The 230,686-nt window shown below is 44.3% G+C and carries 171 protein-coding genes, 9 pseudogenes and 1 riboswitch (1 of these 181 only partly in view); of the genes and pseudogenes, 79 read left to right on the forward strand and 101 right to left on the reverse strand.

Going from position 1 to position 230,686, the window contains the following annotated elements; all coding sequences use genetic code 11:
• Positions 1-417 precede the first annotated feature (417 nt).
• Positions 418-1,305 (forward strand): tyrosine-type recombinase/integrase, encoded by an 888-nt coding sequence (locus tag K08M4_RS19020; RefSeq protein ID WP_086051021.1) that lies wholly within the window; start codon positions 418-420, stop codon positions 1,303-1,305.
• On the forward strand, positions 1,302-2,354 hold the full coding sequence (locus K08M4_RS19025) for an IS91 family transposase (protein ID WP_086051022.1): 1,053 nt from the start codon (positions 1,302-1,304) through the stop codon (positions 2,352-2,354). Before K08M4_RS19020 ends, K08M4_RS19025 begins: the two co-directional genes overlap by 4 nt.
• Before the next feature lie 263 nt (positions 2,355-2,617).
• Here K08M4_RS19025 and K08M4_RS19030 read toward each other — a convergent pair whose 3' ends face one another.
• From K08M4_RS19030 to K08M4_RS19040, 3 genes are all read right to left on the reverse strand, one after another.
• The gene (locus K08M4_RS19030; protein WP_017096700.1) at positions 2,618-3,157 is read right to left on the reverse strand and encodes a hypothetical protein; all 540 of its coding nucleotides are present in this window, start codon (positions 3,155-3,157) and stop codon (positions 2,618-2,620) included.
• A 284-nt stretch (positions 3,158-3,441) separates the two neighbouring features.
• Positions 3,442-4,533, reverse strand: coding sequence for an IS91 family transposase (locus K08M4_RS19035; protein WP_086049616.1), 1,092 nt, complete (start codon positions 4,531-4,533; stop codon positions 3,442-3,444).
• The gene (locus K08M4_RS19040; protein ID WP_065678003.1) at positions 4,530-5,387 is read right to left on the reverse strand and encodes a tyrosine-type recombinase/integrase; all 858 of its coding nucleotides are present in this window, start codon (positions 5,385-5,387) and stop codon (positions 4,530-4,532) included. The genes K08M4_RS19035 and K08M4_RS19040 overlap by 4 nt, the downstream gene beginning before the upstream one ends.
• 461 nt (positions 5,388-5,848) lie before the next feature.
• Here K08M4_RS19040 and K08M4_RS19045 point away from each other — a divergent pair, with 461 nt between their 5' ends.
• The gene (locus K08M4_RS19045) at positions 5,849-7,231 is read left to right on the forward strand and encodes an MATE family efflux transporter (RefSeq protein WP_086051023.1); all 1,383 of its coding nucleotides are present in this window, start codon (positions 5,849-5,851) and stop codon (positions 7,229-7,231) included.
• A gap of 102 nt (positions 7,232-7,333) precedes the next feature.
• Here the strand turns inward: K08M4_RS19045 and K08M4_RS19050 are convergent, their stop codons facing one another.
• The 7 genes and pseudogenes from K08M4_RS19050 to dsdA all read right to left on the reverse strand — a co-directional run bounded on the left by K08M4_RS19050 (position 7,334) and on the right by dsdA (position 13,292).
• Entirely contained in the window at positions 7,334-7,960 is a 627-nt protein-coding gene (locus tag K08M4_RS19050; protein WP_086051024.1) for a LysE family translocator, read from the reverse strand.
• A gap of 283 nt (positions 7,961-8,243) precedes the next feature.
• Positions 8,244-9,104, reverse strand: a complete 861-nt coding sequence (locus K08M4_RS19055; protein WP_086051025.1) for a delta-class carbonic anhydrase — start codon at positions 9,102-9,104, stop codon at positions 8,244-8,246.
• Between the two features lie 360 nt (positions 9,105-9,464).
• Positions 9,465-9,923: pseudogene (locus K08M4_RS19060) on the reverse strand (hypothetical protein).
• 133 nt (positions 9,924-10,056) lie between these two features.
• Positions 10,057-10,434, reverse strand: coding sequence for a VOC family protein (locus K08M4_RS19065; RefSeq protein ID WP_086051026.1), 378 nt, complete (start codon positions 10,432-10,434; stop codon positions 10,057-10,059).
• Positions 10,435-10,557: 123 nt separating this feature from the next.
• Entirely contained in the window at positions 10,558-10,926 is a 369-nt protein-coding gene (locus K08M4_RS19070) for a YbbD-related protein (RefSeq protein ID WP_086051027.1), read from the reverse strand.
• Between the two features lie 75 nt (positions 10,927-11,001).
• Entirely contained in the window at positions 11,002-11,781 is a 780-nt protein-coding gene (locus K08M4_RS19075; protein ID WP_086051028.1) for a hypothetical protein, read from the reverse strand.
• A 161-nt stretch (positions 11,782-11,942) separates the two neighbouring features.
• A complete protein-coding gene (gene dsdA, locus K08M4_RS19080; protein ID WP_157665762.1) occupies positions 11,943-13,292 on the reverse strand; it encodes a D-serine ammonia-lyase in 1,350 nt (449 codons plus the stop codon).
• Between the two features lie 157 nt (positions 13,293-13,449).
• On the opposite strand from dsdA, the gene K08M4_RS19085 reads away from it, so the two are divergent.
• From K08M4_RS19085 to K08M4_RS19105, 5 genes are all read left to right on the forward strand, one after another.
• Complete coding sequence (locus tag K08M4_RS19085) at positions 13,450-14,643, forward strand: MFS transporter (RefSeq protein WP_086051030.1); 1,194 nt, start codon at positions 13,450-13,452, stop codon at positions 14,641-14,643.
• Positions 14,644-14,846: 203 nt separating this feature from the next.
• A complete protein-coding gene (locus tag K08M4_RS19090) occupies positions 14,847-16,256 on the forward strand; it encodes an ATP-binding protein (protein ID WP_086051031.1) in 1,410 nt (469 codons plus the stop codon).
• Positions 16,234-16,884 carry a response regulator transcription factor gene (locus tag K08M4_RS19095; protein WP_086051032.1) on the forward strand — a complete coding sequence of 217 codons (651 nt, stop codon included), beginning with the start codon at positions 16,234-16,236 and terminating at the stop codon, positions 16,882-16,884. The genes K08M4_RS19090 and K08M4_RS19095 overlap by 23 nt, the downstream gene beginning before the upstream one ends.
• Positions 16,881-17,699, forward strand: a complete 819-nt coding sequence (locus K08M4_RS19100; RefSeq protein WP_086051033.1) for a DUF2861 family protein — start codon at positions 16,881-16,883, stop codon at positions 17,697-17,699. Before K08M4_RS19095 ends, K08M4_RS19100 begins: the two co-directional genes overlap by 4 nt.
• Positions 17,700-17,842: 143 nt before the next feature.
• Positions 17,843-20,212: a glycoside hydrolase gene (locus K08M4_RS19105; RefSeq protein ID WP_086051034.1), complete on the forward strand. Its 2,370-nt coding sequence runs from the start codon at positions 17,843-17,845 to the stop codon at positions 20,210-20,212.
• 68 nt (positions 20,213-20,280) lie between these two features.
• Here the strand turns inward: K08M4_RS19105 and K08M4_RS19110 are convergent, their stop codons facing one another.
• The gene (locus K08M4_RS19110) at positions 20,281-21,183 is read right to left on the reverse strand and encodes a LysR family transcriptional regulator (protein ID WP_086051035.1); all 903 of its coding nucleotides are present in this window, start codon (positions 21,181-21,183) and stop codon (positions 20,281-20,283) included.
• A 128-nt stretch (positions 21,184-21,311) separates the two neighbouring features.
• On the opposite strand from K08M4_RS19110, the gene K08M4_RS19115 reads away from it, so the two are divergent.
• From K08M4_RS19115 to K08M4_RS19135, 5 genes are all read left to right on the forward strand, one after another.
• Complete coding sequence (locus K08M4_RS19115) at positions 21,312-22,376, forward strand: HlyD family secretion protein (RefSeq protein ID WP_086051036.1); 1,065 nt, start codon at positions 21,312-21,314, stop codon at positions 22,374-22,376.
• A 3-nt stretch (positions 22,377-22,379) separates the two neighbouring features.
• Positions 22,380-23,930 (forward strand): DHA2 family efflux MFS transporter permease subunit, encoded by a 1,551-nt coding sequence (locus K08M4_RS19120; RefSeq protein ID WP_086051037.1) that lies wholly within the window; start codon positions 22,380-22,382, stop codon positions 23,928-23,930.
• A 288-nt stretch (positions 23,931-24,218) separates the two neighbouring features.
• Positions 24,219-25,808 carry a response regulator gene (locus K08M4_RS19125; protein ID WP_086051038.1) on the forward strand — a complete coding sequence of 530 codons (1,590 nt, stop codon included), beginning with the start codon at positions 24,219-24,221 and terminating at the stop codon, positions 25,806-25,808.
• Positions 25,802-26,134 (forward strand): Hpt domain-containing protein, encoded by a 333-nt coding sequence (locus tag K08M4_RS19130; RefSeq protein ID WP_086051039.1) that lies wholly within the window; start codon positions 25,802-25,804, stop codon positions 26,132-26,134. The genes K08M4_RS19125 and K08M4_RS19130 overlap by 7 nt, the downstream gene beginning before the upstream one ends.
• A 423-nt stretch (positions 26,135-26,557) precedes the next feature.
• Complete coding sequence (locus K08M4_RS19135; RefSeq protein WP_086051040.1) at positions 26,558-27,454, forward strand: sigma-70 family RNA polymerase sigma factor; 897 nt, start codon at positions 26,558-26,560, stop codon at positions 27,452-27,454.
• Positions 27,455-27,729: 275 nt separating this feature from the next.
• Here the strand turns inward: K08M4_RS19135 and K08M4_RS19145 are convergent, their stop codons facing one another.
• The 3 genes and pseudogenes from K08M4_RS19145 to K08M4_RS22560 form a co-directional block, all read right to left on the reverse strand.
• Complete coding sequence (locus K08M4_RS19145; RefSeq protein WP_086051041.1) at positions 27,730-28,077, reverse strand: hypothetical protein; 348 nt, start codon at positions 28,075-28,077, stop codon at positions 27,730-27,732.
• 241 nt (positions 28,078-28,318) lie between these two features.
• Positions 28,319-46,390: a tandem-95 repeat protein gene (locus tag K08M4_RS19150; protein WP_494338371.1), complete on the reverse strand. Its 18,072-nt coding sequence runs from the start codon at positions 46,388-46,390 to the stop codon at positions 28,319-28,321.
• Between the two features lie 9 nt (positions 46,391-46,399).
• Positions 46,400-47,596, reverse strand: a pseudogene (locus tag K08M4_RS22560) (cadherin-like domain-containing protein); the annotation flags it as partial.
• A 186-nt stretch (positions 47,597-47,782) separates the two neighbouring features.
• On the opposite strand from K08M4_RS22560, the gene K08M4_RS19155 reads away from it, so the two are divergent.
• The 10 genes from K08M4_RS19155 to K08M4_RS19200 all read left to right on the forward strand — a co-directional run bounded on the left by K08M4_RS19155 (position 47,783) and on the right by K08M4_RS19200 (position 62,309).
• Positions 47,783-48,145: a hypothetical protein gene (locus K08M4_RS19155; RefSeq protein ID WP_086051043.1), complete on the forward strand. Its 363-nt coding sequence runs from the start codon at positions 47,783-47,785 to the stop codon at positions 48,143-48,145.
• A gap of 2 nt (positions 48,146-48,147) precedes the next feature.
• On the forward strand, positions 48,148-49,497 hold the full coding sequence (locus tag K08M4_RS19160; protein ID WP_086051044.1) for an HlyD family type I secretion periplasmic adaptor subunit: 1,350 nt from the start codon (positions 48,148-48,150) through the stop codon (positions 49,495-49,497).
• A 3-nt stretch (positions 49,498-49,500) separates the two neighbouring features.
• Entirely contained in the window at positions 49,501-51,732 is a 2,232-nt protein-coding gene (locus tag K08M4_RS19165) for an ATP-binding response regulator (protein ID WP_086051045.1), read from the forward strand.
• Complete coding sequence (locus tag K08M4_RS19170) at positions 51,707-53,131, forward strand: TolC family protein (RefSeq protein WP_086051046.1); 1,425 nt, start codon at positions 51,707-51,709, stop codon at positions 53,129-53,131. The genes K08M4_RS19165 and K08M4_RS19170 overlap by 26 nt, the downstream gene beginning before the upstream one ends.
• Positions 53,121-54,707, forward strand: coding sequence for an ABC transporter transmembrane domain-containing protein (locus tag K08M4_RS19175; protein WP_086051047.1), 1,587 nt, complete (start codon positions 53,121-53,123; stop codon positions 54,705-54,707). Before K08M4_RS19170 ends, K08M4_RS19175 begins: the two co-directional genes overlap by 11 nt.
• Positions 54,704-56,842, forward strand: a complete 2,139-nt coding sequence (locus K08M4_RS19180; protein ID WP_086051048.1) for an ATP-binding cassette domain-containing protein — start codon at positions 54,704-54,706, stop codon at positions 56,840-56,842. The genes K08M4_RS19175 and K08M4_RS19180 overlap by 4 nt, the downstream gene beginning before the upstream one ends.
• Before the next feature lie 109 nt (positions 56,843-56,951).
• Entirely contained in the window at positions 56,952-57,326 is a 375-nt protein-coding gene (locus K08M4_RS19185) for a hypothetical protein (protein WP_086051049.1), read from the forward strand.
• A gap of 215 nt (positions 57,327-57,541) precedes the next feature.
• Positions 57,542-60,769 (forward strand): response regulator, encoded by a 3,228-nt coding sequence (locus K08M4_RS19190; RefSeq protein WP_086051050.1) that lies wholly within the window; start codon positions 57,542-57,544, stop codon positions 60,767-60,769.
• A 9-nt stretch (positions 60,770-60,778) separates the two neighbouring features.
• Positions 60,779-61,255: a hypothetical protein gene (locus K08M4_RS19195; RefSeq protein WP_086051051.1), complete on the forward strand. Its 477-nt coding sequence runs from the start codon at positions 60,779-60,781 to the stop codon at positions 61,253-61,255.
• A 1-nt stretch (position 61,256) separates the two neighbouring features.
• Complete coding sequence (locus K08M4_RS19200; protein ID WP_086051052.1) at positions 61,257-62,309, forward strand: sulfate ABC transporter permease; 1,053 nt, start codon at positions 61,257-61,259, stop codon at positions 62,307-62,309.
• A 108-nt stretch (positions 62,310-62,417) separates the two neighbouring features.
• On the opposite strand, the gene K08M4_RS19205 is transcribed toward K08M4_RS19200, so the two are convergent.
• Both K08M4_RS19205 and K08M4_RS19210 read right to left on the reverse strand, forming a co-directional pair.
• Positions 62,418-63,494 carry a HEAT repeat domain-containing protein gene (locus K08M4_RS19205; RefSeq protein WP_086051053.1) on the reverse strand — a complete coding sequence of 359 codons (1,077 nt, stop codon included), beginning with the start codon at positions 63,492-63,494 and terminating at the stop codon, positions 62,418-62,420.
• A gap of 87 nt (positions 63,495-63,581) precedes the next feature.
• Positions 63,582-64,913 (reverse strand): anaerobic sulfatase maturase, encoded by a 1,332-nt coding sequence (locus tag K08M4_RS19210; RefSeq protein WP_086051054.1) that lies wholly within the window; start codon positions 64,911-64,913, stop codon positions 63,582-63,584.
• A 137-nt stretch (positions 64,914-65,050) separates the two neighbouring features.
• On the opposite strand from K08M4_RS19210, the gene K08M4_RS19215 reads away from it, so the two are divergent.
• Both K08M4_RS19215 and K08M4_RS19220 read left to right on the forward strand, forming a co-directional pair.
• Complete coding sequence (locus tag K08M4_RS19215) at positions 65,051-65,839, forward strand: formylglycine-generating enzyme family protein (protein ID WP_086051055.1); 789 nt, start codon at positions 65,051-65,053, stop codon at positions 65,837-65,839.
• A 98-nt stretch (positions 65,840-65,937) separates the two neighbouring features.
• Positions 65,938-67,620 (forward strand): alkaline phosphatase family protein, encoded by a 1,683-nt coding sequence (locus tag K08M4_RS19220; protein WP_086051056.1) that lies wholly within the window; start codon positions 65,938-65,940, stop codon positions 67,618-67,620.
• Positions 67,621-67,844: 224 nt separating this feature from the next.
• Here K08M4_RS19220 and K08M4_RS19225 read toward each other — a convergent pair whose 3' ends face one another.
• The 9 genes from K08M4_RS19225 to K08M4_RS19265 all read right to left on the reverse strand — a co-directional run bounded on the left by K08M4_RS19225 (position 67,845) and on the right by K08M4_RS19265 (position 79,873).
• Positions 67,845-68,750, reverse strand: a complete 906-nt coding sequence (locus tag K08M4_RS19225) for a LysR family transcriptional regulator (protein ID WP_086051057.1) — start codon at positions 68,748-68,750, stop codon at positions 67,845-67,847.
• Between the two features lie 78 nt (positions 68,751-68,828).
• On the reverse strand, positions 68,829-70,211 hold the full coding sequence (locus K08M4_RS19230) for a BatD family protein (RefSeq protein WP_086051058.1): 1,383 nt from the start codon (positions 70,209-70,211) through the stop codon (positions 68,829-68,831).
• On the reverse strand, positions 70,208-71,950 hold the full coding sequence (locus K08M4_RS19235) for a VWA domain-containing protein (protein ID WP_086051059.1): 1,743 nt from the start codon (positions 71,948-71,950) through the stop codon (positions 70,208-70,210). The genes K08M4_RS19230 and K08M4_RS19235 overlap by 4 nt, the downstream gene beginning before the upstream one ends.
• Positions 71,943-73,022, reverse strand: coding sequence for a vWA domain-containing protein (locus tag K08M4_RS19240; RefSeq protein ID WP_086051060.1), 1,080 nt, complete (start codon positions 73,020-73,022; stop codon positions 71,943-71,945). The genes K08M4_RS19235 and K08M4_RS19240 overlap by 8 nt, the downstream gene beginning before the upstream one ends.
• Complete coding sequence (locus K08M4_RS19245; protein ID WP_086051061.1) at positions 73,015-73,557, reverse strand: DUF4381 domain-containing protein; 543 nt, start codon at positions 73,555-73,557, stop codon at positions 73,015-73,017. Before K08M4_RS19245 ends, K08M4_RS19240 begins: the two co-directional genes overlap by 8 nt.
• Positions 73,558-74,520 carry a DUF58 domain-containing protein gene (locus tag K08M4_RS19250; protein WP_086051062.1) on the reverse strand — a complete coding sequence of 321 codons (963 nt, stop codon included), beginning with the start codon at positions 74,518-74,520 and terminating at the stop codon, positions 73,558-73,560. It lies immediately after the preceding gene.
• A 12-nt stretch (positions 74,521-74,532) separates the two neighbouring features.
• Positions 74,533-75,516, reverse strand: coding sequence for an AAA family ATPase (locus tag K08M4_RS19255; RefSeq protein ID WP_086051063.1), 984 nt, complete (start codon positions 75,514-75,516; stop codon positions 74,533-74,535).
• Positions 75,517-75,697: 181 nt separating this feature from the next.
• On the reverse strand, positions 75,698-78,118 hold the full coding sequence (locus K08M4_RS19260; protein ID WP_086051064.1) for a tetratricopeptide repeat protein: 2,421 nt from the start codon (positions 78,116-78,118) through the stop codon (positions 75,698-75,700).
• 207 nt (positions 78,119-78,325) lie between these two features.
• Entirely contained in the window at positions 78,326-79,873 is a 1,548-nt protein-coding gene (locus K08M4_RS19265; RefSeq protein ID WP_086051065.1) for an arylsulfatase, read from the reverse strand.
• A gap of 347 nt (positions 79,874-80,220) precedes the next feature.
• Between K08M4_RS19265 and K08M4_RS19270 the strand changes: the two genes are divergently transcribed.
• Positions 80,221-81,780, forward strand: a complete 1,560-nt coding sequence (locus tag K08M4_RS19270; RefSeq protein ID WP_086051066.1) for an arylsulfatase — start codon at positions 80,221-80,223, stop codon at positions 81,778-81,780.
• A 289-nt stretch (positions 81,781-82,069) separates the two neighbouring features.
• Positions 82,070-82,723 carry a DUF2057 family protein gene (locus tag K08M4_RS19275; RefSeq protein WP_086051067.1) on the forward strand — a complete coding sequence of 218 codons (654 nt, stop codon included), beginning with the start codon at positions 82,070-82,072 and terminating at the stop codon, positions 82,721-82,723.
• Positions 82,724-82,828: 105 nt separating this feature from the next.
• Here K08M4_RS19275 and K08M4_RS19280 read toward each other — a convergent pair whose 3' ends face one another.
• The gene (locus tag K08M4_RS19280; protein ID WP_086051068.1) at positions 82,829-83,323 is read right to left on the reverse strand and encodes a GNAT family N-acetyltransferase; all 495 of its coding nucleotides are present in this window, start codon (positions 83,321-83,323) and stop codon (positions 82,829-82,831) included.
• Between the two features lie 477 nt (positions 83,324-83,800).
• Between K08M4_RS19280 and K08M4_RS19285 the strand changes: the two genes are divergently transcribed.
• Positions 83,801-84,298 (forward strand): fasciclin domain-containing protein, encoded by a 498-nt coding sequence (locus tag K08M4_RS19285; RefSeq protein WP_086051069.1) that lies wholly within the window; start codon positions 83,801-83,803, stop codon positions 84,296-84,298.
• Positions 84,299-84,440: 142 nt separating this feature from the next.
• On the opposite strand, the pseudogene K08M4_RS19290 reads toward K08M4_RS19285, so the two are convergent.
• The 5 genes and pseudogenes from K08M4_RS19290 to K08M4_RS19310 all read right to left on the reverse strand — a co-directional run.
• A pseudogene (locus tag K08M4_RS19290) lies at positions 84,441-84,548 on the reverse strand (GNAT family N-acetyltransferase); the annotation flags it as partial.
• A pseudogene (locus tag K08M4_RS19295) lies at positions 84,541-84,853 on the reverse strand (cupin domain-containing protein). The pseudogenes K08M4_RS19290 and K08M4_RS19295, both read right to left, overlap by 8 nt.
• Before the next feature lie 61 nt (positions 84,854-84,914).
• The gene (locus tag K08M4_RS19300; protein WP_086051070.1) at positions 84,915-85,418 is read right to left on the reverse strand and encodes a YgjV family protein; all 504 of its coding nucleotides are present in this window, start codon (positions 85,416-85,418) and stop codon (positions 84,915-84,917) included.
• A 91-nt stretch (positions 85,419-85,509) separates the two neighbouring features.
• Entirely contained in the window at positions 85,510-86,310 is an 801-nt protein-coding gene (locus tag K08M4_RS19305) for a PhzF family phenazine biosynthesis protein (RefSeq protein ID WP_086051071.1), read from the reverse strand.
• A 324-nt stretch (positions 86,311-86,634) separates the two neighbouring features.
• Positions 86,635-87,285, reverse strand: coding sequence for a LysE family translocator (locus K08M4_RS19310; RefSeq protein WP_086051072.1), 651 nt, complete (start codon positions 87,283-87,285; stop codon positions 86,635-86,637).
• A gap of 358 nt (positions 87,286-87,643) precedes the next feature.
• Here K08M4_RS19310 and K08M4_RS19315 point away from each other — a divergent pair, with 358 nt between their 5' ends.
• Together K08M4_RS19315 and K08M4_RS19320 are read left to right on the forward strand one after the other, a co-directional pair.
• Positions 87,644-88,675: an ABC transporter substrate-binding protein gene (locus tag K08M4_RS19315; RefSeq protein ID WP_086051073.1), complete on the forward strand. Its 1,032-nt coding sequence runs from the start codon at positions 87,644-87,646 to the stop codon at positions 88,673-88,675.
• A 3-nt stretch (positions 88,676-88,678) separates the two neighbouring features.
• A complete protein-coding gene (locus tag K08M4_RS19320) occupies positions 88,679-91,111 on the forward strand; it encodes a putative bifunctional diguanylate cyclase/phosphodiesterase (protein ID WP_086051074.1) in 2,433 nt (810 codons plus the stop codon).
• A gap of 353 nt (positions 91,112-91,464) precedes the next feature.
• Here the strand turns inward: K08M4_RS19320 and K08M4_RS19325 are convergent, their stop codons facing one another.
• Positions 91,465-92,490 (reverse strand): GGDEF domain-containing protein, encoded by a 1,026-nt coding sequence (locus K08M4_RS19325; protein WP_086051075.1) that lies wholly within the window; start codon positions 92,488-92,490, stop codon positions 91,465-91,467.
• Between the two features lie 9 nt (positions 92,491-92,499).
• A complete protein-coding gene (locus tag K08M4_RS19330) occupies positions 92,500-92,967 on the reverse strand; it encodes a putative pterin-binding protein (protein WP_435532565.1) in 468 nt (155 codons plus the stop codon).
• Between the two features lie 422 nt (positions 92,968-93,389).
• On the opposite strand from K08M4_RS19330, the gene K08M4_RS19335 reads away from it, so the two are divergent.
• The 5 genes from K08M4_RS19335 (at position 93,390) to K08M4_RS19355 (ending at position 98,448) form a co-directional block, all read left to right on the forward strand.
• Positions 93,390-93,776: a c-type cytochrome gene (locus K08M4_RS19335; RefSeq protein ID WP_004730436.1), complete on the forward strand. Its 387-nt coding sequence runs from the start codon at positions 93,390-93,392 to the stop codon at positions 93,774-93,776.
• Between the two features lie 24 nt (positions 93,777-93,800).
• On the forward strand, positions 93,801-95,225 hold the full coding sequence (gene ccoN / locus K08M4_RS19340) for a cytochrome-c oxidase, cbb3-type subunit I (RefSeq protein WP_086051077.1): 1,425 nt from the start codon (positions 93,801-93,803) through the stop codon (positions 95,223-95,225).
• A complete protein-coding gene (locus K08M4_RS19345) occupies positions 95,226-95,840 on the forward strand; it encodes a cbb3-type cytochrome c oxidase subunit II (protein ID WP_009844942.1) in 615 nt (204 codons plus the stop codon).
• Positions 95,837-97,993 (forward strand): cytochrome c, encoded by a 2,157-nt coding sequence (locus K08M4_RS19350; protein WP_086051078.1) that lies wholly within the window; start codon positions 95,837-95,839, stop codon positions 97,991-97,993. Before K08M4_RS19345 ends, K08M4_RS19350 begins: the two co-directional genes overlap by 4 nt.
• A 227-nt stretch (positions 97,994-98,220) precedes the next feature.
• Positions 98,221-98,448: a PAS factor family protein gene (locus K08M4_RS19355; protein WP_004730426.1), complete on the forward strand. Its 228-nt coding sequence runs from the start codon at positions 98,221-98,223 to the stop codon at positions 98,446-98,448.
• A gap of 138 nt (positions 98,449-98,586) precedes the next feature.
• Here K08M4_RS19355 and K08M4_RS19360 read toward each other — a convergent pair whose 3' ends face one another.
• The 7 genes from K08M4_RS19360 to K08M4_RS19395 form a co-directional block, all read right to left on the reverse strand.
• Positions 98,587-99,879, reverse strand: a complete 1,293-nt coding sequence (locus K08M4_RS19360; RefSeq protein WP_086051079.1) for an alpha/beta fold hydrolase — start codon at positions 99,877-99,879, stop codon at positions 98,587-98,589.
• A 376-nt stretch (positions 99,880-100,255) separates the two neighbouring features.
• Positions 100,256-100,993, reverse strand: a complete 738-nt coding sequence (locus tag K08M4_RS19365; RefSeq protein WP_086051080.1) for a DUF3726 domain-containing protein — start codon at positions 100,991-100,993, stop codon at positions 100,256-100,258.
• Complete coding sequence (locus K08M4_RS19370) at positions 100,990-102,792, reverse strand: hypothetical protein (protein ID WP_086051081.1); 1,803 nt, start codon at positions 102,790-102,792, stop codon at positions 100,990-100,992. Before K08M4_RS19370 ends, K08M4_RS19365 begins: the two co-directional genes overlap by 4 nt.
• A gap of 254 nt (positions 102,793-103,046) precedes the next feature.
• The gene (locus K08M4_RS19375) at positions 103,047-104,654 is read right to left on the reverse strand and encodes a BCCT family transporter (RefSeq protein ID WP_086051082.1); all 1,608 of its coding nucleotides are present in this window, start codon (positions 104,652-104,654) and stop codon (positions 103,047-103,049) included.
• A 231-nt stretch (positions 104,655-104,885) separates the two neighbouring features.
• Positions 104,886-105,881, reverse strand: a complete 996-nt coding sequence (locus K08M4_RS19385) for a membrane dipeptidase (protein ID WP_086051083.1) — start codon at positions 105,879-105,881, stop codon at positions 104,886-104,888.
• Between the two features lie 205 nt (positions 105,882-106,086).
• On the reverse strand, positions 106,087-107,547 hold the full coding sequence (locus K08M4_RS19390; RefSeq protein ID WP_198299353.1) for an aldehyde dehydrogenase family protein: 1,461 nt from the start codon (positions 107,545-107,547) through the stop codon (positions 106,087-106,089).
• 199 nt (positions 107,548-107,746) lie between these two features.
• Positions 107,747-108,145, reverse strand: coding sequence for a RidA family protein (locus K08M4_RS19395; RefSeq protein ID WP_004730412.1), 399 nt, complete (start codon positions 108,143-108,145; stop codon positions 107,747-107,749).
• Between the two features lie 157 nt (positions 108,146-108,302).
• Between K08M4_RS19395 and K08M4_RS19400 the strand changes: the two genes are divergently transcribed.
• Complete coding sequence (locus tag K08M4_RS19400; protein ID WP_086051085.1) at positions 108,303-109,184, forward strand: LysR family transcriptional regulator; 882 nt, start codon at positions 108,303-108,305, stop codon at positions 109,182-109,184.
• Between the two features lie 251 nt (positions 109,185-109,435).
• Here K08M4_RS19400 and K08M4_RS19405 read toward each other — a convergent pair whose 3' ends face one another.
• The 5 genes from K08M4_RS19405 to K08M4_RS19425 all read right to left on the reverse strand — a co-directional run bounded on the left by K08M4_RS19405 (position 109,436) and on the right by K08M4_RS19425 (position 115,813).
• Positions 109,436-109,984 carry an RNA-binding S4 domain-containing protein gene (locus K08M4_RS19405; protein ID WP_086051086.1) on the reverse strand — a complete coding sequence of 183 codons (549 nt, stop codon included), beginning with the start codon at positions 109,982-109,984 and terminating at the stop codon, positions 109,436-109,438.
• A 116-nt stretch (positions 109,985-110,100) separates the two neighbouring features.
• Positions 110,101-111,753, reverse strand: coding sequence for a microcin C ABC transporter ATP-binding protein YejF (yejF, locus tag K08M4_RS19410; RefSeq protein ID WP_086051087.1), 1,653 nt, complete (start codon positions 111,751-111,753; stop codon positions 110,101-110,103).
• A gap of 9 nt (positions 111,754-111,762) precedes the next feature.
• Positions 111,763-112,785, reverse strand: a complete 1,023-nt coding sequence (locus tag K08M4_RS19415; protein ID WP_086051088.1) for an ABC transporter permease — start codon at positions 112,783-112,785, stop codon at positions 111,763-111,765.
• Positions 112,786-112,816: 31 nt separating this feature from the next.
• Complete coding sequence (locus K08M4_RS19420; protein ID WP_086051089.1) at positions 112,817-113,905, reverse strand: microcin C ABC transporter permease YejB; 1,089 nt, start codon at positions 113,903-113,905, stop codon at positions 112,817-112,819.
• Between the two features lie 12 nt (positions 113,906-113,917).
• Positions 113,918-115,813: an extracellular solute-binding protein gene (locus K08M4_RS19425; RefSeq protein WP_086051090.1), complete on the reverse strand. Its 1,896-nt coding sequence runs from the start codon at positions 115,811-115,813 to the stop codon at positions 113,918-113,920.
• A 392-nt stretch (positions 115,814-116,205) separates the two neighbouring features.
• Here K08M4_RS19425 and K08M4_RS19430 point away from each other — a divergent pair, with 392 nt between their 5' ends.
• The 8 genes from K08M4_RS19430 to K08M4_RS19465 all read left to right on the forward strand — a co-directional run bounded on the left by K08M4_RS19430 (position 116,206) and on the right by K08M4_RS19465 (position 124,647).
• A complete protein-coding gene (locus K08M4_RS19430; protein ID WP_086051091.1) occupies positions 116,206-117,249 on the forward strand; it encodes an endonuclease/exonuclease/phosphatase family protein in 1,044 nt (347 codons plus the stop codon).
• 455 nt (positions 117,250-117,704) lie between these two features.
• Positions 117,705-118,019: a winged helix-turn-helix domain-containing protein gene (locus K08M4_RS19435; RefSeq protein WP_086051092.1), complete on the forward strand. Its 315-nt coding sequence runs from the start codon at positions 117,705-117,707 to the stop codon at positions 118,017-118,019.
• A gap of 279 nt (positions 118,020-118,298) precedes the next feature.
• Positions 118,299-118,718, forward strand: coding sequence for a D-ribose pyranase (gene rbsD / locus K08M4_RS19440; RefSeq protein WP_086051093.1), 420 nt, complete (start codon positions 118,299-118,301; stop codon positions 118,716-118,718).
• 114 nt (positions 118,719-118,832) lie between these two features.
• On the forward strand, positions 118,833-120,338 hold the full coding sequence (rbsA, locus tag K08M4_RS19445; RefSeq protein WP_086051094.1) for a ribose ABC transporter ATP-binding protein RbsA: 1,506 nt from the start codon (positions 118,833-118,835) through the stop codon (positions 120,336-120,338).
• Positions 120,335-121,321 (forward strand): ribose ABC transporter permease, encoded by a 987-nt coding sequence (rbsC, locus tag K08M4_RS19450; RefSeq protein ID WP_017082395.1) that lies wholly within the window; start codon positions 120,335-120,337, stop codon positions 121,319-121,321. Before rbsA ends, rbsC begins: the two co-directional genes overlap by 4 nt.
• 121 nt (positions 121,322-121,442) lie before the next feature.
• Complete coding sequence (gene rbsB / locus K08M4_RS19455) at positions 121,443-122,321, forward strand: ribose ABC transporter substrate-binding protein RbsB (protein WP_012600805.1); 879 nt, start codon at positions 121,443-121,445, stop codon at positions 122,319-122,321.
• Positions 122,322-122,548: 227 nt separating this feature from the next.
• Positions 122,549-123,493 (forward strand): ribokinase, encoded by a 945-nt coding sequence (rbsK, locus tag K08M4_RS19460; RefSeq protein WP_086051095.1) that lies wholly within the window; start codon positions 122,549-122,551, stop codon positions 123,491-123,493.
• A gap of 152 nt (positions 123,494-123,645) precedes the next feature.
• A complete protein-coding gene (locus tag K08M4_RS19465) occupies positions 123,646-124,647 on the forward strand; it encodes a substrate-binding domain-containing protein (protein ID WP_086051096.1) in 1,002 nt (333 codons plus the stop codon).
• 101 nt (positions 124,648-124,748) lie between these two features.
• Here the strand turns inward: K08M4_RS19465 and K08M4_RS19470 are convergent, their stop codons facing one another.
• Positions 124,749-125,189 (reverse strand): lysozyme inhibitor LprI family protein, encoded by a 441-nt coding sequence (locus K08M4_RS19470; RefSeq protein WP_086051097.1) that lies wholly within the window; start codon positions 125,187-125,189, stop codon positions 124,749-124,751.
• Between the two features lie 292 nt (positions 125,190-125,481).
• On the opposite strand from K08M4_RS19470, the gene K08M4_RS19475 reads away from it, so the two are divergent.
• Positions 125,482-127,053, forward strand: a complete 1,572-nt coding sequence (locus K08M4_RS19475) for an EAL domain-containing protein (protein WP_086051518.1) — start codon at positions 125,482-125,484, stop codon at positions 127,051-127,053.
• 288 nt (positions 127,054-127,341) lie between these two features.
• On the opposite strand, the gene K08M4_RS19480 is transcribed toward K08M4_RS19475, so the two are convergent.
• Positions 127,342-127,686, reverse strand: coding sequence for a hypothetical protein (locus tag K08M4_RS19480; RefSeq protein ID WP_232460249.1), 345 nt, complete (start codon positions 127,684-127,686; stop codon positions 127,342-127,344).
• A 69-nt stretch (positions 127,687-127,755) separates the two neighbouring features.
• Between K08M4_RS19480 and K08M4_RS22030 the strand changes: the two are divergent.
• Positions 127,756-127,922: pseudogene (locus K08M4_RS22030) on the forward strand (IS110 family transposase); the annotation flags it as partial.
• A gap of 167 nt (positions 127,923-128,089) precedes the next feature.
• On the opposite strand, the gene K08M4_RS19485 reads toward K08M4_RS22030, so the two are convergent.
• The gene (locus K08M4_RS19485) at positions 128,090-129,289 is read right to left on the reverse strand and encodes a hypothetical protein (protein ID WP_086051098.1); all 1,200 of its coding nucleotides are present in this window, start codon (positions 129,287-129,289) and stop codon (positions 128,090-128,092) included.
• A 33-nt stretch (positions 129,290-129,322) separates the two neighbouring features.
• Here K08M4_RS19485 and K08M4_RS22365 point away from each other — a divergent pair.
• Positions 129,323-129,572, forward strand: a pseudogene (locus K08M4_RS22365) (hypothetical protein); the annotation flags it as partial.
• Positions 129,573-129,902: 330 nt separating this feature from the next.
• Here the strand turns inward: K08M4_RS22365 and K08M4_RS19495 are convergent.
• The 3 genes from K08M4_RS19495 to K08M4_RS19505 form a co-directional block, all read right to left on the reverse strand.
• Positions 129,903-130,778: a prohibitin family protein gene (locus tag K08M4_RS19495; RefSeq protein ID WP_157665763.1), complete on the reverse strand. Its 876-nt coding sequence runs from the start codon at positions 130,776-130,778 to the stop codon at positions 129,903-129,905.
• A gap of 150 nt (positions 130,779-130,928) precedes the next feature.
• On the reverse strand, positions 130,929-131,306 hold the full coding sequence (locus K08M4_RS19500) for a hypothetical protein (RefSeq protein WP_086051100.1): 378 nt from the start codon (positions 131,304-131,306) through the stop codon (positions 130,929-130,931).
• 244 nt (positions 131,307-131,550) lie between these two features.
• Entirely contained in the window at positions 131,551-132,231 is a 681-nt protein-coding gene (locus tag K08M4_RS19505; protein WP_086051101.1) for a hypothetical protein, read from the reverse strand.
• 61 nt (positions 132,232-132,292) lie between these two features.
• Between K08M4_RS19505 and K08M4_RS22035 the strand changes: the two are divergent.
• Positions 132,293-132,442 (forward strand): annotated as a pseudogene (locus K08M4_RS22035) (IS110 family transposase); the annotation flags it as partial.
• 167 nt (positions 132,443-132,609) lie between these two features.
• Here K08M4_RS22035 and K08M4_RS19510 read toward each other — a convergent pair.
• Entirely contained in the window at positions 132,610-133,035 is a 426-nt protein-coding gene (locus K08M4_RS19510; protein WP_012600813.1) for a hypothetical protein, read from the reverse strand.
• A gap of 316 nt (positions 133,036-133,351) precedes the next feature.
• The gene (locus tag K08M4_RS19515; RefSeq protein ID WP_086051102.1) at positions 133,352-136,003 is read right to left on the reverse strand and encodes a molybdopterin oxidoreductase family protein; all 2,652 of its coding nucleotides are present in this window, start codon (positions 136,001-136,003) and stop codon (positions 133,352-133,354) included.
• Between the two features lie 472 nt (positions 136,004-136,475).
• Between K08M4_RS19515 and nirB the strand changes: the two genes are divergently transcribed.
• The 4 genes from nirB to K08M4_RS19535 all read left to right on the forward strand — a co-directional run bounded on the left by nirB (position 136,476) and on the right by K08M4_RS19535 (position 143,089).
• The gene (gene nirB, locus K08M4_RS19520) at positions 136,476-139,058 is read left to right on the forward strand and encodes a nitrite reductase large subunit NirB (RefSeq protein ID WP_086051103.1); all 2,583 of its coding nucleotides are present in this window, start codon (positions 136,476-136,478) and stop codon (positions 139,056-139,058) included.
• Positions 139,059-139,197: 139 nt separating this feature from the next.
• The gene (gene nirD, locus K08M4_RS19525; protein WP_086051104.1) at positions 139,198-139,542 is read left to right on the forward strand and encodes a nitrite reductase small subunit NirD; all 345 of its coding nucleotides are present in this window, start codon (positions 139,198-139,200) and stop codon (positions 139,540-139,542) included.
• Positions 139,543-139,681: 139 nt separating this feature from the next.
• A complete protein-coding gene (locus K08M4_RS19530) occupies positions 139,682-141,151 on the forward strand; it encodes a NarK family nitrate/nitrite MFS transporter (protein WP_086051105.1) in 1,470 nt (489 codons plus the stop codon).
• 147 nt (positions 141,152-141,298) lie between these two features.
• On the forward strand, positions 141,299-143,089 hold the full coding sequence (locus K08M4_RS19535; RefSeq protein ID WP_086051106.1) for a bifunctional protein-serine/threonine kinase/phosphatase: 1,791 nt from the start codon (positions 141,299-141,301) through the stop codon (positions 143,087-143,089).
• 67 nt (positions 143,090-143,156) lie between these two features.
• Here K08M4_RS19535 and cra read toward each other — a convergent pair whose 3' ends face one another.
• Positions 143,157-144,161: a catabolite repressor/activator gene (gene cra, locus K08M4_RS19540; RefSeq protein WP_086051107.1), complete on the reverse strand. Its 1,005-nt coding sequence runs from the start codon at positions 144,159-144,161 to the stop codon at positions 143,157-143,159.
• A gap of 393 nt (positions 144,162-144,554) precedes the next feature.
• Here cra and fruB point away from each other — a divergent pair, with 393 nt between their 5' ends.
• The 3 genes from fruB to fruA are packed head-to-tail and all read left to right on the forward strand — an operon-like array spanning position 144,555 to position 148,451.
• Entirely contained in the window at positions 144,555-145,688 is a 1,134-nt protein-coding gene (fruB, locus tag K08M4_RS19545) for a fused PTS fructose transporter subunit IIA/HPr protein (protein WP_086051108.1), read from the forward strand.
• Between the two features lie 9 nt (positions 145,689-145,697).
• The gene (pfkB, locus tag K08M4_RS19550; RefSeq protein ID WP_086051109.1) at positions 145,698-146,675 is read left to right on the forward strand and encodes a 1-phosphofructokinase; all 978 of its coding nucleotides are present in this window, start codon (positions 145,698-145,700) and stop codon (positions 146,673-146,675) included.
• Positions 146,676-146,690: 15 nt separating this feature from the next.
• Positions 146,691-148,451: a PTS fructose transporter subunit IIBC gene (gene fruA, locus K08M4_RS19555; RefSeq protein WP_086051110.1), complete on the forward strand. Its 1,761-nt coding sequence runs from the start codon at positions 146,691-146,693 to the stop codon at positions 148,449-148,451.
• A gap of 179 nt (positions 148,452-148,630) precedes the next feature.
• Here the strand turns inward: fruA and K08M4_RS19560 are convergent, their stop codons facing one another.
• Together K08M4_RS19560 and yghU are read right to left on the reverse strand one after the other, a co-directional pair.
• Positions 148,631-148,954 (reverse strand): DOPA 4,5-dioxygenase family protein, encoded by a 324-nt coding sequence (locus tag K08M4_RS19560; RefSeq protein WP_086051111.1) that lies wholly within the window; start codon positions 148,952-148,954, stop codon positions 148,631-148,633.
• 180 nt (positions 148,955-149,134) lie between these two features.
• The gene (yghU, locus tag K08M4_RS19565) at positions 149,135-149,992 is read right to left on the reverse strand and encodes a glutathione-dependent disulfide-bond oxidoreductase (RefSeq protein WP_086051112.1); all 858 of its coding nucleotides are present in this window, start codon (positions 149,990-149,992) and stop codon (positions 149,135-149,137) included.
• 275 nt (positions 149,993-150,267) lie between these two features.
• Here yghU and K08M4_RS19570 point away from each other — a divergent pair, with 275 nt between their 5' ends.
• On the forward strand, positions 150,268-150,612 hold the full coding sequence (locus tag K08M4_RS19570) for a YajD family HNH nuclease (protein WP_004730279.1): 345 nt from the start codon (positions 150,268-150,270) through the stop codon (positions 150,610-150,612).
• A gap of 189 nt (positions 150,613-150,801) precedes the next feature.
• Here the strand turns inward: K08M4_RS19570 and K08M4_RS19575 are convergent, their stop codons facing one another.
• Positions 150,802-151,182, reverse strand: a complete 381-nt coding sequence (locus K08M4_RS19575; protein WP_086051113.1) for an NADH:ubiquinone oxidoreductase — start codon at positions 151,180-151,182, stop codon at positions 150,802-150,804.
• A 594-nt stretch (positions 151,183-151,776) separates the two neighbouring features.
• Between K08M4_RS19575 and K08M4_RS19580 the strand changes: the two genes are divergently transcribed.
• From K08M4_RS19580 to K08M4_RS19590, 3 genes and pseudogenes are all read left to right on the forward strand, one after another.
• Entirely contained in the window at positions 151,777-153,015 is a 1,239-nt protein-coding gene (locus K08M4_RS19580) for an L-lactate MFS transporter (RefSeq protein WP_086051114.1), read from the forward strand.
• Between the two features lie 56 nt (positions 153,016-153,071).
• A pseudogene (locus K08M4_RS19585) lies at positions 153,072-154,735 on the forward strand (VRR-NUC domain-containing protein).
• Positions 154,736-154,910: 175 nt separating this feature from the next.
• Complete coding sequence (locus K08M4_RS19590; RefSeq protein ID WP_086051115.1) at positions 154,911-157,265, forward strand: fatty acid cis/trans isomerase; 2,355 nt, start codon at positions 154,911-154,913, stop codon at positions 157,263-157,265.
• A gap of 238 nt (positions 157,266-157,503) precedes the next feature.
• Here the strand turns inward: K08M4_RS19590 and torS are convergent, their stop codons facing one another.
• Positions 157,504-160,536: a TMAO reductase system sensor histidine kinase/response regulator TorS gene (gene torS, locus K08M4_RS19595; RefSeq protein WP_086051116.1), complete on the reverse strand. Its 3,033-nt coding sequence runs from the start codon at positions 160,534-160,536 to the stop codon at positions 157,504-157,506.
• A 64-nt stretch (positions 160,537-160,600) separates the two neighbouring features.
• A complete protein-coding gene (locus K08M4_RS22370; protein ID WP_232460250.1) occupies positions 160,601-160,765 on the reverse strand; it encodes a hypothetical protein in 165 nt (54 codons plus the stop codon).
• Between K08M4_RS22370 and torT the strand changes: the two genes are divergently transcribed.
• Both torT and K08M4_RS19605 read left to right on the forward strand, forming a co-directional pair.
• Entirely contained in the window at positions 160,719-161,657 is a 939-nt protein-coding gene (torT, locus tag K08M4_RS19600) for a TMAO reductase system periplasmic protein TorT (RefSeq protein WP_232460269.1), read from the forward strand. The two genes, K08M4_RS22370 and torT, sit on opposite strands and share 47 nt — an antisense overlap.
• A 60-nt stretch (positions 161,658-161,717) precedes the next feature.
• A complete protein-coding gene (locus K08M4_RS19605; protein WP_086051118.1) occupies positions 161,718-162,173 on the forward strand; it encodes a methylglyoxal synthase in 456 nt (151 codons plus the stop codon).
• Positions 162,174-162,282: 109 nt separating this feature from the next.
• Here the strand turns inward: K08M4_RS19605 and K08M4_RS19610 are convergent, their stop codons facing one another.
• Entirely contained in the window at positions 162,283-162,633 is a 351-nt protein-coding gene (locus K08M4_RS19610; RefSeq protein ID WP_086051119.1) for a VOC family protein, read from the reverse strand.
• 110 nt (positions 162,634-162,743) lie between these two features.
• Positions 162,744-164,819, reverse strand: a complete 2,076-nt coding sequence (helD, locus tag K08M4_RS19615) for a DNA helicase IV (protein ID WP_086051120.1) — start codon at positions 164,817-164,819, stop codon at positions 162,744-162,746.
• Positions 164,820-164,996: 177 nt separating this feature from the next.
• On the opposite strand from helD, the gene yccS reads away from it, so the two are divergent.
• The 5 genes from yccS (at position 164,997) to K08M4_RS19640 (ending at position 170,536) form a co-directional block, all read left to right on the forward strand.
• Positions 164,997-167,183, forward strand: a complete 2,187-nt coding sequence (gene yccS, locus K08M4_RS19620; RefSeq protein ID WP_086051121.1) for a YccS family putative transporter — start codon at positions 164,997-164,999, stop codon at positions 167,181-167,183.
• 351 nt (positions 167,184-167,534) lie between these two features.
• On the forward strand, positions 167,535-167,696 hold the full coding sequence (locus K08M4_RS22180; RefSeq protein ID WP_086051122.1) for a hypothetical protein: 162 nt from the start codon (positions 167,535-167,537) through the stop codon (positions 167,694-167,696).
• Between the two features lie 121 nt (positions 167,697-167,817).
• A complete protein-coding gene (locus K08M4_RS19630) occupies positions 167,818-168,138 on the forward strand; it encodes a hypothetical protein (protein ID WP_086051123.1) in 321 nt (106 codons plus the stop codon).
• Between the two features lie 173 nt (positions 168,139-168,311).
• Positions 168,312-169,571: a hydroxymethylglutaryl-CoA reductase gene (locus K08M4_RS19635; protein WP_086051521.1), complete on the forward strand. Its 1,260-nt coding sequence runs from the start codon at positions 168,312-168,314 to the stop codon at positions 169,569-169,571.
• Between the two features lie 53 nt (positions 169,572-169,624).
• Positions 169,625-170,536, forward strand: coding sequence for a LysR family transcriptional regulator (locus K08M4_RS19640; protein WP_086051124.1), 912 nt, complete (start codon positions 169,625-169,627; stop codon positions 170,534-170,536).
• A gap of 67 nt (positions 170,537-170,603) precedes the next feature.
• Here the strand turns inward: K08M4_RS19640 and K08M4_RS19645 are convergent, their stop codons facing one another.
• Positions 170,604-171,518 carry a YjjW family glycine radical enzyme activase gene (locus tag K08M4_RS19645; RefSeq protein WP_086051125.1) on the reverse strand — a complete coding sequence of 305 codons (915 nt, stop codon included), beginning with the start codon at positions 171,516-171,518 and terminating at the stop codon, positions 170,604-170,606.
• A gap of 61 nt (positions 171,519-171,579) precedes the next feature.
• Positions 171,580-173,136, reverse strand: a complete 1,557-nt coding sequence (locus K08M4_RS19650) for a YjjI family glycine radical enzyme (protein WP_086051126.1) — start codon at positions 173,134-173,136, stop codon at positions 171,580-171,582.
• 105 nt (positions 173,137-173,241) lie between these two features.
• On the opposite strand from K08M4_RS19650, the gene K08M4_RS19655 reads away from it, so the two are divergent.
• Positions 173,242-174,564 (forward strand): IS4-like element ISVbsp1 family transposase, encoded by a 1,323-nt coding sequence (locus tag K08M4_RS19655; RefSeq protein ID WP_086050179.1) that lies wholly within the window; start codon positions 173,242-173,244, stop codon positions 174,562-174,564.
• A gap of 114 nt (positions 174,565-174,678) precedes the next feature.
• Here the strand turns inward: K08M4_RS19655 and K08M4_RS19660 are convergent, their stop codons facing one another.
• The gene (locus K08M4_RS19660; protein ID WP_086051127.1) at positions 174,679-175,854 is read right to left on the reverse strand and encodes an MFS transporter; all 1,176 of its coding nucleotides are present in this window, start codon (positions 175,852-175,854) and stop codon (positions 174,679-174,681) included.
• A gap of 291 nt (positions 175,855-176,145) precedes the next feature.
• Between K08M4_RS19660 and K08M4_RS19665 the strand changes: the two genes are divergently transcribed.
• Positions 176,146-177,036, forward strand: a complete 891-nt coding sequence (locus K08M4_RS19665; RefSeq protein ID WP_086051128.1) for a LysR family transcriptional regulator — start codon at positions 176,146-176,148, stop codon at positions 177,034-177,036.
• Between the two features lie 92 nt (positions 177,037-177,128).
• Here the strand turns inward: K08M4_RS19665 and K08M4_RS19670 are convergent, their stop codons facing one another.
• From K08M4_RS19670 to K08M4_RS19695, 6 genes are all read right to left on the reverse strand, one after another.
• Entirely contained in the window at positions 177,129-182,051 is a 4,923-nt protein-coding gene (locus tag K08M4_RS19670; protein WP_086051129.1) for an ATP-binding protein, read from the reverse strand.
• Positions 182,044-183,069, reverse strand: coding sequence for an HD-GYP domain-containing protein (locus tag K08M4_RS19675; RefSeq protein WP_086051130.1), 1,026 nt, complete (start codon positions 183,067-183,069; stop codon positions 182,044-182,046). Before K08M4_RS19675 ends, K08M4_RS19670 begins: the two co-directional genes overlap by 8 nt.
• 319 nt (positions 183,070-183,388) lie before the next feature.
• Complete coding sequence (locus K08M4_RS19680) at positions 183,389-184,153, reverse strand: iron ABC transporter ATP-binding protein (RefSeq protein ID WP_086051131.1); 765 nt, start codon at positions 184,151-184,153, stop codon at positions 183,389-183,391.
• 12 nt (positions 184,154-184,165) lie between these two features.
• Complete coding sequence (locus tag K08M4_RS19685; protein WP_086051132.1) at positions 184,166-185,116, reverse strand: iron chelate uptake ABC transporter family permease subunit; 951 nt, start codon at positions 185,114-185,116, stop codon at positions 184,166-184,168.
• Positions 185,109-186,062, reverse strand: a complete 954-nt coding sequence (locus tag K08M4_RS19690; protein ID WP_086051133.1) for an ABC transporter permease — start codon at positions 186,060-186,062, stop codon at positions 185,109-185,111. Before K08M4_RS19690 ends, K08M4_RS19685 begins: the two co-directional genes overlap by 8 nt.
• A 99-nt stretch (positions 186,063-186,161) precedes the next feature.
• Positions 186,162-187,094 (reverse strand): siderophore ABC transporter substrate-binding protein, encoded by a 933-nt coding sequence (locus K08M4_RS19695; RefSeq protein WP_086051134.1) that lies wholly within the window; start codon positions 187,092-187,094, stop codon positions 186,162-186,164.
• Positions 187,095-188,026: 932 nt separating this feature from the next.
• On the opposite strand from K08M4_RS19695, the gene K08M4_RS19700 reads away from it, so the two are divergent.
• Positions 188,027-188,236: a hypothetical protein gene (locus tag K08M4_RS19700; protein WP_086051135.1), complete on the forward strand. Its 210-nt coding sequence runs from the start codon at positions 188,027-188,029 to the stop codon at positions 188,234-188,236.
• A 230-nt stretch (positions 188,237-188,466) separates the two neighbouring features.
• On the opposite strand, the gene K08M4_RS19705 is transcribed toward K08M4_RS19700, so the two are convergent.
• Entirely contained in the window at positions 188,467-189,060 is a 594-nt protein-coding gene (locus K08M4_RS19705) for a hypothetical protein (protein ID WP_086051136.1), read from the reverse strand.
• A 266-nt stretch (positions 189,061-189,326) separates the two neighbouring features.
• Here K08M4_RS19705 and K08M4_RS22185 point away from each other — a divergent pair, with 266 nt between their 5' ends.
• On the forward strand, positions 189,327-189,488 hold the full coding sequence (locus tag K08M4_RS22185; protein ID WP_198299334.1) for a hypothetical protein: 162 nt from the start codon (positions 189,327-189,329) through the stop codon (positions 189,486-189,488).
• Between the two features lie 224 nt (positions 189,489-189,712).
• Positions 189,713-190,252 (forward strand): DUF3332 family protein, encoded by a 540-nt coding sequence (locus tag K08M4_RS19710; protein WP_086051137.1) that lies wholly within the window; start codon positions 189,713-189,715, stop codon positions 190,250-190,252.
• A gap of 119 nt (positions 190,253-190,371) precedes the next feature.
• On the opposite strand, the gene K08M4_RS19715 is transcribed toward K08M4_RS19710, so the two are convergent.
• From K08M4_RS19715 to K08M4_RS19730, 4 genes are read right to left on the reverse strand one after another with little or no spacing between them, the layout of a single operon-like run.
• Entirely contained in the window at positions 190,372-191,031 is a 660-nt protein-coding gene (locus K08M4_RS19715; protein ID WP_086051138.1) for a potassium channel family protein, read from the reverse strand.
• The gene (locus tag K08M4_RS19720) at positions 191,032-192,132 is read right to left on the reverse strand and encodes an AI-2E family transporter (protein ID WP_086051139.1); all 1,101 of its coding nucleotides are present in this window, start codon (positions 192,130-192,132) and stop codon (positions 191,032-191,034) included.
• A gap of 22 nt (positions 192,133-192,154) precedes the next feature.
• Entirely contained in the window at positions 192,155-193,174 is a 1,020-nt protein-coding gene (locus tag K08M4_RS19725) for a DUF2955 domain-containing protein (RefSeq protein ID WP_086051140.1), read from the reverse strand.
• Positions 193,164-194,285, reverse strand: a complete 1,122-nt coding sequence (locus K08M4_RS19730; RefSeq protein ID WP_086051141.1) for an HlyD family secretion protein — start codon at positions 194,283-194,285, stop codon at positions 193,164-193,166. Before K08M4_RS19730 ends, K08M4_RS19725 begins: the two co-directional genes overlap by 11 nt.
• Positions 194,286-194,444: 159 nt before the next feature.
• Here K08M4_RS19730 and K08M4_RS19735 point away from each other — a divergent pair, with 159 nt between their 5' ends.
• Entirely contained in the window at positions 194,445-195,452 is a 1,008-nt protein-coding gene (locus tag K08M4_RS19735; RefSeq protein ID WP_086051142.1) for a helix-turn-helix domain-containing protein, read from the forward strand.
• Here the strand turns inward: K08M4_RS19735 and K08M4_RS19740 are convergent, their stop codons facing one another.
• Both K08M4_RS19740 and K08M4_RS19745 read right to left on the reverse strand, forming a co-directional pair.
• Positions 195,453-196,514, reverse strand: coding sequence for a sensor domain-containing diguanylate cyclase (locus tag K08M4_RS19740; RefSeq protein WP_086051143.1), 1,062 nt, complete (start codon positions 196,512-196,514; stop codon positions 195,453-195,455).
• A 136-nt stretch (positions 196,515-196,650) separates the two neighbouring features.
• On the reverse strand, positions 196,651-197,079 hold the full coding sequence (locus K08M4_RS19745; protein WP_086051144.1) for a PACE efflux transporter: 429 nt from the start codon (positions 197,077-197,079) through the stop codon (positions 196,651-196,653).
• Between the two features lie 138 nt (positions 197,080-197,217).
• Here K08M4_RS19745 and K08M4_RS19750 point away from each other — a divergent pair, with 138 nt between their 5' ends.
• Complete coding sequence (locus K08M4_RS19750; protein WP_086051145.1) at positions 197,218-198,120, forward strand: LysR family transcriptional regulator; 903 nt, start codon at positions 197,218-197,220, stop codon at positions 198,118-198,120.
• A gap of 418 nt (positions 198,121-198,538) precedes the next feature.
• Positions 198,539-198,883: a thiamine-phosphate diphosphorylase gene (locus tag K08M4_RS19755; protein WP_086051146.1), complete on the forward strand. Its 345-nt coding sequence runs from the start codon at positions 198,539-198,541 to the stop codon at positions 198,881-198,883.
• Positions 198,884-199,086: 203 nt separating this feature from the next.
• Here the strand turns inward: K08M4_RS19755 and thiE are convergent, their stop codons facing one another.
• On the reverse strand, positions 199,087-199,704 hold the full coding sequence (thiE, locus tag K08M4_RS19760; RefSeq protein WP_086051147.1) for a thiamine phosphate synthase: 618 nt from the start codon (positions 199,702-199,704) through the stop codon (positions 199,087-199,089).
• Between the two features lie 259 nt (positions 199,705-199,963).
• Between thiE and K08M4_RS19765 the strand changes: the two genes are divergently transcribed.
• Positions 199,964-201,907 (forward strand): methyl-accepting chemotaxis protein, encoded by a 1,944-nt coding sequence (locus K08M4_RS19765; protein WP_086051148.1) that lies wholly within the window; start codon positions 199,964-199,966, stop codon positions 201,905-201,907.
• A gap of 162 nt (positions 201,908-202,069) precedes the next feature.
• Here the strand turns inward: K08M4_RS19765 and thiM are convergent, their stop codons facing one another.
• From thiM to K08M4_RS19820, 11 genes are all read right to left on the reverse strand, one after another.
• A complete protein-coding gene (gene thiM, locus K08M4_RS19770) occupies positions 202,070-202,855 on the reverse strand; it encodes a hydroxyethylthiazole kinase (RefSeq protein WP_086051149.1) in 786 nt (261 codons plus the stop codon).
• 70 nt (positions 202,856-202,925) lie between these two features.
• Complete coding sequence (tenA, locus tag K08M4_RS19775; protein WP_086051150.1) at positions 202,926-203,594, reverse strand: thiaminase II; 669 nt, start codon at positions 203,592-203,594, stop codon at positions 202,926-202,928.
• 8 nt (positions 203,595-203,602) lie between these two features.
• A complete protein-coding gene (locus tag K08M4_RS19780) occupies positions 203,603-204,559 on the reverse strand; it encodes an ABC transporter substrate-binding protein (protein WP_086051151.1) in 957 nt (318 codons plus the stop codon).
• A gap of 134 nt (positions 204,560-204,693) precedes the next feature.
• On the reverse strand, positions 204,694-205,509 hold the full coding sequence (locus tag K08M4_RS19785) for an ABC transporter permease (RefSeq protein ID WP_086051152.1): 816 nt from the start codon (positions 205,507-205,509) through the stop codon (positions 204,694-204,696).
• Positions 205,502-206,281: an ABC transporter ATP-binding protein gene (locus K08M4_RS19790; protein WP_086051153.1), complete on the reverse strand. Its 780-nt coding sequence runs from the start codon at positions 206,279-206,281 to the stop codon at positions 205,502-205,504. The genes K08M4_RS19785 and K08M4_RS19790 overlap by 8 nt, the downstream gene beginning before the upstream one ends.
• A complete protein-coding gene (gene thiD / locus K08M4_RS19795) occupies positions 206,271-207,179 on the reverse strand; it encodes a bifunctional hydroxymethylpyrimidine kinase/phosphomethylpyrimidine kinase (protein ID WP_086051154.1) in 909 nt (302 codons plus the stop codon). The genes K08M4_RS19790 and thiD overlap by 11 nt, the downstream gene beginning before the upstream one ends.
• Before the next feature lie 96 nt (positions 207,180-207,275).
• Positions 207,276-207,387: riboswitch (TPP riboswitch) on the reverse strand.
• Positions 207,388-207,485: 98 nt separating this feature from the next.
• Positions 207,486-208,403, reverse strand: a complete 918-nt coding sequence (locus K08M4_RS19800; RefSeq protein WP_086051155.1) for a DMT family transporter — start codon at positions 208,401-208,403, stop codon at positions 207,486-207,488.
• Between the two features lie 85 nt (positions 208,404-208,488).
• Entirely contained in the window at positions 208,489-209,217 is a 729-nt protein-coding gene (locus K08M4_RS19805; protein WP_086051156.1) for a helix-turn-helix domain-containing protein, read from the reverse strand.
• A 179-nt stretch (positions 209,218-209,396) separates the two neighbouring features.
• The gene (locus K08M4_RS19810) at positions 209,397-210,425 is read right to left on the reverse strand and encodes a DUF4382 domain-containing protein (protein ID WP_086051157.1); all 1,029 of its coding nucleotides are present in this window, start codon (positions 210,423-210,425) and stop codon (positions 209,397-209,399) included.
• Positions 210,426-210,847: 422 nt separating this feature from the next.
• Complete coding sequence (locus K08M4_RS19815; RefSeq protein ID WP_009844829.1) at positions 210,848-211,099, reverse strand: DUF2999 family protein; 252 nt, start codon at positions 211,097-211,099, stop codon at positions 210,848-210,850.
• A 130-nt stretch (positions 211,100-211,229) separates the two neighbouring features.
• A complete protein-coding gene (locus tag K08M4_RS19820) occupies positions 211,230-212,327 on the reverse strand; it encodes a YdcF family protein (RefSeq protein WP_086051158.1) in 1,098 nt (365 codons plus the stop codon).
• Positions 212,328-212,823: 496 nt separating this feature from the next.
• On the opposite strand from K08M4_RS19820, the gene K08M4_RS19825 reads away from it, so the two are divergent.
• Both K08M4_RS19825 and K08M4_RS19830 read left to right on the forward strand, forming a co-directional pair.
• The gene (locus K08M4_RS19825; protein ID WP_086051159.1) at positions 212,824-213,498 is read left to right on the forward strand and encodes a glutathione S-transferase family protein; all 675 of its coding nucleotides are present in this window, start codon (positions 212,824-212,826) and stop codon (positions 213,496-213,498) included.
• A gap of 474 nt (positions 213,499-213,972) precedes the next feature.
• Positions 213,973-215,127 (forward strand): linear amide C-N hydrolase, encoded by a 1,155-nt coding sequence (locus tag K08M4_RS19830; protein ID WP_086051160.1) that lies wholly within the window; start codon positions 213,973-213,975, stop codon positions 215,125-215,127.
• Between the two features lie 9 nt (positions 215,128-215,136).
• Here the strand turns inward: K08M4_RS19830 and K08M4_RS19835 are convergent, their stop codons facing one another.
• The gene (locus tag K08M4_RS19835; protein WP_086051161.1) at positions 215,137-216,183 is read right to left on the reverse strand and encodes a GGDEF domain-containing protein; all 1,047 of its coding nucleotides are present in this window, start codon (positions 216,181-216,183) and stop codon (positions 215,137-215,139) included.
• A gap of 714 nt (positions 216,184-216,897) precedes the next feature.
• On the opposite strand from K08M4_RS19835, the gene ltrA reads away from it, so the two are divergent.
• Positions 216,898-218,370 (forward strand): group II intron reverse transcriptase/maturase, encoded by a 1,473-nt coding sequence (ltrA, locus tag K08M4_RS19845; RefSeq protein WP_157665764.1) that lies wholly within the window; start codon positions 216,898-216,900, stop codon positions 218,368-218,370.
• Between the two features lie 885 nt (positions 218,371-219,255).
• Here the strand turns inward: ltrA and K08M4_RS19860 are convergent.
• The 6 genes and pseudogenes from K08M4_RS19860 to K08M4_RS19890 all read right to left on the reverse strand — a co-directional run bounded on the left by K08M4_RS19860 (position 219,256) and on the right by K08M4_RS19890 (position 224,123).
• A complete protein-coding gene (locus K08M4_RS19860; RefSeq protein WP_086051164.1) occupies positions 219,256-220,284 on the reverse strand; it encodes an IS630 family transposase in 1,029 nt (342 codons plus the stop codon).
• A gap of 1,037 nt (positions 220,285-221,321) precedes the next feature.
• Entirely contained in the window at positions 221,322-221,693 is a 372-nt protein-coding gene (locus tag K08M4_RS19870; RefSeq protein WP_017097735.1) for a nuclear transport factor 2 family protein, read from the reverse strand.
• A 45-nt stretch (positions 221,694-221,738) separates the two neighbouring features.
• A complete protein-coding gene (locus tag K08M4_RS19875) occupies positions 221,739-222,104 on the reverse strand; it encodes a VOC family protein (protein ID WP_017097734.1) in 366 nt (121 codons plus the stop codon).
• A gap of 27 nt (positions 222,105-222,131) precedes the next feature.
• A complete protein-coding gene (locus tag K08M4_RS19880; RefSeq protein ID WP_017097733.1) occupies positions 222,132-222,596 on the reverse strand; it encodes a cupin domain-containing protein in 465 nt (154 codons plus the stop codon).
• A 319-nt stretch (positions 222,597-222,915) separates the two neighbouring features.
• A pseudogene (locus K08M4_RS19885) lies at positions 222,916-223,173 on the reverse strand (IMP dehydrogenase); the annotation flags it as partial.
• A gap of 278 nt (positions 223,174-223,451) precedes the next feature.
• The gene (locus K08M4_RS19890; protein WP_086051166.1) at positions 223,452-224,123 is read right to left on the reverse strand and encodes a Rha family transcriptional regulator; all 672 of its coding nucleotides are present in this window, start codon (positions 224,121-224,123) and stop codon (positions 223,452-223,454) included.
• A 367-nt stretch (positions 224,124-224,490) separates the two neighbouring features.
• On the opposite strand from K08M4_RS19890, the gene K08M4_RS19895 reads away from it, so the two are divergent.
• Complete coding sequence (locus tag K08M4_RS19895) at positions 224,491-225,672, forward strand: hypothetical protein (protein ID WP_086051167.1); 1,182 nt, start codon at positions 224,491-224,493, stop codon at positions 225,670-225,672.
• Here K08M4_RS19895 and K08M4_RS19900 read toward each other — a convergent pair.
• The 5 genes in view from K08M4_RS19900 to K08M4_RS19920 are tightly spaced (at most 25 nt apart) and all read right to left on the reverse strand, a layout consistent with a single transcriptional unit that may run on beyond the window.
• Entirely contained in the window at positions 225,669-227,309 is a 1,641-nt protein-coding gene (locus K08M4_RS19900) for a hypothetical protein (RefSeq protein ID WP_086051168.1), read from the reverse strand. The two genes, K08M4_RS19895 and K08M4_RS19900, sit on opposite strands and share 4 nt — an antisense overlap.
• Positions 227,306-227,779 (reverse strand): baseplate complex protein, encoded by a 474-nt coding sequence (locus K08M4_RS19905; protein ID WP_086051169.1) that lies wholly within the window; start codon positions 227,777-227,779, stop codon positions 227,306-227,308. The genes K08M4_RS19900 and K08M4_RS19905 overlap by 4 nt, the downstream gene beginning before the upstream one ends.
• Positions 227,780-227,804: 25 nt before the next feature.
• Positions 227,805-228,707, reverse strand: a complete 903-nt coding sequence (locus K08M4_RS19910; protein ID WP_086051170.1) for a hypothetical protein — start codon at positions 228,705-228,707, stop codon at positions 227,805-227,807.
• A gap of 5 nt (positions 228,708-228,712) precedes the next feature.
• Entirely contained in the window at positions 228,713-229,279 is a 567-nt protein-coding gene (locus tag K08M4_RS19915) for a hypothetical protein (protein ID WP_086051171.1), read from the reverse strand.
• Positions 229,280-229,292: 13 nt separating this feature from the next.
• Positions 229,293-230,686, reverse strand: the 3' portion of a protein-coding gene (locus K08M4_RS19920) for a phage tail-collar fiber domain-containing protein (RefSeq protein ID WP_086051172.1). The gene runs 127 nt beyond the window's last position; 1,394 of the gene's 1,521 nt are visible here — the last part of the coding sequence; its start codon lies off the right edge, out of view — the gene reads right to left on this strand; its stop codon occupies positions 229,293-229,295.

Consider the following 230,686-nt stretch of genomic DNA (forward strand, 5'->3'; position numbering starts at 1 on the left):
TGATGGAGATAGGTTAAGACCACTTGCGGAGAGCCTGTTAATGCGGCGGACACACTAGATGTCATCTAACGAATAAGGCACCGCAGTCGCGCAAAGTCATCAGGGCCACGACGTATGCGAATCGTCGATAAGTAGGCCGAATGTAGAGCGGCAGTCCAAAACCCATCAACATAAGTTTAGCGGATGTTTGACAACCGGGGGAATCCATGTGGCCCTTGTTAAGGTGTGAGCAACGCAATACCTAAGCCGACGCATACCGCCTTAATCACTAAAACCAACGTATAGTAAAAATGCCATGCGTTGCGAATCACTCTTAAACAGTTTGTTGAACGAAGCCGCTGCGCGGCAGATTAAAACGAGTGCAAGCCATACTCTTGTAACACCATCACCCTGATGGTCATTCACAGGAGTAACCCCATGAAACCCGATGACTTAAAACGCTACAACACCCTTTATGAACAACACCTTACCAACCTAAAGCTGCAAGGTAAACGACCTGCGACGATCGATGCCTATTCTCGTGCGGTTCGTCGGATCACCGCTCATTTCGATCGCGTACCTGACACGTTAACCACTGCCGATCTCAAACAGTTCTTCGCGTCTCTTATTCAAACCCATTCGTGGAGCACCATTAAACTCGATCGTAATGGCTTGCAGTTTTTCTATCGCTACACGCTCGATAAACAGTGGGAGTGGCTCAATATCGTCAAGCCGCCACAAGTAAAACGACTGCCCGACATACTGACACCACAGCAAGTCAGCTCTCTGATTACTTACACTCGACAGGCACGTTATCAGGTGTTTTTTCTTACTCTGTACAGCATGGGATTACGACTCAGTGAGGGATTAAATCTTACGGTTCATGATATCGACAGCCAAACAATGCGCGTTCACATACGGGAAGGAAAAGGCGGAAAAGACCGAATGGTGCCGCTTCCTCTGCGAACGCTTAAGGCACTCCGCACACACTGGCTCAGCCATAAACACCCTCGATTACTGTTTCCCGGGCTTAGAAAAGGTGACGACGCACCGATGGACAGAGGCGGTATTCAAAAAACAATGAAGCTTGTACTCAAAGAATGCGGAATCCAAAAACACGCCAGCCCCCACTCACTTAGACATTGCTTTGCAACGCACTTACTTGAGCGAGGGCTTGACCTGCGTTCACTGCAAACGCTACTGGGTCACGCAAGCCTTAACACCACTGCTCGTTACACTCGAATGACCCAAATAAAGCAGCGCGATGCCGTAATGGCCATCAACCAATTAACGGATGCTCTAGACTTAACAGGGAGCATGAAATGAGTACGTTCATTGAGCTGCTTCGCCAACATCACCGTGCGCTTAAGCGTCACTATCATGCTCAGATGAATGGCGATATGCATCGGGCCATTGGGGCGATGCTCCGTTGCAAGACCGAGCAACAAGGTCGCTCACAATGGTTCTGCAGTCACTGTCATCACGACGACCGATTACCGCTTTCTTGTGGTCACCGACACTGCCCTCAATGCCAACAACGCACCACTTCTGACTGGCTACAACGTCAACAGCAAAAGCGGTTACCTGTTCACTATTTCATGGTGACCTTCACTTTGCCGTATCAACTAAGAGTCTTAGCAAGACATCAACCTAGAGCGACATATAACGGTATGTTTAAGGTGGCATCGGGGGTTTTAAAGGACTTTGCGAAAAGACAGATGCAAGGTGAACTTGGGTTTACCGCCGTGCTGCATACCCACAGCCGACAACGAAACTTGCATCCACACCTGCATATTATTGTGACGGCAGGCCAATACGACCCATCAAGACAAACGTGGCACAAAGGCAACAAGCATTACCTTTTTAACGCGTTTGCTTTGGCCAAAGTCTGGCGAGCAAGAATGCTAGAGGCGATTAATCAACATCCTACGTTGTGGCTGCCGAGTGGCATTCCCAAACAATGGGTGGTCGATTGTAGGCAGGTTGGTTACGGTCAGTCAGCACTGAGCTATTTGTCGCGCTACCTCTATCGCGGCGTGTTGCCTGATGAAGACATCATCCATATCACCGATGATACCGTCACCTTCCGCTATAAAGAGAGCCAAGCCAAAGCATGGCGAACGCGCACCTTGCCCATCCTTAAGTTCTTATTGCTCATTTTGCAGCACGTGCTCCCCAAAGGGTTACAACGAGTTCGGGATTACGGATTTTTACGTGGTCAGGCACACGCCTTAAGAGCCCGCATTCAACTGCTGTTATTGAACTTGGTCTATAGGATGCCGCCACTCACCGCCCCGATAAGGAGCAAAGCGACACGGGTATGCCCTTGCTGTGAGCATGAGATGGCGTGCGTTGGAGTGAGCCGACCCATGTAGCCGAAAGGCATTTGATAATAAGGAGAATGGCATCAACGAAAACAGAGGAGATGTGACGACGAAAGAAAGAGAAAATAGCTAACTGGTTGATAAGATTGCTATCGCAACCTTATCTTGACCTCGCTCGCCTTGAGAAAAGCCTCAAAGCGATGTGCCCTTCAAATACAATCGTACAATTTACTTAATAAAGTGGCTTCGGGCTTGTTCAACACTTGGGATTTAGTGTTGTCTGCGCAACACCTTAATCCTTATTCGTTATAAGCCTATTCACCAAGCCATTCAGGTTCAGGATCACCCGATATCCACCCCCAGTCTTTCAACGTTTCTATAAACCTACCTCGATTATATTGGTCGTACGACGCGGGGTTTAGACCAGAACTGTAGTAACCAACCAATTTTTCTGATTCAAATACAGATTCATCGTCATCTTTTCGTGAAGTAACTAGAGTGCCATTTTGACAACCGAATTGAGGTAGCAAACCTGTCACTTCGTATTCTCGGTCATCCGTCCCTAGAAATTTGAATGGTGATATAAATTCAATTCCAAGATCTTTAGATGCATCGAGCCATGCTTGTTGAGGGCGATTAAATAACGATTTTAGACGCTCAGCGTTTTCATTGTCAGATACATCTATGGCTTGAAGGATGCTGAAATCAACAAAACCATCTTCATCAAATGAAACGATCCAACGCTCGGAAAATGCATTAACTTCTACATCTATACAACTCGACCATTCAATATAGTTGACTTGAAATGGAAACTTCTCTTTCGTCATTTGTTCAAGGAAATCAAATAATTTCATATATCCTCTGAGGCTTATAACACTTAAGTATTTATCCGTTGTCGTAGCACAATGGATAAATACCTGTTGGACTTGGCCGCTTCTATCTATGGAATTTGCTTTTTAGGACTGACTTACGTTCCACTATTATCATTAAGACCGGTACCCCGTCAGCCGTCCATTTTCCACTTCTAGCCACCAATTTATCTATTGCGACTATACCCGTTGCATAATCTTTTTAAAAGCGAACAATGCCCCTCTCTCGCCATAACACAACGATAATTTTATTCATTACAATCAGACAACTAGGTCAGTCGGTGCTCTGAAACGACTATCCTAGGTCTAATATTGATGCACACGAGTACCATGCTGTTGCTATGGCAGTTCGGACAACAAGGTTTCTCTTTCAGCACTTCCGATTTCTCTGCGGGTCGCTTTCGTAAGCTTTGCCTAATTTCCGCTATCGCTTTTACCCGCACAGCATTAGCTAGAAAGCCATAGTAGCGTATTCGCATTAGCCCTTTAGGCAACACATGTAAAAGTAAGCGTCGAAGTAACTCGCCCGCATTACAACACATTCTTTGCGTCCCATTGGTTCGGTAGTCTTTGTAACTCATCGTGATACGGCCATCCACGTTATAACTTAATTGGTTGGGATTTAACCCGATACGATTGCAATACCGAGATAGATAACTCACTACCGCTGTAGGCTCGTGGAGTACAGGTTTACTGTACACAACCCATCTCTTACTAGCGGCTTCCTCTAATAAATTACTGTGCGTTGCTATTAACTCGCTTACTCGACATAACATCTCTTTCTTAAAGCGAACGGATAAGGCTTTAACCGGGAGCAGGTAACTCTCTTTTCTTGTCGGTTGCCATTGCCGATCTTTTGTAAGCACCCCACTCGGTAGTAGGCAATGAATATGAGTATGTTGACTCAGATTTCTTCCCCAAGTATGAAGAACCATTAATGCTCCAAGTTGACCGACAAGGTGATGCCGCTCATTAGCAAACGCGCATAATGTTGCCCACACTGAATGAAACAAGCATTGATAAACCACCTTAGGATGCGCTTTAACCAGAGCATTGAACTCGTGAGGTAAGGTAAAAACCATATGATGGTAGGCCACAGGTAAAATATCTTGGCTTCGCTTTGTTAGCCATTGCTGTCTCATCTGCTCTTGGCAATTGGGGCAATGACGATCTCGACAAGAACAGTACCAACGAGTTTCATGGCCACATTGCTGACAACGCCAGTCGTAACTGCCCATACGCTCCGTTCGGCAGTCTCTTAAATGGTTAAGCACTTGCCACTGTCTCGGTGTGACTTTGCTTTTATCAAGCTCTTCTAAGCCTTGTGTTAATACGGCTTGGTAAGGAGATAATGCGTTCATTCGCTCTCCTCCCATAGTTGAGCAACTAAGTCGAACTTACTTCCGTCCGAGCTTTCGTTGTGATGACCTATCCAATGGGTGTACCTCAATGTCGTTTTGATATTCGAATGTCCGAGGTAACGCTGCAGAACATTCAAAGGCATGCCCGATTCGAGCTGATGAGTCGCATAAGCGTGCCTCAAGGCGTGTATTCCTCCTAATTTTCTGACGTTTGCCTCAACTTTTGCTGCTTTGAAGCACTTCTGCAAAGAGCTAATACCCAATGGCTTTTCGGGCTCTAGGCTGGGAAACAGCACTACGGTTGGGTGATAATGACGCCAGTAATTTCGAAGATGATTCAGTTGGCTATCACCCAGTGGAACAAAGCGATCTTTTTTACCTTTACCACAATGAATGTGCAGTCGTTTCGCCGTACCATCGATGTCTTTCACGTACAAGCCGACGACCTCACTGACACGTAGGCCACACCCGTAACACATTTCAAGTGCGGTCTGATATTTAAGACTTCGACAATGACTAATGATACTTCTTACTTCCTCGCGATTAAGCAGCTCCGGTATTTTACTGGCACGTTTAATCGGGGGAACCAGTCGCTCTTCAAATTCCCTATTCAAAACGGCACGATAAAAGAACAAGATGGCATTCAACGCTTGAGCACAAGTACTGCTACTTAAGTTCCGCTCTTTAATGAGCGTGCGCAAATACGCACTAATCTGTTGATCGGTAAGTAAATCGGGAGATAGATCGTAAGTAGTAGATAGATCTTTAACCCAACGTAAATAGCTAGCATGGGTTTTCGGAGAAAAACGGCGAACCGCCATTTCATCGATAAGTTGTTGTCTTAATGGGCTCATGATGTATTCCTTAATCTATGGATACATCATAAGTTTGGTCTATCGGATAAGTGAGAGGAAAGTCCTCCGCGAAGCGGCTTAGTTCAACAGTTCTTAGACAGAAAAATTCTGCATTTAAATATAGAATTTTTCTATCTAGTTTCTTATGCCATCAATTGTACTAGATTTAGTTCATCCATAACAGTGACTTATGATGTGCGCATTGAAACTCAACAAGCAAATATAGAAACTTTCTATCTAGTATGATTCACATTAAAATCATCAGGTTATGTACATAGAAACAGTATCCAACACCATACAAACCTGGCGTTCTTCCAGAGCAAATTAGCCCCTGTAAATCCAATGCTTGACCCTATACGGTAAGGTGTTTATATTGTCGCCCGCCCAACGGGGCACATCCTAAAATACACACCGGCCATCCTGTCATCATTCGTGTATTTATATTGGTGTTGTGAACTTCCATGCTAACGAAACTTCGTCCTTTTACTCGTGAATCGGGTGCGCTTATGCATCTTTCGGTTCCAATCATTTTGACTCAAATAGCGACCCAAGCGATGGGATTTGTCGATACGACAATGGCTGGCCAAGTAAGCCCTGCCGATCTTGCAGCTATTGCACTCGGCACCAGCCTTTGGATTCCTGTGTTACTGCTACTGCGTGGCGTTATTATGGCGTTAACGCCTGTTGTTGCTTACCACCGCGGCGCCCGTGACTTCCAAAGTATCTCTGTTGAATTCTTCCAGATGGTTTGGTTGGCATTAATAGCGAGTGTGCTACTTATCGCTTACTTAGTAAGTGCGAAACCGATCTTAGAATGGATTGGGGTTGCCGCTGAGATCATTCCAATTGGTAGCGACTATGCGTTTGCCCTAGCCTTCGGTGTGCCGGGTATTGCCCTGTTCTACACCTTGAATGGCTTTTGTGAGGGTATGAACAACACCAAAGTGCCGATGATCATTTCGGTAATTGGTTTGCTGATTAATATTCCAGTCAACTACGTGCTTATTTACGGTAAGTTTGGCTTCCCTGAAATGGGCGCTGTGGGTTGTGGCTGGGCGACAAGCTTAGTGTATTGGCTAATGTCGGGAATGCTGTACTCCTACATTAAAGGTCATCACCACTACAAGACCATCATCAACTTTTCAGATGCAAAGCCAAAAGCAAAAGAGATGCTTCACCTTCTAAGATTAGGTTTACCTATTGGGATGAACATCGCGGTGTGCGGCAGTATCTTTGCGGTTATCGCGTTGATGATTGGTCGTATTGGTGCAGAGAACGTGGCAGCCGCGCAAATTGCACTTAACATTTCTAGCCTGACTTACGTGATCCCGATGAGTATTTCGTTTGGTATTACGATTCGTGTTGGTCACGCTTTGGGTGAGAAAGACGAACTAGGTGCAATTGAACGCAGTAAAGTCGGTATCTTAGTCGCAGCGTTAATTTCATTGCTTTCGGTTGCGATGTTCCTGCTGTTCCCAGAGTGGATCATTAGGCTTTACACCACCGACCCAGCAATAAGCGCGACAGCAGCAGTATTGTTGACCTTTACAGCTATGTACCAATTCAGCGATGCATTGCAAACATCGGCTAACGGCGCATTACGTGGTTATAAAGATACTAAGATCCCGATGATGTTAGCCATTGCTTCATACTGGGGCTTGGCACTACCACTCGGCATGGTGCTCGGACTAACGGACCACATTGTTCCTCCGATGGGCGAAGAAGGCTTTTGGATTGGTATTCTTACGGGCTTAAGTATCTCTGCTACGCTGATGTTAATTCGCTTGCGATACGTGATTAAGAAGCGCGATTTACTTCCTTCAGTTAAAGCAGCAATTAGCTAATATTGCTCTAGTAAGTTAATACCGCAGCGGAAAGTAAATACAAAAAAGCGCGTTACTACCACTAGGCAATAACGCGCTTTTTCAATTCAAATTGAACTGCATTTATCTGTTTATTGCCAAATATGATCCAGCCGCAATCATTATTCCACCAGCACTTTGATTTAGTCTTTTATGTGCGCGTGGCGTTTTAAGTAAACTTGCCATTCTGCCCGCCCCCATTGCAATTAGCATTAAACCGGACATCAGAGCAACAGCCGCTAAAACGGAAACCAAGATGATATCTTGTGAGCGTAAAACCGTCAGGTCAATGAAAGTCGGCAAGAACGAAATATAAAATAGAATCACTTTAGGGTTTGATGCTGAAATCAAAAAGCCTTGTGCGAAACTTGCGAGTTCTGATTTCTGACTTTGTTTTGCAGCGAGTTCCGCGGAGCCTTGTACTTCAGGCAGGCTCTTAAACATCTTGTAGCCCAAGTAAATCAGATAAGCGGCACCAACGTAACGAATCATCTCAAAAGCAAACGACCAGTTCTCAGCAATCGTCGCTAGGCCAAAACAGGCAAGCGCAAGATAAATAAGATCACTGCAAATCATACCTAGCGAAAGAGTGATGCACTTTCGCCATCCATGAACCATACCACGAGCTAAAATCGCAAATACGCCAGGTCCTGGAGTAATACCAAATATAAACATGGCAATAAAGAATGTAACTGCGCCTTCTAGTGACATCTGCCGTCCCTCAAATATCATTCAACATTATAATTTTCGAACGTATCATGGAGCCCCGATTCGGGTAAAGAACGTTTTTGTCTAAGAGCGTGTTTGACTAACAGCGTTTTAACTAAAAACGATTCACACAACTCATGTTTTGAATAAGTGTCACACGTAATTTCCCCACAACACCTTCGCCTAGTTCTAGCTTTAAGCCCAACGTCTTTTTCGTTAAGACATAAAAAAGGCGAACCGCTTGGCTCGCCTTTGAAAATATTGACTACCAATCAACGCAACAAGATTAGTTCGATATTGGTGACAACAACTCAGGGTTTACGACTATGTTTCTCACACCGTGGGCGTGATCTTCGTTGAAGTCATTACCTTTACACCAGCTGCCAACCGTAGCGATATTCACTTTCGCAACTTGTGGACGAACGCTCCATGTTACTTGGAAAGGTGAACCTTGCTCATTGTAACCAGGACCCGTTGTAGAACCTGCGTATTGAATCGCTGAACCGGTATTTTGAGGAATGTTTGGGGCTTGGTGTAATTCGTTCACTTTTGAATGTTTAGCGAGCGCTTCGAAATCGAGTGCTTTGTCGTCATTCACTAACACGTAAACTTGGGTTTCTACACGCAGTTGCGGGTTGGTAATTGCATCGTTAAAACAAGCGCCCAGTGTTTCACCCGGTTCAACTTGTGCTGTCGAGTACACATAATGCACTTCGATGGTGTCACCTGAATGCAAAGAGCCATGATCGCTCGGACAAACCTCGCCCTCAAATGGTTTCAGCTCAGCAGCACTCAACTTACCAGTGTACTTAAAACCACTTTGGAAACCCTTTCCATCACCGTTACCAACGTATTGGGTAAACTCGCCACCTTTGTGCTCAGCGTTTTTATGGAAGTGAATATTACATAAATTCATGGCTGTTGAATCTGGGGCATCCGAAAACAGTCTGGTATTTGTTCCTTTCAATGAACCCAAATCTCGTGGGGCTTGCGGGCCAAAACCTTGCCCTTGGGTATTTTCAGAAAGCTTCGCTCTTTGTTTTGCGATAACACCATCTGAGACAGCTTCATGGATTACGTCAGATGCATTTGCTTGAGCAGATAACATCACCATCGCGACGCTTAAAAACACACTCTTGTTGTTCATATTTCTTCCCTAGAATATTGATAATAAAACCTAAACACCGGATGTAGCGGCAAATATATTACTATGCTCACAAGTGAGTATAAGAGTTGTCTTTGTAAGATTAGATTTCATTGCTTACTTTGGGATGAGTATTAGAACCCTCGATGTATAGAACAAGTCAAACACAGTAAATACGGCTACTCCCTTCCAGAACGAGTAATTTCCTACTTTGTTGACTGCCCCCTGACTGATCGGCTTGATAAGCGATCAATGCATATAAAGTGCAACGACGACAAGGTTTGTAAGATCAAAAAGGCGAACCACTTGGCTCGCCTTCATCATTTCATTTAGTCATTTTGGTTACTGTGATGGGTTAACTGCTTAGCCGTTACCCGAAGCAAATATTCCAAATGTCATGACGTTCAATGCGTCGGTCACGCCTTCTAGAGATTTAATCACTTTCTTAGTCGGCTCATTGTTAAGTAATAGGTAACTTCAAAGCCCTTTCTCATTGTCGGTCTCGACTTGATCTTCGGTCGCTTGTTTAGCGGTTACTTGAGATGCACTTCCTTGAGTAGTATTAGCTTGAACAACATCAGCTTGAGGAGCTCCAACTGATTCAGATTGTGTCTTGGCGTGTATATTTGAGTCTGTAACTAAATCAGCATTTGTCTCATCACTAGACTCGGCAATGACATTTAGATCCGTATCTTCTTCGACAGTGTTCGACAAAGTGTTTTCGTTGGTCAGTGTCTTCTCTTCGATTCGCTCATTACTCGTTGTGGAGCAAGCGGTTAAAAAAAACAGACTAACGATGAATGTGAGTAAGTGTCTCACCATAATGATAAACATGACCTCAATAAAACATTGTTCGATTGTAATTTATTTGAATTCCCATATCCAGTGCCAGAGATTAAGAATTAAGGATTAAGGATTAAGGCGATCGTAAGCGGAAGCAATTTAAGGCTCAAACCTAGTAATTTGAAATCTCAATCAAGTTACCGTCAGGGTCTCGAATATAAATAGATTGAATCTTTCCCATCGCACCTGTTCTAGCTATTGGGCCTTCTTCTATTACAACGCCTTGGCTCTCAACGTGCTCAATAACTTTAACAAGAGGCGTGTTAGATATAAAACACAGATCCGCACTGCCGACTTGCACACATCTAGCCTTTGGTTCGAACTCATGACCACTCAAGTGTAGATTGATTTTCTGAGCACCAAATGACAATGCCAAGCGTCCTTCACCGAATTGGATGGGTTTCATGCCAAGCACCCGTTGATAAAAGTCGACCGTAACTTGTAAATCACTCACGGTTAATACCAAATGATCCAACTGACTGATTTCCATCATTATCTTCCTGTAACTAAAAGTGATAAGGGTTTATTGGCGGTGGCTAGGGCGTGTTGATGAACAATGTCATTCGACAACCCACATAACTCATAACAGCAATGTAGGTTGGAATTACTGAACCTAGCCTTCGCACTTACTGAGCGTGTAGGAAACTAAACTATCATCACCCACCTTAAACACCCATATATTCTCGTCTTCGATGAAGTGAAATTCATCGGTCGATTTCGTCGGCTTTAGCGTCGCAATGAATTCCGATAACGTAGGTTCATTGATGATGAAACTCCCTTCTGACGTATTACTATCAAGATCGTTGCTGACTTTAATACTCAAAGTGGATTCAGGCAGAAGATCGGGTAACCAGCCTCTGTCGAACAAGCGCGCTTCTTTGGCTTTCTCATACGTCGAATATTCACTGCTTACCACATCTGAACAACCAGACAACAAGACCAAAGCTGGAAGTAGTAAAGGGAGTAGAACGTTAATTTTCATTCAATTACCATGACTTTAATATAGGTTTGAGACCGAGTTTAACTACACCCGGGAATAGAGCTTAGGATTAGCGCGTTATAGACGTGTACATAGGCTAGTGATTCGGTCAAACATAGCTTGATTGACTGAAAAGTGCGTATTCAAAAACGCCAATTGCGCGAGTGCCGATTCCGCCGTTCTGTCATAGCCTTGCGTGAACGTTGGCAATACCTTAGCAAATTGAGGGAAACGTGCCTCTAGCCTTCTATCCGACATAAATTCATCAACGAATTCTGGCTTAGACTTTTCAGTTTGATCGACAAGATCAATTAGACGATCAAGCGCGTAAGATTGCACAAACCGACTCCCAGAAAGCTTTTCACCGCGGTTATAACGAGACATACCCACATAAAGATTGGTCAGTGCTTCACCGATGATCCATTCTTGAGAATTAGGTTGGGTTGCAGCTTTTTCTGGTGGCACACAACACTGAGTGTCAAAGTCTGCTTCCTGCCAAACAATGCGACCTTCAGCAAACGGAATATGCGCTAATTCGTGTGGTTCGAATACGGCAAACTCGCAGAATATTCCATCGGCATAAAGTACTTTGTAGCCATCGCTGGTGTTCCTTACGGCATAGTCGATTGGAAGAATGTCAGATAACCAATGCAAGCTGTCTAAGAAGTATTGCTTGTGTCCCGTTTGCACTATCGCGAAGAAATCCACATCTGAGTACTGATCCAATCGCTCCGTTTCAATACCAACAGAACCTAGCCCTAATAAAGCATGCGCCTTACCAGAAGCTTTCAAAGATTCCCCAATCGCATCTAAACGCTGTAAGAGTTTTTCTGGTGTATTTGGCTGTTGTGCTTGCATCGCTCTATCCCTATCAAATTGAATGCCACTCAACCTAACTGATAGTTAGAACACCTATGAAGCCTAATTTATAAAATATGTGTTTGAGATAACGATCTGCTTAACTTATTGCTTCGTTTAAACTCATCAATCATCCACACGAGTCCGTCTTTCTATCCAATTTACCCCGATGACTTTGCTAAATAAGCTGCCATTTCTTGCTCTGGCACCATGCCTCCGCCAGTCGCCCATACAAGGTGTGTTGCATTGGCTAGCACCGACTCATCAATATCTAGACGAGCAAGGTATTCTCTATTCTGTTCAACATGAATTACGCCCGGCATCCCCGCCAGTGCAGAAGGCTCCAATTGAATACCCTCCACTTGGTTCAGTTCACCTAACAATTGATACATACGTTCGTCGGTTAACGTGTAATAGCCGTCTAGTAAACGTTCCATAGCTCGTCCGACAAAACCAGAAGCACGGCCAACGGCAAGCCCATCTGCTGCGGTCAGGTTATCGATACCCAGATCTTGCACCGCAATTTCATCATGCAGCCCAGTGTGAACGCCCAACAACATACAAGGTGAATGGGTCGGTTCAGCAAAGATACAGTGTACATGCTCACCAAAAGCCATCTTCAAGCCAAATGCCACACCACCGGGGCCGCCACCGACTCCACATGGCAAGTAAACGAATAATGGGTGTTCTTTGTCGACGACAATCTGCAGCTGATCAAATTGCTGCTTAAGCCTTTCTCCAGCTACAGAATAACCAAGAAATAGAGTTTGCGAGTTTTCATCATCAATGAAGAAACAACTCGGGTCTTGTTCCGCTTCTTTGCGACCTTGTTCTACTGCAACGCCATAATCTTGCTCATATTCGACCACATTGACACCATGCTCACGCAGTTTGTTTTTCTTCCACGCTCTCGCATCAGCAGACATGTGAACAGATACCGTAAAGCCTAACTTGGTACTCATTATGCCAATCGACATGCCTAAGTTACCCGTTGAACCTACGGCAATACTGTACTGTTTAAAGAAGTCACGAAACTCTGGCTCTAACAGTTTGCTGTAGTCATCGCTCTCACACAGTAACCCAGCTTCAATGGCAAGCTTCTCGGCATGCGTTAGTACTTCATAGATACCGCCCCGTGCTTTGATTGAACCTGAAATCGGCAAGTGACTGTCTTTTTTCATCATCAAACGCCCTTTTATAGACTGCTGATAATGATCTTCTAGTACTGATTTCATAGATGGTATATCAATAAGCTCAGATTCGATGATGCCATTGGTCACCTGTGTTTCAGGGAATGCCTTCGCCAGATAAGGGGCAAACCTTTGTAATCGCAGGCTAGCACCATTAATGTCTTTCTCGCCTAAACCCACATAAGGTAAACCTTGCTCTAACGTCGTGATGTTCGGATTAAACCAACTCACCTCTTCTAGTGCTATAAGTTGTTTTAACAACGGGAAATCGTTGGTGAGCTTCTTTATATTTAATTCACTTTTTGGGTTCAATTCAGTCATGGGTGAGCTTCTCCGGTATAGCACCATCATCTCTGGTACACAGCAATCTGCGCTCGTACAAACATTTAGTTTTGAGCCTATTAAAACGGTATTTGTTTAATCATTCAATCCTCTGTAGGCTAGCCTCTCTTCTCATAAGCACACAGTAGAACCATCTATGAGCGTCTCACTTCGTAACAGTATTTTCATCATGTTAGGAATTCTATTCCTTTCACTTAACCTTCGCGGGCCTTTTACAAGCTTGGCTCCGGTGCTTTCTCAGGTTATGGAAGGGCTCAATCTTAACTCTTCAGCGGCCGGATTTTTAACGGCTTTGCCACTGTTAACGTTCGCTTTGTTTTCGCCATTCGTCACCAAGATATCCCAAAGAATCGGCCTTGAGCCTAGCCTGTTGTTAGCATTAGTGTTGATCACGACAGGCATAACACTGCGATCTTGGGGAGTTATTTCGACCTTATACATAGGTACTGTGATGATCGGCCTTGGTATCGCGATTGGTAACGTGTTGCTGCCGGTTGTGGTCAAAATCAGCTTCCCAACACGCATCGCTACTGTGACTTCTTTGTATATCTTTACGATGGGAGTTGGTTCGACGTTAGGCTCAAGTCTGATGGTTCCGTTTTCAGAGCTTACCTTGTTCACGTTTACTGGTTGGCAACTAGCGCTGGTAATGAACCTCCTATTTCCAATATTAGCCTTGATGATCTGGTTACCAAAAATCAGAAAACGTTCCTCTTCTGCAACGAATAAGAAGCAAGACGACAAACCTCTTCCAATGAAAAAGATGATTAAGAGTGGCCTTGCGTGGCAAGTGACGTTGGCGCTGGGGCTTAATTCATTTACCTTCTACTCTTTTGCGGGCTGGTTACCACCAATCCTGAACGATCTTGGCTACAGCGAGATCGATGCAGGCTACATCTACGGGTTCCTACAGTTTTCAACCATGGTCCCGGGATTGCTGTTACTGCCGTTCTTAGGAAAAAGCGATAACCAACAATGGCTTATTACACTTTGTGCTTCGAGTGTGTTTATTGGATTAATTGGCCTTCTGTATTTGCCTGAGTTTGCGATATTCTGGGTAGGACTGTTTGGATTGGCTAACTGTTCGACCTTTATTATTGCGCTTTCTTTTGTTGGCTTACGCACATCGAATAGCAGCCAAGCCGCTTCGCTTTCGGGTATGGCTCAAGGGATCGGTTATGCCTTAGCGGCGACTGGCCCGACTCTGGTTGGTAAGCTTCATTCACTGACAGACTCTTGGAGTGTTCCTATTCTTCTGATTGCATCCGTTGCATTTGCTTGCACGATATTCGCGGCACTGGCAGCAAGAGACAAAAAGGTCAGCGTTTAAACGAGCACAGAACAGTGATGGTCTTGCGTCTCTCTTGCTAGCGATTGTCTTGATATATTCATTCGGCGATAAACCAAATGCATCTTTAAAAGCATGACCCACTCTACAATTTGTTGTTAAAGGAACACTTGTTGACATTCAGGTTACAAATCACGTCTAAAACTCTTTAGACTCGCCCCACGACTTTTAATGGGAATGATTGGATGCGCAGGTTTACCTTAGCCCTTTGCTTGACCTTTTGGCTCCCAACTCTAGCCAATGCCCAAAGTTTGCAAGACAAATGGCAAACCCTGTATCAACTGAGCTGGCAATCGTCTCCTATCTTCGTTTCTCAGCAAGAGTTAACCCAATACCCGAAAGCACTTCTTCAGGAAAGCAGCCGCTACCCGGACTTCAACAAATTCAGTTGGGACGACATCGCAGCGTTAGCGTCAATACAAGATCACTGCCGAGCGATTGAAAGCAATAACCCTTCTTTAAGTGATGCCATCGAATTCGAACTGGCTTTGTGCCGGGAACAAACCTTGGATTCAATCTGGTTTGCAGCACACTCCAAACGACACCCTGCTGGCGGGAGTTTTGCTGATCGTTATGTAGCTCGTTACCCAGAAAACAGTGAACAGATTCATCCGTTTTTGAGTATCAGCAATCCTTTGCATCCATTATTTTCCAAGCTAGAAAACTTAACCGCACAAGGCAGAGAAGCACTGCTCAATGGATACCGCGCTTGGCAACAAGGTGATGTGCTTTGGTTAAGTGGCGAACAAGGTTGGAAAGCGATCCCGTCGAAAGTTTGGGAGCCTATCGCCGATCAACAACAAGTGACACTGTCGGGTGAAACCTGTACTTTTCGTTACAGCAACGTGTGCTTAAGCGAGCCTAGCAATGACAATCTGATCATGAAAACCTTGATCTTTACATTGCTGTTAACGTTGCTTTCCGGACTCGGTAGAGTCTTATACCTAAGAACAAAACAACGAAAAGAGAGGCAGTTCGTTTTACAGCTTCTCACTCATGAGCTTCGCACGCCAATCACCAGCCTTGGTCTAACCGTTGAAATGTTCAGGAATCGCTATGATGACTTTTCTGATGAAACTCAAAATGCGGTTTGGCGTTTAGTATCCGACTATCAAAGGCTTTCTCAGCTAACAGAAAACAGCAAAGTGTACCTAAGTTCGGATCAGTCGGAGCCATTATTGAAGCAAAACGCATCCTTAGAAGAGTGGCTCGATCATGTATGTGAAAAACACAATGTCGAGTATCAATGTGAATCAAGTGACGTTGAACTTTACCTGCCGTATTACTGGCTTACTATCTGTTTAGATAACTTAATCAAGAATGCCAGACAACACGGACAAGGTAAGATTTTGGTAAAGGTCGAACTCACAGACAAGCTGACTATTGAGGTGCAAGACGAGGGGCTCTTCCCTTCACCGATACAACGGCTGATGTCCCGTATCACGCCAAGTGAAACGCACAGACAAGACAACATGGGCATTGGCCTAACGATTGTCGAACACTTGATGAAACAAGCGAATGGCCGCCTCATTATTCTTCGTAACCCAACCCGATGTATTTTGGAAATCGCTTATGAATACCCTACTGCTGATTGAAGACGACCAACTGCTTGGGCAAGGCCTCGTCAGCTTCCTTGAGTCCAATGGTTACCAATGTCTTTGGGTGCAAGATGCAAAGCACGTCAGTAAGCTATGGTTACGTGCCGACTTAGTGGTGCTTGATCGACAACTCGAAGATGGCGACAGTTTACGACACTTGCCTAATTGGTTACTGCTCAAAGCGCTACCTGTGATCGTATTGACGGCTAAAGTGGAAGTCCAGCAACGCGTTGAAGGACTAATGGCGGGCGCAAAAGACTACGTAACTAAGCCATTTTCGAACGATGAATTGCTTGCCAGAGTCATTACGCAGCTTCGCCCGTTAGGTGTTAGCCATTTGAATTACGCCAACATCCAAATCAACTTGTCGGAACGGATCGCTTACCTGGATGAAAGCCCTATCGCGCTCAAGCCTAAAGAATTTCAGTTATTGGTGTTGTTTATTCAAAACCAAGGCCGTGTGTTTCATCGAGATGAGCTACTCAATAAAATCTGGGGTTATCAAGCCTTCCCAAGCACAAGAACCGTTGATAACCACATATTGCGTTTACGTCAAAAGCTACCAACGCTGAAACTAGAAACGCATCGTGGGGTTGGTTATCGTTTGGCTGGGGAATCACAATGAAAGTAAGCTATCTAACAGCACTGTTCTGTACATTGCCCTTTGCGTGTAATGCGGCTTGGTTTACAGACACGCCATTACAACACACCTATCAATCGCTGCTTGATGATCAACCGCAAGTTGCGTGGCAAGAGCTGCAAATCGCGCTTGATCAGGAGAAGCTAGATGGTCAGCTTTGGCTACCCGTTAAACAAGAAATTCTGAGTCGAACTCAATGTGGAACTCAGCTTGAACAAAGTGCTACGCCCAACAACCACATTCAAGTTAGCTTTATCTGGCGTCACGGTCTTTCATCACAAGGCTATCAAATCAAAGTGTCTGCGGAGCAACTCAGCGAAAAGGTAGAAGCGCAAACACAACGTATTTCTCTCGTTTCACCTGACGGTAAAGTGGTTATCGACGGACAACTCAATTCTGATGTCGAATATCAAGAGATGGAAACCAGTGAGATGTTCATCAAACCGGAATCGGGTGTTTATCAGTTAACGATTGGGGCGAAAAACTACCCTATTATTGCGGCTTTGGATGACAGCAAGCGATGGTTAACACTCGAAAGTAAACTCAACGACCCGCATATTGAGGTAACACCACCCGAGATAATAGACAACTGCCCAGACACCAATGTCAGTTGGCAGTGGTTTGATGAAAACTACGATATGTTAGGTTTAAAGATACCAATCAAAACAGCGCAAGGCTCCATTCCCTCAGAAAGCCCGTTGGATGCTAATGCCAAACACTTGAGCGCATCGGTTGAAATGTTTGAATACCAAGGCACGATTGAAGTTCAATATGTACAGCGTGTCGCGGTGCCTTTCTAAGTTATGCTCGCATCTCACAGACATTCGTAACAAGCTGCAAAACCGGTAATAAGCTAATGGCGCTTCAAATAGAGACATATAGGTGACAAAACATCAACGAGACTTGGGTGTAATGACCGTACTTACTCTTACGGAATCTAGATATGCTCAACGTTCGTCATCAACTTACTTTTACGTCTTTTGCTATTGCGGCTCTATTCACGACTTGTGCTTTCTCGGCAAACGCACAAGATAATCAAGTCACTCTTATTAGCAATAGCCACGCTAGCAGCAATAGCCACGCTAGCAGCAATAGTCACGTTAGTAGCAGTAACGCCAGCAATACAGTGTCGATTTCAACGAAAACATTAGCGATAGATTGGAATGGCTTAAGCGTGAATAGCGCGGCTTTGACTGTTGATCGTCAACCTCAAAAAGTTACCCATCTGGTCACAGATTCAAAAGCCAAGGCTTCTTGGACGCTCATGCCAAGCGGAATCCATGTTGAAGCTGAACTTAAGCAAGGTGATCTTCTTGTCCAATTTACTTTACCTTCGAACACACTGGTGAAACGAAATCACCCCATTGAACTCGTTTGGTTTGACCTAGCAGAACAACAAACTCAAACCCTATTTCTGCCCTTTAGCGAAGGAATGCGTGTTCCTACCAATAACAAGCAATGGGCAAACTATCTAGTCGACAACCATTCTGGAAGCAACACCACCCAAGACTTAAAGATGCCGTTTTGGACAGTACAACAGAAGGATCGATTCATCAGTTATCAGATGATTAATGCAACCAACAATAAGCTGACCTTTTCTGACGCTTCCTCTGTTATGCCTTCTAAAGCAAACACCAAGATTGATATGAGCGCTTCACACCAATTTACAACGCTGAATCAATCACAACCTTTTACCGTTCGCATTGCACTTGGAGACTCTTGGTTAGATGGTGCCAAACAATACCGTGACTGGCGTATTGATAATGATCTCTCTGAATCGCTTGTCGAAAAGCAAAAGCGTAACCCAGAAGTGAATAAGCTGATCGGCGCAAGCCACGTCTACTTGTTTGGTAAAGACCCATTAAGTATCCAAGATGTGGGCGACTGGTGGGGATTAAAAGCTTGGTATCTAGAGGGCTCGAAACTAAGCATTTCAAGTGAAGCGAAGCGGGAGTTATCAACTCTATCCAAAGGCAAAGATTGGTTCAGCCACTATCATAAACAACTGTTGTTGGACTCTATTAGCCAGTCGTTGCAGATGTTATTTCCAGTCGGTACTCCGACACTCGAAAACAACACGATTAAAGCTCAACACACCGCAGCACAGAACAAGAAAAACTGGTTGATTAAGCATGCTTCCTCTTACCTCAATGCACCGGATACTTGGGGGCAAGCCTTATCGTCGGATATGGTCAGTAATCTAAACAAAGCAGGATTAAACAAACTTTGGTTAGGCTTCGACAATTGGATGCCAGCTTTCTATCAACCGAATGCCGTCGAACTGGCAAAACAGTCCGGTTATCTGGTCGGTACTTACGACTCTTACAACACAGCCATTCCTGCGAAGTTAAACGACAACTGGTTAACGGCTCAGATGCCGAAAACCACTCGCGAGACTTGTGCGATTGAATTGGCCAATGGGAGTTTGAAAAAAGGGTTTCGAGGTAACGGTTTCTATCTAAATCCGAATTGCCATTTAGATTACGTAAAGCAGCGCGCTCAAGACATTATGCGTTTTGGTCAGTTCAATAGCCTCTTTCTAGATGTTGATGCGACGGCCATGGCTCGTGAAGATTACCGCGATAACACTAGTGAGTCGGATATACTTTCTGCCTTCAATAACCGAATGCAGTGGTTAAACGAGCAACCAGATTTGGTGCTTGGTTCTGAAGATGGCAATAGCCTGACGACAAAAGGCATCGCGTTTGCACACGGCTTAGAAACGGTTGGTTTTGGTTGGACAGACAAAGACATGAAAGATAACCGCCAATCACCTTATTACTTGGGTCGTTGGTATCCAGACCATAAACCTGATTTTTTCTTCAAATCCGCTAAGGTCAAAGAACCCTACAAGTCATTGCTGTTTTCGCCTCAATATCGAATTCCACTATACCAAGCTGTATTCCATGATGAAGTGATTAACACCCACCACTGGCATTCAGACAGTTTGAAATTCACCGATGTGAAAGCCCATCGTGATCTAACCGCCATGCTTTATAACACGCCAGCAATGGTTCATTTAACGAGAGACGAGGCTTTATCGATTTCAAATACTAGGATTAAGGCTCTGAAGCACTATCAAGATGGATTTGAGCCTATACATGAGCAGTTATGGGATAAACAATTGGTCGACTTCATATGGTTAGACAATAGCGGCAAGATTCAACAAACCGTGTTCGATGACGGCAGTAAGATCATCGCAAACTTCTCCAACAAGGCATTTCGTTACAACGGTATCGATATTGCTGGCCTATCGGTCAAAGCTATATTAGCGAATACACAAATCGTCGACTGGCAGCCCAATCATGGTTAGCTTCGATACGGTTTAGACAATAATGAATAATAGGAAGCCTAAGCACTTAACCGTTAACGTTTACCCCGTTACTTTTGCTTCCTATTTTGAAAGGCAGTCAGTAAATAGTCGATAAAGACCTTCTTACGTTTCGGCATCAACTGTCTATCTGCATACACTAGGCTTACTGAAACCTCAGGCATCTCATATTCAGGCAACAAACGAATCAACTTGCCGGTCTTGAAGTGCTCACGACAAATGAACTCAGGCAGCACTGCTAAACCAAGCCCATCCACACATGCAGTTAAACACGCCGTAATGGTATTCACCCGCAACTGGCACGGCAAATCGATCAAAATCGACTCACCGGCTTCTAATTGTAAATGCCACTTGGGTAAACGTGCCGCCTTGTTCACCACCTCAATCATCCGAAATGGAGACTGTAAATCTGACGGTGATTTTATGTCTCCAAACTGTTCCAAATATTCTGGGCTCGCAACAAGCGCTCTTTTGGATGTAGTGAGGTATCGAGAAACCAGACTCGAATCCACCAGCTCACCAATTTGCGCGTAAAGATCAATCCCTTCCGCAATGATGTCGACTTCTCTATTGGTCAGTTCCAAATTCAATGTGACGTTTGGATGCTCTTTAAGAAAATTGTGTATGTGTTTTGCTAGCACTTGGTGGCCTAGTTCTACTGGGAGTACCACTTTTAACGGACCACGAATCAGGTCTTGGTTTGCTGAGACTTCTAATTCGGCTTGGCTCATGATCTCATGCATTTGAATACTCGACTGATAAAACCGCTCGCCCTCTGGGGTTAATACCAGACTTCTCGTCGACCGGGTGATTAGCCTCACACCTAGATGTTGTTCTAGCTCTGCCAATTTTCGACTTACGGTTGACTTGGTCATGTTGAGTGTTTCAGCAGCCTGCGTAAAACTCCCACAATCAACCACTTGTGTAAAAATAGTCACAGCATTCAAATCCATACTTGCCTCCCAAACTCGCCATTAGTTAGATTTTTGCAACAGTGTTTCCCTTTTTTCCTATCTTATCAATCAATCGAATTCATTTACAATTCGTTACATCTAAATAAAAACAAAATGAGAAATAAGAAATGACAGATAACAACAACGCTTCGCAGTCAGTAAGTACAAAAAGACGTAATAAAGCACCACTTATTGCTACTGCGATCATGCTGTCATTAGGTTTAGCTGGGGCTGGATATTGGTATGGCTATGGCCAGTACTTCGAATCGACCGATAACGCCTACCTACAAGGCGACATCACCAATATTAGTCCTAAAGTAAGTGGCTATATCGTTAAGTCTTATGTGAGTGATAACCAATCGGTTAAAGAAGGTGATTTGTTGGTTCAAATTGATGATCGTGATTACCAGTCCGCACTTGCACAAGCTCACGCCCATTTAACAGTAGTCGAATCAAGCGTACACAATCTTATCGCTCAACAAACGTTACAACGTAGCCAAATCAACCAAGCTGAAAGCCGTGTTGATTCTGCACAAGCTGAATACGAGCGTGCTATTCAACAAGTCGTTCGCTCTCGTAGTCTATTGAAACGTAACTATGCGTCGCAAGATGAAGTCGACAGCATGGTCGCACAACAAAAAGTCACCCAAGCAGAACTTGAAGAAGCGAAAGCAAACCTCGTCGCAAGTAACGATCAATTGATCGTGATTGCCAGCGAAATCGAACAAGCAAATGCCTCAGTAACCGAAGCTCAAGCACAAGAACAACAAGCGCAGCTTAATCTGGATTACACCAAGGTCTACGCGCCAACAGACGGCGTGATCGGCAAGCGTAGTGTCCGTGAAGGCTTGCTGATTCAAGCGGGCGCCCCACTGATGAGTTTGGTACCAAACAACCAAGTGTGGATTGAAGCCAACTTCAAAGAGACACAGCTAAGCGGTATTCACAAAGGTCAAACAGTTGAAGTAGAGCTAGACGCTTTTCCGGGACAACCACTTGAAGGCGTGGTAGACAGTTTCTCTCCTGCGACTGGAGCTAAGTTTGCACTCCTGCCACCAGAAAATGCGACAGGTAACTTCACCAAGATTGTTCAACGTGTACCGGTGAAAATTACCATTCCAGATCAGCAAGAGTTGAAAGGTCGACTGCTTCCTGGTTTGTCTGTGGTAGCGACCATCGATAAACGAGGCTAGACCATGAGTAGCGCTGGTGTTGTCACCCACACTAATGATGATGGAGAGGTTTCAAGACGCCATTGGATCGCCCTATTTGGCGGCTTAATTGGCGCGTTTATGGCAATTTTGGATATTCAGATCACCAACTCGTCACTCAAAGACATTCAAGGTGCGCTGTCTGCCACCTTAGATGAAAGCTCGTGGATCTCTACGTCTTACCTAGTCGCAGAGATGATTGCTATCCCACTCAGTGGTTGGCTTTCTAAAGCGCTCGGAAAACGCCGTTATATCACGTGGACGACGGCCATTTTCACCATTTCATCTTTGCTGTGTTCGTTCTCTTGGAACATGACCTCAATGATCGTATTCCGCGCGATGCAGGGCTTTAGTGGTGGTGCTTTAATCCCGCTTGCTTTCTCGCTAGTGATTCAGTTATTGCCGGTCAACAAGCGTGCCGTGGGTATGGCATTGTTCGGCGTAACGGCGACCTTTGCTCCATCGATCGGCCCAACATTTGGTGGCTGGCTGACGGAGAACTTCTCGTGGCACTATATTTTCTACATCAACATCCCACCCGCTCTACTCGTGATCACCATGATCCGATATGGCTTGGATGATGAAAAGCTCGACCTTGGCACGCTGAAAAAAGCGGACTGGTTTGGGATCGCGACCATGGCGTTAGGGCTAGGTTGTTTGGAAGTAGTGCTAGAAGAAGGTAACCGTGAAGAGTGGTTCAGTTCGAGCTTTATTATTGGCTTGAGTATCGTATCGGCGGTGAGTTTGGTTTACTTCGTGATAAACGAGCTCCAACACAAAAAGCCATTGGTGAATTTGCGGCTATTGCGAGATGGGCAGTTTGCTATGTCTTGTATCGCCTATTTGATTCTAGGGATGGCATTGCTCGGCTCTATCTATGTGCTGCCGATGTATCTCACTCAAATTCAGCAATATAACGCGATGGAAATTGGTGAAGTGCTGATGTGGATGGGTTTCCCACAGTTGTTGATATTCCCAATCGTTCCTAAGCTGACGCAAATCATTAAGCCTAAGTACTTGGTGACCTTTGGTTTCGCGATGTTTGGCTTCAGTTGTTACGTGAATACACATATGACGATTGATTTTGGTGGCCAACAGTTGATCTTGTCTATGGTTCTTCGTGCTATCGGTAGCCCGTTTATTATGGTTCCCCTGTCTTTGGTTGCGATGAAAAACATCAGCAAAATGGACACGCCTGACGCTTCGACCTTAACCAACGTAATGCGCAACCTAGGGGGTGCTTTTAGTATCGCGATTATTGCTACGTTGTTAGATAACAAAACGCGCGAGCATTTGGCGCATATCAAAGAGTCATTACCTTCCGTGAGTCAACTGGGTTGGCAGACGCTTCAGCAACAACAAGCGTTCTTTATTCAATCAGGAAGTGATGCCGCAACGGCGATGCAACAAGCGCAAGCTAGCCTACTTGGCACAATGCAACGTGACGCCGCTATCATGGCTTACAACGATGTGTTCTTAATGATGACGGCGTTCTTGGCTTTAGCTGCAGTATTGATTCTAAATATGCGTGATTAGCGCTAGAGTTTTGTTTAATAAAGCTTCAAGAAAAGAACAACATTTCGAATAAAAAATCGAACAATTAAACTGAGAGGTAAGCTTATCGGCTTGCCTCTTTTTTATTTCTAAAACACGTATAACCCAACGAAAATCAGGTAAAAGTAACCTGCGTTTGAAGACTTTCATAAATGTTATCGAATACTCCTTAATTACCAATAGTTTATTGAGTGTTTGTCTGTGATATTGGCACCTTGACAATGTGCAACTTGACGCCTAAATTAAAAATAACATTTGGTATTGAGGAAAATGGATTTGACCTTACCACCTGACCTACGAGTTTTAATTGTCGACGACTCCAAGAGTGCAACTATTCTTATAAAGCAGCAACTCTCGAGCTTGGGCATTGCACATGATTGCATCTTTATTGCGACCGACTATCGACAAGCAATTAAAGCGGTCGAGACTCACTCTTTTCATGTACTCCTCATCGATTACCACCTAGAGCAATTCTTCACGGGCTTTGAACTTTTGGGTATTCTGTATCGAAATAGGCTCATCGACCATACGGTTGCGACAATTTTACTCTCTGGAGATATGCGTCAAGAAACGGTATTAACTGCCCTGTCAGGCGAGGCACACCATTTCGTTTCTAAACCGATTCATACTCAGAGGTTAGGTAAAAAGATCCAAAGTGCTGTATCCGTCTCGAAAAAGCTGACACAACTGAACGAGTTATATCCGATCACCAGTCAGGATAAATTGGCTCAAGCATTAGCGGTCTCGCCTAATGGCTCTAGCGTTCAATTCGAAGCGACACTGATTGAACATTTAATTTCTGGTAAGAAATGGCAATTACTCTCTAGCGTCATTAGCCACTCGAAAACCAACATGCACCCGACGAAACTGGTTGCTGAAGCTCTGATTCTCGACAGTTTAGGCAAACAGGATCTAGCCATAGATAAGCTCCACAACTTTCTGATCGCGCAGCCACTCTCATTGAGCGTCATTGATTGCTTAAGCTGTATCTACGAAAAACATAAGATGCTGCTTCCTGCTCTGAAATTAGCGATTCGTGCATTTGAGATGACACCAAGTATCAGCCATCGCGCAATCAGGGCGATTGACTTGGCTGAGAACGCAGACAACACACGTATGATCATAAAGTTAGGTGAGATGTATGCTACCCATATTTCAGCTGCTGACATTGATGTCATTCACTCCATTTGTGCGCACTTTAATTCGTTAAAAGCGACTTATCAGCGCGAGACTCAACTAAAGTACAAACGTATTTTGCTTGAGCACGCCAACCAATTCACCGAGTTAGTAAACCTGAAACTTCCGGTAAAACAACAGCAGCAGGTTTTAGCCAGCCTTGCCCTGTTTCAGAGCAGTATCTTGCTCATCGAAAATAGCCCTCAGGTTGCCCACAAAAAAGTGATTAGAGCTTCAACGCTGTTAGCGAATAATTTCCACAGCCAACCAACTTACTTACTGGTTCAATTGTTACCTCTTCTGACTCACTTTGGCGAATACTCCCTGTACCACTTAGTTGCAGAGTGCTTAAAAACTCGTGGAGAGACAATAAACCATCAACTCGAATCTAAAGACATAGACCCTTCTAGTTGTGTAAATATCGAAGATTCAGATTCAATCCAAGAACTAAAGGACTACATTGACAATTACCCGTATTCCATTGCGGCGAAACTTGACTATATATATGCAATCCATAACGCTCATATAGAAGAAAACCTTAGACACGAATACTTGAAGCAACTTGCACAATTGGAGCTTCCACCTAGATGGAGTCAATGGCTCAGTGATTCATTAAGATCTGGTTTTTCGAACAAGCCGCCTAGCCCATTTTCAACATACAACCGACAGGAGTCTATATGCTAGATATTGATGCCTTAAATGCCTACTTAGATAATGACAGAGAAATAATCTTCGCTGTATTGTCTGTGTATCAAGAAGACCATGGCAATTCATTAGAAGAGATACAAGAACTAGTACAGCAACAAGATTGGGGCAAGCTTCATTTTGTCGTACATACATTAAAAGGCATATTAGCCAGCTTTGGTGAAGAAACAGCCACAGTGGCTTTAGAAAGAATCGAGCAAAACACATCCAATAAATTGGCGCCTCAAGCGGATGACCTTTCGGTTATCTACAGCGAAGTAAAAATCATCAATCAACAAATCGATGATGTGCTCAGCACTTACTAGTCGATAGAATTAAGACTGACGTGTGAAACTAGGGTCAATGTTTCCAAATAGCCAAAGGAGCTAAGTTACTTGGAAACATTGAACCTCGACTCTTGTCATTGTGCTTATCATTTCTCCTCTCAATTATAGCTCCAACCCACACCTATAAATTCATGACATTTATCTAGATAAAGCAATGCATCAACATGCTTTATAAACTAACCATGTTGATGTTTTAAATGAAAAGCCAACACACTTGATGAGATGCAAAATGGTTAAATATTTGTAGATTTTTTTGTGACTTAAACATACGAAATTGCATTTTATTTATTGGTAAAGAAGAAACTGTTATCTACACTCTAATTAAGCCAAGCATTAATCACTTGGTAGCATAATAATAAAATAAAAAACAGAACGTTCAGTCGGCTAAAAAAGGACAAGGAAATGAACAATGACAGTTTTGCTGCGTTTCAGGGGATCACGGATGACACACCCATTAAAGAATCATTTTCTACCAGAGCAGAACCTTATGCTCACTATCTAAAGGATATTGTGGGGATTGATCTGCTGTCGCGTGAAGATGAGGTGTATTACGCAAAATTGAATCGCGCGGGTGATAAAAAAGCGCGTGATGTCATGATCGAATCAAACCTACGCCTTGTTGTGAAAATCGCAAAGAGTTACCTAAAACGTAAAGGCAATAATTTCACTCTGCTCGACCTGATCGAGGAAGGCAATATTGGCTTAATTAAGGCCATCGACAAATACGACCCAGAACCCGGTTATCGTTTTTCAACCTATGCTGTGTGGTGGATTCGTGAAAACATTGAAGCGGCATTAATGAACACGGGTCGTACCGTGAGATTACCGGCCCACGTCTGTAAAGAAATAAACAGCCTCGCCTCCAAAAAGCTCGATGTAAGCAAAAAAATGAGTAAAGATATTTCCATTTCTGAGTTATCAGACAGTTCTGGCGTTAAGGCCGAACGCGTTGATCAACTAGTGGCGTTAAGCGGATTTATTGACGTGACGACAACGGTTGGAACTAGCCATGCACCTATGGTGCTTGACCAATGCGAAAGTGAATATATCCCCGACCCTCAACAAGATTGTGAAGATCAATCCTTTACCCAAGCTCTAGAGCAAATCATCAATACACTTCCTCCAAAATTACAAAAGGTGCTCATCCACCGTTTTGGTTTCTTTGATAACAAGGTGAAAACGCTGTCTGAGATCGGACAAATGTTGGATGTGAATGTGTCTAATGAGCGAGTTAGACAGATGCAGAAGGAAGCGGTTGAGAGAATTCAAAAACGACTCAAATTTGATGGTTGGGTATAAGCCATTAAGCCATTAAGCAACCAAGCAACCAAGCAACCAAGCAACCAAGCAACCAAGCAACCAAGCAACCAAGCAACCAAGCAACCAAGCAACCAAGCAAAAAGCTTAGCAGCCAGAACACTAGTTAGCTAGGTCAGACATTTAAAGAACGATCCCAGGGTGAGCCTCAAAAGCTTGCCCTTTTGTTTATCTGCTGTCTTGGCAAAACTCGAGCCATCAAAAACTCTCAAAACAAGCCATCATGGCAAACAGGCCAAAGCCTTCGTTTACTCACCTTACGAACTGGTTCGCTCACTACGCAGAATCAGGTAATTCACATAGGTAGTTTCAAGGCAGTCTTGTTCCCACACCGACAAGATTCGCCTCGCTGCGAAATAATAATCTTTGTTCCGCAATAACATTCCAACCGTGCCGCTGAGTTTCTCAAATCGAACGTGATCGCTTACTGAAATATACTCATCTTCATTTTCAATAATCGGCGCTAAACCATCGGCAAACCAATTATTCAATATTTCTCGCATCTCTAATTCAGACTCAGGCACATCCACACTCGACAACTCACGATGTTGAGGCGGTGGCACGATGTACTTCGACGCTTGCGGTGAACTGACATATCGATACATGTCGTCCCTCCTTTTAATTGACGCTTCTAATAATTAAGGACATTTTTACTTGTTCTCAAATTTATTTAGCGAACAAACAATATGATTTAGAACAACAAACCATATTATTTAAAACAACAAACAATAAAAAAGCCATGCATCAATGACACTACATGGCTTTGATGAGGGCAGCTTTACACTGCCCTATCTACTTGTTGGTTTAGACTAAATGTCGGTTCAGACTAAAACCAAGCCCTCTCGATTAAATCGAGCTTTGATCGAAGTCGTTGCCTTGATCAGTGCCAGTTTGAGAATCTGAATCGAAGCTTCCAGAGTCGTCCGTGAAGTCAACACCTTGATCTTGACCACCTGAACTTGTCCAGTCGCTGCCACCAGATTCCATACCCGCCATGTCCGGTTGCTGCTCTTGCGTAGAACCTTGCATGGTGTATTGATCATCGACCTCAACTTCAACAGAACCGCTCGCACCATCTATTGAACTACCCAAATCATCGTAACCTTGGAATTGAACCTCGCTAGTACCTTCGTACCCTTCTGGAAGTTCAACGGATACAGGCTGATCTAGGTTGCCACTGATTGTGAAGCTACCATCACCGTTATCCAGTGCGTTGCTCACAGTAGCGCCTTCAGGTAAGCCAGACATTTCCGCATAATCAACTGATTCGTTACCACTCACCTCATCTGGAATCGAGATAGAGATAGTATCGCCAGGTGCCGCAGTTACATCAGCAGCGCTGTCTTCCGTTTCAGCGTCAGTATCTTGAGCTTGGTCATCAGCTTGTTGAGCCACTTCCACTGGCTGCTCTTCTGTTGCTTGAGCAGCTTGAACTTGTGGTTCATCACTTTGTACTGAATCATCGGCTACTTGGATGCTTAAGCTGTGGCTTGATACTTCACCGCCGTCGTTGACTTCAACATTCATCGCTAAGTCGCCGTCGAAGTCTTCGTTAGGCCAGTAAGTCCACTCACCTTCACCAGATTCCGCAAAGAAGCCAGCATCATTCGCGTCTGCAACATCAACAACTTGTGCTGAGTCACTCACGCCTAACTCATCCACTAGCTGTGACTCTGTGATAGTTAATGAGCCATCGTCAGCTAAGACATAACCTTCGATCCCCATAGCTTCATCACTAACTTGGATATCCACATTGAAGAAGCTTTCAATGCGATTTTCGCCATCGGTCGCTATAAATCCAACTTGAACATCTCCGGTGTACTCTTCAGCAGGTGTGAATTGATAGTTACCTAGGTTATCGCTCTCTATCACGCCCTGACCTTCCATCAAGCTTACTGACTCAATGCTCATGCTGTCGCCTTCTGCATCGCTCAGGTTCGCTAACATGTCTTGATCCGTGAACGACAAGGTTGCATCTGCTGCGATTTCAGTGGTTGTGATGCTGTTAACTTCTGGTGCTGCATTCTCTTGTGAGTCTCCTTCTTTCACGACCACACCTGTTTGCTCATCATGAAGCACGCCATCTTTATCAACTACGTACGCAATATCTGCTTCGCCCGTGAAGCCTGGTGCTGGCGTGAACGTCCAAGTGCCATCGCCATTATCGACAATCTCACCTTGGCTGCGGTCTGCTAGATGAACCAGTTTCACTTCATCGTCGCTGTCAGCATCCACATTCTCAGCCAAACCGATTAGGTCGTCCGCGGTTAGGATGATGGAATCACCCGCTACCGTTTCGAAATCACCTGAATCGATGCCATCTTCGAACGCTTCCGGCTCATCTCCGTAATCGACTGTTGTTGCACTTACGGTTACAAAGAACTCACCATGGAAGTCTTCAGGAGGCGTCATTTGAATGTTTGAGATATCCCAGTCAAACAGGTCGATATATTGACCCGGCTCGGTGATCATCACGGTGTTCACACCATCCGTCACCTCGAACCCAACAGGGAAACCTGTCATCACCAAGTTACTTAGTGTTTCTGAATCATCGACTAGGCCAACGTTCAATCCTAAGTGACCCGTTTCATCTTCACCGAAGACTAACGGACCATCATGGTCAGTTGAAATAACCGCACCATCTGCGACTGGACGGACAAACACAGGAACATCAAGAACCGTTTCAAACTCACCGTCACTCACGACCACTTGTAGGTCAGAAACGCCTGCAAAGTCGCCCGTTGGTGTGAATGTCCAAGTACCATCACCGTTGTCTGTTACTTCACCACCATCTTCACCTTCTGCGGTAATAATGCGTGAAACAACAAGGTCAGCGGTATCAATGTCACCGAACAAGTTCATCAAGTCGCCAGCATCGAAGGTGAACGCGCCATCTTCGTTTGTGGTCATCATTGCGTTGCCGACATTAAACGGTGCGTCATTAACAGGAATGACATCCACATTCAGCGAGCCATCAACCACTTCTTCGCCGTCAGTCGCTTGATAACCCAGTTCTACTAAGCCATTGAAGTCTTGCGTAGTCACTAAGTGATACATACCGTCTGGTTGTTGAGTTAAGGTCGCATTCGCTGGAGCTCGAACTGTGATGCTTTCAATGCTAATTTCGTCGCCATCAAGGTCTGTGACTTGACTCGCGATGTAAGCTGGGTCAATCACCATGACCACATCTTCTTCGCCTTGCATCTCAATCATTGGTGCTTCAGGTGCATCATTCACTGGCGTAACATCGATGTTGCCGTCGACTGAAATCGTCTCTTGACCATCGCTAACGTTAAACGTCATTGGCACATCGCCATTGAAGTTTTCGTTTGGCGTAAATGACCAAGTACCATCTTCGTTATCTAGCAACTCACCTAAGCTAGGGTCGATTTGTAGACCAGAAGCTGACAGCTCGTCTGCGGTGTTATCGATGTCGGTAGCTTGAGCTAACAACATGTCTTGTGTGATAAGAATGGTGCTGTCTTCGGCTGTGGTTAATTCCACTTCCTCAGATTCTGGTCCATCGTTCACAGCCAGAACTTCGATACCTGCCGTCGTCGTTGCAGTTGCACCGTCATCATCGGTCACAACCACATCTAGGCTGATATCACCATTAAAGTTCTCGTTTGGCGTGAAAGTCATAGATCCATTGTCGTTTTGAACCAAGGTGCCGTTGGAGCCTGAGTAAGTCACGCTTTCAAGCGACACTTCACCATCAACGTCCGAGCTATTAGCAATTAATTGCTCTGGGCTGATTGTGATGGTGCCATCTTCGTTCATTTGGTAAGACGTCGAGCCCGCAACCAGCGCATCATTAACATCCGTTACCGTCACATCAATATTAGCATCGACTGTCTCAGTGCCATCAGTCACAGTGAAGCCAAGGTTTACATCGCCATTGAAGTTCTCGTTCGGAGCAAAGCTATAAGTGCCATCACCATTGTCGGTAAACACACCCTCTGCACCCGTGTAAGACACATCCGTGATAGACAGGTCATCACCATCAATATCCGCCGCGCCTGCTAATAGGTCAGCGTCAGTGAAGGTTAACGTACCATCTTCCTCAACGGTAAAGCTTTGGTCAGCAGCCGTTGGTAGGTCATTGACTGGGTTAACCGTTAGGTCGACGCCTGCTTGAACAGTTTCAAGGCCATCTGACACATCGAAGCTCAAATCAATGTCACCGTTGAAATCAGCATCCGGCATGATAGTAAATGAACCATCTTCATTTGCTGTTACGGTTGCATTGTCACCCGCGGATAGGTTGCTTGCGGTCAGTGCATCACCATCAACATCGGAAGCGTTCGCCAACAACTGCTCTTGAGATAGCGTAATTGAACCATCTTCATCAACCGAGTAAGCCACGTTTCCGGCCACTGGTGCGTCGTTAACTGCAATAACTTCAATACCAGCGGTGGTTTGAGCGGTAGCACCGTCGTCATCAATAACCGTCACATCAAGGTTGATGTCGCCGTTAAAGTTTTCGTTTGGTGCGAAGCTGTAAGTACCATCTCCATTGTTTGTGAAGATGCCTTCTGTTCCAGAGTAAGAAACGTCGCTTACCGATACATCGCCTTCAAGATCCGAACTATTCGCTAGAAGTTGTGCATCGGATAACGTAATTACGTCATCTTCATCAACACTGTAAGCCGTTGAACCGGCTACCGGTAGGTCATTGACTGCTATTACATCAATACCAGCAGTGGTTTCAGCCGTTGCGCCGTCTTCATCCATAACGGATACATCAAGACTGATATCGCCGTTAAAGTTTTCATTTGGAGCAAAGGTATATGTGCCATCGCCATTATCCGTGAACACACCATCCGTGCCGCTGTAAGTCACATCGCTAACAAAGACTTCGCCTTCAACGTCTGAACTATTAGCCAATAGCTGCGCATCACTCAGGGTAATACTGCCATCTTCAGCAACAGTGTAAGAAGTGGTTCCCGCTACCGGAACGTCATTGATTGGTACGACTTGGACATCGATATTGGCCGACACCACATCGGTGCCATCGCTGACATCGTAAGTTAGGTCAACATTACCATTAAAGTTCTCGTTTGGAGCAAAGGTGTAAGTACCATCGCCGTTATCCGTGAACACGCCGTCGGTACCTTCGTAATTAACCGATTCGACAGAAAGGTCATCACCATCAATATCCGTTGCACCAGCCAATAGCTGTTCATCGGTAAAGGTCAACGAACCATCTTCATTTACGGTGTAGTTATGGTCGTAGATAACTGAAAGATCATTAACTGCCGTAACAGTAACGTCGAGCTCAGCGGGTGTTACTCCACCGTTGCCATCGTCCACGCTGTAGCTAATCGAGAATTCACCGTTAAAGTTCTCTTCCGGTGTGATGGTATACGTGCCGTCACCATTGTCCGTAATAAGAGCGTTCTCAATTGAGACATCTCCAACACTTGGTTCGTTACCGCCCGTTTCACCTGATGATTCACCTGTCTGATCCGTTGAATCGCCAGTTTCATCCGTGGTGTCATCATCTTCACCGCCCGTAAGCAATTCAGAGATATCAATACCATTTTCATTCGCAAGCGCTTCTTCTGCCGTTGGCAAATCAAACGCATCCTGAGTGCCTACATCTTGGCTTGGAACAATAACGCCGTTAACGATATCGAATACATGCCAGTGGTCACCTGATGGGTTTTCAGATAAATCAGGGCTAAAGGTTTCAACCAATGTATCACCCACAAACACCTGAACTTGCACATCTTCAACGCCATCTACATCCCAACTTCTGCTGGTGTAATTGTGCACTGAGTAGTGCATGTCAGCATCTTGATAATTTGGAATAGTGATGGTTTCAGGGCCACCACCATTTGTGTCATCAACGTCTTGCTGAACAACATTGCCTCCGCCTAGGTCATGATTCATATCGCGGTAGTAGATATGATCCAACTCACTGCCAGACTCTGTATCGTAGAGCCATAGATGGTTATCCATGTCACGAGGGCTTTCACCCCATGTAACCACGATGCGCATATCTGTTTCTTCTAACACTTCAGATATGGCGGTGACACCACTATTGGTTTCTTCACCGGCAGCAACAATAAAGCTGTTGGTGATAGAGCCGTCTTGCTCAATAGTTACGGTACCTTGGTCTACAACAGGGCCGCTTACAGAGTAATTACCAGATTGATCAGTCTCGGTTTCGTAAGAATGGCCAACATTATCTGTCAACGTAACATCCGCACCCGCAACTGGACTCCCCGTTTCAGCATCCAGCACTGTACCAGTTACCGTCGTTTCATCACCCTGCTCTCCGATAATTGCGGTCATGTCATCGTCTTCGATGTCAGTCGCGAATTGTAGGAGTTCTTCTTGAGTGATGGTGTACGAGCCGTCCTCTTCAATGGTTATCGCCACATCAGCAGAAACAATTGGCGCGTCGTTAACTGGGTCAACGGTCAAGCCTAAGTTAGCAGCAATTGGTGTGTCGCCATCGCTGATGCTGTAAGCCACATCGATGTAGCCATTGAAGTTCTCGCTTGGAGTGATTGAGAACGTACCGTCGCCATTATCGACAATCGTTGCATCGTCACCCACTAAGGTTAAGTCGGAAGCGACAAGGTCATCACCCTCAATATCAGCGGCATTCGCAAGTAGTTGCTCCTGCGTGATCGTGATGATGTTGTCTTCATCAACGTTCGCATAAACATCGTCGCTGGTTGGTAGGTCATTGATTGGGTTAACCGTTAGATCGGCGTTCGCCACAATCGATTCTGTACCATCAGAGATGTCAAAGCTTAGGTCGATGTTACCGTTGAAGTCAGCGTCTGGCGTTACCGTAAAGGTGCCATCACCATTATCAACAACGGTCGCGTTATCACCCGCACTTAGGTTGCTTGCCGTTAGGTCATCGCCATCCACATCAGATGCTTGAGATAGCAACTGCTCTTGAGTCAGAGTAATAGAACCATCTTCATCAATGCTGTATGCCAAGTCACCCGATACTGGTGGATCGTTAATTGGAAGAACATCAATGCTTGCCGTCGTGGCCGTCGTTGCACCATCTTCATCGGTCACCACTACATCGAGGCTAACATCTCCGTCGAAGTTAGCGTTCGGTGCGAAGCTAAATGTGCCATCGCCATTATCGGTAAAGATACCGTCAGCGCCGGTGTAGCTAACGCTATCAATCGCCACCTCACCTTCGATGTCTGAAGCGTTCGCCAACAGTTGCTCTGCACTGATGGTGATAACTTCATCTTCGTTCACCGAGTAGCTGGTTGAACCCGCAATTGGAGGATCGTTCACCTCAAGTACACTAATGCCAGCTGTGGTCGCTTCAGTTGCACCGTCTTCATCGCTCACAACAACATCTAGGCTAACTTCGCCATTGAAGTTTTCGTTTGGATAGAAGGTGTATGTGCCGTTACCGTTGTCTTCGAATACACCATCGGCACCGCTGTAAGCCACACTATCAATCGCAACTTCCCCTTCAATATCTGAAGAGTTTGCGAGCAACTGTTCGTTACTGATCGTGATGGAGTTATCTTCATGCACCGTGTAAGACGTGCTACCTGCAACCGGTGGATCGTTCTCTGGCGTCACGCTGACATCAATGTTGGCTTGAACCGTATCTGTGCCATCTGACACATCAAAGCTGAAGTTCACATTACCATTGAAGTTCTCGTTTGGCGCAAAGCTGTAGCTTCCGTCACCATTATCAGTAAGAACACCGTCGGCACCTGTGTAAGTAACGCCTTCAACCGATAGGTCATCCCCATCAATGTCAGTCGCACCTGTTAGTAGGTCTTCATCAGTGAAGTTCAAGACGCCGTCTTCGCCAATGCTGAACGTTTGATCTTGTGGTTGTGGAAGGTCATTAACTGGATTAACAGTTAGGTCAGCTGTCGCAACGAGCGTATCTGCACCGTCATTAATGTCGAACGTTAGGTCAATGTCACCATTGAAGTCCGCATCTGGCGTAATGGTAAAGCTGCCGTCATCGTTTGCAGTGACAGTCGCATCTCCATCAACAATCAAGTTAGAAGCAGTAAGGTCGTCTCCTTCAACATCACTTGCTTGAGCAAGTAATTGCTCTTGGCTGATGGTAATCGAACCATCTTCGTCCACGCTGTAAGCCAAATCACCCGATACTGGTGGATCGTTAATTGGAAGAACATCAATGCTTGCCGTCGTGGCCGTCGTGGCACCATCTTCATCGGTCACCACTACATCGAGGCTAACATCTCCGTCGAAGTTTGCGTTCGGCGCGAAGCTGAATGTGCCATCGCCATTGTCACTAAAGATACCGTCAGCGCCCGTGTAGTTCACGCTATCAATCGCCACTTCACCTTCGATATCAGAAGCGTTCGCCAACAGTTGCTCTGAACTGATGGTGATAACTTCGTCTTCGTTGACTGAGTAACTGGTTGAACCCGCGATTGGTGGATCGTTCACCTCAAGAACCGTTATTCCTGCGGTGGTTGCTTCGGTTGCACCGTCTTCATCGCTCACAACAACATCAAGGCTAACTTCGCCATTGAAGTTCTCGTTTGGCGAGAAGGTATAAGTACCGTTACCGTTGTCTTCGAATACACCATCGGCACCGCTGTAAGCCACACTATCAATCGCAACCTCACCTTCAATATCTGAAGAGTTCGCTAGCAATTGTTCGTTACTGATCGTGATGGAGTTATCTTCATGAACCGTGTAAGACGTGCTGCCCGCCACTGGTGGATCATTCTCTGGCGTTACGCTGACATCAATGTTGGCTTGAACCGTATCCGTGCCATCTGACACATCAAAGCTGAAGTTCACATTACCATTGAAGTTCTCGTTTGGCGCAAAGCTGTAGCTTCCGTCACCATTATCAGTAAGAACACCGTCGGCACCTGTGTAAGTAACGCCTTCAACCGAGAGGTCATCCCCATCAATGTCAGTCGCACCTGTTAGTAGGTCTTCATCAGTGAAGTTCAAGACGCCGTCTTCGCCAATGCTGAACGTTTGATCTTGTGGTTGTGGAAGGTCATTAACTGGATTAACAGTTAGGTCAGCCGTAGCAACAAGCGTATCTGTACCGTCGCTAATGTCGAACGTTAGGTCAATGTCGCCATTGAAGTTCGCATCTGGCGTAATGGTAAAGCTGCCGTCATCGTTTGCAGTGACAGTCGCATCACCACCAACGGTCAGGTTAGCTGCTGTTAAGTCATCTCCATCAACATCGCTCGCTTGAGCAAGTAATTGCTCTTGGCTCAAGGTAATAGAACCATCTTCGTCAATGCTGTATGCCAAATCACCCGATACCGGAGCATCGTTAACAGGCAGAACATCAATGCTTGCGTTGGTCGCTACGGTTGCGCCATCTTCATCAGTCACGACAACATCGAGGCTTACATCGCCGTCGAAGTTAGCGTTCGGTGCGAAGCTAAATGTGCCATCGCCATTATCGGTAAAGATACCGTCAGCGCCGGTGTAGCTAACGCTATCAATCGCCACTTCACCTTCGATATCTGAAGCGTTCGCCAACAGTTGCTCTGCACTGATGGTGATGACTTCGTCTTCGTTGACTGAGTAACTGGTTGAACCTGCGATTGGCGGATCGTTCACCTCAAGTACAGTAATTCCAGCTGTCGTTGCTTCAGTTGCACCGTCTTCATCGGTCACAACAACATCTAGACTCACTTCGCCATTGAAATTTTCGTTTGGCGAGAAGGTATACGTGCCGTTACCGTTGTCTTCGAATACACCATCGGCACCGCTGTAAGCCACACTATCAATCGCAACCTCACCTTCAATATCTGAAGAGTTCGCTAGCAATTGTTCGTTACTGATCGTGATGGAGTTATCTTCATGAACCGTGTAAGACGTGCTGCCCGCCACTGGTGGATCATTCTCTGGCGTTACGCTGACATCAATGTTGGCTTGAACCGTATCCGTGCCATCTGACACATCAAAGCTAAAGTTCACATCTCCGTTGAAGTTTTCGTTTGGCGCAAAGCTGTAGCTTCCGTCACCATTATCAGTAAGAACACCGTCGGCACCTGTGTAAGTAACGCCTTCAACCGATAGGTCATCCCCTTCAATGTCCGTAGCACCCGTTAATAGATATTGGTTTGTGAAGGTTAATACACCATCTTCATTGACTGTGAACGCTTGGTCTTGTGCTTCTGGACCGTCATTCACTGGTGAAACGGTTAGCTCAAGGTTGGTAGAGACAACATCATCACCATCAGAAACATCAAACGTAAAGCTAACATCACCGTTGAAATCAGCTTCTGGGGTTAATGTGTACGTACCATCACCGTTATCGGTAATCGTAACGCTCTCATCATCGGTTGCTAAATTCAGAGCGGTCAGCTGGTCGCCATCTAAATCGCGAGCATTAGCTAACAAGTCTTCTTGCGTAATGGTGATAGAACCATCTTCTTCTACTGTTGCTGCAACAGGCTGTGCTTCAGGTGCATGCTCGATGTGTGCGCCTGTCGCGTTAATGTGGATGGTTTGAGAGACCGTTTCAGAATCATCATTCGATAGCTCTGTTGCGGTTGCGGTTACATGAACTTCAAGCTGCTGGTTGAAGTCTTCTGGTAACTGGATTTGTAGCGCATTTTCGATTGCCGTTGTTGGTAAGTTCACCGTACCATCAGGGCCAACCGTCACTTCACCGCTGTAGATTTGGCTGTTCACTTCACCGACATCGATTGTGAAGTTGAAGTCCGTGTAGTCAGCGTCACCACCGCCATACAAATCTTCAAAGCCGTAAACCAGCTCGCCGTCTTCATTAACCGTCGTACGAGTATGTTCGATCCCATCTTGGTTTAGCTGAGAGCTTGAACCACCATGGAAGATCGCGTCACCATTCTGCCCTTGCACCACGGTTTCGGTTCCATCTGCAGCAACGAAGACAAGTTGAGGATCAACCGTGTCCATGTTCGCTGGTGAACCATCCTCAGCACGGAACTCATACTGACCGTCTTGCATCGCATCAAAGTCGTTGTGTTGATGTCCGTTTGGAATCAAGAACAGGTTGAAACTTTCACCTTCTTCAACTTGGAAGCTAAACTGATCTTGCCCAGGAACAAGGTCACCGCCGCCATCAACTTGTGATGCGTTTTCATAAACGACTTCAACACCCGTGATGTTACCGTCTTCGTCAACTTTGTAGTAACCCGCGGTGTTTTGGTAACCTGCAGTTTCACCTTCAAACGTTACCGTGATTTCAGTATCGTTGTAACTGGTGATACCGTTATCTTGGTCATTCAGAACGCCTTCGTTATCGTATTGGATAACAGAACCTTCCGGCACACCATCAACCGTTACAGTCAGTGTTTCTGATAGATCTTGGTCGACAAGCGCCGCTGCAATGTTCAGTTCAACAATGCCGCCAGGCTCAACCAAAATAGCTTCATCATCAACGTTAACGCCGTCGCCATCGGTAATCACAAGATCTGGCGCATCCGCGACCGCTTCAATATGAACGTTTAGGTCTTGATCTACCTCGTCAGTTCCGTCGGTAACCGTAAAGCTGAACTGTAGATCACCACTAAAGTGCTCTTCAGGAACAAAGCTGAACGTGCCATCGCCGTTATCGGTGACTGTGCCTTCATCGCCAGAATAATTGATACTGGTAACGCTTAAGTCATCACCATCAATATCAATCGCACCACTCAACAGATCTTCTTGAGTGAACAGGATGCTGCCATCCTCTTCAATGTGATACATGCCTGGAGCAACAATTGGAATGTCATTCACCGGATTAACGGTCAACGTCATGTCATTAGATGTGCTTAGCTCTCCGTCACTTACCTCATAAGTAAATGCAATATCACCGTTGAAGTTTTCAGAAGGTGTTACTGTGTAAGTACCGTCACCATTGTCTACAATGCTGGCATTTGGATCGTTGGTTTCGAGCGAAGTAGCAAACAACTCATCACCATCTTGATCGCTTGCGTTCTCCAACAACATCTCTTGTGTAACGAGGATTGAACCGTCTTCGTCGACATCCGCAACCATTGGCGTTGCTTCTGGCGAATCATTGACGAACTCAACTTTTAGGCCGATGTTTGCCGCCACCACATCGGTGCCGTCACTCACATCAAACGTTAAATCAACATTGCCGAAGAAGCCCTGCTCTGGCGTTAATGTGTATGTACCATCACCGTTGTCCGTGACTTCTACCGTATCGCTAGCACTTGTCACGTTCAGTACAGAAAGCTCATCGCCTTCAACGTCTGTCGCTTGTGCTAATAGCTCAGCTTCGGTAATGGTGATTGCTTGACCATCTTCCGTTGTGAAAGACATGTCCGGTACGTCTGGAGCATCGTTGATTGGATTTACGGTCAGGTTAAGATCGGCTGCCACTGTCTCAATTGCGTCAGTGACATCGTAGGTAAACTCAATCTCACCAAAGAAGTCTGCACTTGGTGTGATTGTGAAGCTACCGTCTGAGTTTTCTACAATAACCGCATTTGGATCGTTGGTCGCAAAGTTAACCGCTTCAAGGTTGTCACCATCGACATCGGTTGCATTCGCCAACAAGTCCTCTTGCGTAATGGTAATTGAACCATCTTCATCAACCGCCGCTTCAATTGGGCCGCTAACTTCAGGGCCTTCGTTGACAATTTCAACGTCGACTGTTGCAATGCTTGGCGCGCTTGCTTGACCATCACTGATATCGAAGGTCAGATTCACTTCACCAGAGAAGTTCTCTGCAGGCTCAAAGGTGAACGTATTATCGCCATTATCTGTTAACGTACCTTGCGTTTGGTCTGCAAGTAATAGGTTTTCAACATGAAGAATGTCACCATCAACATCGGTCGCACCAGACAATAGGTCTTTCGCTTCGATGATCATGGAGCCGTTTTCAAGCATTTGGGTGTGTAACGGCTCACCTGGAACAGGAATATCGTTGACTGGTATAACTGTTAGATCTAGGTACGTTGCTACTTCATCGGTGCCATCGAAGACTTTGTAATCGATGTCGATTTCACCATTGAAGTTTTCATTCGGCATGAAGGTAAACGTGCCATCGCCGTTGTCGACCAAGTCACCGTGATCACCACCGTAAGTGATGTCAGAAATAGAGAGCGTATCGCCTTCTACATCTGTGGTGTTCGCTAGCAAGTCATCTGCACTGAACGTGATGCCTTCATCTTCGTCTGTCGATAAAACCATTGGGCCAGAAACGATTGGCGCATCATTCACCGATTCAAAATTGATATTGATGATGTTGCTGTCTGTAAGCTCACCATCGGTAACTTGGTAACCGAGTTCGATTTCACCATGGAAGTTTTCATCCGGTGTTACCGTCCAAGTACCATCACCATTATCAGTCAGTGTTGCATGCTCTGAGTTTTCACCCACCAGCTCTAGATTTTGAATATCAAGGTCGTCGCCATCAATATCAGAGGCTTGTGCCAGTAGCTGTTCTTCTGTAATCACAACAGAAGCAAACTGAGCAGAACCTTCCGTATCGATAGTGATATTTGGAAGATCAGCCGTTAGCTCGATTTCGTTGTCACCCGCATGGATGTTCAACTCAACCGTTTCGGTAATTTCTGAGCCATCTACACCAATCGATGTAAACACGGCTTCATCATGAAAGGTTTGTGACACTGTCATGTTTTGAACGACGTAAGTACCATTTCCTTGTACCGTACCGAGTTCAAAGTAAGACACAGGTTCAGAAACGGTAAGCGTGTAATCAGTCTCGTAACCACCACGATCTTCTTTGTGGTAAGTCATCGAGTCAATTAGGTCGCCATCCTCATTGAATGCTTTGATTTCTACTTCTGTAAAGTGACGTGAATCTTCCATGAACCAACCACCTAAACCATCTAGGTGGAAACTAATTTCGTTGATGTCTTGTCCTTCAACTGAAACAGTCAGTTTTTCATCACCACTCAGCCCTTGGCGATCGGTATCACCAAGGCCGTGACCAATGTGTGTGTTACCATTCCAAGCGCCAAGTGGATCATCGTTACTTTGAACCGTTACCGTTAAGTCGCCATCCGAGAACTCACGCGTGTATGGGTCTACTTCTGTGCCCCAATCGTCTACGCTCGCATTATCGTCGAAGGTACCAATTTGCGTAGTATGTGTGCCTTCAGCAAGAGCCCCCTCACTTGGAACAAAGCGTACTTCTGTATCAGCCGGTACTTCTTGTCCTACTTCCAGCTCAACCCATTCATCATTAACATTCGCTTCAATGATGCCGTTTTCTGGTGCTTGGTCTAGACGCAGTGCGGGCTCTTCACGCAGAGTCACACCAACTGTTTGGTCTTCTTGCGCTTGGATGAAGATTTCATCGCCCGCTTCCGGCGCATCGTTGACAGGGTTAACCGTCAAGTCGAGTGTTGTCAGAACTTCATTGTCACCATCACTGATACTGTATGTGAAGTCCAACTCGCCATTGAAGTTTTCTGTGTGCGTAATAGTGAATGAACCGTCGTCATTCGCAACAATTGTCGCGTCTGGATCGTTGGTTTGTAGGTTAGTTGCCGTTAACTCATCACCTTCAACATCAGTTGCGTTTGCAAGCAACTGCTCTTGAGTAATGGTGATTGAATTATCTTCGTCTACCTCTGCCTGAATGCCGGACGTTTCAGGACCGTCATTCACTGCAATAACATCAATGCCGGCTGTGGTTGTCGCCGTTGCACCATCTTCGTCAACCACAACAACATCAAGTGAGATGTCACCGTCGAAGTTTTCATTTGGTGTGAAGGTGTATGTGCCATTGCCATTATCAACAAAAGAGCCGTCATCACCGGAGTACGATACTCCTGACAGTGATACATCGCCTTCTACATCGGAAGAGTTTGCCAATAGTTGCTCATCACTGATCGTGATTTGGCCATCTTCTTGAACTGTGTAAGATGTCGAGCCCGCTACCGGTGGATCATTCTCAGGCGTTACGCTGACATCAATAACAGCTGATGTTGAATCAGTACCGTCAGAGACATCGAATGAGAATTGAACATCACCATTGAAGTTCTCGTTTGGAGCAAAGCTGTATGTACCGTCGCCATTATCGCTAAGAACACCATCTGCACCTGTGTAGAGCACGTTTTCAATCGACAGTTCATCACCATCAACATCCGACGCGCCTGCAAGCAAGTCAGCATCGGTGAAGAGTAACGTACCGTCTTCTTCAATCGTGAACTGTTGATCTTCCGCTTGTGGCAAGTCATTAACCGGATTCACAGTAACGTCTAGGCCAACTTGAACTGAACCACCATCGTTATCGATGATATCGAAGTTCAGGTCTAGGTCACCGTTGTAGTCGGCGTTAGGTGTGATGGTGTAGCTGCCATCATCATTGTGTTGGATGGTCGCATTTTCATCAGTAGATAGATTGATAGCTTCTAAGTTGTCGCTATCGATATCACCTGCTCGTGCTAGCAATTGCTCTTGGCTTAGCGTGATGGAGCTATCTTCATTGATGGTGTAAGCCAAATCACCCGATACTGGCGCATCATTGATTGGCAATACACTAACGTTAATCTGTGTTTCAACGGTTGCACCATCTTCATCTTGAATGGTCACACCCAGTTGAACCTGACCATTGAAGTTTTCATTGGGTGCAAAGCTGCATGTACCATCACCATTTACAGTGAAGATACCGTCTGAACCATCGTAGTTAATGCCGAGTAACTCTACATCGCCTTCTACATCCGAAGCATTCACAAGAATCTGAGATTCACTGAATGTCAGTACCGAATCTTCGTCAATGGTGTATGACGTTGGGCCCGCAACCGGTGGATCATTCACCTCTAGAACGGTAATGCCCGCAGTGGTTTCATCAATCGAACCGTCTTCATCGGCAACAATCAAATCAAGGCTGATATCGCCACTGAAGTTTTCATTAGGAAGGAAGGTGTAACTGCCGTCACCATTATCTTGGAACACACCATCGGTGCCACTGTAGGTCACGCTATCAACCGATACCGCACCTTCAACGTCAGAAGAGTTTGCTAACAATTGCTCATCAGAAATGGTGATGGCGTTGTCTTCGTTGACCATGTACGAGGTAGAGCCAGCAACTGGTGGATCGTTCTCAGGCGTCACAGTCACATCAATGTTAGCGCTGACCGTTTCTGTACCATCAGACACATCGAAACTGAAGTTCACATCACCATTGAAGTTTTCATTTGGCGCAAAGGTATAAGTACCATCACCGTGGTCGGTCAATACGCCATCGCCACCTGTATAGCTAATACCTTCAACGGTTAAGTCATCGCCATCAATATCGGTGGCACCAGTAAGTAGATCGGCATCTGTAAATTGCAGAGTGCCATCTTCTTCAATGCTGAATTGTTGATCTTGAGGAACCGGCAAGTCATTAACTGGATTAACTGTAAGATCGGCGGTTGCTTGAACTGTGTCAGTACCATCAGTAATGTTGAATTGAATATCAATGTCGCCATTGAAGTTCGCTTCTGGAACGATGGTAAAGCTACCATCATCATTGGCGGTTACTGTTGCGTTGCCATCTACCGTTAAGTCGCTCGCGGTTAGATCTTCGCCTTCAACATCGGACGCTTGCGATAGCAACTGCTCTTGGCTCAATGTAATTGAACCATCTTCGTTAACGTTGTAAGCCAAATCCCCCGATACTGGCGCATCATTGATTGGCAATACGTCAACATTGATGACGGTTTCAACTTCTGCACCGTCTTCATCACGTACGGTCACATCAAGCTGAACTTGGCCATTAAAGTTCTCATTCGGAGCGAAGCTGCAAGTACCATCGCCATTTATCGAGAAGATACCGTCAGGGCCATCGTAGCTAATACCAACAAGCTCAACATCCCCTTCTACATCAGAGGCATTAAGCAACACTTGAGACTCATTAAAGGTTAGTACTGAGTCTTCATCAATGGTGTATGACGTTGGGCCTGCAACTGGCGGATCGTTCACTTCAAGAACGCTAATGCCTGCAGTTGTCGCATCGGTTGCACCTTCTTCATCGGCAACCACTACATCTAGAGTGATTTCACCATTGAAGTTCTCGTTTGGCGAGAAAGTGTAAGTACCGTTACCGTTGATTTCAAGGACACCATCACTACCCGAGTAAGTCACGCTGTCTATCGATACATCACCTTCAATATCTGAAGATGTTGCCAATAGTTGTGCATCAGAAATGGTAATCGAATTGTCTTCATTAACTGTGTAAGACGTAGAGCCAGCAACTGGCGGATCGTTCTCTGGAGTCACGCTAACATCAATGTTTGCAGATACGGTATCGGTACCATCAGACACATCGAAGCTAAAGTTAACCTCACCATTGAAGTTTTCATTTGGCGCAAAACTGTATGAGCCGTCACCATTGTCTGTTAGTACGCCATCAGTCCCTTCATAACTAATGCCTTCAACCGTTAAATCATCACCCTCAATATCGGTTGCGCCTGTAAGCAGGTCTGAATCGGTAAATTGTAGAGTTCCATCTTCTTCAACGCTGAATTGTTGATCTTGTGGAACCGGCAAGTCATTGACTGGATTAACGGTTAAGTCCGCAGATGTTTGAATCGTATTGGTTCCATCTGAGATATCAAAGCTGATATCGATATCGCCATTGAAGTTCTCATCTGGCGTGATAGTGAAACTGCCATCGTCGTTTTGAGTAACGGTTGCATCACCACCAACCGTTAGGCTGCTTGCTGTTAGGTCATCGCCTTCCACGTCAGATGCTTGAGAAAGTAGCTGTTCTTGGCTCAAACGAATCGAACCATCTTCATCGACTGAGTAAGCTAAGTCACCTGATACTGGCGCATCATCGACCGCAGTCACACTCACATCGATGTTAGCAGAGACTGTATCGGTCCCGTCAGATACATCGAAGCCGAAGTTTACATCGCCATTGAAATTCTCGTTTGGCGCAAAGGTGTAAGTACCATTACCGTTGTCGGTAAGAATGCCGTCGCCGCCATCGTAGGTCACACCTTCTACAGAAAGGTTATCGCCTTCAATGTCTGTCGCACCGGTTAGTAGGTCGGCATCAGTAAAGATGAGTGTGCCATCTTCTTCAACGCTGAACTGTTGATCTTGAGGTACTGGCAAGTCATTGACTGGGTTGACCGTAAGGTCTGCAGATGCTTGAACCGTATTGGTACCATCTGAGATATCAAAGCTGATATCGATATCGCCATTGAAGTTCTCATCTGGCGTGATAGTGAAACTGCCATCGTCGTTTTGAGTAACCGTTGCATCACCTCCAACCGTTAGGCCGCTGGCTGTCAGGTCATCGCCTTCTACATCAGATGCTTGAGAAAGCAGTTGCTCTTGGCTTAGGCGAATCGAACCATCTTCATCAATTGAGTACGCTAGGTCGCCTGATACTGGCGCATCATCGACGGCTGTTACGCTTACATCAATGTTTGCAGCAACCGTGTCTGTACCGTCTGATACATCGAAGCTGAAGTTTACGTCACCATTGAAGTTCTCGTTTGGCGCAAAGGTGTACGTGCCATTACCGTTGTCGGTAAGAATACCGTCGCCGCCATCGTAGGTAACACCTTCAACCGTAAGGTAGTCACCTTCAACGTCTGTCGCACCTGTGAGTAGATCAGCGTCAGTGAAGATAAGTGTGCCGTCTTCTTCAACACTGAACTGCTGATCTTGAGGAACTGGCAGGTCATTGATTGGGTTAACGGTTAAATCGGCAGAGGCTTGAACCGTGTTAGTACCATCTGAGATATCGAAGCTGATATCAATATCACCATTGAAGTTCGCATCTGGTGTGATGGTAAAGCTGCCATCGTCGTTTTGAGTAACTGTCGCATCACCACCAACCGTTAAGCTGCTTGCAGTAAGGTCATCACCTTCGACATCAGATGCTTGAGAAAGCAGTTGCTCTTGGCTTATACGAATCGAACCGTCTTCGTCGACTGAGTAAGCAAGGTCGCCAGATACTGGCGCATCATCGACGGCAGTTACGCTTACATCGATGTTTGCCGCTACCGTATCGGTACCGTCTGATACATCGAAGCTGAAGTTTACGTCGCCGTTGAAGTTTTCATTTGGCGCAAAGGTGTATGTGCCGTTACCGTTGTCGGTAAGAATGCCGTCGCCACCATCGTAGGTCACACCTTCAATCGTTAAGTTATCGCCTTCAATGTCAGTTGCGCCTGTTAATAGGTCTGCATCGGTAAAGATGAGTGTGCCATCTTCTTCTATTTCAAACGTTTTATCTTCTGGTACAGGCGCGTCATTAATAGGACGAACCGTTAAATCAATTGCGCTGCTTACGGTTTCTTGGCCGTCGCTAATATCAAAAGTTAGATCAAGTTCGCCGTTAAAATCTGCAGAAGGAACAACCGTGAAAGTGCCATCACCATTATCTTGAACCGTTGCATCTGCGCCAACTTGAACGTTAGAAGCAACCAGTTCATCGCCATCAACATCACTTGCGTATTCGAGTAATTGTTCTTGAGTAAATGTTATGGAGCCATCTTCATCCATGATGTAAGCCAGGTCTTGTTCAGCTTCTGGTGCATCATTTTCACTTTCCACTTTGATTTTGAACGTTTCGCTTACCGTCTCTGAATCAAAGTCGTCTTCTACTTCACTGATGGTCTCTTCATCTGAAGCTTGAACATCAACGGCGAATGTCTCTTCTACCGTCTGTGAATCGAGATCATCACCAGCATCTTGCTCACCTGAGTCAGAAGAATCTGCACTAGGCGCAGCTGACGTTGCTACTGCTTGACCTTGTTCTTCATTACCTTCAGCATCTGCGCCACCATCTGATGATCCAGTATCGCCACCTCCAACAGCTTGAGCACCTGCCCCTGAAGCGCCACCACTGCCAGCAGCATTCTCTGAGCCAGCTTCAGAAGCCGCACCACCGACTACATTGGATTGAGCAGCGTCTGAACCTCCATCACTTTCTGGCGTCTCTTCTTGAACAGCCCCACCAGAAGCAGACGCATCTTCTGCATTACCTGCGCCACTTGGGTTGTCTTCTAGCGCTTGGTTGATTTCGTCTGCCGCATCCGTGTTTTCAGCACCCGTCGCGATTGTCGACGCAATCGTATTCTGTTGGTTTTGTTGATTCTGCTGTTGGGAGGGCGTACCCGCGTCGTTCGTGTCCGTCTGTTCTACTGCGTCATTGAGATCTTCGTTTTGGTTATTTTGGTTATTTTCGCCTGCCATTACAGCCTCCGTTGCTACTAGCTAACTGATCGTATTTAGAGGCATTAAAGGACACCATTTTGAAAAACCAAGTTTTTATACAACTTTTTTCATATTTTTCTTTTTATACATAAAGAATCAAAAAAAATTTGAAAACTACCTTAAAACATCCTTAGTTATTGTGATTAAAGCAATTACGGCGGTGGAATGATGATAGACATGACGAGTTTGCTGCGTTCAATCGACAACAACCACAAAGGGCTTCAATTGCTACTAGGCGATTTTTATAAGGACTTTTCAGACGCAGCGATCAACATAGAGGCGCTTCATAAAAGTGACCGTTTTGACGAACTCAACAGCTACTCTAAAAAACTAAAGACCATCTTAACGTTGTTATGTGACCAAGATCTGCCGCCAAAAATGGCCAAGTTAGAACATTTGAGTAAGCACGAATTCCCTGCACCAGAAGATCTTTTAGAGGATGTAAAAACTGAATTGCACAACGTCAATCGACAAATCAATCACTTGTTGGACATTAAGGAAGTAATAGATGACAAGTCATCGAGGTAGTCATGAGCAATAACCAAATAGAACATCACCTCCGAAAAGCGCTCGTTTCTAATAACGAGGCTTCCAAGGTCACAGCAGATGACACCATCGTGCTCGCAAGTGCGATGACCAGCGTTCACAAGACGTTGCTCATCATCTTCCTACTCGCTTTGGTGGCTATCGCTGTGGCGTCACAAGCGCGCATCGACATTGTTGTTTCTGTACGTGGTGAACTGCTATTGGAATCCGATGTCGAGAAAGTTCAGCACCTAGAAGGCGGTATTTTAGAAGAGCTGTTAGTTAGAAAAGGGGAAGTTGTTTATGAAGGTCAACCTATTGCGCGAATCCGCTCACTCGACCGTAACACCCAACTCGATACAGTGAACACTGAAATCATTCAGCTGGAACTCGATAAAATTCGTTATGAAAGCTTGCGTGACATGGTCGAACCAAACTTTGCTTCTTACATCGAAAAGTACCCAGAACAAGTTCAGGTCAACATGAATACGTGGCAGCAAGAGTTCTCGAAAAACCGCTCCAACGAAGAGCTGATCACTCACGATATTAAACACAAAAACTCTCTGATTGGATCAATGCTAAAGCGTCGTAAAAGCTCTGAGAACCAACTATCGCTAATTCGCAAACAACTCAACATCAAAAACACGCTTTATAAAGAAGAGATGGCGTCCTATGTCGACGTGTTAAATATGCAAGTACAAGAATCCAATATGGTTCGAGAGATTGAGAACCTTGATGAGTCGGTCATGAACGAACGCTTTCAACTCGACAAACTGGAAAAACAACACCGTGACTTGGTTGAGAACCGTAACTCTGAGTACCAAGCACAAATCATTCAGGCCAATAAAGATCTCAAACTAAAACGGATCTTACAACCTCAACATTCAGATAAGGTTGATCGCCTAATCGTCTACTCTCCGGTGGATGGTGTAGTCGACAAATTACACTTCAACTTCCGCTCTGCGGTAATACCTCCAGGAGAGAGCATCGCTGATATTGCACCAATCAATAACTCTCTACACGGTGAAGCCAAGATCCCACGTAAAGACATGGGCTTCGTTGAAATTGGCCAGGCGGTCAAAGTAAAAATGGACACCTATAACTTTGCAAAATACGGGTTTGTTGAGGGAACGATCGCCTCAATCAGCCGTTCATCATATGAAGAAGAAGACGCCGAATTCTATTTAGCAGAGATTGAAATTGACCGAAACTTTCTTGAACGAGGAGGCACTCAATACAAATTATCACCTTATATGGAATTTACCGCCGATGTAAAAACAGGCTCGCGTCGCGTGATCGAATACGCAGCGAAGCCAGTGATGTCAGCCATCGAAGATGCTTTCGATGAGAGGTAATCAATGAGCGGAAAACCTTCGTACAATATTTCTGTACCCGCCCTGAGACTAAGCATATTGTTTAGCATCGTACTGGCTGTACTCGCATTCTATTTATACTTTTCTTGGTCAAAAGTCGATTCAGTTGCGCAAGTGCAAAGCGCCCCACTGCTCATACAAGCTCAGAAGCTTAATCAGACCATCGAACAAAATATTCAAACTCTGCAGCAGTGCTTAAGTACCAACACTTGCGGTACTAACGAATTCAATCTAGTTAACTTGAAGCGTGAAATTGATGAATTTCGCTCTTTAGCCTCTTTGAACAAAACCGAGTTCAGCTTGGTTGGGGCAACTGAATACACGCAACTTGAATTAGCGATTAACCGTTTCTCCGATAGCGCTAGAACACGTACCGATGTACTCGATTTATATCTATCACTAACCAACAACTACCTACAAATGGACGACAACTATCGCACCATGTTTAACAACCATGCGAGCGATTTGATGTCTGAGAAAAACGAGTTCTTTATTTGGTTATTTATGGTGGTCCTAATACTGGCCGTAATAACGGTTCTGTCTAACGCAGTCGCGATGTTGAAACTGAAGAAATCCAGCTCTAACGAACGTGAAATCGACTATGAGTTCGATGCATTGTATCAAGAACTAAAACAGCTCGATTTGCAACGGCTTGAAGAGCTTCTTAATGAAGTGAGCATCAACCCCAAACAGCGTCAGATCTACTCTCATCTAAAACTGATCTTCAGTAAATTGGAAGACCAAAAGCGCAATAACGATCTCTACAAACAGTTGTATGCACTGATCGGGTATGAGATTCGCGGTATCACCAACACCATCAACGGCGGTGTCCAATATCTGGTGCAAGAAACCGATGAAAACGGCGTGTTGATGGCGAAGGATATTACCTCTGCATGTAGCACCTTATCTGAGCTAGCAGAAAACTATAATCGATTGATTTCACAGGGTACGGAAAGCAAGTCGAAAGAATTTTCACTGCTCAACGTATTATCTGAATTGATGATTCACATCAGCGCCAAAATTCAACGAAATGAAGGCGAACTAGACTGCTTTATCTCTGATAATTTGCCGAATCGTGTTGAGGGCCAGTCCACCAGCTTGTTCTGGATATTGTTCCTGCAGCTTTCGAATGCCATCCAGCTTAAATCAAACAAGAAGTTGTTCGTGACGATAGAGTCTGGCGCGGCTTCTGATATGGAAAATACGCGTGTCACCATCAACCTGAATTTCCTTTCAACGTTGGATGTCTCTGTCGCCAAGCTCAATAAGCTCCATTGGAGCGACCATAAACACCATACTGCTAACACAGACGACTTAGCGAAAAGTGTATTAAAAGATTACGGGTATTACGAAAGTCACTGGTTCCAATCGGGTACACAGGAACGTTTTCAGATCGAGCTTGATCTCAAGGCGAAGAATTTCCATACAGAGAAAACTCGCTTCGACGGCAAACGTTTACTGCTGTGTGCCAATACTCAAGTTCGTATCGATGTAATGAAGAAAATGCTCAGCAACTTGGGGCTTGATATCACCGAAATTCGCACTGCCAATGAGTTATTTTCGGCGGCAAAAACCTTCGGTGAGTACGATGCCATCATGTTGACCGATACCTTTGAACCCAACAAATTGCCATCACTGAGCAAAACGGTGAAATCTCAACTTAAGAATCATCCCAATACCAAGTTGTTGCTGTCAGTAACCAATACTCAGCATGCGCAAGAGTGTCACAGCTTCGTCGATAAGATCATCAACTCCCCTGCGATTCCTTATGAGTTTATTCCTAACTTGCTCACCATTATGGAAGCAGAAGCATCAGAAGAGCAGATGGAGAATAGCTCATTCCTTATCGTAGAGGATGACCGAGTTCAGCAGATCTTACTTAAACGAATTCTTACCAAACAAGAGTATGAACCAGACACGGTTGGCGATGGCGCTGACGCAGTGGAGCACTTCATGAATAAACGTTCTGACATCATCTTCATGGACTGCATCATGCCAGGCATGGGCGGTATTGAGGCGACCAAACGCATTCGCCAGTTTGAACAAGAAAATGAGAAAAACCCTTGCACCATCATAGGGGCAACCGCATTGACCAGCAGTAACGAACACCAGGCTTGTATTGAAGCCGGAATGGATTACGTGATCAGCAAACCTTACAAAAGCGACCAAATCATCAAGGTAATCAACAAGTATGTGGCGGTACAGAAACTTAACTAGCAGCATTATGGCTGCGCTTGCATTCAGCACGACACCTTCAGCATCGGCGACGACCCTGCTTGAGGCGGTAGAACTCGGCTTGCAAAACAGCCTGTCTCTTCGTGCCAGTGATAAAGGTGTGGAAGAGAACGAATACAACATTGGGATCAGCCGCTCTAAGTTTCTTCCTTCACTCAATGGTGCAGCAGATACCACATGGAATGAGAATGAAACCTTGCTATCAAGTGTGCCTGACGAAACATCAAGCTATAACTCAAACAGCTACAGCCTTTCTCTTTCCCAATCCATATTCAATCTTGGTGACATTTTCAAATACGGGACGGCAAAGCTCGATTTCAATATCGAAGAGATTAAACACGAAAACAAAATCCAAAGCACTATTTCGGAAATCGGCTCTCAATACTTTGAGTATTTGAAAAACAACGCCCAAATTAAAGCGACCAAGGTTGAGCTTAAATCGTCTGAAACCCGTGAACATCAAATGCGACGCAATGTAGAGTTAGGTAATACAGCCGCCAGTGAACTATACGAAGTGATTGCTCAGAAAGAAGGCGTCTCGAACCGATTAAGAACCTTGCAGAAAGATCGTCGTGTCATTCTTAACGGGCTGTCTGTTCAGATTCAGTACCCTATCACTCCATCGCAAGATATATATGAAAGCGTGCCATTAAAAGAGATTAACGAAAGCGAACAACGCTCAATCATGGATCAGGCGTTAAAGCTCAATAACGACTTGTTAGTGGCGAAGAAAAACGTCGAGAGAAGCCGTAGAAGCTTAAAAGAGAGTGGTACAAACTTCTTACCTACCGTGTCGCTTTCAGCCAGCTATCGTCATGATGACGCCAATAACTACAATAAAACCGACATCACTGCGACAGGCGAAAGTAACTCTACCAGTGTTGGCTTGAATCTAGCCTTGCCTATTTTGTCTGGTGGCTCTGATTATTACGGATATCAAAAATCATCGACAGCGATTGAACGTACCGAACTGCTTTATCAAGATTCGCTTTACACCACACGCAACAGCGTAAACACCTCTGTGCTTAATATAAATGATTTCTCCCAGTCTATAAGCAGTTACGAAAACATCATTCGCGCCAACTACGCCTCTTACAAAGGTATTCAACGAGCTTACCAATTAGGCACACGTACCATCACCGATTTGCTGGCCGCTGAAAGTAAGCTGTTCAGCGCCTTAAGAGACTACGAAAGCGCTCGATACGACTACATCATCGAAACCATCAAGCTTGAGCAAGTTAAAGGCGTGCTTTCGATTCAATCTATCGAAAGCATCATGCAGTTGATGAGTGATATCGAAGGACGAAACAATCAAGAATTAGTGCCTAAACACCTTCTCTCAACTGAGTCGTTGAAAACAGGAGGTCGTAATGCAAACTGAGCAATTTTCTCAAAAGATCAATATGGCAGATAAGTGTTATCTGACTTTCTCTACGATAATTTCCACTCTATTTGGCTTGGTACTGCCCTTCTCTATTCTGATCATTTTCGATCGAGTATTGCCCAACCAAGCACAAGATACTTTGTTCTTGCTGTTCGCGATTATCCTGATTTCTATCTTCCTCGACTACCACCTGAAAAATCAGGAGGAAAAAATATCTTCGGTCATCATGAGGCAGTTTGAGACCAACTTAACCAACAAGGTGTTCCAATCCATCTGTTTGGCTGAAATCTCTAAATTCCGCCGTTTAGAACCGGGGGAATACTTAGAACGAATCTCAACCATTCCTGAACTAAAAACCTTCTTTGGAGGAGAATCGGTTCGAGCCCTTATAAACCTTGCTGTCAGCGTAATAACCATCCTCATTATCGGTCTCATCAACATATGGGCTGGCGTGACGCTTCTGATTGCCTCGCTCATTTTAGCCATTTTCGCTTGGAGCCTTTCTAAGCAGAAGATTGGCAGCTTACAAAACAAGTCAGACATAGAAGGCTTAACCACATCCAAGATAATTGAGATCATCTCTAGCCCACTGGATATCAAAGCGCGAAATATGGAATACCGCGTTGAAAGCCTGATGACACAAATGGTCGAGGAGCGCGAAGTTGAGAACATCAAATATGAGCAGATCGAATCGAATTTTGGCTTGATCTTGGCGCTTATCCAACAGCTCTCTATTGCTTGTGTTGTTGTAGTACTAGCAACAGCCGTAATCAATATGGAATCGAGCCAAGGCATCATGGCCGCCATCATCATGCTAACTAACCGTTATTTTGCGCCTTACCAACAAGTGATGCGCACCGCGAGCCGCTGGGAATTAAACAAACTCCATATCCAACGTATCGCTGATCTCCTTGAATTGGCAGCCTCTGTTGAACACCAACATGAAACAACAGAAGTAGAACGTATTTCGGTTAAGTATTCTGAAAAGCAGCGTATCGAGTTCGAACTCGGCCAAGCCTATCTGCTGACAGGGAAAAGTGGTTCAGGTAAGACCCACCTTGCTAACTGTATTACGCGTCAGAACAGTGACAGCAAACTCGATATCATGATTAACGACACGCCCTTAGATGACGTCAATTACAACGTTTGGCGTAACAGCGTGCTGATGGTTGATAAAACAAGCTCATTCGTAGAAGGGACGATTATTGATAACCTCACCTGTTTCCGACCAAGCTTGAATAACACGGCTTTTGCACTGTGTGAAACTATGAACATCAAGGCGCAAATTGACGGGCTTCCTGCCGGTTTTTATACAGAACTCAAAGGGCACATGCGCAATCCATTCTCTCGCCAAGTTGGATATGCTCTGTTATTAGTCCGAGCCCTGCTCGCCAGTAAACGTGTATTGATATTTGATGATATCGATTGTGTGTTTGATGAGGAATTTGCACGGGTTGTGCTAACCAGTACAGCTTATCGTGCCAATGACAAAATCCTAATCATCGCCAGCAATAAAATGGACAAACTTAACCACCGCCTCAAACGCGTAAAACTTACCGGAGGTGACCAATGAGTATCCTTGTAGACTTCAATAATGTTCCACAACGTGTCTTGGATTTTGAATCTAGCGGATACGACGAACGTTACAGTCAATCTCCTCTTATTCGTGGTTTGGCCTACACCCTGATAGCACTCGAATGGGAAGGCACTCCCGCTATACTCAGCGATGCTTTTATTCCAAAATCCAAAGACGGCGACAGCTTTACAGCAACCATCGAGCGCCTTGGGTACCGCTGTGATGTGACCAAGCTAAAGACACTCGAGAATATCGATAAATATCCTCACCCGTGCTTTATTGAGATAGAAAACCTCAGTGCCATCTTCTTAGGGACCAAAGATGGGAAGTTGCTGCTGTTTGATTACACGAACAACAACACCATTGAATACCCAATGTGTAAAAAGCCCTGTTTGCTGATTTCTATTAGCGAGTACTCTCGTCTGTTCCGAGAACCACCACCGGAATCTCAAGACAGAAGCAATTGGATTAAATACGCTTTTTATCGTTACAACAATGAACTCAAAAGCCTGATTATCTTGAGCTTCGTGATCAGTATTCTAGGTGCGTTGCAGCCGTTCTTTATTATGAGCGTGTATAACTTCGCTCTTACTTCTAGCTCTCAAGCAACACTCTATTGGCTAACCTTATTTGCTGTGATTGTTGGCTTCTCGGAGTATTTCTTTAAGAAGATGCGAGTCAACATCATTGCCACCTCCGGTAAAGATCTCGCGGTACACATATCCCAAGCCGTGATATCGAAGCTCCTTTGGCTGCCCTACGCGATGACATCAACCGCAGGGGTCTCGTCACAATTGGCTCGTTTGAAAGATATCGATACCTTCCGACGCTTAGTGACAGCAGAATCGACCCTCAGCTACTTTGATATGCCGTTTGTGATTGTGTTTATCATCGCGATAGCCCTGATGTCTGGCACAGCTGCTCTTGTGGTAATGGGCGGCTTAATCTTGATGTTGGTGTTCTGTGTTTACTCACGCTATATCTACTCGCAAGCCACATCCAAAAGCTCGCGCGCCAATGCGATGGTCTCGTACCAATGGAATGAAATCCTGCGTGGTATCAAGACTATCCAAGGATTGCCTTTACTTCGTGTCGTTCAATCTCGGTTTAGTGCTTCGCATATGCAAAGTACCAGTGATGCCGAGAATGTTGCCGTGACTAATAGTAAGATTCAGGCCGCTGGCGGCAGTTTGATACAGGTGATTGGTACTGCAAGTATTGTGACCGCTGTAATCGGTGTAATGGAAGGCACTTCTGATGCAGGTGCTATGCTCGCGACCGTTATTTTGGTTTGGAAAGCGCTAGGCCCAATTATGGGTATCTATAATTCAATTTCTAAGTTCCAGTCGATCAAAGCTTCGTCAGCACAGATCAACAATCTGATGTCGATGAATGATGACAAATTAACGTTAGAGAAGAGCCCGCCTATTCGCCTATTCCAAGGCAGTATTGTAGGCAGCGGTGTAAGTCATCGTTACACAGGCGCAGCAACCGGCTTAACCAACTTGGGATTCAAGATCCCCCCAAGCGCAAAAGTCGTCATTTGTGGCCCAACTGGCTGCGGAAAAACCACCCTCATATCAATCATTGCTGGTTTAGAAGACCGCTATCAGGGCGCAGTGTCTGTCGATGGTTACAACATTAAGCAGTTCAACAGCTACCGCTATCGCACATCGATAAACTACATCCCTTTTAATTTGCATATTTTTGAAGGCTCACTAGAGACCAACTTCATCTTGCACAATGGCTTAATACCTACTGAGAAAATGCAAGAAATGGTGAGCTTTTTCGAGTTAGACGAATGGCTTCCGGAAGGATTAGCGACTCAATTAAGTGTCGATAAATGCAAAGGGCTTCCCAATGGCATTCAGCAAAAACTGCGTTTAGCGCTTGGTTTAGGTAATTGTGAGCAATCTCTGATCATCATTGATGAACCGTTCAACGGAGCGGAAAATGAAAACTCGCAGTATTTTAACCGCTTGTTCAGCGATAAGTTGCTGAATAAAACAGTCATTTTTTCGACCAATGATCCCGGTTTGATCGCAACTTCCAATATGAGTTTGGTTCTAGAACCTGATGGCAACTTGAAATATTTTGGCTTAACAGACAAATACTTAAACAGCTTGAGTTAAACACGACGATGCTTATTCACAAATTACTCGTTAGATAAATGGATGTAATTGACAAAAACATAAGTGAGAGAGATGATTCGCTCTGAAATCACATGTAACAAGGAAGTAAATGTACACATTCGTTGCAGACAAGCTTGATGTAGCTTACTTATCCGCAATTCCTGAAAACCATCAACTTCAGGACTGCGATGTACCTGAAGAGGAGATCGAACTTCGAGAGATCGTTGAGGTTTGGTATGAGTGTGCCTTTCTCCCAGCTTTCAATCTTCAGAAAATCGATATCGAGGAAAAAGCTGAGCTAACCGTCATACAAACACATGTTTTGAGTAACGATACAAATACGCTCGCTTTCCTACTCAAAAACAGAGTGTACCGCGCTGCATTGAACAGAATACTCGGTGTTTGGGCGTTAGAACCCTCTGCAAAAACGGTGTTAGAGCAACTCCTATTTGAACTAAGTCTCGATAAAAATCGCCCTCATTAACTCGCTTTTTAAGCTATTTATCAATAATCATAAAAATCAAACAGACTACCAAACGCTATAAATTGCTAGTGAGACAACATATTTCAAAATAAGCTGTGGAATCACAAGAACTTATATCCCTCCCACACTTCCATCAAATTTACTGTTTCAAAGTTTCCATATCGGCATTTTTATTCTACTGTTTTTATATAAAACCAGTTGGATGGATCCTGAATATGTCGACACTTACGGTCTGGAATAACCTTTCAGTTAAACATAAACTCTTTGGCTTAGTTCTACTACCGATCTCATTGCTCCTTTTCTTAGCCGGTAGACAAGCTTACTTTCTGACGACGCAGTTAAACGATTTTGAGCGAACCAATCAGTTAGCAATTTACCTTGAAGATATCTCTGTCTTGTATCGAAGTACTTTGGCACCAAACACTGAACAGTTCGTTAATCGAAGTGCTAAGGTAAATGCCGAGCTCCAAGCACTTTCACCTAGCATATTTCTAAACAGTTCCGAAGAAGTGAACCAACTGCTGGCCGACTTCAGTGAGGCAACCTTGTCGACTATGAAAACGACCGACAGTTTCGATAAGCTGGATGCGATTGAATGGCAAAGTGATTTGTACCAACAATTGTTGCTAGCCATTGAGAAAGTCCCTTTTGATATCACCAAGCGTGAGATTCAACAGCACCTCACCGCCTTACAGCAAATAGAGTGGTTGATGTTTTGGTCAAATGAAGAATTTAAGCTCAGCGCTTCGCTCTTCGATATTTATCAAAACCATCAAGAGTATGATTCTGAACTAGCCGAGTTGGTTGAAAGCCTCAATGCTAGGCAAGTTTTGTTCTTAGAAAGATTTGTATCCTTAAATGCCAACGCACATCAAGTTTCACTCATGGTTGAAGTGTTTAAAGATGAGGCGTTTATGAAAAGCCAAGAGATGCGACACGCACTTCATAGCGCATCCACACTAAGCACACTCACCCCACAAGAAATCACGACAGGGCTAAATGCAATGAGTGCCCGCCTAAGCCTGTTGCAGAATTTAGGTGACGTAATCAAACAAGAGTTCCAGGCCGAAGTAGGTCAAGCGATCTCAGATGCTCAAACAGAAAGAACGCTATTTATTTCCATCGTCACGTTGCTTGCCGCAACTGTTATGGGATTAACCCTCAGTTTAGCGAAACAAGTCACCAACAATCTTGGGCTAGTTCTTAGGTTCTTAAAAAGTGAAAACGATGATACCCGCCCTTCTTTGGACAAACTGATTCAAGGCAAAGACGAACTCAGCCTATTTGCTCAGCAAGTAGAGCGACTGACCATCGAACGAGAACATGCAAAAGAGAAGTTAACGATAGCGAAAGAAGACGCAGAGCGAGCCAAAGAAGACGCCGAAGAAGCCAAAGAAGACGCCGAAGAAGCCAAAGACCACGCGATACAAGCTAGCAAAGCGAAAAGTAGCTTCTTGGCCAATATGTCTCATGAAATTCGAACCCCACTGAATGGCGTTATCGGTATTTCGGAGATTCTGTCAGACACACCACTTACACCAACACAACGTGATTATGTAGATACAATCGAGACCTCATCCCAACTACTACTAAGCCTGATCAACGACATCTTAGACTTCTCTAAGATTGAATCTGGCATGTTATTGATAAGCCCACATTCAGCGTCTATTCGAGAATCCATTTACGACATCGCTTCGATTGTTGCGCCTAAAGCCAAAGAGCAGAAAATATCAGTCAACGTCGATATCAGCCCCGACACACCTGCACGTGTCATGATCGATGACCATCGATTAAGACAGATTTTGATGAACTTTATGTCGAACGCAGTGAAGTTCACAGCCGAAGGTGGTGTAACACTATCAATCAAGACACTCGAGCAGTCTAACGACAATGTCACCATTCGATTCGCAGTACGCGACACGGGTATTGGCATCGACAAACAACAACAGAAGCAGATATTCGAACCCTTTGCTCAAGAAGACGATTCAACGACACGCCAATTTGGCGGTACTGGCCTTGGCCTCGCCATCAGTACTCAGTTAGTTGAGCTGATGGGTGGACAGATTCAACTCGATTCAGTCAAAGGCGAAGGTAGCTGTTTCTACTTCGATCTAGCATTACCCATTGATTTAATGTTGCCAAAACCAAGCACAGCAACCGCCGACATTTATGTTTTGGGTAACGCGAACATGCTCTCTAAACGAATAGAATGGGACCTTAACCTTTATGGTTTAAAAGTAACGCAGCTCACGAGTGATACCGCTGAGGTAACACAACGACTCACGACTCAAAAACACAATAGACCAATCACAGTCATCTTTGCTGAAGATGACACATTCCACGCCAGTGACTATACCAGTGACTTAGATAAGCTCCACCAAAACGGCATCACTATCTGCTTGATTCGATCATTTTTGAGTGAGCCGGCTGACATCGGCGATTGTGTCACGGCTCAAGTATCACAGCCCCTACTCGGCTTGCGCTTGATTAAAGCGGTTGAGCTCTGTGATACACGAAGCCTGTTTGAGCTTTCGGAGGCAAGTGAGCCCTCTCTAGAGATACAACACAAAGTCCTTATCGTCGAAGACAACAAAATCAACCAAAAAATTGCTGGGCTTCATGTCGGTAAAAGTGGTTTTGAATTCGAGTTTGCTAATAATGGTCAGGAAGCCGTGGATATGTTCACTGCAAATCCTCATTACGCAGTGATCTTGATGGACTGTATGATGCCAGTCATGGATGGTTTTGAAGCGACAAGTAATATTCGCCGCGTTGAAAAAGAGACCAATGCCAGTCGCCGTATTCCTATCATAGCCCTCACCGCTAGCGTGATTGATGACGATATACAGAAGTGTTTTGACGTTGGGATGGACGACTATGTACCCAAACCATTCAAATTCGAAATGCTAAAAGAAAAAGTACTCGCCGCCGTTGAAGCGATGCCACTTCCCACGACCTACAAAACTAAATCTGCGAAAAAAACTGCGACTGTAACGCCGATTATCAATGCCGCTGCGGCAAAGCGAACATTGCCAGAAGAAAAAGTACAAAACACGGTTCCAAGTAAATCTGAAAGAATTTTGCTCGTCGAAGACAATCGAGTTAACCAAAAAGTCGCTTCTGTGATGTTAACAAAGGCAGGTTACTCATTTGAAATCGCAGACAACGGGCAAATCGCCGTCGATATGTACCAAAACGACAGTAGCTTCGACCTTATTCTCATGGATTGCATGATGCCTGTTATGGATGGCTTTACTGCGACCAAAGAGATCCGAGAGCATGAGAAAAACCTAGGCTTATGCAAAACTCCTATCATCGCGTTAACCGCCAGTGTTATTGATGATGATATTCAAAAGTGCTTCGATTCAGGCATGGATGGATACGTCGCAAAGCCAGTAAGGAAAGAAAAGCTATTCCATCAAATAGAAAGTGCGACTTGTTAGGAGAAACCCATGGATTGGATAAAAACAATAAAAACGCTCCAGTGCAAAGCTGTGCTGACCGCGGCAATAGGGCTGTTAGCAAGTTTACTTCTTGTTAACCCTGCTCATGCCGCGGACGATTACGCCATATTCTCTTTAGATTCCGAATTTGAAGCGTTATCAATTAACAAAGCAAGAAAACTCTACAGAGGAAAAACCAAGCGTCTCAATGGCAAGCGTATAGAACTGTCTGATTGGCCTGAAAATAGCGTCGAGAGAGAGAAATTTTATCAACTTTTACTTGGAAAGAACGCCGCTCAAATGAATGCACACTGGGCTGGGCTGTCTTTCTCAGGAAAAGCTCGTTACCCGCGGGAGATCAAAACGGCCTCAACAGACAGTTTAGTCGACTGGTTAAACGACAAACCAAACCGTATTGGTTATTCCCCACTCTCTTCGGTTCCTGAAAACGCCAATGTTCTATACGTTATAAGTTCGGAGAAATAATATGAAAAGAATAATTACGTCAGTGCTATGTGCTTCAATTGCTTCTCCGGCTTTCGCTATTATTGAACTTACCGATAATTTTTCGTTAAGCGGATTTGGTTCTACCTCTTGGGCAACATCAGATAATGATTCCCCTTTAATCATCAACCGTGGTTTTACCGATGAAAATTGTTATGACTGTGATACCACCTTTGGGGTCCAGCTTGACTACTTCTACAACTCATTTAAGGCTTCCGTGCAAGTTGTCAAACCACCCCAATATGATTGGAGTGACCCACAACTCGAGTGGGCTTATCTTGGCTATGAGTTTAATAACTTTGATGTGAGTATTGGTCGTCTAAGGCTTCCCCTGTTTCTAGCTTCTGAATACTATTATGTTGGCCAAGCCTATATGACGGCAAGACCACCAACAGAGGTGTATAACAGCGTTCTAGGTATTACCGCTTTCAACGGTGTTAAAGTGAGTTGGACTCATGATGTAAGCGACGAAGCGACCTTGTTACTATCTCCATTCTTCGGAATCAAAGATAAGAATGAAGTCGACTTCAATTCGACAACCGAGTTGGAGTTTGAAACGAATCGAATGTTTGGTGGTAACCTACAACTAAGCGGTGACAATTATCGTTGGAACCTATCCTTCCTTGATTCAAATTTCGATCAAACGACAAAAATTAAAAACGTTGGCGCCCTTCCTACAGCAGAGAATCAACACATCCAACTTTGGTCGCTTGGCACTGAATATGAATTTGGCCAAGCCGTATTTTCGAGCGAAGGTCAAATCAGTGACGTTTCTTCATCAATGTACGCCAGCCTTGGTTACCACTTAGGATCATTCACACCTTACGTGGTTTACGGCGCACAATTTAACGCCAATGAACACTTAGAAGGAAATAGCTACTTAATTGGTGTCGATTACGATTTACTACCAAATGTATCTATCAATGGTGAAATGCAATTCTTCGAAACTCGCAGGTCAAACGGTGCCTTTATTGATTCACCTAAAACGGATAAAGATGCGTTGCTCTATACCATAATGTTGAGTTTCGTTTTCTAACTTAAATTCAAATCAATGGTCATTTACGCCAATTAGAATACAAAAAGCCAGCCGAAACATTTTCGACTGGCTTTTCATTAGCAGCTTCTCTATTCACTCATACAAATATTATGAGCTTGGCGCTACTCGCTTCTCTTTCAGCTGATCAATAACGTAACCCGGTGCCACTTTTGAAAGCTCTACTAAGCATTCGTCAGTTTTCTCATTACCGTAGCGTACGTAAATGTCACATACTGCGTATAGCTGCTCTGGAGAGCCAGAAATCAGGTATGCTTTTTCAAAAGACTGGGTCGACTTATCGATATCTAACGCTTCTTGCAACACTCCATTTAAGTACCAGTAGTAGCTGTTATCTTTGGCAAGTTCTGCTGCTACTTCAATCTCTTTGGCTGCTTCCGCTTTGTCTTCAAGGCGAACCAGAGTTAGAGATTTAGAGTAATGCATCGCTGCGTTGTCTGGAACGCTCTTCAAACCGCGGTCTAATACTTCAACCGCTTGTTGATCTTTATTCTGAGCTCGGAAGTTATCCGCGTAGCTCAGCCAAACTTGAGGGTCTTTCTGGTGAGTATTAATCAACTCAAGATAAATCGTTTCCGCTTTATCCCATTCATTGTGCCAACGGAGCACGTCAGCGAACAACAATTGATACTTTTCAGATTCTTGTGATTCCAAGAATGTGATTAACTCAGCGACAGGTTGTTCAATTTGTGCTTTCTGTTCTTTATCTAACGTATTGTAATCACGTACTAAGTTCGATGTTGCCGAGTGACGAACCATAGAATCTGTATCGCTCAGCAAAGGTGAAACTAACGCCCAACGATGCTCAAGTTGATATGGCGAAGAACCGATAATCGAAGCCTCACGAACTTCAGGGTTTTGATCTTTCAAACCTCTTGCCACCGCCACCAGCGCATTCTGGCTTGGGTATGAAGCAAGCTCTTGCAGTGCACCTGTACGATTTTCTATAGATTGGTTCTGATCTTGTGCCATGTAAGACAACTGTTGAATACGGGTTTGTGTGTCCGTCATTTCGAGCACTTGATTGATATTTTTTGCCGGTGCGTCAACAGTTTGCTGAACGCTATTCGCAGCTATCGCAGACGTTGAAATCATTGCGGACGTTGAAACCAATGCGGACGTTGAAACTAATAAGGCAACTGCCGTCGCCAAACTCTTCTTCATCATAGTATTACCTTAAACTGGAGAACTTAGCCTTTCCTTAGACTCGTATCTGATTAAATTTGTCTTGGATCTGTTGACCCAAAAAACGAGTTAAAACTTGGTCTCGAACGTAGCTTGTTGCGCCTGTTTTGCTCGATGAGCCATCAATACTGAATCACTGAATTTGCCATGAGCCACTGGGTGCCCCATCGCACGAGCGATATAAGCCATCGACTTGTCGACATGAGAGAAGAACTTGTGCCAACCTGCACATAAGTAGTTCAAGCCCGGTTCGCCTGTGCGAGTTTTGATAAAGCGGTTTTTAGGGCATTCACCGTGACAAGCAAACTTGTAATCACACAGCTGACATTGGCTGGTCATTGTGCGTGATTTAGCAAAGCCAAACTTTTGCTGTGATGCGCTATACGCCAAATCATCAAGTTTTTCGTGATGAATATTGCCAATTTTGTATTCAGGGTAAACATAGTGGTCGCATGAGAATACATCGCCATTAGGCTCCATCGCGAGGCCTTTACCGCATATCTCATTCAGAGTGCAAAGCGGGTTAGGACGCCCTATCCATGTTTCTAAACTTGCTTCAAAATACTGCACGAACACTTTACCGATGTCGTTCTTTGCCCATTCGTCAAACACAGAAATCAGGAAGTTACCCCAAGCTAAGTCCGACACACACCACGATTCCATGATCGAGTCTTTATGGCCGGGGATCAGACGCTTATCGCCTTGTTTTAGCTGCTCACTCACCTGGGATGTTTGTGGTGCAACCGTTCTAAAGGTTTTTGGCTCAACGATAGGAATAAACTGCATTTGCGGTGACTTCACCACATCGCGTAGGAAGCGATACACTTCTAGCGCATTCTGACTGGTTAGGTTGTTCACGCAGGTTAGAGTTGCGAATTTGACTTGATGTTTATGTAGCAGATCGACGGCTGCCATCACTTGCTTAAATGTGCCACGTCCTGCTCTGTTGACACGATACGCGTTGTGCAGCATTTCAGGGCCATCAATACTTAAACCGATCAGAAAATTGTTCTTTGCTAAGAAACGACCCCAGTCGTCATTCAATAATGTGCCATTGGTTTGTAGATCGTTTGAGATCAACACACCTTCAGGTTGGTACTTTTTCTGTAGCTCAACCACTCTTTCAAAGTACGCTAACCCCAGCATAGTCGGCTCGCCACCCTGCCATGAGAAGATAATTTCAGGCGTGTTTTGACCTTCGATGTATTGTCGGATGTAGGTTTCTAACGTTTCATCATCCATTCTTGGAGAACTGCCTTTCTTGTACTCCAACAAATCCTGCTTACTTAGGTAGTAACAATATTTACAGTCAATGTTGCACGCTGCGCCAATCGGCTTAGCCATGACATGCAAGCGCTTAGACGCTTTACCGTTGTATTGTGGACCTTGAGTAATATGCATGATTTACCTACCTATTTTAGTATTCTGGGCCCATCATAATTCCTATTCGATCAAGTGACATGTTATACCCTTTATAACCAATAGGAATGACCTTAAACGTTAGAATTAAACCCTATTTCGAACATCTGAGGCACGTGATGAAATTTTTAAATTACAAACAATTAGCTGCGATCAGCAGCGTCACTATGACTATTTTCCTAAGCGGCTGTGCGAGCGTGCCTACACACCCTATCGCCCAACAAATCGACCAAGAAATGGTGCTAGTTGAAGGTGGTACATTCACCATGGGTTCGAACGATCCACAAGCGACCAAAGCAGAACGACCAGCACGAGATATAACTGTAGATAGTTTCTACATTGCGAAGTTTGAGGTGACTCAAGAATTGTTCGAATCGGTGATGGGTTCATCTCTCAGTTATTTCCAAAACCCACAAGTTCCGGTCAACAACTTAAGTTGGCAACAGGCGAACTACTTCGTTGAGCAATTAAACGAACTTACTGGTGCAGAATACCGCCTGCCGACGGAAGCAGAATGGGAGTTTGCAGCGAAAGGTGGCAACAAAAGCGAAGGCTATACTTACAGTGGTTCCAATAACTTAGATGATGTTGCGTGGTACTCAGCAAATTCTAAAAATAGCGCACATCCAGTCGGGCTAAAGAAACCAAATGAACTAGGCTTATATGACATGACAGGAAACGTGGGCGAGTTTGTTATCGATGCCTTCGACGACACCTTCTACAGATTCGGTCCAACAGACAACCCTAACAACGCAAAACACAGCGACGTTGGTTTATCACATAAATCGGTTCGTGGTGGCAGCTTTGCTTATGACGAAGATGAATCAGAAAGTTACCGCCGTGACTTTGCCAGTCAATCAATCACCATGTCGGACATGGGCTTACGCCTAGTGAAGGACGCAAACTAGCAGAACACCCCCATGGTTGCTAAACAAAGGACAGCCTCTGTTCAGCAACCAATCCATGTCATTTTGAATAACGAAATCACATCGAATAAGGACACTCTATGCAATACACCAAACTTTCAGGACTTACACTCGCGTTACTCTGTGCCTTCCCAGCATCCGCTGCGGATAAACCCGATCTAGTCCTTCAAATCACGGTAGATGGCCTGCGTGCAGACCTAATCGAACGCTACAAACACAACTTCGGCGAGGGTGGATTTCGTTACCTAATGGATGATGGTACTTACTACACCAACGCGAACTACCAACATGGCAACACGGAAACGATCGTGGGCCATGTGTCGCTTGCAACAGGTGCGCCACCGAGCGTACACGGCATGGTAGGTAACGTTTGGTATGACCGTAGCGAAGAACGTTTGGTGTATAACGTAGAAGACGGCAACTACAAAATGCTAACCTCTGGTGCGGGTGTCGACAAGGCAACTGAGATCGACCCAACGCAGAAGACAGCACAGGGCGATGGGCGATCTCCAGAGCCTATACTTGCCACCACGTTTGGTGACGAGCTGACAATTTCCAATAGTGGCAAATCAAAAGTATTCGGTGTATCCGTGAAAGACCGCGGCGCAATCTCATTGGCGGGACACAGTGGTAAAGCCTTCTGGTTCTCCAAAGCGCAATCTGAGTTTGTCACCAGCAACTATTACTACGACGAGTATCCAGATTGGGTATCACGTTGGAACGAGAAAGCGATTGCTGCTCAGTATTCCAAACAGAAGTGGGAGCTCTCGTTGCCACGTGAGAAGTACACGTTGCAAGAACACGATACCAAGCACAAAGTGAAACTCGGTGATTTCCAACGCACCTTCCCCCATCCATACGGCCCTGCGAGTTACAAGTACTACAGCACCACCCTAACCGTCAGCCCGGCTGGTGATGAAATCACGGAAAACTTTGCAAGTACACTGTTGATGCAAGAGAAGCTAGGCCAAGGTGACGTGACCGATTACCTGTCGGTGAGTTTCTCATCAAACGACTACGTGGTGCACTTATACGGCCCTGAAAGCCTAGAAACAGAAGACAACCTCATTCGACTTGATAAGACGATCGCTAAGCTTCTTAAAACCGTTGATAACCAAGTTGGGCTAAAAAATACATTAATTGTATTGTCTGCCGATCATGGTGTGCCTGAATCTTCACCTGCGGCAAATGCGCTTGGCTTCAATCAAGCTCAATACTTCAACAAAGACACACTGCTCTCGAGTGGCGTAGAAAAAAGATTGAAGGATCAATTTGGTTTATCCAAAGACGCCATTCGCTTGTACGCTCAACCTTACATTTATCTGAATCACGATTTAATCGCAGAGATGAAACTCGATCTGGCTAAAGTACAGGAAGCGATCGCCGATGAAATAGCGAAGGTCAAGGGTGTAGCGTTTGCAGTATCAAGCAGCGATATTGCAGCGAACCGAGTGCCTGATACTCATGTGATGCAGCTAATAAAAAACAACTACCACCCTGCTCGCTCTGGTGACGTGTATGTGGTATTTGCACCGCGTAGCTACATTAACGACATGGAAGGCCTGCAAATCGCCTCTACACATGGTTCGCCATGGAAGTACGATACGCATGTCCCTGTAATCTTCGCAGGCTACGATGTTGAAGCTCAGAAGGTATCACGAGCAGTGACGCCATATGACATTGCGCCAACGCTATCGAACAAACTGGGGATCACACAACCAAGTGGGTCAATTGGAGAGGTACTACAAGAGATCACTGAGTAGACTCAATCTCTAAGGTTTCGTGATCTAGATTTTGTCACCTAGATTTCGAACCCATCACCCACTCAAGAAAAGAGCCGTTTATCATATTCAGACTGATTCAGTCGAAACCGATAAGCGGCTCTTTTTGATTGCCTGTATTTAGGTCGTAATCCAATCAACGTTTGTTCGTGCTTGGAATAACGGCTATTCGCACAAACATGTTCCATTATTCCTCTCTTTAGAGGCTAACTTGATATGTCTTTTGCTGCCGCTTTGATTTTAGCTCGTAACCACTTATGACTTGGTTCATTAGTGCGGCTTGGGTGCCAAATCATACACATATCGAGGTCTTCCAATTCGAATGGTAGTGGTAGTGTCTTAACCGAGTACTTTTCAGAAAAACAACGCACCGATGACATAGGTAGCACTCCGATGTAATCAGAGCCCTCAATAACTGGCAGCATCTCAACCACGCCAGCAGCTCGATACACTATCCTACGCTTTTCCAAATCGCTAAAGTGTTCAGAGTTCAATAGGCTTTTTCGAGCGTGCCATTTAGAAATAACGACATGATCAAGCGCTAGAAACTGCTCCATATCAATAATATCGCCAATCTCGGGGTGACCCGATCGGCATACGACAACAAGTTCCTCAGTAGAGATCACTTCATGCTTAAGCATGGTTCTGCCTCTTGGCGTCATGTCTATGATCACATCATGTCGTTGTAACCTAAGATCGGATTCGTAATCCTCCGTAAACAAAGGATGAACTTCCAATGCAATAGCAGGTGCAACTTGGCTGATCAACTGCATAACTCTTGGCATCAATTCGTAGCTTGCGGCTGATACACAGGCAATAGAAAACACGCGACCTGATGTTTTAGGATCAAAGTCTCTCGAGGCCGATAGCGTAGAAGTGAAGTTTTTTAACGCGGCGGCCATTGCTGGGTAAATATCGATCGCAAATGTCGTCGGCTCAACGCCTGAGGTGGTTCTGTGAAACAGTGGCTCATCATAAATATCACGAAGCCTAGCAAGTGCTTTACTCACTGCGGGTTGGCTGATGTTCATACGATTTGCAGCCCTAGACAAGTTCTGCTCTTCATAGATCGCGACAAATATAGGAATTAAATTGAGTTCAGTACTTTTCATACAGTTCCATATTAAAGAAGCAGGTTCTCCATAGTAGAGAACCTGCCGATTATGTTCGATGCGAATGACTAAAGTTTGCTACTTAGTTCTATCTTTTAAGTCTGGCAAGGCTTTAGGGATTTTCAAGCGGTTGAAAAATGAACGAGAATTGCTTGAGTTTGATGTGTCACCGGGTAAATTACGTATGCCTTTCCACAAACGAGTAAACACGTTTTTGTCTTCGCGCCCTTGTTGAAGCGCTTCACTATCTTCTAGCCAACGTTTTTGGACATTCGCTTTACCAAGTTGCGCTGTACTCAGTTTCACTTTATTCAGTTCTAGCTGAGAGGTTTCGTTTCGTAATTGACGATAGATAAAAGTTCTCAATGCTGGCCAATTATCTTGCTTAAGCAAACGACGTAATACCAACCAATTTGGTGTTGGTCGGTTCTTGTAATAACGCTTCAAAGAAACAAGTAGTGCAACACACAACACTAATGCCAAGCCAACGCTTACAAAGATCGACATGTAAGCCTTGATGAAAGATCGGAGCGTATGTTTTGCTTCAAACACCTCGCCTTTTATCACCACGCTCTCAAGACGCTGATTTTTGCTGTCCCACCACTGGAATGTGAACTCTGGCAACGTAAATTCACCGCCCTGCTGAATAACATAAACCGTCTCCTCAATTCGACTGGAACGGTAGTTACCACGATCTTGAGTATCATCTAAACGATTAGGCTGCGGGTAAGCTTGGTACTGCTGGGTCGATTCATTGTTCAACACGTCCGGCAGTAAAACAGACAAACTGTCTTTGGCCTTGATGGTTACCGTTCGAGTAATGGCATCGCCTACTTTTAAGTTTTCACTCGAGCGTTGCCATTGTTGCTCTGTATCTACTTCTGTTGCAGAAAACCAAGGCGATTCATTATCAAGTAAACCTGAAGGCAACGAAGCTTCAAACTTAATTGGCTGCGTGTAAAGCGTACCGCCAACGTTAGAACCATCAGGAGCAGAAACTTGGACGCGAACCGGCACGGTTGGAATGACAAACTCGCCAGAAGTCATCGGATAAAGTGTCACTTCCCAACGCTGGCGTGACCATGTAGTACCATTGACCCGTTCCGTGTAGTTAGTTGCGAGTTGGTTACGTTGCTTAGCGATCACGTTAGGGATTTCAATACTTCCGATTCGAGTCCCTCCCGTTAACCAACGCGGCGTCGCCACCTCAATGTTCAGAATTACCTGCTCATTAACGCTCACTTTAGTCGGCGTTATCTTATCTCCTGACTTTGGCTTTTCCCCTACCCAAGCGATAAGCTCAACGTCACCACTTTTTTGGAGATCGAAGATATCGGCAGCAGAAGTAACAAAAGGAGAAAACCAACTCAACATAAGAGTCATCGACAGTAACCACTTATGGGATCTGAATCGCACTCTCTTTGATTGAATGGCTTCAAGAGCTAAATCATATCGACTCATTGGGTTTGCTCCTGTTTGGGTGCCTGTTCTTGTTTTGACGGCTGCTCCTGTTTTGGTGTCTGTTCGATAGAAGGTGCAGGGCCTCTTAATTGAATTTGGAACTTGGACTTCAAGAAGAACTTAGGGTCGGCTTCAACGCGTTTTAACCACTTGTCGGCAAGCTCTTGGCTGCCCAAAATTTCATTGGCATTAAGCGTTTCCTTGAGCATCAATTCCGCTACCGTTTCTTCTTCAGCGCCATCACCTGTTCGCGGCTGATCGTCTTCGAGTTCTAAAGATTCTTCAGGGCCATCTGTGGTTCCGGACTGGCTTTCACTGGTTCGGTTTACCTCCTCGACAATCCCGCTAAGCACAGCAAGATTGTTCTCCACATCCGTTCTTAGTTCTGGTGAAAGATCCTCTTTCTCGCTTAGTGACTTCAAAAGATCTCGCGCCGCAAGGTATTCACGCTGCCTGGCTAACGCGCTCGCCGCGTTGTAGAAACCATAATCAGTTTTGGTTTGTAAGAAGGCACTGTGAGCTAACTTAAAATCACGAGCATAGTAATAAGCCGCGCCCTTTCGCATTGGATCCTTAAAATGTTTAGCCGCTTCAAGGTATTCCTTTTGATTCAATAAACGTTGTCCTTGCTGATCAGGCGTTAGCCATAAATCCCACCACCATTGGGCTGTTTTATCCCAAACTGTCAGGGATTCTTCAACTACGGGTTTATCGGCGGTTAAACTGACCGTTTTCGCCAAAGAGTGCGGAGAATACACGCTACCAGTAATCAAAACGCCAACCACACACCATTGAACCAACCACCCTTTTCTAAACCACAACAACATGATGATCGCCATTGGGATAAGCAGGCCATATCCCATGTCTTTCCAAGGCATAGAAGACTCACCGTTAAGTTGCATGTTTCTTTCAACCGCTCTGTTCAGTTGTTGGATATCGGAATTATCAACGGTCACCTCAATCACTCGTCCACCCGTCTTACTCGCTAAGTTACGCAGTGAATCTAGGTCGACAGGGTTATCGCTCACCACATTACTGTTTCCTGCGGCTAGAATGAGCAACTGATACGGGTTGTCGTTAAAGAAACTCTCGTACGCCCTAATGGTGCTTGGGTTTACACCATCTGATACCAACAGTACAGAAGAGCCTAACTCACCAGACAGTTGCTGATTAATCAATGGCAGTGCTTCTTCTGCTGACTTACCTGATACCGGCATGATATCGGGTGTGATAGCCGCTAGAAACGGTTCGAATACCTTGCTGTCTTGAGTCACTGGCATCGCGACGTGGGCACTGCCTGCGTAAACAACTAAGCCCGTATTACCGCCTTTGCGAGCTGCTAATAAGTCTCTAATCTTCTGCTTAGATCGTTCCAAGCGACTCGGTGGTAAGTCTTTAGCCAGCATGGATTCGCTGCTATCAAGCACCACTAACATCGACGCTTTGTCTTCACCAAAAGGCGAAGCCTCACGCTGCCATGTTGGGCCAGAACAGATAATGATGGCGATAGTTACAATCACCACCAATAACTTCAATGGCAGCTGCTTACGCCAGCCTGTTTCGCCGATGGTCAACGCATCACGTAAGTGTCTAGGTAGAATATCTTTCCACGTTGGTTTGGTCTCTTCTCTCCAGCGAACCCACAGCAGGAAAAACATCGGGATAAAGGCCAACAACCACAATGGTCGGATAAAGTGAAACTGGGTAAAGAACTGTTGCAACATGAGAGAATCAGGCATCGTTCTCTCCTTTCAAATTTTTCTTTGAAGAAACCAAAAGCGATCTTCGGCGGATTGTTGCTAAGCTGAATGCGGTCAAATACATCACGACAACAATGGCCATCAAGTAATGGTGCAGCCCCTGTTTCGGTCGATAAGTGCTACTTTCATATAGCTGAGGCTCTAGCTCACCAATCTGAGCGTAAGCTTTGGTCAGTTCGTCGCGGTTAAGCGCCTCAAAGGCTTCGCCACCAGACTCTTGAGCCACTCGTTTAATGGTTTCCATATCCAAAGCCACTTCACCCACGGTTTTTGGGTCACCCATGGCGATTACGTGAATACGAACGCCTTTCGCCTTCGCCACTTTGGCGGCATCAATCGGTTCAACAAAGCTTCCTGTGTCATTGCCGTCGGTCAGTACGATCACGACTTTCTCTTTTTCGTTGGCATCAACACTTGAATCTTTAACGGAAGAACGTTGCTTTTCGCTCTGTTCAAATACCTTAATCGCTAAGCCAATGGCATCACCTAAGTGCGTACTTTGCCCTGCCATCGCGACATCGGTTTGATTAAGCAATTCAAGCCATACATTTTGGTCAGCCGTAAATGGGGTTTGCACAAACGCTGCGTCACCAAACAGGATCAACCCGAGTCGGTCACCTTTTCTGGTTTTCGCAAAATCGGCTAACACCTCTTTGGTCGCATCTAAGCGAGATATTTTTTCGCCTTGCTTAGAGGTAAAATCTTGTTCCGCCATTGAACCAGATAAATCGACAACCACCATCACGTCACGACCTAATTGTTCGCGAGCTTGCGGCTCACCAAGAATGGTTGGTTTAGCGAGCGCGCACACCACTAATGCCCAAGTAATAATGAGCGTGGTTCGTTGCCACCAGCTTGGTGTTAGCTGGCTTGCCCCTTCAGACGGCGCTTCACCAATAGCTTCAACCAATTCACTGAAAAATGGCACCTTGATGGCCATTTGCTTAGTTCGATAAGCTGGCACGGCAAAGTAGACCAACAACGGCAAAGGCAGCGCGATAAACCACAGTGGGTGCGCGAATTCAAAGCTGGCAGATAAACTATCAAACATTATCTTGCCCCTCTGGTTTCGCTTGTACATCTGGTTTATGAATTTTTAGCCACATCATCGCGGTTTGAATCACCTCTAAACGCTGTTCAAAGCTCAAACGCACATTAGGGTCAATTAAGCTCTGCATCCATAATTCTGAGATTTCATCGGCAAAGAACGCATTGCTGTTTTCACTTGTGTTAGCGCTAACAGGCAGATAAGCGTTTAGACGGTTTACATAGGCTTGTCCAAACAGCTTTGCATTACTGCTGTCTAGGTAACGAAGTACCACTTTCAGTACTTTGAAGGTTCGTTCTGTTGAATTTTTGTCTCGTGCATCCAATATCATGAGCTCTTGAAGCGCTTCTTTGCGATAACGGTTATTCCACCATTTCTGCGCCAAACGATAAGCCAGATAGATAGCGACCAATAACAGAATAACGCCAAGGATCTTCCAGCCGATCGTTTGAGGAGCCCAGCTCACACTGTCAGGAATCGCTACATCGTGCAGTTCGCGGAGGATATAGGTACTTGGAGGAGTATGTTCAACAGCCATTTAACGCCCTCCCACTAGCTTCTGCAGCTGTGATATGTGATTGCCCGACGTGTCTAATTCTATATAAGGGAGGTTTTTCATCGCCATCAATTTAGCAAGGTACTGTTTCTGCAGTGCCGCTTTTTGAGCAAGACTTTCACTCGCGAGGTTTACCTTAGATTGGCTATCCAGATTAAGTTGAAAGCGACCATCACCCACTACCCAATTCGCGCTTGCAAGATCTTGAGGCAGTGATTGTTCTAATGGATCGGTGACCATAATGGCAAGGATGTCGTTGTGTTGTTGCAGTTGCTTTAGTCGGTCAAGATGTTGCTCTTGGCAATCTCGCCAATCACTAATAAAGATCAAGGTCGACTGCTTTAACCTCATTCGCTTTATCAGTTCAATCCACTGGCTGAACCCGACGCCTTCGCTGTCACTCACACTCACGTCTAAGCTTTGATTTGCCTTAGTAAGGTGCTTTAACTGAGCCAGTAAATCAGACTGTGAACGCTGTGCTTTGGTGTGAAAGAGTTTTTGATGGGAGGCCAAAACGAAGCCAACACGGTCACCATCTTTCAGGACTCGCCATCCACACAATGCCGCGACTTCAGCAGCCACAACAGATTTCATGGTGTTTTGAGAGGCAAAGAACATCGAACTGCGCTGATCGACACAGATCATCACATTACGGTCTTTCTCTTCGGTATAGCTACGAACATGCGGCTTCCCCGTTCGCATGGTGACTTTCCAATCAAGGTTACGAATATCATCACCGAGTTGGTAGTGTCGTAATTCCTCGAAGTTCAGACCACGGCCACGGAACAGAGAATTATGTCTCCCCGACAGTACACTGCCCGCCTTAAGATGAGGCAACAGAGAAAACGACTCCGCTTGAGCTTGTATTCGTACTAACCTTGAATAGTCACAATACAGTCGTGGATCAAGACCTTGCGATTCGGGAGCTTGTGTTGGCTTCGCCATAACGCCCCCTAGTTATCCGATCTCAACATTATCAAGCAGCTCTTCAACTACTCGTTGATGGTTCACACCATCAGCCAATGCGTCATAAGATAGCGAAAATCGATGGCCTAATACGGTCGGTAACATTGCTCGCACATCGTCTAACGTGACGTGGTCACGCCCTTGTAGCCACGCATAAGCGCGTGCACATCTATCCAAGGAGATTGACGCTCGAGGGCTTGAACCTATCTCAATCCACTTTGATAGATTTGATTCTGGATAACGCTCTGGCTTACGTGTCGCCATCACTAAGGCAACAATGTAGTTTTCGACTAAATCAGAAACCGCTATTTCAGGCAGTTGGCGACGGGCTTCAAGTACCAATTCAGGTTCAATATGCTGTGGAGTTACAAGTTCCGAACTCGTTTCGCTACCGAGTTCCTCACTGCGCACTAGTCGAATGATGTCACGCTCAGCTTCATCTTCTGGGTAGTCAACCGTCACCTTCATAATGAAACGGTCCATTTGCGCCTCTGGAAGTGGATACGTACCTTCTTGCTCAACTGGGTTTTGAGTCGCTAATACCATGAACAAATCAGGCAGGATATGAGTTTGACCACCCACCGTAATTGTCCCTTCTGCCATAGCTTCAAGTAGAGCCGCTTGTACCTTCGCAGGGGCACGGTTCACTTCATCGGCCAGAACAATGCTATTGAAAATAGGACCCGGTTGAAAGTGCAACTGAGGCTTACCATCTAACTCTTGATACACTTCCGTCCCAGTTACATCTGACGGAAGTAGATCGGGGGTAAACTGAATTCGGCCAAAGCTAGTATTGAGCAAGTTCGCCAACGACTTCACTGAACGAGTTTTCGCTGTACCGGGAAGCCCCTCTAAAAGCACATGCCCATTAGTCAATAACCCTATCACTAGAGCCCGAACGACGTTGCTCTGACCGATAACACTTTTCTCTGTCTCTTCAATCAGTTGGTTTATTGCTTGTTGCGCATGGTTCATAGGTCTTCCCTTAATTCAATCTGGCTGCGTACATCCTACTCACAAGCCCCATAACTATTAGTTATAAGCGCGATAATTGCTTATAAGCGCGATAAGTTATAAGCACCATAAATTACAAGCGCATAACCACGTCAACGTTGGCGCTCTATTTCAGCCCAGCTTTTTACTGACTAATTGCTTTTTATTTGCTAACTGCTTTCAACTGGCTCATAGACCTCAATTGGTTAATGGCTTCCGGTGGCGCCACCTTACTCAATGACGAAATACATTGTTCAAACGCTTTTTCTGCGCCCGGTTTCTGGTAATTTCGAGCCAAAATCTCACACTGTGCATACAAGTGTTGTGGGTTACGGCTAAACTGGTAAGCCTTATTCAATGACCTACTCGCAGCAAGCACATCAGACTTCTCTAAAGCCAAGCCGTACACATACCAATATTGTGGGTCGGTTTGCGCAGTTTCAGCGGCTTGTTTAAGGTAGTCCGTCGCTTGGTCGTAATCTTTCACACGAAGCAGAGATAATCCTGCGCTGTATGGCAATACACTCGATTTCGGCTGAGCTTCAATACCTTGCTTCAATGTCGACAGCGCTTTTGTTTCGTTACCTTGCGCTCGATACAAATCCGCCAAGTTGGCGTAGCTGTTTTCGAAATAAGGCTCGATTTCGATAGCACCTAAATAGAAATCAATTGCTTTGTCGTGCTGGCCTAAGTCTCGGTAGACGTTACCTAAGTTAGTACGTCCAAACCCTCTGTCGGCATTAAATTGCTGTATCTCAATGTACTCTTCCAATGCAGGTTTTATTTTGTCTTTCTGCAGAGGATTCATTTCTCCCCAATAACGCACTAATGCGCCTGCGGTTTCTGAACGAATCGACAATACAGAGTCTTTCAGTAGCGGCTCAAGAATCTGCCAACGGTCGATAAACGGAAAACCGGACGAACCTTGCACGACGCCTAACCGAATCATCTCATTGTCGTGTTTAACTGCTCTGGCAAGTGAGATAAGTGTGTTCTTGCCCGTATTGCCGCCCAAACGTTCTAAGCTCGATGCACGAATGATATTGCTTAAGCTGGAGTCCTGAGTCGAGTATGCCAACGCATCCTCTGCCCCTCTGTGCCCTATTGAGTCAGCATAAAAGGCAACGGCAAAGTGCTGCTGATTACGATACTTAGAATCTGGGAACCACTCACCGATTTGCTTATCTGCCCACTGGTCGGTTTGATCTTCATGACAGCTAGTACACACGTTTGGTGTTTTAATGTGTTGGCTAATATCAGGACGTGGGATGTGCCAACTGTGGTCGCGTCTTGGGTCGACCTCCATGTAAGTCGTCTCTGGCATGTGACAAGTGGTACATTGTGAAGCTTCGGTATTCGCCTCGTGGAAGGTGTGCTTTTCAGGTGTGTATTCAGAAGCAATGTGACATTGGCTACACACGGCTTCCTCTGCAATTTTTAATTCTGCGGTATGAGGATCGTGGCAGTTAGTACATGTGACGCCTTTTTCAGCCATCGCTGATTGAAGAAAAGAGCCGTAAACATAATCTTCATCGTAGATTTGGCCATCGTTATGGTAAAGCTCAGGGGTAATCAAGCTTAGGCGATATTTATCAAAGAACGACCCATTAACATGGTCGCCTGTTTCATTCAGCTGAGTGCGTCGGCTATGGCACTGAGCACAGGTTTGAACTTGGTTGGTATGAATGATGTCTTTTGGTTGCAGGGTTGAGTTGCCCTCTTGGTAGATCCACTCTTTGACCGACTTCGACAAATCGCGGTCGAAACCATAATGCGCCGAGACTGGATCATCCTTTACGCCATTAGCTTTGGCTGACTTATCTTTGGCTAGCAGGGCTTGCTCCACGTGCTCACTCGCAGGGCCATGACACGCCTCACAACCAACATTAATCTCAGACCAAGTGGTGTTGTAGGTATTGCTCGCGCTGTCGTAGTTCTTTTCTAGGTTTGTTGAATGGCAGTCTGCACACATGAAGTTCCAATTTTGACCGCTATTGGTCCAGTAGAATTCATCGGTGTTGGTGGTATCGGGGTAGAGATGAAACCAGCGTTGGCCGCCTTCGCCTTTAAATCGAGAATCCCAAGCGAAAGGAATCAACTGTACACGGCCGTCTTCAAACTCAACCATGTACTGTTGTAGAGGCTCAAAAGCAAAGGTATAGCTAATTTTATAGTCTTTGAATTGCCCGTCTGGCCCTTCGATATTGACCCAGAACTCTTCACCCTTGCGAAAAAATCGGTTGGGTTTACCGTCATGAATGACCGTTTGATCGTTGAAATCGCCTAATACATATTCATCTGTAGCGTGTTTCATCGCCATGTCATGATGAGAGCCCTGCCACGCTTCGACTTCTTCGCTGTGACAATCAATACAAGCTTCCGAACCGACATACGTGACCTTAGCAGAGCCGGCATCTGAAGTTTCTAAACCGATAAGCGAAACTTCAGTAGTAATCGGAGCCTGTTCATTAGCATACACATTGACACTGAGCATCGACAATATAGGTAAAGACAACATTGCGGATAATACTGCAACTCGCTGGTGTTTCAATCCGTTCACTAGTGAGCACAACCATGCAGACATAACATTCCTTGTTTTTATACATCCTTATGCTTACTAAGGTAGACGTAAAAACGACTAAAATACAATTATTTAGTGGCAATGATCATGATAGTTGTGATTCATATTCACGACTGGGATTTACTCATTGATATGCGCATAAAAAAGAGCTCCTAAGAGCTCTTTCGTGTTATCAGTTTTATCAAACTATCAGTTTCAATAAACCAAAACTTACTTATTATGGTTCTCTTGAAGTTTCTCCATAACCTGATCCAAGCTAAAGCTTGCTGCTTTTTGGCGTGGTGGGTATTCCGCAAAGGTTTCTAAGAACTTGCCAACATACGCTTGTGCAGGAACGAACATATAAGCATGGTCTAACAACCAGTCATAATAGGTATTTGACGTAATATCTGCGTTTTCGTATGGGTCCATACGCAGGTTAAACAGCTTAGGAAGACGTAACGTCACGAACGGTTCTGACCAAATCTGCATGGTACCCGTTGCACGTTGCTCCATGAACACCGCTTTCCATTGGTTGTAACGAAGCGCCGCTAAATCGCCATCATCGGTAAAGTAGAAGATCTCTGAACGACGGCCTTTTTCTTCTTCACCCGTTAGGTAAGGAAGGAAGTTATAACCATCTAAGTGAACCTTAAACGTTTTATCACCAGCAGTATGACCTTTAAGTAGTTTCTCTTTGATTTGGTCATCACCAGCAGCGGCAACGAAGGTTGGCATCCAGTCCATGTGGTGCATGATTTCATTGGATACGGTTCCTGGTTCAATCTTACCAGGCCAACGGACCATTGCTGGTACACGGTATGCGCCTTCCCAGTTAGTGTTTTTCTCACCACGGAACGGGGTTGTACCCGCATCTGGCCAAGAGTTCATGTGTGGGCCGTTATCCGTTGAGTAGAAAACGATGGTGTTGTCTTTGATTCCCAACTCATCCACTTGCTTCAATAGTTGCCCAACGTGTCGATCGTGCTCAACCATACCATCAGCGTAGTTACCGACACCGGTCACACCTTTACTATCGGCTTTCACGTGCGTTCTAAAGTGCATACGTGTTGCGTTCCACCAAACGAAGAATGGTTTGTCCTCTTTCACTGCGCGATCCATGAAATCAAGTGCCGCGTCTAGTGTTTCTTCATCGACCGTTTCCATACGCTTACGCGTCAGTGGACCCGTATCTTCAATCTTGCCATCAGCGAATGACTTAATGACACCACGCGGACCGAACTTCTTTCGAAACTCAGGATCGGTTGGGTAATCTTCATTCTCTGGTTCTTCTTCAGCATTCAGGTGGTAAAGGTTGCCAAAAAATTCGTCAAACCCGTGTGCTGTTGGAAGGAATTCATCTTTGTCGCCAAGGTGGTTTTTACCAAATTGACCTGTCATGTAACCCATAGGTTTCAGCATTTCTGCGATTGTCGCGTCTTCCGCTTGCAAGCCAATGTCTGCGCCCGGCAAGCCTACTTTACTCAAACCCGTTCGTAATACACTTTGTCCCGTAATAAAGGTAGAGCGACCCGCAGTACACGATTGTTCAGCGTAATAATCGGTAAACATCATCCCTTCTTTGGCGATGCTATCAATATTAGGCGTTTTGTAACCCATTAAACCAAAGGTGTATGCACTAACATTAGACTGTCCAATATCATCTCCCCAAATCACGAGAATATTTGGCTTTTCAGCTGCGAATGTGGTGGTGGAAGCCGCCATCATCGCCGTACCCAAAATCGCTAAACGACGTTTAACGCCATATTTCGCTGTCATAGAAACCTCTTCGTAAGTTATTTGCATCCTGCCCTACAACGTATAGTCCATTTTTTAAGCATGCGCGAGGTTCGCTAAGCTATTAATCTTTTTGTCATTTTTTATTCAGATACAGGTGCAGGAGTTATCGATAAGGTTTACGGCGACAAACATGATAAAGATCACACATGTTATCTAAGGGTTTCTGGTAACCATCATCCTAAATTCAATTTAATCAGCAAGTTAACCATGCATCATAACGATTGGTTATAAGCACTATAAAAGGACGTAACGGAATTTTGAGAATAACATTTGCTCATCGATGCGTTGTTCTAACGCATTAATCTTAAAAGTGAATCGGAGTCCTTATGGGTACTAAAATTAATAAACTAGCATTAGGTGTTGGCTTATTAGCAGCTTCTTCAGCGGCAACAGCAGCAGAAAAACCAAACATTCTTGCTATCTGGGGTGATGATATTGGTATATTCAACATCAGTGCATACAACAACGGTATGATGGGTTACGAAACACCTAACATCGACCGTATTGCTAACGAAGGCGCACTGTTTACTGACCACTACGGTCAACAATCGTGTACTGCTGGTCGTGCTGCATTCCTAACAGGTCAAGAACCTTTCCGTACTGGTCTACTAACGATCGGTATGCCTGGTTCAGACGCTGGTATCCCTGATTGGGCTCCTACCATCGCCGATTTACTAAAAGAGCAAGGCTACATGACGGCTCAGTTTGGTAAGAACCACATGGGCGACCAAGACAAACACCTTCCAACAGCACACGGTTTCGACGAATTCTTTGGTAACCTTTATCACCTGAATGCGGAAGAAGAACCAGAAACGTACTACTACCCGAAAGACCCAGAGTTTCGCGCTAAATACGCGCCTCGTGGTGTGATCAAGTCAACAGCTGATGGCAAGATTGAAGATACAGGCCCAATGACGCGTAAGCGTATGGAAAATGCCGATGAAGAATTCCTAGAAGCTTCTCTAGACTTCATGGAACGCGCAGTTAAAGCCGATAAGCCTTTCTTCATCTGGCACAACACTACTCGTATGCACGTGTGGACTCGTCTACAAGAGAAATACCAAGGCATTTCAGGTGTGAGTATCTATGCTGACGGTATGATGGAGCATGATGACCACGTGGGTGTGCTTCTAGACAAACTTGATGAATTGAAAATCGCTGATAACACAATCGTAATCTACTCTACCGATAACGGCGCAGAAACAGCAACATGGCCTGATGGCGGTGCGACTTTTTTCCATGGTGAAAAAGGCACAACTTGGGAAGGTGGCTTCCGTGTACCTCAGCTAGTCCGCTGGCCTGGCACTATTGACCCTGGCACTAAAATCAACGACATTATGAGCCACAAAGACTGGATCCCAACACTTCTAGCGGCTGCTGGTGATGACAAAGTGGTTGATAAACTAAAATCAGACAAAGGCGCGCGTTACAACGGTAAAGATTGGCGTGTTCACCTAGATGGCTACAACTTCCTTCCGTTCTTTGAAGGAAAAGAAGAAGGTCCTCGTAACGGTCTGCTTTACTTTTCTGCAAACGCAGAGTTAGACGCCGTTCGTACTGGCGACTTCAAAGTTCAATTTGCTCATATGGAAGGCAATATCTCAGATGGTGTTCGATTCCAAACTAACTGGCCGTCAATCGTTCACCTACGTGCTGACCCATTCGAAAAAGCGCCACACGAGTCTGGTATGTACCTACGTTGGATGGCTGATAACATGTGGTTATTCGTACCAGTAGGCAATGAAGTTCAATCTTTCTTGTCAACGATTCCTGACTACCCAATGCAGCAAAGCCAAGTATTGAACCCTGGTAACTTCAACCAGAACGTACTCATGCTTCAAGGTAGACTTCAGCGACTAGAAGCAGCTGCAGCGCAAGCTAAATAATTAGCTTAAGCTTACCCCCCCCCTAGAAAAACGAAACAAAGCCGTGATAGCTCAAGTGCTATCACGGCTTTTCAGTATATCAACAATGAAAACTGTCCCACATAAGCCTTTAACAAACGAGTGACGAACAAGGTTATCGCATACATTTACTCACATAGCCTTGTAACTCGCCTCGTTTATGACCGTTACGTTAAGATTACGCAAATTTTTTCAAATCCCACGGACATCACTTGAAATACAGAGATATGCGTGCGATTGTATTTTAACTCACCCTAACAACTGTATGATTATGAAGACAATCCAAAGCATTGCCCTACTCTCAGCTATCGTTGCTGCACCTTCAGTATTAGCTGACGTTGAAATCCAAGTTCCATCCAGTGTTGATATTCTAGCGGTTAACGAAGCTAAGCCTGACTTAGACGGCGGCTTATTCTCTTCTCATAAGACACTGACGTTACCAGATGGCCAAAACCAAATCGTATTCCAATATCAACTTGCATTTGATAAAGGTAACGATCGTGAGTTCGTAGACAGCGACGCTGTTATCGCAACATTCGATGCGACTGATACCACATTGACTTTCGACCTACCAAAATACCGCAACACAGCAGAAGCAAAATCTGGGCTTAAAAACTTAGAGTGGAACCTTGTTGACGAGAACCAGAATGAAATCAGCGTTAAGCAAGACAAGCTAGTAAAAGACGGTATGCAAATTGGACGTAAGTATCCTCAAGAAGCAAAAGAGTACAACCAGAAAGGCGGCATTGCGGCGCTAGCGATGGGTTCAGCAGCAGGCGCAACAGCGGCGGTTGTTCAACCTGTAACACTTCCAGCAAAGATTGACGGAAATGCGGCTAATACAGCTGAAGAAATGCTCTATTTCTGGTACGAGAAAGCTGATGCTGAAACCAAGCAGAAATTCAAAGATTACGTGAACAAGTAGATTCGATTACAAACAAGTCTATAAACTATCTCGTTCAAACCAAAGACGCTGGCAGTGTGCCTGCGTCTTTGGTTTTATCTAAATAGAAAGTTATAGGTGTAAAAATCAACGATAATCAGGTCTAATCCTCGACATCAGCAACATATCAATGTATTTCCCGCCTTTGAATGTACTCAGCCTTTTAGCACCTTCCAACTGAAAACCGACGCTTTCATACAAAGCAATCGCGGCATGGTTATCTGCATGAACCTCAAGCTCCAGGCGAATTAGGTTTAGCCAATTATCGGCCTGATTGATCGCTTCTTTCATTAAGGCTTTTCCAACCCCTTTGCCATGAGCATCAGGGTGAATTGCAATCCCTAGGCCAGCACTGTGCCTGTCTCTCACCTTAGTCGTCATGAACAAGGTAATGTGCCCAATGACTTTACCTGACACTTCAGCGACTAAAGTAAAATGGTCTGAATGACCAAACAATCGCTCCACTTGATCAGAGCTAAGGAAAGGCTTTTGCGAAGTGTTTTCTGATACTGATGGATGACGATAAATATCAAAAATGTCTTGGTTGTCTGTGGTTTCAAGATGTCTAATTTGTATTTCCAAAGTGCTTCCTTACTGTCTATTTCTATCCTTAAGCTAATTTTCATATTACGGATAGCAACGAGTAGCTACAACCATAAAGACGGTAAGCGTTGGAAATAATTGAATAATCGGCATAGCCCATAAAACAGTCACCACAGCCCATAAACAACAAACTCAAAGACTAAAAATGCACCATTGAAGGCCCTCACGCGTCTCTTCATAAGGTCAGGTTCGTTCTCGAACTAAATTGCCCAACGGTATAATAATACCAATCGTAGTAAATAACTGTTCACCTTAGCTTGTTAAAAATCTCGATAACGTCGTTAGATTTTTTGATTGTAGAATAACTACTTATCGAAAAAGTCTGCCTTGTTCTCAAGCTTTTTTCCTGCGCTATTTTTGATCACTTACTTACTGTGATTGGTATAAATTGATCCATCGCTTTGAGCCTTTCGTAATAACTAACGAAAATAACGGACAAACTCAAAGGATTCCAACATGATTAATAAAATTAGCAAGTCTCTATCTCTTCTTGTCGCTGCACTTTTATTTAGTGCATTCGCTAACGCCAATCATCATGAGATGAAAAAAGATATCGTCGATGTCGCAGTAGGAAATGGCTCTTTCAACACATTAGTGGCTGCAGTTAAAGCTGGTGGACTTGTAGATACTTTAAAAGGAGAAGGCCCATTTACCGTTTTCGCTCCAACCGATGAAGCATTTGCCAAATTGCCAGATGGTACTGTAGATATGCTTTTGAAACCTGAAAACAAAGACAAACTAGTCGCAGTGCTAACTTATCATGTAGTCGCCGGGAAAGTGATGGCGGCAGACGTTATGAAAATAGATAAAGCGACAACTGTTCAAGGTCAAAACGTGATGATAAGCGTAAACGATGGCTCAGTTATGATTAACAATGCGAAGGTGATTGGGGCTGACGTGGAAGCAAGCAATGGCGTAATCCACGTAATCGATACGGTCTTGCTCCCGAAATAATCAATTAGAAAGAAAGCATCAGGCAAACCAAACTCTTTGGGGGGTGTGACAATTCACACCCTTTTTTACCAACTGGAGATTAAGCGTTTGGCTGTTTGGGCATTTCCAAGTTTCTCAAAACTCGACATTACATTACTGGCTATTAAGTGGTTTTCTCCATCACGTAATTAGTCAGCTTAACGCCACGTATTTCGACTTCCTGTTCATTCACTAACTTAAAGCCAAGGTGCTCATAGAAAGGCCTAGCGGTAAAATACAGCCAACCAGATCGTCACCTTGTCTTTGTCCGTACCAATAACCTTGTGCTTTTCTCGTGCAGAAATATTGATGTAATCCCCTTAGACAAGGTAACGACACGTCCGTCTTCAAACTCAATAACACCTTGCCCCTCTAGCACCATAACCCATTCGTTTTCATCTTGGTATACCAACCTTGTTCTGGAGAACTGTGCCCATGAGATATTATTCTTTCAATCCGCACATTCTCAGTAGTAATGATGTCGTTGAAGATTTCGTCGAGTATTGACGAAGGAACATCATCGTAAATATTTGACATCGAGCTCTCCTAGTTCGTATTAACTTGATTAGCAACTTGGGGACTTAACTTCATTGTAAACCTAGGCGACAGCACTATTTTTGAAGTAAAAACGGTAGTAGCCCACCAAGTTACTGCAGATAAATAGCGCTTCCATCAGTACGGCAGTTGGAGAACCAACTAAGTAATTATGAACCAACCAAAAACTGGTTCCGATGATCATCAACTCTCTTAATCGACGATCATCTTTATTGAAGGCTGCAAAGGTTTGAAATACAGAAGCAAAGCAACTCAATATGCTAATTAGCCCCGAGTAAGTCACTGCGGTTGCGACTACCGACATCGAACAGAACAAATATTTAAACTTAGACGATGTCGAAAATACACTCGTCAAATAGCGAATAGTGGCAATCGTCATTAAGCTCGCCGCTGTCCATTGTTCGAGAAGAATAAAGTGGCTCGAAATAAGCACGCCAGCAAAGAACAGACAGGTAACGATTTTCTTTCTCTCTTTAAACTGAAAAGACAGAAGATCGAAACAAATAGCAATTGCGACTAATACTTGAGAAAGATAAAAAGCTGACACGGTGATTCCTTAAGTAGTGACCTAGCAGATTTAAATTATGACGTTTCCGTTCTAAATAACGACATTACTGTTTTATGAATGATATTGAAGTTTAGACTTTTAAATTACCACTGATTACGGTGGTTGCAGACCCTATCAGTTTTATACGACCATTCGGCAATAGCTCTGTCGATACATACCCACCGCGGCGCGACGCTTGGTAAGCATTGAAATGCGCTTTGTTTAGTTTCTCGGACCAGTACTGTGTGAGAGCGCAATGCGCTGAACCCGTAACGGGATCTTCGTTAACACCCACCCACGGCGCAAAATAGCGCGAAACAAAATCAAGCTCAGAGTTCGACGACAACGCCGTCACAACAACGCCTCGACCTTTAATACGCTTTAGAGCATCAAAGTTTGGTGCTAAATCTAATAAAACTTGTTCGCTGACAACCTCAATAAACTGTTTGGTATCGAACTCACTGTATGACACGATTTGGTCTTCACACAGCCCTAAATATTCAAGCAAATCTTTATTGGCATCCAATCCAAGATCAAGCACAGTACTTGGGAAGTCGAGCTCGATTGTCGAGTCACAAACTGTGGCAGATAGCCCCCCTGAAAGCGTATCAAACGTCACAACCTCACCTACATTGACTAACCCTCTTTCCTTCATCACATGCGCTGTTGCCAACGTACCGTGACCGCATAATTTGACTTCAACTTCTGGTGTGAACCATTTCAACGTCATCGTATTGAGGGCTAAGAATGCCGTTTCTGATACTGCCATCTCTTCAGCAATCGAATACATCAACGACTCTTCTAAAGGTTCTTGTGAAATACAAACCCCTGCAGGGTTTCCTTTAAAAGCTTGAGTTGTGAACGAATCCACTAGATATATCTCTAAATTCACAATGGCTCCTAGCTCTGATATTGAATTGACATTGCAGCCTACAATAAGCACAAACACCCCTTGGTACAAGTGTTCAACAGCAACATTATTAATACTTATTTAAGAAGTAAGAAATCATAAACAAAGAGTTATGAAAAGAATTGGTGGATTAAGCTGAAGGTTTAATATAGGACAGATAAGAGATAAAGCGTATCAGCCCTGGTAGGAAACAAGCACACATTCGCGGCACATAGGCATTGTATCGTGCCACAAACGTGAGGTTACTCAGCAATGGTGACTCAATTAAATCTACTGATTCTACTGATTCTACTGATTCTACTGATTCTACTGACGTACCAGAGCAGATTTCACAATGGTCAAGCCAAGCAGACCCAGCATGACTCCTGTCACTTTATCAATATAGTAAGCAACACGTGTAAACTCTTGACGCACTTTAGGTGCAGATAACAGGAAGATGATCGCCGCATCCCATACAAATACAACCACCGTCATCCAAACACCTAACCCCAACTTAAACATGAAGCCAATGTCATTGTTCAACACAACCGTGAATAAGCTCAAATAGAACAAAAGGTTTTTGGGATTAAGGATTCCTGATAGAAAACCCGTAATGAATTCTTTGAGAAAAGTCGTTTGGTTGAAGCTATCTCCTTCGGTAACATCCATATTGCTGTAATTACATTTCTTCGCTCTTATCGCTTGCACAGCTAGATAAACAAGAAACACACCACCAATGATCTTCAGTACAATCATAACGGAAACGGATGTCGCTAGAATCGACCCTACTCCAACCAAGCACAAAGCAATATAAACCGCATTGGCACTGGCAATACCGAATGCAACGCCTAGTGCTTTTCTTCCCTTATTTCGAACAGCACTCTTCACCACAATCACAAAGTCTGGCCCGGGACTCAATAACGCTAGAAAGTGAGCAATCGCCACGGTAACAAAAATTCCGACTAAACCCGCATCCATAAACCAATGTCCTTATTGTAAATTTAATGCATTATTATTGCATAATTAACCTACAATTAGCTTTTTGGGTTCATTATTAGGGTATCGATACCAAGAGAATCAGACAGACAACACGTTTTCAACAGTCTCGTTAGGTAAAAGACGTCCCAAATAACACGATTTTTAATATTTAGACCGCTAAGCCATGATTTAGCTTGGTGTTTTCTATAAAGGCTCATTTATTCCCTAATTTGCGGGCTGAAAGTAAGTGGGCGCATCGAATATATTAGATTGTACTAAAATAAGAGTCGTAAATTTGAAGCAGGTCGCAAAATTTGGGCTACGATTTAGTTAAGCAAAGTAGGAAAGGAATCCGTCAGTGAAAGCATTTTATGTTTCAGTTCTTGCGTCATCATCCTTTTTAACTGGCACAGCGTTTAGCCAACAGAATGATATTTATCTCTACAATTGGGATGAATTTCTATCCAATAGCGTCGTGACCCAACTAAGCGACACGTACGGCATTTCTTTGAAACAGCAGTTTTTTTCTGATGAGTCGATCAGAGATGAAGTGCTATTAAGCGAACGTCGTGGCGCATTTGAGCTCGTCATTATAGAAAGTATAAAGCTCAATGCGTTAGCCAAGCAGAACCTGTTTCATAATCTCAGTGAGTTACAACACTCCATTGCTGGTAACATAGATTCACGGTGGGTTGAAGGATGTGGCGAATATGGTATTCCCTACGCTTGGGGGACTGCGGGAATCTTATATCGAAGTGACAAAGTAAACACTCCCACCTCTTGGAACACTATTCTCGAACCAGACACGAACAGCAGTGGCCGCATAAGTATGTATTACGAACCTACGGATTTGGTGAGTACGGCACTGTTAGCGAATCAATTTGATCCATTCACCAACAATGAGCAGGAACTTCGCGTTGCCTATAAAGCTCTTCAAGCTCAAAAACCTCACCTTGAAAGCAGTGAATATGTCATCGACTATATTCACCAACCCGAACGTCTCGCTAATATCGACCTTGCCTACGGGTATTCTGGTGACAGTTATGTGCTGAATGATGCCGAGCCTGACGCATCTTGGGCTTATGTCGTACCTCAAGAGGGCACTACGCTCTGGTTAGAATGTATTGCAGCGATCAATAATGGCGAGTTATCTGCACACGCAGCAACCATTCTCTCATTTTTATCACAACCCGATATCGCCGCTCAAAATGCGATGGACTCATGGTTTTCGACACCAAGCTCAAAAGCAAAAGCACTGACCTCTATAGAATATCAAAATGATACTGAGCTTTTCCCTAGTAAAGAGATTTTAGAACGCAGTTATCTGTATCAGCAACTCGAACCCAATAGTATTCAAATTCGTAACCGTATTGTCGACAGTTTGAGATAATTAATGCCAGTATTAAAGAAGTTGTATTTTGTGCTCATCCCAACGTTATTGTTCGTATTTACAATAGCCGGAGTGGTGACCTATAACTTAGCCTCTAACCATGCTAAGCACATGTATTTGGATGAAGTGCAATCCGATGTGAACACGGCTCTAGTGGCGGCTGAGTACGAACAACTTGGTTTATCTTTGTTAGTAAAAGATATTGGCTCTTCCCTGCAATTTCTACGCTACATCCAAAACCCGGGGGACTACACCACCTTATCCCTGTTGGAAAAAAGAGTGCTTCGAGTCTTAGACCAAAGCCGCGTCAATCAATTCGGACAACGTAATATCTATATCGTTGATCCTAAATTCAAACTCACACTCTCGACATTACGAGCAAACCCATTCGAAGGCTTAAAGATCCCTGATAACATTTATGAAAACGTCTTCGATATCTATACCTCTCTGATTAATAAAAACGAATTTTCCCAAGAAGGCTTCTCATATATATCTGTGAGTGGTGAACTTAGATACGCCTACGTCACTGCAATCGATCCTTACTTACTTCCACAAGACAAACGCGCAAACGACAGTTTAAATCGATACATATTGATTGCAGACGGTCCGTTGAAACAACTCTCCAACTTGCTGATAAAATACAACGATGATGACAATATGCAACTTCTGATTGAGCCATCATCGGATACTGCACTCATAGAGAATACCCAGTTCGTTATCAAATCGTTTGAACAAACCAAAGACCGAATTAAAGTTGAGATGAACAGTCGTCACTTCCTCGCTCAAATTAATATCCGTGAAAAAAAATTCAACAGAGAGAAAGCAGCCATTGCACAACAAACATTGTTAGGAAGCTTTAGCACGCTTTTTACCATCATGTTGATTGTACACATGGTCGTACGATATCAATTAGTGCGTCCACTCAAAGATTTACTGCACGAGATATCCATTGGTGGGCTTAAACTGCGGTACTTCAAACGCTCATCGGGAAACAGTGAGATCGATGGTCTAAAGAACGCCTATATTGATTCATTAACGGAATTGAAATTCGAAGCTGAATTTGATCAATTAACCAAATTAGCCAACCGACGCTCGTTCATCCGACACCTCGATGTGCGCTTGAAAAGCTCGATGAGCCCTCATTGCTACTTGGTTTGTTGGGACATTATCGACTTCCGTAAAATCAATGATTTATATGGAGCAAAAGTGGGTGACAATGTACTGGTGAGCCTAGCAAAAGCACTTAAAGGAACATTGCAGAACCAACAATCCTCTTTTGGCTTTAGTTGTAGTGATTATTCACTCGCAAGGCTGGGAGGAAATCAGTTTATTGCCATATTGGAAATAGGTGAACACCAATCAATAAACGAAGAAATCGAGAACATTAACAACATCCTAACAGGGACAACATTCCTTGATTACTATGGTTTCAGACTTTCAATTGCAACAGGTGTTCTGCCTGTCGACACCCCGAAATTTGAAGAGATATGGCACAGATGTATTGATGAAATGCTAATTAATGCGAAAGCTCACAGTGATGGGGAAAGTAGGATTGTTTATGGCGAAGAACTCATTCATTCACTAGAAAGACATGACGTTATCGAGAAAAGGCTATTGGAATGTTGTGAGAGCGACAACTTTGAAATTCGCTTTATGCCAATTTTCAATGCTCAGACACTTCATATCGACGGTGCTGAATGTCTCATTCGCTGTCCTGCTCTGTTTGACATTAAAGCTGGGCCCGATGAATTTATTCCGGTCGCAGAGAGGAGTAACCTAATATCCAAACTCGATATGTGGGTGATTAGCACCGCAATCAAAAGCTATAAAGAACTCTCAGAAATTCACAAGTACAAAGGCACCCTATCCATTAACATATCAGCAATGGAGCTCTATAACCGCAACTTTGCCGACAACATTCGTAAGGTACTCGAGCGTTATCAAGTGCCACCGGGCAACATCATTATTGAAATCACTGAAACCAGTTACGTAAAAAGCACCAAACTGACCGTCCAAACCATCGAGAGTATCCGAAACTTAGGTTTAAAAGTTTCCCTAGACGATTTCGGTACCGGTTACACAGCCTTTAATCAGCTCCTCCACTACCCTGTCGATGAGCTTAAAATTGATAAGAGCTTTATCGATAATATCGTAACCGACAAAGCCGATCGTAAAATGGTCGAGTCAATGGTTAACCTAGGCCACTCCTGTGACACTTTCGTCGTGGGAGAAGGTGTCGAATGTCTAGAGCAGTATCATCACCTAAGACAATCAAACTGCGACCTTATACAAGGGTATTTCTTTAGCCAGCCACTGACTTATATTGAGTTCATAGAATTTGTCCGTGACCATAATCCACAAGCTATTTTGGACCAGTATTCACTTTCAGAGCCAAACTCTGATCAAAGGATTGTGGCTCTGAATCAGAAACAATAGCCGTTCTACTTAACGCCACTGATACTGGTTTGGATGCTTGTATTCGCTCGGATGCTTGTATTTGCTTGGTTACTTTGATTAGTTTGGATACGTTAATCGTCATGGAAACTGGATAAGCACGTCCAGTCCCTTTCCTGTATAGCAGAATAGAGCTCAACAAGACGCAGAGGGGCAATCCCCCTGTGATGCATTCCTACAAGCAAACAGAAGTCTGATCTCCATAATTAGACAACTTCATTAGATCGGGAAAGGCTTTTAACGTTTTCGCTTAAGTACAAAATATGGAGATAATTAAGTAGAGTCACTAGGGTGGGACGAAACAACAAACGCTAGACTAAATCCACGATAGAAATTTAGCCTTGCATCGAGGTTAATAACTCCATCATATCTTGGGAGCTTATATTTTTCTTATGTCTCACTACGGCATCAATCATAAGCTCTAAGTTACCTGCAGAGATGTAATCACTGAGCACATCGTTGAACTTCTCCTGAATTTCATCACTTGCATACAAATGGTCCGGAATAAAAAATAAGAACTGGCTTCCGCTACTACGAAATGAAATGGTGCTTTCTGGGATCTTTCCAGTAAGTGATTTAGCAGCCGAACTCACTACAAGGTCACCATATTCAAGCCCATATTTCTGGTTAATTTCACTTAGATTTCTGATGTGTACGAAGTAAAGATCAAAGTTACTTTCTTTTTGATAATTGTTTTTGACGAACTTCATCAATGACACTCGATTTCGAAATCCTGTGATGAAATCTGTAGTATGAAGCTTTCTTTTAACAGAGAAGTCTATGTAAAAAATAGCGCCTGTCATCAACAAGAGGCCAACAAGAAAAACGCTACTGATTCGATGGACGGTGACTAAGTTATCAACCATTGAGGTGTTTTCTTCAATCACAGGGCTTTGTAATCGAAACTTATCGTTAATAAAATCGACGAGTGTGTGGTAGCAAATATCGACCTTTTTCTGTAACGATTCCTTGGGCAACAACCCTTGGCTGACCAGTTTAATCGAGGGCTCCAAGCTCTTAAATTTATCAAATTCCGCTGTGAAATAGGGCTTAAAGTTTGCTGACTTGATGAAATTGGAAGACTCAGTGCTGTTAATCAATATGTCAAAACGGCTCCACGTAATATCGTACGCTAACCATAACTCATCATAATCAATGGTTTCAGAACGGCTTACCATCAAGAAATTAGCGTATTCTTTCACCAATTGAAAGACGAACCACGTTGCCTCATTTTGTCGTGTAGAAAAACTCTTATTAATATCGTTAATGCGGGTAACACTGTAGATATTAACGGTGAGCACCACTGCCGCTAAAAATAACACGACGACTTTAATGGCAGTCAATGACAGCAGCTTTTTCATACTAAGCCCTTACAAATGAATATCGCGTATCTGCCAGATCATCTTGGCATGGAAGTCTGTATTATCTATATCTGGCGTCGAAGAAAGTGGGTATATCAACCAGTACGGACCTTTTTCTCTTACTGACATAAATTGGCCATTTAGTTTAATCGCAATGATCGGCTGGTAATCGTCAAAGTCTTCTTTGGGTACCGCTATTTTATAGTCGTTTAGTGCAACAAAAGTGACCTGCGAGGCCATGGGTAAGTCCTTTGTTTCAAGCACCGTTTGTAAGGCCACACCGCTATAAACCAATTCCCCATCCAGCCAAGGTAATGAGGTGGTAATCTCTTTTTGAGGGAGCAATAGCAGTTGTTCTCGACTGAATTGATGCTTTTGCCCTAGGTGATCGAATATTGTGAGTTCGGATGCTGCAAAAATAGAAAATGAACACAGTGAAAGTATAAACAGAAGTGCAGCTCTCATTTTAAACTCCATTCTAAAAAGGTCACTAAATTGAGTCTAGTTCATATTGGTCATTTGACTTGCTTAGACATTGCCTATTTTCTCAATGATGCAGTTCGACTCTTTCTCAGATAACGTTTCATTCCTGTAACCAGGTGCGAACAACACCTTACCCTTCTCTAAATAAGACTTTAATTAACGTTCATACCAGTAATCCCGGCTTTTTAAAGGCAATGAGTAATCCAATCCAACCACTGAATACGTACTGACCATCAAAATTAACAATAAATATGAGTCAGTAAGTAGCAAGAATGCTTGTTGCTGCATAACCTTTAATCGAACGTAAGCAGCTTTGAGAGCCTATTTTTCTGATATCTGTCACTTCTATTCCACCAGCAGGTATTGTGTGTCGCTCTTAAAAAAGCTTACTCATTTCATAATCAAGGGAATCGAGAATGAGTTTGAATATAAAAAAATTTAACCCCATGACGACACTTTCAACCCTAGTAATGACGTTGGTCATGTTTCCTGTTTCTGCTGACGTTAATCAAGAACAATTCGAGTTAGGTAAGCAGAAAGCAAAGGTGTGCATGACCTGCCATGGCGTTGATGGCATCTCAACGCAAGACCCCTACCCGAACCTTCGCGGTCAAAAGGTGGGATATCTCATTTCCTCGTTAAAAGACTATCAGACAAGGGAAAGAACCAGTGGTTTGGCAATTCTCATGCAGCAACAAGCCGACACACTTTCAGACCAAGACATCCGCGACATTTCCTATTTCTATTCAATGCTCGGCAACGATTCAAACTCACTCAACGAATCAAATTCAGTCAGCGAATAAAAGCTTTAGGCAAGGAGCCTTGTTATGGAACAAGTGACACCGCAATACAACATTAAGGTCGTTAAGTACTTCATCATCGCGTCTTTAGTGTGGGCAATCGTAGGTATGATCATCGGGGTGATTCTCGCCGCGCAATTGTATTGGCCAGTCTTAAACTTCGATTCTCAATATTTCCAGTTTGGTCGACTGCGCCCGCTACATACATCTGGGGTGATTTACGGGTTCGTCGTGAATATCTTGATGGGGACATCTTTGTACATTGCCCAGCGAACAGGCCATTGTGAGTTGTTCAATAAAAGCCTTTCATGGATGGTATTTTGGGGATGGCAATTTATTCTATTGCTTGCGGTCATTTCCTTACCCGCAGGCCACACCAGCTCAAAAGAGTATGCAGAGCTTGAATGGCCAATCGACTTAATGATCGTGCTGGTTTGGGTGCTCTATGCAGTGTTGTTCTTTGGCACCCTAGCCAAGCGTAAGGTTAGCCACATCTTTGTGGCTAACTGGTTTTTTGCTGCTTTCATTATCGTTGTTGCCATGATTTTCATTGTGAACAATCTTGCGATGCCGGTTTCGGCCATGAAGTCCTACTCTGTATTCGCAGGTGCTCAAGATGCGATTGTTCAATGGTGGTGGGGACATAATGCCGTTGGTTTCTTACTGACCGCTGGTGTGATCGGTATGAATTACTATTTCATACCCAAAGCGGCGGATCGACCTATCTATTCGTACCGCTTGTCTGTGATCCATTTCTGGGGCTTGGTCGGCTTTTACACGTGGGCCGGAACGCACCACCTAATCTACTCTTCCGTTCCCATCTGGATTCAGAACATCGGAATCGTGATGTCTTTGATCCTGTGGCTCCCTTCTTGGGCCGGTGCGTTCAATAGCGCAATGACCCTTCTACAAAACAAAGAAAAGCTGAAGTCCGACTACATTCTTTTATTCTTTTTCTCAGCGATTCTTTACTACTGCTTGGCAACATTCGAAGGCCCGCTACTTGCTATTCGCTGGTTCAATATGGTGGCACACAACACCGAATGGATAATCGGCCACGTACATTCCGCAGCACTCGGATGGGTGGGAATGTCAGGGATAGCGGTTTTTTACTACTTCATTCCACGCTTGTGGGGCCAAACCGACCTTTGGTCACGACGACTGATTAAGTGGCACTTCTGGCTTGCTCATGCTGGTGTCGCTATTTATGCGATTGCGCTTTGGGTCGCGGGGATCGGTGAAGGTTATATGTGGCTCGCTCAAAATGAAAATGGCGAACTAATATACAGCTTTGTAGAGGCTATGGACTTTAAAGCACCTTGGTTGTTCTTACGATTCTTTGGTGGTGCGCTGTTTGTTCTGGGTTTATTCCTAATGGCATTTAACTTATTTAAAACCGTTCGTATGCCAGTAGTACATAACGCTAAACACGCCGTTAATGAGGGGGCTTAAATGATGAGTAAAGACTTTACACATTCAATCGTCATTTTAATTTTGACCACAGTTGTCGTCGCTTCCTTTTCTCTTTTGGTTTGGGTAGTGCCCAGTATTGTCCGTGGTGACGATATTGCCAAAGGCAGCTTAGCGATGCCGCTCACACCTATTGAGTTGGCAGGGCGAGACATTTACATCAGTGAAGGCTGTCATGTATGTCACACACAAATGGTTCGCCCTCTAGAGCCAGAAGTGAAACGTAATGGTCGTCCGAATAAAGAAGCAGACGATATCTATGAATTCCCTAACTTGTGGGGTTCCAAACGTACAGGGCCAGACCTTACTAACCTAGGTAGAAAGTATTCTGACCAGTGGCATGCTATTCATCTAATTGACCCTCGAAAAGTCGTACCGACATCGATCATGCCCGCCTACCCTTGGTTATTTGAACAGACTCTGTCAGGTGACGACATAAGCGACAAAATGGAGACCCTCCGCATACTTGGCGTTCCTTATACTGACCAAGAAATAGGCGATGCCAGATTACAAGTAAGAGGAAAAACCAAAGGTGAAGCTCTGATCCGCTATCTACAAAGCCTTGGTAAAGATACGTCACAGGAGGTATCACAATGAGTGCATTTTGGAATCTATGGGCGGTAATTTTAACCTTAATATTCTTTGTTTTGATGGTGTCTGTTGTCGTTAAATACTGGCGTAGCAATCACCAGGCCGATCAAGACCACACCCTTGGTACTTTTGATGGCATTGAAGAAAAAGATGCGCCACCGCCAAAACTACTCTTTGTTAGCTATGCCGTTGCCTTCTTAATGTCTGCAGGCTATTTAGTCCTTTACCCTGGATTAGGGGAATGGGAAGGATTAGTCGATTGGAAACAAAGCGACGATAAGCTCAGCTCACCCAGCACAACGTTAAACGAGCAATTTTCTCAAACAGCAGAGACAACCCTCGAAGGCTTGGCTGGTGTTCCTGAAATAGTGAACAGCGGGCAGATTCTGTTCCAAACTCACTGCGCGGCTTGTCATCGTGACAACGCTCAAGGTCAGAAACACTTCCCTAACCTTATTGACCAAGAATGGCTATATGGTGGTAGTGATGAAGCGATCATTCATTCGATCGCCAAAGGGCGAAATGGTGCGATGCCGGGTTGGAGTGAGATAATGCGACCCGATGAAGTGGCTAAGGTTTCTTACTACTTAGCTTCCCTCAATCAACGCCATACCGATGTTCCAGAAGTGAAAGTCAAAGTCGGCAAAGAGCTGTTTGCAAAATACTGTTCGTCTTGTCACGCCGATGGTTCTATCGCGAATCCGGCGATCGGCGTCCCTGATCTTTCCGACGATATTTGGCTGCATGGCGGCAGTATTGAAGAGATACAACACACTATCAATAAAGGCTTGAACAACCTGATGCCTGCGTTTGATAAACAGCTTACGGAAAACGAGATACTCGCACTGGGTGCTTACATCCGACATGCGGGATCAGAGCAGCAGCAAAGACTCGCGAACCTAGAAGCTCAGTCTATTGAACGTGGTGAATACCTGGCTTATGCCGGTGACTGTGTCGCGTGTCATAGTGCCGAAGGTGGCGAACCTTTTGCTGGCGGACTGCCTTTTGTGACACCTTTTGGCACCGTCTATTCAACCAATATTACTCCCCACACAACAGAAGGTATTGGTACTTATGACTTTGATGATTTCCAAGCCGCGTTAGTTGCAGGTAAAGGTAAGAATGGTTACCTGTACCCTGCAATGCCTTACACCTCTTATCAATACCTCACCGACCAAGACATGGTCGATTTGTGGGAATACATGCAGTCAATCACCGCGGTGCCTCGCCGCAATGACGACAACAGCATGATGTTCCCATCGAACATTCGTCTAGGGTTGCTCGGTTGGAACATTGTGTTCATGGATACCGACCCGATTGACTATCAAGTGCCTGAAGAGCTTAAATCGGAAGTCGAAAACGTTGAGAAATGGCAACAAGGGAAATATTGGGTTGCTGGTCTTGGACATTGCTCTGAGTGCCATACCCCGCGAAACATTGCTCAAGCTCTGATACCTGAACGTATTTTCCAAGGTAACTTGATTGACGGTTGGAATGCGCCCGATATCACGGCCAACGAGCTGTATGTCGATGGTTGGGATGAAGCGACACTTACCGATTTCTTACACACGGGTCACTCAGACAAAGGTACTGCTTTTGCGGGCATGGCAGACGTAGTAAAAAACAGCCTCAGCTTGATGACACGTGAAGATATAGAGTCGATGTCTTATTACCTACTCAGCGGTGACATCAACAACACCATTGCCAGTGACGCGGTTCCGTTAAAGCCTAAAGGGTTTGATGAAGACTCTTACGCGACTGACATTTACACTACGTATCGCCAGACATGTGGAGCTTGTCATGGTGACGATGGTAAAGGACGAGACCCAATTGCCCCTACGCTATTGAATAACGGCATTATCATGCACAGCGACCCATTCAACACTATTGCGGTGACTGTGCGCGGCCTACAACCCACCTATCTCGACAAAGACAGAAACTTCATGCCAATGGCAAGCTTTGAAGATGTGCTGTCGGATCAAAGGTTGGCTGAGTTGATCACCTTCGTGCGATTGCACCTTGGAGATAGAGAGGAACCCGTCACAGCGGAACACGTACGAGAGGTAAGAGAAACACTTGAAGCAGCAGGTTACGCTGGAGGATTACACACCACTCCAGACATGTATGACCGCAGAGACAACACCATCAATATCCGGTAACAGACAAATGGCTTAGAAAGTGAGTTGCAATAAACCAAAGGGAGACCAATGTGTCTCCTTTTCTTTTGTCTAAACGCACCCTTTCGACGCTTTGCCAAACAACACAATTGTAACCAACTGATTACACAATTAAGCAGAGCTGCACATAATGCGATCAATCTCGCAGAACAAAGATGACATCAAGTGCATAATATACAAAATTTTATAAAGGTGTACTAAGGACAGATATGGATACAACTACACTCATCTACGATACGTTGGAAGGCCTGTCGAGCGCAAAGCCACAGCAACACGCTCAAATCCGCCAAAATCTATATAACCAATTAGATTTATCATTTGAGAAGCAGTTGGCTTTGTATTCATCAGTTCTTGGTCCAGCAAGTGCTGGTAGATTGACCGATTTGGATAGTGCAGTGATGTCTGCACGCAAGATTGTTGGCTTAGAAAACAGCTAAACAACCTTCAACCTATCTCAACTTTAACGCTGCCATTGTACAGCGTTTTCTTGTTTCTAGCGTATCTGATTTCTAACGTAGATAGCTTCTGACGTAGATAGCCTTTAACGCAGATGGCCTCTAACGTAAATCGTCTAATTATTTTGGCAAGTTTTCTAACGCTTCAACCATCGTCATTAATTTATCTACAATTCTTTCGCCATCGACTCTCAAGCCATTGTGCTCATACTCGTTGGTGATCCACGCTTTTGAGTTTGGAATGTTCGCCAGCGTTTCACGGCTGTAATCCAGTTCTACGTACATGTCGTCAGCGTAAACTGCACATGCCATTGGAACCGTATTCTTGCTTAGCTGCTCTGCATTGTACAAAGAACCCCAATCTGACTTCTCAGCTAATAGATTGGCTGCTTCACGCAGTGGCTTCAACGTTTCTAGTTGATCGAACATCCATGGGTACACCATTTCTCCGGTAAACCAGAACTCGCTACCCGATTGGTAGTTAAAGTGTGGGTACTGCTCGCGTACTCGGTGTGCAGACCAGTTAGACGCTGCACCTTGGCAGTAAATCGATTCATGCAAAATCGCGTAGATTGGGTTCGTTAGGTAGCCCTGCTCTTGCTGCATTTGATTTAGGAAACTATAGCTTAACTGCTTGCTTCCGCTCACTTCAACAAACGCACTCTCCAATGTGAAATACATCGGCAGATTCGCTTCTCCGCCACCAAGGTTAATACCAATCAGCTGGAACTGTTCAACTGTAAACACCTGACCGTTTGGCAGTCTCACATCGTTGTTGAGCAGGTAATCAGAGATCTCGCGACACATAGCTTGTGCTTGTGGGAACTGAGCAAAAAAGGCTCTGTTTTTATCTTCTACACGCTTGTAAGTCGCACGATAAACATCATCAGCTTCGCGTTCAATAGACGGAATACCACCCGTTACATAACAACGCTGCAAGCTCTGTGGGAACAGTGACAAATAGCTCAGTGTACAGAAGCCACCAAAGCTTTGACCAATCGTCGACCATTGTTTAATACCAAACTGCTCACGAATCGCTTCAGCGTCACGAACGATGTTATCCGCTCTGAAATGCGTTAAATATTCGACTTGTTGTTCTGGAGACAGATGGGCCAAAGTTTCATGGCTAATCACTGTGCTTTTGCCTGTGCCGCGTTGGTCAAGAAGCAGAACACGATAGTTTTGCAAAGCACGCTTCAACCAACCAGATTGGCCGCTTACTCGTGGAGAAGGAAAGCCTGGGCCGCCCTGAAAGTAGATAAGCCACGGCAGCTCTTGCGCATCTTTAGCGAGATCAACCAGTTCACGTGCGAAGACTTGGATCTGTTGTCCATCTTTGGCTTGATAATCAAGTGGCAACTCGAAAGAGTGCTGACGATACAGGGTGGTTCCATCAATAAAGTTAGCTTGCACGCTTCATTCCTTTTTATCTGATTCTAAAGTCATTGGTACGAATAAAAATGGCGCCCTTTAGCACCCATATGAGCAAGATACGCATAGTAGCTTGTAAATGAAACCGTTTGTTTAACATGAATGTGAACGTGCTTCGTTTAATTGTTCAATTACCTCTCAACGGGTAACAACGTGTGTCAAAACAGTCAGTCTAGAAGAGGTAAATCCAGCGAGAGATCAAAAGAGTGAAGCAAAAAAAGAGGGACAAATAAAAAGAGCTTAACGAGGTGAGGATACGTTAAGCTCTTTGGTTTTATCTATGTTGATAAACTAACTGGGTTATTTGCCGTTAATCTATCGAATCTATTTGTTCTAATGAACCTATTAAATCTAGCGACTACGAAGCCGTCAGTTCACCTGCACCTTGAGTCGAACGTTGGCTACTTTCGACAAGGATAGCCGTCGCAGTCTCTTTCAACGCGCCCCACTCTCCATCATCAACCTCAATGCCATCGTTCCACGCTTTCTCTTGAGTTTTAAAAAGTGCTTCTGATTCAATGTGTGTTTGGTAGCCATCTGACAAACGTTCGATATCGAAATCCTGGACGGAAAGTTCGATGGTCATATTGTGGATATGTTCGACCGATGCCAGTGGCAAATCTGATAAAAACAGTTCTGGAGCAACGCAACCACGATTAAGAACATACAAAGTGCTCTTAGGGTTAGAGCCGTTATCCCAACGAGCCATGCACGCAATACCTTTCGCTGCCAGTTTTACAAGCTCGCTGTACGCTAACCAACGGTTGTGGCAGTTGTTTAGCTCGATTTTCAGCGTCTTTTTGCCGACCATTTTTTCAATGGCGTAATCCATCACCACAGGAAGATGACACGCTAAGCTCGCCTTGTGCAGGTCCACTTCAACTGTGTTGTCGCTTCTCACTTGGATGTCTACAGGGCAATCGTCTTCTAGCCCCATAAAATTGCTCGCATTGTTAAAATGACGAACGCCATCCAAACCGACCATTTGTAAATCTGCCACCATGTTCGCTATCACATCGGCTTCACCACATGTACGACGCATACCCAAAAAGGCTTTATTAACGGCCGCTACCAGTTCATTGTGAGAAACGATCATAACGATTTACCTCCATGTTGAGCGTCGATATGTGTAGGAACTTTATTTGAGTCAGCCATCTCCGCTTCACTCGGTAACAGCGGGAACACCCATTCGTCCTGATGAATTTCATCAAGCAGCGGTGCGCCTTGGAAAAACGTCACTCGAACCCAACGGTCTGAGCGAGGATCAAACTTCGTTGCACCAAACATTGCTAGCTTACAACGCAGTAAGTGCATTGGTGGCGAATCTTGGTGCAACACATTCATTTGAATGTCGCCCATCGCTTTGTTTCCTAGCGTCCACACTCGACGTGCAATTGCACGGTACTGTGGCTGTTTAACAAGAAACTCAGCCAATGACAGTTCTGGCGCGAATTGCAATAACGCATGGTACAAACGGTAAGCTTGACGGCCGATATCTAACGGCAGTTCACGCTCTTCGCCGAGTTCCTCGCCTCGGACACCGAGCCTTGGCTCTTCTTTGTCTTGAGAGCGATACCAGAACCAGTAGTTATTTTCTGCTTTCGTAAAGTCAGTCGTGATCGCCCAACGGTACTTTTCTTCTAACACAACCAAAAGGTCTTGAATCTTTTTACCGCTTGGAAGCGACAGCGTTTCGCTACAATTCATTTGCTCTTGATGGGCGTCCACTAATTCTGGGTACAATTCCATCAAGCATGAGATAAGAATTTCTTGGGCTTCCATACTCATGTGCTTAGATTGTTCAACTAACTGCGCCCATGTCTCGCAATGGTTCACAGAAGCTTCTAATGACTGTTCTGCGTGTTTCAACTCATCAACAGCGGCTTTGTTCAGCTCTTGTTGGTTTTCATTGATGGTAACAACTTGTTCTAAATGACAAATCGCCTTTTTAACGTATGTACGTAGTGGCTCAATCAACGCCGTATCGGTCTGACTAGCCAACACGTCCGCCAATGCATGTTCACGGGTTGTCATCCATTGATCGACAATACTTGGGTGGTTAATAAGGTATGGCGCCATGCCTAAACCAGTCGCATTACCAACACCAAGGTAACGTTGTAATCCTCTGTGCAAGGTAATCGCTTGTTCGCCGCCCTGTTGCTCTGCTAGGTAATGAACCCAATCTAGGCTGAACTCACGCAGCATATAAACCGCACACATTTGCGCACTAAATGACTGATTAAAATCTTCATTTTTCTCTAAGATTTTAAAGTCTGCAATGCCAAATTTGCCATTACCATAAACGGCAGTGGTTCTTAGGATGTAACCTACTTCAGCCAGTTCTTTTGGCGTTGGTTGAACACCTTTCGCCAGGTGACTCACGATGTGTTCAAACACACGTACACTTTTGTTTGCACGCGCTAAAACAAGTACGTTATTTGGATTACGGCCGGCTTCTTGTAGCGGTACATTCGCACGAAGTCTTTCAAGTAGGGTGACATCAACATCACCAAGAACAAGCGCAAACGTTACGTCCCACTTTTCAGCAATTACACGGTCATTTCGTTCGTCGTCTGCAATTTCATCGCAAAAAACAACCAAATGATAAACATGGTTTGGCGTCGCTAGCTTATAGATAACATGACCAAAACCGTGAGCGTCTAATTGCCACTCATGTTTCGTCACTTTCCATTCTTGCTGCGCCATTTTACGAATCAAAGTTCTCACGAAGCTGATGCGTGTTTGGTGCATAGCACCTAGCCTTTCCGGTGCCATGACGACGGTTGCGTCACGCAATGCTGATTCAGTGTAGGTAGAACGATGTGCATCCATTTTGCTCACCACCTTATAGTTATAGGATTTTGCTAGCCATTCAGAACCGATCGTTGCCATCATTTGAAGCATTCGTTTTTACAGTGTGTTGGTTAGCGTTCACGTTATTTGGGGTAAGAGAACTCACCCCTTATTATTTGTCCTGACTAGATCGATTGACCTAGATACGTGCCGCCCGGTGTATCTTCACCAGTACGGTTTTTCTGTTCCTCTCGGAATCTTGTGTCAGCCTTCTTTCAAAGGCTGACACCTTGTTTCTTTTTCATTTTTAGAGAGCGTTTTCTCTACAGGCTCTTTTCTTTACAGACCCTGCTCTTCTACAAACCCTGTTCTTTTGCCATCTTGATTGCGATTTGAGGCGCATTCCAAAGCGATGGCAGTAAGATTATGGACACCGGTACCGCTGTGATAACAATGAACGATTGCAGCGCAGAAATACCGCCAGAACCAAGGGAAATCAGAATTAACGCTGTTACCCCCATCATCACACCCCAGAAAGTACGAATAATTGCATTAGGTTCTGTCTCACCACTGATAACCACACTGATGGTGTAAGTCATCGAGTCACCCGTCGTTACGATGAAGATCGTGGTTAAGATCAAGAACAGAATAGAGATTAACATTGGCATAGGTAGCTGCTGAGTTACTGCCAGTAGCGCACCTGGTAAGTTGAAGCCTTCGAACGCTTTACTTACACTGCCTGGATCTGCAATTTCGAACGCAAGACCAGAGCCGCCAACAATCGTGAACCAGAAGCAAGTTACAAACGGTGCAATAAGGCTAATGGTTGATACCAATTGGCGAATACTACGACCGCGTGAAATACGAGCGATGAAGATTGCCATCATTGGGCCGTAACCTAAGAACCAACCCCAGAAGAACACTGTCCACCAGCTTAACCATCCTTCGTCACCACGGTATGTTGCCATTGGGATGAAGTTATCTATCATGCTGCCTACACCTTGGATGTAGCCATTGAAGATGAAGTTCGTTGGGCCGAAGATCAGAATGTAGACCATCAATGCCATTGCTAAAATTACGTTGTAACGGCTTAGCATTTGCATTCCGCGGTTTAGACCACTTAATGCCGACAATGTGTAAAGCACGATAGCGAACAAGATGATGATTAGCTGTGTTGTGAAGCCATCTGGAATACCAAACAGTTCGTTCAGAGCGTAGCTGACTTGCAAGCCCAAGAAGCCGATCGGACCGATAGTACCCGCCGCTACAGCGACAATACAACATGCATCAATCAGTGCGCCAGTGTGGCCTTTCAGTGCTCTTTCGCCCAAAACTGGGTAAAGCAAAATACGAGGTTTAAGAGGCAAGCCTTTGTCGTAGTGAAGGTGCATAACCACGATAGACGTTAAGCTGCCCACAATTGCCCATGCGAGGAAGCCCCAGTGCATGAATGATTGTGATAACGCATTCACCGCGCCTTGTTGTGCGTTTTCTTGTGCGCCATACAAGGGTGGTGGGCTAACGTAGTGAGCGATAGGCTCTGCTGCCGCCCAAAATACACCGCCACCCGCCAATAGCGTACAGAAAATGATAGCCATCCAACGGAAGCCATCCATCTCAGGTTTAGCTATGCCACCTAGGATAACCTTACCTGTTCGCCCTGCCGCTAGGCCAAGACCAATAAGAAAAGTCAGAAGAAGGAGCATTTGCCAGTAAGGGCCGAACACTTTTACAGACCATGCAAAGCCCGCGTTTACTAGACTTGATAACAGCTCGCCATCAAATAGAGCAAGGGCTACAAACAGAGCGATAAAACCGCCGCTGTACCATAGTGCTGGGTTGGTTAGTCCTAATTTGTCTGAAGTAGATTCAGACTGTGTATTTTGGCTTGTTGTATTACTTGCTGTGTGTGTTTGACCCGCATTTACGTTTGAAGATTTCACGCTATTGGTTAAATCAGACATACTCTGACTCCAGAGGTTTCTTTGCAGCTGTCACTTTAATGATGACTACAAGAGGTGTATTTAACACCTGCCCTATTGTTTTTTGTGTTGGGCAGGCTAATCCATGTTTGGGTTACCGCGTTGCGAAATAGACCGTTGTTCCTTTTGAATAGTGACATTGGTTAAAACAGCACGTCTAAATGAACGTTAATTAGAAGGCTGCTAATTCGATGATTGCTACTGAGAAAGCACTTAACCCTTGCTTTGAGGCTCTAGGCCATCTTTCAAGAAATTAAACCAGTTTTCTCCCAAGACTTGCCCAGCTTCAGACTCGCTGAAACCATGACGCATCAATCCGTTATAAATATTTTCCATACCCGCACTACCGCAGAACCAAGGCAACGCATCTGGCCAACCTGAGTTGTTCGCAGAGCCTTCGCCGTAGTCCATTGCTTTAGACCAACGACCATTTCTCATCCATTCAAGAACGGCTTGAGGCTGGTTTAAGCATAGGTCACTGCCAATTCCTAGGTGCTCTACGCCGACCATATCGGCTGTCGTCGCAACCATTTGGCAGAAGTCTTCCAACGTACATTGGCTGCCGTTTGGTAGGTGGAATGGGTATAAGCTGAATCCGATTAAGCCACCGCGTTCGGTGAGGGCTTTAATCACATCGTTTGATTTGTTTCGTAGTGCATCATGAGCAAACGTTGGGTTCGCATGGCTGATACAAATAGGACGAGAAGACAGGTCAATCGCTTCAAGTGTTGAACGCTCGGCACTGTGAGACATATCGATGATCATGCCCACTCGGTTCATCTCTTCGATGGCTTGTTTACCGAAACGAGTAATACCGGTGTCGTTCTTCTCGTAGCAACCTGTCGCTAATAAACTCTGGTTGTTGTACGTCAGTTGCATGATCAGAAGACCTTGTTTGCGCATCACTTCGATAAGACCAATCTCATCATCGATTGGAGAACAGTTTTGAGCACCAAGGAAAATACCGACTTTACCGGTCGCTTTTGCAGCCTCAACATCAGCCATTGAGTGAATCGGCATGATAATGTCTGCATTCTGCTCGAATCTTAAGTTCCACTCTGCAAAGCGAGATAAGGTTTCACGAGCTGTCTCGTGGTAAACCGCGGTAGCGTGAACTGCTGTAATGCCGCTCGCCTTTAGTGTTTGGAAATATTCTCTGTTCCAATTGCAGTATTGCAATCCATCTATAACAATCCGTTGCTGGTACATAACCACTCCTATTGAAAGCTCAGTGTTCTAGCTCGGTTTTGAAAACACGCTCAAATAACATGTTTTCAAAAATGGGTTAAATCACTTGTCTAAGTTCGTTTGCTGCTTTGGTTTGGGTGTTGGCCTGACTCTGTGAATCAGGCCAATTCGGTAGCTGGATAGCTAGGGACTTAATATCCTCAGCTATCCAATTCTTAAAAGTGGATTAGTAAGGACGCTGGTAAGCCGTCTTCACTACTGTGTAGAACTCTTTCGCGTATTGACCTTGTTCACGAGGACCGAAGCTAGACTCTTTACGACCACCAAACGGTACGTGGTAATCGGTGCCCGCTGTTGGTAGGTTCACCATCACACAGCCTGTTTGCGCTTGTTGCTTGAACATCGCGCTAGTACGTAGGCTTTGAGTAATGATGCCGCCCGTTAGACCAAAGCGAGTATCATTGGTTGTCGCGATAGCTTCTTCTAGGTCAGCGACACGAATCACGCTTGCCATTGGTGCGAACACTTCTTCTTGGTTCACTTCCCAGTCGTTCTTCGTGTTCAAGAACAGCGTTGGAGACATGTAGAAACCTTCAAGTTTCATGCTTAGGCGTTCGCCACCAAATGCGAGCTCACCGCCGCTTTGACGTGCTTTCTCAACCCAACCTAGGTTTGCTTCAAGTTGGTTGCCGTCAACAACAGGGCCCATGAATACGCCGTCTTCTAGTGCGTGACCCACTTTCAGCTCGCTCATACGTTTGATCAGTGCTTCAACGTATTGGTCGTGAATGCCATCCATAACCACTAGACGAGAAGATGCGGTACATTTTTGACCTGCGCCAGAGAATGAACCTGCGATAGTTGCATCAACGGCGGTTTGGATATCAGCATCATCAGCAACCACAAGTGCGTTCTTACTGCCCATCTCTAGTTGGCAACGAACGAAGTTTGGCGCTGTAGCCGCCGCAACCTTACGACCTGTATCAACAGAACCAGTAAAGCTCACACCGTTCACTTCTTTAGAGTTGATCAGTGCATCACCTACTTTCGAACCGCTACCTAGAACAAGGTTAAACGTGCCTGCTGGCATGCCTTGGCGGTGGATAATTTCAGTTAGCGCAACCGCACTTGCTGGGGTTAGGTTTGCTGGTTTCCAGATAACGCTGTTACCGAAAGCCAATGCTGGAGCGATTTTCCAAGCCGCTGTTGCTGTCGGGAAGTTCCAAGGAGAGATGATGCCGATAACACCCACCGCTTCACGAGTCACTTCAACAGAAACGCCAGGGCGTACTGATTCTGCGTTGTCGCCAATTTGACGAAGTACTTCAGCCGCAAAATACTGGAAGAACTGACCTGCACGGTAAATCTCACCACGACCTTCAGCAAAAGGCTTACCTTCTTCACGAGAAAGCAACGTACCTAGCTCATCACAACGTGCAATCAGCTCATCACCAATCGCTTGAAGTACCGCTTGCTTACGTTCAATCGGCGTTTTTTCCCACTCTGGTTGAGCGTGCTTCGCCGCTGAAATCGCTTGTTGAACTTGGTCAGCACTTGCTTGTGCAAAGTTACCGATGTTTTCAGAAATATCTGATGGGTTAATGTTCGCAACGGTGCTTACACCCGCTTGCCATTCGCCGCCAATGTAAAGTGCGTTTTCTGCTTGAACATTCTGTAATTGAGTCATCATTCTGTCCTTGTAACGGTTAGGTTGCGGTTGAGTCTGGCAACCATCTGGTTAATTAATAAACTGTTAATATTCAGGTAATTAATTGCTAAAATAAGATGTATATTTTGTTTCTAAAGTGAACCAAATCGCTTGTATCAATAAACCACTTCAATTTAAAAGAGTTTTGAACCGCAAATAGCTTTAGTTCACAGTCTGATTATTCAGGTTGAGAGGCTGATGCGTAAACCACGAACTCGACCAGCATCTCTTCTCTTGCTAACCCTGCAACGACGACCGCAGCACGGTTTGGATAAGGTGCATTGAAGTATTCTCCGTATACGCTATTTACCGTTTTTAGATATTCACGGTCTGTCACGTAAATCAGAACTTGCAGCACTGAATCCATAGATTCGCCTGCGCACTCCAATGTATGAACAAGGTTGTTAAAAGTCTGACGCGTTTGCGCTTCGATACCGCCTTCTACTACTGCGCCAGTTTCATCAATTGGAATCTGCGCTGTGTATAGAGTGCCGTTATTAACGATTGCCCACTCTAGTGGTGCTTTTGAAGCGAAAAGCTCGGTTTTTACTGGGTGTTTTTTAGTTTGTGCGTTCACGATTCCATCCAACTTTGTAACAACTATGTTTCAAGATGGTTAAATACTGCACCTTGACGACTGATAAATCTAACGGTAAATTTTGTGCATTTGATAAATAAAATCTATCACCTTTCAAAAAGTAAGGTATAGCAAGGGCTAGAGAAGGATCAGTGCGATGAGTATTAAGCTACAACAGTTAAAACATTTTGTTTTAGTAGTCGAAGAAGGCGGATTTCGAGCGGCGTCTCACCGTGCAAATCGATCACAAGCGGCACTTTCTACGTCGATAAAAGAGTTGGAAAAAATACTTGGCCAGCCACTGTTTGAAACAGGCAACAAATCAACGCTGACACCTTTCGGGGAAATATGTTTGCCAAAGATCATTCAATTCCTGAATGTTTACAAAGCTTTAGATAATGACTTGCGCGCAGCCGCGGCAGGACAACAAGGAAGAGTTCGAATAGCAAGCGTACCATCAGTAGCGGCAAAATTAATCCCTAGTGTTTTAGGGGCTTTTTGTGAACAGTACCCGAATGTTGAAGTCAGCTTGATTGATGATAACGCGGCGGGTGTAGAAGCAAGATTGCTGTCTGGAGAGGTGGATGTTGCCCTCGGAAATAGCTCCCATTTAGAAGAAGAAAGCATCGACTTCACGCCTTTACTCTCCGATCCTATCGGTGTGGTGTGCCTCAAAGACAACCCTATCGCCTCTCAACGAGAGGGAATAGAATGGCAAACGTTGTTAAAACAACCCTTCATCCGCAACGGGACTTGTACCCTACTTGACCCAACACCTGCACGAATGCTCAGCGAACAAGCTCTGTATTCAGTAGAAAATATTACTTCGTTGTTTTCGGTGTTAGAGCTCGGGATAGGCGTGACCACGCTACCTAAACTGGCTTTCCCAACCAATGAAACCCGCTTGGTGTGGATTCCGTTAATTGACCCGCCCTTACAGCGCCAGATCGGTATTTTCAGGTTGGCTGATCGTACGATCTCGCCACAAGCGCAGGCTTTCCATGACTTGTGCATTCAATACCTAAGCTATGAAGACTAAGCAGACTAAGCAGACTAAGCAGACTAAGTAGACTAAGTAGACTAAGTAGACTAAGTAGAGAATATTGCAGCCTGAAGAACCCCATCTGTAAAATTATTGTCTTGCACCAGATTGGTTTAGGTTTAATTTTTCGATACAAAAAAGGCTCACTAACTAGTGAGCCTTTTGATGTCTGCTTAACGTAAAACCTAGGTCTAACGTTGCTTAATGTTCAAACGAATAGTTTTAGAAAAGCAGTTTAGAGCTCTAGTTTAGAAGAATTCAATCGAGTTACGGCCGCTTTTGTCGTCACGTTGTGGCTTAGGCGTATCCGCTTTCTTTTTCGGTTTGCTTTCTTTCTTCTTCTCTTTTTTCTCTTTCTTTGGTTCAGCCGTTGCGCTTAGCATTTCTGCTTTGCTTTTCTTAGACTCTTTCTTCTTAGAATCCTTTTTAGACTGACCTTTCTTCGCCTTGTTGTCTTTTTTAGGCGCTTCTTTCTTTTTCGGCTTTTCTGATTCTTCTTGTACTGGCTGATCACACACCACTACATAGTATTCTTGGTTGAATTCAAAGAAGTCGCCATCGTACATTTTACGACGCTTACGCGTTTCTAGTTCACCATTTACTGCTACGTAGCCCTCAGAGATGATGTGTTTAGCTTCACCGCCACCACTCACGAGGTTCGCAATTTTAAACACTTTGTAGAGCTCGATTGGCTGTGATGAAACATCGATACCAATTGCTTCAATTTCAATCTCTTCGCCTTCTTCGCCCAGCTCTTGGCCTTCGTAGTCAGCGTCTTCGTAATGTTCTTGGTCCATGGTGACCTCTACCTAAATATGTACTTCTGAAATATTGGGCGCAGTGTAATCTTAAAACAACTAAATGACCATGTTGAATTCACCGAGCACTCGTTTGTTCTCGTTACGCACCCACTTTACACCGCACCACCAACATTCGAAAGGCTGACAAGTTGCTTGGTGTATTCATGCTGGGGATTGCCGAATAAAGTTTCCGTATCGCCCTTCTCTATCACCTCGCCAGCTTTCATGACTATGGTGTAGTGACACAAGGATTTCACGACATTCAAATCATGGCTGATGAACAAATAAGTCAAACCGTACTTTTCTTGTAATGACTTAAGTAAGTCTAGCACTTGCGCCTGAACGGTTCTGTCGAGTGACGATGTCGGTTCATCTAGTAAGATAAACTCTGGCTTTAAAATCAAAGCACGAGCAATCGCGATACGTTGCCTTTGCCCGCCAGAAAATTCGTTGGGGTAACGGTGACGAGTTTCGGGATCGAGGTCGACCTCTTTCATTACGTCACAGATGCGTTGGTCGAGTTCACTGTCGTCCAATTGTTGATGAACTAACAAACCCTCACCAATCACTTGAGCCACTGACATTCTTGGGTTCAAGGCAGAGAATGGGTCTTGAAAGACCACTTGCATACGACTTCGAAACGGTAGCATCTGTTGGCGATTTAAGCCTTGAATTTGTTCATCTGCGTAAGTAATCGAGCCTTCACTTTGCACCAATTTCAATATCGCCATACCCGTTGTTGATTTGCCAGAACCACTCTCACCTACCAAGCCGATGGAGTGCCCTTTTTTCAAGGTGAACTCCATATCGGTCACTGCCTTTATATGCGAAATTGTGCGCTTAAATAAGCCCCCTGTAATGGGGAACCAAACACGAAGTTGGTTTACATCAAGCAGAGGTTCACTTTGCGGAGAAACTGGAACGGGCAAGCCTTTCGGGTCAGAGTTGATAAGCTTTTGCGTGTAAGGATGAGATGGATCATTAAAGAGTGTTTTGCAATCATTACTTTCAACAAGGCGACCGTCTTTCATTACCGCGACTCTGTCGGCAATCTTACGAACGATACTTAAGTCATGAGTGATAAAGAGCATCGCCATACCGAGTTCTTGTTGCAGGTCTTTCAACAAATCCAAAATCTGCGCTTGTACCGATACATCCAATGCTGTCGTGGGTTCATCAGCGATAAGTAGCTCAGGTTCGTTGATTAGTGCCATTGCGATCATCACGCGTTGACGCTCTCCACCAGACAACTCATGCGGGTAGGCTGATATCTTCTGTTCTGGGTAACGAATACCCACCTTTGAAAGCCACTCTATCGCCAAGGCTTGCGCTTTATTGGTTCTCATACCTCGGTGAATAGAAAGAGTTTCAACCAGTTGCTTGCCGACTCGATGAAGTGGATTAAGCGAAACCATAGGCTCTTGGAAGATCATTCCAATACGGCCGCCACGAATCCCGCGCAGCTGTCTTTCAGAACAACTCAGGATATCGGTACCAGAGAAGTTAATCTTACCGTTTAAGTAGTGCGACGAACCTTTAGGTAACAGTTTTAGAATCGAGTTAGCTGTAACCGATTTACCGGAGCCACTCTCGCCCACCAGCGCGAGTGTCTCACCTTTGTATATCTCCAACGAGACATCTTGCGTCACTTGTTCTATCGAATCTTTACGCCCGAAACCGACAGACAATTCATCTATGGTCAGAACTGGAGATACATTAGAAGCCTCTGCTGTTGACCCTGAAGTAGGAGCTGTATTTGAAGTCATAACTTATCCTTACTTCTGTTGATGTGGGTCGAAGGCATCACGTACCGCTTCACCAACGAAGACAAGTAACGTAAGCATCAGTGAAAGCACGACGAAAGCAGAGATACCAAGCCAAGGCGCTTGCAAGTTAGCTTTACCTTGCGCCAATAGCTCACCTAATGAAGGCGAACCCGCAGGCAAACCAAAGCCTAAGAAATCTAACGACGTTAATGTGGTGACCGAGCCTGAAAGGATAAACGGCATCATGGTTAACGAAGCCACCATCGCGTTGGGTAGCATGTGGCGAAGCATAATGCGTTTGTCATCAACGCCCATCGCTTGTGCCGCGCGTACATAATCGAAATTACGGCAGCGCAAGAACTCGGCCCGAACAATCCCCACAAGGCTCATCCAACTGAACAACACCATAATCCCGAGCAACCACCAGAAGTTAGGCTCGATAAAGCTAGACAAAATAATCAGCAAGAATAGGGTCGGCATGCCAGACCAGACTTCAATGAAACGTTGTCCGAATAGATCAACCCAACCACCGTAGTAACCTTGTGTCGCCCCAACGACGACACCGACCACACTCGATACTATCGTCAGAATAAAACCAAACAGAACCGAAATACGGAACCCATAAATGATGCGGGCTAACACATCTCGCCCTTTATCATCGGTTCCTAGCCAGTTCACTGAATCGGGTTCAGATGGCACCGCACCTGAAATATCGAAGTTTATCGTGTCGTAGCTAAACGGAATGATTGGCCACACGATATAACCGCTGTCTTCAATGAGTTCGATAACATACGGGTCTTTGTAGTCGGCTTCGGTTTCAAACTCGCCACCAAACTCTGTCTCTGCGTATTCATTGATAACAGGCACATACCACTGATTATCATAAGACACCAAGAGTGGCTTATCATTGGCAATGATCTCTGCGAACAGGCTCAATCCAAACAGAATGGTAAATATCCAAAGGGAGATAAAACCACGCTTGTTTGCTTTAAAACGTAACCAACGAGCTTCAGCTAAAGGGTTGTTAAACATTTATTATCAATACCTTGTTATTCATTCGCCATTAACGCGCTTCAAAATCAATTCGAGGGTCAACCCAGGTATACGTCAGGTCGGAGATAATGCTCAGCACCAAGCCAAGCAAGGTCATGATATAGAGAGAACTGAACACCACGGGATAGTCACGTTGAATGGTCGACTCAAAGCCGAGAAGGCCGATGCCTTCGAGTGAAAACATCACTTCAATCAACATAGAACCCGTGAAGAAAATACTAATAAATGCGCTTGGGAAACCCGCAATAATGATCAGCATGGCGTTACGGAAAACGTGCTTATAGAGAATACTGCTCTCGTCCAAGCCTTTCGCTCGTGCGGTCACTACATATTGCTTATTGATTTCATCAAGGAAGGAGTTTTTGGTCAGCATGCTAAGTGTGGCGAAACCACCGATGACCATCGCAAAAATTGGCAACGCTAAGTGCCAGAAATAGTCGCCAATTTGCTGATACCAATTAAGCTGGTCGAAGTTACTCGACACTAACCCACGCAATGGGAACCAACTGAAGTAGTTGCCACTGGCGAACAAAATAATCAGGATAATCGCAAACAAGAAGCCCGGTACGGCATAGCCAACAATCACCACTGCACTCGACCAAATATCAAACCGAGATCCGTGATGTATCGCCTTCATAATGCCCAAGGGTATCGAAATCACATAGATAATTAACGTACTCCAGAGCCCTAAGGAAACGGAGACAGGCAGTCGCTCGATGATCAAATCAATAACGTTGCCGCCTTTAAACAGGCTTTCACCGAAGTTAAAGGTCGCGTAATTTTTCAACATGTCGAAGTAGCGAACATGAATCGGCTTATCAAAACCAAACTGCTTTTTGATCTCTTCAACCACTTCAGGATCAAGCCCGCGAGAGCCTTTATAGCCACTGGCAGACGCTTGGTCACTTTCGCTTAAATCAACTTCTTGTCCACCACCAGAAAAGCGCTCCATGATACCGGAGTTGTGCCCTTCTAATTGAGCAACGGCTTGCTCTACCGGACCACCAGGGGCGATCTGAATAATGAAAAAGTTAATGGTGATGATCGCCCACAACGTGGGGATCACCAACAGTAAACGCCGAAATATATACGCGGCCATGCTAACTAACTCCTAGCGACGTTTTTCAGGAAGCAAAGCCGCCTTCTCTTCTGAAATCCACCATGTATCGATACCTAAATCGTATTTAGGTAATACATCTGGACGCTCAAACTTGTCCCACATTGCAACGCGATATTCACCAACGTGCCATTGAGGGATGTTGTAGAAGTTCCACTGCAATACACGGTCAAGTGAACGACCTAGTGTAAGAAGCTTTTCAGGATGTTGTTGGTTACGCGCAATTTCTTCTGTTAACGCGTCAACCACCGGATCCATTACACCTGCAGTATTGTAAGTAGAATCAATGTAGTTAGAGTTCCAAACGATCATTAAGTTTGGGCTAGGATAAGGGTTGGCCGAAAACGATGAAGACACCATATCGAAATCGCGATCACGAAGACGCTTGATGTACTGAGTGGTATCGATAGTACGAATCTTCATTTCGATACCCATACGTTTCAGGTTCTTTTGAACAGGTGTTGCGATACGTTCTGTGGTTGGGCTGTAAATCAGCAACTCAAATGACATCGGCTTTCCGGTCTTTTCGTTGGTCATTACTTTGTCTTTCAGTACCCACCCTGCTTCTTTTAAAAGCTTGAAAGCAGTACGCATTTGGCTACGAATACGGCCACTGCCATCGGTCACTGATGGCTGGAATTCTTCGGTGAAAACTCTTGGCGGAATTTGATCTTTGTATTGAGACAACAACTCGACTTCAGCTTCGCTTGGTAAGCCTTTCGCTTCATAGTCGGTGTTTTGAAAATAACTGCGAGTCCGTTTGTACTGACCATAAAACATGTTCTTGTTCATCCACTCAAAGTCCATCGCGTAGGTTAACGCTTCTCGAACTTTAGGATCAGAGAACACAGGAGATTGAATATTGAAGACAAAACCTAGAGTCGTCTCTGGCTTCTCATGGTTGATCTCTTCTTTAATGATGTAGCCTTTGTCGAAGTTTGCGCCCGTGTATGAATTAGCCCAGAACTTAGCCGAGTTTTCCGTTCGAAGATCGAACTCCCCTGCTTTGAAGGCTTCCAGCATTACGGTGTCATCGCGATAGTAATCGTACTGCACTTGCTTGAAGTTATTGCGACCAACGTTAACGGGCAGATCCGCAGCCCAGTAATTTTTATCTAATCCGTAGGTAACACTTTGACCCGATTTATAGCTGATGATTTTGTATGGACCACTGCCTACAGGCGGCTCACTCAGCGGCTCAGACAACTTTCTGTCTTTCCAAAAATGTTTGGGTAATACGCGAGTGCTTTGGGCAAAACTAAACAGCTTCTCACGGTTTGGCTTGCTCATCTCAATACGAACAACCAAATCAGAGACCGCGGTTACTGATTCGATCTCTTTGTAATACACGCGATATTGAGGCACGCCCTCTTTGGAAAACTTATCGAAAGTGAAAGCAACATCGTGCGCGGTGATTGGCTTGCCGTCTTGGAATTTAGCATTTGGGTTGATATCGATTTCCATCCAAGTGAAATCACTGGAGTAGCGAACCTTTGAAGCAATCAATGGATAATACGCATCAATCTCGTCGCTCGGAGAAAACATCAAGGTATCGTAAATCTCACCCGTATAGCTGGCAGCAACGCCTCGGGAACCGAATCGATTAAAGCTATCGTAAGTACCAATGCTGCCATAGGTCACTTTGCCTAGTTTTGGCGCATCAGGATTGACGTAATCAAAGTGAGTGAAATCGACAGGATATTTTGCTTCACCAAAACCGACCAGTTGAGTGGTTTCAATAACGGTGACAGCAGGAGTTGATTGGGTATCAGAAGCGTGAGTAACGGAGGGGTGTAAAACAATAAGCGGCAACATGACTGCACAGGACTTCAAATTAGACCTGAAAAACTGAGTGCGCTGCGAGGCTTTTCGTCGAAAAACTGTTCCCATTTGACTCTCCCTTCAAATGTCATGAATTCTATATTCAAGTTGATTAATCGGCTTTGAATGCATGCCGTTAAATCAAGTATAGGTTCAAATCCAACATCATGTAATAACTAATAAAACCATCAGCACTTCATCTCTGACGGTTTATTTACAATTAACTCGTCACCGCTCGAAGTTATTGGATGCAGTTGGCGCTGATTGCTTTGATTCATTTAATTAGCTTGGTGGCGCTGGAAAGAACGGGGGAAGGAGATTGCTCTAGCGAGAATGACATAAGCCTCCACGGTTTAGATTCCCTTTGATTCGCTTTGAAAGTAAAATTTAACCTCCAAATAGCCAACAAACTATACTTTACTGGAGTATCCTTGCTGCTTAGGTCTAGATGGAATGACACTTTGAACAAACCAAACCACATAACATTCGCAACATTCAATCTTTTAAACTATCTCGAGCCACCGAATGCTTATTATGATTTTGAGAACATATACAGCTTCGAAGAGTGGCAAAAGAAGCAACATTGGATGGCCGAAGCGATTGGTTCATTAGATTGTGATGTGATTGGCTTTCAAGAAATATTTAGCCCGCACTCTTTAGAGCAATTGATGAACGAGCTAGGTTATCCATACTTTGCTGTGGTCGATAGCGCACACGTTGAAGATGATTACCTATACACCTCACCTGTCGTTGGTATTGCTTCCCGTTATCCGATAGAAAACGTGCAGCCTGTTACGCCAGATTCAAAGTTGCTTTCGGCTTTCAACCTTGGTGACAACTTTTCCTTCAACAGAACACCTGTTCACGCAACGATTACGTTACCCCATTTAGGTTCGACCGACTGTTATGTGGTGCACTTCAAATCACAACGCCCGACAGAACCAAAAGCAAAATCTGTCGATGCAGACTACGCTCAGCAAGGCGAAAAGCCACAAAGTGACACGCTCACTCGCTTCCACCAAGAACAACTTGGATCTTGGTTATCTAGCGTTCAGCGCGGCCTAGAAGCACAAATGCTGCATCAATTCATCACAAATCAGCGCTACCGAACCGACCAGCCAGTTGTGTTAATGGGTGACTTTAACAAACCACTGTTTCACGATGAATTCAAAGGGCTTCTTAGCTATTCATTGAATCGAGATGATGCGAGCAAACATTGGTTATCGCACTTCCGCTTAAAAGACAGCTGGGATCTCTATCATCAGTTGCATGAAGAAGACTTACTAGAGCAGCGCAAACCAACTCATTACTACGGCGCTTCTGGTTCTGTGCTGGACTACATTTTGATGTCCAACGAGTTCGATTGTCAGAACTCATCGAGCTTGATGGAGATCTCTAGCTACACAGTGTTAGACCATCACCTCATTAACCCTAATTTTGAGCATGACCAATTCAGCACCGATCATGCCATCGTTGCTGTCACCGCTCATATTCGTGAAGCTTAGCTTTCGTATGTGAATGGCATAGCTTGCAGCCGCTGCACATATCATCGCGATGCTTTGATAAATTTGTTGTTCATTCTGCTGACCTGACTTATTTCAAATCAAGATTGTGCCCCACTGCAGCATAGTCTTGTAAGGGTTCTCCGACACCTCGTCGAATTCTGAATAGAATAAGCTCACAGAAAACAAAAAATAAATAAAAATATAATTACTTTATAACCTCAGCCAACAGAATTAGTTAAAACAAAATAAACCACTGAATAAAAACGAAATAAAAACATTTCACATTTACTCCAGCAATCAATTCCCTTTCAAATCATCTGGTTTTTATGTTTTTTCACCTCGCACTTACGCAAGCTTACTTTCAAGAGTGACGTGATTTAGCATAATTCGAACGCTTTAGTAGCTTACGACTTAACTTAATCTCCACCATTCAGAATAAGACGAATAGAAACACGATGAACCACACAATAGAGCTCAACGGCTTAATCATTGATACTGACTCTCGAACGATTACGAATAAACAGGGAAATAAGATTACTTTACGCCCTCATCTGCTTTCAGTCCTCTGTTTACTAGCAGAAAATCTAGGGGATCCCGTTTCTAGGGAAGATATTATTGATATGTGCTGGCAAGGGGAACTCACCTCTCCTCACATACTTGCTAACGTCATCTATAATCTACGTAATGTTTTTACACGCTTAAGAACACCAAACATTCAAATAACCACAATCACCAAGTTTGGCTACATTTTGTCGGTTGACCCCACTTAAGTAAATTTAAGCGACAATACATTGTGTCAAAACTGTGTGAGCGAAAAGCCTTAGCACACACGTTACATCTCCAAAGTGAACGTATTTATGCAATTAATAGCGTTGACTAAGATCACTAAAAAACGCACCATCGAAACGTTTCGATGATCATTATCACACTCTAAAACAATCAAACGTGCAAATGATAAATCAGACACTATTATCACTATCGAAACGTTTCGATGGCTTTTCTTGAGTTGTTCTCAACCCATCAAGCGTTATTTTTCGATAGGTCGTGATATGAAAAAAAGTACTCTAATTAATTCTGAACTCTCTTACTTAGTGGCGACTCTTGGCCACACAGATGAAATCACGATTTGTGACGCGGGCTTGCCGATTCCAGATCACGTAACTCGTATTGATCTTGCTCTGACTCACGGTATCCCAAGTTTTCAACAAACAGTAAAAACCATGCTGGATGAATCTCAAATTGAAGGTGTTGTGATTGCAGAAGAGTTTGCGAAAGTCAGCCCAGAACACCACGCCGCACTGATTGATTTAATCAAGACAGAAGAAGCACATTGTGGCAAACCTCTTGCGATTACTTACATCACTCATGAAGAACTCAAAGAGCGAACGCATGAAAGCCGCGCGGTTATTCGCACCGGTGAATGCACGCCATACGCAAATGTTATTTTCCAAGCTGGCGTAACGTTTTAATTCAAGCTCAGCGTTTGAACCTAAGCGTAACGACAGCTCAGTGTTATCACTGAACCAAAAACAATACATATACAGAACAATCAAATACGACTGGCCCCGAGTAAAGGAACCGACATGACTCAAGCCATTTTAGAACTTAGCTCAATTGAGAAGGCCTTCCCTGGTGTGAAAGCACTGGATAAGGCAAGCCTCAACGTTTATCCAGGACGCGTAATGGCGTTAATGGGAGAAAACGGTGCAGGTAAATCAACGCTTATGAAAGTGCTTACGGGTATCTATCACTTGGACAGCGGTACTATCGCCTACCAAGGTAAACCAGCGGCATTTAAAGGACCGCGTGATTCACAACAAGCCGGCATTAGTATCATTCACCAAGAACTGAACCTAATTCCTGAGTTAACCATCGCCGAGAACATCTTCTTAGGTCGTGAAATCACGGGCACCATGGGTCGCATCTTGTGGAACGAGATGTACCAAGAAGCCGACAAGCTACTGAAACGTCTTAACGTGAAACACAGCTCGAAAACACCTTTGGGCCAGTTGAGCCTTGGTGAGCAACAAATGGTAGAGATTGCGAAAGCCCTATCGTTTGAGTCTAAGGTCATCATCATGGATGAACCGACTGATGCATTAACCGATACCGAAACTGAGTCTCTGTTTAAGGTGATTAACGAACTGCGCGATGAAGGCTGTGGCATTGTTTACATCTCTCACCGTCTGAAAGAGATCTTTGAGATTTGTGATGACATCACGGTACTTCGTGACGGTAAGTTCATTGGTCAATGTGAAGTAAAAGACACCGACGAAGATGGTCTGATCGAGATGATGGTTGGCCGTAAGCTAGACGAACAATATCCACGTATTGGCCAGAGCCACGGTGAAACCTGCCTTGAAGTGATTGGCCTGACTGGTTCTGGTGTTCATGACGTGAGCTTTACGCTAAAGCGCGGTGAAATCCTGGGTGTATCTGGCCTAATGGGCGCAGGTCGTACCGAACTGATGAAAGTGATTTACGGTGCCCTTCCAAGTGAGCGCGGCGTCATCAACCTAGAAAACAAAACCATCAACCCTGTAAGTCCGAAAGATGGCTTGGCGAATGGCATTGCTTACATCTCTGAAGACCGTAAAGGCGATGGCTTGGTTCTAGGTCTTTCAGTAAAAGAAAATATGTCTTTATGTTCACTTGACCTGTTGACTAAGAAAGGTCAAATCCAACATAAAGACGAAGTAATGGCGGTTGATGACTTCATCAAGCTCTTCAACATCAAAACCCCGACTCGCGAACAGATTATTGGCAACCTTTCTGGTGGTAACCAACAGAAAGTGGCGATCGCTAAAGGCCTGATGACCAAACCAAAAGTACTGATTCTCGATGAGCCAACGCGTGGTGTCGATGTCGGTGCCAAGAAAGAGATTTACCAACTCATTAATAAGTTTAAAGCCGATGGCATGAGCATTATTTTGGTTTCATCTGAAATGCCAGAAGTGTTAGGAATGAGTGACCGCATCATGGTGATGCATGAAGGCCGTGTAAGCGGTGAATTTGATGCTAAAGAAGCAAACCAAGAATTATTACTGGCGTGTGCGGTCGGTAAAAAGATCAACGAGGACGCAGCATGAGTACTAAAACCATGAGCAAAACAACTGAAGCTCCAAAGAAAAAACCGTTAATCAGCAAAGAGTGGCTGATTGATCAAAAGTCATTGATTGCTTTGATCTTCCTGATTGTTGTCGTTTCTTTCTTAAACCCAAACTTTTTTACGGTCGACAACATTCTGAATATCCTGCGTCAAACCTCGGTTAACGCGATTATCGCAGTAGGTATGACGCTGGTTATCTTAACCGCGGGGATCGACTTGAGTGTTGGTTCTGTACTGGCTCTTTGTGGTGCATTCGCAGCCAGCATGATTGGCATGGAAATCCCAGTGATGATCGCAGTGCCAACCGCTCTAGTAGCCGGTGCAGCATTAGGCGCTATCAGTGGTGTGATTATCGCCAAGGGTAAGGTTCAAGCCTTCATCGCAACGCTTGTGACTATGACTCTACTTCGCGGCGTAACCATGGTTTACACCGATGGTCGCCCTATCTCAACAGGCTTCACAGACACAGCAGACGCGTTCGCTTGGTTCGGTACAGGCTACGCAATGGGCATCCCAGTTCCGGTATGGATCATGGTCGTGGTATTCGCAGCGGTATGGTACCTACTTAACCACACACGTTTCGGTCGCTACGTTTACGCTCTAGGTGGCAACGAATCAGCAACTCGCCTATCAGGTATTGATGTAGACAAAGTAAAAATCGGCGTTTACGCAATCTGTGGTCTATTGGCAGCAGTGGCAGGCATCATCGTGGCATCGCGTTTGTCATCAGCTCAACCAACCGCAGGTATGGGTTATGAGCTAGACGCCATCGCAGCCGTGGTTCTTGGCGGCACAAGCTTAGCCGGCGGTCGTGGTCGCATCATGGGTACATTGATTGGTGCACTGATTATCGGCTTCCTAAACAACGCCCTAAACCTATTAGACGTATCTTCTTACTACCAGATGATTGCAAAAGCAGTGGTTATTCTTCTGGCGGTATTAGTCGACAACAAAAACAAGTAAAACTCTGTTTTATATTAAAAAAATCTATCAGTAACAAACCTATAAACATTAAATCTATAAATAATGAAACAACGAGCTAGGGTTATCCAACTTAGCTCACCCTACATAAAGGACTTACACCATGAAAAAATTAGCGACTCTTATTTCTGCTGCTCTTCTTTCTACAACAGTATCTGTGTCTGCACAGGCGCAAGATACAATGGCAATCGTTCTATCTACATTGAATAACCCATTCTTTGTAACCATGAAAGATGGCGCAGAAGCGAAAGCTGAAGAGCTAGGCTACAAGCTTATCGTTCTTGATTCTCAAAACGACCCAAGCAAAGAGCTTTCGAACATTGAAGATCTAACCATTCGTGGTGTGAAAGCAATCCTGATTAACCCAACGGATTCAGACGCTGTGTCTAACGCGATTCGCATTGCTAACCGTTCAAACATCCCTGTACTGACACTAGACCGTGGTGCAAGCCGTGGTGACGTAGTGAGCCACATTGCTTCTGATAACGTAATTGGCGGTGAAATGGCAGGTCACTACATCATGGAAAAAGTGGGCGAGAAAGCGAAAGTAATCCAACTTGAAGGTATCGCGGGTACATCGGCTGCTCGTGAACGTGGCGAAGGCTTCATGAACGCAGTAAACGGCAGCGACCTTGAGCTTCTTGCAAGCCAACCTGCTGATTTCGACCGTACTAAAGGTCTGAACGTAATGGAAAACTTGCTTGCTGCTAACCCAGATGTACAAGCGGTATTCGCTCAAAACGATGAAATGGCACTAGGTGCTCTTCGCGCCGTTCAAGCTTCAGGTAAAGAAGTGATGATCGTTGGCTTTGATGGCACTGAAGACGGTATCGCTGCTGTTAACCGCGGCCTACTAGGCGCAACGGTTGCACAACAGCCTGACCTAATCGGTTCTTTAGGTATTGAAATAGCAGACAAAGTACTGAAAGGCGAGACAGTAGACGAGTACGTACCAGTAGCTCTAAAAATCATCGCTAAGTAACTTATCTATTACCAACTAACTTAGCTTAACTCTTGACCTAATTAAGCAGGGGTCCCCTATCCCCTGCTTTCTTAACTCACTTGCTCATTGGCTCACTGACTCAAGACAAAAAGCAAAACTCCGACAGTGCATCGCTGTTTCTCATACCGCTCACAAACGAGAGCGCACTCAACACCATGAGAAAGACCCATGCATTTTCAAATACGATATATCATAAGGCTCGTATCATGACTCAACTGATTGTTTTAGGTAGCGTTAACGCTGACCACGTACTGCAAGTTCCTTCTTTCCCTCGTCCGGGTGAAACCTTGATTGGCGGTAACTATCAGGTCATCCCTGGCGGCAAAGGCGCAAACCAAGCCGTAGCGGCCGCAAGATTAAACGCAGATATCGGCTTTATCGCCTGTGTCGGTGACGACCCATTTGGCATCAATATTCGTCAAGACTTTGCCAAAGACGGCATCAACATCGATGGTGTGATCGTTGCAGAAAACACACCTACAGGCATCGCGATGATCCAAGTATCTGCAGCAGGTGAAAACAGCATTTGCCTTTCTGCTGAAGCCAACAACAAGCTGACTTGCGATCAAATCGAACCACACCTAGAGAAGATTCGCGGCGCTAAATACCTTCTAACTCAACTTGAAACGCCAATTGAAGGCATTGAATACGCAGCAAAAGTAGCAAAAGAGAGTGGCACTCAAGTTATTCTAAACCCGGCACCTGCTCGTCCATTATCGGATTCATTGCTTGCTTACGTTGATGTGATCACACCCAACGAAACCGAAGCAGAAGTTTTGACAGGCATTACCGTGACGGACAGCGCATCCGCTCATCAGGCAGCCTTGGCTTTGCATGCTAAAGGCATCGAGACGGTAATGATCACACTTGGCGCTAAAGGCGTTTGGGTTAGTCATCGCGGTCAAGGTAATGCAGGCGACAAAGGCGAGCTCATTGCAGGGTTCCGCGTTGAAGCAACAGACACAACTGCTGCTGGTGATACCTTCAACGGCGCATTGGTGACAGGCTTGCTTGAAGATATGCCACTTGAGCGCGCGATTAAGTTTGCTCATGCCGCGGCAGCAATTTCAGTGACTCGCTTTGGCGCTCAAACGTCGATTCCGAACCGTTCTGAAACCGATGCGTTTTTATCAGAGCAATTATCTGCCTAACTTTAGACCCATTTGAAGGCTTAACTCCTGAGCTAAACCGTAGTTAACGGATGTTAGCCTTCAAATTCGGTAACAACAAATAACAAGCATAAGCCCCTGTTTTCGGGCAGAATATCGCGCAACGTGGCAAGTTACTCCCACAAGGATTTTTTATGGCAACAATGAAAGACGTCGCTCGGCTAGCAAAGGTTTCTACTTCAACCGTCAGCCATGTGATCAACAAGTCACGTTTTGTCAGTGAAGAGATTGCTGAGCGTGTTAACAGTGCGGCTAAAGAACTCAACTACGCACCGTCTGCATTGGCTCGCAGCTTGAAAATGAAGCAAACCAAAACCTTGGGTATGCTGGTTACTACCTCTACAAACCCATTCTTTGGCGAAGTAGTAAAAGGTGTTGAACGTCGTTGTTATGAGAAAGGCTACAACCTTATCTTGTGTAATACAGAAGGCGACAGCGACCGTATGAAGTCATCTATCGATACCTTGCTACAAAAGAGAGTCGATGGCTTGATGTTGATGTGTTCAACCCTTGAAGGACAGCATATTGACGTATTTGAACGCTATCCAGAACTACCTGTTGTGGTCATGGACTGGGGCCCAATGCTGTTCGCGAGTGATAAGATCCAAGACAACTCGCACCAAGGTGGCTACATGGCGACCAAGCATTTGATAGACAACGGCCACTCTCAGATTGGTTGTATCACCGGCCCACTTCACCGCAATCAAGCCTCTTCTCGTTATCAAGGCTTCAAGCAAGCAATGGAAGAAGCAAAGCTAGAGATCAATCCTAAATGGATTGTTGAATCCAACTTCGAATGCGATGGCGGCTTTGACTCATACCACACACTAAAGACCCGAGGCGTAATGCCGTCGGCAATCTTCGTGAGTAATGACATGATGGCAATGGGTGTGATTCACGCTGCCGCACAAGATGGCACGTCGATTCCAAACGATCTTTCGATCATTGGTTACGATGACATCCACTTATCGAAGTACATGACCCCTGCTTTGAGCACTATCCACCAGCCAAAGCACCGTTTAGGTAAAGCTGCGGTAGATACTCTCTTGAACCGACTCAAAACACCAGATGCGTATCCGCAAGTTGTTGAGTTAGAACCAACGTTAGTTGAACGAAGCAGCGTCAAAGCCATTTAAAGCGCCTTCTTACAAATCTAAGTAACTGTTCTAAATAACAGCTTGAAGAAACAGACCCACACAACAAAGGGCAAGGTTATCTAACCTTGCCCTTTTCGATTCTATTGCGTTTCACTCGTCGACTTCAGCAGCTTGGGTTCTGGTAAAACTGCTGGCGTGCTGTCCATATAGGTCAAGAAATTCGCCCATACCTCATGTGTACGCTGCTTGGTTAACCTTATCTTGCAAGAAAGCGCCATAACCCCTCGAATGGTACCATCACGCCATTGAGTGTAAACAGAGTCGCAATGGGCCGACATGTAAGCCAGCCAACTCTCTTGAGCAGCTCTTATAGAAGTCACTAGCTCTTCATCATAAGCATTGTGCTCAAAGCTGGCTTCAAGGTACTGTTCAAGCTCCACTTGTGCGGATTCTAGTTCAATTGCAGCACAGTGATTAATATCCAATGTAGTCATTGCATTCTCACAATCAACAACGTTTTCACCTGCCAGTGCAGAGAATGAAAAGCACACAGATATGAGTGCTGATATAAGTCTTTTCATAAACATCCTTAATGCTGTCACCACCAAAATGAATAGCAATATTATCGATTAGTTTAAAAACGGACTAGTATTCAGCCATTCAACTTAGCCCCAATAACAAAAATTCATCACGTCATCATCAAACAGAAGGTACGGCTAACATCCTGATTTCTATAGTGCGACCATGCGTTACGCTATTTATATCAATAACTCAGACTTTTGTTCACACTATTTACGCATAAGCTTGCGTTATTATCGCTAAATTTATAAATTAAGTTGCATGCACACACCAATCGGTCACGCTTCTCTTAATATGGATATCAAGTACCAGCATTTTGCCAAAACTTCGTTCTTCTTTGCCATTTCTTTCTTTTTTTTCATGGCACTGCTCATACCTTTGACGCCATCTCATTACCAAACGTTAACCGAAGACACATCGAGGTTAGTAGAGACGAGGTTAGAAGGAATTCAATCAAGATTCGACCGTTTTTTATCTGAAATCACCCCAGATCAGCCTTGCGACGCGATTGTTAGACAACTTCGACAAAGCGTTTTTGAAGCCGATTGGGTGAAAGAAGCCGCGGTGTTCAACAAGGAGAGCCTATTTTACTGTTCAACCACCGATGGTGAAGTTTCATTTCGCCTATATAACACCATCAGGCAGCGACTCAATGAAGCCCCAAATTTAACCACCTTATCGTATTCAAATTCAGCGATTAGTAAGGTGCAATCCATCATGCTGATATTCTCGACCAAGGAAGGCTCAGGAGTGAGCCTGATGATTCCTCCACACTTCATCTTTGAGCTTGTAGAAGCTAATTTGAGTAGCCATGGCATTAACTCTAAAGTTGAGGTGATCAAAAGAGATATTCACCCTACCGACCTCGGCTCATACAACGCGACAGTGCGGATACAATCAGACATCTACCCATTTGCCGTCACCTCATACATTAGTAATCACTATTATATTAACTTCATGCTGAATAACTTATGGTTTGGTTTCCTTATGGCCGGAATTACGACCATTATTCGCCTTTCCCTCAAGCATAAAAAACAAAGCCAACGTAGCTTAGAATATTCGCTATCCAGTGCTCTGAAAAACAAACACCTACATGTTCACATGCAACCTATCGTCAATCAAAGCACCAATAAAATCGTAGGCTGTGAGTCATTATTGAGATGGAACGATCCAATTGAAGGTAACGTCTCCCCTGCTATCTTCATTCCATTGGCTGAAAGTTTAGGCTTGATTGAGAAGCTGACCTATTTCGTGCTGCATGAAGTGTTAACGACATTGAAAAGTAATCAAGAGGTGTTTGCATCAAAGTACATCAGCGTCAACATCAGCCGAAACGTTGTATCAAACAGTAACTTCACTAATAAGGTTGTTAGCATTTTTAAAAGACACCCTGAAATTCTCAAGCAGGTGGTTTTTGAAGTGACAGAGGATGGTGAGTGTTCTGATGCCGATATGGTCAAAATTAAGGACAACTTGCAAAAGCTATCTGATCTTGGTGTGAGAATTGCCATAGATGACTTTGGCACTGGCTACGCAGGATTAGATTTTGTAAGGCAATTTCCGTTCACTATTCTCAAGATTGATCGCGTGTTCGTGAAAAACATATCCGACGAATCCAGTTTTGGTATCCCACTATTAGAATCCATGCTTCAGCTATCACGCACCTTAGGCATGCAAGTCATAGTTGAAGGCGTTGAGTACGAGTCACAACTGAAGATCTTGTCGAAACTAGGCGTCGACTACATCCAAGGCTTCTACTTCTATAAACCTATGCCAATAAGTCTCGCCATTAGCTTGATCAAACAGCAAGATTTTGAATCAGATAACGTTGAGAAACAAACAAACCAGACATTTCTTGCTACATAAGGCACTGAAAAAAATATAACACAAAGACTATAGATATCCTTTGATAAACATTTAATTCATCGCATCATTGGTGCATCACAAGGAATATCATGGAAAAGAAACTTCAAATCAAACTGGAGCCTAGCCTGCTGCTACTGAGAATTGGCATTTTGATCGTCTTCTTGTTCAGGGGCTTGGATAAGCTCCTTGTCCCTGAGCACGCGACATTCTAATTTGAAGCATGTTAGCCCACAACTAGGAGTGTGGTAACTCGAATTGGGTTCACTCTTAATTACTTGTTATACAAAGTTATCTACCTGACCAATAATCCATAGCTTTCGGATATGCATGATATCTAAGTCCGTATAAAATAATCCCAGCAATTGCAGACTGACATGCTAGATTGATTACCACTTGAGTGAGATTAGGCTGATCGATTGCATAAAAATGAATGGCAACCCAAGGGGCAAACGCAATCATACTTGATATAAAAACATTCCCTCTTTGATACTTCATGATAAACCAAGTTTGAAAAGCAGGAATTATTAGAAAGCCTCCCATCATCGTTAGAATTACACTCAAAATCCCAGCCAAAAAAGCCGTTATAGATGAAGCCAATAAATGCATTAACAACTTAGCAATACGATTTAGCACTCTACCTCCCTTTCTATATAACGAATAACATGGATTTCCCCTTCCGAGGTTCTACAATATTTATGTGGTATCTATTTCTGCGCTATCTAACTAGCTAAAAACCACTTTAGCCTTCATGCCGTAAACCAAAATGGTAAGGTCATACTTCATAACTCGGTAACCCACTCTAAATTGCGGACTACAATAGCAAATATGTCACTCATGCGTATAAGCGTGAGGCCTGTGGTGGTTATCACAACCTTACCTTGGCCTCACTTGTCTTGAGAGAAACCTCAAAGCAATGTGCCCTTCAAGCCTAATCGTACAGTTTACTTAATAAAATGGTGCCGGGATTGCTCAACACTCAGGGATTTAGTGTTGCCAGCCTGAAGCCTTAATCCTTATTCGTTTATGTGGATATCAGCTAGCATGCGTTGAAAGGTGGTTCTGTTCTATAAAAATATGCCATTGCAATCTTCATGGCCATCCATCCTTCATATGTGAACATATCTTGGGGGGCATTTAAAGGGAACTCGATATATTTATAAAGTGGATTACTTTCATCAACACTCTCAATACTAATAAATTCCCAACTCTCCTCCGCCATTTTCATTTCAGATTGAATACTAGCAATATCTAATGTAGTTTCAGCAATAAAAAATAACTGGGGTTTACCTCCTCGGACGAGCTCCCTTGTAAACGCAAGCGGTATTAGGCTATATTGATCTGGTCTAAGTCCAATTTCACTTTTTATTTCCTTTTCTATTCCTTTACAGAAAAAGTCGAATGATAAGGTATTCGTAATAGTATCATTTTCATTCCATGCAAAAACCCCAGATGCAGAGCAATGGAATTTACCTAGGCCGTTATCCATTATAGCTTGTTCATTCCCACGAATGGGTATCAGTACTTCTTTTGTATTTGGATTAACGACAATAGCAGCCACACCTAGAGTATTTGAAAGTATTGATGATCTTAGAGGAGTAATTAGACCATTATGAGCTTTTTCATAATCATTTCGAATCGTTAGTAATGGGTCTTCCCCTAATACACCAGAAGCCCAATCTAAAGTTAGATTCGTTGCGACTTGATCAAAGTAAGTAGCTGGTTGGATATGAATTTTGTTTTCCGTTATATCAAAATTAGTGATACGTATTGAGTAATCGTTTTGCCACTCGCCTGATGTATCATCAATTTTTATCTTGCCTAAGGCTTTAAATAGTTCTACTGCTTTTTCTGAATGTTCTTTTAAATAGTCGGGAACCTGGTATTTCGCGTCAATAAAACACACTTCTAAATCATCTACATTTTTTCCATAAGAAAAGCCTTTATTTCCTTTTCTTAGAGGTATGGTTTCAGCATATGGTGCGCGACAGAATTTATATTCTTTTTCTAACTCATATTGACTATAGAATTTAACCAAATTATTAGTGTTAGATTCGACAAAAAGACCGATTTTATCTTGAGCATTTATTCCAGTTCTAGTCCGTTTTATCTTCCCTTTTTCAACTAAAGGAATGTTCGCAGCGAACCCTCCCACAAATGGAACACTAAGCTGTATAGTTGGATTTTCTTCTTTATAACGTTTCCAAAACCTCTTTAGACTTCCGATTACTGCTTTCATTCAAAACCCTCGATGTTAAAATCCATATTACGAATGACATGGATCCCCCCTTTCGAGGTTCTGCCACATTTATGCGGTACCTATTTCTACGGTATCGACCTAGCTAAAAACCACTTTAGCCCTCATACCACAGGCCAAAATAGTAAGTCCTGCTTCATAAAGCATCACCCACTTTAACCTACTGACTACAATAGTAAATACGCCATTCATGCGTATAGGCGTTGAAGCGTGTGACAATGCACAATATTGGACAAGAACACTAAATAAACTAGGTCATACGGCCGTATTTTTAATATTGATTTTGGCATGTGTAAAGCTTGAGCCAACTCACTTAGCAGAAAGACAACGAGAACAAGGCTGGGGGCATTTGTGGAATAATAATAAACATGGCGACAATAAACAGCAAATGACTAACGGCTTGATAAGATGACTATCACAACCTTACCTTGGCCTCACTCGCCTTGAGAGAAACCTCAACACGATGTGCCCTTCAAACCTAATCGTACAGTTTGCTTAACAAAGTGACTTTGGGCTTATGCAAGCTTCAGGGGTAAATGCTGACTGTGCAACATCTCACCCCTTCTGAATTAGGATTACCTTTAATTCTCTAATGCTACTTAGCTCTCATATCTAAAATCGGCATATTTTCACCGCCCAACATTGTTGCTGGTAGCTTTCCGTCCCAATTTTGAGCTTCGGTCAGTTTAATAATTAACGGGTTATCCCCAAGAGCTTTGGCCTTTGCATTAATCGCTTCTGCTTCAGCAAAACCTTTTAACTTAATCGCCTTAGCTTCAGCTATAGCGATAAGCTCAATACCATCAGCTTCGGCTTTTGCCGTATTTACGGCTCTTTGAGCTTCTAAGTTTTGTCTAGCCAGTTTATGTTTCTCGGCAGCTGCTAAGTTTTTCTCAGTCTGCTTCGTTTCGATTGAGGTAAGGTATTTTTGGGGTAGGGCTATATTTTCAATCTGTATATTATCTACGCTTACTGGAAACGCGGCCATTTCTTCAATTAAATTGGATTCAATCGCCTGAATAGCACTCGCTCTATCTTGAATTAACTGCTCTGCATCATACTTAGGAATAACATCCTTGGTTGCCGATCTAAACCTAGGGTCAAGAATACGAGCTTCAAATTGCGGAAGACCGCCATACTGTCTAAAAAGATCTAACGCTGCAGATTTATCTACCGTCCAGTTAACGGATACGACGACAGTGACTGGCATCTGCTCTTTTGTACTTGAGGCCATTTTCTCTTCATTCTTGCGTGTCCGAACTTCAATCTCTTCAACGCTGTCGATAAACGGAACTTTAAAATGTAAACCCGGGCTTACCTGTGTTTTCGCTTCACTAAAGCGCTTAACAATACCAATGTGCCCCTCATTAACAGTATAAACTGAACTAAAGAGAACAAAAGCAACGGCAATTCCGGCAGCTGCCTTCTTAATAGGTAAGTTAAATTTCTTCATTTCTACAGCTTGTTTCATGTTTTTATACCAACCAACTTATTATATGTGTAAATAGTCAATACTAACCTTTACGCCCGTAAGGAAGTGAGCCCCACAGAGCTAACCAAGTACACGGTATTCTTACCGTAACCACCGAGCGTAACGCATCATATTAATCCTTATTTTTTATTACTTGCCTGTTTTATATTCCATCACGAGCCTTACTATTTCATCGAGTTCCTCGCGTTCGTTTGACGAATATAACCCAGACTCTACAACACCAAGGTCATCGTTATTGAAAACACCGACACGTAACTCATACTTTTTGGTTAAAAGGTATCCAGCGATGCCAGTTATGGAAAACACACCAATACCAGCAAGTGGACGAAAAAGGAAAATAGGCAAACTAAACACAACCGTAATAAAGAACGACCTTGTGATTTTACTTTTAATGTCATGCTCTTTAACGTAGATATTTTCTAACGTATTAAGCCTAAGAGGCTTTGGGCTCTTCCTTGTTACAATCGAATCAGACTCAAGCCAAATATTCTTTTTGCCACTTCCCATTGTTCCTCCTCCATAAAGCCAACCAACTTAAAATACGATAAACCTATCTTTAACAACACCTTACCAATCAATACTTGCAAGGTAAATATTTAATGCGATTGATTCTCGCTACCTTATTTGGGCCTCACTCGCCTGGAGAGAACCTCAAAGCGATGTGCCTTTCAAATGCAATCGTACAATTTATTTAATAAAGTGGCTTCGGACTTGTTCAAAACTCAGGATTTAGTGCTGGCTGCGCAACACCTTAATCCTTATTTGTTGAGACTGAGCACCCATTATAGTTTTCGATATACTTACTGAAGCCTTTTAATTCGACATGCTTTTCGAAATGATGCTTAACTCCCTGCACCGTTGAATTATCTCTAATCCATTTTAGGATATCTTCATTTGTTATTAGATCTTCATGGCTATCTATTGCTCTTTTTAAAACCTTGATATGTACACCATTAACTCTCATACGGACATGAAGATGTTTTTTTGACAAAGATTGGTTACCCATTGCATTTAGTAAACGTTTCGGCAGTTTGTTGGACATACCAACAAAAACTTTATCTTGGCTTTCATATGTATAGAAACCAGAGGTAGTCTCACTTAAAAAGTCATCTATCACGAAATCAAATTTCGCCACACCAATATCAGGGAACAATAAATAGTCTTCATCTTTCAACGTAATGAACTTAGCAAATATTTCATTTTCCCCACCTTTATCACATGAGATGGTCAGCCCACTATTTTCTGTCTCATCATTATACAGTGATTCAATAAACACACTGTTTTCAAAATGATCTATTTTTTCGCTATAGACCCAGTTATCCGGACTTGTTGAAGCGCATCCTGAAACTGCTGTAATCACAGCAATAGTAATTATTCTTTTCACAATATATCTACCTCTCAATGATATTATTGTTCGTTTAACAAATGACATGGATTCGCCCCTCCCGAGGTTCTGCCACACTTATGTGATACTTAATTGCATCGGAGGCACCATGTCTGATTATTCTTATTTCTGTGGTATCGACCTAGCTAAAAACCACTTCAGTCTTCATGCTGTAGACCAAAATGGTAAGGTCATACGTCATAAGTCGGCAACTCGCTCTAAACTACTGACTAAAATAGAAAATATGCCACTGATGCGTAGATCCACATGATGACACAATCTTATCTTGGCCTCGTTCGCCTTAATAAAACCCCAAAGCGATGTGCCCTTCAAATGTAATTGTACAATTTACTTAATAAAGAGGCTTCGGGCTTGTTCAACACTCGGAATTTAGTGTTGTCTGCGCAACACCTTAATCCTTATTTGTTATGCCTTTCTTCCAAGTTCAGAATTTTGACCCAACTTACTGCTAAAAACGAACATACAACTAACTAAAATACCGATCTCGAAAAGCCGACATAGAAAAGATGCTGTCTTAAACACCAGACCAGATTCCATCCAAGGCATCACTATTTCGATTAGCACAGCGGCTAAAACCAAAGTATACCCAATGCGTTGATGCCATTTACCTAACACTGGAGAAAAATGGTGGAAAGCTAACAAATAGAGCACCGAAAATAAAGGCATTATAAACCAGGTGAAATACTCAAGAATTTCAATCAACGAGCTACCACCTTCGCCCAAAACCGTCATTAGAATCGGAATAATAAAATTGAGTAGCATGTAAAGAAACGGATATATAAGAATACCCAAGGCAAGATACCGAACTGATTTTTTAACTCTTATTTCCACTTGTACTGCCTTCTCAAGTTGGAGTAACGCATAACGCTTAAGTATTTATCCGCTGTCGTAGCACAATAGATAAATACCTGTTGGACTTGGCCGCTTCTATCTATGAAATTTGCTTTAAAGCGTACCTACGTTCGACTTTTATAGCTAGCAGAGGAAAACTGCAAGCCGTTCACTTTCCACTTCTAGCTACCAATTTGTCTACAGAGACTATACCCGTTGCATAATTTTTTTAAAAGCGAACAATGCCCCTCTCTCGCCATAACACAGCGATAGTTTTATGCATTATAATCAAGCAACTAGGTCACTCTGTATCCCCCTACTTTGCCAAAGCACTCAAAAATTCGGCTTCAAATTCTTCATCTGCTTCTCGGGTTAAGCATTCCACCAGCCAATTGATGCTTTGATGGTCTAGCTTACTGTTCACTACGAAGGCTTGCTTTACACCAGACTGTCCCAGCTTGGCAGAGCCGTAATTCTTGAATGATTTGTTGCCATGGTAATGGAGTGATTTAATCGCCTCCGCGTTAGACTCTGGCAACGCATCTAGTGTGTTGGCAAGCTGAATCACCAGCTCCATTGGGTTCTTAGATGATGAGATGCGATACAGAAAACCGCCCTCGACTCTTTGACGCACCCAGTAATCAAAACCGCTGCAATCCATCACCTTATCACTGACCAACGCGGCTTCACTGCGATAACCACATGGCTCTACAACAACAGGGGTGTGTTTGAACTCTGGTTGGCCTGATGCCGCATCGGTATGAGGCAAGATCAGGTCGCATGGTTTGCTGTCTTTGGCGGTAGGGGCATTCCAGTGGATAGGCATGAAAACTTGTTCACGGCGCATTTCTTTGGTCACCACCAAGCGTGCTTGGCATTCCCCTTGTGCGCTGCGTACTTTCACTACTTGGTTGGTAGCCCCTTGGCTAACACGATTTATAGTCGCGTGGTTAACAGCATCTAGCCCAAACTCTTCTAAGCCAAACTCTTCTAAACCAAGTGCAGCGACGGTATCTGGGTGCATGGCAACAAAAGGTTCTGGTGTGTGCTCACCCAAACCTGCGGCTAAGCCTGTGCGGCTCATGGTGTGCCATTGGTCTCGGATTCGACCTGTGTTCATGATAAGCGGGAATTCAAGACTGGTATCAGCAATCGGCTTGTCGTGTTCGACTGCAATAAACTGCGCTTTGCCTGATTCAGTAAAGAACTCGCCATTGGTGAACATGCGCTGCTCGATGATCTCTGGTTGATACTCAAGCACTGGCCACTGTTGTGGAGTCAGTTCGCCATAGCCTTTCTCATCCAGTTGCGTGAGTCCAATTAAGCATAAGTCACGGGCTTTACCTGTTTCGTTGCCGAGCGCCGTCATCTCGCAATACTCTTTGAAGATCTCACCTTCGTGGCGATAATCAAACTGCTCTTTGAATCCCATTTTCTGTGCCACTTCTTTTAATATCCACCAATCGGGTTTGGCTTCCCCTGGGCTTGGTAATATACGGCGTTGGCGTGAGATTCGACGCTCAGAGTTAGTCACGGTGCCCGACTTCTCGCTCCACCCTTGCGCGGGTAGCACCACATCGGCTAAGCGAGTGGTTTCCGTATCGGCAATGCAGTCAGACACCACCACAAATGGACACTTCTCTAATGCCGCTTTGATCTTTTCACTGTCAGGCAAGCTCACAACTGGGTTGGTCGCCATGATCCACACCGCTTTGATTTTGCCTTCATTCATGGCATCAAACAGGTCGATGGCTTTTAAACCCGCATGTGTGGCTAAGGTGTCGGTTTGCCAGAACTCGCTGACGGTTTGGTGTGATTGCGGGTCACCAAATTCAAAGTGCGCCGCTAAAGTATTGGCTAACCCGCCCACCTCTCGCCCGCCCATTGCGTTCGGCTGACCTGTTACCGAGAATGGCCCCATACCCGGATTACCAATTTTTCCGGTGGCTAAATGGCAGTTAATAATGGCATTCACCTTGTCACACCCTTGTGTGGATTGGTTTACGCCTTGGGAATAGATGGTGAGCACCTTCTCGTTCGATGCAAACAAACTGTAGAACTGTTCGAGTTGCTGTTCAGTAAGCCCTGTTAGCTCAGGAACGCTTTTGTCGCCCTTACTTGATTCTGTATAGCTTGATGCGGTATTACCTGATTCTGTATAACGGTAGTGAGTCGCAGAACGAATCGCTTCAGTAAAGCCTTGGGTATGGTTTTCTATGTAGTCGGCATCGAGCTGGTCGTTATCGTCGAGGTAGCCTAACAAGCCATTAAACAGCGCAACATCTGATCCTGACTCCAAAGCCAAGTGCATGTCGGCAATTTCACAAGTGTCGGTATAACGCGGGTCAATCACGATCACTTTTAATGCAGGATTGGCTTGTTTCGCGGTTCTTAACCTTTGGAAAAGTACCGGGTGACACCATGCGAGGTTTGAGCCTGTAATCACAACTAGATCGGCTTGGTCGAGATCTTCATAACAGACCGGTACTGTGTCTGCGCCAAATGCTCGCTTATGCCCGACGACGGTTGAAGCCATACACAGCCTAGAATTACTGTCGATGTTGCCACTACCGATGAAGCCTTTCATCAATTTATTGGCAACGTAATAGTCTTCGGTAAGCAGCTGACCAGAAACATAGAACGCAACCGAATCGGCCCCAAATTCTTCAATCGTTTGATTGAATTTGTCTGCGACCAACTGAGTGGCACTGTTCCAATCCAGCTCTTGTTTTTGCTTATTCTGAATACGAGCAGGCTGTGTTAGGCGTCCTAAAGGCGTGACGGTGTCGCCGAGCGCAATCCCTTTAGTACATAGCTTTCCATAGTTTGATGGATGATCTTTATCACCACGTACTTCTAGTTTTCCTAACGATGTCGGTCTCGCTTCTATTCCACACCCTACACCACAATAAGCACAGGTTGATTTTATCCAGCCGCTGTTTGAATCGGTCATCCGTTTCTCGCTCAATTATCCATAATTGTAATAACTCAAACCAAGCAAATAGCACGCCACTTAGCACCACCCGAACAAATTGAAATATTTTTGTTTAAAAACAACAACTTAATTAAATGAAAAATATCAACGCTGAACAAAATTGAGCTTAACCAAGATAGAAACTTAACTTTTGCACCATCTTGCAGAAAGTTGCACCACAAACGCTCATTTATATAAATCTAACAAAAATTTCACATACCACTTTAGGGGTAATTGCGTGCCACCTTCAATTTTTAACTATCTGAAATATATAGATTAAATTTTATTTAAATGAACAACTCGCAATCTGGCACCCTCCTTGCTCCACTAAAAACCAAGACTTAGAAAAAACATTTTTGTTTTTCTTGATGATTATGAATTGAGTGGAATCTCAACCCGGTATTCATCTGCTAACGACTAGAAATTAGATGCTAGTGATGGTGATGCCGAGAATAAGGAATGGATTATGAGCAAGAAGAAAATCGTCGTTGTTGGTAACGGCATGGTTGGACACAAATTTATCGACAACATCCTGCAGTCAGAGAGTGATGAGTTTGATGTGATTACTTTTAGTGAAGAGCCAAGGTTGGCCTACGACCGTGTTCAGTTGACCGCTTACTTCAAGCGCGGAAATGCTGATGATTTGGCATTAACCAGCGAAGAGTATTACCAAAGCAATGGCGTCAATTACCTTTTAAACGCGAAAGTCGCTCAACTAGACACTGACAATAAGTGCGTTGTGACGGAATCGGGACATACCGAGAGTTATGACACCTTGATTCTAGCGACCGGTTCATTCCCTTTTGTTCCCCCTATTCCCGGTAACGACCAAGAACACTGCCACGTTTATCGTACTATCGAAGATTTAGACGCCATTGAACTATCAAGTAAAAGCAGTAAGTCTGGCGTGGTCATTGGTGGTGGTCTGCTTGGCTTAGAAGCCGCAAACGCAGTCAAAAACCTTGGCTTGGAAACACATGTTGTTGAATTCGCGCCTCGCCTAATGGCCGTTCAATTAGATGACGGTGGCGGTGCCCTACTGCGCAGAAAGATTGAAGACCTTGGGGTGCAGGTTCACACCGAGAAAGCAACCTCTGAGATAGTCGCAGGTGAAAGCGCTCGCTACAGAATGAACTTTGCAGACGGCACCCACCTTGAAACCGATATGATCGTGTTCTCTGCAGGTATTCGCCCTCAAGATGCCCTAGCTCGCAGCTCTGATATCGCCATTGGTGAACGTGGCGGCATCGTGATTAATGATCACTGCCAAACCAACATCGACAACGTGTATGCGATTGGTGAATGTGCGCTTTGGGACAACAAGATCTTCGGCTTAGTCGCCCCTGGCTATTCAATGGCGAAAATCGCGGCAGCGCATATCTTATCGGACGGAACAAGCGACGCTTCGTTTACTGGTGCTGACATGAGTACCAAGCTCAAATTGCTGGGTGTTGATGTAGCGAGTATCGGTGAAGTACATGGCAAGACGGAAGGCGCTCAGTCGTATACCTATAACGATGAAATCGAACAAGTTTACAAGCGCCTGATCATATCGGCTGATGGTAAGAAGATTGTCGGTGCTGTTTTAGTCGGTGACGCCGAAGCTTACGGTTCGCTGCTGCAAATCAAACAAAATGACATGCCTCTTCCTGAAAACCCATCAGTGCTGATTTTACCTAATGTCGCGGATGATTCAGGCTCAGCGATGGGTGTTGAAGCTCTGCCTGATAGCGCCGTGATTTGTTCGTGTTTTGATGTGACCAAAGGCGATATCAAAGACGCCGTATCTGCTGGCTGCACCACCATGGCTGCATTAAAAGAAACAACCAACGCTTCGACAGGGTGTGGCGGTTGTTCTGCCCTTGCTAAACAGGTTCTGGATAGCGAACTGAGTAACCTAGGTGTGGAAGTCTCTAACGATATCTGTGAGCACTTTGCCTATTCTCGTCAAGAACTTACCGACATCATCCGCGTCAACAAAATCAAAACCTTCGATGAACTGTTAGATTCTCATGGAAACGGATTGGGTTGCACTGTGTGTAAGCCAGCAGTCGGTTCAATTTTGGCTTCTTACTGGAACGATTACATCCTCGAAGATCAACATATCGAACTGCAAGACACCAATGACATCTACCTCGGCAACATGCAGAAAGACGGCACCTACTCTGTGGTTCCGCGTATTGCTGGCGGTGAAATCACACCCGATAGACTAATCGTGCTTGGTGAAGTCGCTAAAGAGTTCGACCTTTATACCAAGATCACCGGTGGTCAGCGTGTCGATTTGTTCGGCGCGCAACTTAATGAACTGCCAATCATCTGGAAAAAACTAATCGATGCGGGTTTTGAAACAGGCCATGCCTACGGTAAATCGGTACGTACCGTGAAATCGTGTGTGGGTAGCACTTGGTGTCGATACGGCGTCGACGACAGTGTTGGCTTAGCGATTCGACTAGAAAACCGCTACAAAGGCTTACGCTCACCACACAAGATCAAGTTTGCGGTTTCTGGCTGTACTCGTGAATGTGCAGAAGCTCAATCAAAAGACTTTGGCATTATCGCCACCGATAAAGGTTGGAACCTCTACATCTGTGGTAACGGCGGTATGCGCCCTCGCCATGGTGACCTTTTCGCTACCGACCTTGATGAAACCACTCTGCTGCAATACATCGACCGCATTCTGATGTTCTACACTCGTACCGCAGATCGCCTACAACGCACATCAGTATGGATGGAGAACCTTGAAGGCGGCATTGAATACCTCAAGCAAGTCGTGATTGAAGACAAGCTCAACGTTGCTGAAGAACTTGAAGCCGATATCGCTCTCAACATCGAAAAATACCAATGTGAGTGGAAAACCACCATCGAAAACCCAGAAAAGATGAAACGCTTCCAGCATTACATCAACAGCGAAGAAATGGATACCAGCCTGTCATTCATCAAAGACCGAGAGCAGCGTTTTCCTAAGCCGAGCTTAAGTGATTCATCTGAGAAAGTTCGAAATGAAGCCCTCACCAAGTCTGAAAAAATTGAAGTTACCGAAGTTTCGTAAGCCGAATTGCTGGTGAGTGAATCAGTAACAACTAAACCCAATATCGATAGTCGACAGTGGCGCAGCCCAAGAAAACTGCTGTCGGCTATCACCCTAATTGAATTGATTATTAGTTTTATGTTTTGACTAGGAGAAAGTCATGGAAAATTGGACAACCGTATGCAGCACCCGCGACCTAACCCCAAACGGTGGTATTTGCGCCAAAGTAGACGATAACCAAGTGGCTATTTTTTACTGTAAGCGCAGTGACACGCTTTATGGGCTCTCTAATTACGATCCTGTTGGCAAGGCGAATGTGATGTCACGTGGTATCATTGGTTCATTAAGCGGTGAGCCTTACGTAGCCTCACCCTTATACAAGCAGCATTACCACTTAGAAACTGGCGCGTGCCTTGAACACCCCGATCTCAAGCTCGTGAAATTTGAAGTTCGCAAGCAAGGAGAACAGGTTCAGGTTCTCGCACCGCTTGCTATCGCCAGTTAACTAAACGCCGACATCATCCTGCGAACGCGTTATCAGCGTGAGCAATTTCGGCACAGGGTTTAGCACATTCAAGCGTTAGAATTTCGAAATAACGCACGAGCTAAAACCGGGTAATTTCCAGATTTAAGGGATTTAAACCATGGATAACACAAAATTTTCGCTGCTTTCATTTACGGGTAAGATGAAAACCTTACACCTAAGTTGGATGGCCTTTTTTATCACCTTTGTTGTGTGGTTCAACTTTGCCCCACTACTGCAAATGGTAAAAACGTCGCTTGGTCTTTCTACTGAAGAGATCAAAACACTGCTTATTCTCAACGTTGCATTGACCATTCCGGCGCGTGTCGCTATTGGTATGTTAACCGACAGATACGGCCCAAGATTGGTCTACTCTTCGTTACTCGCTGTCTGTTCTATCCCTTGTTTTATGTTTGCTATGGCAGACTCTTTCATTCAAGCGGCGATTGCTCGTTTCCTACTTGGCTTCATTGGCGCTGGCTTCGTTGTCGGTATTCGCCTTGTGTCTGAGTGGTTCCCACACAATGAACTGGGTACCGCAGAAGGTATTTATGGCGGTTGGGGTAACTTTGGTTCAGCTGCAGCAGCATTCACGCTTCCAACTCTGGCTTTAGCATTTGGTGGTGAAGACGGCTGGCGTTATGCGGTCGGTATTACTGGCGTAATGAGCTTAGCGTTCTCGTTTATCTTCTACAAAAATGTAACGGATACACCAAAAGGTTCGACTTACTTCAAACCGGCTCAAGTAACGGCAATGGAAGTGACATCAAAGGGTGACTTTTTCTTCCTACTTATTATGAAGATCCCGATGTATGCCGCACTAGCGCTACTGACATGGAAGCTATCACCAAGCAACATCAACATGTTGTCTGACATGGCGGTTTACTCTGTGTATGCAGGTTTGGCTGCGCTTTACGTGTACGAAGTGTCGCAAGTTTGGAAAGTAAACAAGAACGTATTTAAAGAAGAAGTACCAGAGATTCACCAATACAAATTCAAGCAAGTTGCGGTACTTAACGTATTGTACTTTGCGACATTTGGTTCTGAACTGGCTGTTGTTTCTATGCTGCCACTGTTCTTCTCTGACACCTTTGAATTAACACCGGTTCTTGCGGGTATGGTTGCATCGGCTTATGCCTTTATGAACCTAATGTCTCGCCCAGGTGGTGGTTGGATTTCAGATAAATTCGGTCGTAAACCAACACTGCTTATTCTAACGATTGGTCTTGCTGTGGGTTACTTTGCAATGGGTCAAGTCGACAGCACATGGCCTGTATGGCTAGCGGTTGTCGCAGCGATGGCGTGTTCTTTCTTCGTGCAAGCGGGTGAAGGTGCAGTATTCGCAACAGTTCCTCTAATCAAGCGTCGTATGACAGGTCAGATTGCTGGTATGACCGGGGCTTACGGTAACGTGGGTGCGGTAGTTTACCTAACTGTGTTGTCATTCGTGAGCTACCAAACGTTCTTCTTAGTGATTGCTGCAACAGCGGTACTTGGCTTTGTAACTCTACTGTTCATGGAAGAGCCTAACGGCCAAATTGCTGAAGTGAATGACGACGGTAGCGTGACCTTGATTAACGTATCGAGCTAACCACTCATTGAATCGGGAGTAGTACCGAGGTTGGTATTACCGCTTTGGTGCTTCGTTCAAAGGCTCTACGTTCACTAGAGCTTTTGTTCTTCCTAGGATGTTCTGCCAAGGAAGCGGGAAGAAGAACAGTTAAGAAGAAGATCAGTTATGACAATTTCATTCAGCCAAGGGCAAGTCGTCACGCCAGAATCCAATAACCAACTGACTTTGAAGTTTGGCGGCTATTCGAATAAAGGCATACGTGATGAAAATCAAGACGCCATCATTGTAAAGCACCCCAAAACTCGTACTGAGCAAGAGTTGAAAGGCAGTGTCGCCTGCATAGCAGACGGCGCGAGTTGCAGTGAACACGGCCAGAAAGCCAGTCACACCAGCGTGATGCAGTTTATCGACGACTATTACGCCACTCCAAATAGCTGGAGTATTCAGCGTTCAGCACAGAAAGTCTTAACGTCCCTCAATTCTTGGCTCTTCAACACGTCTGTTTCTAATATTCATCCCGCACAACAAGTTAACCATAACGCGCTCGTTTCCACCTTTAGTAGCGTGATATTGAAATCCAACACCGCGCATATATTCCATGTGGGTGACAGCCGAATTTACCTATTAAGAGATGGTGAACTGCGCCAACTGACTCGCGACCATACTCGTAAAACTATGGGGCAGAAGCATTACCTGACGCGCGCCTTAGGCATGGATAATCAACTCAACGTTGACTATCAAACCCTGCCTATCAAGAAAAACGACTGCTTTATCCTCACTTCGGATGGTGTGCATGAATTTGTCTCGCCCAACACCTTCAATGAACACATCGATAAGCCTGGAGCGGATTTTGAATACGCAGCACAAACGATCTGTAACACCGCGTTAAGCCACAACAGTTCAGACAACGTGAGCTGCTTGATTGTGCAAGTTAGTCATCTACCTAAGCCTTCGCTCATCGAGTTCCATGAAAAACTGGCCAAACGTGCCATCCCACCCGCGTTAAAGCTCGGGCAAAGTATCGACAACTTTATGGTGCTTGAGGTGTTGTATGCAGGCTCTAGAAGCCATGTGTATCGTGTGATGCAAAAAGAGACACAAACCGAGTTCGTGTTAAAAGTCCCTTCCGTTCAATATCACGACAGCCCGTCGCAACTGAGAGCTTTCTTTAATGAACAATGGGCTGGCATCTTGCTGAACAATAAGAAGGTAATGAAGGTCTACCCGACGCCAGAGAACTCGCAATTTTTATATCAAATCTGCGAATGGGTAGAAGGCATCACGCTAAGACAATGGATGTACGACAATCCAAAGCCGTCACTCAATGAAGTACGCGACATACTAGAAAAAATCACACAAGGCATTCGAGTATTGCAACGTGCGGATATGGTGCACCGAGACTTAAAGCCCGAGAACATTATGCTTCAACATGATGGTGAGATAAAAATCATCGACCTTGGCGCTGTATTAGTCAGAGGACTTGAAGAAGGAGAGCTCGCAGACAAAGACGACACTCCATTAGGTGCGGTCAATTACATTGCACCCGAGACCATCAAACATAACAGCGCGACTACAAGCTCTGATCTGTTCTCTATTGCTGTGATCGGCTATGAGATGCTAACCGGTGAATTGCCCTACTCTGAAATGACCGCACAATCGCTTAAACAATCTCGTCATCATCAGTGGGAATACCAGCCCATCACTCAGAAACGAACTGACTTACCAAGCTGGGTGGATTTGGTGTTACAAAAAGCCTGCGCGGAATCACCGAGCGAACGTCATCAAGTGTTAGGGGATTTTGTGGCAGACCTTTACACACCAAACCAAAGCTTGGTCAAAAGCAAAGCCAAGCAACCTTTGATAAACCGAAACCCGATCCAGTTTTGGAAAGTGTTGGCTTTGTTGCTCGGCATTGTTGCCATTGTAGAGTTGGGCTTATTGCTTAGCTCGAGTTAAATCCAAGTTCGAGTTAATTACAGGTTCGAGCTAAACGCGAAGCTTCTAGCTAACCCTAAAACTCGAGCTAGCCTCGTTTCACTAAGCTTCTTGGTACGAGCTCAATGCCAGCTTGATAGCGCTTAGCCGATGCATTTAGCGCCAAAGCAAAAGCGCTATCGGCAATCACTTCGAATTGCTGTGGCAGTGAATGGACTTTAAAAGGTAAGAAGTCCAATAAACGGTTATCACCAAAGGTCGCCAGTTTTACTTGATTGATCAGCTCTGGCTTTTCAACCATCACATCCAACACACCCTCTAACAAAGTGTAAGACATAGTCACAATCGCATCAGGCACCGTGCCTTTAGCTATCCAGTCTTCAAAAACCTCTCGTCCAGATTCCCTATCAAAGTGCTCACCATAACCCACAACCATCGGCTTGTTGTTTGTTAGCCCTGTTTGTTGAGTATGCGCTTTGTTTGCGGCTTCAAAACCCAACTGACGTTCACGCGAAATGTTCAGATCAGGTAATGCACCGATCAAACCAACACTGTGAATGCTGTCATCAAGAATCGAATGCGTCAGTTCAAATGCGGCTTCGAAATCTTCACTGAGTACGCAAGCAAAGTGCTCATCATCTAACGGACGGTCAATTGCGATCACAGGCGTTCCTGAATTTTGCAACTTTAAGTAGAACTCGTTGGCGTCTGGCATTGAGCTCGCAACCAGCAAGGCATCAATACGACGACTTACCAAAGCTTCAGCCACTTTTCGTTCGGTTTCGGCATCATCATCAGAACAACCAATCAATATCTGGTAGCCCACTTTACGGGAGTTCTGCTCTATCAATTTAGCTAAACGCGCGTAACTACTGTTTTCCAGATCCGGAATAATCAAACCAAATGAACGGCTATTACCAGCGCGCAACGACGAAGCGGCGTGGTCTGGACGGTAATTATACTCTTCTACAACCGCCATGACTTTCTGTTGAGTCTTTTCACTGATTCTGTATTTCTGCGCCTTGCCGTTGATGACATAACTGGCTGTGGTTTTCGATACTCCAGCCAACTTAGCGATTTCATCAAGTGTCATATGAGTGACCTGTATTTTGTGCGTAGGATCATATAACGAATGATCTGATCCCTGGATTAGTTGAATTATATGCTGAATCGATTCAGTATAAAAGCTGAAAGGATTCAGCAAAATCTGAAAAGTGACTTCAATCATCCTTTTGTATGGATTGAGCGTCATTTGTTGTTAATAAGCTTTTCATTATTTACGAATCGTAACCGAAGCAAATTAACGACACGCAGCAAACTATTTTGAAAACCAAAATCGGCTTTGCTGAATTTTTTTACACTAAATGCTGAACCGATTCAGCCAGGATGAAACAAAGAGCAAGCAAAGAGTAAAGTTCACTAATTCTTGCTCTAGTTGGAATCGTAGCGACACACAAATTCTCAAGCGATACGCTAAAGAGGCACCATGCTTAAATTATCAAAATCTGACATCACTCTAGGCCAAACGGCCAATGATAAGTTCCAAGCAATCCAAAATATTGCAGGCGACCTAACAGCCAAAGGCTTAGTTGACTCTGGCTACGTTGAAGGAATGCTGAACCGTGAAAACCAGAACTCTACGTTCCTTGGCAACGGTATCGCGATTCCTCATGGAACGACTGACACTCGTGGCCTAGTGAAAGAGACAGGCGTTGCGGTACACCACTTCCCTGAAGGTATTGATTGGGCAGACGGCAACCGTGTTTACGTTGCGATTGGTATTGCCGCTAAATCTGATGAGCACTTAGGCATTCTTAAGCAACTGACCAAAGTGCTAGCGGCAGACGGTGTTGAAGAGAAATTAAAGCAAGCAAAATCAGAAGACGAAATCATCGCCCTACTTAATGGCGAAGTTCAGCTAGAAGCAGACCTAGACGCTTCTTTAGTTCAGCTGCTGTTCCCTGCGAGCGACATGGTTCAAATGTCGGCAGTTGCGGGCGGCCTACTTAAGAACACAGGTTGCACAGACAATGCATTCGTTGCTGACTTAGTAACAAAAACACCGACTCACCTAGGCCAAGGCCTGTGGTTATTGGGCAGCGATAAAGGCGTAACTCGCACTGGCGTATCGTTTGTTTCAACAGCAAACCATTGTGAGTACGAAGGCACACCTGTTAAAGCATTGGTGGCATTCGCCGCTTGTAACAGCGCGCACCAATCTATTCTGGCAAACCTAAGCAAGATGGTTTTCGAAGGTAAACAGCAACAACTGTTAACCGCTGATATTGCACAAGTGATTGGCCTTCTAAAAGGTGAAGCGGTTTCTACAGCGTCTCAAGACGATGACAACTGCGTGGTATTCAAAATCAAAAACGCGCACGGCCTACACGCTCGTCCGGGTGCAATGCTAGTCGCTGAAGCGAAGAAGTTTGAATCAACTATCCGCGTTTCAAACCTAGATGGTGACGGAAAAGAAGTGAACGCGAAGAGCTTGATGAAAGTAATCGCACTTGGCGTTAAACACGGCCACCAGCTTCAGTTTGTTGCTGAAGGTGAAGATGCAGCACAAGCACTTGAATCGATTGGTAAAGCTATCGCTTCAGGCCTTGGTGAAGGTTAAGGAATCGATATGTCTGATAAACAAATCAAAGCCGTTACCGTTACGCTAAACCCTGCTCTCGACCTGACAGGCGCTATCGACGCACTTAACGTAGGTTCAGTGAGCTTAGTGAACAAAGGCTCTTTGCATGCAGCGGGCAAAGGCGTAAACGTAGCAAAAGTACTTTCAGAGCTTGGCGCAAAAGTCACCGTAACAGGTTTCCTTGGTCGCAATAACGAAGAAGCTTTTTGCCAACTGTTCGGACAGATGGGCGCAACTGACCGCTTTATTCGTGTCGACGGCGCAACTCGCATCAACGTGAAGTTAGTAGAAGAAAGTGGTCAAGTTAGCGATATCAACTTCCCTGGAGTAGCGGTAACACCGATTGCCATCGAGCAGTTTGAGCGCACTCTATTCGGGTTAGCTGAAGACCACGAATATTTCGTGATTGCAGGCAGCTTACCTCAAGGCGTTTCACCTATGTTATGCGCATCGTGGATTCAAAAACTTCACGATATGGGCAAGAAAGTGTTATTCGACAGCAGCCGTGAAGCACTTAAAGCGGGACTCGATGCACAACCATGGCTGATCAAGCCAAACGATGAAGAGCTATCTCAGTTATTCAACGCAGAACTGACAACACGCGACCAATGCCAACACGCAGGCCAAGCCCTAAGTGAAAAAGGCATCGATAACATCGTTGTGTCACTTGGTGCTGAAGGTGTGATGTGGCTTAACCAAGGTGAGTGGTTACACGCTCAACCTCCGCGCATGCAAGTAGTAAGCACGGTAGGTGCAGGTGACACCTTAGTTGCTGGCCTATGTTGGGGTCACATGCAACAGATGCCAAAACCAGAACTTATTCAATTCGCAACCGCCCTATCTGCTCTAGCAGTTTCACAGGTAGGCGTGGGTGTAACCAGCCAACAAGAGCTGGATTCAGTACGACAAAATATCCAATTACAGGCGCTTAGTGCTCCAACTAGTCAGTTAGACACAAGTAAATAGGACAAAGGGATTATTATGAATATTACCATCATCACAGCTTGCCCAAGTGGCGTAGCAAACAGCATCATCGCAGCAGGCTTGTTAGAGCAAGCTTCAAAAACACTGGGTTGGAACGCCGCTATTGAATGTCAATCTAGCGTATTACCTAACTCTCCAGTATCACAAGACACGATCGACAGCAGCGACGTTGTCGTTATTGCTGCCAACACAAACGTTGATAAAGCGCGCTTTGTTGGCAAAAAAGTGTACCAAGCAGCTATCTCTGAATGCACAGCAGATGCAAAAGCATTTCTAGAGAAAGCGGTAGCCCAAGCAACAGTACTAGACGCATCTCAAGTTGAAAGCACTGTTGAAGTGACCGGTACTTCAGCAAACTCTTCTATAACAGCAAGTACAGGCAGCAAAAAGATCGTAGCGATTACCGCTTGCCCGACTGGCGTTGCACACACCTTTATGGCAGCAGAAGCACTTGAAGCAGAAGGCAAACGCTTAGGTCACCAGATCAAAGTGGAAACTCGCGGCTCAGTAGGTGCGAAAAACCAACTGACAGACCAAGAAATCGCAGACGCTGATCTTGTTATCATCGCTGCCGACATCGACGTTCCTCTTGATCGTTTTAACGGCAAAGCGCTATACAAAACCACAACAGGTCCTGCTTTGAAGAAAACAAAGCAAGAGATGGAAAAAGCGTTCGCAGAAGCTAAACCATACCAACACACTGCTTCTTCAAATTCAGCACCTGCTGACGAGAAGAAAGGCGTGTACAAGCACCTAATGACAGGTGTATCGCACATGCTTCCTGTAGTTGTTGCGGGTGGTTTGATCATAGCTCTGTCTTTCGTATTCGGTATCGAAGCGTTTAAAGAAGAAGGCACACTAGCAGCAGCATTGATGACTATCGGTGGTGGTTCTGCATTCGCTCTAATGATTCCTGTTCTTGCTGGTTTCATTGCATTCTCAATTGCTGACCGTCCGGGTCTGGCTCCAGGTCTAATCGGCGGTATGCTGGCTAGCTCAACGGGCGCAGGTTTCCTAGGTGGTATCGCAGCAGGTTTCATTGCGGGTTACGCAGCAAAATTCATTGCCGACAAGGTTCAACTTCCACAATCCATGGAAGCCCTCAAACCAATTCTGATCATTCCGTTTATCGCGAGTTTGTTCACTGGTTTGGTCATGATTTACATCGTTGGTGGTCCAGTTTCAGGCGTGATGAGCGCAATGACAGACTTCCTAAACAACATGGGAACGTCTAATGCGATTCTTCTGGGTGTGATTCTAGGCGCAATGATGTGTTTCGACCTTGGTGGTCCAGTAAACAAAGCGGCTTACACGTTCGGTGTTGGTCTATTGGCTTCACAAACTTACGCACCAATGGCCGCAATCATGGCAGCAGGTATGGTTCCGGCTCTAGGTATGGGCCTTGCAACTTTCCTAGTGAAAGACAAGTTTGAAGCAGGCGAGCGTGAAGCAGGTAAAGCATCATTCGTTCTTGGCCTATGTTTCATCTCTGAAGGTGCAATCCCATTCGCAGCGAAAGACCCAATGCGTGTTATTCCAGCATGTATGGCAGGTGGCGCACTAACGGGTGCTCTATCAATGATGTTCGGTGCACAACTAATGGCTCCACACGGCGGCTTGTTCGTACTGCTAATTCCTGGCGCTATCTCTCCAGTTCTTATGTACCTAGTAGCGATTGCAGCAGGTACAGCAGTAACAGGCTTTGGTTACGCAGCTCTTAAAAAGATGAGCAGCGATAAAGTGACAGCAGAGGCTTAATCCCCCTACTCTGTTTAGCGGTTAAAGCTGACGAACAGAGGCTCTTGATAAAACAGTTCCTTACTAAAACTGTTCCTTGGTAAAACTGTTCCTTAGTAAAACAAAGGCTCCTCAATTGAGGAGCCTTTTTTAGTTTATGTGTCCCGTCCAGAAAGACATTGAACAAAGAGGTCATTTGCTTAGCTAGTCAGCGTATCTTCAAACACACCCAGCTTGCGACCAAGCCAAATTGCTCGAACTGTGTGGTCTAGCGTTTCTTCACCGCCAGTTACCGGGTGAATAAGCACCGACATATCACCGCGTTCTTGCTCAAGCCATTCAACAATACCCGACTCTTTGTTTGCAAAGTGAATCTCGAACATTGGCATCTTATGTGGGCCAACCAAACGCTGTATTAATGGGAAAGTCTCTAACACATCTTTACGTTCCGATAGAATTTTCTGACGCAGTGTTTCTGCCTGCTCTGCAAATCGCAGAGGGAAATAGATATGACCGTGGTACATGGCACCATCCTTTAGAATTATGATGTCGCAAGTTTATACCTAAACCGCATTCAATAGCTAAATCTAAATAGGTGAGCTTGCTTTCGGAAGGATCAATTTGAAATGGGAAAACTAGAGTTTGTTATTCGAAGTAATCAAAAACAAACTCTAGTTATGTACAGCGAGTTAATTTTGAAGCGACTAAGGCTTAAGCTTCAACACTCGGTCAATATCTTCAGCGGAATGGCGCTCTGGTACTTGCTCCCACTCTTCGCCAAATGAACGGTTAACTACTCGGCCGCGTTGGAAACCTTCACGCGCTTCAAGTTGCTTCGCCCAGCGCACAACATTCGTGTAAGACTCAACTTGTAGGAACTCAGCTGCATCATAAATTTTGCCTAGCACAAGGTTGCCATACCAAGGCCAAATCGCGATATCAGCAATAGTCAGCTCTTCGCCCGCAACAAAAGTGTTATTCGCTAACTGTTTATCTAACACGTCTAACTGACGCTTAGCTTCCATCGCAAAGCGGTTAATTGGGTACTCTTGCTTTTCATCAGCGTAAGCGTAGAAGTGACCAAAACCACCACCTAGGAATGGTGCCGAGCCTTGCGCCCAGAACAACCAGTTAATGGTTTGTGTTCTTGCTGCCCCTTCTTTTGGTAGAAAGTGACCAAATTTTTCAGCTAAGTGCATCAAGATAGATGCCGATTCGAAAACATTCACGTCTTCAGCACCAGACTTATCAACGAGTGCCGGTATTTTGGAATTTGGATTCACTCCAACAAAACCAGAAGAGAACTGTTCAGCTTCACCAATGTTGATCAAGTACGCATCATATTCAGCTTCTTTAACACCCGCCGCTAACAACTCTTCCAGCAAGATGGTGACTTTTTGACCGTTAGGTGTACCAAGAGAATACAATTGAAAAGCATGGTCACCGACAGGAAGTTCTTTATCAAAGCGAGCGCCAGATTCAGGACTATTGATGTTTGCCCACTTATTACCACCAGCAGTATCGTTAACCCAAACTTTTGGCGGAGTGTATTGTTCTGACATGATATTTCCTTATTAATATAGGGTCTCACAAACTGATATTAGGTCACATACCTGTAGTTAAAACCCCTGAATACGATTTATTTTCAAACTGTTAAGCATGGCTTATTCCAGAAAGACATAACTCGATTTATGGGATAGCACACGTAAAAGATAAATACCCAATCAGATCTAAGCCACATACCCGCCAGCACGAAACATGATTTAGTCACGACATGCCTACAGGTTAAAGAAAGCTGTGATAAAATCGGGATATTACAATTAATAAGGATTTGGCAATGTCTTCAGATTACACAGGTTCGAGTGCTGCGTACGCTCGCCAAGAGAAAGGCTACCGCGAAAAAGCACTAAAACTGTACCCTTGGGTTTGCGGTAAATGTGCACGTGAATTTGTTTATTCGAACTTAAGAGAGTTGACTGTTCACCACGTGGATCACGACCATACAAACAACCCTGAAGATGGCAGTAACTGGGAGCTACTGTGCTTGTACTGTCACGATCATGAGCACTCAAAATATACAGATCATGACCGTTACGGCGTGGATGCAAAAGCCCGTTTAGACGATCATCAGTCAGCGACACACAACCCGTTCGCTGATCTAGCGAAGTTGATGAAGAAATAAAACACCTTCAGGGCTGCCTTTGTTTGATGGTAGCGGCTAGATATTAGATAAATAACAAGAAACCCCAGTATGTCACCATACTGGGGTTTCTTTTATCTGCCTTAGACCTAGAGTTCACTCAAGTTAAGACCAGATCAAAAAGAGCCTTCCGAAGAAGGCTCTTTTTAGAATTCTGTATTAGTTCTGCAATTATGCAGACGCTTGTTTACGAGACTCTTCAACCTGTTTAGCACGCTTTTTAAGCGTCAACTTATCGCGGTATGCAAACCAAACGTAAGTAACAACCACTAAGAAGAACAGGTATGACAACGAGAATATGAATGGCGATTGAATAATGTCGTTTGAGATACCCCAAGAAACACCGATAACCGTCACTGCAATTTTCGCAAAGAAGCCACACATTAATAGCATCAAAGCCAACTGTGGGAAGCGTGTGCTGCGGAATGCAAGCCAGTAACAACTACCCACCGCTAACGCAGCGATATAGAAGCCGAATAAGAAAGAGTGAATATGGTCAGCTGCTGCTACACCACCAGAAATTGACATCAATAAAATTAAAAACAGTTTCATAATACTCGCCTCACCATAAGTTGGAAACGCATCCTTTCAAATTTGGAATCTTTGTTTGCGTACTATTTTCCCACTTTTCACGGACAACACAACCCCTCAAATCGAACAAAATGTAAACAAAGGTGCTAACAAAAAGCCGAGTTAACAATCATTTAACATACTGTTTTTAATAAACCTCCGTTACCCCTTGTCTCATATGAACAAAGCGTCATTTCGATTTATTTTGTTACACAAAATTAACCTTAGAAAATATTTAAAATAATTCGTAACTCTGTGATATCCGCACGGGATACGTGGACAATCTGAAATGTGTACCGAAGAATCCCTTAAAAAATAAGCCCGCCACGCTAAAAAGAACAAAACAGAAAGGTATTTAACACAATTTCAAAACCAACAAAAAACAACCCATTAACAACTTTGGGTTTATTTACCAAAAATGGAAAAAGAGATTCCAATCACATTTTTATTGGTTATAATCCGCGCTCTTTTGCGCTGTCTGTTGATAAACGCAAACTAATTTTTAAGAAACAATCACAATAACCCGTCTTTAGTTAAGTGGCTCACCACTGACCAACGACAAAACTGAGAATAAAAATGAGCAAGATTGATAAAGCATCACGTATCCTGCTAGCAGGCTTCTGTATCAACCTTTGTCTTGGCATCCTGTATGCTTGGAGTGTATTTAACAAGGCGCTAGTGACTGAAGCTGGTTGGAGTGCTGCTGAAGCATCTTCACCTTACGCTATTGCAACTATCACATTCTCTGTTTGTCTTCTTGTTGCAGGCATCCTACAAGACCGTATGGGTCCACGTAAGATCCTTATCCTTGGTACAGCGCTTACTGGCCTTGGTATGATTGCTTCTGGTTTCGCTACAACGCCTATGATGCTAAACCTAACGTTTGGCGTGATGACAGGTGCTGGTATCGGCTTCGGTTACGCATGTCTTTCTCCATCTGCAATGAAATGGTTCCATTCTTCTAAGAAAGGTATGGTTAACGGTCTAATCGCTGCAGGCTTTGGTCTTGCTGCTATTTACCTAGCACCGCTAACTTCTGCGCTTATCGATAGCATGGGTATCCAAACAAGCTTTATGATTCTTGGTGTTGGTGTACTTGCAATCGCAGTACCTCTAGCGGCAACAATCAACAACCCACCAGCGGATTACACGCCAGCTGAGCCTAGAGTAAAAGAAGGCCAAGCACCTAAAGCGGTTAAGAAGACTGAAGACCTAACGTGGAAAGTAATGCTGAAGACTCCTCAGTTCTACTCTCTATGGATCATGTACGCATTTGCTGCTTCTGTTGGTCTTATGATCATCGGCAACATTACTACGATTGCTAGTGTTCAAGCGAACCTACCAAACGCAGTTTACTTAGCGTCTATCCTTGCTGTATTCAACTCAGGCGGCCGTGTTGCTGCGGGTATGCTTGCAGATAAAATCGGTGGCGTACGTACTCTACTTCTAGCGTTCATCCTTCAAGGCGCGAACATGGCTCTATTCGCTACGTTCAACTCTGAATTCACGCTAATCATTGGTACGGCTATCGCAGCTGTTGGTTACGGTACACTTCTAGCAGTATTCCCAACACTAACTGCGGAATTCTATGGCCTGAAAAACTACGGTACGAACTACGGCGTGCTTTACACGGCATGGGGTATCGGTGGTGCTATCGGTGCTGCGGTTGTTGGTTACTCAATGACGAATGGCGAAAGTTACGCCCTAGCTTACACAATCTCTGCAGCTATGATGGCAGTGTGTATTGTTCTAGCTATCGTGACTAAACCAATCTCAGAAGCGAAAGCAACAGAACTTAAGCAAGCAAGCGCTTAATTCAGTTCTCGATTGATTAAAAATAGAAAGAGCTTAACCTTAGGGTTAGGCTCTTTTTGTATCAAGCGACTAATCCATTGACGATAGAAACCACTCCTCAGCTCTCCCCTACTTATTATCTCGACAACTTCAATCGACTGATTGAACACGCTCAAACACTCTATCCAGATCTGCTGAGTGACGATGAATGCCATTGGTTGTCTGAATACAAGCGTCTTTCAGTTGCAAGCCAGTGTCTAATGATTCGTTTGCTTTCTCGCAAGGGCTGCTGGTTTCGAAGTGATAAGCTCAACTATGCTGAAATTCAAGACCTGAAAAGCGCACTACAAGAGCTAAACGCATCGAACTTCATTGCGTTAAGCCACCCTACCGAACAACATAACCTTGTCATTAGTGATCTCGAATTAGGATTGCATCTACTGACTAAACCAGAGCTGTTCAGCGCATTCCCATTTCTTATGAACTATAAGACAGCGAAGAAAGACGAACTCTTGGCTTTGCTCGATCACCAACCTTTTGATCAGTTCCGAAACTTGTCGTTCGATTGTATTTACGTTGTCAAATCTGAAGTTATTGATGCCTTGCTGCTACTGTTCTTTGCCAATACTTATCAAGACCTAAGCCAATTCGTTCTTAGCGATCTTGGGCTCAACACTTTCGAAAACTACCCATTAAGTAAACAGCGTCGTTTCTTCATCTCTAGAGAACAGCTCAATCAACTGCTCCAGATACGTGATATTCAACGCTTGTATTCAGAAGGGGACCGCAAAGACGGTGAGTTTCTTGAGCAGCTTTTAAACTCGATTCCTGAAGAATCAGAGCACAGAAGCATTGCCAGAAAACGATCGCGTTTGATCAATGATATCGCTCGCGATCTAGAAAGGCTCAACCAAAACGATCAAGCTGTCTTTTGGTTCAAACAATCCGTACTTCCCCAAGCAGAGAACGACTTGCACGCATCTATGACAAGCAAGATGAGCTAAACTTAATGTGTGACATTGTCACGAAAATGAAAGCAAATCCATCAGATGTATCAGAGCTGGAAGTCGCTATTAAGCTTGAAAACAGGCTACTACGGAAACAGGGCCACAAAGTTTCACGAACTATAAAACCGAGCTGCAAAGAGATAAAACTGGAATTAGACCTCAGCCAAACGCGAGTTGAACTTGTGGTGAAGCAACACTTGGAAAACCAAGGTTGGGAAGTCTACTTTTCAGAGAACAGTTTTTTATGTGGATTGTTTGGCTTAGCCTTTTGGGAAGTGATTTTCGCAGACGTTGAGAGTGCATTTATTAATCGTTACCAACATCGCCCTCTGGATCTGTATCATTCAAATTTCGTAGACAAACGAGTTGAACAGATCCAGGCTGCGTTTCAAACCATATCCGAGCAAGGACTAAACCAATTGCTTGATATCTACGACCTGAAATACGGTATCGCAAATCCATTCGTTCATTGGAACCATTTCCCTAAAGCACTCATTGAGCACAGTATGGAGGCTATTCCGAACGCCTTAATCGTCGAGCTATTCAAAGTGATATTGAGTGATCTAAAGCTATTTAGAAATGGGATGCCGGATTTGATTGCGTTCAAGGACGATGAATTTCATTGGATTGAGGTCAAAGGGCCCGGCGATAAATTGCAAGACAACCAGTGGCGATGGATCAAAGAGTTCGAGCGATTATCTGTTCCATTCTCGGTTTGCTACGTCAATCATTAGATAGTTGCCTAGCTCTAGTCTCTAGTCTCTAGTCTCTAGTCTCTAGTCTCTAGTCTCTAGTCTCTAGTCTCTAGTAAATAACTTACATCAATATCTTATCTATAAAATAATCAGAACATGAGCTTTTTCAATCATTTTCGATATAATTAGAGAAAATGCCTAATCTTTAATACGTATGAATTTGAAAAAACTCTTCATTTTAGCTTTTGTTAGCATCTTCTCTGGTTGTGCCGTCTACGCGGGTTTGAACTTCGATCAACTTTTTGGTGAACAACAAGTTCGTGATCGCCAAGCGCCTATTCTTTCATCTCAAGCACAGCATTTCATTGACGAAGTAAAACCGGTCATTGATAGCCGCTGCGTGGTTTGCCACGCTTGTTATGATGCACCTTGCCAGCTCAAAATGTCTTCAGTTGAAGGTATCGACCGAGGAGCGAGTAAAGCACTCGTTTATCAAGGCACCCGTTTAACCGCCTCAGCCCCTACCCGCCTGTTTGAAGACGCGATAACCACACAAGAATGGCGTGATGCGGATTTTCACCCTGTGCTTAACGAGCGTATGCAAAATTCAACGGCAAACCTTGATGCAGGCCTTGTCTCTCGCATGTTGATGCAGAAAGAAAATCACCCTCTTCCAAATCAAACTCAATTAGAAGGCTTCGACTTTTCGATAGATCGTGATCAACAATGTCCAACTATTGAAGAATATGCTGAATATGAAAGAGATTATCCTACTTGGGGAATGCCTTATGGTATGCCTAACTTAGATAAATCCGAGTACGCTACCTTAATGAGCTGGTTGGAAAATGGCGCGTTAATGAACGACCATATTCCACTGAATGATGCGGAACAAGAGCTCGTTGATATCTACGAGGGCTTTCTCAATAAAAGTGACAATAAAAGCCAGCTTTCAGCACGTTATATCTATGAACATCTGTTTCTATCACACCTCTACTTCTCTGATTTAGCTCAGCCAACACGCTTCTTCACCTTGGTTCGTTCTGCGACACCTCCAGGTGAAGCGGTTCAACGCATCACGAGTCGTCGACCTTACGACGATCCAAAAGTGGATCGGGTTTATTATCGCCTGATTCCAGAGCAAGGCACCATCGTCCACAAAACACACATGCCTTTCGCATTAAATGAAGAACGCCTGAACAATTGGAACACATGGTTTGTGGATGCTCGTTACGCTGTCAAACAACTTCCTAGCTACGCGATTGACGTCGCGGCGAATCCAATGACTTCGTTTGAAGCACTTCCTGTGAACTCGCGCTTCCATTTCATGCTGGACAATGCACAAAACACCATCATGGCATTTATCAAGGGGCCGGTGTGTCGCGGGCAGCTCGCACTCAACGTGATCAATGATAGATTCTGGGTACTATTCATCGATCCTGATAAAGCGGATCTACCTGAAATTAATCAGTTTTATGCCAACCAGAAGCAAAACCTAAAGCTGCCTAGTGAACTAGAAAGCAACACTGTCCCTGTCACAAGTTGGGTGAGCTACGCGAAGCAACAAGCTCGATACCTTAATGCAAAATCAGACTTCACCAATCAATGGTTTGATAGCGGAGTAAATCTAGACACAGATATCATTTGGGATGGCAATGGCACGAACCCTAATGCCGCGCTTACTATCTTTAGACACTTTGATAGCGCTTCAGTTGTTCAAGGTTTAGTTGGCCCACAACCCAAGACAGCGTGGATTCTTGATTACGCCCTTCTAGAACGTATCCATTACCTTCTCGTTGCTGGTTTTGATGTCTACGGTAACTTCGGCCACCAGCTGATTACCCGTATGTTTATGGATTTCTTGCGCCTTGAAGGTGAGAGTAACTTCTTGACCCTTCTTCCAAAAGACGTACGACACATTGAACACTCAAGTTGGTATGAAAACCAAAGCTCACAGCTGAGCGACTACTTGCAGCGCAATATTGCACCTTTTGACCAGCCAACCAACGTGATATACAAAACGACAAATCCTAAGCGTGAACTGCTTAATATGATCAAAGATAAGCTCGCGCCGATCCTCGATAATCGCTTTGATATTGTCGAAACAGGTTTTAGTCGGAAAAACGAAGCGCTGCTCAAGCAAGTGAATTTGATCAAAGGAGTCGGTCTACGTCATGCTCCTCAATTGGTGACGATCATGATTGAAGGCGAGAACGGCGAAGAGCAGCTGTTCACCATGATTCACAATAACGCTCACAGCAACATTTCAAGCCTGTTCAATGAAGAGGGTAATCGAGATTACGCCAATGACGACTTGACTCTCGTACGCGGCGTTGTGGGTAGCTACCCTGCCGCTTATCTGTCATTAACTGAGCGCGATATACCGACTCTGGTTAAAGCACTGCAAAGCTTGGACACAGAAAAAGATTACGTCGCGTTGCTGGATAAGTTTGCAGTACGACGCAGTTCGCCTGAGTTCTGGCCATTCAGCGACCGAGTTCACCGTTGGTATCAACAAGATCAACCGATTGAGTTTGGTTTATTGGATTACAACCGCTTTGAGAATAGATAGTAAAAATAGATAGCGAGTAAGCGGTAGGCCTTGGTTCTAGCTTTTGAGCATTGACTATATTGCCTTGAGCGTCGGCCATGTCGCTTTGAACGTCGGCCATATTGCTTGAAACCTTGATGGGGCTTTCTTAAAGAACCATTAGTACACATGCTATAAAAAATCCTCTGACGAATAGTCGTTCAGAGGATTTTTTATTTGGCTTGCAGATTAGGTATAAACCTAAAAAAGGCTCACATCGTTAAACGGAAACATAGGGCACAAGTGCCTTTAACGAGTCTTTAACTAATTCTGATAAAGCTTGGTCGTTATTTCGATACAGCAATAATGGTTCTTCGCTTGCTTCAATGCTCTGACACAAGCTGTACAGTGCTGAGAGACCCAAGCTACCCGCCGACCCTTTAAGTTTGTGCGCCAAGGACTTCACTTCTCGTCCATCATCCGCTTGACTCGCCTCAGCCAGTTCATTCAAGGTCAGGTCACTGCTTTCATCAAACAGCGCAACGATCTGTTTCATTTTCTCCAATCCAAGAATCGACAGATCACCCTCTATCACTTTGGAATCAATCAATTTCACCGGAGCCTCTCCTTGGTCTTGGGAATCAGTTGTATCACATAGAGCATCAATGGTAGCCGTGTGCTTAGCCAAACTATCTGTCAACGGTGCGGAGTGCAGTTCATCACTGTTACTCTTAGTCAGGCGCTGATAGTTTTGCTTACAAACAGTATCGTTCGGATCAGGCTGAGGCAACAAGAGTGCTTTACCATCAAGTTGAGCAACGATGAGCTGAGAAAGAGCCTCTTTTTCTAACGGCTTAGGTAAGAAGCCATCGAATCCTGATGCTAAATAGCTCTCGACCTCTTCATTGAATACATGCGCCGACACCGCCACCATAGGTGGTATATTTAACGGTTCTGCCGTGGGCGTTTGTTCTAGAATCGCTTTTAACTGCTGAATCAACTCTACACCATCGCAATCGGGTAGGTTAATGTCTACTAGCGCGATATCGAACGCCTGCTCACTGAATATAGCTCTGGCTTCTTGTCCTGTTGTTGCCATCACAACGTCATGGCCTAGGTTATTCAGAAATCCTTCAGCAACAATGCAGTTAACGGGGTTATCTTCAATCAACAACACTTTGGCACGGATACAAGCTTCAATGATCGGTGTTTTCGTTTCAATCTTCTCGCCCGCTAACAAAGGTACCGAGAACCAGAACTGGCTTCCCTCACCTTCTTCAGAATGAACGCCAATATCACCGTTCATTGCTTGCATGATACTTTTACTGATCGCTAGTCCAAGCCCTGTGCCGCCAGCTTTGTTACGACCACTACCGGTTTGGGTGAACGCATCAAACAGACAAGCTTGCTCGTTGCTATCAATGCCAACACCTGTGTCTGAGACTTCAAACATCACTCGATTTTCATCTTCGATATCTAAGCTGATAAAGATATCGACCGAACCACTTTCCGTAAACTTAATTGCATTGCCTACTAGGTTATTCAAGATTTGACTGATTCTTGTCACGTCACCACGCCAATAGCGTTGTACGTTACTTTCAATATGGAAATCGAAATTAAGTTTCTTCTCAGCAGCGCGCCCTTCCATGAGTTGATAGGTATCTTTAACCATTTGGTAGAGATCAAACGAAGCCGTGCGTATTTCTAAATGCCCCGCTTCTATCTTTGAGTAATCAAGCACGTCATTCAAAATGGCGAGAAGATTCTTGCCGCTGCGGTTAATGATATCGGCATAACCCGATTGCAAAGGATCTAGCCCAGTATCTTTAAGTAATCGAGCCGTACCTAACACACCATTCATCGGTGTTCGTATTTCATGGCTCATCGTCGCGAGGAAGGCGGACTTAGCCCGGCTTGCTTGCTCTGCGGCATTACGAGCCTTAGCGTGATTTTCCACCTCGACATTCAACTTCTCATTGGTTTTTTGCAGCTGATAAGTTCGGTCGGTGACCAACTCTTCTAAGTGCTCTTTATGTTCTTCGAGCTCACGTTTCGCCTTCGCTTCGCCAACGGCTACCACTTGTAGCGCCTGTGCCGTGTTTCTGGCGGTAATAATAGCCTCGCCCATATGAGCCAGTTCATCATTACCCTTAACCGAGATATCTATATTCAGACGCCCCTGAGCGATAGACATCAAAGCTGAAGAGTATTCAGTAAGGCGTTTTACCACCGAGATATACACCACGCGCCACACGATAAATGCGACGATTACCAAACCAATAACCGAAATCACAGACAACGACCATTGAGCCAAATTCAAGGTGCTAGTCAGCTCATCAACCGCTTTTTTGGTGCTTAGATTCGAATCATCAACCAGTTGGTTAACCGTTGTATTAAGCTGAGAGAACAACTCCAGCGTATTTTGCATCAGAAACTCTGACTTCTTGGTGTTCTCATATTGTTCTAACGAAATATCAAACACGACTTGGCGTTTTCTTAGCTCTTCTAGAAGCTGAGACATCTGCGCCGAACGAGTCGGATCTTCGACCGCTTTAACACGGCGCGCCATAATTCTAAGATTAGATTCAAACTCAGATTGGATTTGATGAATACGTTCAACGTTAGTGACCGTCTGCGTTTCTTCTATTTGATTAAGCATTTTGTACGCCAGCAAATGTAATTCATGCAGGCGTTCAGACAAATCAAGGTCAACCTCAACAAGCGCATCCAAGGCTTGGTAGGCTTTATCAGTTTGCTTAGTTTCTAGTAGATCATAGATGTGTGTTACGTTGGCAACTGCGATGGTGGCCGTGTTCAACACTTGGGTTCGGGTTAGCTGCTCGAGTTCTTCCGCGAGTAGTCGCATCTCTTCGACACGAGAAGAGAGTTCCTTGTTTAACCAAAGCTTACGTTCAACTGACACACCCAATTCAGCCAGTGTATTAATAACACTTTGGACATTGTTTTCGAGTTTATTAAGAAGTTGGGAATCAAAGCTGTCGACGCCAAGCTCTTTAATATGCTGAAGAAGCGACTCAAGTTGACCGAACAACATAGTGCCCGCCTCTTTTCTTTCTGCTTCATTTCTCGCATTAGAAAGCGTTTGTACCGACGAAATAATACGGTTACTTAACTCAGACACTTGACGAGCTTCGATCATGGCAGGAAGAGCAGAATCCACGACGTTTCTTTCTGTCTTTGCTACGAAGCTAAAACCAGAAACACCGATCAATGCAGACAATAAAACCAACAGGGCCATCACTAAGAATGAGGCCAATAGCTTGCGTCCAATACTCGCTGAAGCTAACAACATAAACTCTAAACCTTAAAACTTTCTTCTTTACCCATGCAGAATACGCTATATTTTGCAGTGTTTCTTATCTAAAACCAATAAAACGGCAATTCATGCTATCTAGACCTTTAACTTCAAAAATTATTCTTTCATTACTAGCATCAGTCACTACTGTAGCAAGTGCTAGTGAGCCTTTAAGCCCAATAAAACCGGCCGAAGCCACATCACAAAAAGAAAAAATTTGTGCCATTTATCCGCACCTAAAAGACTCTTATTGGTTATCGGTTAACTACGGAATGGTCTCAGAAGCAGAAAAGCAACAAGTCGAACTTAGAGTGTTGGAAGCTGGCGGCTACCCTAACGTCGCCAAACAAGCCTCACAACTGGTGCTTTGCACGCAATGGGGGGCTGATGCCATTATTTTAGGCACAGTTTCACCTGACGCTTACCATGAAAATTTGACCAACTGGGTCGGAGCAACCCCTGTGTTTGCGACAGTCAATGAGTTAACCGTCAATAAAGAGCAACAAAGAGTATTAAAAGGCACGGTCGGTGTCGACTGGTATCAAATGGGCTTCCAAGTTGGAGAATTTTTGTCGAAGAGGCATCCAAAAGGATCAGGTGAAACGCCTATTGCCCTATTACTTGGCCCACAAGCAAGCGGTGGCACTAAGCCAGTGGCTCTTGGGTTTTATGATGCAATCAAATCGAGCGATATCAAAATCGCGATCAGCTATTGGGCAGACAACGATAAAGAACTGCAAAGAAACTTGGTGCAACAAGTCATCGAACAACCGGATATTCAATATATTGTAGGAAGCGCGGTCGCGATTGAAGCTGCGATAAGTGAACTAAGAGCTGCGGGTAAAACCAAAGACATTGGGTTAATTTCAAGTTACTTAAGTCACGGAATCTACCGCGGTTTGCTTCGTAACAAGGTGCTTTTTGCACCAACAGATAAAATGGTTGAACAAGGTCGCTTGTCGGTAAAGCAAGCCACTAATTACTTACGTGGTCAACCTTATGAAAAACACAGTGCACCCATGATTGAGGCACTGACACCAGCAACACTCAAAGATCAAATTATCGCTGACTCATTGTCACCTTCTGAGTTTCGCCCAGTATTCAGTGTGAACCCTTAGTGCTATATTGACTAAAGAACTCAAAACAATAAAAACGAATCAATCATTTAGGGAACATCCATGCTAAAAACGACGCGTACTATGCCAACGCATAAGAATATCGCTTTGGTCGCTCATGACCATTTCAAACCTGAGCTATTAAGATGGGTCAAAGAGAACAAAGAAAAACTACAAAAGCACTTCCTTTATGCAACAGGCACGACGGGTTCTCTACTCAGTAAAGAAACAGGCTTAGCAATTAAGAGTATGATCAGTGGCCCAATGGGCGGTGACCAACAACTTGGTGCGCTTATCTCTGAAGGCAAGATCGATATGATGATTTTCTTCTGGGATCCATTGAATGCCGTACCACACGACCCGGACGTAAAAGCACTGCTTCGTATCGCAAGTGTTTGGAACATCCCTGTAGCAACCAACCGCGCTACTGCTAACTTCCTGTTTAACTCTTCACTGCTTGAAGAAGAAGTGATCATCGAGATCCCAGACTACGAAGCGTACCTAGCTGAGCGAACTTAATGGTTCAGCGCTCTTAACTAAGCTGAACGCTTCGTTAAGAACCAAGATAACGTCACAGACTAAAAAGCCTGCTTCATCGCAGGCTTTTGTTCACTAGAACCTTAACTCGCTACTTGTCACTCCATACCGCCATTTCGTTGCCACTTGGCTCTCTAAAATGGAAACGTCTGCCACCGGGAAAGCTAAATATTTCACGGTTAATCTTGCCACCGGCATCAATCACATCACGCTCGGTTTGTTCAAGATTTTCGCTATAGAAAACCATCAGCGCCGCACCACTTTCAGCATTAGACGCCAGATCCGCTAAATAAAACCCACCCATTAAGCCTTTACCTTCAAAAGCAGAATACTCAGGACCATAGTCTTCAAAGCTCCAACCAAACACTTGGCTGAAAAACACCTTAGTCGCGGCGATGTCTCGCGCGGCAAATTCAATGTAGTTAATAGAGCCGTGTTCCATAGCTGATTCCTTCTGCTTTATGCCTTTTTCCTAATGATAATAGCTTACGCCCTAATGAGCATAGAGAGCGGGCTTGAAGATCTAATCTTAGACAATTACACCAAGTGACATCACTTTTTACGAACGACAGGGTAATCAGAGCCATGCAGTTCTTGCACAAAGCCAGAACCGTCACCGCTATGCGTGATCCAAACCTTCTCTTTCGCTCGCGTCATAGCCACATAAAACAAGCGACGTTCTTCCGCATAAGGGAACGCATCCGAAGCTTCAGTCAACGCACCATCGATGTGCAATTGCTTCTTCTTCGCAGGGAACTGCCCTTCATCCACGCAAAGAATAATCACAAAGTCCGCTTCTCTACCCTTACTCGCGTGACAAGTCATGAAGCTGATATCAATTGAGGTGTAGATTTTTTTCCAATCATCCAACAGTTCAGGTTTGTGGTAATGATTTCGCCCAAGCAGCATCACAGACTTATTGGCTTTGCCTTTTGCTTGCCTGTTTATCTGATCGAGGATCTTCTCAACTTCTTTGCTTGGCGCACTATAAACCGACTTCTGTTTCTGTTGCTTGAAGCTGTTGAGCTCTTTTGGTAATTGAATCGGGTTTTCCTGCACAAAACGATTGGCAACTGCACCTAACTGATTGTTAAAGCGGTAAGTCGTATCTAGGTGATGAATAGTCGAGCTCTCAAAGCGATCTTTAAAGCCCGTGGTCAAGTCAACATCCGCCCCCGCAAACTGGTAAATTGACTGCCAGTCATCGCCTACCGCAAAAATAGAGGCTTGGTGCTGCGCTTTCGACTGGTTACATAGCGCTTCAACCAAGGCAAGGCGATCTGGCGAGATATCTTGATATTCATCGATCATGATAAACTTCCAAGGCGAAATAAATTTCCCCTTCTCGACATACTGTGTCGCTCGGCTAATCATGATTGAGAAGTCGATATGATTCTGTTCTTTCAATTCCTTTTGCCACGCGGTCACACACGGCCAACACAATGAAAGTTCACTGTTGAGACGCGTGTAGTCTCGGTGATCGATCAGCTGTTGTTGCACTTCTTTCTTCGATAAACCCGATGCATTCAACTGTTCAAGCTGCTTTTCAAGCCAAGCTATCAGCTTGAGGTTTGAGACATGGCTACCTAGCTCATCGTCACCGGTTAAATAAGCGATTGGCCATTTAGACAAATGCTTTTGCCAACGTTTAAAGTTGGTCGGCGTCATCCAGTGCTTCTTCAACCAATCAATGCACCATGCTTGGCGTTGATTGTCATCGAGCGCGAGCGGAGAAATAACCACGCGTTCAGGTTCAACCTGATTAAGGATCTTTAAACCCAACTGATGGAAAGTGCTCACTTGCACCTTCTCTGCTGATAAGCCCACTTTGCTATTAAGGCGCTGTTTCATCTCTTCCGCGGCTTCACGACCAAAGGCGAGCAGTAACAACTCTTCAGCTTGAGCTTGATGACTTTGCAGTAAATACGCGACGCGAGCTGTTAGAACACTGGTTTTACCCGAACCGGCACCCGCTAAAATAAGGTTGTGATCATCATTCATCAACACCGCATATTGCTGCGATAAGTTCAGTGGTGACGATTCACATTGAGCAAACAATACTTCCCAGTTTTGTCTTTCTGTCTCTAACCACTGTTGATTCCTCTCGGCTTGCATAATTTCCGTTTCAGACAACCATGGCTGCATTCGAGCGATGCGGTTTGGCATACGCTGCGCGGCTTCCTCTAGAGTCATGGTCATATTTTCTAGACCAGCATTGACCATCTCAACCCAAGTCTTCACTTTAGAATGCGGTAGGAAAGCAGGAAGTTGCTCAAGACGTGTCAATTCAGCTTCCCATTGAGGAACGTGCTCCGCCAACTGTTCACATTGTCTGTCATGCCACGTCTGATAAGCAGCAACCGATGCGCGCGCAAATTGACGGCATTGCTCCCACGGAAGGCCTTGGACTAACCAGCTTCGCTGCTTGCCATCTTGTTGATTAGCAAAAAACTGCAACGATCCCCAAAACAACCCGCGCTTTATCGCGATCTTGCCACTCCAAATAGTGAAAGGGATACGTTCTTCACTGCCTACTGAAGATAACAGCAGGCGTGGGCCATCAAGCTCAACCTGATGATATTCATTTTGAATAAAAAACTGTGCAGTCTTATTAGCGCTTAGCTGCATTGGAGCGTGCTCTTTAATTGGGAATATTCAATTTATATCATGATGCAGTGAGAATTAATAATGTCTCACGGCTTATCGACGCTTTCATGACCACCTAGGGGCAATTATGGATAAGTATCAAATTCTTGTGCTTGATTTCTGTTAGGATTATGGTTTTAGTGTGTCAAGTGAGCGACTGTGGACTTCTCAGCCAAATTACGCCTTTATTGGGCGAATAAAACCATAAATTACAGCGTATTAATTCTCATCACTCTACTCGGTGTTGTCGTACCTGCTTGGTATTATGGGCAAAACACACTGATCACACCGTTAATTTTAGGCGTTATTGCTGCGGCTCTTGCTGAAAGTGATGACAGCTTTACCGGGCGTTTGAAAGCACTCACGCTAACCTTTATCTGTTTTGCCGTGGCAGCCTTCTCTATTGAGATTCTCTTCGACACGCCTTGGCTGTTCGCGATAGGGCTTTTCGTTTCAACCTTCTCTTTTATCATTCTCGGCGCAATTGGCCCTAAATACGCCAGCATCGCATTTGGCTCATTACTTGTGGCTATCTACGCCATGCTTGGGGCTCACGAGAGCACTAACCTTTGGTTTCAACCACTACTACTGTTAACGGGCGCAGCTTGGTACTACTTCATGTCGATGATTTGGCAGATCGTATGGCCAATGCAACCAGTGCAGCAAAACCTAGCAACAGTATTTGATCAAATCGGCAATTACATCGGTTCTAAAGCAGAGCTCTTCTATCCAGTTTCAGATTTGATTCCCCAACCACATCGCATTATTGAAGCCAAACTCAACGCTAGCACGGTTAACGCGCTCAACATGTGCAAAGCAACGCTACTCAACCGCTCTAAACGCGGACACATTGACGGACCGAGTGACCGATTCCTTAATACTTACTTCATCGCACAAGATATTCATGAACGCGTAAGCTCCAGTCACTACCGTTATCAAGAACTGGCAAAACACTTTGAACGCTCAGACGTTTTATTTCGATTTAAGTATCTGCTAGAAGCCCAAGCGACAGCTTGTAAAGAAGTAGCAAGTTCACTGAAAGTTGGGGCTGAATACCAACATGGCGAAAAATCGGTTCTGGCACTGGATGAACTGATGTCTTCACTTAATCACCTGCATCAACAGAACAAACCAGAATGGAAATCATTACTCAACCAGTTGGATTACTTATTTAATAACCTAGCTACCGTTGAAAAACAGCTATCCAATATCAGCAACCCAGATGCCGAAAAATTAGAAGAAGGGGTACTAGACGATACTAACCCACATACTTTGACGGCGATGTGGCATAAGATCAAAGCCAACCTGAACACCGACTCGATGCTATTTCGTCACGCGATTCGTATGGCGATCACTTTGACACTCGGCTACGGAATCATTCAAGGTTTTGACATAGAGCGAGGCTATTGGATTTTGCTGACGACACTGTTTGTATGCCAGCCAAACTACAGTGCAACACGACAAAAGCTGACGGCTCGTGTTATTGGCACCGTCGCAGGCTTGTTGATCGGAGTACCGTTACTGACCTTTTTCCCATCTCAAGAGAGTCAGCTGGTATTCATTGTGGTCAGTGGTGTGATGTTCTTTGCTTTCCGTATCAATAACTACGGATTCGCAACCGCCTTTATCACCTTGCTTGTACTCTTCTGCTTCAATCAATTAGGGGAAGGCTACGCCGTTGTTTTGCCAAGATTAGCTGATACTTTCATTGGTAGTGCGCTCGCTGTTTTAGCTGTTATCTATATTTTACCGGACTGGCAATCAAAACGACTTCACAAAGTGATGGCAGATGCACTCGATTCCAATAAAGACTATCTCGCTCAGATCATTGGACAATACCGCGTGGGCAAGAAAGATAGCCTCAACTATCGTATCGCTCGCCGTAGTGCACACAATAACGATGCAAACCTGACTGCCGCTATCAGTAGCATGCTGGTTGAACCGGGCAAGTATCGCACCTCTGAAGATGAGAGCTTCCGATTCCTAACACTCAATCATGCGCTACTCAGCTATATCTCTGCTCTGGGAGCACACAGAACACGTATCGATGACGAAGCGACACACAAACTAGTATTAGATGCGCACAGAGTAATCCACGAGCATCTAGACGCTCTAAATGATCAACTCTATTCTCATCAAGAACAGTGTGAAGTGAAAAACGCTTACGACCCTGAACTTGATAAACGTTTGAGTGAGTGGCGAGAAGAAGATGAAAGCTCTGTTCGAATGGTTCTACAACAGCTCCATTTGATTTATCGAATGCTTCCAGAACTGCATACCTTAGCCACAAAATTTGCAGTTAAAGTTAAGATGGAAAAACCGCTTGAAAAAGAAGTTTCAAGATAAAAAACAAAACAACTGTAAAAACAAAAAGATAACACAGTTGGTTACTTATTAAACATCACGCAAATCTATACATTGCTCTACCAACAGACTCAATCAGGTAGAGCAACCTCTCACCTACCCTTTATTTACAAGGGCTAAAGAACTCTCAACCCGTACAAACCGGCTGACTTTGATTGACTCACTCATAGCTTTGTCTAACATTCCTCGGACAAAAAACAACCAAATGGATTTATAGTTGTCTTAGTTTTAGGAAACTTCAAACTTCATTTAATATTCGCTTAATCTTGTTTGATTTCCTGAACCAGTAAGCTATGCTCTATTGAGCATATGGATTTGAACTAGGGTCACATTATGAATACACAGCAATTTGAAGCATTTAAGCAGAAAATACAGCTCCTTAACCCACAGCAATTGAAAGCACTTCAAGGCGAGATAGACGACAACCTTGAAACAGATCAGCGTTCTCTTCTAACGGATGAAGAGTTAAACGTACTTAACGAGCTGTTCAATTAATAGACTGCCGTCACTATTTTAGCTTAAATCCACCTGTTCTCAGTAAATTGTACCCGTTCTCCATTGCACTCAAAATATCGTCCGCCTAGACTCATTTCATACGTCAATAAAAGGTTCTGCTATGTCGATATCTGGTATTCAATCTGGTTACGCCATTATTCAGCAGTCAACCAACATGGCTGAAGAAGCCGCTATCGAGCTTAACCAAAACTCCAAACACTCTCTAAAATCCGACGACACTTTTCAAACTAGCGATTTGAGCTTCAATCAAATAGAACCTGAACAATCCATTTCGTTTAAAGAGAAAGAACCTGAATCTGCTTCGTCCTCTACGGAAGCGTTAGTAAAGCTGACACAAAGCGCAAATTACAACCGTATTGGTGCGAGTGTGGTTGATCGTCAAAACGAAGCCATTGGTAGCCTTCTCGATATCCATATCTAATTCGAACTACAATTTAGCGATTTGTTGGTGATGCTTGCCCTCTTTTTGACTAACAAATGGCTCTAAACCCATACAAACTGTAACTCATTATATCAGGCACTTGTTTCTGGTTTATTACTCGGTAGAATCAGCGCAAATCAATCTTGCTGCACAAACTTTACTTCATACTATTTATGCCAAAACTAAATCTGCATCGCCGTGACTATGTTTCTATTTTAGGAGGCGACATCTCCGCAGACGAATTAGAAAAGAAGCTTCAGCCTCATTTTGAGAAGCCAGTAAATAAGCTGACACCTAGCCCCTACCTGACAGAAAAAAATCTAACGCGCCGTTGGACGGCTCTCGACAATCCGGATTCACAACAAGAACTGCTCGACCCTCATACACAAAGCCAGATTCAAGCTTATGAGAAAAACATCGAGCACTTTATTGGCACCGTGAAAGTCCCTGTTGGTATATCTGGCCCTTTAAGAGTTAATGGCCTGTTTGCTAAAGGCGATTACCTAGTCCCACTTGCAACCACTGAAGCAGCGCTTGTTGCGTCTTACAACCGAGGTTCCAAGTTGCTCACGGCTTGTGGTGGCGCAAGTGCAATGCTGCTCAATGAAGGGGTAACACGAACTCCAGGTTTCGCATTCCAAGGTTTGGTAGAAGCAGGACAGTTTGTGGCTTGGGCAGTAACCCAATATGAGCAATTTAAAACCTTAGCTGAATCAACCACATCACACGGCAAACTTACCGACATCAATGTCAACATCGAAGGCAATCATGTTTACTTGGTGTTTGAATTTCTAACAGGTGATGCTTCTGGTCAGAATATGGTGACTATAGCGACCAATGCCGTGTTTGAATACATCATTGAAAATACGCCAGTGAAACCCGATCACGCCTTCCTAGATGGCAACTTATCGGGCGACAAAAAAGCCAATACCCAAACCTTGCGCAGCGTTCGTGGTAAAAAGGTAACAGCCGAGGTCAACATCTCAGCAGAGCTTGTCGCTAAATACTTACACACCACGCCAGAGAAGATGGTGCAATTCGGACAAATGACCACCGTTGGCGGTGCTCTGAGCGGTACAATTGGTATCAATGCTCACTATGCGAATGCACTTGCGGCGCTCTACATTGCTTGTGGTCAAGACGCGGCGTGTGTTGCTGAGTCTGCGATTGGTATGACTCGTATGGAGCTCAACAAAGAAGGTGGTTTGTACGCGAGCGTGACGCTTCCTAATTTGATGTTAGGAACAGTCGGTGGCGGTACAGGCTTACCAAGCCAAAAAGCGTGTCTCGATTTGCTAGGGCTACACGGCAATGGTAAATCACAAGCCTTAGCTGAGGTTTGTGCTGCTTTATGTTTAGCGGGTGAACTGTCGATTGTAGGCGCATTTTGTGCGGGTCACTTTTCGCGAGCTCATCACAAGCTAGCGCGCTAGTTTCTGTTATAAAACCTTAAACCGACCGTTGTCACGTATTGAGTGAGTTGTGTATGGATTACTTACATTTATCGCGAGTGAGCCTTAAGCACCTCACTGCGCTTCATATTATGCTCAACACCCACAGTGTCACTCAAACCTCAGAGCAACTCTTTGTCAGCCCTTCAAGTGTGAGCAAAACTCTGTCTCAGCTACGTGCCATCCTTAACGATGAGCTTTTCTATCGGGACGGCACTAAACTGATCCCGACTCCCTTTGCCCTGAAAATAGCGCCCACCGTTCACTCGATTCTTTCCAGTATGAACGGGTTACTTCACCAAAAGAGTTTTACTCCGCAGGAGTATCAAGGCAGCTTTTCACTTTCGATGCGTGAAAGTACCTTTGAAGTGTTTGCCTCGAAGATCAGCAAAATCACCACTGAACTTGCACCAAAAGCCAAGCTTAATATTTATTCGAAACAGGAACTTGGATTCGATGCATTGCTCAGTGGTAAGGTCAACTTGATCTTGTTGCCTCACGATATCTCTCAACCCCCAACGGATAATAAAGAGTTGGTGTGGGAAACGATTCTTCCTGATGAAATGGTTTGCTTGATGGGCGCGCACCACCCTCTCGCTCAGCAAGAGCTAACGGTTGAAGGCTATTTAGATTACAAACACATAGGAATCTTAGATAACGAACTGTCTAAGCCTTACTTTGAGCAAAACTTAGTTCAATGTCATAAGCCTAGAGATATGGCGATATCGGTAGCGGATTTTGGCGCGGCGGCGGTGCTGTGCCACCACACGCCTTTCCTATTCACTTGCTCAAAACAGTGGGCTGAACATGCTAAGCAAGCTCAGGGTTTAGTGAGCAAACCCTTGCCTTTTGATTACGGCAAGGTGGCGTATAGCTTAGTGTGGAACAAGCCCAACATGAATGACCAAGCGATTAAATGGTTGTGTGACTTGTTCTTAGAAGCTTAGATTTTGCAAGAAAATAGCTTTTTGTAAACGGCCAGATGTTGATAAAAGACTAGGTTTTTATAAGAGACTAGCTATATACCTCTGGGGTTTGCATTGGCCTTTGAACGATCGTGTAGAGCTTATCGTGAAAGCTCTGCATCTGTTGTTCGGTGCATTTAGGCCAATCTAATGCTTCACCAATCACACCATGATGTTGAAACGCATTCAGCCGAATTCGAACATCATTTGGTAGCGTCTTCAAGTAACGCCCCACTTGTTCAATTTCATCTTCAAGATCGCTTTTATTTGGAATATACAACAATCTTACTTCATGCAGTTTTCCTTTATCTGCAAGGTAGTTGATGGTATCAAACACCCGATGGTTTCCTCTGCCCACTAACCATTGATGTGTTTCCGATTGCCAAGATTTTAGGTCAATCATCGCACCATCAAGGTAAGGCAATACCCTATCCCAACCTTGCTGTGGCAACGAGCCATTGCTATCAATAAAGCACGTTAAGTGTGCCAATTGCGGATCGCTTTTGATCGCTTGAAACAATTCGATGATAAACGGCAATTGCATGGTCGCCTCGCCACCTGAAATGGTAATACCGCTCAGGAAGAATTGATTGTGCCTAACCAGTTCAAGCACCTCTGAGACCGTCATCGTGGTAATTTTCGGGCTCGACTTATGATCGCAGACATCAATGCACAGATCGCAGTTGGTACAGGCTTCCGGGTCCCACTTCACTTTGCCTTCCACAAGACTTAGAGCACTGCTCGGGCAGCCACTTACGCAATCTCCACAATGATTGCAGTGATTGATTGTGTGTGGGTTATGGCAGGTAATACAGTCAAAGTTACAGCCCTGAAGAAACAGCACTAAGCGGTTTCCCGGGCCGTCAACACAAGAAAAGGTCAGCACACGGCTGACCTTCGCTTGTTTTTCTGTCTTATTATTTTTAACCCTAGCCATTCGAGTTGTTAGATCAGAAATTTTCATAATTCACATTGTTTGCATTCGAAACGCATTACACACATAACACAACACACGCACGTTAAGGCTATTCGTATGTTGGCGACATCTCTAAGCTCGCCACGCGTGGTTTACGCTCTAGAATGCCCGTATTTTTTGCCGCTTCAGCACCAAGGAAAGTGGTATTGGTGCGTGAGCCTTGCTCATCGTATTTAGCGATGTCAGACAGCTTAACCATGTAACCCGTCACACGAACCAAATCGTTTGATGCCACGTTGGCCGTGAACTCACGATAGCCCGCTTGAATCGCGCCTTTGCATAAGTTGAACATCGCTTCTGGATTTGATTTGACTGTTTCGTCAATCGTTAGAATGTCACTGATGCCCGACGTGTAGAACTTATGATGACCAGCTGTTGCACGAACGTAAGAGACTGGGTCAGGCTCCGTGCCATAAGGAATACGGACACCCGGCGTCACATCTTCATCTAAGCTAATACCGCCTTGAGCGTGTAATAGAGCCTTGCCTTCCAGCCCATATGTCACTTCAGAGCTTTCAACGATTTCAGCCAACTTTTCAGATATACGGTGACTAAGTTGATTAGCCTGTTCATCGTGACCATAGCGCCCTGCTTTGCCTTCTTTTTCCATTAAGATGTTGACCGCTTCTGCCATGCCGTAAATACCAAACATGGGCGCAAAGCGATCTTCTTCGATAAGGCCTTCTTTGGTCAGGAAGCCTTCAAAGAAGTTAGACTCTTCATGCAAGAAGCGGCTACGTGCGTTCATCAGTTCGATCGTGATGTTGCTGTAGTTAGGCAACACTTGCTGTAAGAAATCTACGCTGTCCTCAGATTTTAGAGCCACTTGCTTAAGGTTCATACGCACTAAGGTATTTGAACCACCCGCCAATGGCAGAGAGTTATAGCAGCTCACAATACCAAAACGCTTATCGCCGTAAGCCTCGGCATGCACTGGATAGTTTGCGATATGTGGTTTACTGCACTCGCAGATATTGCTTGCCGCATGACGAAGTAGATCATCAGGTGTCACAGCAGGATCGTACATAAAGGTTAGGTTTGGTGCGATCTGCTTGAGTTCAGCATCTACGCGCAAAATCGTACGACAGACAATGTTGTCACTAGGACCAATATTCACGTGCATAAACGCATCTGGCAGTGTGCGATCCAGCATGATCCAGAATAGCTTCAGCTTTTGATATACCAGCTCATCCGTCAAGTCGCCAACAAATGGCATCAACACATCGTCCAGTTGACCTAAGTAAACGGGAATTGAAGTCACTGACGGAACGTGATGATAAAGGATGGTGAGCATGTTCAATGCTTCGTCGAAATTAGTTGCCGCGCTAAGCTCTAAATACTCTGAGCCTTGATGTAAGTATTTGGAATAGTCTGGAAGCACATAGCGCGGCTTAAATGGGGCGTGCCCTTCAAACATGTCACACAGCACACCTTGTTGTAAGGCTTGCTCTACTTCTTTGCTTACCGGCATATACGGCAAGCTTGCTTCAGCTTCTAAGGCAAGATAACTCGACTTCTGCTTTGGAGACAGGTGGGCATCTGAAATGATATTGCTAAAGCGTTGTTGTTGCTCTGAAAGTTGTGGAGAAGCAGATTGGTGGCTCATGATGAAACCCTTAATATTATTATGTAATGCCGATCGTTTAAGAAGACTTGAACGATCTTGCAGTTAGCAGATAATCCCCATCAACAACGTTGATGGGGATTTTTTATGCTTGAACAAGAATTAGCAATGGCACACGAGACCATTGAAGATGCCGACAATTATGAATCTGTCGTCGACGCCATTCAGATTGAGTGGATAGAACAAGCTCTTCTTGAAACCAATAAAGCGAGCATAAGACGACGCCGACTTCCCGCTCAGCAAGCTGTCTGGTTAGTTATTTGGATGGGGCTGCAACGCAACATGTCTATCAAAGAGGTATGCAGTTCATTAGACATTGCACTTCAGCCTAAACCTGAAGATAGCTGGTCTCGTGTTGCACCCAGTGTCCTAACTGATTCACGCCGACGTCTAGATGAGAGTCCGTTAGCGGCTCTGTTTCACACAACGGTAAAGGCTTGGAACGGAGATATCCTTCAACAAGACAAAGACTTAGAACTTAATGTTCTTGCTGTCGATGGAACAACATTTCGGTGCCAAGATTCCCCAGAGAACGCTGAAGAATTTGGGTTCATCTCCAAAAAATTGAAACCTTACCCTCAACTTCGTTTAGTCGCTTTGATGTCAACAGAAACTCGAATGATTATGGGGGCGGCTTTTGATGGTTGTCATGTCGGTGAAACGACCTTAGCTAAGCGCCTATTCAATGACATCCCCGCACACTCATTGACCTTATTTGATCGTTGTTATTTCTCGGCAGACCTTTTACTGTCCTGGCAAGAGAGTGCTGAAAATGCCCACTGGTTAATGCCTGCAAAACGTAAACTACGCTATGAAGTGTTGGAGAAATATGCGGAGAACGACATGCTTATCTCAATGCCTATCTCTCCTCAAGCTCAACGGCAGAATCCGAATCTACCCGCACGTTGGGAAGCCAGATTAGTCCTATATCAAGAGCCAAAAGGTGAGATAAAAGGTTTTATTACTTCACTTACAGACCCTAGCAAATACTCGCTAGAAAGCCGGCTGCGTATTTATTGGCAACGCTGGGAGATTGAAGAGGGTTATGGTGAAATTAAACAGACTCAACTTCAAAGTCACGTCACTTTACGAAGTCGTTTTTCTGCCGGTGTGAAGCAAGAGCTTTGGGGCGTATTACTTGCCTATAACTTAGTGCGATTAGAGATGGTTAAGATAGCTTCAGAAGCCGGGGTTCGAGCGACTAGGGTCAGTTTTACCGCCGCAATTAACCTTATTGATGCGCAATTACGTTGGTTAGCTTTAAGTCCAGACGGAACTTTACCTGTAAAACTGAAAAGGATGAGAGAAAGTTTGAGTCACTTCATTCTTCCAGATAAAAGAAAGGACCGAACGTTTCCACGTTCAGTCCTCTTTGTCCCAGCCAAATATCCGTTCAGATTCAAGCAGTAATGCTTATCCGAACGGCATTATACCGATTTGGTAGGGCTTTTTATTGGTCGCAGTTTGAGATACTAAGGTTTTAATCACAGTAACGAATTTACTGAACCACCATTCGATGAGCCATTACACAGGCTGCTTTTGAATACGCGATTTACGGGCACTAAATGCGAACAGCAAGATAACAGCTAACACGAATGGTAATACGTAGATATTGAGGTTCTGCCACCCTGCTGTCGATTCTAGCCAGCCAGAGAGCATCGCTGTAATAGTCACACAGCCAAAGACAATAAATTCATTAAACGCTTGTGCCTTAGCTTTATTCTGCGATTGGTAGGACTGACTAAACAAACCTGTTGCCGCGATAAACATGAAGTTCCAACCCACACCAAGCACAACCAAGGCCGCTCTGAAGTGCCAAATAGATTCGCCATGAATGTTAATCGCGATACAGACGACGAACAGAATCCCGCCTGCCAAGATCATCATTCTTGAGCCAAACCTCTCGATAAGTGATCCGGTAAAAAATGCAGGTACAAACATCCCCAGAACATGCCACTCAATCACACCCGCTGCTTTCGTAAAGTCAAAGCCACAGCCAATCATTGCCAATGGCGTTGCTGTCATCAGGATATTCATCACCGCGTAAGCGACCATGGCAGCAAACACTGCACCAATAAAGTTAGGCGCTTTCACTATCACACTGAGAGGATCGGATTTAGGCGCCTGACTATTAAAAGAGACTTTTGGGAATTGAATGGTTTGTAAGATGAGCAACGCAAGAATGTTCAATCCAATCAAAGAAGCAAAAGCACCAATATACAAACCATCTTGCGACCACTGTTGCGACATAATCGCTAAATTTGGCCCTAATACCGCTGCTAAAACGCCACCAGCCATAGAGATAGATATCGCACGATGGCGAGCATTTTCATCACACACTTCAATTGCCGCGAAGCGATAAAGCGTACCAAAACCGATACCTATCCCAAGCAAAAATGTGGCGAAGCAGAACAGATAAAAGTGTTGTTGAGACAACGCGTAAGTGGCAAGGCTAGCCCCTGTAATGCCAACGACATTACCGATACTAAACCCTCGTTTTCGCCCTAATTTCCCTGAAATCAGAGACGCGGGAATCGTGGCCGCCATTAAGCCCAAAAACTGCAAGGCAACGGGCAAAGTAATCATGCTGACACTGGGGGCTATCTGTTTTCCTATCAAGCCAATCACAGAAATCAGTAATATGTTACCCGTCATCAATAAGGCCTGACACAACGAGAGCAGCCAAACGTTTCTATTCATCTTTGTTCCTAAATATGAGCACAGTTGATCAATAGACCAAAAATCCAACAAAGTCGCAACACTTTGTTACTCATAACAACTCTACAAAGCGACCAATGAACTAATAGATCAATGAACTAGTAGAAAGAGTGCCATCACATTAACTTTGATTAGCGTTACTAAAGACGCTAGAGTTGAAATTATCATTACTTGAGATAATAATAATTTCCTGTTATTGATGGGCTTTATTACTTAGAGGCTCTGTTATTTATAAGTCTTGTTAGTTACAGGCTTTAGCATTTGAAGGTGAGTATGATCAATCCGCTTTGGCTCAATACGTTTAAGACTCTGGTTGAAGTTGGCCATTTCACCCAAACGGCTGAGAAGTTGTACATGACCCAACCAGGGGTGAGCCAGCACATCAAGAAGCTTGAACAAGCTTGCAATTGTGACCTGCTTTCTCGGGAAAATAAGAGCTTTGAGCTGACCGAACAGGGTCGGATTATGTATCGCTATGCGCTCAAGCTTGAGAAAGACCAGGAAGATCTTTTTGAGTCTCTGAGTTTTGATAACCCTTATGCTGGGCAATGCCACTTATCTTGCTCTGGTTCACTCTCTTTGCGTCTGTATCCCAAGCTTCTTGAACTTCAGCAGCAACACCAAGAACTCAGTATTAACCTAGAAGCAGCTCCAAACAATAAGATATTGAATGACCTAATCGAAGGCACCACCGATATTGGAATCGTCAGACATTCACCCAATGACAGCTATTATCAGAGCCAAGTTATTGGTAATGAGGCGCTGTGCTTAATCGTCCATCATAGTCTTGCTGACTTAGAGATTACCCCTGAAGCGCTGCACAATATCGGCCTCATAGCCCATCCAGACTCTGCTCATTACCTGTCTTTGTATTTTGACCTATGCGGAGATAAAGACTTAGCGAACATCAACATCAATGAAATACCGAAGTCTGGCTACATTAATCAACTTCACCAAATTCTATTACCCGTATCCAAAGGGCTCGGGTTCACCGTGTTACCCGCAGGGGCTGTCGAAAACTTTCCAGACAGAGATAAGCTGCACGTTGTGACACCTAAAGTGAAGGTTGAAGAAACACTGTATTTGGTTCAGAAAAGAAATCGAAAACTGCCGCACAGATACAACACTGTTATCGATCTAATCAAACAACACGTCAGTAATTAGTTCGGTATAGATAGACTTAAAACCTTTAGCTAGCTCGTTATTTCGCAGCAAGATCTAAAGGCTTTAATGTTGGAGTGATGTTCAAAAGACAGCTACTCAGAAGCGCTCAGAACCGCTTTGGCTCGTTCAAAATCGTAATTATCTAACGCACTTTGGACATCTTTAAGAACTGCTGAATGTGGATACTGTGCCAGTAATTCAGTCACGTATTGGGTCGCATCGTTGTCATAGGCTTCCAACAGTGAAAGTAGCTTAAGCCTTTGTTCTTCCTCGACCGCGGCTCCCATCGCACTCGCTTCACTCATCGCCTCTACCTGTGGCTTAACAATCTTGCTGTCCGTTGCTGCAATGAGCTCAACTAACCGCGCCTCACCTTCTCTGAGCTCTTGCTCATCACACAAACCTTTATGAGCTTTCTCTTCTAACTCTCCCATTAAATCAGCCAACTGGAGTCCGCCAATCGACACAGCCATGCTTTTCAAGGTATGCAAGTTTCTTTCAAGCGTAATCCAATCGTCTTGTGCCAAATTATCAAACGCATCAACCATCATACTTGGTCCACTGCTATGGAACTTCTCAACCAGTTTATTTTGTAGTTCCGAATCATGAAGAGTGAGTTGGTCGAACCGCTGCTGAGAAAACACACTGATAGCATCATTGCTATTAGGTTTACTTGTTAGGTATTCAAGTTGCTCTGCCTGCTCATCTAACAGAGCCGCCTTTCCCTCAACCAACACCTCTGGCACGATGTATTTCGTAATCAAAGAGGTGGCTTTATCGATGATAATTGGCTTATCCAAGAAGTCCGTGACTCCAGCCTCTCGCGCTCGCTGTTTCGCATCAGCAAACACATTGGCCGACATCGCAATAATTGGTACATCTTTATCAAACTCACGAATCAAACGTGTAGCTTCGAAACCATCCATAATCGGCATTTGCAGATCCATAAAGATCATGTCGTAATCATTACTTTGAGCTAACTCTACCGCCTCTTTACCATTCTCAGCTAAATCAGCATTCAGTTTCGAGCGAGTGAAGAATGCCAAAGCTAAGTCTTGATTCAACTCATTATCTTCAACGAGCAATACCCTTTGGCCCTTGAACTCTATCTGGTAATCCAGTTGCAGCTCTTGGGCTTTAAACTCTGCCAATTCTTCAACGCTTGACCTTGGCAATGTTAGAACAAACGAAAACTCGCTGCCTTGCCCTAAAACACTCTCAACACTAATTTGACCACCCATTGCACGAACCAATTTCTGGCTAATGTTGAGTCCTAACCCCGTGCCGCCGAATCGGCGCGTAGTTGTACTATCTGCTTGGCTAAATGCTTCAAAGAGCTTGTGTAGATTCTCATCAGAAATTCCTATGCCAGTATCGGCCACCATCACCTTCATAGTCAGGCTGTTATCATCTGATTCAACAAGGGCTACAGTTAGCGAGACACTACCAGTTTCCGTAAACTTAATCGCATTACCAACAAGGTTAAGTATTACTTGGAACAGCCTTAAGGGATCACCGCGCAGAGGAGTGTCTAACGCGGGGTCAACCGACATCGACAAGTTGAGTTGCTTTTCCGCCGCTTTGGATTCCATAAGGTCAATCACATCTTGGAAGGTCGCTAACGAATTGAATGGAATACTATCGATAAACAACTGCCCTGCTTCTATCTTAGAAAAATCGAGGATGTCGTTAATGATGCTTAACAATGAATGCCCTGAACGATGCACTTTTTCGACATAGTTTTTCGCAACCGGGTTCGCTATTTCTCCGATAGCGAGATAAGACAGGCCAATAATCGCATTCATTGGCGTTCTAATTTCGTGGCTCATGTTAGCCAAGAATTCAGACTTCGCTTGGCTTGCGAGATCGGCTCTCTGTTTCTCTTCTTCAAGTTGCTCGTTAAGACGTTTCATTTCCGAGATATCGAACGCCCAAAACAGAGTGGCTATCTCACCATCTAGCTCAAACAAATAGTAACTGACTAGAGCGACAAACCGTGTTCCATCAGACCTTCTCAGCACTAGCTCTTTGTTAACGACCTTTCCATTGAGTTTAAGCTCTCTATGTAATTCATCACGAGCAGATAAAGAATCATGGATTGAAGTCACATCCATAGAGGACAACTCCATCTCCTCAACTCCAAACAAATGTTTCGCCGTATCGTTTGCATAACGAACTTGCTCCTCAAACACAACTGCAGCGGCAATTGGTGAGCTATTCAACATGTTATAAAGCTGTTCTTGAGCCTTTTTGAGTGCTTTCGTCGCATCATTAGCAATGCTGATCTGCTTGGTGAGTTTCCTATTCCAAAATACGATAAGTAAAACGATCACCAATGAAAAAATGGAAATGGTATAAACCAACTCATAATCCGTTTTTTCGATCGCTTTTGGAGCAGTCCACTTTGCGGAGATTTTCTGATGGTCTTCAGCCGAGATACTACCTATAGCTTTGTTCACAATAGACAGCAGTAAGGGTTCAGACTTGATGACATGCAATGTTGGCGACAGGAAAAAATCTAATCGGCCAATAATACCAATCCCTCTGTAGCCAAATGAATCGATTAAATAATTTAGGACATCAACAGTATCAATCATCGCATCAAGCTCACCTGAGTCGACACGTTCTAATCCGTCATTAGTCGAAGACACCATCGACCAATTAATATCAGGATAACTATCTATTATAGCTTCTGTGTTGGCTCCCGCCTCTAATATACCGATTTTCCAACCGGCAGCTTCTTCTAAAACAAGGCTATTCACATCCCGCCTTGAAGCAATGGCTAAGCGACTAGAAAATAACTTCTTACCCGCCTTCACGTTTTCACCAAGTGAACGGTTTTCTACAGCAGCCGAGACAAGGTGCACTTTCCTATGGTCAACGAGTCGTCGAGTCTCTTTCCAACTGCCGACATCAACATGTTCCAAGCGTAAACCTGTTTTCTGTTCGATCAGCGTTAGGTAATCATCGATCATACCGATGTATTCCCCTTTGCTCGATACGGCCTCATAAGGCAAAGAGTTAGGGTCAATACCTATTTTTAATACTGGATGAGACTTTATCCACTGACGTTCATTGTGGCTGAGATTAAGAAGTTCGCCAGCTAAGCTGTTTGATTGATAAATATCAGAAATATAACGTTTTGCGCCATCTCCGAATGATTCAAATTGCTCAATGGCAGGAAAATAAACATAACTCCCTTCCACGGAATCCACATCGAAATAGAACGTCATAAACCCAGCATTGGTACTGCCCGTCTGTGTTTTATAGCCAGCGCCTTTCGTCACGGATGACAATTTAGACGTATTTTTCTTGTCCAATGATGACGTTGATACATCTCCTAGGAACCAAGATTCTAGCGGTCGCTTATTATGGTCAGCCAGTGCAGAAATAACCATGAAGGTATTATCTGCATCGAATATGTCAAAAATCTTAGGCAGTTCATCAAAGCGATCATTGACGATAAAATACGCTGAAATTTGAGCAATAATATCAGCCTTCTTCAGAACCAGAGTCAGGTCGTTCTTAATTTGTCTTCTAAGGATTGGCTCAAACTCTCCGTCTTCCCTTTTCAGGTTTGCCAATGCGGCATTGAAGCGGTCTCTTAGCTCAGCCCCCCTGAAATCCACGTAGATGGGATAGCTGACTTTATAATCTTCATGGATCTGAATCTCGCGCATTTCAATAAAACGAGTATTGGTGACAAACCAGGTTAACACCCGCCTTTCTACCATGAGGAGATCAACATTTTGAGCTCTCAGCTGGGAAAACGCTGACTCTAAGCTGTCGAGATCTTCTATCCGATCAATGCTCAATTGGCCATCCAACACTTCTACGGAGTTTTTAATCGGCGATGTTTCATCGAACAGCAAAGCACCCAATGACAAATTTTTTGCCGATTTCAAATCCAGCTTACGTCTCTTTAATGAAACTGGTACGAAATCAACATCCATCACCTTGTCACTGACAAAGTGCAATGAAGAGTCATCAAGTTGAACGCCAGAAACAAATGATATTGAGCTATTGCTATCGATAGCTTGACGGGCTGCACTACGAGGTAAAGTGACAACGTCACCCAACTGGTACCCCATATCGTTCAAAGCCCTTTGCATAATGTCATGCTCTAAGCCGACAGAAGTACTGTCTGGATACATGTAAGGCGGGTTACCGAAACCAAATACGCCTTTAATGGGAGAGCGATAAGGCGAGCCATCTAACCATTTAGACAAAATGCGGTTCTTTTTACTGATATCAAACGTTTCAATTTGTTTATTCAATAAGTTAAGTAACTCATTGTCATTGGAACGAATGACCATGGCTGCCTTGATGTTTTTCCAGCGTTCAAGCACATGGTTTACCGCTAAATTCTCAACTCCACTTTTATGGGCAAGATCCATGGTGGTCACAGGTTCAGCCAGTAAGCCATCAACCGACCCGTCTTCTAATGCGCGAATAGCATCAATGGCCGTATCGAACTCAACTCTCTCAATCGAACTAAGCTGCACGCCAGATCGCTCTAGGTCGATGCTTTCTCGAACCATGGCAATTCGCCTCTTGGCCTCTTGCTCAATTTTATTGTTGAAGTGATCATCGGTAGGAAGAATGACGGCAATTTGGTACGAGATATAAGGATCAGTTTGAAGGAAGCGACCTCCCTCACTGGGGTCAAACTGTTGAAACGGAAACACATCGCCTTTTCCGTCTAACAAAGCTTGCTTTGCTTCAGCGTGAGAATCTACGCTGATGAAGTTGGTTTTTACGTTGAAACGCTCTTCAAGATCGTAAGCCCAATCTCGAATAATCCCGTCGACTTTTCCGTCATCACCAATAAATGAGTAAGGATAATGACTAGACAGCGCAATGAATGTCACTTCAAGTTTAGCATCTTGCCATCGGTTTGCTTCTTGGTCGGGTGCCGTTTCTGCGTTCACGCTTGTCACAAAACTCGCCAAGGCAATGAGCAGAAATAAGGATTTAACGTAACGATTAATCAGTACAACCCAACGATCACTCATCTCTAAATTTCTCTTTAATTGCTAGAATCTCAGGTAACTTTAGAAAAAACATATCGACGATAGTCGGATCAAAATGCTTGCCTTTCTGTTCTTCAAACAAGCTCAGTGCCTCATCGACACTCCAAGCCTTCTTATAAGGACGCTCTGCTGTCAGGGCATCAAATACGTCAGCAACGGCCGCAATTCGTCCGACCAATGGAATATCTTCGCCGGCTATCTGGTTTGGGTAACCACTGCCATCCCACTTTTCATGGTGATACTGCGCGACTTGAATGGCCGTACGCATCAGTTTGGAATCGCTCTGCCTACCAAGAATTTCAACACCGTATTCGACGTGTTTCTGCATGGTATTCCACTCACCGGCATCCAACTTACCGGGCTTTAGCAGCACACTATCGGGAATGCCAATCTTGCCAATATCATGCATTGGTGCTGCATCTCGCAACGTCTCGGCGTCTTCATCTGTCATGCCCAAGGCTTTCGCTAGCACTTCACAGTAGTGACTCATGCGCTTAACGTGCATGCCGGTTTCATTGTCTTTAAATTCAGCAGCTCTACCCAATATGTTCAGTGTTTCTAACTTACCGAGATTGATCTCTTTAGTTTTCTCTTTTACCTGACTAAACAACGCGCGTTTTTGGTCATAAAGTGCGATATGCGTTTTCACACGCTGGAGTGCAATAGCAGGGGTTATCGGTTTGGTTAGGTAATCGACAGCACCTAAAGATAGCCCTTTCACTTCGGCTTCTGGGCCAATTTTTGCGGTCACAAATATGATCGGTATATGAGCTGTATTTGGCTGGGATTTGAGTTGTCGACACACCTCGTAACCATCGATGTCAGGCATCATGATATCGAGGAGAATGAGGTCTGGCTGAGGCACCATCTTCGCAATTTTGATACCGATAGTACCGCTAATTGCGACCTTAACTTGATAGGTGTCTTTGAGTATTGCCGTTAACACATCCAAGTTGCTTGGTGTGTCATCCACAACTAACACTATAGGCTTCTGACTCATTGACACCTCATATAAAAATCAAACAGTTATAATCATAGTGTAGAACGGTTTTTAGAGGTTAATCAGAAAAAATAGCAATTGATTTTAGAAAATGAAGAGTAGATCTTCGAGTGACATCAAACCAACGCCAGTTGAAGTATGACCAGTCAATATTACGTCGATTAAGTCATTATAATACAAAGGAAATTATACAGATTACTTTTGAATCCAGACCTTTTATTAACAAGATACAAACTGGCAAAAACAAAAAGAGCTCCTCACTTGGGAGCTCTTTTCACGTAAGTCATTAGAGAACCAAATCGCCTAGCGAACCAGCAACCTAACGACCTGAATAATACATACAGATTCGAACACCATCGAACTCACGAATATCAAATGGGATCTCGTAGATCGATTCCATCACTGACTTTTCAACCACTTCAGAGACCTTGCCCGACTTAACCACTTGGCCCCTCTTCATCGCGACAATGTTATCTGAGTAACAAGAAGCAAAGTTGATGTCGTGAATCACAATAACCACCGCTTTATTAAACTCATGCGCTAGGCGACGTAGCGTCTGCATGATTTCAACCGAGTGTTTAATATCTAGGTTGTTTAGTGGCTCATCCAAGAACACATAATCCGTATCTTGCGCCACAACCATCGCGATAAACGCCATTTGACGCTGACCACCACTCAATTCATCAAGGTATTTGTTTTGGATATCGGTAATACCAAGGTGTTCTAACGCTGTATCGACGATCTTATGATCTTCGTCTTTCAAGCGGCCTTGGGAATGTGGGAAACGCCCAAAACAAACCAACTCACGAATCGTAAATCGCATATTGATGTTGTTTGATTGTCTTAACACGGCAAGGTGCTTCGCAAGCTCTTTGGTATCCCATTCAGCCAGTAATTTATCGCCAATGACTACTTCACCTGCGTCACTGTCTGTTAAGCGACTCGCCATAGAAAGCAGTGTACTTTTACCCGCCCCATTTGGGCCAATGATAGAAGTCACCTCTCCTTTCGGGAACATAGCACTGGCATCATCCACCACGAGTGACTTGCCATACTTCTTACTTAAACCTGTTAATTTAATCACTACTTACTACCTTTACTGAATTCTGGTGCGTAACAACAAGAACATAAAATACAAACCGCCGACCAAGTTAATGATCACACTCACAGTGGTTTCAAACGACATCACTTTCTCGATGAACCATTGGCCAGAAACGAGCAACACCACGGCTAATAAACTGCTAGCGATAATAAGAGTACGGTGCTGATACGAGCTGAATATCTGACGAGCTAAACTGACAGTGATCAAGCCAAAGAAAAGCACTGGGCCAACCAAAGCCGTCGATACCGCTACCATCACTGACACAATCACCAAGGTAACCTGAGTCAATCGCTTGGTGTTCACGCCCAAGCTTGTCGCGTTATCAACACCAAGCCAAAGTACATCAAGCTTGGGAGCTAACAACCACAGACCAAGCAAGCTCAAACCCAGTGGAATAAGGCTGAGGTAAACCAGTTCACCTTTCACGTTATTGAAGCTCGCGAACATCACATTTTGCAGCACGGCAAACTCGTTCGGGTCAATCAACATCGCAAGGAAGTTAGCCAAGCTTGAGAATACGCTGCCGCACACAATACCAATCAATAACAGCGTAAATACGTTGTTTCGCTTGCTCTTGAAGTAAAAATGGAACAGCGCAAACGAGAACAAGATCATCACAGTCACAGACAATGAAAAGTTTGCGATTGAATCAATCACCCAGAAACTGGTACTGCCAAACACAAACAGAAGCACCGTTTGAACCAGCATATACAGACTGTCAAAGCCCAAGATGGATGGGGTTAGAATTCGATTATTAGTGATGGTTTGGAAAACCAACGACGACGCAGAGATCGCCACCGCCGCCAACACAATTGACAGCAGTTTAGGTAGTCGCAGAGACAAGAAGAACTCATAGTTATCCCACGTAAGTCCCTGCCCCACAAATACCGCCGCCATACCCAAAGACGCGATAGCCAGAATCGCAATTTTTACTGAATCACGCATTAGACTTGTCTCTCATGATTAGGTAGATAAATATCAAGCCACCAAAGATGCTGATTACCATCGAGATTGGAATCTCGTAAGGGAAAATGATGACGCGAGCTAACAAGTCACAAGCCAATACTAAAATAACGCCCCAGTAAGCCGTCCAAGGCAGAATCTTCTTCATGTTGTCGCCCATCATCAACGACACGATATTCGGGACAATTAAACCAAGGAATGGGATAACACCGACAATCATCACCACTGAAGAGGCACAGATCGCGACAAGAGCAACACCAATGAAGACGATCTTCTGATAATTCAAGCCGATGTTTTTCGCAAAGCTCTCGCCAATACTCGCCGCACTGAACTGACTCGCGAAGTAGTAAGCCAACACACAAGCAGGCACTGCGAGGCAAAGAATTTCATAGCTGCCCTGCAACACGCTCGCAAAGTTCGCCATCGTCCATGCTGACATGGTTTGTACTAAATCGTACTTATAGGCAATAAAGGTTGTTAGAGACGAAACCACGTTGCCATACATGATGCCAATCAAAGGCACCAACACCGCATTCTTGAACTTGAGGTGCTGTAGAAAGCGGACCAATAGCATGGTGCCGAACACCGCGAACGCGAAAATGAAACCTAAGTAGCTCCATTGCGCGGCATTACCCAGAACCAGAATGCCGACTATGTACCCAAGCATGGCGCAGTCAATGGTGCCCATAGTCGAAGGCGCGGCAAACTTGTTCTGAACAATCTGTTGCATGATCAAGCCAGCGACACTCAAGCCCGCGCCGGCAAGCACAATCGCGAACAGTCGAGGGATTCGACTAACAATATAAATAGAGTTGGCGTGTTGGTTGCCATTGAAGAAGTCGCTAAAACTGATGTCAGCAACTCCAATCATTAATGACGCAACGCACAACACGACAAGAAATACAGCAGCTGTAATGGGTTTTAACATAGAAAGAATACTAAAGATAAGTCTCGGATAGCCCGTATGAAAAGTGAAAAAGGGCTTATAAGAACACTCTTATAAGCCCGAAAATCTGATTATTGGTTACTATTGAATAGTACGTTCAATGTCACCCAACATTCTGTGAATCGCTGTTACGCCGCCGCCAACCAGATACCAAGCACTTGAATCAAGGAAAACGATGTTGCCTTGCTGCGCTGCAGGTGTTGCCGCAACCAGTGGGTTATCAAACAGCTGTTGTGCGCGCCCTTCTGATCTACCAATCGCTTTTTCACGGTCAAGCACGTAAAGCACTTCAGGTTTTGCGTCAGCAATGTATTCGAAAGAGATAAGGTTACCGTGATTCCCTTTAATTGGGGCCACTGTCGCACTCTTTGACTCCACAAAGCCAAAGTCGTCAAAGATGATTGAGAAGCGACTGCCCTTATTGAACATCGCAATGTTGTTGCCGTTGTTCATTAGCATCATTGCTGAAGTTTCGTCAGACGCGACTTTGTCGTTTACCGCCGTGATAGAAGCTTGAGTCTCTTTAATGATCGCTTCTACTTCAGCTTGCTTACCAAAGAGCTTGCCTAGCGCGCGCCAGTTTTGCTGAGCATCAGCCCAGTATTTATCACCTTCAATAGAGAACATGATGGTCGGAGCGATTTTTGCTAGTTGATCGTAAACCTTAAGCATTCGGTTTTCGGCAATGATGATGTCAGGCTTCAGCATGTAGATAGCTTCAAAATCAGGTTCACTCAAAGAGCCAGTATTCGCCGTCGTTTCTTTGTACGAAGCTAGGTAATCGGGCAGCAAGCTATGAGGCGCACCAACTGGCTGTACACCAATTTGATCAAGCACATCCAAGCTACCAAAGCCAAGTACCACAACGCGCTGTGGTACTTCAGTAAACTGCGCCGTGCCCTTTACGTGTTCAATGGTCACGGTTTTCGCTTGAGCGGTCATCAGTAATGATGATGCAACAACGATGGCGAGCCCGCTTAACAACTGGCGGACTGAATTGATTGTTTTCTTCATGTTTCTTCCTTTGCCATTGATACTAACCACCACTCATGACAATGAAAGTCACATTACTCATAGGCGAGCATGGGGCGAACCAACGGCTAAATAACGATAATTTAAAGTCTGTCATTGCTTTGATAACAAACCAGTAACGCAAGTGAGAACTATTATCAATTATATTTGCGTTAAACTGGCGACACAACAACTTTATTATTCAGAAATGTAAAAGTGAGTATTCATATTTTGCGTAGTCAGGAGAGATATTAGGAGTCAGAAATAGCAAAAGGACGCGAAGAGGAAAATGATCATCAATCTGAAGAATAAACTGAAGGGGAAAATTACCCGAAAACCCTGTAATTACAACGCTAAACCTCAGAGTCACGAATTGAAATTTACAATGTAAAGGTTATATATAACAGACTCTTAATCATCACTAAATTAGCTAATAAATTAAAACTACTAATGACAAAGAATACGAAGCAGTGCAAAGCCAAACATTAGTCAGACATCATGGTGAATCACCTACCTGTCCTTCGCTCATTTAACTCTCAACAAGCGACGGCAAATCATTCAAAAATATTTAAAAATTTAATTAAAAATAGGGTTGTAATTTCAAAAACTAGGCGTATAGTTCTTCACTTGGCTCTAATCTATAGAGCTGTTAATGCTAAAGTAAGTCCAAGTTCCTCAAAGACAGTTCTCGATTTCCTCGTTACACCATCTCTGCGTCAGCTTTCACCTAGATAGTCATTCAATAGCTTTTAAATTCGATCCTCACTACCGATCTATCGTCATTCGCTCTCTTGTTAGCGAAGTCAAAATAGATCGATCACTTAAATATAAATGTAATAGACACAAGGCACAGTTATGTCACGCAGAACAACACGACAAACCCATTGGTACCAACTATCACGCGACAAGTCAGTCAATAAACTAAAAGGTAATAAATGCTCAAGATTAAAATAGACTTACACAAAGAAGAAATTTCATGGGTCACAGAGATTCGACAGCTTAATAGCGATATACTCCACCGCCACATATTGCCCAAGCTACAACACCACAGTTATCTCATCGACTTTGAATTTAATGAACGAGAAAGCATCGGAACTATCGTTTCAGGCAACGGAAACACCCTAGGAAATTTCACACTCCTATAGCATTTCCCATAGGCTTCAGAAAGAAACACCGTCTAGTTCGACAGATATAAAAGATGTCACCCTCAATTCGCTCTAGCAGAACAAAATAGAGTAGAAGTAAAACAGATCAGAAACCTAGCCTTTTTGCATTTCACACGCGGCTAACGCTAGCTAGGTTATCGTGCTTCTATTGAAACCAACTTATATCAAACTCTGAATCACCAATGCGTCATTATCAGTGCATTCATGGACTAACAAGTTAACGGCATCGACCTTAACTTCTGATCAAGAGTATATAAGTGTTCTGCAGCTTGCATGTGTTGAGGGTAATCACTGAATTTCTCACGATTCTCCTCATTCATCTTACATGTCTCATCCACCAGCATTAACTTCCAATACAGCTTTGTTGTATGCAGCATCGCCAGTAACGGTTTGAACACCTCTTTCTCATAAGCTTGAATCAATTCTTCAATCAACTCATCACGCTCGTCTTCACTTGCGATTGAACCACTGGTTGCCGACAACACTTTTTGATACTTCAGGTTTTGTTGAAGCTTATCCATGACTGTTTGGTTTTCTTCCGCTAGCTCAACAAGTTTCGACTTAATGATATTGACCCAATTGGCTTGACTCAGTACCGCGTCATCAACACTGGTGAAGTCTTCTCGTATCTGTCGCTCTACGTCTTTTTGAGCTTTCTTTAAAACGGCGCGCACCTTTTGAAAAGGCAGCTGATATTCCTTACTTAGATCGATAATCAGTTTATGAAAACCACCATTTGGAAGGTGTAAGTTTTCCTTAAACGTCGCCATTGCAGCTTCTTGCTGATCGGTAAGGTGAGTCATTCTGTTTCCTATTCTTTATCACTTATGGTGCTGAGCCCGCGATCATACCACTATATAACCTTGTTTTTTCGGTAACTTGATAGGTTACATCTAGGTGCGTACTTAATTTCTCTCAACACGTTATCTTTTGGCTAGTTTTCACACTACTTGGCATTAAATGGTAAGTTTCTATCAATGAATATTCGTACATTAGTCGCACAGGGTATATCGCCAGACAGGAGTCATTACTTACATATGAAAGACAACAGCGAGAAATGAGAAACCATATGACCTATTCAGAATACAAAGAATCCGATCTGCATAAGTGCGTTAGCGTTGGTGCAGAAGCAACGGTATCAATCGCCAAGTTTACCGTTAAAGCCACTATCCTTTTATTTCGATTTTTCCGCTGGCTTGTCGTATCGGCCTATTCATATGTGATGAAGTAATCTGTATTGGAGTCGTTGTTTTCATTACGACTTATACAAATACTCAAAAGCGCGCCCTATTAGGTCGCGCTTTTTTTATGCCCAGTTTTATACCTAGCTTTATGCCAAAAACCCGAGGACATTTTATATTGTCAGTGGCGCTAAATGGTAAAACTGATAATCGAATAAAAACCATACTACACCTGTTCCAACAAAACAGACTTCTAACTTATACAGGTACTAAAATGAAAAAGATTGCACTTAAAATTGTAGGACTAACGGTTTTGGCTTCTGCGCTAACTGGTTGTATCGGCAGCAACGCCGTAACAGGGAAAGTGATGAAATTTAACGTTGAAGTTGTCGATAACCGCTATGCTCGTGCAGGTGTAAACTTCTTATTGGCGCCTGTATACGGTATTACTACCGCAGCAGACTATGTGGTATTCAACTCGCTTGAATTCTGGACAGGTAAAAACCCTATCAGCGGTTCACCACACGTATTTGATACAAAAACAGACACGCACTTCAAAGTGAACGATGAGCTAGACCCAAGCTTGAAAGAAGCGCCTGTAGGACCGATTTCAAACAATCGTGCGATTGAGACAGGTGAGATGATTAAGATCGACGAAAACACGATTCAAATGGACATCGTCTATACGTCTGGTGAAACCGCGACTCTAACGGGCATCAAAAACGGTCAAAACGTTACCTATTACATGGATGGTCAGCTTGTATCGCAAACGACTATCGCTGAATTAGAGAAGATTCAAAGCTCTGAAGCTTAAGATTTGTAGCTCATAGGGAGTTCAATCTCCAAGCTACATTTGACTTTGAATAGTGTAAAACATAAGAAGCCCGGCAATTGTCGGGCTTCTTTGTATGTGCTCTATCATTTGTAAATGATCTATTGGGACTGAGACTGTGCAAGTCGAATGCTCACCAAACTCGCCACCATGATAGCCAAGTAAAAGCTGCCGATAATGGATTCCATAAACACGAAGAACTGAGCAATAGGCAGAGCTGGTGATATGTCGCCATAGCCAACCGTGGTCAAGGTGATAAAGCTAAAGTACATCGCATTGAACAAGTTGGTTAGCCAGATTTGCTCTTCTAACCCGTTAAATGCACTCGGGAAGATTTCTAAAATCAATAAGTAGATAGTCGACCAAGCGAATCCCAGCAACAAGTAAATACAGATAGAACCAATAATGTGATTGGGCGTCACCGTCTTTGCTTTCATTACCTGTTTGAGAGCGGAATAAATATGTGAGAACAGAAACACCGCCAATGCCGTTAACGTCACTATCGAAAGGTTATAGTCCTCCAAAAACGAGAATACCCCCGACACCGTAGCGGTTATCAATAGCAGGCCATACCAAGAGCGATACAAGGCTCGCTCTTTATGTATTCCCACTATCGAAACAGCCAAAGTAATAATGATCAAAAACAGAATGGTCTTTTGACCTTGCGGATAAAACTGCTGCATCACCGCGCAACCAAAAAACAACACCAACAGTGCATAGAATAAGAAGTAGAAGTTGTCGTCTTTAGAGACTGGCTTCATCTATTTTCCCTCTGCCTCTGCAGTTTTTTTCTCAGTTTCTTCTTGGTTTTTATCTTCAAGTCCAAGCCAGGCCATCATCAACTCATAAGTCAAACTCAGTATCACAGCACCGACAAACAAGCCGACAATGCCTGACATCGCCATTCCGCCCAGTGCACCCAGTAGAATAACCAACATAGGAATGTGAGATCCGCGGCTCAATAGCATAGGTTTCAAGATAGCATCACTGCCACTGACCAAAATACACCACACTAAGAACAGGCTCGCCGCTAGCGTCGATTCAACACTGAACATGTAAATAATGGCAGGCAACAGAGCAAGAATTGGTGGCAGTTGGATTATGGCAATCAGAAGAACAGCTAATGCCCAAAACGCAGCCGCAGGAACGCCTGCAATCACTAAACCAATGGCCGACATAATGGATTGAATCACAGCAACGCCTATCACACCCTGCACGACACTACGTACCGTTGATTTAGATAACTGTACCAACTCTTCACCTTTACCATCGGTTAAGCGAGCCACTAAGTGAGTGACCCCGGTTTGGCATTTATCGGCGTTACTCATGAAGGCACCGGCAATGATGGTAGAAATAATAAACTGAATAAACCCTCCACCTAACGAACCAAGAACAGAGGCAGCTTTCGTCGCAAACTGTTTAAGTTCGTCAGCATACTTTATGAACGTGCCTTCAATATTATTGGAGGCAGCTACCAAAGTTGAATATACCTTCTCACCAATGAATGGAATATCTTGTAAAGACTCTTTCGGTTTAGGCAATGACAATGTGCCATCTTGAAGCCCTGTCATCAGATCAGAAGCGCTGGTGTAGATACCAGAAGAAAGCGCCGCCAAAGGAATAAACAGAAGAATCACACCAATAAAGCTGAGCAATGCACTGGCTTTACCTTTCGACATCCCCGTTTTGTTTGAAATTGCGACAGCGACTGGATAGAGCGCAGTCGCAATGATCGCCCCCCAAATAACCAATAGAATAAATGGGCGTAAAATCGCAAAACACCAGTAGACGAGCATAGCAATCGCTGCAATTTTGATGGCAGCGTCTATCGCCTGTTTTGAAAAATCGTCGGTTAACTTCATGAGACGTCCTTGTTAAACAAAATTAATGCTGATTTTGTAGAAACTTCCAATTCCGAGTTTCTAGGAATAAAGAGGCCAAAATCATATATGTGCCAATTAGCAATAATTGGAATATGCGAATAAAAGTGTTGCTATCGATATCGCCGGAGATCATCAATGTGCTACCGACAAGTACTAGCAAGGTACTAAATGCAGTGGCGAAAATCGGTGCTTTTTCGGGAACCGTGTAGATCTTCTTAGCAATCACAATAGCGACCAAGCCTATGAATAAAGAGTAGAAGATAATATTCGGAACAATCGAAAGGATTGAAAAAGCAGCTATCGCAAGCAAGCCACCAATGCCATTACTGATCACCAAAAATGCTCTTAATTTGACTGATTTTTCTGAAGTGATCATTAAAGATAACAACGCAATAAACATCATGGTTAACAATGCTTCAGATATCTGAAAAATAAAGAAAAAGCACACAACGGGATAAGAGATAATCATCGCACGGAAAGCCGCATACCAGCGCTCTGTCTTATTGAAAGGTACCGACGCAAAGCCAGAGAACTCCGACTTAGGTTCAGGGAAGAAGACATGAACCAGCGCAAAAATAGTCACCGACACTACACCAGAAGTCGCTAAACCTGATGCCAACAATACAGAGACTCCGGGGTTATCAATCGCCATGAATGGCAACATCAAGACAACAATCAACAGTATGGTGGCGAACAGATTCCATTTAGGGTCTACAAACAAGTAGTAACCCCAAAGCATCATTAGCCCCACTAAAATCAGTAGTGGGATCGGGTAATGGGTAATTCCTCGCGACAGCAATAAACCTAACCCCATGGTGACAACAACAGCCAATAACAATTCGTATACCGTTTCCTTATGGAGATTTGGTTTATCAATTAAGAACTTAGCAGTGAACACTGGCGCCACGAACGCAAGTGGCCAGTTTATCCATGCCGCCAAGAAAACAGCCAATGTGACCCCTACGGTAAACCGCAGGATCCGTTGCTGTGTTTGTTGGTCTGGAATCGGCTTATCGGACATAAGACAATACGCTAATCAGACGAATCCATACTTTGCCTATCGCGTTGAACACAAAGTTGTCGCCGCTATAAACAATCACATCCGCTTGGCCGCCCACTCGAAGCATGCCTTGCATCTCATCTCGTTCAAATTCAATAGTGATAGGAAGCATCTGTGTTTGACGCAACCAACCCGTTTGTTGGCTAGCTTGAGCAAGCTTACCTGCTTGATCATTTTGTCCCCAATCAACACCCCAATCGATGCTACTCACTCGCCCTTTCACGATTTGTCCTGGAGCGAAATCCAACGCCACTTCAACTTCATCACCGACGGTTACGTTACCAAGGCTATTTTCACGATAATAAGCTTCAATCCAGATATCTTCCGTTGAAACAAAGGTCATGATCGGTTGACCTGCTGACGCGTAGAAACCCTCAGACAGGCTAAAGTTAGAAACGCCCCCTTGTGTCGGTGCTGTAATCACGGTGCGCTCTAGGTTCAACTGTGCTTGTTCAAGTGCCAACAACGCCGCTTTCACTTGGCTGTTTTCTTGACCTTCTTTACCCATTTGTTTCTTAGCTCGGTCAAGGTCAGCTTCTGCATTGACAACCGCCGCTCGAGAAGTCGCCAACGATGCTCGCGCTTTATCGGCATCTGATTTAGAAACAACGCCTTTGTCGGCCATCTCTAAAACACGCTTAGCTTGTAGTTTAGTGTTTTGTCTTTCAACAATCGCTGAAGTGAGTTTCGCTTGAGCAGACGCAATACTGGCAGTTTGAGCACCGACATTCTGCCCTGCAATCTCTAAGTTCTGCTCGGCTTGTTGTACTGCTATTCGATAATCAGACTCGTCTAAAATAGCTAATTTGTCACCTTGATTAACCAGTTGGTTAGGTTGAACCAGTATATCGAGTACTTTACCCGACACCTCTGGCTTGATTGGTACGATATAACCTTTTACACGAGCATTATCAGTAATAGGGATGATGCGGTCTGAAATGACACTGAAGAGCAACATGAATGCAACAAACAACAATAAGTAGTTTGTGACCTTTCTTACTTTGTCTTTTCCGTTTTCTTGCTGGCCAACTTCTTCATTGGCTTCTTGCTTATTCCCGTCGACTTCTGACATGGGACTCCCTTCTAGATAACTAACATCAACAAAATTAATACTTTAAAAATAAACCCAGCGATGGAAAACTCAAGTAAATAGGGTTAGATTTAGTAAACAAAACGTTGCAAATGATATGCACGTCTAATTGTGCAACAATATATACAGGATTGTATTCCAATGACCTCTAGTCACTACCAAGTCCCGGTAATTCAAACGAACTACGCTAAAATTCTGGTTCAGGTTTTTTCTGACTATGGTCTTGATTTACACTTGTTGCTTAAAGATTCAGGTTTACCACCCGACCTTATCGAATCAGAAAGTGATTTTGTGCCATCAGAATCAATCAAACGGCTGATTTATCTGACTTCATCACAACTGGGCGTCTCTCGTTTTACCGATGTGCTCGGCCTTGCGTTTAGACGGAGAATCATCCCATACGTCCTGCATCAGTTTACCGAATTTGAAACGATTGAAGATTCGTTAAAACACATCAACACCATTTTCTCCTATGACTCTCCCGGTAGTAGAGTCGACTTTATTCAAGAACATGGGCAAAGTTGGTTTTGTCGAACCGCTCCTGAAGATAGCTCATCGATGTTCCAATGGGGTGAAGTTTTCGCGATCACCTATATCATTGAATTAATAAATATTTTATCTAAGTCACCTTGGCAACCAACCAAGGTACGCTTGCAAGGAAATGACACAGACATCGTTAAAACGCTGCTTTCCAATCATTGCCAGTTGTTTGTCGACCATAGCTCCACAGCAGTTATGATCCCTGATGAGATCTTACAATTACCGATTCGACTCACTGCCAAAGATTTGAGCAACAAGCCCGCTATCATTGAATGGCACACCAGCTTTACTGACAGTGTCTACGAGTTGCTCAAGCCCTATATGAAAGAACAAGACCTCTCACTTGAAGAAGCGGCTGCGCTGCTTAACTTTTCGGTAAGAACGTTTCAACGTAAACTCAAAGGCGAAAATACCACCTACCGAAAAATCAAAGAAAACCTGATGTTTTCCGTTGCGTGTGAGCTAATGGAAGAAGGCCATACGTTGACTTACATCTCAAGCCAATTGGGTTACACCAACATTTCCCATTTTTCTAGAGCCTTTAAGCGAGTCTCTGGTATTACTCCAAAGATTTACCAACGCTCAGTTTCAGCTCAAGCACGATTATAGTTAACCAAGGACAATTGGTTTTGGGCAACCTTGACTAGAGCTACATACCCTATTTCGGCCACTGCCTTTAGCACGATAAAGTGCTCTATCCGCACTCCGATAGCTTGCTTCAGCTTGGGCGTGTATTTCAGACACGCCACTACTTACCGTCAGATTCAACGTTGTACCTTTGGTAATCACTTCTTTTAATCGATGCATGGCTTCAAATGCTTCTGCCAAATCGGTCTCTGGCATCAAAATAGCAAACTCTTCGCCGCCAACTCGCGCCACGATGTCGGTATCTCGGCTGTTAGCTCTCAATAATTCAGCCACCTCTTTAAGTGCCCTGTCACCTTGGTCATGGCCATAGTTATCATTGATAGCCTTGAAATGATCCAGATCGATCAAGGCTAAACAAGAATGTGTGTAACCGTAACGGGCGGCTAGGTTTGAGTAGTTGTTTAAATCTTTATCAAAACGACGACGGTTCCAGCACCCTGTGAGAGAGTCTGTTTCCACCAGCATTCTCAGTCGACGTTCTAAGACTTTGCGTCGGCTAATATCAGTAAAGGTGGCGACGTACTTTTCATTATTCGGCAGTAATTCGGTTAGCTTCTCCACGACAGCATTAACCGTAAAATGTTCACCAAGCCGGCTGACACCACTCAACTCCCCTTTCCATCGATAGTTCTGCTTAAGCGAAGTTGCAATAGTCGCTATCAAGCTATTGTTGTTCATAAAGCAAAGGTCAGAAATTGGGCGAGCTTCGACTTGATCAAAGGCATAGCCTGAAACCCTAGAAAACTGTTGATTAACTTGTATTATCTTCAATTGACTGTCGAGGATGATAAAACCAGCGACACCATCAATGATCGCTTCAGACAAGCTGTTCTTACTTTGAGTCATTTCATGGCGATAAAGGCGTCCGGTAATAAGAGTGCTGATCAAGAACAACGTACATACAGAAAAAACCATAGCTGCCGTAGAAGCAATGCTCAGCAACCACAAGCTAACGGCCATATTAAGGACAAGTGAAGATACCACGTATAGCGGCACTTTTCGGTCAAAACTCAACTTGTTCATAGTTTTCTCAGGTCATGTACGAGTGACTATGATGGCTAAGTTTCCACTAAGATATTTACCATTTTACGACACATATGAATTCAAATTACATACCGAATAAGAAAATCATTGGCTTTGTGATTCACTTACCTCATTATCATTGAACCGCCAAATCGGCTTTTCGTACCCAAAATGCTCGCACATGATCGTAAATCAGATTAAACACAAACGCGTAAATGGTAATAAAAATTGTCACGCCGATATCCATTAAAAATGCCTGCCAAATCCCCACATCAAGTAAGTAAGCCATCACTGGGATCGTCGCCACCAGCAAGCCTGCCTCAAATAGCACGACATGAAAAACACGTAACTTGAGCGAACGCTTTGATTTTTCACCCATGAAGTAGCGATCAAAAATGCGGTTGAAACAGTAATTCCAAATCATAGCGATTGTCGCGACAACTATCATGGTTCCTGATAAGGCATTCACATCATGATCGGTAAATATCGCTAAACCAATAATTGAAAGTGTTACAGCCAAAACTTCGAATAATACTGAGTGAAACACTCTTTCTAACGTACTCATACATTCCTCTGAATAATCTAGTCTGTGTTGGATTAGCTCGGATTATGTCATCGGAAATAATAAGAGAAAGTTAACAGCCATCACGAATAGTGATAGCCTAGGAGTTATTACCCCTTTTGGTATTGAGCGAGAGATAACATGTACAGTTTTGAGCAACTAAAAGTCTTCGTCACTGTGTGTGAAAGTGGCTCTTTCTCTGCAGCCGCTCGCAAACTGGAACGCGCTCAGTCTGGAGTCAGCCAGTCGATCGCCAACCTAGAAATTGCCATCGACCAAGAGCTGTTTAACCGAGAGAAAAACATCCCCGTTTTGACCAACACAGGTAAAGCGTTATTGCCTGTCGCTAAGTCGATTCTCGACCAACAAAAGTACTTCGACCAAAAAGTAGAATCGCTGACACAAGAAGATGAACACGAACTGATCATTGCCATTGATGAGAGCATCATAGACAAGAACTTCATTAAAATAATCAGCTCACTGGCCGATCAGTTCCCAATCACGCACTTCGATATTATTACGACTTCAACCTTCGATGTGGAAGACTTAGTCAGGCGCGGCAAAGCTCAGATTGGCATCATCTATGCGGATGGTGAACTTAAAGTGGATATGGACTTCTTCTTACTGGGCCAAGCACGTTTTCTTACGGTTAGCTCCGCCACTCACGAGCTGAGCCAAATGCCCATCGTTCAAGACTCAGACCTAAAGCGCTACCGCCAATGTGTGCATCGTAGTTCGAAGCAGCGCGAATTGTGGTTCACCTATGGCATCAGCTCGATGCTTTGGTATGCCAACAACCACAAAACAATCATAGATCTCGTTGAACAGAACGTAGGGTGGGCAAATGTGCCTGAAATGATGGTGATAGAAGGGATTCAGAAAGGCGATCTCGTAGCACTGCCAGTGGCACACGAGCATGGTGGTTGGATGACTCCTGTGGGTTGCTTAGTGTCTCGCAGCCATATCAATGGCCCAGTGTTAACAAGTTTACTTGAAAAACTAAAAGGCCACTCATTAGAGAACAATCAATGGCAAGCCAACTAATCTCCCCCCAATTCTTGAGTTCAACCTATTTCAGCAACTGAATCCTAAATCAATGACGGTGGTGTTTTCTCCACCGTTACCTCATTTCCACTTTTTGTGCCGATAATTTTCTTTATCGTGTGGATAAAACACCCTAGTTGATATCCCAAAGTGACATAACTAGTATGCGATCCCAAAGGGTTTGTCTTATCAAACTGATATCGACAAAACCAAATCGCTCTTTAACACCACTGACCCAACTTCAAATCTCCCAGATAAACGCTCTGTCTTGCAGTCGCTTATGCCGGTTTCAAATAGATCACCTTTGAATATTGATTCGCACCCAGTTTATGAGCCCTCTTCGAGTGCTTTTTTATATCTAAATGAACCTTTTGGAAAATTTGTCGTGAACGTTTTAAGAAATATTTGCCCTGAGAAAATGGGCAAAGAGCGTAACAAACGAGAGTATGATTTACGCGTACTTAATTGTGTCAGTGAAAGCGAGTATGAATCGCGTATGGCAGTTTGGAATAGCTTAACTTTGGTAGCTACTCCGTCTGTTTCAGAAACAAAAGGCTTCATCGATGAGGCTTTCAACAAACTTCAGCAAGACTTGAAAGAAGCGAGCCGCGAGTTATCGATTAACTACACGGACTTCATTGCCATGGCGCATGAAGAACTCAACTACATTAAGGTGTTTGTTGCTGATAAGACCGCACAATACGGTTGGTATGCCGCGATCGTTATTATGGTCATCGGCACTATTGCTCTGTGTGCTCAGTAGATCAAACTGTGCATTCAATAGACGCTTTCAGGATCAATAAAAACTTCATGTTCCACAAACAGCATGGCGCTCTTAATAGATTGTCTTAGAAGCTCAGTCGATAACCTTAAAAGCTCAAGCGATAAACATAAGCACATCTCTGTGCTTATGTTTTAGCTAAAAAAACAAACAGTTAAAATCATTTTTTTCTAGTCTAAAAGACTTCACTTTCCCATTAGTGACAACAGATCCCGCGTCGCTTGTTTTGGATCTTCAGCGTGACATATCGCAGATACCAATGCTAACCCATGAATACCGCTCTCAACCAACTGCGGGATGTTCGATTCGTTAATTCCACCAATACCGACAATCGGTAGCTTCGTTGTCTCCAACGCCATTTTAATTCCATCATAGCCCCAATGTTTCTTAAGATTTGTCTTAGTCGGTGTGGCAAAAAGCGCACTGAGGCCAATGTAATCGATCGGCAAGCTATCGGCTTCTCGAAGCTGTTGTTCAGTTTCAATCGACAAACCAAGAATCTTATCTGGACCAATCAACTGACGGGCTAACTCAGCAGGCATATCAGACTGTCCTAAATGTAAGCCGTCAGCATCCACAGCCAACGCAACGTCTACCCGATCGTTAATGATCAGCGGGACACCAGAGCCAGCCAAAATCGACTTAACGGCCTGCGCACGTTCAATAAAAGCTCTGACATCTCCATGCTTCTCTCTTACTTGAACCATAGTGACACCACCAGCGATTGCTTGTTCAACCACGAACTTAAGCGTTTCTAGATCTTGCTGGTCATCAGTAACCAAGTAGAGCTTGTAAAGATTCATATCGTGCCTTTTGAATCGGAGTCTAAATTGCGTTTCTACTATTTTACCGACAATTTGCATCATGTGCATGGAAGTTAATAATAAATTTGCTCAATTAAGCATGCTCCAACAAATATGCAACCCATTGAAACGAGACTAAAAAACCGGATTTTTTAACGAAAGCGTTACTTATTACACAAACTATTCACTTAAGCCTGCCCAGAACACTGTTTTATGGAATACTTCGCAGTGAAGGAATCAGGTAAATATAGGGATAGTTATGCGCCACCTTTCTATAGCATTTAAGATCAAGCTAGGTTATGCCATCTGCTTGCTCTTTTTCGTCATTTCAGGCTTTGTGAGTTACAAAGGTATCCAAACCTTGTCGAACGGCTTTAGCCAATACAGTGTACTTAGCCAGAAAGCGACACTGTCAGGCAACATTCAAGTGCATTTTCTGCAGATGCGCTTAGCCTCTGAACGTTACTTAAAGTCATTGGATGAGCAATATGAAACGAATTATCAATCAAGCAAACTCGCGATTGATGAACTGCTGAACAACTTAATTCAAACCACTACCAAAACCGATAGCCTAGCTAGCCTGCAATTAGTGCAAGACAGCGTGGCGGCATTTGACACGGCTTATGGCTCAATGAAACAGAGCCAGCTGCTCATCGACCAATTGGTGAATGTCGAGATGGTCAAACGAGAAACCAACGCCCTCAAAGCCGCGCAAAGCTTGTTGTATGAGTCGTACAACAACAATGATCCAAACGCGAGCTTATACGCGGGTATGTTGATGGAGAACTTCCTCGCAGCCAAGATCACTGTACTGAGTTACTCAAACAACAACGACCTAAAAACCTATGAAGCGGGTAAAGATATCTTTGAATACGCGTTGCCGGGTATTGAAGGCGACATTGAGTCTCTCAAATCATCTCCATACCAAAGCGAGCTTATTGAAGACTTCTCTAACCAGCGCGAAGCGTACGCAAAAGGCTTTGAGCAAGTTCATCAACAGATGATCGAGAACACGCAAAGAACCGCGACGCTTGCCTCGATTGGTGACAGCTTGGCTATCGCTGTGGCTGATGCTCAAAGTATTCTCGAGCAACAGAAACAAGCGCTCACGCCAGTACTGCAAGCCAGTGAAAAACGCTCAATTCAAATCATCTTCTTGCTAACGGGTGTGGCTTTGGTGATTGGCATGACGAGCGCTGTGTTGGTGACTCGCTCTATTACTAAAGGCATCGCGCAGGTTAAACAAATCACCAATGAGCTTTCTCAAGGCAACCTGAATGTTGAAGTGAACATCGAGAGCAAGAACGAGATTGGCGAACTGCTGACCAACATGGAGATCACCATTGAATCTCTGCGCGATATTGTCGGCCAAGTGAACCGCTCTAGTGTGCGTATTGGTGAGATGTCGGAGTCGCTTAATCAAGTGACTAACACCAGCTCAACTAACGCGACCCAGTTGAACAGCGAGATGATCAATATCTCGTCAGCCGCCGATCAGTTGGCTTCGAGCACATCAGAAATTGCTGCAAGTGCTAACCACGCGTCTCAAGTTGCAAACCAAGCGACCGAGAATGTAGCGATGGGTCTAAAAGAAGTAGACAAAACACTGCACGAAATTGGCAGTGCCGATGAAAGCATGCAGGTCAGCAGTCAGAAAGTGACTGACCTACACAAAGAGTCGATGAACATTGGTGCCATTCTTGAAGTAATCAAAGGCGTTTCTGAGCAAACTAACCTGTTAGCACTGAATGCGGCTATTGAAGCCGCTCGTGCGGGTGAACAAGGTCGCGGATTTGCTGTCGTAGCCGACGAAGTAAGAACGCTCGCTAAGCGCACCCAAGATTCTGCAAGCCAAATTGATGAACTCATCACCTCACTGCAGCGTGGCGCTAAAGATGCGTTAGAGTCGATTAAGGAGAGCCACAGCACGGTTTCCGATGCTTCAACTCAGGCACAGCAAGCTTCTCAGAACTTGCATGTGATTAACCAACACATCCAAGATTTGAATCAGGCCAACAGCCAAATTGCAGTATCCGTTGACGAACAAGATTGCTTAACCAAGTCGTTGGGTGAAAACGCGCAAGGTGCGAATACCATCGCACAAAGTAACCAAGAATCGGTCAGCAGCATTTCTGGTGCAGCGAGTGACTTAACCGAAGTTGCTCATCACTTAGAGAGCCAAGTGAATCGATTTAGAACCTAGCAAAACAGCTTTAACACAGCTGACATAGTTCCGAGTCATAAATAGAAAATCCCCCAGCACATATGTGTTGGGGGATTTTTAATAAACGAGATAATTTAAACTCGATAATGGGCAAACTTAGAACTTAGAACTTAGAACTTAGAACTTAGAACTAGATTGAACCTACTGAATCTTCAGACGTTGAATCAGTGTCTCTTCATCTAATTGATAAAGTTCATCAAGCAGGTTCATCTGCAAACTACCCGGGCCGCGAGAGTTCTCAGCAGCAATTTCACCAACCACACCCAATACCGCCGCTGCCGCCAAACCACTGTCATCACCAACAGCAGCGAAAGCGCCCGTCAATGCCGTTAAGGTACAACCCATGCCTGTCACATACGGCATCATTGGATGTCCGTTATTTAACGTAACAACGCTGTCTTTAGTGACAACATAATCTGTCTCACCAGAAATCACCACATTGGCACCGTATTCCGCGACTAAGCATTGCGCTGCGCCTAATGCGGCATCACTGCTATCTAGCGCATCAACGCCTTTGCTCTGCGCTTGTTCGCCCGCTAACGCGATAACCTCAGACGCGTTACCACGAATGATCAACTTGTCGGCTAAGCGGGCAATTTCACGAGAAGTCTCGGTACGCAGCGTACTTGCGCCACAACCCACCGGGTCAAGAACCACAACCTTGTTGTTCGCGTTCGCTTGCTCAACAGCAAAGCGCATTCTTGGCGTCCAAACACTATCAAGTGTGCCAATGTTAATCACAAGCCCGCCAGAGAAAGACATCATCTCAGCCAGTTCTTGTTGTGAGTGCGCCATGATAGGTGAAGCGCCAATCGCCAATAACGCATTGGCCGTATTGTTCATCACGACGTAGTTGGTGATGTTCACAACCAGTGGTTTTTGCTCTCGTACTGCGCGCAACGATTGGATGATTTGTTCAGTTAGCATGGGTAAATCCTTATTCGTGAAAGTCGTTTTAAGCCGCTGCAGGTAGGCTAGCGACAAGGTTTAGCCGTGGTTAATCATCTCGAGCATTCAGCCCTTGCTGCCAAAAGGCCACTTCCATACGCGTTGCGGTTTTAAATATATGAACGATGTTCTGGCCGCGCTCGCTGTTAATATCAATTTCAGCCAGTAGTTGATTGAAGTATTCCGCGCCCGTTGCTACGCCAGACTGAAACTCTTCTCCGCCGTAAAGTTGTAGCCAGCTAGCATATGGGTTGCCTTCTAAAACAGTATCACTGCTTTCTAATAATGCTTTACCAATCACGGCATAACCAATCGAACAAGGAGCCAGTGCGGCGTAAAGATCGACAAGGTCGCCCGTCATACCCGCATCTAGAACGTAACGCGTGTAAGCGACTGTGCCGAAATCTTCCGGCTCGTTTTCCAAGTCAGATTCGGTTAAACCCCATTGACCACAGTAAGTCACGTGGTGAGAGATTTCAGAATCTAGCAGAGCATGAACACTTGGCAGTGCACGGCGCATATCAGCTAAGGTTTTAGCCTTGTAAATTGCCAATGCATAAGCACGAGCATACTGCTTCAAAAACAGGAAATCTTGCTTGAGATAGTGCAGAAAACACGGCTGAGCGAGTGTGCCGCTCGCCAACGTTTTAACAAAATCATGCTCGGTGTAGTCTTGCCAATCTTGCTGACAGGCTTGGATTAAGTCTTGGTATTTCATGAGATTCCTTAGTCAAAAGTCGGTACGTAGTCAGCGGCTTTTGGTAGTGATTTGATAATGCCTTTGTCGAACATGAACTGTGCGTAATCGTCGTAACGTTTCAGGTCAACAGCAGAAGGGCGAAGCGCAAAACGAGTCAGCGTATCGTTCCATGCGCGTTGGTTAAGTTCGTTATTCAACGTATCTGGAGAATACGCGACAAACTCGCTCCATGACTCTTGTGGGTGATTCACAATGTAAGTTGTTGCTTGCTCCAATGCTTTGTTGAACGCTTTGATCGCTTCATCGTCATGCTGCTTTGCGTTCGCAACAAAGATAAGCTCATCGTAAGCTGGCACACCGTGCTCTTCTGGGAAGAAAGCCTTCGCTTTAAAGCCTTCAAGCGCTAACTGGTTAGTTTCGAAGTTACGTAAGCCACCCCAAATGGCATCTACCTTGCCCGATGCCAATGAAGATGAAAGTGCCCAACCAACGTTGATGGTTTGCACGTCTGTAAACGCTACATTTTCTTGTGCTAGCATGGTGCCAATGGTCGCTTCTTCATTTCCTGCAATCGCGATACCGATCTTCTTGCCTTTCAAATCCGCTAGCGAATCATTCTTGCCGTTATCCAGCACCATCAGTGTATTCAGTGGTGTCGCAATAAGGGTTGATGCACGAACCAGAGGCAACCCTGCCGCCACGTCCATGGTTAAACTTGGTTGGTAAGTGACTGCGAGGTCGACTTTACCGGCAGCAACCAATTTTGCTGGCGTGCTTGGGTCTGCTGGCTCTTGAATTTCAATGTCTAAGCCTTGGTCAGCAAAATAGCCACGCTCTTGAGCAATCACAATTGGGCCGTGGTTCGGGTTCACAAACCAATCCAACATCAGTGTCAGTTTCTTTTGTTCAGAATCCGCCAATGCATGACCTGAAACTAGCGAAGCAAGCAGTGCCACTGCACCTAATAATTTTGTATTTTTCACAGTTAAACCTTTCCTTTTGAATACTATTCTTATGTATAGAACTTAAGTTGAGCAATATTGCGTTAGTAAAATTTATGTTTAGATAAAGAGTGTGGAACTAAGATTTATCGAACAAAATCTTATTGACCAAGCCATCACTGGTTTTCCCAAGGGATAGCTTTTTTGAGTAATTTATCGGTGACAAAATAGAGAGAGATGGACAGCACCGCCAAGATGAACAAGGCCGCAAACATCTCATTGATGATCATGCGCGCGTTGGCTTGCAGCATTAAGTAACCTAGCCCTTCACTCGAACCGACCCACTCGCCGACAACTGCACCAATTGGGGCAATCACCACAGCAACACGAATGCCAGACGCCAATGTTGGCAATGCAGCAAGCAATTGGATATAGCGGAGCAATTGCCATTTCGATGCACCCATCGTCTTAGCAAGATCAAGATAACCTGTCGGTGTATTACGCAGACCGTCGTAACAGCAAGTGGTCACAGGGAAGAAGATAATGATCGCCGCCATCACCACTTTTGAAGCGATGCCATAGCCAAGCCAAAGCATAAGTACTGGCGCAATCGCAAATACAGGGATCGCTTGGCTAGCAATTAAGATAGGCAACAACCAGCGTTTCAGCGGTTCGAACATCAACATCTGCAGGGCGAAAAACAGCCCCATGGATAAACCGAGCAATAGACCAAGTAAGATCTCCTGCGCAGTCACCCAAGTGTGTTTGAGTAGCACATCGTAACGTTCAATAAGTTTTAAAAAGACTTCTGCAGGCGCTGGCAGAATGAAGCTAGGCAGCTCGAAGATAACCACCACCAATTGCCATAAACCGAGAATCACAGCACTGCTGATCAGCAAACGCATAACGGGATTCATCTGACGAGGGCGCTTAGTCGTGATCTGTGTGTTATTTGAACGAGCCACAGCTTCGCTTCGCGTTAGATCATTCATAATCACGCTCCAACTGCTCTAAAATCGCTTGTTGCAACTCAGCACATTCACCATCTAGCACTCGCGGTGTTGACGTGTGAGGCACAGATAAAGAGTGAGCACTCGCAGGCGTGCCTTGCAACACATACAGGTTATCCGACAAACGCACCGCTTCTTGTGGGTCATGAGTAATCAACACAACGGTTTTATCTCTTAACAGTTCACACGCTAAGCTCTGTAACTTGTGTCTTGTTACCGCATCCAGCGCAGAGAAAGGCTCATCCATCAGCACCACTGGCTTGTCTTGCATTAAGGTTCGAGCCAAAGCGACACGCTGGCGCATGCCTCCAGACAACTGATCCGGCATCGCATTCGAATAATCAGCCAAACCAACCGCAGCTAACAACTCTAGTGCTTGATTGGTTTGAGCTTGTTTATTGGATGCTTGGCTTTGATGCTTGTCTGGGGAATTTTGAAAGCGATGACTCAGGCAAACATTGTCGATAACCGACAACCATGGCAGTAACAAATCTTGCTGCGCCATGTAAGCGATGCGGTCCGTTAAAGGCAATTCATCGGACGTTGCCAATGTGCCCTGCCACTCTACCTTGTCGTCCAACAAGCCTGCCAGATAACGTAATACCGTGGTTTTCCCGCAGCCACTTCTACCCAACAATACCGTCCACTTACCTGCGTTTAAGCTAAGCGACAACCCAGACAAGGTCGCGTGCTCACTGTCGTTATAACGTAAAGAGGCATTGCTGAGTTGAACGCCAATCGTATTAACGGACATTACCGTGCCCAGCGAAGAAGTGATTTACCGGGCCATGACCTTGACCAACTTGCAACTCATCAGCATGAGCAATCGCGCGAGAAATGTATTGTTTGCCTAGGTCAACAGCTTCTGCCAGCGTGTTGCCCTGAGCCAAGAAAGAAGCAATGGCAGATGAAAGCGTACAGCCCGTGCCGTGAGTGTTTTTAGTCGGGAAACGCTTCGCGCTAATCAATGCAGACGTCGTCGGGAGAATCAGTAGATCGTTACTGTTTTCATCTTTCTCTAAATGACCGCCTTTGAGAAGAACGGCTTTAGCACCTAGTGCGCGTAAATCTTCAATCATGCCCTGCATTTCGGCTTCGCTTTCAGGTACCGGCTTGCCTGTTAATGCTGCGCCTTCAGGTAAATTAGGGGTAATGATATCTGCCAGCGGAATCAGATCTTGTTTTAGCGTCGTAATTGCCGAGTTTTCTAACAGCAGATCACCACTGGTTGCGACCATGACAGGGTCAATCACAAGATGCTTAGGTTGGTACTGCTTAATTTTGTCTGCAACGACTTTGATGATTTGCGAATCGGCCAACATGCCGACTTTCACTGCCACGATATTGAGATCAGTAAAAACCGCATCTAACTGGCTAGCGACATGGTCGAGTGGAATAGGAAAAATGGCGGAAACGCCTTGCGTGTTCTGGGAAGTGATTGCGGTAATCACCGAACAAGCGAAACTACCGGTCGCAGACATGGCTTTAATATCAGCTTGGATACCGGCACCGCCGCCACTGTCAGAACCCGCGATGGTTAAAACAATCGGAGTATTCGTGCGAATCGTGTCTTCAGCAGAGTGCTTCTGTGTTGAGGATTTTGGAGTTGAGGCTTTTGGCGTTAAATCTTTTGAAATAGAACTGTGTGTCATTGTCGCTCCTACTATCTTACAAGACGCAGGAGAACGAACACCGATCGAAGGAGAAGTCGCATTAGGCTCATGAAAGCTTTCATGGGTGCAGACGTAGATCGAGTGCTTATAGTTCCCTACGCCAGTGTTAACTGAATCAGGTTCAACGGGTCTCGACTAACGATCTCAGCAAACACCAAATAAGGTATATGCCCCCCGACTATTGATAGCGATAATAACAGCACTCTTAAAACTGAGATACTGATTTTATTCAATTATACTAATTACGCATGAATAAATTTCAATTAGGCTCTATAAAACAAATACTTATAACGTCCCTTTAGATGGCTTCGACTGTATAAACAAGCACAGCACAATCAGAGACATACCTAGCCAACCTGTAAAGGGAATCAGCTCACCGACAACGCAGACGGCAAGCACCGCTGCAACTACTGGTTCAAACAGAGTCAGCAGATTGGCGCTACTCGCGGTCACGTGGCGTAAACCAAAACTGAACGCGATATAGCCCAAGCATTGTGGGATTAACGTCAGATAACTGATGACTAATACGTTAATCTGCGAGGAGAACAGGTTATCACCCGTAAACCAGAGTGTTGGTAGCAACAGCATCGCACCGAGGCCAAAAATACTGCCCATCGCCGCTTGTGACTTAATCCCTTTATCTATCAATGCTTTTGTCGCCCAAGAATAAATGGCGTAACACAACCCAGCAACCAACCCTAAAGCAATGCCCAATAGCTTTAGATCCTCTCCGGATTCATTCGCCGATGAAGATTCTGAAAACACCAACAACCCAATACCTACCACACCAATCGCAAAGCTAGTAAGCCAACGTCGGTTGATATTATTCTTTTTGCTAATCAGACACTCTAGCAATGCGGAAAAGAAAGGTGCGGTAGCAATCGAAACCACGGTACCAATCGCCACACCTGATAATTTCATTGAAGAATAGAAAGCTAAAGGATAGATCGCCAAAGCCAAAGCGCTCACTGTCAACAGCTTCTTGTTCTGCAAAAGTTTGTCGAAAGCGAATAGGATTTCTCGATACGCCAAGCCCGCTTGCATTAGACCACCGACGCCCATAGAGAAAGCACCAATCGCCAATGGGCTTAGATCAGGAGCAAAACTTGCGGCGGTGCCTGTCGTGCCCCATAAAATAGAAGCAAACAAGATGGCTAAAGTGCCCGTTTGGAATTCGTTAACGCGATTGATGGCAAGATTCATTTCTATTACCCAATTTTCAGTTCTGAAATAGATAATAGTGAAGATTGATAAAAGTTAGTTTGCCAAAAGGACGCTATTATTGTTTCTAAAGACTCTCTTTCATTGAGCCTAGAAACGCCCTTGGAGACATTCCAAAGTGCTGAGAGAAGCGACGACTGAAAGCAGAAACATCACTATAACCCACATTTTCGGCTATCAACTGAACCGGTAAATCGGTATGGCTTAACAAGGCTTGCGCTTTCTCCATACGATATCGAGTGATGTATTTAAGCGCGCTGATACCCAGGCACTCTTTGAAGCGTTTTTTGAATTGAGTGGGACTCAAACAGGCCGTTTCTGCAAGTTGAGATATAGAGAGAGGTTGGGCGTAATTATCCGCTATCAGCCTTTGTACCGCACGGATTCTTGGGTCGACGCTCTTACTGACCTGTTGTTGCTCTAAGAGCAGTGAAAACACATCCAAGATTGATGACTCAATGCCACTATCGACCTGATATTCCAGTTGCTTCTCAACAAACAGCAGGAAGCTCATTAAGGGTGGTGTTATCGTGAAAACCGAGAGCTCATGCTCTAACAAGTGCTGCGGCAACTCCGCCATATCCGCGACAATAAACCGCGCTGCTTCATCCGCCTTAAACGCATGCGCTGTGGTTACCGGAATCACCACACATTCTCCCACGGCCACTTTGCCTACATACCCCACCATTTCGATATTGATACTGCCTTGGATCGGCAATACCAATTGATGATGGTCATCATGAGCATGAGTATTAAATTGCTTGGTGTAAGATCGAATGCTTAAGCTAGATTTCATGAGCAACGCCGGAGTACATTTCGCTAGGTTAAAGTAAGAGATACAACGTTACATTATCACTTCCCTAGAGTCACACTTAATGCGCATCAAATTCATGCTAGCTAGGTGACATGATCAAAAACGGCCTCTACTCTAATTGAGAGGCCGTATTTATTAGAGTGGTAAATCACGTTAAAGATTTAAAACGATACTTGGCTGTTTTGACCAATCACTATCTGAACACTATTTTCAACAGCATAGATTTCAAAACCATCAGCAACCGGATCGGCATTGTCTTCATCACTGTCATGCTGTGCAGTACAGGTATAGCCTAAAGAGTAAGTCCCTGGATCAATGAAGCCCAGAGAAAACTCATAGTTAGTCTGCGCTTTATTCAATGTCACTGACGCTGAAGTGATCGGTTTTTTCTCCGTAGGACCACCAATTGGTGCCATGTCAGCTTTAACGATGTCACCTTCATACAAATAAACCGATTGAACGAAGGTATTATCATTTGTAGGGTTACAAGCTCCAAAAGTTGTTGTCGCTACAGTACCTTCAATGTTTCCTGTCTCAACCGTATTGATAAGGCTCACAGATGTTCTTTGAATGGTGTAATCAGGGAGACTTGAACTGTTCTTTAAGCCGCGTCTCAGATCGAACTCAACAACAAAATCATTACTCTGTTGGTTCACATTGAATGAGTTGTTAAAATACAGAACACCAGCGTTATCTTCTTTACCCACACCTTGCGGACATGCGCCTTCACCTTTCACAGTTAACTGACGGTTCGTATCATCGTTCTCTATAACGTAAGAAGGTGTTGTTGGGTGGTCGCCATCATGGGCAAACACACACAACTTATAGCTGCCGACCGGGATGACCTCATTTTTAATCAAAGGAAGTGCATCGCTGCCTTGGTAATCCAATAAATTAATACTGAGTGGAATAGGGGCTTCACCGTCTGGCAAAGGATCACCGTTTTTGTCAACATAGTTACCATTGTCGTCCGTTTTATAAACGTCATAAACCAATGGCGTACCTCCCTGCCCCGGAAGTAAAGCCACCTTGCTGAATGTCACTGTCACATCTTTAACACCATCGATAGGCGCATCACTCACACTCAAGGTAATGGGTGTCGTGCTGCTTGATGAACCTGAGTCTCCGCCACAACCAACAAGCCCTGCCAAAACAAGGCTCGCTAAAGCCGTTTCCTTTAAATACTTCATAATCAATTTCCTATAAATCACTGCTCAATAAAGGGCTTGTTTAAGTGCCCTCTTATTCTTTTCCTTAATGTGATTCATAGACAAACCGCGCTTATGGCCAAAATCAGTTAGCCCTGTTATTTAAGGCTTTCTTCATCCAAAAACTCTGTTCATCAAGGTGCACATATCAGGTCGCACATAGGTTAATTAAGTCTAGTAAGTAAATTATCAGTAGCAATGCGTATTTAGCAAAAGTGCTGTCAATTGTGTTGAAATGGTCGGTATGTATAGAGTCGGAGAGGATGATTGAAAGCCATCAAATCAAAGTCAAAAATCGCCACCAAGATCAAAAAAGGCCGTTAAGACAGCCTATTGCTGAACTTAAACGACCTTTTCATTGAATTTTGACTAAGCTAAGACGATATCAGCTCAGTCAAACTCACTTATTTTTGAAGTTGCTCTTTAGCGGCTTCAACCTTAGAAAAATCTAGGCCAAGCTCTTCAACTGCTTCTTTGATTAGCGCAGGGTTTTGCATTACCTGACCCATCAGCATTTGAAGCTTATCTTGTGGTAAACCAAGTTGGCTGATTGTCGCCATTGCTGCAAGAGGGTTCTCTGTCAACGTCTTGAATATCTCGCTGATCTGCTCGTCGCTAATATTGTTCTCTTTCAACATTGCTAAAATCGGGTTCATTTTTTTGCCTTTGAAACACTAAATTAAGTAGGAGCACAGCATACCATCTAGCTGTGCTCGATTGTACTAGCAAGTGAAGCTTTGGTTTAACATGAACTGTGCTTTTCCCAAACGAAAATAATGCTTGGGCTTAACGAGATTCCAATGGGTAAGAGCGGTAGCTCCACATACCATAGGTTCTTAGAGCGTCACGGTAGATGCCTAGAAGCTCACCACTGCTCGCTTTCTTAAGATCTTCTAACGGCTTATCTGGGTAAGAAACCGTATCAAAAGTGATGCCCTGAGGGCCAGTTTGCCAGCTAGCAATTTCAAACAGAGTTTGACCACGACGAACATGGCTTGCCGAGCTAATAATGGTCGCGTGCTTAATATCATGGCGAGCAAGCGCATAGCTACTGAATAAGGCATTGCCTACCGTGCTGGTCGCGTAGTTCTCTTCAATGATGCGGTCTTTGCTTACCCCTTTTGAGATAAGCCAATCCGCCATTAACTTACCTTCTGTCTTATGGTTCTTAGGCACGCCGCCGGTTAACACGATCATCGCGTCTGGGTTCGCTTTCGACATTGCTAATGTCGTTTCAAGACGTTCAATCAAGATCTCATGCATAGAACCATCAGGGTTAAGCGCGTAACCCAAAGTGACGATGGCACCGTGGTCGCTCAACAGTCCCTTATCTGCAGACTCTTTAAGCGGTGTTTCTAACACGCGGTCGACCGTTGCAAAAATACGTTTGATGTCTTCTGCTTTACCTTTATTCAGGCTTTCCAGTTTCTCCATGTGCTTCTTCGATTCACTGTCATTGCCTTCAAATCGCTGCCAAACCGCTAGATACGCATGAAGGTCGACATCGTCTGGCGCAACCGTCAGTGCTTGTTCAAACAACTCAATAGCGCGCTCTGCGTTCTTGTTGTAGATCTGAGCGTTCGCTGCCGAGATCAACAAATCAATACGGTAAGGTTCTAGCTGGTACGCTTCTAACAATCGGTTAGTCACAATTTCCATGTTGCTTGGCATTTTAGCCGTGAAGCCCGCGTGAGAAATTCTTGCCGGAGACTTAAACGCCTGCAACGCATCAAGAAGTAATTGGTCGACAACTTGTCGCTTAGTCACCAACTGCGCGTAATCTGCTGAAGCTTGTACTGCGCCATCGTTAGCGGCAAAAGAATAAGGTGTTGCGCCAAAAGCAAGCATGCCACCAAGAGCGAGCGCGATAATGTTCTTTTTCATGGAAAGATCCTGTGTCGTTAAGTGTTCACATCAGATTTGCTCCCCAATGTAAGCCCCCAAGATTAAAAAACCGTGAACCAAACCTTACTCTCCAAGGTTAATATTCATTTGTTGCATAAGATGTGGCAACAGATCACGATTTTGAACTTACCAATAAGCCTGTGTATCGAGATAATTTTGGTTTAAAGGAGAATTAACCGATCATTTTGGAATATCTAACTGCGGATTCCATACGCCCTATTCCACCAAAAACCACCCATCACAAATCCAAACTCCACAAAAAACAACACGCCTAAACAGCAACTTTAAGCTCATTTTTTCAAAAACTTAAAATCCAACACACTGAATCGCTCGATTCCATTCTCGCTCTAACAACGAAGTTTTAAGCGCATAGATTTAAAACACGCATCAACCGGTTTTCAAATAAATTAAAATTAATTATTGAACGACCGTTCAAGCAGTGCTTTAATGAATCACCAATACAAGGAGTTACCCCATGCTTAAGTTCTATTTTCACCAAACACCCAACCCAATGAAGATCGCTCTGTTTCTAGAAGAGACAGGCCTAGATTTTGAACTTGTTCCTGTCGATACCTTAAAAGGCGAGCAACACACACCGGAATATCGTTTGATTAACCCGAACGGTAAAACACCAGCCATTGAAGACGATGGACAGCGTGTATTCGATTCTAACGCCATCCTTCTGTATCTGTCAGAGAAGACTGGCAAGCTTGGTGGACAACCAGAAGACAGAGCCGAACTGCTCTCTTGGATGATGTTTATCGCGAGCGGCCTTGGTCCTTATTCAGGTCAATCGGTACACTTCCGTCATGCTGCACCAGCAGGCCTAGACTACGCTGTGAACCGTTACCTACGTGAAGCACAACGTCACTACGAAGTGTTAGAGAAACATATGGAAGGTCGTGAATTTATCGTCGGAAATGAGTACACCATTGTCGATGTTGCTGCATGGGGTTGGATTGATAAAGCACCTTTCGTGCTTGGTGAAGAAGGCCTAGAACCTTACCCGAACTTGAAGCGCTGGTTCGATGCAATCAACGCCCGCCCTGCTGCACTGCGTGCTCGCGAAATCGGCAAAAGCATTGAGTTTAAAACCGAACGTGATGAAGAGGCGAAACGAGCACTGTTTCCTTCGAATTACGCGAAGTAGAAGAATTGAAAGTTAGCGCTCTACTGAGTAATAGCTAAAATCCAAACAGAAAGAGCCGCTAAAAAGCGGCTCTTTCTGTTGAATAATCACACGTTGATAGTCTTTTTGGGATTGATACCAAGGTTCAACATTCGTTATTACCCACTTCTATCAAACACATTTCTGGACATTTCCAAGTTAGCGAACCTGTTAATTTAGCAAATTATGAATTACTTCATGTACGGCAAAGTTGGCTCTTAGATATTCAATATTAATAGTGAATCTTACTTAGACTGTTGAGCTTTACTTTTACGGTATTCACTTGGGGTCATTCCCACGACTTCGCCCAATAGGGTATAGCAACATTTTGAGTTACTCAAAAATGTGAAAGCTTGCTTGTTGTTAATTATGACATCAAGTGCAATAAATTCATTGACTTGCTGGGTGATTCTCGTTTATCTCTTACTTATTTATCACCAATAGCAAGGAAGAAATATGTGCACACGGATTCTAAACAACATCAATCGAAGCCACGTTACAGTCGGACGGAACATGGACTGGGAGTTCCCTCTCAATCCTACAGTAAGCTATACACCTAGCATTGGCCAACGATTCGGTATGAGTGTTCAAGAAGTCGAAAAGGTTAACGCTAAGTCCCCAACGCTTCCTCTAACACAAGATGGTGTTTTAGATTGGGATATCGAATACGCCAGTATTTCGACATTGCTAGGAAGTGAAAGTAACGGCTATGGCTTTTGTGACGGCATGAATGAGCAAGGTTTAGTTGCAAACGCACTCTACGACACGAACTGTAGCTTCGGCCTTAATCAGACTAAGGAGCAAAAAGGGTTAAGTATACTGAGATGGGGGCAATACATTTTGGATCGCTTCGCCAGCGTTCAAGAGGCGGTCGACTCGCTATCGAGACAGAACATTTATTTATACGGTGGGCAAGTCCCAGGCGACGATTTATCGGCAGCAACCTTGCATATTGCCATTTCTGATAAGGATGGGAACTCGGCCATTCTTGAAGTGCATAACAGTGAAATCAAAATATACAAGAGTGATAACTACACCGTAATGACTAATCAACCAAATTATCCTACGCAATTAAAGATGATGGACTATTGGCTGTATCAATGGAATAAACCTGACCTCTTCAACGAACTTGATGAACGAACCGCTATAGCAGAAAACCACATTCGTAACCCGCACCCAACGTTTAGTGTTCCCGGAGGATACACTTCAGTGCAGCGCTTTGAAAGAGCATGCTTCTATCGTTATATGTACAACCCGCAAGCCTACAAAATCGACCCAGTAGCCCAGGTCTGCTCAATGGTCGCAACTTGTAACGTCCCCCCAGCTTTTGAAGAGCTTTACCCACATAACTTGTTGGAAAAATTAGAGAAAAAACTCGGGTACTCTGTTAACTCCTACACACTCTGGACCAACATTAGTGATTCGACAAAACGACGCTACTATTTAATGAGCAACCTTTCCGTCCAGTCTCTATGGTTTGATTTCGACTTCCCTAGCCCTAAGTGCTACACCTTAGTTGTAGACAAAGCGCTAGAAAACGCGGGAATTATGGGCTTAGCAAACACGGAAATGCTACCTTGTGAAACACCGCCTTTTAGCCAATATGAGTAAACAACTACACTACTCCGAGCAAACCGCAACATGGAAGCAATTTTTTCCTGAGCTTTTTGCTTGATAAAGCGCTTCATCAGCTCGGCGAAAAGAGTGTTTTTTTACTTCTTCTTGGTGAAGCGCGACACCACAACTGATAGTCACAGGTCGATCAACCCCAAAGTGATGGCTTGCAATGCTGGTTTGAATTGTCGTCATTCGCTCTTCAATGACCGAATAGCCATCAACCTCAAAAGCGATAAGGAACTCTTCTCCTCCCCACCGGCCGACTTGACCTACTCCATCGACTTTGGCTTCTAGAATACGTGCGATTTGGATCAGTATCTGATCACCAATATCATGACCATAGTCGTCATTGATTTTCTTAAAATCATCCACATCAACTAGTGCAAGCCATTGAACTCTATGGGGCGCAAGCAGCAAGGCTTCCATATGACGACGGTTAAACAATTGAGTCAACATATCGGTATGGGAGAGAGTTTGCAGTTTTCGATTGGACTCCTGCAGTAAGATCATCGTCTTTCGCCTTCCAGAATCATAGAAATAGGCAATCGAAAACAAAAACAGATAGATGATGGAAAGGTGAATAAAGCTGATAGTATTAAAAGGGATAGGGGGCCAATTATGCATATCAATCAAACAGATATAAGTAACAATTGCGAAATTTAATAGGCTGATGACGGAGCCCACCCTGTAGCCTAAGACGAATATAGCGACTACAGGCGTTAAGAACGAAAATGCCAGCGCAAACTCACTGTGCCCAGAGCCAATGATAAACAGTATGCTGACAGACATCATAACTGAAACCATAATAGTTGCGGCAATTTTTGCGCTGCGACTTTGCCACAACCAAAAGTAGGCGATTAAACACAAACCTAACCCTGTTGCTTCAATTGATGCTAGCAGAAGGTTGGGAATTAGGAGCGTGTTGTAACAAACAAAAAAAGTCAGCACGGAAGACAGAACACTTAAGCAAGCAAAAACAAAGACCCGCTCCCTAAACTCTTCGTGGCTTCGACTCACTCCAAGCCACTTTTCTAATCCATTAGTTAGCACTGCGGCTCACATCCTCTTTATTCATAGTGTTAACAATATACATTAATATCTATACATCGTCATTTCGTGTACATCGTTACATCTCAAAAGTGCTTATAATACACAGAGGATTGCATTACCCAGTTGTAACTAGCCTTGGGGCGTGCGACGTGAAGTCGTATGAAGCGCTGTTCACCGCTTAATGTGTGAACCATCTGTATCACCAGATGAACCTAAGGCTCTGAATAAAGTAGCGAGCCTGACAATGTAACGAAGGTTGGTCATAGACCAATCGGGATCAAAATCGTGAGAGGACGATCCTCCTGATAACCACAATCGGGTGAGTGCTAGGTAGTCAGCATGATGAACATAAGTGAATCCGCATAAGGTGCGTTATGTTATGAAACAGCGGAAGTGGTTAATACGCTGTGGCCAAAAGGCACGAGAGTCGGAAAGGGATTGCCCCATGCTCTTTCGTGATCGTCGAACTCTCCGCACTATAGCGGGCATCTACACTGACACTGCGCAACATACGGAACACGGTAAGCCTGTATCACTCCCTCTGGGAAAGCCTTCGTGGCCGATAGTGATGCAGGTATAGGAGGTTGGAAAAAGCGAATGCTGCATTGTAACGATGCAGATACAGACTTGTGTCTGGTCACGAAAGTGAGCCCACTTCCGACTGGTCTCCCGTTGCGAGAGAATTTGAAGAACTTTATTCAAGGAGAAATGCAAATGATGATCTCAAAAGAGATTAGTGCCGCTCCTGACAGCGCTCAATGGCAGTCAATTGACTGGAAATCTGTTGAGGCGCATGTATTAAAGCTTCAGATGCGTATCGCAAAGGCAACGAGAGAAGGTAAACGTGGCAAAGCGAAAGCATTGCAATGGATACTGACTCACTCTCGTTCAGCAAAGCTTCTTGCTGTTAAACGAGTATCGCAAAACAAAGGCAGTAAAACGTCTGGAATAGACGGTGTCATTTGGAACACAGACACACGTCGCATGAAAGCCGTGCATCAATTGAGTCGAAAGGCCTATCAAGCTAAACCACTCAAGCGTATCTATATCCCCAAAAAGAATGGCAAACTTCGACCATTGGGCATCCCATGCATGATAGATCGAGCGCAACAGGCACTTTATCTATTAGCATTAGAGCCTGTGTCTGAGAATCTTGCCGATCCTAACAGCTACGGTTTTAGACCAAGGCGCAGTACTGCTGACGCAATCGGACAGTGTTTTATCTGCTTAAGTCAGAAACGGTCAGCACAGTGGGTTCTCGAAGGGGACATCAAAGCCTGTTTCGACAAAATCGGGCATCAATGGCTGATGGACAATATTGTTGTTGATAAACGTATGTTGGAACAATGGTTAAAGTCTGGCTTTGTAGACAAAGGGCTATTTCAAGACACCGATGAAGGCACGCCTCAAGGCGGGATTATATCCCCAACCTTGATGTTAATGACGCTCTCTGGTCTCGAACAGCAGATTAAGTCTACCGCTCTCAAAAAGGGTGCAAGAGCTAACTTTATTGGATACGCCGACGATTTCGTCGTCACTTGTGCTTCAAAGGAAGTATTAGAGAACGATATCAAACCGTTGATCGCTGATTTCTTAGCAGAAAGAGGCCTAACACTTTCCGAAGAGAAAACGCATATCACTCACATTAATGATGGCTTTGATTTCCTAGGTTTTAACCATAGGAAGTACAAAGGGAAATTGCTCATTAAACCGAGTAAATCCAACACGTTGATGTTCTTGAGTAATCTGCGTGAACTCGTCAAAAAGCACGTAACCCTACCAGTGAATGATCTTATCAAACTGATAAATCCGAAACTTAGGGGGTGGTCGAACTACTACCGACACTGCGTTGCCAAACAAGTATTCGGATATGTAGGCCACAAGCTATTCCATACATTGTGGCACTGGGCAAAAAGGCGCCATCCAACAAAGTCTAAAACTTGGATCGCCCTAAAATACTTCATCAACCGAAAAGGCCAGTGGCAGTTTCACGGTTGGCAGAAGATCATGGATATGGATTGCCAGTTCAATCTCTTCCAAGTAGCCAAAGTGCCAATAGAAAGGCATGTGAAAATCCGAAGTGCAGCGACTCCATTTGACCCTCAATACCAAGAATACTTGGCTAAAAGGAAGTCCAAAAGGCTAGCTCGTAACTCTTGGAACGAACCTGCTCCGACTGCTTTATAAGTTGCTGGGTATCAAACGATGCCTTCGTGGAGGCTTGAGCCTAGTGCAGTGAAAGTTGCACGCTGGGTTCTTAGGGAGACGGCACTTGGTAACAGGTGTCGTCCACCCGACAGAAATAATTCACGAAACAGGTTGTTTCGCAATTGTGCAAGGACCTCTTGCACAATTGAGTCCGAGAGTTTGTCCAACAGCCTGTTGGGCAATTGGGAAACAGCTTGTTTCACAAATAAATCTCATGATGGTCTCTTGCATTCGAGACACGCCTTGGGGCATTTTCGTGTTTCATGCCCCCTAGGCACATCTTTGGACATAAATGTGCTAGTAGTTATTCTAAATTAGCAATCTATTAATAACTTATTGTAGTGTAAACCGACTCAGCTGGTTTGCTTCTCTACAGTGCTTACTCTGCACTCTTATGTAAGCTAATGCACAGTCTATCTTGCATGTTTTTAAGGTGCATTTGAGTCGCATCATAAGAGAAATGTGAATTGGGAATACCATAATGTCGAGAATATTTGCGCATCTTCCTTACAAACCAGAATTCTACTGTTTCCATGGGTAGTATATAGTGATCAAGAAAGTCGCTCATTCTATGAGAGCACCTTAATTCTAAATCATAAATAGTTTTTTGGTTTACTTTATAATCAGTATCAATAGAAGTAGAAGTTATGTCATTTTTCATTGCTGATTTCAGGTTCAAAATAGATACTCTAACATCAGGGTAGTGATGTAGCTCATCTTTACTCAACAGATCATCCACAACATAATTCAATACCATTATACAAATACACAAATAGTCATTTATTGAAATATAATCCTTTCCAGTAAGCGCTTCCCTGATTTTTATACGCTTTATCATCAGAGATTGAATGTAGCTATACCCGTTCAACTTGAAGATGCAGGTTTGAGTAGCTGAAAATTATCCGTAATTCGAGATACCAGCGAGCCTGCAACTTCTGGTAGTGTCACATCGAAAAATTCTTTGATTGCGGAGATAAATTCTCTTTTGGATGAGAAGTAAACATTGTTCCGAGCATGCTCATTCATGACTTTCCAGAGCCGCTCTATCGGATTTAGGTTCGGACTGTAGGGCGGTAAGTAATGAAGCTCAATATTGAGCACTTTTGCTGCATCTTTCACCAACTTGGCTCGATGATAGGCCGCTCCATCTAAGATTAGGTGTACCTTTTGCTCCAGTGGATAGTGCTCTTTCTTTAGTTTCCAAAAAAAGCGAACAATGCTCCCACTATTAATAGTGTCATACGTCTCAGTGACTGTTGCGCCAATGTCTTCCAGTGACAGAGCACCGATTAGATTTAAGCGTGTGCGGCTACCCGTTGTTTCGATGAGTTTGTCCTGACCTTTTCGAATCCAACCATAGCTGAGCTTGGTGGACTGGGTAGGATGAACCGCATCCATAAACAATACAGGGGCTTTGCTCGGCTTCAGGACTTTATTGTAATACTCGACAAAGGCTTGCTGCATTTCTGGGCAGAACTTATGAGGGACACCCTTGGGCTTCTTGTATGAGAACCCATTGTGATGTAACCACTTATTCATACCAGCTACGCTATAGAGAAGACCAAATTCTGCTTCTACATAGGCAACGACTTGATGTGTATGAAAGTAAGTGTTTTCAGCCAAATGCTCAATGAGCTGCATGGTTTGGGCTGCAGAAAGTCGGCTTTGGCTACCACCGTTCTCGGGCTTTAACTTCTCAGACTGGAGATAATCGTTGATATGACGTGCAACCGTAGTTTCTTGAATACGAAGCGCCTGAGAAATCATCGCGTTGCTCCAGCCTTCGGAAGCAAGCAGAACCGCTTTGATACGGTCGCACACTCGACTGTCACGAGTGGAGTCGTGCATCTGTTCGAGTTCTTGTTTCTTCTGTGGAGATAGCGTTATTTTCATGGTTGCGTAGCATGATCCTGTTTTTACGGAAAATCAAGCACCTTCAATGATCACGGGTATATCACCAAACACTATTCTAGATTCAACTGGTTTGCGGCAATCTATACGAGAATACTGGTTTAGGTTTAATTCATAATTGTGTCGGTCTATAGCTTGCGTGAAGAAACCTTCGTTCCCCAGAGCATGGGACATAGAACGTCTTATTGTTTGTATATATGAGACTGATATACCGATGTTTTCACTGTACCTTATCTTTTTTATTTCGTCAGGAAACCGAATTATTACAAAGTCAAAAATACATGCGGCGAATATCGATGAGAAAATTGAACTGAGTAACAGTTCATCCTCAGCTTTACAGAGACTAAGTATCAATAGTGAAAATGACATTATTAATATTGTTATTAGGTTACGCGCTTCTGTACTCCTAATTACAAAGAAAGCAGAAAGCAGAGCGTCAATAACTCCATTCTCTATCTTAGTTCTAAGGATGTATTTACAGTGCAAGTTTACATACTTAGTTGTGAAGTATATGTATACGCTAGAAGGTGGATGAGGTTCAGATTCTAGCAGTTCCCACCAAATAATCTTAAAAGTTAAAATAGATAAAAGCGGTATATACAGATACAAAGACACTTGGATGAAATCAAGCAATAGGAAAAGTACCGCTATATTAACTAACAACAATATTTTTGACATTTATAACAATACATTAGAGATCTGAATGGAGTGCATATTATCAATGTTATTCTTAAAAGTGCTAGTTAATTGTATGCATACGAAAAATCAACTTCCCCCGAACTACAAAGCTGAGCTTTGTGGCGCTCTTTGCAACTCAAACAGTTTACGCTTGTTGCTAGCAGATCCCAGTACAATAACTACTATTCTGGTTCATATAATTTTTAATATGGAAAACTCATATAAATAGGATGCGAATGAGTAAAAGGTCTATCCAACAATGGGGCAGAGGCGTGTTACAAACTTTAAGCTCCCCCGTAATGACAAACTTCAGTAGATAATTAGATTTCGGATAATCACTACTAACTGAGTTTGAAAGGTTTACATTGCGTACCTTGATGATACCTGAGCTTCCAACAAGTGCCCGTAAATGTCCAAATTGAACAGCGTTTGGCATAGTCACTAACTTCTCCAGATTCACTTACAAGAGCAGACTCATACTTTAAAAGCTGTATAGAAGGCTCAAGTTGAATACATTCATACTTTTGAGAATGAACGCGGATATCTGAAGGCTCTTCCAAATCCATCATTTGAATAATGGATGTAAAATCGTAGCTATCTCCTGACTTACCAACTTCAGTAAAACTAGGGTGTATTAAACGATCAAGGTCAGCTTTGTTCTGACGAGTTTGGTATTGATGGAGTTCTATTTCTTGTTCGATCAAAATGTCCATTTTACCTCCTAAACTGATATGGCATATAAGGCCTTTATAATCCATTTAAACCACTTGCAACGTCGTCGCCCCACGCAAGCCAATTAGGTTGCCAAATGGATCTTCGATTTGACACATAAAAAGCCCATTTTCAATTGCCATTGGGCCTCTATACAGTTTTGCACCAAGTTCTTCAAAATGATCCAGTGCTTTATCCAAGTTGTTTACCGACCAATATAAAACTGTCCCGCATTTACCCGAGCCTACTTTTTCGTCTGCTTGCACTATCTCAAGAGAAAAACCGTTTAAATTGAGCACGGTAAAGTCGAAACTAGGATGATAAACAGATTCTGCTGTAGGAAAGGCTTTTTGATACCACTCGATGCCCAATGCGACATTTTGAACATGAATAAGAATCGCTGTTGGAATCATAGTCTTCCTCCTACTACTTACCAATCACTAGTATGGTGTGCCGTTCTTTCTAGAGGGAGTCCATTCACCAGAACTTTCAACAACCCATTTGAAATCATCATCTGGATAATGGGCTTCGTCTTTTGCAACTCGGCTCCCTATAACTATAAATTTAGCTTGTTCGCTACTACGGTTTATTAAATGATGACCATTTTCGACCCTAGCAGGGAAGCCAATACACATTCCTGCAAACAATGTCTGCTCACCGTCATCACTGACTAAACATAGCTCACCACCGAGTACATAAAGAAACTCATCTGACCTTGTGTGCCAATGGCGAAGAGCCGACTGCGCATTCGGTTCTAATACTTCCAGATTCACACCGAACTGAGTGAGCCCAAAAGAATCACCTAAACTTCTGCATTCAGATTGACCAAGGCGAGATTTAAATGGCTCTGGAAATGGGTTAAACGTATCACCTTTTATGCTTAACGCTTGTTTCGCTTTCGTCATTAATTGCCCCTATGCATAACGCTTTTCAGTCGGGATATAGTCATTTGCTTCTGTCCATCTTGCTCAACCTTTTTAAGCAACTCAAGCCATATATGGTGGTTATGTGATTTTTGTACGCACACGAGTGATGGGTTACGAAAAAAACACCTGCACTCTAGGGTTGTTAGTTAGCATATGTATTACAAAATCAACTCACCATTAATTAGTCAATCATCGGTCGTGACACACTTTGGGGCAATAATGTGTTTGCAAGTCCCAAACAAAAAAAGAGCCGCTAAAAAGCGGCTCTTGATTTTCAAACTATTCGAATCCGTTCAGATTACTCTTTACCGAATACGTTGTTCTCTTGCTCTTGTACACGGATGAAAGTCGTACGCTTAGTTAGCTCTTTAAGCTTTGCTGCGCCTACGTATGTACAAGTTGAACGCACACCACCAAGGATGTCAGAAATCGTGTAATGAACAGAACCACGGTATGGAAGTAAAACAGTTTTACCTTCCGCAGCACGGTACTTAGCAACACCACCTGAGTGCTTGTCCATAGCCGACTGAGATGACATGCCGTAGAACTTAACAAAAACAAGCGACATTAGAATCAAATCAACAACTTAGTATAATTTTGATGTACATAAAAACAGTAAGAAGTGGCGATTTATGCCCATAAATAACGCTGTTTTACAATGAATGCCGCCATTTTTGCCGCCACTTTTTGCGAGCGAGTTAATAGCCATCCCTTTAATATGCATTTACACAGCAAATGCATAATAGGTAAATTAATTAGTAACACGTAACCCAAACGCCTTTGCTTGCTGCGTCTGGATAGGTCAAGTTCGGGGGGAACTTGACCGCCCTATTATCAATACGGGCTATGTGCTCGATACTTTTCTAATACTAGCCTTACGTTTTCCCACAGCTCTTCGATGTCTCGATACTCTAGGTAAAAACCGCTATCAATAAACTCAGCACCGCTTGATGAGAACCACGGTTGGGTTTCACCTTTCCCACCTACTCCTAGTTCGAATTTAGCGCAGTACTTTCCGCCTGTTGGTCGAATTTGGAATTTGATGTGATAAGTCCAATGGGTTTCTGATTGACAGCGTTCGTACTTTGCAGGCAACCAGCCAGAATCATAGAAGTTTGGTAATCGACTTGCAGGCAGCTGATATTGAGACGGTGGAAGTATTGACATTGCGCTACGGAGTTGGCTAGCCATTTGGTTGAATGCGTTAATGTAAGCTTCTTTAATGTGTGCCGCTTTAGTACCTGTAAAACCCATAACCAAGAACATGAAGCCATCTTTGGTCATTTCATATGCTTTACGAAGCTGCCCTTTTTTATCTCGATAATCAACCAGCGCAAAATTGCGCCCGTTAAATTCATCTGAACATTCGAGGGATTCAAGCCTCTTTAAAACGTCTTTATGCTGCTTGTTAAATGCCTCGGCGATTTTCAACGAGGTCGTGCGGATCTGCTCGCCTTGGTTAAAGACAAGATCAGATACAGTCAGGGTAAGGGAAGTTGTCGGCATGATGGCCTCCGGAAGTAATTTCGTTAAATCACCACACAAAGGTCTCAATCTTCGGGTGGTGAACTGAACAAGGTTGAGACTACCGCACTTCCGCAACGGCCAGCCGAAGCTGCCTTGCCCAGCCCACCATAATGCTGATAGTACGTTTTGTAAGTAAAACGACCATGTTCAGGTGTGCCGAGGCCGCACATAAAAAAACCAGCAAAATGCTGGCGTCTATGCGCCGGAAGAATAAAGCGGGGTCTCAATCCCGACACTGGATTTTGCCAGTGCAGTTACAGGTTAACTATGTAGAAGATCGGTGTCAAACGTTTAATAGCGTTGCATATCGTGTAGAATAGCCCATCGTTTAAAATGAGTAATTTTCGTGCAAAAATTTGATTCTTTTTCACTTCTTATCGCTATTATTTGTTCATTAGTCTTTTTTGTTTTTGGAGCAGGATTAGCAGCTTTTACAGAATTTGATAGCACCTTTGGTGATTTAGCTACGTGGGTATCCTCTATTGGTACAGTCTCAACATTAGGTTTTGCAATTAGACAAAATCATATCCTGAGAGAAGAACAAAAGAGGGAAACACAAGAGCGAAAAACAGTAGAAAAACAACAACAGGAAGAATTAAGGAGTGAGCGCGAAAAACGAGAAGAGCACGAACGTAAGCAGCAAGATATGTGGGGAAACCAAAATGAAATGCTTACGTTCCAAAAATATGAAGCCCACTTTGAACTTTTTAATAAGTTACTAGACAGAATTGAAACAGAAGAGCGATTCCGGGGTATATACGTATTTCCCGAGCGCACACGCACGTATGCTGCATTATTTCCAAATAATAACCTTTCTCACTGCGAATTCGATTTTTCATCCCAAACAGAGAACCACAACAGCTTACAAACTATAGAATCAATTATGGCTGATGTAGTCAAATATGCGACTGTATTATCAACTGAAAAAGTAGATAAGAAAGATGCTTTGCTGAAGTTCACTGCATGCCTTAGTCTTTGGGCCAATACATTAGGTTCACGATTGAAAGAAAACGATATTCCTGGGAGCTATGGCGTGGGTACTATAGCTGCTTACCGCTTCTTTAACATATCTCGGGGGCTGTCATGTATATTAGCTTTATGTGATATCACCGATGAACTCAGACGTTTTGCTAACATACAACCGCTCACTCAAGATTCTCGAGATGCATTCTGCATATTCATAAAGGAAGACCTTTACATCAACTTATTCTTATTAACAGGTGAAAACACAATATATAACACAAACCTAGGTGCTCTAAACTCCTTAGCCATTTTTTCAAAAGTCTACCAAATTGGAAACGATGCCCACCTACGTATTCAAAACAGTATTGTTGATGGCATACCTCGATTCTTTCCAGATGTAAGCACTGATGTTCTCGAGAAACTTAGTAATAGAGACTATGTTATCCAAAAATATGTGACAACCATAGATAAACTGCAAGCGGTTTTGCCTAAATTGGAAGGTAACAATAAGAAGCCTATTGAGCAGTTAGTCCTAGAGCTTAAAAAGCAACTAGAAACTGATTAACTTATTTGTGTAATTGGGTTGAGCCTTCCCTTCAGTACTGAACTGTCCGAGCCATGACCACTAATATCACTCGCTTGCACTGGTGCTTTAGTTGTTGCCGGGCCAGCTACTACGCCACTATGCGTATGAGTCGCCAATGTGTCGGCCAACTCTTTCACCACCTGCATGAGTTCAGACAGCAAAATCAGCACGTTCTCTTCTTTAGAACCAATCCATGTTCTTGGTGCTTGCAGCCATTGGTGCTCGGCTGCAATGCTTCGGCGAACTTTGCCAATCGTCTCCACTAATTCGCCTGCGGTAGCTGTCTGCATGTTTCCTAAACTGCCTAGCACGATGTCATCACCTGCAATTAGGTTTATTGCGCCTAATGCTTCAATCAGCTTTTTGCCGACTACTTCTTCAATGCTGTGCTCATCAACCAAGATATGCTGCTGACCAAATTCACCACGATAGCGTTCCACTTGGTCCAGCTTTTCAAATGCTATTTGGCTTTGCGTTTGGTCGGTTTGCTGGGTGGTGTTTCCTGCAGCATCAATTCGGTTGCTTACCTCTTCACGTTGCTGCTGCAGTTGTTCCCCCGGCTCTATTGACGGCAACGCATATTCACGGCCATAAATACCACGGATGATAGGTCTGTCATTGCGACCATAGGCGAAGGCGATTTCGACAAGAGTTCCCTCAAGTGGGTAAGCCATCAAGCCGGATTCATGACCACTCATGTGAACGGGCAATGGGATAGAGCGATAAACAGGCACGTTAATATCTGGATTTAAGTCTTCATCTAACACCTGAACATCTACCGCATACCTTGGGCGAAATGGGTCTGTGACCTGCCCTGTTGTTGCGGTGTCTCTTACCGCCTCAACACGGCCAAACTTAGGCAAATGAAATCCCGCCGCCAACTCAGGGAAGTTCTGCAGCGTTTCACGTTTCTTTGGTGGAACTTCGGATTGCTCAGCCTTCCAATATGCGGTCATTTCGTCTTGAATTAAATCAACTCGATTGACGCGCTTATCGTTCATGGCTCTACCCGGCCTAAGCATTGGGAATGGAATAAAAGTGACACTGTTACCACTTTGACGACTGGTGAACTCTTCTGGTAGTGCCATCGGTTTGTTGTGGAAGTGACTATCTTGATACGAACCGAAGTAAACCACCTGATCAGTATGTTGAAACCAAACACAATCAGGAATAGAGAACGCCTTGGCGACTTGTTCTAAACATTGATAGCCCGTTCCCTGGCTAACAAAGTTTGGAATGGTGGTTTTGATGTAATCCGCATCAGGCAAGTTGAACTCAAGCCCTGTTAAACCTGAAAGGGTGTCGAACACCTGCTCTGCGGTTGGATGCTCTAAGCTGACAGCCCAACGTTTAGACAAAATACCCGTTAGCTCTTTGACCGTGAGCTTGTGGTAGCCGTTAGCCGCAGGTTGAACTTTGTCGATATACCCTTCAAACCAAGGGGCGGTTTTGTTCTCATAACCAATATCAAAACGTACAGACGTAAACAGCTCTGGCTTTGCCTTGGTTTCAACTTCGAAGATAGCAACACTGCCTAAAGATAGTTTTAGGCTCACCATGTTGCTCACTAGTTTGACTTCGTCACCACTGATAAACAGGCGTTTCTCTAGCTTCATTTCGTTGCTTCCTCTGCGTTATTCAGTGCCTGTTTTAGTCGTGTGTTTTCTCGTTGCTCTGGTTTAGTCTGTTCTTTGGCTCGTTGCTCTTTTTGCTCTGCGACACTATTGTGCTCTCGCAACTCAAAAGAGACGTTCCAAGCCTGCAGGGTTTCATGCTCTCTCGCATTGATACGGCCAGTGAATTTCACGTTGCGAATCTTGAGTGCTAGCGCGATGTCACTACCTATTCGATAAACGCGGCGAGTGTTGGTTTCATCTTTATCTGAAGCAAACGAGTACAACTGAGTAAGTGTATCTATACGAGTGAAAGGAATACGGCCACTAAAGGTCAGTTTCTTGCCTTTGTCGCCTTGCTCAGCCGTATCGGTACCCGATGATTGGCCGCTCATGTCCTGGTCTTTTAACTCCAATGACATTTCAACTTTCATCGAGTCTAAGTTAACCGGCATACCGTTGAGAGCTAACATAACTTGCCTCCTAACAGAGCTTTATCTAACAAAGCAGTTCTTCAAAGAACGTCATTGGTTCATGGCTAAGTAATAGACTCGCCACGGTGAATTGATGATTGTTTGGTGCTCCCGCTTGACCAATCTGCATTGCGATGCTTTCAGCACTACCAGTAACAGACAAAGCGTAAACACTACCTTTTAGGTTTTTCAGTGCATTTATCTGGGCTTTGACATCACCCAACCTAGTAGCTCTCTTTGCTGCTAGTGCCTGCAACTTACCGATCACATGGTTTGCGTCATCAGCTAACGATTCCAATGTAGCGATTTGAGCCCCTTGCCAATGCAAAGCACCCTGCAATGGATTGGCGTTGAGTTTCGCCATGGGTTTAAAGCGAGGTTGCGCGATTGCTGCAGGTTGGTGAAGCTTATCGGTTTCGTTGGTCACTAGTGCTTGAGTTTGCCTAGCCACCTGACACCAATCTGGTAAAGGAAACACGGAAACAAGATCCGCCAACTGATTAGCGAACTGCGCCAACTGCGAAGCGGTCACCATAAGCACAATACAATGAAGATTACCGCCCTCTATTTTAAGTAAAGGTCGGTACTTATCAGCATGATCACGGAGCTTTCCAGATAACACTTTGACTGCCGCCTGTGGGTTTAGGTAACAACCCGAATCCAGCTTGGTACCAACTTGAAACTGGTAAGGTGTGGCGGTTAGTACAGTGCCCGTTCTTAACAAAGATTCAAGGTCACCACGCAACCCAATTATCGCATTTGCATCTTCACTTAAAGAGTGACGCCCATAGCTGGCGTCACTTTCAAGGTTAGTTAAGCGGCTAACTGCTTCATTCATCTTTGTGCCGACTTGGTCTGTTATCTGCTCGGCACTGGTTTGAATTGCTTGTGAACTGCGAGGCCAACTAAGTGGGGATTGTTTCCACATACGGCTTATACCTCGGAAGAACGCTCTGGCGGAGTCGGCCAAGGGTGTTCGGCTTGGATTTTCTTTTTTGCTTCTCTAGCTTGGCGTTTGAGGGCATTAGCTTCATCGTTGTAACCATCATCAGCCTTATCGATAGCTTCAGACTTTAAAGGGTCACAAATTTGGCTGTATAGACCTCGGCGAACGTCATCGACGTGGTTATATTCAGCAATGTATTTGTTGCTTTGGTTGGTTACCCAAACGCCGTTAATCCATTCGTCAAATTGGGTTGACGGTTTTTCTTGCGTCCAAGCATCATCAATTGGGCCAAGTTCTCGGATAGTCTGGATTCTAGTGCAATCTGATTCATCATAAATCGTAGTACCTCTATGGTCTTCGATATATTTAGAATTAATCGCCTTGCCAGATTCATCAAAAACCGCAACCACAGCAAAACCTTGCTTTGTGGGTAATGGCTCAGACTCCAAGGCATCTTTCGGTATGTGATACATACCACCGCGATATTCAGCTTTTACTGGGTTTAGTACTTCTTGAGTTTTATTATCTATTGGATAGTAAATCTTATCTTTCATATTAACCGAAACCTTAAATTGCTATAGCCATTGGTCGTGCAATATTTCGTGGTCGTGTCACACCTCCATGTGAAGGCCATAAAGTATCGCCTCTACCGTAATTAGTATGAGTTGAGTAGATTTGTTTTACGCCACCATAATTTTGACCATTAAAATCATCCCAACCCAATAAGCCTTTGTCATGATATGTATTTTCTACTGCAGCGATGTTACCGTTTTGAATATCATCGCCAGATATAAAACTACCCTTTTGAAAGCTATTAATGGCTCGATTTGAATCAATCCCCCTACCTTGATCTAACACCCGTAAGAACTCACCACGAATTTCACCCGTATTAATTGTGCCACCGTTGGTTAAATGCGGATAACGACGAGCTAGACGCCAGTACACAGTAATAGGTAAATCAACATTGATTTCCATTACAGCCCATTCTGGCGCAGATGTATGCAGCCAAGTAAACGGCATACCGACCTGATCGCCGGTGTATGGCACCCAGTAGAACGGCTTAGTGTTATCTGACCATCCTACGTGGCGATTAGATTCCAACAGTGGAGACTTACCCGCTAATGACTCAACATTGGAATACCATTGCCAATAAGTTAATTCACCTGTCGGTTGGTCTCTGGTGTAGCAAATCTCGCCCGTTGTATAAACTCGCTCTGGGGTATACGGCATAAACTGTGATACCAGCTCATGCTCAGCCAAACCACCTTTAACCCTCCAATCAACCACCGAGCCATCGGCATTGATTCCAGCCAGTTTAGCGACATAGTGCTGCTCACCGTTTCCGTCGACATAATCGGTTAGCTCGGTTTCAGAAACTGCGATTGTTACTTTGTTTTCCCATACTGAAAGCGCAGCACCTTGGCGAACGACATCCACGTATAAACCGTTGGGGTTAGTGGTGATGGTTTGCAGCACTTCTCCCGATAACACACCACGTAAACCACCGACATAAACAACACCTGGAGTCACTTTGTACTTGTTCGGGTCAGCTTGTTGGGTCACGTCGAACCCATCCACAAAAGCCGTATGACCATAGTTATCTAAGCAGGCCAAACGGTGGTCTTCTTCGATGCCTTTCAAACGTGCTTGATAGTCAATCTGCCACGTCGAAGCATCAATGGTAATTCCAGCGATTTGCGCGGCTCCGTCATAGGCTTGCACCAATGACTTTGTACTAGCCATACCGTTTTCTTTGGTTTCTTCGGCTTTGTGCACCACCATTCCGCAAGAACTAGGCACATTCTTGTCACGTAGATAAATCGCGTTAAAGGTGAACTCTGCAACGGTACCGGGGATCACAACTGAATATGCCAGTGCGTTGTCACCAAGTTTGCCCACTTGGTCGATGTCTTGTTGGTGAACCCATAGCGAAACATCAGGCAAACCATTTCCACGGTTAA

Origin of the sequence: Vibrio syngnathi, from assembly GCF_002119525.1 — a bacterium.
In the GTDB taxonomy this organism is placed as follows: domain Bacteria; phylum Pseudomonadota; class Gammaproteobacteria; order Enterobacterales; family Vibrionaceae; genus Vibrio; species Vibrio syngnathi.

Bases quoted from the DNA above. Each gene is read 5' to 3' on its own strand.
- K08M4_RS19745 (WP_086051144.1), bottom strand. From the start codon at position 197,079: ATGAGTACGTTAGAAAGAGTGTTTCACTCAGTATTATTCGAAGTTTTG.
- K08M4_RS19405 (WP_086051086.1), bottom strand. From the start codon at position 109,984: ATGGACCAAGAACATTACGAAGACGCTGACTACGAAGGCCAAGAGCTG.
- K08M4_RS22185 (WP_198299334.1), top strand. From the start codon at position 189,327: ATGACCTATTCAGAATACAAAGAATCCGATCTGCATAAGTGCGTTAGC.
- K08M4_RS19355 (WP_004730426.1), top strand. From the start codon at position 98,221: ATGGATACAACTACACTCATCTACGATACGTTGGAAGGCCTGTCGAGC.
- K08M4_RS19740 (WP_086051143.1), bottom strand. From the start codon at position 196,514: ATGAACAAGTTGAGTTTTGACCGAAAAGTGCCGCTATACGTGGTATCT.
- K08M4_RS19635 (WP_086051521.1), top strand. From the start codon at position 168,312: ATGCCAAAACTAAATCTGCATCGCCGTGACTATGTTTCTATTTTAGGA.
- K08M4_RS19915 (WP_086051171.1), bottom strand. From the start codon at position 229,279: ATGAAAGATAAGATTTACTATCCAATAGATAATAAAACTCAAGAAGTA.
- K08M4_RS19365 (WP_086051080.1), bottom strand. From the start codon at position 100,993: ATGATCGTTTCTCACAATGAACTGGTAGCGGCCGTTAATAAAGCCTTT.
- thiE (WP_086051147.1), bottom strand. From the start codon at position 199,704: ATGAATCTTTACAAGCTCTACTTGGTTACTGATGACCAGCAAGATCTA.
- tenA (WP_086051150.1), bottom strand. From the start codon at position 203,594: ATGAAATACCAAGACTTAATCCAAGCCTGTCAGCAAGATTGGCAAGAC.
- K08M4_RS19875 (WP_017097734.1), bottom strand. From the start codon at position 222,104: ATGATTCCAACAGCGATTCTTATTCATGTTCAAAATGTCGCATTGGGC.
- helD (WP_086051120.1), bottom strand. From the start codon at position 164,819: ATGCAGCTAAGCGCTAATAAGACTGCACAGTTTTTTATTCAAAATGAA.
- K08M4_RS19050 (WP_086051024.1), bottom strand. From the start codon at position 7,960: ATGTCACTAGAAGGCGCAGTTACATTCTTTATTGCCATGTTTATATTT.
- K08M4_RS19685 (WP_086051132.1), bottom strand. From the start codon at position 185,116: ATGCGTGATTCAGTAAAAATTGCGATTCTGGCTATCGCGTCTTTGGGT.
- K08M4_RS19630 (WP_086051123.1), top strand. From the start codon at position 167,818: ATGTCGATATCTGGTATTCAATCTGGTTACGCCATTATTCAGCAGTCA.
- rbsK (WP_086051095.1), top strand. From the start codon at position 122,549: ATGACTCAACTGATTGTTTTAGGTAGCGTTAACGCTGACCACGTACTG.
- K08M4_RS19200 (WP_086051052.1), top strand. From the start codon at position 61,257: ATGAAAAGAATAATTACGTCAGTGCTATGTGCTTCAATTGCTTCTCCG.
- K08M4_RS19235 (WP_086051059.1), bottom strand. From the start codon at position 71,950: ATGCCTGATTCTCTCATGTTGCAACAGTTCTTTACCCAGTTTCACTTT.
- K08M4_RS19730 (WP_086051141.1), bottom strand. From the start codon at position 194,285: ATGTCAGAAGTCGACGGGAATAAGCAAGAAGCCAATGAAGAAGTTGGC.
- K08M4_RS19335 (WP_004730436.1), top strand. From the start codon at position 93,390: ATGAGTTTGAATATAAAAAAATTTAACCCCATGACGACACTTTCAACC.
- K08M4_RS19090 (WP_086051031.1), top strand. From the start codon at position 14,847: ATGCGCAGGTTTACCTTAGCCCTTTGCTTGACCTTTTGGCTCCCAACT.
- fruB (WP_086051108.1), top strand. From the start codon at position 144,555: ATGCTTAAATTATCAAAATCTGACATCACTCTAGGCCAAACGGCCAAT.
- torS (WP_086051116.1), bottom strand. From the start codon at position 160,536: ATGTTGTTAGCTTCAGCGAGTATTGGACGCAAGCTATTGGCCTCATTC.
- K08M4_RS19575 (WP_086051113.1), bottom strand. From the start codon at position 151,182: ATGAAACTGTTTTTAATTTTATTGATGTCAATTTCTGGTGGTGTAGCA.
- K08M4_RS19035 (WP_086049616.1), bottom strand. From the start codon at position 4,533: ATGAACGCATTATCTCCTTACCAAGCCGTATTAACACAAGGCTTAGAA.
- K08M4_RS19105 (WP_086051034.1), top strand. From the start codon at position 17,843: ATGCTCAACGTTCGTCATCAACTTACTTTTACGTCTTTTGCTATTGCG.
- K08M4_RS19805 (WP_086051156.1), bottom strand. From the start codon at position 209,217: ATGAAATCTAGCTTAAGCATTCGATCTTACACCAAGCAATTTAATACT.
- K08M4_RS19175 (WP_086051047.1), top strand. From the start codon at position 53,121: ATGCAAACTGAGCAATTTTCTCAAAAGATCAATATGGCAGATAAGTGT.
- K08M4_RS19265 (WP_086051065.1), bottom strand. From the start codon at position 79,873: ATGACAGCGAAATATGGCGTTAAACGTCGTTTAGCGATTTTGGGTACG.
- K08M4_RS19390 (WP_198299353.1), bottom strand. From the start codon at position 107,547: ATGACTCAATTACAGAATGTTCAAGCAGAAAACGCACTTTACATTGGC.
- K08M4_RS19345 (WP_009844942.1), top strand. From the start codon at position 95,226: ATGATGAGTAAAGACTTTACACATTCAATCGTCATTTTAATTTTGACC.
- K08M4_RS19085 (WP_086051030.1), top strand. From the start codon at position 13,450: ATGAGCGTCTCACTTCGTAACAGTATTTTCATCATGTTAGGAATTCTA.
- K08M4_RS19590 (WP_086051115.1), top strand. From the start codon at position 154,911: ATGAATTTGAAAAAACTCTTCATTTTAGCTTTTGTTAGCATCTTCTCT.
- K08M4_RS19820 (WP_086051158.1), bottom strand. From the start codon at position 212,327: ATGAAAAAGAACATTATCGCGCTCGCTCTTGGTGGCATGCTTGCTTTT.
- K08M4_RS19725 (WP_086051140.1), bottom strand. From the start codon at position 193,174: ATGTCCGATAAGCCGATTCCAGACCAACAAACACAGCAACGGATCCTG.
- rbsB (WP_012600805.1), top strand. From the start codon at position 121,443: ATGAAAAAATTAGCGACTCTTATTTCTGCTGCTCTTCTTTCTACAACA.
- K08M4_RS19220 (WP_086051056.1), top strand. From the start codon at position 65,938: ATGCAATACACCAAACTTTCAGGACTTACACTCGCGTTACTCTGTGCC.
- K08M4_RS19670 (WP_086051129.1), bottom strand. From the start codon at position 182,051: ATGAGTGATCGTTGGGTTGTACTGATTAATCGTTACGTTAAATCCTTA.
- K08M4_RS19215 (WP_086051055.1), top strand. From the start codon at position 65,051: ATGAAATTTTTAAATTACAAACAATTAGCTGCGATCAGCAGCGTCACT.
- K08M4_RS19755 (WP_086051146.1), top strand. From the start codon at position 198,539: ATGGGCAAAGAGCGTAACAAACGAGAGTATGATTTACGCGTACTTAAT.
- K08M4_RS19260 (WP_086051064.1), bottom strand. From the start codon at position 78,118: ATGTCTGCATGGTTGTGCTCACTAGTGAACGGATTGAAACACCAGCGA.
- K08M4_RS19905 (WP_086051169.1), bottom strand. From the start codon at position 227,779: ATGTTAGCTCTCAACGGTATGCCGGTTAACTTAGACTCGATGAAAGTT.
- ltrA (WP_157665764.1), top strand. From the start codon at position 216,898: ATGATGATCTCAAAAGAGATTAGTGCCGCTCCTGACAGCGCTCAATGG.
- K08M4_RS19705 (WP_086051136.1), bottom strand. From the start codon at position 189,060: ATGACTCACCTTACCGATCAGCAAGAAGCTGCAATGGCGACGTTTAAG.
- K08M4_RS19095 (WP_086051032.1), top strand. From the start codon at position 16,234: ATGAATACCCTACTGCTGATTGAAGACGACCAACTGCTTGGGCAAGGC.
- K08M4_RS19500 (WP_086051100.1), bottom strand. From the start codon at position 131,306: ATGGGAAGTGGCAAAAAGAATATTTGGCTTGAGTCTGATTCGATTGTA.
- K08M4_RS19860 (WP_086051164.1), bottom strand. From the start codon at position 220,284: ATGAAAATAACGCTATCTCCACAGAAGAAACAAGAACTCGAACAGATG.
- K08M4_RS22370 (WP_232460250.1), bottom strand. From the start codon at position 160,765: ATGGCACAAATTTTTTCTTTTTGTGATGTGGCTTCGGCCGGTTTTATT.
- K08M4_RS19610 (WP_086051119.1), bottom strand. From the start codon at position 162,633: ATGGAACACGGCTCTATTAACTACATTGAATTTGCCGCGCGAGACATC.
- K08M4_RS19535 (WP_086051106.1), top strand. From the start codon at position 141,299: ATGACAATTTCATTCAGCCAAGGGCAAGTCGTCACGCCAGAATCCAAT.
- K08M4_RS19890 (WP_086051166.1), bottom strand. From the start codon at position 224,123: ATGCCGACAACTTCCCTTACCCTGACTGTATCTGATCTTGTCTTTAAC.
- K08M4_RS19900 (WP_086051168.1), bottom strand. From the start codon at position 227,309: ATGAAGCTAGAGAAACGCCTGTTTATCAGTGGTGACGAAGTCAAACTA.
- rbsA (WP_086051094.1), top strand. From the start codon at position 118,833: ATGACTCAAGCCATTTTAGAACTTAGCTCAATTGAGAAGGCCTTCCCT.
- K08M4_RS19825 (WP_086051159.1), top strand. From the start codon at position 212,824: ATGCTTAAGTTCTATTTTCACCAAACACCCAACCCAATGAAGATCGCT.
- K08M4_RS19485 (WP_086051098.1), bottom strand. From the start codon at position 129,289: ATGAAAGCAGTAATCGGAAGTCTAAAGAGGTTTTGGAAACGTTATAAA.
- K08M4_RS19255 (WP_086051063.1), bottom strand. From the start codon at position 75,516: ATGAACCATGCGCAACAAGCAATAAACCAACTGATTGAAGAGACAGAG.
- K08M4_RS19330 (WP_435532565.1), bottom strand. From the start codon at position 92,967: ATGGAGTTTAAAATGAGAGCTGCACTTCTGTTTATACTTTCACTGTGT.
- K08M4_RS19830 (WP_086051160.1), top strand. From the start codon at position 213,973: ATGTGCACACGGATTCTAAACAACATCAATCGAAGCCACGTTACAGTC.
- K08M4_RS19020 (WP_086051021.1), top strand. From the start codon at position 418: ATGAAACCCGATGACTTAAAACGCTACAACACCCTTTATGAACAACAC.
- K08M4_RS19245 (WP_086051061.1), bottom strand. From the start codon at position 73,557: ATGGCTGTTGAACATACTCCTCCAAGTACCTATATCCTCCGCGAACTG.
- K08M4_RS19870 (WP_017097735.1), bottom strand. From the start codon at position 221,693: ATGGACATTTTGATCGAACAAGAAATAGAACTCCATCAATACCAAACT.
- K08M4_RS19660 (WP_086051127.1), bottom strand. From the start codon at position 175,854: ATGAATAGAAACGTTTGGCTGCTCTCGTTGTGTCAGGCCTTATTGATG.
- K08M4_RS19160 (WP_086051044.1), top strand. From the start codon at position 48,148: ATGAGCAATAACCAAATAGAACATCACCTCCGAAAAGCGCTCGTTTCT.
- K08M4_RS19310 (WP_086051072.1), bottom strand. From the start codon at position 87,285: ATGGATGCGGGTTTAGTCGGAATTTTTGTTACCGTGGCGATTGCTCAC.
- K08M4_RS19025 (WP_086051022.1), top strand. From the start codon at position 1,302: ATGAGTACGTTCATTGAGCTGCTTCGCCAACATCACCGTGCGCTTAAG.
- K08M4_RS19195 (WP_086051051.1), top strand. From the start codon at position 60,779: ATGGATTGGATAAAAACAATAAAAACGCTCCAGTGCAAAGCTGTGCTG.
- K08M4_RS19880 (WP_017097733.1), bottom strand. From the start codon at position 222,596: ATGACGAAAGCGAAACAAGCGTTAAGCATAAAAGGTGATACGTTTAAC.
- K08M4_RS19605 (WP_086051118.1), top strand. From the start codon at position 161,718: ATGCTAAAAACGACGCGTACTATGCCAACGCATAAGAATATCGCTTTG.
- K08M4_RS19810 (WP_086051157.1), bottom strand. From the start codon at position 210,425: ATGAAGTATTTAAAGGAAACGGCTTTAGCGAGCCTTGTTTTGGCAGGG.
- K08M4_RS19580 (WP_086051114.1), top strand. From the start codon at position 151,777: ATGAGCAAGATTGATAAAGCATCACGTATCCTGCTAGCAGGCTTCTGT.
- thiD (WP_086051154.1), bottom strand. From the start codon at position 207,179: ATGACACACAGTTCTATTTCAAAAGATTTAACGCCAAAAGCCTCAACT.
- cra (WP_086051107.1), bottom strand. From the start codon at position 144,161: ATGACACTTGATGAAATCGCTAAGTTGGCTGGAGTATCGAAAACCACA.
- K08M4_RS19910 (WP_086051170.1), bottom strand. From the start codon at position 228,707: ATGTGGAAACAATCCCCACTTAGTTGGCCTCGCAGTTCACAAGCAATT.
- K08M4_RS19040 (WP_065678003.1), bottom strand. From the start codon at position 5,387: ATGAGCCCATTAAGACAACAACTTATCGATGAAATGGCGGTTCGCCGT.
- K08M4_RS19350 (WP_086051078.1), top strand. From the start codon at position 95,837: ATGAGTGCATTTTGGAATCTATGGGCGGTAATTTTAACCTTAATATTC.
- K08M4_RS19425 (WP_086051090.1), bottom strand. From the start codon at position 115,813: ATGGGAACAGTTTTTCGACGAAAAGCCTCGCAGCGCACTCAGTTTTTC.
- K08M4_RS19130 (WP_086051039.1), top strand. From the start codon at position 25,802: ATGCTAGATATTGATGCCTTAAATGCCTACTTAGATAATGACAGAGAA.
- K08M4_RS19560 (WP_086051111.1), bottom strand. From the start codon at position 148,954: ATGTACCACGGTCATATCTATTTCCCTCTGCGATTTGCAGAGCAGGCA.
- K08M4_RS19665 (WP_086051128.1), top strand. From the start codon at position 176,146: ATGATCAATCCGCTTTGGCTCAATACGTTTAAGACTCTGGTTGAAGTT.
- K08M4_RS19650 (WP_086051126.1), bottom strand. From the start codon at position 173,136: ATGAGCCACCAATCTGCTTCTCCACAACTTTCAGAGCAACAACAACGC.
- K08M4_RS19570 (WP_004730279.1), top strand. From the start codon at position 150,268: ATGTCTTCAGATTACACAGGTTCGAGTGCTGCGTACGCTCGCCAAGAG.
- rbsC (WP_017082395.1), top strand. From the start codon at position 120,335: ATGAGTACTAAAACCATGAGCAAAACAACTGAAGCTCCAAAGAAAAAA.
- thiM (WP_086051149.1), bottom strand. From the start codon at position 202,855: ATGCTAACTGAACAAATCATCCAATCGTTGCGCGCAGTACGAGAGCAA.
- K08M4_RS19400 (WP_086051085.1), top strand. From the start codon at position 108,303: ATGAGTATTAAGCTACAACAGTTAAAACATTTTGTTTTAGTAGTCGAA.
- K08M4_RS19655 (WP_086050179.1), top strand. From the start codon at position 173,242: ATGCTTGAACAAGAATTAGCAATGGCACACGAGACCATTGAAGATGCC.
- K08M4_RS19645 (WP_086051125.1), bottom strand. From the start codon at position 171,518: ATGAAAATTTCTGATCTAACAACTCGAATGGCTAGGGTTAAAAATAAT.
- K08M4_RS19180 (WP_086051048.1), top strand. From the start codon at position 54,704: ATGAGTATCCTTGTAGACTTCAATAATGTTCCACAACGTGTCTTGGAT.
- K08M4_RS19710 (WP_086051137.1), top strand. From the start codon at position 189,713: ATGAAAAAGATTGCACTTAAAATTGTAGGACTAACGGTTTTGGCTTCT.
- K08M4_RS19185 (WP_086051049.1), top strand. From the start codon at position 56,952: ATGTACACATTCGTTGCAGACAAGCTTGATGTAGCTTACTTATCCGCA.
- fruA (WP_086051110.1), top strand. From the start codon at position 146,691: ATGAATATTACCATCATCACAGCTTGCCCAAGTGGCGTAGCAAACAGC.
- K08M4_RS19715 (WP_086051138.1), bottom strand. From the start codon at position 191,031: ATGAAGCCAGTCTCTAAAGACGACAACTTCTACTTCTTATTCTATGCA.
- K08M4_RS19505 (WP_086051101.1), bottom strand. From the start codon at position 132,231: ATGTCATTTGTTAAACGAACAATAATATCATTGAGAGGTAGATATATT.
- K08M4_RS19750 (WP_086051145.1), top strand. From the start codon at position 197,218: ATGTACAGTTTTGAGCAACTAAAAGTCTTCGTCACTGTGTGTGAAAGT.
- ccoN (WP_086051077.1), top strand. From the start codon at position 93,801: ATGGAACAAGTGACACCGCAATACAACATTAAGGTCGTTAAGTACTTC.
- yejF (WP_086051087.1), bottom strand. From the start codon at position 111,753: ATGACTTCAAATACAGCTCCTACTTCAGGGTCAACAGCAGAGGCTTCT.
- K08M4_RS19800 (WP_086051155.1), bottom strand. From the start codon at position 208,403: ATGAATCTTGCCATCAATCGCGTTAACGAATTCCAAACGGGCACTTTA.
- K08M4_RS19790 (WP_086051153.1), bottom strand. From the start codon at position 206,281: ATGTCCGTTAATACGATTGGCGTTCAACTCAGCAATGCCTCTTTACGT.
- K08M4_RS19435 (WP_086051092.1), top strand. From the start codon at position 117,705: ATGAACCACACAATAGAGCTCAACGGCTTAATCATTGATACTGACTCT.
- K08M4_RS19110 (WP_086051035.1), bottom strand. From the start codon at position 21,183: ATGGATTTGAATGCTGTGACTATTTTTACACAAGTGGTTGATTGTGGG.
- K08M4_RS19030 (WP_017096700.1), bottom strand. From the start codon at position 3,157: ATGAAATTATTTGATTTCCTTGAACAAATGACGAAAGAGAAGTTTCCA.
- K08M4_RS19530 (WP_086051105.1), top strand. From the start codon at position 139,682: ATGGATAACACAAAATTTTCGCTGCTTTCATTTACGGGTAAGATGAAA.
- K08M4_RS19695 (WP_086051134.1), bottom strand. From the start codon at position 187,094: ATGAAGAAAACAATCAATTCAGTCCGCCAGTTGTTAAGCGGGCTCGCC.
- nirD (WP_086051104.1), top strand. From the start codon at position 139,198: ATGGAAAATTGGACAACCGTATGCAGCACCCGCGACCTAACCCCAAAC.
- K08M4_RS19075 (WP_086051028.1), bottom strand. From the start codon at position 11,781: ATGCAAGCACAACAGCCAAATACACCAGAAAAACTCTTACAGCGTTTA.
- K08M4_RS19155 (WP_086051043.1), top strand. From the start codon at position 47,783: ATGATGATAGACATGACGAGTTTGCTGCGTTCAATCGACAACAACCAC.
- K08M4_RS19240 (WP_086051060.1), bottom strand. From the start codon at position 73,022: ATGTTTGATAGTTTATCTGCCAGCTTTGAATTCGCGCACCCACTGTGG.
- K08M4_RS19700 (WP_086051135.1), top strand. From the start codon at position 188,027: ATGCTCAAGATTAAAATAGACTTACACAAAGAAGAAATTTCATGGGTC.
- K08M4_RS19420 (WP_086051089.1), bottom strand. From the start codon at position 113,905: ATGGCCGCGTATATATTTCGGCGTTTACTGTTGGTGATCCCCACGTTG.
- K08M4_RS19415 (WP_086051088.1), bottom strand. From the start codon at position 112,785: ATGTTTAACAACCCTTTAGCTGAAGCTCGTTGGTTACGTTTTAAAGCA.
- K08M4_RS19250 (WP_086051062.1), bottom strand. From the start codon at position 74,520: ATGGCGAAGCCAACACAAGCTCCCGAATCGCAAGGTCTTGATCCACGA.
- K08M4_RS19675 (WP_086051130.1), bottom strand. From the start codon at position 183,069: ATGAGTCAGAAGCCTATAGTGTTAGTTGTGGATGACACACCAAGCAAC.
- pfkB (WP_086051109.1), top strand. From the start codon at position 145,698: ATGTCTGATAAACAAATCAAAGCCGTTACCGTTACGCTAAACCCTGCT.
- yghU (WP_086051112.1), bottom strand. From the start codon at position 149,992: ATGTCAGAACAATACACTCCGCCAAAAGTTTGGGTTAACGATACTGCT.
- K08M4_RS19115 (WP_086051036.1), top strand. From the start codon at position 21,312: ATGACAGATAACAACAACGCTTCGCAGTCAGTAAGTACAAAAAGACGT.
- K08M4_RS19385 (WP_086051083.1), bottom strand. From the start codon at position 105,881: ATGTACCAGCAACGGATTGTTATAGATGGATTGCAATACTGCAATTGG.
- K08M4_RS19205 (WP_086051053.1), bottom strand. From the start codon at position 63,494: ATGATGAAGAAGAGTTTGGCGACGGCAGTTGCCTTATTAGTTTCAACG.
- K08M4_RS19230 (WP_086051058.1), bottom strand. From the start codon at position 70,211: ATGAGTCGATATGATTTAGCTCTTGAAGCCATTCAATCAAAGAGAGTG.
- K08M4_RS19470 (WP_086051097.1), bottom strand. From the start codon at position 125,189: ATGAAAAGACTTATATCAGCACTCATATCTGTGTGCTTTTCATTCTCT.
- K08M4_RS19285 (WP_086051069.1), top strand. From the start codon at position 83,801: ATGATTAATAAAATTAGCAAGTCTCTATCTCTTCTTGTCGCTGCACTT.
- K08M4_RS19120 (WP_086051037.1), top strand. From the start codon at position 22,380: ATGAGTAGCGCTGGTGTTGTCACCCACACTAATGATGATGGAGAGGTT.
- K08M4_RS22180 (WP_086051122.1), top strand. From the start codon at position 167,535: ATGAATACACAGCAATTTGAAGCATTTAAGCAGAAAATACAGCTCCTT.
- K08M4_RS19690 (WP_086051133.1), bottom strand. From the start codon at position 186,062: ATGTTAAAACCCATTACAGCTGCTGTATTTCTTGTCGTGTTGTGCGTT.
- K08M4_RS19045 (WP_086051023.1), top strand. From the start codon at position 5,849: ATGCTAACGAAACTTCGTCCTTTTACTCGTGAATCGGGTGCGCTTATG.
- K08M4_RS19465 (WP_086051096.1), top strand. From the start codon at position 123,646: ATGGCAACAATGAAAGACGTCGCTCGGCTAGCAAAGGTTTCTACTTCA.
- K08M4_RS19275 (WP_086051067.1), top strand. From the start codon at position 82,070: ATGAAGACAATCCAAAGCATTGCCCTACTCTCAGCTATCGTTGCTGCA.
- K08M4_RS19375 (WP_086051082.1), bottom strand. From the start codon at position 104,654: ATGTCTGATTTAACCAATAGCGTGAAATCTTCAAACGTAAATGCGGGT.
- K08M4_RS19765 (WP_086051148.1), top strand. From the start codon at position 199,964: ATGCGCCACCTTTCTATAGCATTTAAGATCAAGCTAGGTTATGCCATC.
- K08M4_RS19070 (WP_086051027.1), bottom strand. From the start codon at position 10,926: ATGAAAATTAACGTTCTACTCCCTTTACTACTTCCAGCTTTGGTCTTG.
- rbsD (WP_086051093.1), top strand. From the start codon at position 118,299: ATGAAAAAAAGTACTCTAATTAATTCTGAACTCTCTTACTTAGTGGCG.
- K08M4_RS19100 (WP_086051033.1), top strand. From the start codon at position 16,881: ATGAAAGTAAGCTATCTAACAGCACTGTTCTGTACATTGCCCTTTGCG.
- K08M4_RS19210 (WP_086051054.1), bottom strand. From the start codon at position 64,913: ATGCATATTACTCAAGGTCCACAATACAACGGTAAAGCGTCTAAGCGC.
- K08M4_RS19640 (WP_086051124.1), top strand. From the start codon at position 169,625: ATGGATTACTTACATTTATCGCGAGTGAGCCTTAAGCACCTCACTGCG.
- nirB (WP_086051103.1), top strand. From the start codon at position 136,476: ATGAGCAAGAAGAAAATCGTCGTTGTTGGTAACGGCATGGTTGGACAC.
- K08M4_RS19165 (WP_086051045.1), top strand. From the start codon at position 49,501: ATGAGCGGAAAACCTTCGTACAATATTTCTGTACCCGCCCTGAGACTA.
- K08M4_RS19785 (WP_086051152.1), bottom strand. From the start codon at position 205,509: ATGAATGATCTAACGCGAAGCGAAGCTGTGGCTCGTTCAAATAACACA.
- K08M4_RS19495 (WP_157665763.1), bottom strand. From the start codon at position 130,778: ATGAAACAAGCTGTAGAAATGAAGAAATTTAACTTACCTATTAAGAAG.
- K08M4_RS19145 (WP_086051041.1), bottom strand. From the start codon at position 28,077: ATGTATCGATATGTCAGTTCACCGCAAGCGTCGAAGTACATCGTGCCA.
- K08M4_RS19270 (WP_086051066.1), top strand. From the start codon at position 80,221: ATGGGTACTAAAATTAATAAACTAGCATTAGGTGTTGGCTTATTAGCA.
- K08M4_RS19065 (WP_086051026.1), bottom strand. From the start codon at position 10,434: ATGGAAATCAGTCAGTTGGATCATTTGGTATTAACCGTGAGTGATTTA.
- K08M4_RS19720 (WP_086051139.1), bottom strand. From the start codon at position 192,132: ATGAAGTTAACCGACGATTTTTCAAAACAGGCGATAGACGCTGCCATC.
- K08M4_RS19475 (WP_086051518.1), top strand. From the start codon at position 125,482: ATGGATATCAAGTACCAGCATTTTGCCAAAACTTCGTTCTTCTTTGCC.
- K08M4_RS19815 (WP_009844829.1), bottom strand. From the start codon at position 211,099: ATGAACCCGATTTTAGCAATGTTGAAAGAGAACAATATTAGCGACGAG.
- K08M4_RS19125 (WP_086051038.1), top strand. From the start codon at position 24,219: ATGGATTTGACCTTACCACCTGACCTACGAGTTTTAATTGTCGACGAC.
- K08M4_RS19370 (WP_086051081.1), bottom strand. From the start codon at position 102,792: ATGATGGCAACGATCGGTTCTGAATGGCTAGCAAAATCCTATAACTAT.
- K08M4_RS19170 (WP_086051046.1), top strand. From the start codon at position 51,707: ATGTGGCGGTACAGAAACTTAACTAGCAGCATTATGGCTGCGCTTGCA.
- K08M4_RS19135 (WP_086051040.1), top strand. From the start codon at position 26,558: ATGAACAATGACAGTTTTGCTGCGTTTCAGGGGATCACGGATGACACA.
- K08M4_RS19325 (WP_086051075.1), bottom strand. From the start codon at position 92,490: ATGAAAAAGCTGCTGTCATTGACTGCCATTAAAGTCGTCGTGTTATTT.
- K08M4_RS19225 (WP_086051057.1), bottom strand. From the start codon at position 68,750: ATGAAAAGTACTGAACTCAATTTAATTCCTATATTTGTCGCGATCTAT.
- K08M4_RS19320 (WP_086051074.1), top strand. From the start codon at position 88,679: ATGCCAGTATTAAAGAAGTTGTATTTTGTGCTCATCCCAACGTTATTG.
- dsdA (WP_157665762.1), bottom strand. From the start codon at position 13,292: ATGACTGAATTGAACCCAAAAAGTGAATTAAATATAAAGAAGCTCACC.
- K08M4_RS19055 (WP_086051025.1), bottom strand. From the start codon at position 9,104: ATGAACAACAAGAGTGTGTTTTTAAGCGTCGCGATGGTGATGTTATCT.
- K08M4_RS19190 (WP_086051050.1), top strand. From the start codon at position 57,542: ATGTCGACACTTACGGTCTGGAATAACCTTTCAGTTAAACATAAACTC.
- K08M4_RS19735 (WP_086051142.1), top strand. From the start codon at position 194,445: ATGACCTCTAGTCACTACCAAGTCCCGGTAATTCAAACGAACTACGCT.